This window comes from Stenotrophomonas sp. 112478_Sma, assembly GCF_056479905.1.
This window is the reverse complement of record NZ_CM151072.1, coordinates 3,372,712-3,603,397: the sequence shown is the minus strand read 5'-3', so window position 1 is coordinate 3,603,397 and position 230,686 is coordinate 3,372,712. Positions and strand designations below refer to the sequence as shown.

Annotated in this window: 190 protein-coding genes, 2 tRNA genes, 1 other RNA gene, 1 pseudogene and 1 riboswitch (2 of these 195 running past the window's edge); of the genes and pseudogenes, 111 read left to right on the top strand and 83 right to left on the bottom strand. The window is 67.2% G+C overall.

Features of this window, described 5'->3' with window-relative positions:
* On the bottom strand, positions 1–208 hold the start of the coding sequence (gene grxD, locus ACZK08_RS16360) for a Grx4 family monothiol glutaredoxin (RefSeq protein WP_053517428.1). The gene continues 719 nt to the left of window position 1, outside the view; 208 of the gene's 927 nt are visible here — the first part of the coding sequence; it begins with the start codon at positions 206–208; the stop codon falls past the left edge of the window.
* Between the two features lie 60 nt (positions 209–268).
* Here grxD and ACZK08_RS16355 point away from each other — a divergent pair, with 60 nt between their 5' ends.
* Positions 269–1,048: a polysaccharide deacetylase family protein gene (locus tag ACZK08_RS16355; protein WP_065181731.1), complete on the top strand. Its 780-nt coding sequence runs from the start codon at positions 269–271 to the stop codon at positions 1,046–1,048.
* Between the two features lie 88 nt (positions 1,049–1,136).
* On the opposite strand, the gene ACZK08_RS16350 is transcribed toward ACZK08_RS16355, so the two are convergent.
* The 3 genes from ACZK08_RS16350 to ACZK08_RS16340 are packed head-to-tail and all read right to left on the bottom strand — an operon-like array spanning position 1,137 to position 3,753.
* Complete coding sequence (locus tag ACZK08_RS16350; protein WP_065181730.1) at positions 1,137–1,853, bottom strand: class I SAM-dependent methyltransferase; 717 nt, start codon at positions 1,851–1,853, stop codon at positions 1,137–1,139.
* A gap of 4 nt (positions 1,854–1,857) precedes the next feature.
* Positions 1,858–2,475 (bottom strand): SGNH/GDSL hydrolase family protein, encoded by a 618-nt coding sequence (locus ACZK08_RS16345; protein WP_065175127.1) that lies wholly within the window; start codon positions 2,473–2,475, stop codon positions 1,858–1,860.
* Positions 2,476–2,478: 3 nt separating this feature from the next.
* Complete coding sequence (locus tag ACZK08_RS16340; RefSeq protein WP_065175207.1) at positions 2,479–3,753, bottom strand: pyridoxal phosphate-dependent aminotransferase; 1,275 nt, start codon at positions 3,751–3,753, stop codon at positions 2,479–2,481.
* A gap of 115 nt (positions 3,754–3,868) precedes the next feature.
* Between ACZK08_RS16340 and rsgA the strand changes: the two genes are divergently transcribed.
* Both rsgA and ACZK08_RS16330 read left to right on the top strand, forming a co-directional pair.
* Positions 3,869–4,978, top strand: a complete 1,110-nt coding sequence (rsgA, locus tag ACZK08_RS16335; protein WP_065181729.1) for a ribosome small subunit-dependent GTPase A — start codon at positions 3,869–3,871, stop codon at positions 4,976–4,978.
* A 124-nt stretch (positions 4,979–5,102) separates the two neighbouring features.
* Complete coding sequence (locus ACZK08_RS16330; RefSeq protein WP_065175125.1) at positions 5,103–6,356, top strand: flavohemoglobin expression-modulating QEGLA motif protein; 1,254 nt, start codon at positions 5,103–5,105, stop codon at positions 6,354–6,356.
* 81 nt (positions 6,357–6,437) lie between these two features.
* On the opposite strand, the gene ACZK08_RS16325 is transcribed toward ACZK08_RS16330, so the two are convergent.
* The 4 genes from ACZK08_RS16325 to ACZK08_RS16310 all read right to left on the bottom strand — a co-directional run bounded on the left by ACZK08_RS16325 (position 6,438) and on the right by ACZK08_RS16310 (position 12,162).
* On the bottom strand, positions 6,438–8,714 hold the full coding sequence (locus ACZK08_RS16325; protein ID WP_478452273.1) for a TonB-dependent receptor: 2,277 nt from the start codon (positions 8,712–8,714) through the stop codon (positions 6,438–6,440).
* 140 nt (positions 8,715–8,854) lie between these two features.
* A complete protein-coding gene (gene phbB / locus ACZK08_RS16320; RefSeq protein ID WP_053517420.1) occupies positions 8,855–9,595 on the bottom strand; it encodes an acetoacetyl-CoA reductase in 741 nt (246 codons plus the stop codon).
* 25 nt (positions 9,596–9,620) lie between these two features.
* The gene (locus ACZK08_RS16315) at positions 9,621–10,949 is read right to left on the bottom strand and encodes a CitMHS family transporter (protein ID WP_053517450.1); all 1,329 of its coding nucleotides are present in this window, start codon (positions 10,947–10,949) and stop codon (positions 9,621–9,623) included.
* A gap of 73 nt (positions 10,950–11,022) precedes the next feature.
* Positions 11,023–12,162, bottom strand: coding sequence for an OprO/OprP family phosphate-selective porin (locus tag ACZK08_RS16310; protein WP_065175123.1), 1,140 nt, complete (start codon positions 12,160–12,162; stop codon positions 11,023–11,025).
* Positions 12,163–12,485: 323 nt separating this feature from the next.
* Between ACZK08_RS16310 and ACZK08_RS16305 the strand changes: the two genes are divergently transcribed.
* From ACZK08_RS16305 to ACZK08_RS16290, 4 genes are read left to right on the top strand one after another with little or no spacing between them, the layout of a single operon-like run.
* A complete protein-coding gene (locus ACZK08_RS16305; RefSeq protein WP_065181727.1) occupies positions 12,486–13,175 on the top strand; it encodes a response regulator transcription factor in 690 nt (229 codons plus the stop codon).
* The gene (locus ACZK08_RS16300; RefSeq protein ID WP_065181726.1) at positions 13,168–14,559 is read left to right on the top strand and encodes a sensor histidine kinase; all 1,392 of its coding nucleotides are present in this window, start codon (positions 13,168–13,170) and stop codon (positions 14,557–14,559) included. Before ACZK08_RS16305 ends, ACZK08_RS16300 begins: the two co-directional genes overlap by 8 nt.
* Positions 14,556–15,611 carry an ABC transporter substrate-binding protein gene (locus tag ACZK08_RS16295; protein ID WP_053517415.1) on the top strand — a complete coding sequence of 352 codons (1,056 nt, stop codon included), beginning with the start codon at positions 14,556–14,558 and terminating at the stop codon, positions 15,609–15,611. Before ACZK08_RS16300 ends, ACZK08_RS16295 begins: the two co-directional genes overlap by 4 nt.
* 60 nt (positions 15,612–15,671) lie before the next feature.
* On the top strand, positions 15,672–16,319 hold the full coding sequence (locus ACZK08_RS16290) for a response regulator (RefSeq protein ID WP_053517414.1): 648 nt from the start codon (positions 15,672–15,674) through the stop codon (positions 16,317–16,319).
* A 312-nt stretch (positions 16,320–16,631) separates the two neighbouring features.
* On the opposite strand, the gene ACZK08_RS16285 is transcribed toward ACZK08_RS16290, so the two are convergent.
* Positions 16,632–19,277: a hybrid sensor histidine kinase/response regulator gene (locus ACZK08_RS16285; protein ID WP_065181725.1), complete on the bottom strand. Its 2,646-nt coding sequence runs from the start codon at positions 19,275–19,277 to the stop codon at positions 16,632–16,634.
* A gap of 68 nt (positions 19,278–19,345) precedes the next feature.
* Complete coding sequence (locus tag ACZK08_RS16280) at positions 19,346–20,515, bottom strand: OprO/OprP family phosphate-selective porin (protein ID WP_478452272.1); 1,170 nt, start codon at positions 20,513–20,515, stop codon at positions 19,346–19,348.
* Positions 20,516–20,846: 331 nt separating this feature from the next.
* On the opposite strand from ACZK08_RS16280, the gene ACZK08_RS16275 reads away from it, so the two are divergent.
* Both ACZK08_RS16275 and ACZK08_RS16270 read left to right on the top strand, forming a co-directional pair.
* Complete coding sequence (locus ACZK08_RS16275) at positions 20,847–22,190, top strand: dicarboxylate/amino acid:cation symporter (protein ID WP_053517411.1); 1,344 nt, start codon at positions 20,847–20,849, stop codon at positions 22,188–22,190.
* 230 nt (positions 22,191–22,420) lie between these two features.
* A complete protein-coding gene (locus ACZK08_RS16270; protein ID WP_065175119.1) occupies positions 22,421–24,712 on the top strand; it encodes an NADP-dependent malic enzyme in 2,292 nt (763 codons plus the stop codon).
* A gap of 155 nt (positions 24,713–24,867) precedes the next feature.
* On the opposite strand, the gene ACZK08_RS16265 is transcribed toward ACZK08_RS16270, so the two are convergent.
* Together ACZK08_RS16265 and ACZK08_RS16260 are read right to left on the bottom strand one after the other, a co-directional pair.
* Positions 24,868–25,614 carry a basic secretory protein-like protein gene (locus ACZK08_RS16265; protein ID WP_277381078.1) on the bottom strand — a complete coding sequence of 249 codons (747 nt, stop codon included), beginning with the start codon at positions 25,612–25,614 and terminating at the stop codon, positions 24,868–24,870.
* Between the two features lie 4 nt (positions 25,615–25,618).
* Positions 25,619–28,963: a GH92 family glycosyl hydrolase gene (locus ACZK08_RS16260; protein ID WP_065181723.1), complete on the bottom strand. Its 3,345-nt coding sequence runs from the start codon at positions 28,961–28,963 to the stop codon at positions 25,619–25,621.
* A 459-nt stretch (positions 28,964–29,422) separates the two neighbouring features.
* On the opposite strand from ACZK08_RS16260, the gene ACZK08_RS16255 reads away from it, so the two are divergent.
* From ACZK08_RS16255 to ACZK08_RS16240, 4 genes are all read left to right on the top strand, one after another.
* Positions 29,423–32,164, top strand: a complete 2,742-nt coding sequence (locus tag ACZK08_RS16255) for a TonB-dependent receptor plug domain-containing protein (RefSeq protein WP_081284377.1) — start codon at positions 29,423–29,425, stop codon at positions 32,162–32,164.
* A 120-nt stretch (positions 32,165–32,284) separates the two neighbouring features.
* Positions 32,285–32,482: a zinc-finger domain-containing protein gene (locus ACZK08_RS16250; protein WP_053517405.1), complete on the top strand. Its 198-nt coding sequence runs from the start codon at positions 32,285–32,287 to the stop codon at positions 32,480–32,482.
* Positions 32,483–32,495: 13 nt separating this feature from the next.
* Positions 32,496–33,611 (top strand): glycosyltransferase, encoded by a 1,116-nt coding sequence (locus ACZK08_RS16245; RefSeq protein ID WP_478452271.1) that lies wholly within the window; start codon positions 32,496–32,498, stop codon positions 33,609–33,611.
* The gene (locus ACZK08_RS16240) at positions 33,592–34,935 is read left to right on the top strand and encodes an O-antigen ligase family protein (RefSeq protein ID WP_065181721.1); all 1,344 of its coding nucleotides are present in this window, start codon (positions 33,592–33,594) and stop codon (positions 34,933–34,935) included. Before ACZK08_RS16245 ends, ACZK08_RS16240 begins: the two co-directional genes overlap by 20 nt.
* A gap of 27 nt (positions 34,936–34,962) precedes the next feature.
* Here ACZK08_RS16240 and ACZK08_RS16235 read toward each other — a convergent pair whose 3' ends face one another.
* Complete coding sequence (locus ACZK08_RS16235) at positions 34,963–35,880, bottom strand: LpxL/LpxP family Kdo(2)-lipid IV(A) lauroyl/palmitoleoyl acyltransferase (protein WP_053517401.1); 918 nt, start codon at positions 35,878–35,880, stop codon at positions 34,963–34,965.
* Between the two features lie 60 nt (positions 35,881–35,940).
* Between ACZK08_RS16235 and waaA the strand changes: the two genes are divergently transcribed.
* Both waaA and ACZK08_RS16225 read left to right on the top strand, forming a co-directional pair.
* Complete coding sequence (waaA, locus tag ACZK08_RS16230; protein WP_065181720.1) at positions 35,941–37,239, top strand: lipid IV(A) 3-deoxy-D-manno-octulosonic acid transferase; 1,299 nt, start codon at positions 35,941–35,943, stop codon at positions 37,237–37,239.
* Positions 37,240–37,453: 214 nt separating this feature from the next.
* Entirely contained in the window at positions 37,454–38,653 is a 1,200-nt protein-coding gene (locus ACZK08_RS16225) for an amino acid transporter (protein WP_065181719.1), read from the top strand.
* A 69-nt stretch (positions 38,654–38,722) separates the two neighbouring features.
* Here ACZK08_RS16225 and ACZK08_RS16220 read toward each other — a convergent pair whose 3' ends face one another.
* From ACZK08_RS16220 to ACZK08_RS16210, 3 genes are all read right to left on the bottom strand, one after another.
* Entirely contained in the window at positions 38,723–40,081 is a 1,359-nt protein-coding gene (locus ACZK08_RS16220; protein WP_065175111.1) for a TolC family outer membrane protein, read from the bottom strand.
* A 16-nt stretch (positions 40,082–40,097) separates the two neighbouring features.
* On the bottom strand, positions 40,098–40,745 hold the full coding sequence (locus ACZK08_RS16215; RefSeq protein WP_053520104.1) for a protein-L-isoaspartate O-methyltransferase family protein: 648 nt from the start codon (positions 40,743–40,745) through the stop codon (positions 40,098–40,100).
* A 140-nt stretch (positions 40,746–40,885) separates the two neighbouring features.
* Entirely contained in the window at positions 40,886–41,563 is a 678-nt protein-coding gene (locus ACZK08_RS16210; RefSeq protein WP_065175109.1) for a TetR/AcrR family transcriptional regulator, read from the bottom strand.
* A gap of 114 nt (positions 41,564–41,677) precedes the next feature.
* On the opposite strand from ACZK08_RS16210, the gene ACZK08_RS16205 reads away from it, so the two are divergent.
* Both ACZK08_RS16205 and ACZK08_RS16200 read left to right on the top strand, forming a co-directional pair.
* Positions 41,678–42,808 (top strand): efflux RND transporter periplasmic adaptor subunit, encoded by a 1,131-nt coding sequence (locus ACZK08_RS16205; protein ID WP_065181718.1) that lies wholly within the window; start codon positions 41,678–41,680, stop codon positions 42,806–42,808.
* Positions 42,809–42,812: 4 nt separating this feature from the next.
* The gene (locus ACZK08_RS16200; RefSeq protein WP_065181717.1) at positions 42,813–45,974 is read left to right on the top strand and encodes an efflux RND transporter permease subunit; all 3,162 of its coding nucleotides are present in this window, start codon (positions 42,813–42,815) and stop codon (positions 45,972–45,974) included.
* A gap of 174 nt (positions 45,975–46,148) precedes the next feature.
* On the opposite strand, the gene ACZK08_RS16195 is transcribed toward ACZK08_RS16200, so the two are convergent.
* On the bottom strand, positions 46,149–47,054 hold the full coding sequence (locus ACZK08_RS16195) for a LysR family transcriptional regulator (RefSeq protein ID WP_065181716.1): 906 nt from the start codon (positions 47,052–47,054) through the stop codon (positions 46,149–46,151).
* Positions 47,055–47,171: 117 nt separating this feature from the next.
* Here ACZK08_RS16195 and ACZK08_RS16190 point away from each other — a divergent pair, with 117 nt between their 5' ends.
* Positions 47,172–47,945, top strand: a complete 774-nt coding sequence (locus ACZK08_RS16190) for an SDR family oxidoreductase (protein WP_053520099.1) — start codon at positions 47,172–47,174, stop codon at positions 47,943–47,945.
* A 112-nt stretch (positions 47,946–48,057) separates the two neighbouring features.
* On the opposite strand, the gene leuB is transcribed toward ACZK08_RS16190, so the two are convergent.
* From leuB to ilvC, 9 genes are all read right to left on the bottom strand, one after another.
* The gene (leuB, locus tag ACZK08_RS16185; protein ID WP_065175105.1) at positions 48,058–49,119 is read right to left on the bottom strand and encodes a 3-isopropylmalate dehydrogenase; all 1,062 of its coding nucleotides are present in this window, start codon (positions 49,117–49,119) and stop codon (positions 48,058–48,060) included.
* Entirely contained in the window at positions 49,109–49,687 is a 579-nt protein-coding gene (leuD, locus tag ACZK08_RS16180) for a 3-isopropylmalate dehydratase small subunit (protein ID WP_065181715.1), read from the bottom strand. The genes leuB and leuD overlap by 11 nt, the downstream gene beginning before the upstream one ends.
* Positions 49,687–51,105: a 3-isopropylmalate dehydratase large subunit gene (leuC, locus tag ACZK08_RS16175; RefSeq protein WP_065181714.1), complete on the bottom strand. Its 1,419-nt coding sequence runs from the start codon at positions 51,103–51,105 to the stop codon at positions 49,687–49,689. Before leuC ends, leuD begins: the two co-directional genes overlap by 1 nt.
* A gap of 60 nt (positions 51,106–51,165) precedes the next feature.
* A complete protein-coding gene (locus ACZK08_RS16170; RefSeq protein WP_065181713.1) occupies positions 51,166–51,942 on the bottom strand; it encodes a class I SAM-dependent methyltransferase in 777 nt (258 codons plus the stop codon).
* Between the two features lie 10 nt (positions 51,943–51,952).
* Positions 51,953–53,539, bottom strand: coding sequence for a 2-isopropylmalate synthase (locus ACZK08_RS16165; protein WP_065181712.1), 1,587 nt, complete (start codon positions 53,537–53,539; stop codon positions 51,953–51,955).
* A complete protein-coding gene (locus ACZK08_RS16160) occupies positions 53,536–54,627 on the bottom strand; it encodes a threonine dehydratase (protein WP_065181711.1) in 1,092 nt (363 codons plus the stop codon). Before ACZK08_RS16160 ends, ACZK08_RS16165 begins: the two co-directional genes overlap by 4 nt.
* 96 nt (positions 54,628–54,723) lie before the next feature.
* The gene (locus ACZK08_RS16155) at positions 54,724–54,987 is read right to left on the bottom strand and encodes an ACT domain-containing protein (protein WP_053520294.1); all 264 of its coding nucleotides are present in this window, start codon (positions 54,985–54,987) and stop codon (positions 54,724–54,726) included.
* On the bottom strand, positions 54,971–56,707 hold the full coding sequence (ilvG, locus tag ACZK08_RS16150) for an acetolactate synthase 2 catalytic subunit (protein WP_478452270.1): 1,737 nt from the start codon (positions 56,705–56,707) through the stop codon (positions 54,971–54,973). Before ilvG ends, ACZK08_RS16155 begins: the two co-directional genes overlap by 17 nt.
* Before the next feature lie 37 nt (positions 56,708–56,744).
* Entirely contained in the window at positions 56,745–57,719 is a 975-nt protein-coding gene (gene ilvC / locus ACZK08_RS16145) for a ketol-acid reductoisomerase (protein ID WP_053520296.1), read from the bottom strand.
* 696 nt (positions 57,720–58,415) lie between these two features.
* Between ilvC and ggt the strand changes: the two genes are divergently transcribed.
* Positions 58,416–60,134: a gamma-glutamyltransferase gene (gene ggt, locus ACZK08_RS16140; RefSeq protein ID WP_053520297.1), complete on the top strand. Its 1,719-nt coding sequence runs from the start codon at positions 58,416–58,418 to the stop codon at positions 60,132–60,134.
* Between the two features lie 314 nt (positions 60,135–60,448).
* Here the strand turns inward: ggt and ACZK08_RS16135 are convergent, their stop codons facing one another.
* Positions 60,449–62,026 (bottom strand): BCCT family transporter, encoded by a 1,578-nt coding sequence (locus tag ACZK08_RS16135; RefSeq protein ID WP_053519166.1) that lies wholly within the window; start codon positions 62,024–62,026, stop codon positions 60,449–60,451.
* 244 nt (positions 62,027–62,270) lie between these two features.
* Positions 62,271–62,371, top strand: a riboswitch (TPP riboswitch).
* Positions 62,372–62,453: 82 nt separating this feature from the next.
* On the opposite strand from ACZK08_RS16135, the gene thiC reads away from it, so the two are divergent.
* The 6 genes from thiC to ACZK08_RS16105 all read left to right on the top strand — a co-directional run bounded on the left by thiC (position 62,454) and on the right by ACZK08_RS16105 (position 71,959).
* Positions 62,454–64,298: a phosphomethylpyrimidine synthase ThiC gene (thiC, locus tag ACZK08_RS16130; protein ID WP_065175099.1), complete on the top strand. Its 1,845-nt coding sequence runs from the start codon at positions 62,454–62,456 to the stop codon at positions 64,296–64,298.
* Positions 64,299–64,395: 97 nt separating this feature from the next.
* On the top strand, positions 64,396–65,067 hold the full coding sequence (locus ACZK08_RS16125; protein WP_053519170.1) for an ion channel: 672 nt from the start codon (positions 64,396–64,398) through the stop codon (positions 65,065–65,067).
* Between the two features lie 260 nt (positions 65,068–65,327).
* Entirely contained in the window at positions 65,328–67,640 is a 2,313-nt protein-coding gene (locus ACZK08_RS16120; RefSeq protein WP_065181709.1) for a winged helix-turn-helix domain-containing protein, read from the top strand.
* A 114-nt stretch (positions 67,641–67,754) separates the two neighbouring features.
* The gene (locus ACZK08_RS16115) at positions 67,755–68,654 is read left to right on the top strand and encodes a helix-turn-helix transcriptional regulator (RefSeq protein ID WP_053519175.1); all 900 of its coding nucleotides are present in this window, start codon (positions 67,755–67,757) and stop codon (positions 68,652–68,654) included.
* A gap of 49 nt (positions 68,655–68,703) precedes the next feature.
* Positions 68,704–71,583 (top strand): TonB-dependent receptor plug domain-containing protein, encoded by a 2,880-nt coding sequence (locus ACZK08_RS16110; RefSeq protein ID WP_065175097.1) that lies wholly within the window; start codon positions 68,704–68,706, stop codon positions 71,581–71,583.
* 166 nt (positions 71,584–71,749) lie between these two features.
* The gene (locus tag ACZK08_RS16105; RefSeq protein WP_053519179.1) at positions 71,750–71,959 is read left to right on the top strand and encodes a hypothetical protein; all 210 of its coding nucleotides are present in this window, start codon (positions 71,750–71,752) and stop codon (positions 71,957–71,959) included.
* 68 nt (positions 71,960–72,027) lie between these two features.
* Here the strand turns inward: ACZK08_RS16105 and ACZK08_RS16100 are convergent, their stop codons facing one another.
* Both ACZK08_RS16100 and ppa read right to left on the bottom strand, forming a co-directional pair.
* On the bottom strand, positions 72,028–73,149 hold the full coding sequence (locus ACZK08_RS16100; RefSeq protein ID WP_053519181.1) for an HDOD domain-containing protein: 1,122 nt from the start codon (positions 73,147–73,149) through the stop codon (positions 72,028–72,030).
* 151 nt (positions 73,150–73,300) lie between these two features.
* On the bottom strand, positions 73,301–73,840 hold the full coding sequence (gene ppa / locus ACZK08_RS16095) for an inorganic diphosphatase (protein ID WP_053519183.1): 540 nt from the start codon (positions 73,838–73,840) through the stop codon (positions 73,301–73,303).
* A 187-nt stretch (positions 73,841–74,027) separates the two neighbouring features.
* Between ppa and ACZK08_RS16090 the strand changes: the two genes are divergently transcribed.
* From ACZK08_RS16090 to ACZK08_RS16070, 5 genes are all read left to right on the top strand, one after another.
* Positions 74,028–74,528, top strand: a complete 501-nt coding sequence (locus tag ACZK08_RS16090; protein WP_065181708.1) for a hypothetical protein — start codon at positions 74,028–74,030, stop codon at positions 74,526–74,528.
* Positions 74,528–75,004 carry a hypothetical protein gene (locus tag ACZK08_RS16085; RefSeq protein WP_065181707.1) on the top strand — a complete coding sequence of 159 codons (477 nt, stop codon included), beginning with the start codon at positions 74,528–74,530 and terminating at the stop codon, positions 75,002–75,004. The genes ACZK08_RS16090 and ACZK08_RS16085 overlap by 1 nt, the downstream gene beginning before the upstream one ends.
* Positions 75,005–75,083: 79 nt before the next feature.
* Positions 75,084–75,590, top strand: coding sequence for an RNA polymerase sigma factor (locus ACZK08_RS16080; protein WP_065181706.1), 507 nt, complete (start codon positions 75,084–75,086; stop codon positions 75,588–75,590).
* 105 nt (positions 75,591–75,695) lie between these two features.
* Positions 75,696–76,640, top strand: coding sequence for a FecR family protein (locus tag ACZK08_RS16075; RefSeq protein ID WP_065181705.1), 945 nt, complete (start codon positions 75,696–75,698; stop codon positions 76,638–76,640).
* Between the two features lie 169 nt (positions 76,641–76,809).
* Positions 76,810–79,725, top strand: coding sequence for a TonB-dependent receptor (locus ACZK08_RS16070; protein WP_065181704.1), 2,916 nt, complete (start codon positions 76,810–76,812; stop codon positions 79,723–79,725).
* 71 nt (positions 79,726–79,796) lie between these two features.
* Here ACZK08_RS16070 and ACZK08_RS16065 read toward each other — a convergent pair whose 3' ends face one another.
* Positions 79,797–80,054 carry a DUF2789 domain-containing protein gene (locus ACZK08_RS16065; protein WP_053519195.1) on the bottom strand — a complete coding sequence of 86 codons (258 nt, stop codon included), beginning with the start codon at positions 80,052–80,054 and terminating at the stop codon, positions 79,797–79,799.
* Between the two features lie 107 nt (positions 80,055–80,161).
* Between ACZK08_RS16065 and ACZK08_RS16060 the strand changes: the two genes are divergently transcribed.
* Together ACZK08_RS16060 and ACZK08_RS16055 are read left to right on the top strand one after the other, a co-directional pair.
* Complete coding sequence (locus ACZK08_RS16060) at positions 80,162–80,749, top strand: biliverdin-producing heme oxygenase (protein WP_053519197.1); 588 nt, start codon at positions 80,162–80,164, stop codon at positions 80,747–80,749.
* Positions 80,750–80,780: 31 nt separating this feature from the next.
* On the top strand, positions 80,781–81,212 hold the full coding sequence (locus ACZK08_RS16055) for a YbaN family protein (RefSeq protein ID WP_065181703.1): 432 nt from the start codon (positions 80,781–80,783) through the stop codon (positions 81,210–81,212).
* Positions 81,213–81,260: 48 nt separating this feature from the next.
* Here ACZK08_RS16055 and ACZK08_RS16050 read toward each other — a convergent pair whose 3' ends face one another.
* Complete coding sequence (locus ACZK08_RS16050; RefSeq protein ID WP_065175091.1) at positions 81,261–83,288, bottom strand: sodium-translocating pyrophosphatase; 2,028 nt, start codon at positions 83,286–83,288, stop codon at positions 81,261–81,263.
* A gap of 282 nt (positions 83,289–83,570) precedes the next feature.
* Between ACZK08_RS16050 and ACZK08_RS16045 the strand changes: the two genes are divergently transcribed.
* On the top strand, positions 83,571–84,074 hold the full coding sequence (locus ACZK08_RS16045) for a hypothetical protein (protein WP_065175090.1): 504 nt from the start codon (positions 83,571–83,573) through the stop codon (positions 84,072–84,074).
* A 119-nt stretch (positions 84,075–84,193) separates the two neighbouring features.
* On the opposite strand, the gene ACZK08_RS16040 is transcribed toward ACZK08_RS16045, so the two are convergent.
* Entirely contained in the window at positions 84,194–84,583 is a 390-nt protein-coding gene (locus ACZK08_RS16040; protein WP_478452268.1) for a DUF488 domain-containing protein, read from the bottom strand.
* Positions 84,584–84,591: 8 nt separating this feature from the next.
* Positions 84,592–85,848: a 6-phosphofructokinase gene (locus tag ACZK08_RS16035; protein WP_053519209.1), complete on the bottom strand. Its 1,257-nt coding sequence runs from the start codon at positions 85,846–85,848 to the stop codon at positions 84,592–84,594.
* Between the two features lie 135 nt (positions 85,849–85,983).
* Here ACZK08_RS16035 and ACZK08_RS16030 point away from each other — a divergent pair, with 135 nt between their 5' ends.
* The 3 genes from ACZK08_RS16030 to ACZK08_RS16020 all read left to right on the top strand — a co-directional run bounded on the left by ACZK08_RS16030 (position 85,984) and on the right by ACZK08_RS16020 (position 88,809).
* Complete coding sequence (locus ACZK08_RS16030; RefSeq protein WP_053519211.1) at positions 85,984–86,547, top strand: adenylate kinase; 564 nt, start codon at positions 85,984–85,986, stop codon at positions 86,545–86,547.
* 322 nt (positions 86,548–86,869) lie between these two features.
* The gene (gene mpl / locus ACZK08_RS16025; RefSeq protein WP_065181702.1) at positions 86,870–88,234 is read left to right on the top strand and encodes a UDP-N-acetylmuramate:L-alanyl-gamma-D-glutamyl-meso-diaminopimelate ligase; all 1,365 of its coding nucleotides are present in this window, start codon (positions 86,870–86,872) and stop codon (positions 88,232–88,234) included.
* Positions 88,231–88,809 carry an LON peptidase substrate-binding domain-containing protein gene (locus ACZK08_RS16020; protein WP_065175087.1) on the top strand — a complete coding sequence of 193 codons (579 nt, stop codon included), beginning with the start codon at positions 88,231–88,233 and terminating at the stop codon, positions 88,807–88,809. Before mpl ends, ACZK08_RS16020 begins: the two co-directional genes overlap by 4 nt.
* A 44-nt stretch (positions 88,810–88,853) precedes the next feature.
* Here ACZK08_RS16020 and ACZK08_RS16015 read toward each other — a convergent pair whose 3' ends face one another.
* Positions 88,854–90,851: a bifunctional DedA family/phosphatase PAP2 family protein gene (locus ACZK08_RS16015; protein ID WP_065181701.1), complete on the bottom strand. Its 1,998-nt coding sequence runs from the start codon at positions 90,849–90,851 to the stop codon at positions 88,854–88,856.
* Between the two features lie 85 nt (positions 90,852–90,936).
* Between ACZK08_RS16015 and ACZK08_RS16010 the strand changes: the two genes are divergently transcribed.
* Both ACZK08_RS16010 and ACZK08_RS16005 read left to right on the top strand, forming a co-directional pair.
* On the top strand, positions 90,937–91,599 hold the full coding sequence (locus tag ACZK08_RS16010; RefSeq protein WP_065181700.1) for a serine/threonine-protein kinase: 663 nt from the start codon (positions 90,937–90,939) through the stop codon (positions 91,597–91,599).
* Between the two features lie 14 nt (positions 91,600–91,613).
* Entirely contained in the window at positions 91,614–92,102 is a 489-nt protein-coding gene (locus ACZK08_RS16005; RefSeq protein WP_428992319.1) for a DUF2867 domain-containing protein, read from the top strand.
* A gap of 34 nt (positions 92,103–92,136) precedes the next feature.
* Here ACZK08_RS16005 and ACZK08_RS16000 read toward each other — a convergent pair whose 3' ends face one another.
* Positions 92,137–92,820, bottom strand: a complete 684-nt coding sequence (locus ACZK08_RS16000) for a hypothetical protein (protein ID WP_065181698.1) — start codon at positions 92,818–92,820, stop codon at positions 92,137–92,139.
* A 108-nt stretch (positions 92,821–92,928) separates the two neighbouring features.
* Here ACZK08_RS16000 and ACZK08_RS15995 point away from each other — a divergent pair, with 108 nt between their 5' ends.
* Together ACZK08_RS15995 and ACZK08_RS15990 are read left to right on the top strand one after the other, a co-directional pair.
* Positions 92,929–93,747, top strand: coding sequence for an SDR family oxidoreductase (locus ACZK08_RS15995; RefSeq protein ID WP_065181697.1), 819 nt, complete (start codon positions 92,929–92,931; stop codon positions 93,745–93,747).
* 76 nt (positions 93,748–93,823) lie between these two features.
* The gene (locus tag ACZK08_RS15990) at positions 93,824–94,804 is read left to right on the top strand and encodes a YiiG family protein (protein WP_065181696.1); all 981 of its coding nucleotides are present in this window, start codon (positions 93,824–93,826) and stop codon (positions 94,802–94,804) included.
* 105 nt (positions 94,805–94,909) lie between these two features.
* Here ACZK08_RS15990 and ACZK08_RS15985 read toward each other — a convergent pair whose 3' ends face one another.
* The gene (locus tag ACZK08_RS15985) at positions 94,910–95,782 is read right to left on the bottom strand and encodes an ion transporter (RefSeq protein ID WP_053519846.1); all 873 of its coding nucleotides are present in this window, start codon (positions 95,780–95,782) and stop codon (positions 94,910–94,912) included.
* 63 nt (positions 95,783–95,845) lie between these two features.
* Here ACZK08_RS15985 and ACZK08_RS15980 point away from each other — a divergent pair, with 63 nt between their 5' ends.
* The gene (locus tag ACZK08_RS15980; protein WP_065181695.1) at positions 95,846–97,072 is read left to right on the top strand and encodes an acetylornithine transaminase; all 1,227 of its coding nucleotides are present in this window, start codon (positions 95,846–95,848) and stop codon (positions 97,070–97,072) included.
* Between the two features lie 110 nt (positions 97,073–97,182).
* Here ACZK08_RS15980 and ACZK08_RS15975 read toward each other — a convergent pair whose 3' ends face one another.
* Positions 97,183–97,785, bottom strand: a complete 603-nt coding sequence (locus tag ACZK08_RS15975; protein ID WP_065181694.1) for an HAD-IA family hydrolase — start codon at positions 97,783–97,785, stop codon at positions 97,183–97,185.
* A gap of 123 nt (positions 97,786–97,908) precedes the next feature.
* Between ACZK08_RS15975 and azu the strand changes: the two genes are divergently transcribed.
* Positions 97,909–98,358 carry an azurin gene (azu, locus tag ACZK08_RS15970; RefSeq protein WP_050509801.1) on the top strand — a complete coding sequence of 150 codons (450 nt, stop codon included), beginning with the start codon at positions 97,909–97,911 and terminating at the stop codon, positions 98,356–98,358.
* 159 nt (positions 98,359–98,517) lie between these two features.
* On the opposite strand, the gene hemL is transcribed toward azu, so the two are convergent.
* Both hemL and thiE read right to left on the bottom strand, forming a co-directional pair.
* A complete protein-coding gene (hemL, locus tag ACZK08_RS15965; protein ID WP_065181693.1) occupies positions 98,518–99,807 on the bottom strand; it encodes a glutamate-1-semialdehyde 2,1-aminomutase in 1,290 nt (429 codons plus the stop codon).
* A gap of 15 nt (positions 99,808–99,822) precedes the next feature.
* Positions 99,823–100,449, bottom strand: coding sequence for a thiamine phosphate synthase (gene thiE, locus ACZK08_RS15960; RefSeq protein ID WP_065181692.1), 627 nt, complete (start codon positions 100,447–100,449; stop codon positions 99,823–99,825).
* 34 nt (positions 100,450–100,483) lie between these two features.
* Here thiE and ACZK08_RS15955 point away from each other — a divergent pair, with 34 nt between their 5' ends.
* Entirely contained in the window at positions 100,484–100,708 is a 225-nt protein-coding gene (locus tag ACZK08_RS15955) for a rubredoxin (protein WP_053519835.1), read from the top strand.
* A gap of 39 nt (positions 100,709–100,747) precedes the next feature.
* On the opposite strand, the gene ACZK08_RS15950 is transcribed toward ACZK08_RS15955, so the two are convergent.
* From ACZK08_RS15950 to ACZK08_RS15915, 8 genes are all read right to left on the bottom strand, one after another.
* Positions 100,748–101,593 carry a SirB1 family protein gene (locus tag ACZK08_RS15950; RefSeq protein ID WP_053519834.1) on the bottom strand — a complete coding sequence of 282 codons (846 nt, stop codon included), beginning with the start codon at positions 101,591–101,593 and terminating at the stop codon, positions 100,748–100,750.
* A gap of 133 nt (positions 101,594–101,726) precedes the next feature.
* Positions 101,727–102,173 carry a DUF192 domain-containing protein gene (locus ACZK08_RS15945; RefSeq protein ID WP_053519833.1) on the bottom strand — a complete coding sequence of 149 codons (447 nt, stop codon included), beginning with the start codon at positions 102,171–102,173 and terminating at the stop codon, positions 101,727–101,729.
* Between the two features lie 23 nt (positions 102,174–102,196).
* On the bottom strand, positions 102,197–102,844 hold the full coding sequence (gene rpiA / locus ACZK08_RS15940; protein WP_065175077.1) for a ribose-5-phosphate isomerase RpiA: 648 nt from the start codon (positions 102,842–102,844) through the stop codon (positions 102,197–102,199).
* 22 nt (positions 102,845–102,866) lie between these two features.
* Positions 102,867–103,346, bottom strand: coding sequence for an EVE domain-containing protein (locus ACZK08_RS15935; protein ID WP_053519831.1), 480 nt, complete (start codon positions 103,344–103,346; stop codon positions 102,867–102,869).
* Positions 103,343–103,936 (bottom strand): 5-formyltetrahydrofolate cyclo-ligase, encoded by a 594-nt coding sequence (locus ACZK08_RS15930; protein WP_065181691.1) that lies wholly within the window; start codon positions 103,934–103,936, stop codon positions 103,343–103,345. Before ACZK08_RS15930 ends, ACZK08_RS15935 begins: the two co-directional genes overlap by 4 nt.
* Before the next feature lie 83 nt (positions 103,937–104,019).
* A non-coding RNA gene (gene ssrS / locus ACZK08_RS15925) (6S RNA) lies at positions 104,020–104,205 on the bottom strand.
* Between the two features lie 98 nt (positions 104,206–104,303).
* On the bottom strand, positions 104,304–104,600 hold the full coding sequence (locus ACZK08_RS15920; protein ID WP_053519829.1) for a cell division protein ZapA: 297 nt from the start codon (positions 104,598–104,600) through the stop codon (positions 104,304–104,306).
* Positions 104,597–104,818 (bottom strand): TIGR02449 family protein, encoded by a 222-nt coding sequence (locus ACZK08_RS15915; RefSeq protein ID WP_005410898.1) that lies wholly within the window; start codon positions 104,816–104,818, stop codon positions 104,597–104,599. Before ACZK08_RS15915 ends, ACZK08_RS15920 begins: the two co-directional genes overlap by 4 nt.
* A gap of 153 nt (positions 104,819–104,971) precedes the next feature.
* Here ACZK08_RS15915 and ACZK08_RS15910 point away from each other — a divergent pair, with 153 nt between their 5' ends.
* Both ACZK08_RS15910 and ACZK08_RS15905 read left to right on the top strand, forming a co-directional pair.
* Entirely contained in the window at positions 104,972–105,520 is a 549-nt protein-coding gene (locus ACZK08_RS15910; protein WP_053519828.1) for a UPF0149 family protein, read from the top strand.
* A gap of 5 nt (positions 105,521–105,525) precedes the next feature.
* Positions 105,526–106,848, top strand: a complete 1,323-nt coding sequence (locus ACZK08_RS15905; protein ID WP_111186809.1) for an aminopeptidase P N-terminal domain-containing protein — start codon at positions 105,526–105,528, stop codon at positions 106,846–106,848.
* 532 nt (positions 106,849–107,380) lie between these two features.
* Here the strand turns inward: ACZK08_RS15905 and pepQ are convergent.
* From pepQ to rph, 7 genes are all read right to left on the bottom strand, one after another.
* Positions 107,381–108,712, bottom strand: a complete 1,332-nt coding sequence (pepQ, locus tag ACZK08_RS15900) for a Xaa-Pro dipeptidase (protein WP_065181689.1) — start codon at positions 108,710–108,712, stop codon at positions 107,381–107,383.
* Positions 108,713–108,786: 74 nt separating this feature from the next.
* Entirely contained in the window at positions 108,787–109,161 is a 375-nt protein-coding gene (locus ACZK08_RS15895) for a PilZ domain-containing protein (protein ID WP_065175725.1), read from the bottom strand.
* Positions 109,158–111,428: a DUF1631 family protein gene (locus tag ACZK08_RS15890; RefSeq protein WP_065181688.1), complete on the bottom strand. Its 2,271-nt coding sequence runs from the start codon at positions 111,426–111,428 to the stop codon at positions 109,158–109,160. Before ACZK08_RS15890 ends, ACZK08_RS15895 begins: the two co-directional genes overlap by 4 nt.
* Before the next feature lie 172 nt (positions 111,429–111,600).
* Entirely contained in the window at positions 111,601–112,827 is a 1,227-nt protein-coding gene (hemW, locus tag ACZK08_RS15885; RefSeq protein WP_081284382.1) for a radical SAM family heme chaperone HemW, read from the bottom strand.
* 56 nt (positions 112,828–112,883) lie between these two features.
* Entirely contained in the window at positions 112,884–113,480 is a 597-nt protein-coding gene (gene rdgB / locus ACZK08_RS15880; RefSeq protein WP_053519467.1) for an RdgB/HAM1 family non-canonical purine NTP pyrophosphatase, read from the bottom strand.
* Positions 113,477–113,866, bottom strand: a complete 390-nt coding sequence (locus ACZK08_RS15875) for a VOC family protein (protein WP_053519466.1) — start codon at positions 113,864–113,866, stop codon at positions 113,477–113,479. The genes rdgB and ACZK08_RS15875 overlap by 4 nt, the downstream gene beginning before the upstream one ends.
* The gene (gene rph, locus ACZK08_RS15870) at positions 113,863–114,588 is read right to left on the bottom strand and encodes a ribonuclease PH (RefSeq protein ID WP_053519465.1); all 726 of its coding nucleotides are present in this window, start codon (positions 114,586–114,588) and stop codon (positions 113,863–113,865) included. The genes ACZK08_RS15875 and rph overlap by 4 nt, the downstream gene beginning before the upstream one ends.
* A 123-nt stretch (positions 114,589–114,711) precedes the next feature.
* On the opposite strand from rph, the gene ACZK08_RS15865 reads away from it, so the two are divergent.
* Positions 114,712–115,572, top strand: a complete 861-nt coding sequence (locus ACZK08_RS15865; protein ID WP_053519464.1) for a YicC/YloC family endoribonuclease — start codon at positions 114,712–114,714, stop codon at positions 115,570–115,572.
* Between the two features lie 33 nt (positions 115,573–115,605).
* On the opposite strand, the gene selD is transcribed toward ACZK08_RS15865, so the two are convergent.
* From selD to fdnG, 9 genes and pseudogenes are all read right to left on the bottom strand, one after another.
* On the bottom strand, positions 115,606–116,685 hold the full coding sequence (gene selD / locus ACZK08_RS15860) for a selenide, water dikinase SelD (RefSeq protein WP_065181687.1): 1,080 nt from the start codon (positions 116,683–116,685) through the stop codon (positions 115,606–115,608).
* A gap of 26 nt (positions 116,686–116,711) precedes the next feature.
* Positions 116,712–116,807: transfer RNA gene (locus tag ACZK08_RS15855), tRNA-Sec, on the bottom strand.
* 24 nt (positions 116,808–116,831) lie between these two features.
* Positions 116,832–118,762, bottom strand: a pseudogene (gene selB, locus ACZK08_RS15850) (selenocysteine-specific translation elongation factor).
* Positions 118,759–120,183: an L-seryl-tRNA(Sec) selenium transferase gene (selA, locus tag ACZK08_RS15845; protein ID WP_065181686.1), complete on the bottom strand. Its 1,425-nt coding sequence runs from the start codon at positions 120,181–120,183 to the stop codon at positions 118,759–118,761. The pseudogene selB and the gene selA overlap by 4 nt, the downstream one beginning before the upstream one ends.
* A 4-nt stretch (positions 120,184–120,187) precedes the next feature.
* Complete coding sequence (gene fdhE, locus ACZK08_RS15840) at positions 120,188–121,171, bottom strand: formate dehydrogenase accessory protein FdhE (RefSeq protein ID WP_065181685.1); 984 nt, start codon at positions 121,169–121,171, stop codon at positions 120,188–120,190.
* A complete protein-coding gene (locus ACZK08_RS15835; protein WP_478452264.1) occupies positions 121,152–121,337 on the bottom strand; it encodes a hypothetical protein in 186 nt (61 codons plus the stop codon). The genes fdhE and ACZK08_RS15835 overlap by 20 nt, the downstream gene beginning before the upstream one ends.
* Positions 121,338–121,439: 102 nt before the next feature.
* Positions 121,440–122,087, bottom strand: coding sequence for a formate dehydrogenase subunit gamma (locus ACZK08_RS15830; RefSeq protein ID WP_053519460.1), 648 nt, complete (start codon positions 122,085–122,087; stop codon positions 121,440–121,442).
* A complete protein-coding gene (fdxH, locus tag ACZK08_RS15825) occupies positions 122,084–123,001 on the bottom strand; it encodes a formate dehydrogenase subunit beta (RefSeq protein ID WP_065181684.1) in 918 nt (305 codons plus the stop codon). The genes ACZK08_RS15830 and fdxH overlap by 4 nt, the downstream gene beginning before the upstream one ends.
* Before the next feature lie 10 nt (positions 123,002–123,011).
* Positions 123,012–126,080, bottom strand: a complete 3,069-nt coding sequence (fdnG, locus tag ACZK08_RS15820) for a formate dehydrogenase-N subunit alpha (RefSeq protein WP_146256248.1) — start codon at positions 126,078–126,080, stop codon at positions 123,012–123,014.
* A gap of 352 nt (positions 126,081–126,432) precedes the next feature.
* Here fdnG and gmk point away from each other — a divergent pair, with 352 nt between their 5' ends.
* The 14 genes from gmk (at position 126,433) to ACZK08_RS15750 (ending at position 147,027) form a co-directional block, all read left to right on the top strand.
* A complete protein-coding gene (gene gmk, locus ACZK08_RS15815) occupies positions 126,433–127,098 on the top strand; it encodes a guanylate kinase (protein ID WP_053519456.1) in 666 nt (221 codons plus the stop codon).
* A gap of 110 nt (positions 127,099–127,208) precedes the next feature.
* Positions 127,209–127,508 (top strand): DNA-directed RNA polymerase subunit omega, encoded by a 300-nt coding sequence (rpoZ, locus tag ACZK08_RS15810; protein WP_005410877.1) that lies wholly within the window; start codon positions 127,209–127,211, stop codon positions 127,506–127,508.
* A gap of 106 nt (positions 127,509–127,614) precedes the next feature.
* Entirely contained in the window at positions 127,615–129,777 is a 2,163-nt protein-coding gene (locus ACZK08_RS15805; protein ID WP_053519455.1) for a RelA/SpoT family protein, read from the top strand.
* Between the two features lie 259 nt (positions 129,778–130,036).
* Positions 130,037–130,423: a RidA family protein gene (locus ACZK08_RS15800; RefSeq protein WP_053519454.1), complete on the top strand. Its 387-nt coding sequence runs from the start codon at positions 130,037–130,039 to the stop codon at positions 130,421–130,423.
* Positions 130,424–130,490: 67 nt separating this feature from the next.
* Positions 130,491–132,542 (top strand): ATP-dependent DNA helicase RecG, encoded by a 2,052-nt coding sequence (gene recG, locus ACZK08_RS15795; protein ID WP_460256598.1) that lies wholly within the window; start codon positions 130,491–130,493, stop codon positions 132,540–132,542.
* Positions 132,543–132,952: 410 nt separating this feature from the next.
* Positions 132,953–133,891, top strand: coding sequence for a nucleoside hydrolase (locus ACZK08_RS15790; protein WP_065181681.1), 939 nt, complete (start codon positions 132,953–132,955; stop codon positions 133,889–133,891).
* 88 nt (positions 133,892–133,979) lie between these two features.
* A complete protein-coding gene (locus tag ACZK08_RS15785) occupies positions 133,980–134,222 on the top strand; it encodes a type B 50S ribosomal protein L31 (RefSeq protein WP_005410871.1) in 243 nt (80 codons plus the stop codon).
* A 296-nt stretch (positions 134,223–134,518) separates the two neighbouring features.
* Positions 134,519–135,796, top strand: a complete 1,278-nt coding sequence (locus ACZK08_RS15780; protein WP_053520043.1) for a citrate synthase — start codon at positions 134,519–134,521, stop codon at positions 135,794–135,796.
* Positions 135,797–136,085: 289 nt separating this feature from the next.
* Positions 136,086–136,604 (top strand): CS1 type fimbrial major subunit, encoded by a 519-nt coding sequence (locus ACZK08_RS15775; protein ID WP_065181680.1) that lies wholly within the window; start codon positions 136,086–136,088, stop codon positions 136,602–136,604.
* 52 nt (positions 136,605–136,656) lie between these two features.
* On the top strand, positions 136,657–139,416 hold the full coding sequence (locus tag ACZK08_RS15770) for a TcfC E-set like domain-containing protein (RefSeq protein ID WP_065181679.1): 2,760 nt from the start codon (positions 136,657–136,659) through the stop codon (positions 139,414–139,416).
* On the top strand, positions 139,413–140,543 hold the full coding sequence (locus ACZK08_RS15765) for a CfaE/CblD family pilus tip adhesin (protein ID WP_065181678.1): 1,131 nt from the start codon (positions 139,413–139,415) through the stop codon (positions 140,541–140,543). The genes ACZK08_RS15770 and ACZK08_RS15765 overlap by 4 nt, the downstream gene beginning before the upstream one ends.
* A gap of 22 nt (positions 140,544–140,565) precedes the next feature.
* Positions 140,566–141,273, top strand: a complete 708-nt coding sequence (locus ACZK08_RS15760) for a pilus assembly protein (RefSeq protein ID WP_065181677.1) — start codon at positions 140,566–140,568, stop codon at positions 141,271–141,273.
* Between the two features lie 53 nt (positions 141,274–141,326).
* Positions 141,327–146,003, top strand: coding sequence for an ESPR-type extended signal peptide-containing protein (locus ACZK08_RS15755; RefSeq protein ID WP_478452263.1), 4,677 nt, complete (start codon positions 141,327–141,329; stop codon positions 146,001–146,003).
* A gap of 103 nt (positions 146,004–146,106) precedes the next feature.
* Positions 146,107–147,027 carry a YadA-like family protein gene (locus ACZK08_RS15750; protein ID WP_478452262.1) on the top strand — a complete coding sequence of 307 codons (921 nt, stop codon included), beginning with the start codon at positions 146,107–146,109 and terminating at the stop codon, positions 147,025–147,027.
* A gap of 84 nt (positions 147,028–147,111) precedes the next feature.
* Here ACZK08_RS15750 and ACZK08_RS15745 read toward each other — a convergent pair whose 3' ends face one another.
* Both ACZK08_RS15745 and ACZK08_RS15740 read right to left on the bottom strand, forming a co-directional pair.
* The gene (locus tag ACZK08_RS15745; protein WP_065181676.1) at positions 147,112–147,759 is read right to left on the bottom strand and encodes a hypothetical protein; all 648 of its coding nucleotides are present in this window, start codon (positions 147,757–147,759) and stop codon (positions 147,112–147,114) included.
* 155 nt (positions 147,760–147,914) lie between these two features.
* Positions 147,915–150,335, bottom strand: coding sequence for a penicillin-binding protein 1A (locus ACZK08_RS15740; protein WP_065181675.1), 2,421 nt, complete (start codon positions 150,333–150,335; stop codon positions 147,915–147,917).
* A gap of 219 nt (positions 150,336–150,554) precedes the next feature.
* Here ACZK08_RS15740 and ACZK08_RS15735 point away from each other — a divergent pair, with 219 nt between their 5' ends.
* The 13 genes from ACZK08_RS15735 (at position 150,555) to tkt (ending at position 166,277) form a co-directional block, all read left to right on the top strand.
* Entirely contained in the window at positions 150,555–151,613 is a 1,059-nt protein-coding gene (locus ACZK08_RS15735) for a pilus assembly protein PilM (RefSeq protein WP_053518451.1), read from the top strand.
* Complete coding sequence (locus ACZK08_RS15730; RefSeq protein ID WP_065175741.1) at positions 151,613–152,452, top strand: PilN domain-containing protein; 840 nt, start codon at positions 151,613–151,615, stop codon at positions 152,450–152,452. Before ACZK08_RS15735 ends, ACZK08_RS15730 begins: the two co-directional genes overlap by 1 nt.
* Positions 152,449–153,105, top strand: a complete 657-nt coding sequence (locus ACZK08_RS15725; protein ID WP_053518455.1) for a type IV pilus inner membrane component PilO — start codon at positions 152,449–152,451, stop codon at positions 153,103–153,105. The genes ACZK08_RS15730 and ACZK08_RS15725 overlap by 4 nt, the downstream gene beginning before the upstream one ends.
* Positions 153,105–153,638 (top strand): pilus assembly protein PilP, encoded by a 534-nt coding sequence (locus tag ACZK08_RS15720; protein ID WP_053518457.1) that lies wholly within the window; start codon positions 153,105–153,107, stop codon positions 153,636–153,638. Before ACZK08_RS15725 ends, ACZK08_RS15720 begins: the two co-directional genes overlap by 1 nt.
* 21 nt (positions 153,639–153,659) lie before the next feature.
* Positions 153,660–155,630 carry a type IV pilus secretin PilQ gene (locus ACZK08_RS15715; RefSeq protein WP_065181674.1) on the top strand — a complete coding sequence of 657 codons (1,971 nt, stop codon included), beginning with the start codon at positions 153,660–153,662 and terminating at the stop codon, positions 155,628–155,630.
* 172 nt (positions 155,631–155,802) lie between these two features.
* Complete coding sequence (locus tag ACZK08_RS15710; RefSeq protein ID WP_065175742.1) at positions 155,803–156,828, top strand: AAA family ATPase; 1,026 nt, start codon at positions 155,803–155,805, stop codon at positions 156,826–156,828.
* 8 nt (positions 156,829–156,836) lie between these two features.
* Positions 156,837–157,766: a DUF58 domain-containing protein gene (locus tag ACZK08_RS15705; protein WP_065181673.1), complete on the top strand. Its 930-nt coding sequence runs from the start codon at positions 156,837–156,839 to the stop codon at positions 157,764–157,766.
* Positions 157,763–158,212 (top strand): DUF4381 family protein, encoded by a 450-nt coding sequence (locus ACZK08_RS15700; RefSeq protein ID WP_053518464.1) that lies wholly within the window; start codon positions 157,763–157,765, stop codon positions 158,210–158,212. Before ACZK08_RS15705 ends, ACZK08_RS15700 begins: the two co-directional genes overlap by 4 nt.
* Positions 158,209–159,213, top strand: coding sequence for a vWA domain-containing protein (locus tag ACZK08_RS15695; protein WP_053518465.1), 1,005 nt, complete (start codon positions 158,209–158,211; stop codon positions 159,211–159,213). Before ACZK08_RS15700 ends, ACZK08_RS15695 begins: the two co-directional genes overlap by 4 nt.
* A complete protein-coding gene (locus ACZK08_RS15690; RefSeq protein ID WP_065181672.1) occupies positions 159,210–161,009 on the top strand; it encodes a tetratricopeptide repeat protein in 1,800 nt (599 codons plus the stop codon). The genes ACZK08_RS15695 and ACZK08_RS15690 overlap by 4 nt, the downstream gene beginning before the upstream one ends.
* A 29-nt stretch (positions 161,010–161,038) precedes the next feature.
* Positions 161,039–162,700 (top strand): BatD family protein, encoded by a 1,662-nt coding sequence (locus ACZK08_RS15685; RefSeq protein ID WP_478452261.1) that lies wholly within the window; start codon positions 161,039–161,041, stop codon positions 162,698–162,700.
* Between the two features lie 57 nt (positions 162,701–162,757).
* Complete coding sequence (locus tag ACZK08_RS15680; RefSeq protein WP_053518469.1) at positions 162,758–164,077, top strand: dicarboxylate/amino acid:cation symporter; 1,320 nt, start codon at positions 162,758–162,760, stop codon at positions 164,075–164,077.
* 202 nt (positions 164,078–164,279) lie between these two features.
* Positions 164,280–166,277: a transketolase gene (tkt, locus tag ACZK08_RS15675; protein WP_065181670.1), complete on the top strand. Its 1,998-nt coding sequence runs from the start codon at positions 164,280–164,282 to the stop codon at positions 166,275–166,277.
* Positions 166,278–166,394: 117 nt separating this feature from the next.
* On the opposite strand, the gene ACZK08_RS15670 is transcribed toward tkt, so the two are convergent.
* Positions 166,395–168,347 (bottom strand): acetyl-CoA hydrolase/transferase C-terminal domain-containing protein, encoded by a 1,953-nt coding sequence (locus tag ACZK08_RS15670; RefSeq protein ID WP_065181669.1) that lies wholly within the window; start codon positions 168,345–168,347, stop codon positions 166,395–166,397.
* A gap of 33 nt (positions 168,348–168,380) precedes the next feature.
* The gene (locus tag ACZK08_RS15665; protein WP_053518474.1) at positions 168,381–168,938 is read right to left on the bottom strand and encodes a flavin reductase family protein; all 558 of its coding nucleotides are present in this window, start codon (positions 168,936–168,938) and stop codon (positions 168,381–168,383) included.
* A gap of 121 nt (positions 168,939–169,059) precedes the next feature.
* On the opposite strand from ACZK08_RS15665, the gene ACZK08_RS15660 reads away from it, so the two are divergent.
* From ACZK08_RS15660 to ACZK08_RS15650, 3 genes are read left to right on the top strand one after another with little or no spacing between them, the layout of a single operon-like run.
* A complete protein-coding gene (locus tag ACZK08_RS15660; protein ID WP_065181668.1) occupies positions 169,060–169,425 on the top strand; it encodes a BlaI/MecI/CopY family transcriptional regulator in 366 nt (121 codons plus the stop codon).
* Positions 169,418–170,671 (top strand): M56 family metallopeptidase, encoded by a 1,254-nt coding sequence (locus tag ACZK08_RS15655; RefSeq protein ID WP_065181667.1) that lies wholly within the window; start codon positions 169,418–169,420, stop codon positions 170,669–170,671. The genes ACZK08_RS15660 and ACZK08_RS15655 overlap by 8 nt, the downstream gene beginning before the upstream one ends.
* A complete protein-coding gene (locus tag ACZK08_RS15650; protein ID WP_065181666.1) occupies positions 170,668–171,228 on the top strand; it encodes a hypothetical protein in 561 nt (186 codons plus the stop codon). Before ACZK08_RS15655 ends, ACZK08_RS15650 begins: the two co-directional genes overlap by 4 nt.
* Before the next feature lie 55 nt (positions 171,229–171,283).
* On the opposite strand, the gene ACZK08_RS15645 is transcribed toward ACZK08_RS15650, so the two are convergent.
* Positions 171,284–172,084 (bottom strand): MBL fold metallo-hydrolase, encoded by an 801-nt coding sequence (locus tag ACZK08_RS15645; protein ID WP_053518482.1) that lies wholly within the window; start codon positions 172,082–172,084, stop codon positions 171,284–171,286.
* Positions 172,085–172,095: 11 nt separating this feature from the next.
* Positions 172,096–172,914, bottom strand: a complete 819-nt coding sequence (locus ACZK08_RS15640) for a S1/P1 nuclease (protein WP_065181665.1) — start codon at positions 172,912–172,914, stop codon at positions 172,096–172,098.
* A gap of 114 nt (positions 172,915–173,028) precedes the next feature.
* On the opposite strand from ACZK08_RS15640, the gene ACZK08_RS15635 reads away from it, so the two are divergent.
* Entirely contained in the window at positions 173,029–174,153 is a 1,125-nt protein-coding gene (locus ACZK08_RS15635; RefSeq protein WP_053518485.1) for a GGDEF domain-containing protein, read from the top strand.
* 97 nt (positions 174,154–174,250) lie between these two features.
* Here the strand turns inward: ACZK08_RS15635 and ACZK08_RS15630 are convergent, their stop codons facing one another.
* A complete protein-coding gene (locus ACZK08_RS15630) occupies positions 174,251–174,880 on the bottom strand; it encodes an OmpW/AlkL family protein (RefSeq protein WP_053518487.1) in 630 nt (209 codons plus the stop codon).
* A 192-nt stretch (positions 174,881–175,072) separates the two neighbouring features.
* Here ACZK08_RS15630 and gap point away from each other — a divergent pair, with 192 nt between their 5' ends.
* The 8 genes from gap (at position 175,073) to ACZK08_RS15590 (ending at position 186,265) form a co-directional block, all read left to right on the top strand.
* Positions 175,073–176,077, top strand: a complete 1,005-nt coding sequence (gene gap, locus ACZK08_RS15625) for a type I glyceraldehyde-3-phosphate dehydrogenase (RefSeq protein ID WP_053518489.1) — start codon at positions 175,073–175,075, stop codon at positions 176,075–176,077.
* A gap of 127 nt (positions 176,078–176,204) precedes the next feature.
* Positions 176,205–178,862, top strand: a complete 2,658-nt coding sequence (locus ACZK08_RS15620; RefSeq protein WP_065181663.1) for a DUF2339 domain-containing protein — start codon at positions 176,205–176,207, stop codon at positions 178,860–178,862.
* A complete protein-coding gene (locus ACZK08_RS15615; RefSeq protein WP_065181662.1) occupies positions 178,859–180,232 on the top strand; it encodes a DUF3999 domain-containing protein in 1,374 nt (457 codons plus the stop codon). Before ACZK08_RS15620 ends, ACZK08_RS15615 begins: the two co-directional genes overlap by 4 nt.
* A 123-nt stretch (positions 180,233–180,355) precedes the next feature.
* Positions 180,356–181,531 (top strand): phosphoglycerate kinase, encoded by a 1,176-nt coding sequence (locus ACZK08_RS15610; protein ID WP_053518495.1) that lies wholly within the window; start codon positions 180,356–180,358, stop codon positions 181,529–181,531.
* The gene (locus ACZK08_RS15605) at positions 181,528–182,214 is read left to right on the top strand and encodes an HAD hydrolase-like protein (RefSeq protein ID WP_053518497.1); all 687 of its coding nucleotides are present in this window, start codon (positions 181,528–181,530) and stop codon (positions 182,212–182,214) included. The genes ACZK08_RS15610 and ACZK08_RS15605 overlap by 4 nt, the downstream gene beginning before the upstream one ends.
* A 143-nt stretch (positions 182,215–182,357) precedes the next feature.
* Positions 182,358–183,824, top strand: a complete 1,467-nt coding sequence (gene pyk, locus ACZK08_RS15600; RefSeq protein ID WP_065175757.1) for a pyruvate kinase — start codon at positions 182,358–182,360, stop codon at positions 183,822–183,824.
* 166 nt (positions 183,825–183,990) lie between these two features.
* Positions 183,991–184,995, top strand: coding sequence for a class I fructose-bisphosphate aldolase (locus tag ACZK08_RS15595; protein ID WP_065181661.1), 1,005 nt, complete (start codon positions 183,991–183,993; stop codon positions 184,993–184,995).
* Positions 184,996–185,125: 130 nt separating this feature from the next.
* Positions 185,126–186,265 carry an ABC transporter substrate-binding protein gene (locus ACZK08_RS15590; protein ID WP_065175758.1) on the top strand — a complete coding sequence of 380 codons (1,140 nt, stop codon included), beginning with the start codon at positions 185,126–185,128 and terminating at the stop codon, positions 186,263–186,265.
* Between the two features lie 74 nt (positions 186,266–186,339).
* On the opposite strand, the gene ACZK08_RS15585 is transcribed toward ACZK08_RS15590, so the two are convergent.
* The gene (locus ACZK08_RS15585) at positions 186,340–186,939 is read right to left on the bottom strand and encodes an O-acetyl-ADP-ribose deacetylase (RefSeq protein ID WP_053517092.1); all 600 of its coding nucleotides are present in this window, start codon (positions 186,937–186,939) and stop codon (positions 186,340–186,342) included.
* Positions 186,940–187,212: 273 nt separating this feature from the next.
* Positions 187,213–188,172, bottom strand: coding sequence for a cysteine synthase A (cysK, locus tag ACZK08_RS15580; protein WP_065175759.1), 960 nt, complete (start codon positions 188,170–188,172; stop codon positions 187,213–187,215).
* 206 nt (positions 188,173–188,378) lie between these two features.
* Between cysK and ACZK08_RS15575 the strand changes: the two genes are divergently transcribed.
* The 8 genes from ACZK08_RS15575 (at position 188,379) to ACZK08_RS15540 (ending at position 199,730) form a co-directional block, all read left to right on the top strand.
* The gene (locus ACZK08_RS15575) at positions 188,379–189,362 is read left to right on the top strand and encodes a LysR family transcriptional regulator (protein WP_053517088.1); all 984 of its coding nucleotides are present in this window, start codon (positions 188,379–188,381) and stop codon (positions 189,360–189,362) included.
* Between the two features lie 351 nt (positions 189,363–189,713).
* A complete protein-coding gene (locus ACZK08_RS15570; RefSeq protein ID WP_065181660.1) occupies positions 189,714–190,820 on the top strand; it encodes an efflux RND transporter periplasmic adaptor subunit in 1,107 nt (368 codons plus the stop codon).
* Positions 190,817–193,942: an efflux RND transporter permease subunit gene (locus ACZK08_RS15565; RefSeq protein ID WP_065181659.1), complete on the top strand. Its 3,126-nt coding sequence runs from the start codon at positions 190,817–190,819 to the stop codon at positions 193,940–193,942. Before ACZK08_RS15570 ends, ACZK08_RS15565 begins: the two co-directional genes overlap by 4 nt.
* The gene (locus ACZK08_RS15560; RefSeq protein ID WP_065181658.1) at positions 193,935–194,519 is read left to right on the top strand and encodes a GNAT family N-acetyltransferase; all 585 of its coding nucleotides are present in this window, start codon (positions 193,935–193,937) and stop codon (positions 194,517–194,519) included. Before ACZK08_RS15565 ends, ACZK08_RS15560 begins: the two co-directional genes overlap by 8 nt.
* A 168-nt stretch (positions 194,520–194,687) precedes the next feature.
* Positions 194,688–196,196, top strand: coding sequence for an alanine/glycine:cation symporter family protein (locus tag ACZK08_RS15555; RefSeq protein ID WP_065175761.1), 1,509 nt, complete (start codon positions 194,688–194,690; stop codon positions 196,194–196,196).
* Entirely contained in the window at positions 196,197–197,033 is an 837-nt protein-coding gene (locus ACZK08_RS15550; RefSeq protein WP_065175762.1) for a TrmH family RNA methyltransferase, read from the top strand.
* A 246-nt stretch (positions 197,034–197,279) separates the two neighbouring features.
* Positions 197,280–198,269, top strand: a complete 990-nt coding sequence (locus tag ACZK08_RS15545) for a hypothetical protein (protein ID WP_065181657.1) — start codon at positions 197,280–197,282, stop codon at positions 198,267–198,269.
* Between the two features lie 9 nt (positions 198,270–198,278).
* Positions 198,279–199,730, top strand: a complete 1,452-nt coding sequence (locus tag ACZK08_RS15540; RefSeq protein WP_065181656.1) for an alanine/glycine:cation symporter family protein — start codon at positions 198,279–198,281, stop codon at positions 199,728–199,730.
* Positions 199,731–199,867: 137 nt separating this feature from the next.
* Here the strand turns inward: ACZK08_RS15540 and ACZK08_RS15535 are convergent, their stop codons facing one another.
* The 4 genes from ACZK08_RS15535 to ACZK08_RS15520 all read right to left on the bottom strand — a co-directional run bounded on the left by ACZK08_RS15535 (position 199,868) and on the right by ACZK08_RS15520 (position 203,001).
* A complete protein-coding gene (locus ACZK08_RS15535) occupies positions 199,868–201,289 on the bottom strand; it encodes a M28 family peptidase (protein WP_053517073.1) in 1,422 nt (473 codons plus the stop codon).
* A 178-nt stretch (positions 201,290–201,467) separates the two neighbouring features.
* Complete coding sequence (gene mscL / locus ACZK08_RS15530; protein ID WP_053517072.1) at positions 201,468–201,872, bottom strand: large-conductance mechanosensitive channel protein MscL; 405 nt, start codon at positions 201,870–201,872, stop codon at positions 201,468–201,470.
* Positions 201,873–201,924: 52 nt separating this feature from the next.
* Positions 201,925–202,641 (bottom strand): fumarylacetoacetate hydrolase family protein, encoded by a 717-nt coding sequence (locus ACZK08_RS15525; protein ID WP_065181655.1) that lies wholly within the window; start codon positions 202,639–202,641, stop codon positions 201,925–201,927.
* Between the two features lie 78 nt (positions 202,642–202,719).
* The gene (locus ACZK08_RS15520) at positions 202,720–203,001 is read right to left on the bottom strand and encodes a hypothetical protein (protein ID WP_065181654.1); all 282 of its coding nucleotides are present in this window, start codon (positions 202,999–203,001) and stop codon (positions 202,720–202,722) included.
* Positions 203,002–203,181: 180 nt separating this feature from the next.
* Between ACZK08_RS15520 and ACZK08_RS15515 the strand changes: the two genes are divergently transcribed.
* Complete coding sequence (locus tag ACZK08_RS15515; RefSeq protein WP_053517065.1) at positions 203,182–203,517, top strand: Rieske (2Fe-2S) protein; 336 nt, start codon at positions 203,182–203,184, stop codon at positions 203,515–203,517.
* Between the two features lie 293 nt (positions 203,518–203,810).
* Here ACZK08_RS15515 and ACZK08_RS15510 read toward each other — a convergent pair whose 3' ends face one another.
* The 4 genes from ACZK08_RS15510 to thiS form a co-directional block, all read right to left on the bottom strand.
* The gene (locus ACZK08_RS15510; protein ID WP_053517063.1) at positions 203,811–205,658 is read right to left on the bottom strand and encodes an SLC13 family permease; all 1,848 of its coding nucleotides are present in this window, start codon (positions 205,656–205,658) and stop codon (positions 203,811–203,813) included.
* A 27-nt stretch (positions 205,659–205,685) separates the two neighbouring features.
* A complete protein-coding gene (trmB, locus tag ACZK08_RS15505; RefSeq protein WP_053517060.1) occupies positions 205,686–206,420 on the bottom strand; it encodes a tRNA (guanosine(46)-N7)-methyltransferase TrmB in 735 nt (244 codons plus the stop codon).
* Positions 206,420–207,214: a thiazole synthase gene (locus tag ACZK08_RS15500; RefSeq protein ID WP_053517058.1), complete on the bottom strand. Its 795-nt coding sequence runs from the start codon at positions 207,212–207,214 to the stop codon at positions 206,420–206,422. The genes trmB and ACZK08_RS15500 overlap by 1 nt, the downstream gene beginning before the upstream one ends.
* Positions 207,215–207,330: 116 nt before the next feature.
* Positions 207,331–207,531, bottom strand: coding sequence for a sulfur carrier protein ThiS (thiS, locus tag ACZK08_RS15495; RefSeq protein WP_053517056.1), 201 nt, complete (start codon positions 207,529–207,531; stop codon positions 207,331–207,333).
* Positions 207,532–207,738: 207 nt separating this feature from the next.
* Between thiS and ACZK08_RS15490 the strand changes: the two genes are divergently transcribed.
* From ACZK08_RS15490 to ACZK08_RS15425, 14 genes are all read left to right on the top strand, one after another.
* Positions 207,739–209,574 carry an autotransporter domain-containing esterase gene (locus ACZK08_RS15490; protein WP_065181653.1) on the top strand — a complete coding sequence of 612 codons (1,836 nt, stop codon included), beginning with the start codon at positions 207,739–207,741 and terminating at the stop codon, positions 209,572–209,574.
* Positions 209,575–209,702: 128 nt separating this feature from the next.
* A tRNA-Gly gene (locus ACZK08_RS15485) sits at positions 209,703–209,776 on the top strand.
* 220 nt (positions 209,777–209,996) lie between these two features.
* A complete protein-coding gene (locus ACZK08_RS15480; RefSeq protein ID WP_065181652.1) occupies positions 209,997–210,443 on the top strand; it encodes a hypothetical protein in 447 nt (148 codons plus the stop codon).
* 142 nt (positions 210,444–210,585) lie between these two features.
* Positions 210,586–211,464: a 30S ribosomal protein S6--L-glutamate ligase gene (rimK, locus tag ACZK08_RS15475; RefSeq protein WP_065181793.1), complete on the top strand. Its 879-nt coding sequence runs from the start codon at positions 210,586–210,588 to the stop codon at positions 211,462–211,464.
* A gap of 253 nt (positions 211,465–211,717) precedes the next feature.
* Complete coding sequence (locus ACZK08_RS15470; RefSeq protein WP_065175767.1) at positions 211,718–212,194, top strand: hypothetical protein; 477 nt, start codon at positions 211,718–211,720, stop codon at positions 212,192–212,194.
* Between the two features lie 89 nt (positions 212,195–212,283).
* Positions 212,284–212,757: a hypothetical protein gene (locus ACZK08_RS15465; protein ID WP_065175768.1), complete on the top strand. Its 474-nt coding sequence runs from the start codon at positions 212,284–212,286 to the stop codon at positions 212,755–212,757.
* Positions 212,758–212,765: 8 nt separating this feature from the next.
* Positions 212,766–213,443 carry a response regulator transcription factor gene (locus ACZK08_RS15460; RefSeq protein ID WP_053517044.1) on the top strand — a complete coding sequence of 226 codons (678 nt, stop codon included), beginning with the start codon at positions 212,766–212,768 and terminating at the stop codon, positions 213,441–213,443.
* The gene (locus ACZK08_RS15455) at positions 213,406–214,773 is read left to right on the top strand and encodes a sensor histidine kinase (RefSeq protein ID WP_065181651.1); all 1,368 of its coding nucleotides are present in this window, start codon (positions 213,406–213,408) and stop codon (positions 214,771–214,773) included. Before ACZK08_RS15460 ends, ACZK08_RS15455 begins: the two co-directional genes overlap by 38 nt.
* A 259-nt stretch (positions 214,774–215,032) precedes the next feature.
* A complete protein-coding gene (locus tag ACZK08_RS15450) occupies positions 215,033–215,416 on the top strand; it encodes a hypothetical protein (RefSeq protein WP_065175771.1) in 384 nt (127 codons plus the stop codon).
* 97 nt (positions 215,417–215,513) lie between these two features.
* Complete coding sequence (locus ACZK08_RS15445) at positions 215,514–218,147, top strand: type VI secretion system Vgr family protein (RefSeq protein WP_081284374.1); 2,634 nt, start codon at positions 215,514–215,516, stop codon at positions 218,145–218,147.
* Positions 218,140–218,952, top strand: a complete 813-nt coding sequence (locus tag ACZK08_RS15440; protein ID WP_065181649.1) for a DUF4123 domain-containing protein — start codon at positions 218,140–218,142, stop codon at positions 218,950–218,952. The genes ACZK08_RS15445 and ACZK08_RS15440 overlap by 8 nt, the downstream gene beginning before the upstream one ends.
* Before the next feature lie 182 nt (positions 218,953–219,134).
* The gene (locus ACZK08_RS15435; RefSeq protein WP_196768737.1) at positions 219,135–219,734 is read left to right on the top strand and encodes a DUF3304 domain-containing protein; all 600 of its coding nucleotides are present in this window, start codon (positions 219,135–219,137) and stop codon (positions 219,732–219,734) included.
* A 32-nt stretch (positions 219,735–219,766) separates the two neighbouring features.
* Positions 219,767–221,896, top strand: coding sequence for a T6SS phospholipase effector Tle1-like catalytic domain-containing protein (locus ACZK08_RS15430; protein WP_196768736.1), 2,130 nt, complete (start codon positions 219,767–219,769; stop codon positions 221,894–221,896).
* Positions 221,897–222,364: 468 nt separating this feature from the next.
* Positions 222,365–222,751 carry a hypothetical protein gene (locus ACZK08_RS15425; RefSeq protein WP_065181646.1) on the top strand — a complete coding sequence of 129 codons (387 nt, stop codon included), beginning with the start codon at positions 222,365–222,367 and terminating at the stop codon, positions 222,749–222,751.
* A gap of 85 nt (positions 222,752–222,836) precedes the next feature.
* Here ACZK08_RS15425 and coaE read toward each other — a convergent pair whose 3' ends face one another.
* The 3 genes from coaE to ACZK08_RS15410 are packed head-to-tail and all read right to left on the bottom strand — an operon-like array spanning position 222,837 to position 225,588.
* Positions 222,837–223,448 (bottom strand): dephospho-CoA kinase, encoded by a 612-nt coding sequence (gene coaE / locus ACZK08_RS15420; RefSeq protein ID WP_065181645.1) that lies wholly within the window; start codon positions 223,446–223,448, stop codon positions 222,837–222,839.
* 10 nt (positions 223,449–223,458) lie between these two features.
* Positions 223,459–224,322 carry a prepilin peptidase gene (locus tag ACZK08_RS15415; RefSeq protein ID WP_053517036.1) on the bottom strand — a complete coding sequence of 288 codons (864 nt, stop codon included), beginning with the start codon at positions 224,320–224,322 and terminating at the stop codon, positions 223,459–223,461.
* A 6-nt stretch (positions 224,323–224,328) separates the two neighbouring features.
* Complete coding sequence (locus ACZK08_RS15410) at positions 224,329–225,588, bottom strand: type II secretion system F family protein (protein ID WP_053517034.1); 1,260 nt, start codon at positions 225,586–225,588, stop codon at positions 224,329–224,331.
* Positions 225,589–225,949: 361 nt separating this feature from the next.
* Here ACZK08_RS15410 and ACZK08_RS15405 point away from each other — a divergent pair, with 361 nt between their 5' ends.
* The 3 genes from ACZK08_RS15405 to pilB all read left to right on the top strand — a co-directional run.
* A complete protein-coding gene (locus tag ACZK08_RS15405) occupies positions 225,950–226,390 on the top strand; it encodes a pilin (protein WP_065181644.1) in 441 nt (146 codons plus the stop codon).
* Positions 226,391–226,548: 158 nt separating this feature from the next.
* A complete protein-coding gene (locus ACZK08_RS15400) occupies positions 226,549–229,596 on the top strand; it encodes a fused MFS/spermidine synthase (RefSeq protein ID WP_065181643.1) in 3,048 nt (1,015 codons plus the stop codon).
* Positions 229,597–229,607: 11 nt separating this feature from the next.
* Positions 229,608–230,686: the 5' portion of a type IV-A pilus assembly ATPase PilB gene (gene pilB, locus ACZK08_RS15395; RefSeq protein ID WP_053517028.1), read on the top strand. Its footprint extends 649 nt past the window's final position; 1,079 of the gene's 1,728 nt are visible here — the first part of the coding sequence; its start codon is at positions 229,608–229,610; its stop codon lies beyond the right edge, outside the window.

The following is a 230,686-nucleotide window of genomic DNA, read 5'->3' as shown; positions in this document are numbered from 1 at the left end:
CGCCGTAGGCCTTGATGCCTTCACGGATTTCCTGGTCGGCCAGCACGTTGACGTGAGCGAACTCGACGCCCAGGTCCTGCAGCGCGCCCACGGCCTTGGCCGAGAAGCCGCACTGCGGCATCGACGGCTGGCCCTTCATGAACAGCACGACGCGGTTGGCGTTGAGGAGGGATTCGATGCGCGAACGCAGGGCAGGATCGAGAGACATGGGAAGTCGGGGGTCCAGTAATTCGAATCTTCGATTCTACCCCTCATGGCATCATGGGGTATGAGCAGCGCAGGAACATTGCATCGCATTCCGCCCCGGCCATGGCGCTGGCTGCCCTGGCTGGTGGCGTCGCAGTTGGCGGTGATCCTGGCCTGGGTGCTGGCGGGATGGCACTGGGGTCTGCCGCTGATGGTGGCCAGCCACGCGCTGTTCATCGTGCCGGTGTTCCTGCCCAACAGCCGCTTCTACACGCCGGTGCTGAGCCGCCTGGCGCAGGCGGACGACGCGGTCTGGCTGACCATCGATGACGGTCCCGGTGCGGACACGCTGGCCGTGCTTGATCTGCTGGATCGGCATCAGGCGCGGGCGACATTCTTCCTGGTGGGCGAGCGGGCGCTGGCCCAGCCGGCGCTGGTGGCCGAGATCCTGCGCCGCGGGCACGATCTGGGCAACCACAGCTTCAGCCATCCGCAGGCGCGCTTCTGGCGACTGGGACCGAAGGCGATGCGTGCGGAGATCGAAGGCTGCCAGCATGCGCTGCAGGCATTGTCGGGCACGCCGGTGCGCTGGTACCGGTCGGTGGTGGGCATGACCAATCCGTTCGTGGGCCCGGTGCTGCGCCGCCTGGGCCTGGTGCGGGTGGGATGGAGCGCCCGCGGCTTCGATGGTGTCGGCTGTACGCCCGAGCGCGTGCTGGAGCGCCTGCTGCCGGATCTTCGCCCGGGCGCCATCGTGCTGCTGCATGAGGGGGCCGCCCATGGCCACAACCTGGTAATCATCGAACGCGTGCTGCAGGCACTGGATCAGCGTGGATTGAAGGCAACGCTGCCTTCGGTATAGCGCAGCGGCGCGCACGGAATCCGCCGGGCACGGCCCGGCGCTACCAAGGGGTGGGCAGGCATCCGGTAGCGCCGGGCCACGCCCGGCGTCACTCAGGCCGTTCGGCCACCACCAGCCAGCTGTTGAACGGTGTGCGCCCGTGCAGCGGCCGTGGTGCGGCGACGCGCAATCCCGCTTCGCTCAGTGTCGCCAGCAGGGTCTTCGGCTGGGGATAGTGCCGCGGGCGGGTACCCATCCAGCCCACCAGCCAGGCAAGGCGGTCCGCGACCCGCGTGGTGCGGTCCCGGCCATCACCGGTCGCCAGCGGCGTGCGCAGCAGCAGCCGTCCTCCGGGGGACACCCGCGCGCTTGCGGCACGCAGCAGCGTCTGCTGCGGTCCGGCATCCAGGTACTGCACTACGTCCAGCAGCAGTACATGACCGACGTGCGACGGCAGCGCAGCCTGCACATCCAGGCATTCGAAGCGCACGGCCGGCAGGCCTTCACCGGCTTGCCGCGCCCGCTCGATCTTGGCGGCGTCCACGTCCACCCCGAGATAGGGCTGGCCGCGCCCGCGCTGGCGCAGCACATGCGCGAACAGGCCCAGTCCGCAACCCAGGTCCAGCACCGGCTGGCCATCCTCGGGCAGCTGTTGCAGCACGCCGTCGTACAACGGATCGCTGCCGAGTTTGCCGCGGGTGTAGTAATAGTCGCGGCGGCTGCCCCAGGCCTGTGCAGGTCGGAACGCCTCGGCGATCGCGCGGGCCTGCGGGGAGGTCAGCGGGGAGCAGGGCAGGGGCGTGCCATTCCGTGGCGTGCCGTCCATCGGGTCAGCCGGCGTCGCCGAGCCGGCGCAGGGCGACCGGCAAGGCGCGCTCGCTCCACAACGCATACATGCGCGCGGAGGGGTGCAGACCGTCTTCGGCGATCATCGCCGGGTCGTGACCGTGGACGCGGCTGATGTCGGTGATGTCGACGAAGTCGACGCCGAGGCCACTGCAGACCTGCTCCGCAGCCGCGTTGAACGCGTCGGTTTCGATGCCGATGCGGCCACGGTGTCGGCCGCTGCTGGCGCCGAACGGCGTCACGCCCCAATCGGGAAACGACAGCACCAGCACCCGATCGGTACGGCCGCCGGCAAAACCGATCGCGCGCTGCAGCAGGGCCTGGAACTGCGTGCGGTATTCGTCGAGCGGGCGGCCGCGGTACTGGTTGTTGACCCCGATCAGCAGACTGACGAAGTCGAACGGCCCCTGCGGGGCGGCCTCGTCGATGCCGGCATCGAGCTCGTCCGTGGTCCAGCCGGTGGTGGCGATGGTCTGCGGATCGGCCAGCGCGACGCCCTGTGCGCGCATCGCGGCGGCCAGCTGATGGGGCCAGCGGCCTTCGACCGCGACGGCCTCACCGATGGTGTAGGAGTCGCCCAGCGCCAGATAGGACAAGCCCACGACTCAGGCCACCGAACGGCGTGGCTTGATCGGTACGACCTTGGTTGCATCCTCGGCGCGGCGGGCCAGCACGCGGTCGATGCGGGCGAACACATCGCGCATCACCGAGGCCTCCGGCAGCAGGGTTACGCGGAAGTGGTTGCGGTAGGGCACGTTGAAGCTGGAACCTGGCACCACCAGCACGCCCTCGTTGTCCATCAGGTCCAGGGCGAAGGTGTGATCGTCGAAGCCCTTGGCGGCAGCGCCGACCACCGCCGGGAAGGCATACAGCGCGCCGGCGGGGGCCACCAGCGACAGATGCTCGCTGGCCTCGCATGCTTCGATCACCGCGCGGCGGGTTTCGTACAGGCGCCCGCCCGGGGCACACAGTGCCGAAATGGTGTCGGGCCCGTTCACCGCAGCCTCGATGGCGTACTGGCCGGGCACATTGGCGCACAGGCGCAGCGCGCTGAGCAGGTCCATCGCCGCGCGGAAGTCGCCCAGGCGTGCGTCATCGCCGCTGAGGTGCGCCCAACCCACGCGCCAGCCGCAGGCGCGATGCACCTTGCTCAGCCCGCTGAAGGTCAGGCACGGATGGTCGCCCGCCAGCGGTGCGACTGGCTGGAACACCGCCTCGTCATACAGGATCTGGTCGTAGATCTCGTCGACCAGCAGCAGCAGGTTGTGCCGGCGCGCGATGTCCACCACGCGTTCAAGCAGTTCGCGCGGGTAGCTGGCGCCACTGGGATTGTTCGGATTGATCAGCACGATCGCGCGGGTGCGCGAGGACACCAGGGTCTCGATCTCGCTCGGGTCCGGCTGGAAGCCGTTCTCGGCGGCGCAACGGTAGTAAACCGGCCGGCCGTCGTTGAGGATGGTGGAGGCCGACCACAACGGGTAGTCCGGGGAGGGCACCAGCACTTCATCGCCGGGGTTGAGCAGCGCACGCAGCGACAGGTCGATCAGTTCGCTGACGCCGTTGCCGACGAACACACGGTCCGGGTGTGCGTCGGGAGCGCCGCGACGGGTGTAGTAGGCGGCGATCGCCTCGCGCGCCACCGGCAGGCCCTGCTGGTGGGTATAGGGATCGGTGCGACCCATGTCGTCGGCGATCGCGCGCTGCAGGTGTTCCGGGGCGCGGAAGCCGAAATTGCCGGGGTTGCCGATGTTGAGCTTGATCAGCTTGCGGCCCTGCGCCTCCAGCTCCCGGGCTCGCCGGGCCAGTTCTCCGCGGATTTCGTAGCGCACTTCGGAAAGGCGCTCGCGGGTGGCCAGGGGCTTGGGCGCGGAGGTTGACATGGTCGGTGAGCCGTCGGATGGCATGGAGGTTCCATGGTAGCGGAATTGCTGCACTGCATGGCAAGGCCCCCAGGGCCCGCCGCTGCTGGGCTGGAGCGGCGTTGGCACGGGTAGAATGGAGGCGATGACCCAGACCCCCGATTTCACCGCCCTGCAGACCATCGGCTGGCCCTGGCCGGGCCCGGCGCAGCAGGCCGACTGGCAGGCCATGATGGCCGAGCACCCGCAGGCCCGCCCGGCCCGGGTGATCGAGCAGCACCGTACGCACTATGTCGTGGCCGACGCCCCTGACGCTGCGATCAAGGCCGAATCGCTGCCGGAATGGCAGCGGCCACGCTTTCCCAGCCATGAGCGGCCGGCGGTCGGCGACTGGGTGCTGCTCGACGGCATCCGCATCCTGGCGCTGCTGCCACGTCGCACCGCGATCAAGCGCGGTGCCGCCGGCGAGCATTATCACCAGCAGGTGATCGCGGCCAACATCGATACGGTGTTCATCGTCTGCGGGCTGGATGCGGACTTCAATCCGCGCCGTATCGAGCGCTACCTGTTGCTGGTGGGCGGCGGCGGTGCCGAACCGGTGGTGGTGCTGACCAAGGCCGACCAGACCGAATACAGCGAAGATGCGCTGGCGGTGCTGGAAGAACTGGAAATGCAGGGGATCGCCCTGCATGCCATCAATGGCCTGGATGCTGACAGCGTGGCTGTGCTGCAGCCGTGGTTGGGCCCGGGCCGCACCGTGGTGCTGGTGGGCTCCTCCGGCGCCGGCAAATCCACGCTGACCAACACGCTGCTTGGCGAGCAGCGGATGAAGACCAATGCGGTGCGCGCCAACGACTCACGCGGGCGTCATACCACCACTCATCGTGCGCTGATGCCGTTGCCGACCGGCGCCTGCCTGATCGACACGCCCGGCATGCGCGAGCTCAAGCCGACCGGCGAGGAGACGCTGGCCGAAGGGGGCTTCGCCGATATCGAAGCACTGGCCGAACAGTGCCGCTTCCGCGACTGCTCGCATCACCAGGAGCCCGGTTGTGCGGTACGGGCGGCCATCGACGCGGGTGAGATCGAGGAAAGCCGGCTGCTGAACTACTTCAAGTTGAAGGAAGAAGTGGCGGCCGCCGCCGCCAAGCTGGCCGTGCGCCAGGCCGAGACCGCGCAGGAACGTGGTGGCAGGAAAGGCAAGGGCCAGCAGTTCCGTCCGGCAGGAAAGCCGCGACGTCGTTGATGAGGCAGCCGGCCATGGGCGCGGCTGCATGGAAATTCATCCCGGGATACCGGGGTAACGCCTCCGCTGATGCCGGGGCCCGCGGTGGACAGCGCACGGCCTGGCAGGGCGCTATAGTCCGCGCATGGAAACGACCGCCGTGCTGGATCGCGAGGTGGCCCACCATGCGGCGCTCGATGCGCGGCTGGTCGAGGCCGTGGGTGGCATCCGCCTGCTGGGCCTGACCAGCTGGCCGGCGACGGTGCAGGCACCGTTCCTGGACAGCGTTGCGCGCGGGCAGCCGCAGTTGCCGAAGGTGGACTACCCGAAGCTGGATTTCAGCGAGGAACGCCGCACCTTGGCAGCCATCGCCGCCGACTGCGACGCGGGGCATCCGTTGGGCCACTACGTGCAGCAGTCCGCGCACAGCTGGGACCTGGCCGCACGCCTGCTGGAAGGCCTGGGTACCGCAGCGGTGGACACCTGTTCGGTGCAGCTGTTCGGCGCCCCCGAACAGCCCTTGCCGGGCAATGGCCCGAGCACGCGCGATGCAGCGCGCCATTTCATCCAGATCGCGGCCGAGCTGGACCATGAACTGCTGGCGCCGGAAGAACAGGTGCCGGTGTCTGCGATCGCGCTGCAACTGCAGCTGCAGAACGATCTGGATGCCTTCTTCGAATCGCGGATCATCCAGGTGCAGCTGGACCCGGAACTGGTGTCCAAGGCGGCCGCCGGACCGACGCGGATCCGCCTGCGTACCAGTGCGCGCTTCAGCGCCTACGATCGTGCACAGCTGTTCCATCACGAAGCGCTGGTGCATTCGCTGACCGCGCTGAATGGCCGGGAGCAACCGGTGCTGCCCAGCCTGGCCTTGTCCTCACCCCGGGTGACGGCTACCCAGGAAGGGTTGGCCACGTTTGCCGAGCAGATCACCGGCAGCATCGACATCGAGCGCCTGAAGCGGATCAGCCTGCGTACCGAAGCCATCGCGATGGCCCGCGAGGGCGCCGACTTCATCGAGGTGTTCCGCTACTTCTGCGATGCCGGGCAGAACCCGGAAGAGAGCTTCGCATCGGCCCAGCGCGTGTTCCGCGGGGTGCCCCCCGGCGGCGGGCTGGCCTTCACCAAGGACACCGTGTACCTGCGCGGGCTGGTATCGGTGCACACCTTCTTCCGCCACATGCTGGCCGAGGATCGCCTGCAGGTCTGCCGGTGGCTGTTCGCGGGCAAGATGAGCCTGCAGGACGCCATCGCGTTCGCACCGTTGTTCCAGGCCGGGGTGTTGAAGCCACCACGCTGGCTGCCGCACTGGGTCAGCCGGGCCAATGGCCTGGCCGGCATGCTGGCGTTTTCGCTGTTTGCCAACCGGATACGGATGGACCAGCTGGCGCCGGAGTGACATGCGTTGGCGGATCCTGCATGGGCCTGCCTGCCCGCGCCATGCAGGAACACTCGATGCGCCGCAGCGCCCGCTTCTGACTTAGAACTCTGCCGCCACCGTCATGAACACCTGCCGCGGTGCGCTGGCGTGGATCGCGTAGCGCTTGCCTTCCGGGTCGGTCGGCGCGAACGAGCTCAGCTGGCCGGCGTAGCGCTTGTTGGTCAGATTGGTCGCGTTCAACGAGACCCGCACGTTGCGCAGTCCCAGCCCAGGGCCGAAGTCATAGCCGGCACCCGCATCGAAGGTGGTCACGCCCGGCACCGACTGATCGTTGGTGTAGGTGTAATAACGCTTGCCGGTGTACTTGGCACGCAGGCTGGCGAAGAAGTCATCGCGGTTCCAGCTGATTTCGCTGGAGGCCATGCGCTGCGGCGTGTCCACCGTGATCTTGCCGGCCACCGGCACCACCGCGCCGCCGGAGATGTAGTCATCTTCGTAGGTGGTCTTGTTCCAGGACAGCGCGTTGTACCACTGCAGACCGTCGACCGGCTTGAGGATGAAGGTCAGTTCCGCGCCATGGCTCTTCACCGAGCCGACGTTGATGAAGCGTGTCACGCACTCCGGGCGGGTGCCCACCTCGATGCTGGAGCACGGGTTCAGTGACAGCAGGCGGTTGTCGAACGTGACGTTGTAGGCGGCGATCGAGGCCTGGTACTTCTCGCCGAACGTGCGGAAACCGGCCTCCAGGCTCTTCGACTTTTCCGGTTCCAGGTCGGCGCTGGCAGCGAACGATTCCGGTGCCACCTGCAACGGGCCGCCACTGCCACCACCGACGAAGGCGGCGATGTTCTCGGCGTACGAGGCGAACAGCTCGTTGTTGGCGTTGAGCTTGAAGCCCACGCCCAGCTGCGGCAGCACCGACTCCTTGGCCGTCAGCGTGCCGGACGCCAGGCGGGTTTCCACGCCCGGGCGGGCCGTGGCACGCATGCGGGTGTTCGGGCTCTTGATGCCGACATCAACGGTCAGGCGCTGGTCGAGGAAGCGCAGGCGGTCCTGCACGTAGAACTGCTGCGTGCGGATGTCGTAGTCCTGGTTGAACAGCAGGCGGTCCGGATTCTTCAGGTACAGGTCGTCCAGGAACGGACCGCTGATGTAGTAGAAATTGCGCGACACGTTGTGGTCGTTTTGCTCGTACCACAGGCCGGCTTCCAGCTCGTGGATGCCGGCCGTCCATGACAGCGCTGCGGTCACGCCGTCGCGGTTGATCGTGTAGTTGGTGCTGCGGATGGAGATCGGCAGCATCCGGTCGGTGCCGGGGTAGGACGGCTGGCCCGGCGCCCACCAGTGACCCTGGCCGCGGTTGTCATGGTGGTAGGCCAGCAGCTTCAGGCGGCCCTGCTCGCCCAGGCGAAGGTCGGCATCGATCGAGTACAGGTTGTCATCGCGCAGCGCACGGCTCTGGTAGTACGCATCGTCGATGCTGGTCACGCCGCCGCTGTAGGCACATCGCGCCGGATCACGCGTAGCCGGCGCGCAGTAGGCGGCGGCCACCGCGCGGTTCCAGTCCGGCGCATAGATGTTCCAGTCCCAGCCCAGGCCCCTGGCCAGCATGTCCTTGGACAGGTAGGCGTAGTTGGCCTGGCTGGCACGCGAGGTCGCCACGAACGCGCCAAAACGATGGTCGCCCACGTTCCACACGGCCTTGGCATTGAACTGGCGGGTGGTCTGGTTCTGATGCGGCGCGGCCCACATGTCCTGGTCCTGGTGAACGCCGGAGACATACGCAGAGAAGCCGTTGAGGTCGCCCGTATCCACGCGCAGGTAACCACGGCGCTGATTGTCGTCGCCGACGGTGACGCTGGCACGGCCGCCGAACTCGGTGGACGGATCGGACGAGAAGTACTGGATGGTGCCGCCGAGATTGCTGGTCGAGGCCACGCCGAGTGAACCGATGCCCTGCGACAGCTCGGCGCCGGCCAGGTTTTCGGCGATCAGCGCACGGGCGATGCTCAGGCCGTTGTAGTTGCCGTAGCTGTTGTCGCCCAGCGGAATGCCATCGAGGGTATAGCCCAGCCGGCTCTTGTCGAATCCGCGCAGGCTGATGGTCTGCGATTCCTCATTGGCGCCGAACGCATCGTTGGACTGCACCGAGACGCCCGGCAACCGATCGAGGATCTTCTGGCCGCTGGTGCCTGGCGGGAGCACCTGCTTGTCGACGCTGGTGATGCGCTGCACCTGACGGGTCTCGCCCTGGCCGATCACCGAGACGGTATCCAGCGTCTGCGCGCTGGGCGCGGCGTCGGTATCGGCGGCGGAGGCGCTGGCAGCGGCGGAAAGCGCGATCGCTACGGCGATCGTCAGGTGTCGAGTCTGCATGGTGGTCCGTTGCATGGGGGATGGGCACCGGCGTGCGTGCGCGATGCCGCCCCACTATGCGAACGGAACATGAAAGCTTCTTTACGGAACACCCATGCGGGTACGCGCCGCCGCGTTGGCGGCGCACCCAGGGCGGCTCATTAGCCCATGTACAGCCCACCATTGACCGGATAATCGGCGCCGGTCACATACGACGCCTCGTCCGAGGCCAGCCAGGCGCACAGGCCGGCGACTTCTTCCGGACGGCCCAGGCGCCGTACCGGCACCGATGCGGCCAGGCGGTCCAGGACATCCGGGGGGAAACTGCTGATGGCCTGGCTGGCGATGTAGCCCGGCGAGAGCGTGTTGACCGTCACTCCGCGTGACGCTACTTCAGCGGCAAGCGCCCGGCTGAAGCCATGCATGGCGGCCTTGGCGGTGGCGTAGTTCACCTGGCCGATCTGCCCCTTGTGGGCGCTGACCGAACCGATGTTGATGATGCGTCCCCAGCCCCGCGTGGCCATGCCATCGACCACCTGCTTGGTCAGGTTGAAGAGCGCGTTGAGGTTGGAGGCGATCACCGCATTCCAGTCCTCCACCGTCATCTGCCGGAACAGCAGGTCGCGGCTGCCGCCGGAGTTGTTGACCAGCACGTCCACTTCACCCACTTCCGCGCGCACTTTGGCGAAGGCGGCGCTGGTCGAGGCCCAGTCGGTGGCATTGCCCTCGGAGGCGATGAAGTCAAAGCCCTGCTCGCGCTGCTCGCGCAGCCAGTTGGCCTTGCGCGGCGAGTTCGGCGCACAGCCGGCAACAACCGTATGGCCGGCGCGGGCCAGGCTCTGGCAGATGGCAGTGCCGACACTGCCCATGCCGCTGGTGACGTAAGCGATGCGAAGAGTCATTGCGGAACGCTCCTTGGTAACGGGATCAGGCGGCGAGGGGATACAGGCCGAACAGCAGGCTGCCGACCATCAACAGCAGCGAGATGGCGATGGCCCACTTCAGGGTGAATTTCTGGTGGTCGGCGAACTCGACCTTGGCCAGGCCCACCAGCAGGTAGGTGGAGGGCACCAGTGGGCTGAGCAGATGCACCGGCTGGCCGGCCAGCGAGGCGCGGGCCATTTCCACCGGCGTGATGCCGTAGTTGCCAGCGGCTTCGGACAGGATCGGCAACACGCCGAAGTAGAACGCGTCGTTGGACATGAAGAAGGTGAACGGCATCGAGGCCACGGCAGTGATCACCGCCAGATAGGGGCCCCACGAATCCGGAATCACCGCCAGGAAGCTGTGCGACATCGCCTCGACCATGCCGGTGTTGTTGAGGATGCCGGTGAAGATGCCCGCCGCGAAGATCAGCGACACCACCGACAGCACGTTGCCGGCGTGGTTGACCACGCGACGGCGCTGCTCGGCCAGGTTCGGGTAGTTGATCACCAGGGCAATGGCGAAGCCGACCATGAACAGCACCGGCATCGGCAGCACGCCGACGATCAGCGCGGTCATCAGGACCAGGGTCAGCACCAGGTTCACCCACAGCAGCTTGGGCCGCTTGATGTCCTCGGCATCCTCGACCGTCGGCAGCGCATTGCTGTCGTCGGACACGCTGCTGTCCATCCAGCTGCCGCCCTTGGGCAGCGTCACCACGCCCAGCCGGCGGCGTTCCTTCAGGCCCAGGTACCACGCCAGCAGCAGCACGCCCGCGCAGGCGATCACCATCGACGGGATCAGCGGCACGAACACATCAGCAGGATCAACGTGCAGTGCGGTGGCGGCGCGTGCGGTCGGGCCGCCCCACGGAGTCAGGTTCATCACGCCACCGGCGAGGATGGTCACGCAGGTCATGTTCAGCGCGTTCATGCCCAGCCGCTGATACAGCGGCAGCATTGCCGAGACCGTGATCATGTACGTGGTCGAGCCATCGCCATCGAGCGAGATCAGCATCGCCAGCACGGCGGTGCCGAGCACGATCTTCATCGGATCGCCCTTGACGAAGCGCAGGATCACCCGCACCAGCGGATCGAACAGTCCCGCGTCGATCATCACGCCGAAGTAGAGGATGGCGAACATCAGCATCACGCCGGTCGGCGCGATCTTCTTGATGCCTTCCAGCATCATTTCGTCGATGCCTGCGCCAAAGCCACCGATCAGCGCGAACAGGATCGGGATGGTGATCAGGGCCACCAGCGGTGACAGCCGCTTGCTCATGATCAAGTACATGAATGTAATGACCATGCCAAAGCCGAGGATGCTCAGCATCATCTGCGGACTCCTTGAGAAAACAGGACGTGGGAAAGGGAGGGGCGGGTGCGGAGGGGGGCGCGGAAGAGGCTCAGAAGTCGTACTGCAGGCGGCCGGTCACGGCGCGCGTGCGGTCCACCGTGATCCCGGCCAGGCGGTCACGGTTGCGGCTTTCGATGACGTTGAGCATGAATCGCAGGTTGTCGCGCAGGTACCAGTTGCCGCCGAGCGTCCAGGCTTCGGTGCTGCCGCGGCGCAGGTCGGGAGCGCCGTCGAGGTGCTGCGCGCCCCACATCCGGTCGTAGCGCAGCGCGACTTCAAAGGCACCGGCCTTGTGGCGGATGTCCTTCACCCGTGCGAAGCGGCCGGTCTTGCGGTCGTAGGCGCGGCTCTCGCCAGTAACGAACCAGCTGAGCATGCCGTAGCCGGCCATGACGTCGCCGCGCTGGGCGCCGTCATCGAAGGTCGCACCGCTGAACTCGCCCTGCCATGACAACGGGCCGCGGACCTGGGCGTACTCCAGTGACCACTTGTTGACGTCGGTATCGCGGCCTGCGGAGAAATCGACCAGGGTCAGGCGGCTCTCATCGGACAGATGGCCGGCGGGGCGCGGGCGGATGCGCAGTGCCGGCACACCGTTGGCGCCAGGGTTGTCGTACGCCTCACGGGCCAGCGACAGGCCCAGGTGCAGTACATCGCCGTCGCTGGGCGAGGGCGCCCAGGTCACGCGGCCGCCGGCGGCGCGCCCCTTCACCTGCCAGGCATCGATGCTCTCCAGGCTGTAGACGCTGGCGGCCCAGGTGAAGTCACCCGGATTGGCCTGCCACGAGGCACCCAGCCGGTACAGCGGCGCCAGCGTGGTACCGGCATTGCCGCGCTCCAGGAAGCTGCCGTAGTTGGAGCTGGTGCGGTCATCCAGCGAGAAGTACTGCTTGAACTGGCCGACCGTCAGCTTGCCGGCCTTGCCGAAGCTGCGTGCCAGGTAGACGTCCTTGGCTTCTACACGGTCGCCGGAGAAGTCGGCTTCCATCTTGTAGTCAACCACGAAGAACCTGCCGGAGACATCCAGCCAGGCGCGGCGGATCTCGGTGTCATCCTTGTTCGGCGTACCGCGGTTGTCATTGTCGAACGTGGCGAAGTCCAGATGCAGGCGACCGCCCAGCGTGGCGGTGACCGGCCGCTCATCATCGGCGGCAAAGGCCGGCGCGGCCAACGCAGCCAGGGCCATCATGGCGGCGGAACGCGGCCAGGCAAACGTGAATTCCACAAACCCTCCCAGGTGCGCGCCAGGCGCGCGGCAATCGTGGGCACCGGATGGTGCGCGGCCGCAGTCTGGGTCGCGCAAGCTGTCATCCGCCTGTCAGCGGTTTGTGCGTTGCAGCGTAAAAGCGGCCGCTGCGCTCGCCGGGGCTGGCCCGGCGCTACCCCCGTGCAGGCTGCCCGGTCGCGCCGGTCCATCCATCCCCCCGCGACGCCGGGTAGCGCCGGGCCATGCCCGGCGGGCAGGCCGGGCGCCATGCGGTAGCATTCGCTTCCCCTCCCACGCTTGTCCCCATGCGCCTGCTGCTGGTTGAAGACAACCCGGATCTGGCCGATGCGATCATCCGTCGCATGCGCCGCAGTGGGCACGCGGTGGATTGGCAGGCCGATGGCCTGGCCGCCGCAAGCGTGCTGCGCTACCAGAGTTTCGATCTGGTGGTGCTGGATATCGGCCTGCCCAAGCTTGATGGGCTACGCGTGCTGGCCGGCATGCGCGAGCGCGGCGACAGTACGCCGGTGCTGATGCTGACCGCGCGCGACGGCATCGAGGACCGCGTGCAGGCGCTGGACGTGGGTGCCGATGATTATCTCGGCAAGCCCTTCGACTTCCGCGAGTTCGAGGCGCGTTGCCGCGTGCTGCTGCGACGGGCCCGCGGTCAGGCCAGTGAGGTGGTGCAGGTGGGCGGCTTCCAGTTCGACAATGCTGCGCATCGGGTCACCCTGGATGGCGAGCCCATCGAGCTGCCCAACCGCGAGTACCGTCTGCTGGAAATCCTGGTCGGCCGGTTGGGCCACGTGGTCGGCAAGGATGAGATCGGCAACGGCCTGTTCGGCTTCGATGACGAGGCCGGGCCGAACGCGATCGAGCTCTATGTCGGCCGCCTGCGCAGGAAGCTCGCCGACGCGCCGCTGCGCATCACGACCGTGCGCGGCGTCGGTTACCTGCTCGAGGCCCGCGACGAAGGCGTGGACAGCAATGGCTGACGCGCGCCCGGCAGCGGCCGCGCCGGGTTCGCTGCGGCGGACCCTGCTGCTGTATCTGGGTGCGCTGCTGGCGGTGTTCGCAGTCGCCCTGCTGTTTGCCGCACGCGACTACGGCCAGCGTGCGGCCAATCGCTCCTACGATCACCTGCTGGCGTCCTCTGCACTGTCCATCGCCGATTCGGTGGCGCTGGCCGATGGCCAATGGCAGGTCGACCTGCCGTACGCGGCGCTCGACCTGCTGGCGATGGCGCCGGAGGACCGGGTGTTCTACCGCGTCGCGGACAGTCGCGGCACGCTGATCACTGGCTACGGCGACCTGCCGGTGCCACCCCGGCGCCCGGGAAGCCAACCGCAGTTCTTCGATGCGCGCTACAGCGGTGAGACCGTGCGCTTCGTGGTGGTGGGCCGCAGCTTCGCTGCTGCGTCCGCGCAGGGCGAGGTGCTGGTGCAGGTCGGCCAGACCCGGCGCGCGCGCGAGGCGGTGGCGCAGGACATGGTCAACCGGTCGCTGCTGGCGATCGGTGTGCTGTCCGGTCTGCTGCTGGCGCTGGTCGCCTTCGGTGTACACCGTGCATTCCGGCCACTGGTGAGGGTGGAACGCGAACTCTCGCGCCGTGAACCGTCGGACCTGAAGCCGCTGGATGCACGTGTGCCCCGTGAGATGGACCAGATGGTGGCGGCGCTGAACCGCTTCATGGAGCGGCTGTCGAGCAGCAACGAGACCCTGCGCGCGTTCATGGCGGAAGCCGCGCACCAGATGCGTACCCCGCTGGCCGCCCTGCGCGCGCAGGCGCAGCTGGCGCTGGATGATGACGACCCGCAGGACATGCGGCGCAGCCTGCAGGCCATCGAGCGCAATGCCACGCACATGAGCCGGCTGCTCAACCAGCTGCTCAGCGATGCCAGCGTGATCCACCGTTCGCATCTGCAGCGGTTCGCGCCGGTGGATCTGGCAGAAACCGTGCACCAGGCATTGCACGATGCGTTGCCGCAGGCCGGTCCCGCGCCGCGCGTGCAGCTGGCCGTCACTTCCGAGCAGGTGCATGTGCACGGCGATGCGCTGCTGCTGCGCGAGGCGATCAAGAACCTGGTCGACAATGCGTTGAAGTATGGCGGCGATGGTCCGCTGCAGATCGCACTGACGGTCGAGGGCGGCCAGGCGGTGCTGACCATTGCCGACCACGGCCCGGGCATCGCCGCGGCCGACGCCGAACGGGTGTTCGAGCGATTCGCCCGTGGCGAAGGCGTGCCATCCGGTGGCGCCGGCCTGGGGCTGGCCATCGTCAAACGCGTGATCGACAGCCATGCAGGCCATATCGACCTCAGCAACCGCCCGCAGGGGGGGCTGATCGCCACCATCCGCCTGCCCCGGAGCAACCCATGATCCGCCTGTTTGCCGCCGTCATCGCGCTGCTGCTGGCTCTGCCTGCGCAGGCTGCACCCGGCGATGTGCGCCGTTTCCCCGCACGTGAGAGCGCCACTGCCCAGCTGCGCATCCACGGCACCACCGACATCGAGGTGTTCGCGGTGGTGATCGCCGACTACCAGCGGCTGCATCCCGGCACGGAAGTGGTGTACGAGGACATCATCACCCAGGATCTGTACGCGCGTTACCTGCAGGACCGCACCAGCCCTGCGTCGCCGGATCTGCTGATCTCCAGCGGCATGGACCTGCAGACCAAGCTGGTCAATGACGGTCATGCCCTGCCACACCGCTCGGCGCAGACCGCGGCGCTGCCGGCCTGGGCACAGTGGCGGGGCGAGGCATTCGGGATCAGCTACGAGCCGGTGGTGATGGTCCACAACACGCGCACATTGCCTGCTGCCAAGGTGCCGCATACACGCCGGCAGCTGCTGGACCTGCTGCGCGCGGAAGGCGCGCCCCTGCGCGGACGGGTGGGCACCTACGACATCGAACGCAGCAGTGTGGGCTACCTGCTGGCCACGCAGGATGCGCAGCGTGGCAGTATTGCCGGTGCGCTGCTCGGGGCGCTCGGCGACAACGAGGTGGTTCGCGAGGAGCGCACCGGGGTGCTGCTGGACAAGGTTGCCAGCGGCCAGCTGTCGCTGGTCTACAACGTGCTCGGCTCGTACGCGCAGGCGCGCATCGATGCCGGCGCGCCACTGGCCATCATCGAGCCGGAGGACTACACGCTGGTGGTGCTGCGCACGGCCGTGATCCCGCGCACCGGTCCGCATCCGGAGGAGGCGCGGCGTTTCCTCGATTACCTGCTGTCGCCGCGTGGCCAGCAGGTGCTGTCGCGCGAGGCGCGGCTGATGCCGATCGTGCGCAGCGATGCCCGGCGCGATGATGCGCCCGGTCGCAGCCGACGCCCGATCCAGCTCGGGCCGGGACTGCTGGTCTACCTGGACGCGCTCAAGCGGCGCCAGTTCCTCGATGCCTGGCGCAGCAGCGTGGAGCCGGCGGGGCGCTGATGCCCTGGTAGCGCCGGGCCATGCCCGGCGGATGCAGTGCGCTGCCCGTACAATGGCCGCATGAGCGAATACACCATCCTGATCGCCGATGACCACCCGTTGCTGCGTTCGGCGGTGGTGCAGTCATTGCGGCAGAGCCTGCCGCTTGCCCAGGTGCGCGAGGTGGCCAGTGCCGAAGCGCTCGCCGAGGCGCTGGATGCGCATCCTGACGTGGACCTGGTGCTGCTCGACCTGACCATGCCCGGTGCCCACGGTTTCTCCGCGCTGCTGCACGTGCGTGGCTCGCATCCGGACATTCCGGTGGTGATCCTGTCGTCCAACGATCATCCCCGGGTGATCCGGCGCGCGCAGCAGTTCGGCGCAGCCGGTTTCATCCCGAAGTCGGCGCCCGCCGAGACCATTGGCGAGGCGGTGACGGCGGTGCTGGAGGGTGGCCTGTGGTTCCCGGCGATGGCGGCCGAGCGTTCTGAGGCCGATGCACTGCTGGCCAGCCGTCTGGCGCAGCTGACACCGCAGCAGTTCCGGGTGCTGCTGTGCCTGGCCGATGGCCTGCTCAACAAGCAGATTGCCTACACGCTGGGGTTGGCCGAAAACACGGTGAAGGTGCATGTCACCGCGATCCTGAAGAAGCTCGAATGCCACAGCCGCACGCAGGCCGCGGTGCTGGTGAAGGCGCTTGAGCCGGAAGGTGATGCGGGAGCGCCGTGAATCCGTCCCTGGAGGCTTGGCTGCCGCATCCATGCGGCGGACGCCCCCGCGAACCCAACCCGGCCGATCTCTGACAGATTTCGGTGGCCTGCCACCCACGGAAAAGGGAAAAGATCAAAAGCAAAAGCAGCCTGTCAGGCCGCCTTCTGTGGAGCCGAGCATGGGCTCGGCTCTACACGAGCACGCGCGGCGTCGCGACCCGCGTTTGATCTTCTTTTTCTTCCACGTGGGTGGACGAATAAGGAACCTGCCCGGCCTCAACCATGAACTGCGTTACGTGCCACCCGCGAGGGGCTGCGCCGTTGGCTGGAATCACCCGCGATGGCGGATCAGCAACTGGCTCATCAGCGCCCGCAGCGCCGGCGGCTTCACCGGCTTGGCCATCATGCCCCAGCCACGTTCGGCCGCCATTTCGCGCAGTCCTGCGTCGCGCTCGGCGGTCACCAGCACCACCGGCGGCCGTGCCTGCCAGTGCTCGGCCAGCACTTCGTACAGCACCGGCCCGTGATGGTCGCCCATGCGAACGTCCAGCAGCACCAGTTCCGGCACGGATTCCACGCCGGCCAGCTGCAGCGCGGCCTGGGGGCCATCGGCCAGCACCACCTCGCATCCCCAGCGCTCCAGCAGGGCACGGCTGGCTGCGCAGACATGCGGATCATCATCGATCACCCACACGCGGCGGCCGCGCAGCGGATTGTCCGCCGCCGGTTCCTGTGCCAGCGCCGGTGCCTGCGCAACAGCGGGAATCGCGTTGGCATCGCCAAGAGGTACGCCCACTGCGAACACGCTGCCTCGCCCCAGCTGCGAGCGCAGGCGGATCGGATGGCCGAGCAGGCGGCCGATACGGTCGACGATCGCCAGGCCCAGGCCGGCGCCGCGCTGGTGACCATCGTGCAGGCGGCGGAATTCCTCGAAGATTTCACCCTGCAGCGCATCAGGAATGCCGGGGCCCTGGTCATGCACTTCAATCCACAACTGGTCTCCGCGCCGGCGGCAGCCGAGCAGCACCCGGCCACGCTCGCTGTAGCGCAGTGCGTTGGACAGGAAATTCTGCAGGATGCGGCGCAGCAGTGCTTCGTCGCTGACCACCACCGCGCGGGTATCCACCCAGTCCACGACCAGCCCGCGTGTCTGCGCGGCGATGCCGAACTCGCGTGCCAGCGTCTGCAGCAGCGGGCCCAGCCGGAACGCATGCACGCGCGTGGGCAGGCTGCCTGACTCCAGTCGCGCGATGTCGAGCAGGCTGTTGAGGATGGCATCCTGCGCGGCCAGTGCGGCATCGATGTGGTCGGTGGTCTGCTGCTGCGCGGGGTCGGTCAGCTTGCCGCGCAGCACGGAGACGAACATGCGCGCGGCGTTCAACGGTTGCAGCAGGTCGTGCACCGCGGATGCGACGAAACGGGTCTTGTAGCGGTTGGCCTGTTCGGCTTCGCGGCGGGCCTCGTCGAGGTCATGGGTGCGCTCGGCCACGCGGTGTTCCAGCGCATCGGCCAGTGACCGCAGTTCGCGTGCAGCGTTCTTGTAGCTAGTGATGTCGGCGTAGCTGGTGACGAAGCCGCCATCAGGCAGCGGATTGCCACGGATCTCCAGAACGGTGCCATCGTCCTTTTCGCTCTCGCGCATGTGCGGGCGGCCACTGCGCAGGTGGTTCAGGCGACGCTCGATGGCCTCGTCGATCGGCCCCGGCCCGAGCAGGCCGCGGCGTGCGTTGTAGCGGAACAGCTCTTCGATGGGCCGGCCGACACGGACCAGCCCCGGCGGGAAGCGGAACAGTTCCAGATAGCGCGAATTCCAGGCGACCAGGCGCTGTTCGCGATCAATGATCACCACGCCCTGCGGCAGGTGCTCCAGGCTGCGGCTCAGGCCGCTGTCGGCATCGGTGGCAGCCTGCAGCAATCCGTCCTGGGCGGTGCGCAGTTCCTGTGCATGCTGCTTGAGCAGGGTTTCCAGTTCGCTGCGGCTGCGCTGGCGGTGCCGGGCCAGGCGCCGGCGCTGCTGCACGAACAGCAGCAGGAACCCCAACGCCAGCCACGCAGCGGCGCCGGCCAGGGCGGCACCGCGTCCGGCGCTGGTGGCGGCACTGGCATCGTGCAGCAGATGCAGGTTCCAGTGTTCGTCGGGCAGCGCCAGGCTCTGCCACAGCATCGCCTGTGGCAGCACCGGGTCGAGCAGGCGCACCATGCGGCCTCCATCGGCCAGCACATCCTCGGTACGCACCCGCAGGGGCTGCAACGAGCGGTCGGCATACTGGCGGGCATCAAGCATCTCGCGGCGCTCGTCCGCGCCCAGCGGCCGCAGCAGGCGGTAGCGCCAGGCATCGCGGTTGGACAGGAACACCACGTCATGGTTGTCGCTGGCCAGCACCACGTCCGGGCTGTTCAGCCACTCCTGTTCCAGCGCCGACAGCTCGATCTTGATCACGATCACGCCGATGCGCTGGCCGCGGTCGTCGACGATCGCCTCGGACATGAAATAGCCGGGCACGCCGGTGGTCATGCCGATGCCGTAGAAGCGGCCGCGGCCGTGGGCCAGGGCCTGCTGGTAATAGGGCCGGTAGCTGTAGTCCTCGCCGACGTTGGTGGTCGGCTGGTCCCAGTTGCTGGCCGCGACCGCGACGCCATCGCGGCCGACCAGGGTCAGGGTAGAGGTTCGGGTGACCTGGTTGGCGCGCTGCAGTTTCAGGTTCAGCTGCTGGCGCTCGGCGGGCGAGGGCGGCGTGCGCAGTACGCGCAGCAGGTCCGGGTCCAGTGCCATCACCTGCGGCAGGGTGCCGAAGCGGTCGATACGCTGCTGCAGGCCCTGGCCGTACAGCTGCAGCTGGCGCTGGACCTGCGTGCTCTCGGCCGCCAGGGCGCTGCGCCACGCGTAGTGGCCCGCCGCGATCGCGCACAGCACGGTGCCTCCGGCCAGCGCGAGGAGGGTCAGCAGCAGCATCCGGTGGCGGCCGAGCCAGTACATGGCGGCAGTCTACGCAGTGAGGGCGGGCATGACGTGCATGCCCGCCGGATTCCGCACCGTGGCGCGGATCAGAAGTGCATCTGTGCGCGCAGTTCGAAGATCTCCGGGGTGCTGTGCACACCGCGGCGGCTGGCATCGACCTTGACGTAGTTGGCCTGGAACTTGAAATGGCTGGTCAGGTACCAGTTCGCGCCCAGGGTCAGGTCGTGCTGACGTCCCCCCAGGATGCTGCCGTCGTCCAGATCCAGGCGGCTGTAGCGTGCCACCAGCTCGACCGCGCCGTAGTCGTGGGCGGGCTTGATGTTGGCCACGGCGCCGGCGTTGTACGGACGGGACTCGCCGGTCAGCACCCAGCTGGCCATCGCGTACTGGCCGTGGCCGGTGTAGTCGGGCTTGCCGTCGTTGCGGGTGACAGTGGCCTGCAGCGCTTCGGCCTGCAGCGAGAAGGGGCCACGGATCCAGATGCCTTCCAGGCCGGTGCGGCGGATCTGGTCGGCGGTCACCAGCGCGCCGGAATCCACGTAGCGGATGTCGGTCAGGCCGGCTTCCGGGCGCGCGCGCAACCGTGCGCTGGCCTCGTGATGGACGTCACGGCCATCGCGGTAGCCGCGCGGGTTTTCCTGCGAGTAGGCCAGGCCCAGGTGGATCACATCGCCAGGCGCCTTCACCGGCGTCCACACCGCACGTACCGCCTGCGTGGTGCCGGGGTTGTCGCCCTGCAGGTCCTTGCCGCCGTAGGCACCGGCCTGCAGCAGGTACTGCGGGCGCTCCAGCACCCATTCCACACCGGTGCGGCGGCCGGCGTAGAACGCCTGCACCGGCAGCGCGGTCTCCAGGAAGCTACCGGCGCGCGAGGAGGTGTTGGCATCCAGGCCGACCGGCGTCTTCATGTAGCCGAAGCGGAAGCGGCCGATGTCGCGGCCCACGAAGGCCTTGCTCTCCAGGCGCAGGAACACGTCCAGCCAGGTGTCGGCCTGGAAGTCGTAGTACACCATCGCGTCGTACACGCCCTTCTTCTTCAGCGTGGCGCCGAATTCCTTGCGGCGCACGGCGTCGTCATCGTCCAGGCCACTGCCGGAGGAGAAATCGTTGTAGTCGTAGGCGATGTTGGCGGTGGCCGCCAGCTCGGTGCCGTCGCCGAACGCGTACTTGGTCGGCCAGTTGTCGAAATCGGCAGCGGACGCGAAGGCGGGCAGGGCGGCCAGCGACAGGGCCAGCAGGGTGGAAATGGGGCGCATGTTGGGTGCGGCTCTCTCGGATTGCGTAGGGTCAGGACAACAACGGCCGCCGGGGCCGGAACTTGGGCAGGGACGCCGCGGGCCGTTCAGCCCGCGCCACCGGCCTCCCGGCGCGGTGCGATGCCGGGCCAGTGTAGGCATCCCGGCCACCTGAACCGGGGGGCTAGTACCAATAGGTTATCTGCGTTGGCGTGCCCGGCGCGTACAAAGGCGTCCATTGGTCGCCACCCTGCGCGTGGAGCGAGGGGGCGGTGACCAGCTTCCACGGTATCGGCTCCCATGCAGTTCCGGGGCCATACGTGCCTGAAAACGCCCTTCCCCGGAGTCCGCCATGCACATCCCGACCGCTGCCCCGGCGCCTGCAAAGCCGTTGCCGATCTACCGCCAGCTGTACTTCCAGGTGATCGTGGCGATCGTCCTGGGCGCCATCCTCGGCCATTACGAACCCCTGATCGGCGAGAAGATGAAGCCGCTCGGCGATGCCTTCATCAACCTGGTGAAGATGATCATCGCGCCGGTGATCTTCCTGACCATCGTCACCGGCATTGCCGGCATGACCCATCTGCGCACGGTCGGCCGCGTGTTCGCCAAGGCCATGGCCTACTTCCTGTTCTTCTCCACGCTGGCGCTGGTCGTGGGCATGATCGTGGCCCACGTGGTACAGCCTGGCGCGGGCATGAACATCAACCCGGCCGAGCTGGACCAGACCGCGGTGCACAGCTACGTCGAGAAGTCGCATGACCTGACCCTGGTCGGCTTCCTGATGGATGTCATCCCGAAGACGCTGATCAGCGCCTTCGTGGACGGCAACATCCTGCAGGTGCTGTTCGTGGCCGTGCTGTTCGGCATCGCGCTGGCGTCGGTCGGCGAGAAGGGCAAGCCGATCCAGAACTTCCTCGAAGCGCTGGTGGCTCCGGTGTTCAAGCTGGTGCACATGCTGATGAAGGCTGCTCCGATCGGTGCCTTCGGCGCGATCGCCTTCACCATCGGCAAGTACGGCGTGGGGTCGTTGATCAACCTGGCCTGGCTGGTCGGCTCGTTCTACATCACCGCCTTCCTGTTCGTGGCGGTGATCCTGGGCGTGGTCTGCCGCCTGTGCGGGTTCTCGGTGTTCAAGCTGGCGCGCTACCTGAAGGCCGAACTGCTGCTGGTGCTGGGTACCTCTTCGTCCGAGTCGGCGCTGCCGTCGCTGATGGAGAAGATGGAGCGCGCCGGCTGCAGCAAGTCGGTGGTGGGCCTGGTGGTTCCCACCGGCTACTCGTTCAACCTGGACGGCACCAACATCTACATGACCCTGGCGGCGCTGTTCATCGCCCAGGCCACCAACACCGAACTGACCCTGGGCCACCAGATCGCGCTGCTGCTGGTCGCCATGCTCAGCTCCAAGGGCGCGGCCGGCGTCACCGGTGCCGGCTTCATCACCCTGGCGGCCACCCTGGCCGTCGTGCCGGAAGTGCCCGTGGCCGGCATGGCGCTGATCCTCGGCGTGGACCGCTTCATGAGCGAATGCCGCTCGCTGACCAACTTCATCGGCAATGCCGTGGCCACGGTGGTGGTCTCGCGCTGGGAAGGCGCACTGGACCGTGACCGCCTGAAGCTGGCGCTGGATGGTCGCGAAAGCGAACTGCCGCCGCCGGTCGATGCCGTGCCGGAGGCACTGCCCGCCAAGGGCTGATCCAGGTGTGTGGTACCGCGGGGCCGGTCACGTGAGTGGTGCGGCCCCGCGGCGTTTCAAGGCGTCCCATGGCTGTCATGGGCAGCGCCGAAGCTGGTGGCTCCAGGTTGTCGCATACGCCAGGGAATTGTGCGGTCGCAGCATGCCTGCGACAGGATAGCGACAGGTCCGGGCGCCCCAACGGGGGTATGATCCCCTGTCCCTCTTGCCCATTCATGTATCCAACGTCGATGTCCAACGAAGATTTCAAACAGGCCGCCCTCGATTACCACCGGATGTCCCCGCCGGGCAAGATCAAGGTCTCCGCGACCAAGCCGATGCTGACCCAGCGCGACCTGTCGCTGGCGTACTCGCCGGGCGTGGCGTACGCCTGTGAAGCAATCAAGGCCGACCCGCAGCAGGCCAGCGAGCTGACCGCCCGCGGCAACCTGGTGGCGGTGATCTCCAACGGCACCGCGGTGCTGGGCCTGGGCAACATCGGCGCACTGGCCGGCAAGCCGGTGATGGAAGGCAAGGGCGTGCTGTTCCAGAAGTTCGCCGGCATCGATGTGTTCGACATCGAAGTGGACGAAACTGATCCGGACAAGCTGGTCGACATCATCGCCTCGCTGGAGCCCACCTTCGGCGGCATCAACCTGGAAGACATCAAGGCGCCGGAATGCTTCGTGGTCGAGCGCAAGCTGCGCGAGCGCATGAAGATCCCGGTGTTCCATGACGACCAGCACGGCACGGCGATCATCGTCGGCGCGGCGGTGCTGAACGCCATGGCGATCACCGGCAAGAAGATCGAGGAGGTGAAGCTGGCGACCACGGGCATGGGCGCGGCGGGCGTTTCCTGCGTCAACATGCTGGTGCAGCTGGGCCTGAAGCCGGAGAACATCCTGGCGTTCGACCGCGAGGGCGTGATCCACACCGGTCGTACCGATCTGGACCCGGAAAAGCAGCGTTACGCACGCGACACCGACAAGCGCACCCTGGCCGAGATCGTCGACGGCGCGGATATCTTCCTGGGCCTGTCGGCGCCCGGCATCCTCACCGCCGAAATGGTCAAGACCATGGCGCCGGACCCGGTGATCTTCGCACTGGCCAATCCGACCCCGGAAATCATGCCGGAAGTGGCGCGTGCGGCGCGTCCGGACGCGATCATCGGCACCGGCCGTTCGGATTACCCGAACCAGGTCAACAACGTGCTGTGCTTCCCGTACCTGTTCCGCGGTGCGCTGGACGTGGGCGCCACCGCGATCAACGAGGAAATGAAGATCGCCTGCGTGCGCGCCATCGCCGCGCTGGCACGCCGCGCTGCGACCGACATGGGCTCGGCCTACGGCGGTGAAACCCCGAGCTTCGGCCGCGAGTACCTGATCCCGCGGCCGTTCGACCGCCGCCTGCTGGTGGAGCTGTCCGCTGCCGTGGCCCAGGCCGCGATGGACTCGGGGGTGGCCGCCCGGCCGATCGCCGACATGGGCGCCTACCGTGACAAGCTGGCCCAGTTCGTCTACCGCACCAGCCTGATGATGAAGCCGGTGTACGACCGTGCACGCACCGACAAGCAGCGCGTGGTCTACGCCGAAGGCGAAGAGGAAGTGGTGCTGCAGGCGGTGCAGAACGTGGTCGATGAAGGGCTCGCACATCCGATCCTGATCGGCCGGCCGGACGTGATCGAAGCGCGCATCGAGCGCCTGGGCCTGCGCCTGAAGGCCGGTGAGCACTTCGAGATCACCAACATCAATGACGATCCGCGCTTCAACGAATACTGGCAGTACTACCACGGGCTGACCGGTCGTCGCGGCGTCACCGTGGCGGCGGCGAAGAACCTGATGCGTTCGCGGCCGACCCTGATCGCCGCGGTGATGGTCGCGCGTGGCGAAGCCGATGCAATGCTGACCGGCATCGTCGGCCGTTTCCACAAGAAGCTGGGTTATGTCCGCAGCGTGCTGCCGCTGGAGCCGAAGGTCACCTCGACCTCGGCGATGACCGGCGTCATCAACCAGCAGGGCGTGTTCTTCTTCGTCGACACGCACGTGCAGGAAGATCCCAGTGCCGAGCAGATCTGCGAGGCGACCCTGCAGGCCGCGTACCGCATGAAGCTGTTCGGCATCGAACCGAAGGTGGCGCTGCTGTCGCACTCCAATTTCGGCAGCCACGATTCCAAGGACGCGCTGAAGATGCGCCAGGTCCGCGAGCTGCTGCTCAAGCGCAATCCGCGCCTGAACGTGGACGGCGAGATGCAGGGCGATACCGCCTGGGACGAGGCGCTGCGCCAGAAACTGCTGCCGGGTTCCACCCTGCAGGGTCGCGCCAACCTGTTCGTGCTGCCCAACCTGGAAGCGGCCAACATCGCCTACAACCTGGTGCGTGTGTTCACCGATGGCGTGGCGATCGGTCCGATCCTGATGGGCGTGAACAAGCCGGTGCACATCCTGACCACCAGCGCGACCTCGCGCCGCATCCTGAACATGACCGCCATCGCTGCGGTCGATGCGCAGATCCGCAAGCAGCTGGAAGCGGAAAAGAAGGCGTAATCCTTCGTTCCCGCGACAGCTGCAGAAGCGCGCCCCACGGGGCGCGTTTCTGTTTCCGCACAGCGGAAACCGGATCGGGTAGCGCCGGGCCATGCCCGGCGAGCGCGCAGCGCGGCAAATCAGGCATTCCGCCGGGCATGGCCCGGCGCTACCGGTCAGCGCTTGCCGCCTCGTGCCGGTGCCGGCGGCGGGGCATCCGAACGCGGCTTGGCGTACTCGGCCCATAGCGCCGGCAGGCCCTTGCCGGTGTGCTGCTGCCACAGCGCCAGGGTGTACTGGCCGTTGCGCAGGGCCTTGTCCAGCGCCAGCACCAGGCCGGGGTGTCCAGCTTCGGCCCATTTCAGGAAGGCCCCGGTTACCCGGTAGCCGCTTTCCACGCTTTGGCCCTTGCCCACTTTTTCCGGCAGCGCCCAGCCCGCTGCGGCATTGTCCGTGCCGTAGCGGTCGCGGGCGTAGTCGGCGATGCCTTCCACCAGCCAGCCCGGTACCCGCGTGTCGCCGTAGCTCGGGTAGCCCTGCACGATGTGCATCGCCTCGTGGGTCACCAGGTCGATGTCATCGGGGTGCTTCACCAGCCAGCCCGGGTTGATGGTGATGGTGCTCGCCTTGTCCTTCTCGCCGACGTAGGCGACGCCGTCGTAGGCCGGATCGATCACGATGTGCACCTCGGCCGGTGCCGCCGGGTGGAAGTCCGCCCGTTCGCGCAGGTAGGCGGAATAGAACGTATCGACGATGCGCTGGCGTGCCGGTGCGGCCAGCGCACCGGTCGCATCCTGGTAGTGCAACGTGATGCCTTCGCGGGTGAACTGGCCATCCAAGGCCCGGCTCTGCGACGGCTGGGCCAGCGCAATGCCGGGCAGGGTGAATGCAGCAAGTGCAAGGGGCAGTAGGCGAATGCGCATGGGGTCACCGTACAGTGGAGGGGGACAACAGTTCGATCTCAGCCAGCTGCAGGCGTCCCGGCGCAGTTACGCGCAGGCGGTACTCGGCATAGCGTGAGGGCGAGGTGATGCGGAACGGACGGGTCTGCCGCGCAGCACTGAAGTCTTCGCCACGCCGCTGGTCCAGCGTGGTCCAGCGGTCGTCGCCGTTACGGGCTTCCAGGGTCCATCCGGCCCCCCGGATCGGCCCTTCGCCGCTGGTCAGCGTATACATCGTCGGCGCGCCATCACCCACGGCGCTCAGCATGAGGGTGGCACCCGCGCCCAGCGGAACGGCCGTGGTCGCATCGTCGTCCAACAGCGCGGGCACGGCGCGGCCATCGGCCAGCGCAGCGCGCGTGCTGCTGCCCAGCAGATCGTGCAGCATCTGCGGTCGCTGGCCCGGTGCGGTCAGCGAACGGGGCACGTCGTCGGCGCCTGTGCCCCAGCGCGAAGGCTGCGGGCCCATCTCGAAGTCCAGCGTCGCGCCCTTGGCGATCACCTCGTGCGGTACCCAGGTCCGGGTCCATGGCGTGCCGTTGATCTTCAGCGACTGGACGTAGACGTTCTCCGCGGAGTTCTGCGGCGCGTTGACGGTCAGCACCGCGCCACCCTGCAGTTCCACCCGGGCGTGCCTGAATGCCGGGGAGCCGATCACGTATTCCGGCGCGCCCATCCGCAGTGGATACAGGCCCAGCGAAGCCAGCACGTACCATGCGGAGGTCTCGCCATTGTCCTCATCGCCCGGATAGCCCTGGCCGATCTCGCTGCCCACGTACAGCCGCGACAGGATCTCGCGCACGTGCTGCTGGGTCTTCCAGGGCTGCCCGGCGTACATATACATCCACGGGATATGGTGCGCCGGCTGGTTGCTGTGCGCGTACATGCCCATGCGCACGTCGCGCGCTTCGGTCATCTCATGGATGATGCCGCCGTAGGAGCCTGCAAACGAGGCATCGGCGGTCTCCGGCGTGGCAAAGAAGGCATCGAGCTTGGCGGCCAGCCTGTCGCGGCCACCGTACAGCGCGGCCAGGCCCTCGCCATCGTGCGCGGCGGTGAAGGCGAACGTCCAGCCGTTGGATTCGGTGTAGTCGTGGCCCCACACGCGCGGATCGTAGTCCTTGGCGTCCACGCGCCAGCTGCCGTCGGCCTTGCGGCCCTGGAAGAAGCCGGCGGCAGGGTCGAACAGGGTCGCGTAGCCGGCAGCGCGGTAGCGGAAGTAGTCGGCTTCGGTGCTGTAGCGCTCGCGCTGCGCGGCGGTGGTCGCGCGCTTGGCCAGTGCCTCGGCCATGTTGGCGATGCCGAAGTCGTTCAGCGCGCCTTCCATCGTCCATGACATGCCTTCATGCACGTCGGCACTGGCATAGCCGCGGAACGTCGAGCGGTCCATGCCCTTGCGCCCTACATGGCGATCGGGCGGTACCACGGTGGCATTCTTCAGCGCCGCGGCATAGGCCTCGGCGGGATCGAAACCGCCGACGCCCTTCAGCCATGCGTCGGCGAAGGCCACGTCGGAACTGGTGCCGACCATCAGGTCCGCGTAGCCCGGCGATGACCAGCGGGCGATCCAGCCGCCCGCGCGGTACTGCTCGATGAAACCCTGCACGAGCTGGCCGGCGTCCTCCGGTGTGAACAGTGCGTACGCCGGCCACGTCGTGCGGAACGTATCCCAGAAGCCATTGTTGACGAACACCCGGCCATCGCGCACGCCACTGAAGGTGCGGCTGTCACTGCCATCGGTGTTGTTCTCGCTGGCGCTGGCCTGGTTGGCGTAACGCCACTCGGGGGCGGCAGCGCTGCCGACGTTTTCGTGGCCGGAGTTGGGATACAGGTACAACCGGTAGAGGCTGGAGTACAGCGTGGTCTTCTGGTCGTCCGTGGCATCGCCGATATCGAAGCGGGCCAGGCGCGCATCCCAGGCATCCTGGGCGCGGCCGGCCACGCTTTCCAGCGTATCCGTGGCGGAAATCTCCAGAGCAAGGTTGTGCCGCGCCTGTTCGAGCGAGATCAGCGAGGTGGCAATGCGCATGGTGACGCGGCGATCGCTGCCGGCATCGAACTTGATGTAGCCGGTCGGGCGGCCGCTGTCGATGCGTCCGCTGCTGCGCCAGGGCCGGTCGAAGCGGGCCACCACGAACATGCGGCCGGCACCGTTGGACAGGCCGCTGCGCGTGTCGGTGTAGCCGGACAGTGTCTGCGTGGCCGCATCCAGTGTCAGCCCGCCGCGTGCGTCCACATTGTCGAACAGCAGGTTGGCATCACCTTCCGCAGGGAAATCGAAGCGGAAGACCGCGGCGTGGTCCGTCGGCGCGATGGAGGCGGCGATGCCGTTGTCGAAGCGCACGTCGTAGCGGTAGGGGCGCGCGTTCTCGTGCGTGCGGTCGAAGGACAGTGCCCGCTTGCTGCGGTCGGCCTCGGGCACACCGCGGCTGGCCGATGGCATCACCTGGAAGGTCTGGCGGTCGCCCATCCAGGGACTGGGCTGGTGACTCAGCGCGAGCGCCTGCAGCTGCGGGCGGTTGTTCGCATCGTTCTGCTCGTTCCAGCGGTACAGCCAGTTCAGTGCACCGGCATCGGTCACCGGGGTCCAGAAGTTGAAGCCGTGCGGCACCGCCGTGGCCGGGAAATTGTTGCCGCGCGAGAAGGTGCCGTTGGCCTGCGTACCGCGGGTGGTCAGCACCCAGTCCGAGACCCGCTGCGGCACCTGCCGCGGCTGTGCATCCAGGCGCACGTCATCGATCCAGCCGGACACCGGCGCACCGTCGGCGCTGGCCACTTCCAGCTCGATGGCGACCACCCGGCGGCCGCGCAGCGCAGGCACATCGCCCAGGCGTACGGCCTTGCGCGCCCACTGCTGCGGATACAGCGTTTTCGAATCGCCCTGCGCACGCGCGCCCACGGCGATGCCGTGCTGATCACGCGCGGAGCTGGCCGATACGCGGCTGCCATCGTCCAGGCGCAGGTCCAGCGAGACGTAGGTGGAGGCCACCGTGTCCTTGTCGACGATCTCCGGCAGCACCAGCCAGGACAGGGTGGTGTCGGCGTCGATGGTCAGGTCCGTGCTGAACAGGTCGCGCCGCGCCGCGCCACCGTCGGCCTGATAGTGCAGCGCGCGCAGGCCGCTGTAGCCCGCGTTGCGCTTGGCCGCATACGGCGCCGCCGGACCGGTGCCGATCTGCACCTGCAGCGCGCCGCCGGCCTTGGCCGGTGCGGGCTCACCTGCCTCGAACGAGGTCTGCAGGCCCTGTGCCACTGCGGGCAGGGCGGGCGTGGCGCAGGCCAGGGCCAGGGCGAGCGGAAGCAGGGCGCGGCGCGGATCGGACAGGGTCATGCAGGGTCTCCCGGAAGGGCAGGCGGCAGGCAGGACCCGCATCGGCACGTACCACGGCCAGCATCGCGCCCGCCGCCCAGGGGCGGTGGAAAGGAGCGATGCCGGTCCGGTGGGGGCGGGCCATGCGATCGGGTCGTCGGAGTGGTCCCGATCCTGCCTCAGTGCGTTGCCCCCTGACAAGTGCAATTAGTTCGATCCAAATCCGGGAAAAACGTTTCATTTCAAATTATTGACAGAGGGGATTGGATCGATTTAAAAGTGGCCGGGGTCCAGGCCCGGGGAAGGCGGCGTCCTTCCCGTCCCGATCCCAACCCTTACATCTGTCCCGGAACACCCTGCATGCCCTGATCCGGGCGGGCGGCCTGCGCTTGCTGCTGCTGCCCGTCACCACCGTCCATCCACGACCCTCCCGTCCGTCCCCCACCGGCAGGACCGTCATCCGTCTCTGGAGAGCGCTTGATGAAACCGAGGTTGCTGTCGTTGTTGATGTCTTCGCTGCTGCTGTCGCCGCTGGCCGTGCAGGCCCAGTCCTCCAACGCAGGGGAGGGCGCCGATCCGCCGCGTACGCGCGACCTGGATGCGGTCACGGTGACCGGGTCGCTCATTCCGCGCGCGCAGGTGGAAGGCCCCTCACCGGTGACGACCATCACCGCCGAGCAGATCCAGGCGCAGGGTTTCACCACGGTGTTCGATGCGCTGCGCTCGCTGCCGGTCTCCAATGGGTCGGTGCAGGATTCCCAGGGAACCGGCTTCTACACTCCGGGTGCCAAGACCATCAGCCTGTTCGGTCTGGACCCCAGCTACACCCTTACCCTCATCAACGGGCGGCCGATCAACAGCTATCCGCTGGCCTACAACGGCAACACCAGCATCGCCGACATTGCCAACATCCCGCTGGGCATGGTCGAACGCATCGATGTGCTCACCGGTGGCCAGTCCTCGGTGTATGGCTCGTCGGCCGTGGCCGGCGTAGTCAACATCGTGCTGAAAGACCGCGTGGAAGGCACCCATCTGCGCTACCGCGTCGGTGGTTACAGCCAGGGCGGCGGTTCCAGCCAGCGCTTCAGCGCCAGCAGTGGACAGACCTTCGGCAACCTCGATATCAGCTACGGGCTGGAATACATCAACCAGAAGGCGATCTACGCCTTCGACCGCAGCCGCATCGACAGCGTCAACGACAACCCGACCGGGCCGCAGGATCCGTCGCGCAGCTTCCTGCGTATGCGCCAGGGGCCCAACGCCTACATCGACCCGGGCGCGGCCACCTGCGCGCCGCTGTCGAATCTGTTCGGTGGCAGCACCGTGTACGCGCACCGCGACATTTCCGGCGGTGGCTACTACTGCGGCACCCCCGACAACGTCGGCACCGCGTCGCTGTACAACGCCAGCCAGGACGTCAACGCGACCACCTTCCTGCGTTATCACCTCAGCCCGGATACCGAGTTGTACTCGGACATCCTGTTCGGCTTCAGCCGGCCGACCTACAGCGGTGGCAGCCCGTTCTGGAACAAGACCTTCTACAACCGCACCAGCGGCCAGTACGAGCAGTGGCAGCGCATCTACGCGCCCGAGGAAGTCGGCCTGGATGCCAAGGACCAGCGCGTCTACACGCGATCGCTGAACGTCACCGCCGGCGTGCGTGGCGTGCTGGGCAGCTTCGACTACGACGTTTACGTCAACCGTTCCAGCACCGATGTCACCCGCAAATCCACCGACTTCCTCGCCCGGAACGGCGTGGACGATTACTACCTGGGGCCGATGCTGGGCATGCAGGATGGCTACGAGGTCTACGCCCCGGACCTGTCGCGCCTGTACCAGCCGATCACCCGCGACCAGTACGACAGCTTCAGCGGCCTCAACCGTGCTGCATCCAGCGCGTCGCGCACAGCAGTGACGGCACTGCTGACCCATCGTTCGCTGTTCACCCTGCCGGCCGGCGACGTCGGTTTCGCGCTGATCGCCCAGGGCCAGCGCGAGAAGTTCTTCAACCAGTCGGCCGATCCCGATGCCGGTGTGCTGTTCCGCGGGCAGACCGCCGGCACCTCGGCGCAGGGCCAGCGGGACCTGTACGCGCTGGGTGCGGAACTGCAGGTGCCGATCATCGATACCTTCAGCGCCAATCTGTCCGGCCGCTACGACAAGTACGCCCTGCAGGGCGGTGGCGGCAACGGCAAGGCGACCTGGAAGCTTGGCCTGGAGTACCGGCCGATCGAATCGCTGCTGCTGCGTGGCAGCTACGCCACTGCGTTCCGTTCGCCGGACATGTTCTACCTGTTTTCCCGCGAGAGCAGCGGCTATACCACCAACACCGACCTCTACCAGTGCCGGCAGGCCGGTTACACCTCCGACAACTTCGATGACTGCGAGCAGTCCGGGTTGGCGGTGCTGTCTTCCAGTACCGGCAACCGCGATCTGAAGGACATCACTGCACGCACGTTCACCTATGGTGCGGTGTGGTCGACACTGGACAACGCGCTGACGTTGTCGGTGGACTACAACTCGGTGGTGATCGAGAACGAAGTGCGCATCCTCGGTACCGACAGCATCCTCGACACCGAGGCCAACTGCCGGCTGGGCGTATCGGAGAACGGGCAGACCCGCTTCGACATCACCTCGCCCACCTGCCAGCAGGTCCTGGGCCAGGTGCAGCGCAAGCCGGCTACCGATCCGCTCAACCCCAACGGTGTGGACAAGGTGTTCTCCTACCCGATCAACATCGCCAGCCAACGCCAGACCGGTGTGCAGGCAGCGCTGGACTATCGCTGGGGTACCTCCTCGGTGGGAGATTTCACGGTCAACGCGGGCTACTACCGCCCGCTCAAGCACACCACCCAGGACAAGGAAGGCGACCCGGTCTACGACCAGTTGTGCTGCGGCAATTCCAATGAACTGCAGTACCGGGCCACGCTGGGCGTGAACTGGAAGCGCGGGCCGTTCAGCGCCAGTGCGTTCGGCGTGCGCAACGCGCCCACCTGGGACAGCCGTGGCGAGCAGCGCAACATCGGGCCATGGACCACCTGGAACGCCACGGTCGGCTACCGCATCAATGACCTGGCCAGCCTGCTGCTGACGGTCAACAACCTGACCGACGAGATGCCGCCGATCGACCGCAGCAACGGCAACTGGCCGTACTACGACCAGGGCATCTACAACGCCTATGGCCGCTCGGCCTTCCTGGAGCTGTCGCTGGACTTCCAGTAGGCCGGGCGCTGGCAGGTCCCGGCTGTCAGGGGGCGGGGGCCAGGAAAGGACAGGGGCGGCCGGGTCGCCGCCCCAGGTGCTAGAATCGCAGGCCTCGCAATCCGTTCATCGACATCCGCCATGAGCCATACCGCCACCGCGCCCGCCAACGCCGAGAAGCGCTACACCGTGCACCGCAGCGACCTGCCGCTGAGCTGCCCGACCCCGGAGATGGCGCTGTGGAACTCGCATCCGCGGGTCTACCTGGCGATCGAAGACGAACCCAACGGTGAAGCGCAGTGCCCGTACTGCGGTTCCGTGTTCGTACTGGCTGACTGAACGGCCTTCACCGATGCGTCGACTGACCGTGGTGCAGTTGCTGCCGGCGCTGCACTCCGGCGGCGTCGAGCGCTCGACCCTGGAAATCGCGTCGGCACTGGTGGCAGCCGGCCATCGCGCGCTGGTGGTGTCTGCCGGTGGCCGCCTCGTTGAACCGCTGCTGGCCAGCGGTGCCGAGCATCTCACCCTCGATATCGGCCGCAAGTCGCTGCTGACCCTGCGTCATCTGCCGACCCTGCGTCGCCTGTTCGCCGAGGTCGGCGCCGATATCGTGCACGCCCGCTCGCGCCTGCCCGCGTGGCTGGGGCTGTATGCGATCCGGGCGATGCCGCAGGCGCAGCGGCCGCACTGGGTAACCACCGTGCACGGGCTGAACTCGCCCAGCCGCTACAGCGCGGTGATGACCAGCGGCGAGCGGGTGATCTGTGTCTCCAACAGCGTGCGCGAATACGTGCAGCGCCACTATCCGACCGTGCCGGAGGACCACCTGCGGGTGATCCCGCGTGGTGTCGATGTCAGTCAGTTCCCGCGGGTGGCGCGCGGTGATCGCCGGCCGCGCCTGTCGCTGGTGGCGGACTACCCGTGGCTGGCCGGGGTGGACGGGCCGCTGCTGCTGCTGCCGGGCCGTGGCACGCGCCTGAAGGGGCACGCGCACGCGCTGCAGCTGCTGGCCGACGTCCGCGCTGCCGGCGTGCCGGCGCAGCTGTGGATGCTGGGCACCGACGAGCCGGGGCGCGAAGCCTATGTGGCCGACCTGCGCCGCCAGGCCGCCACGCTCGGCATCGCAGACGCGGTCCACATCAGCACGCCGACCGCCCGCATTGCCCAGGCCTATGCCGCCAGCGATCTGGTGCTGCAGCTGTCCGACAAGCCCGAAGCCTTCGGCCGTACCGTGGTGGAAGCACTGTCGGTGGGCCGACCGGTGCTCGGCTGGAACCACGGTGGGGTGGGCGAACTGCTGCAGCAGCTCCAGCCCACCGGTGCGGTGCCGCTGGGAGATGCGCAGGCACTGGGTGAACGTGCGCTGGCCCTTCTGGCGCAGCCGCTATCGTTGCCGGGCCGTATCCCGTTTACCCTGCAGGCCATGCAGCGCGATACCCTCCGTCTCTATGCCGACCTCGCAGGCTGACACCGCAGCCGTCCTGCGCGATGAACGCGCCGGGCGCTGGGCGCCCTGGTGGGTGCTTGCCTACGTGGCGTTGTGGCCGCTGCCAGGCATCGCCGAGACCGTCCTGGGCCTGGGTGCAATCTATGCCGCAGTGCGCATGGTCATCCGCCGCCTGCAGCGCCGGCCGCATCTGCTGAGCCCGGCGGCCTGGGCGCTGACCTCGATCCTGTTCCTCGGCTACTGGTTGCCGCAGGCATTTTCCGCATTCGATGCGATCGACCCGTCGGCCTCGTGGACCAAGGCGGCAGCAGGCCTGCGCTACCTGCCCTTCATGTGGCTGGTAGCGATCGCAGTGGCCACGCCGGAGCGGCGCAGACTCACCCTGGGTGGACTGGCGCTGATCACCGGCGCCTGGACGCTGGATGCGCTGGTACAGGCGGTGGCCGGCACCAGCCCATGGTTCTGGTCGCTGGAGCAGCTCAAACTGGCAATCAGCGGGCGTGCGCTGTGCCCGGCCGATGAAGCGGCGTTGGCCGACCGGCTCAGTGGCGTACTGGGCCCGTGCAACCTGAAATTCGGCCAGGTGCTGGCCAGCCTGTCGCCGTTCCTGCTGCTGCCGCTGGCGCGCCGCTTCGGTGCTGCCGGCTGGCTGCTGGCCGCTGCGGCCCTCGGCAGTGTGTTGCTGCTGGCCGGCTCACGCGCCTCGTGGATCACCTTCGCGCTCGTGCTGGCCTACAGCGGCATGCGCCAGTTCGGCTGGAAGCGGCTGGCGCTGTTGGCGATGGTCGGGGTCCTGGGGGCCGGGGTCCTGGTTGCCAGCGTGCCGCAGCTGCGCGAGCGCGTGCTGCGCACGACGATGGCCTGGGAGGGGGACGAGACGGGCGTCGACCAGGCGTTGTCCGGGCGTGCGCGGATCTGGAGCGCAGCGGCCTGCATGATCGAAGCACATCCGATCAACGGTGTCGGCGCGCGTGGCTTCCGCGATGCGTATCCCGCCTGCGTCGCAGGGGAGGGAACCGCGGTGTGGGGCGCGGAACCGGCCCTGCACGCGCACCAGATCGTGCTGGAGATCGTGGCCGAGACCGGCGTGCTGGGCCTGCTGTTGTGGCTGGCCGCCGTGGCACAGGCCTGGCGGGCGTGGCGCTTCGCACCGACCGCGGCCCGCGAGCGGGCGCGGCCGGCGATGTTGGCGCTGGCAGTCACCGTGTTCCCGCTCAACACCCACCTGGCGTTCTACTCTGCGTTCTGGGGTGGGCTGACCGTGCTGCTGGCGGCGCTGTTCGCCGGCAGCCTGCTGGCGCGTGACGCGGATGACTCACCACGCGCGATGGAAACGGGCAGGTAATCCGGGCGGATCGAGGCGTGCCTGGGTCTACTTGTAGAAGTCGCTGCGCCCGCCGGGCTGGCGCTTGAAGCGGCGATGGATCCACAGGTACTGGTCAGGGGCTTCGCGCACCATCTCCTCGATCGCCTGGTTGACGCGCGCGGTATCGGCTTCCACATCCTCGCTCGGGAAGTTCTCCAGCGGCGCGCCGATCTTCAGGAAGTACTTCCCGCCTTCGCGGCGGTGGAAGTACGGAATGACCGCGCAACCGGTCATCCGCGCCAGCTGGTGGGTGGCGGTGATGGTGGCGGCGGTGTGGCCGAAGAACGGAACGAACACGGTGTCCTTGCCACGCATGTCCTGGTCGGGGGCATACCAGAGGAAGCCGCCCTTCTTCAGGTGGCGCACGGTGGCGCGGATGTCCTCGTTGGCGAACATCGCCTTGGCATAGCGCAGGCGGCCGAACTTCACCGCCCACTCGTACACCGGATTCTTGTGTTTGCGGTACATGCCGGACAGGTCGACGTAGTCGCACAGCAGGCGGCCGCACATCTCCAGGGTCATGAAGTGCCCGGACACCAGCAGCACGCCGCGACCCTCGGCCTGCATCTGCCGCAGGTGCTCCAGCCCTTCGATCTGCACCTGCGGGCGGATGCTGTCGATGCTGCCCCACCAGGCACGGATGCACTCGAACACGCCCACGCCCAGGGCATCGAAGCTGTCGCGAACCAACCGCTTGCGCCAGGCATCGTCCTTTTCCGGGAAACACAGTGCGAGATTGACCTCGGCTGCACGGCGACGGCTTCCGGCCAGGCGCCAGGCGATCGACCCCACCCCGCGACCGAGGGCGCGCTGCAGCATCCACGGCAGGCGGGCGATGGCGAAAGCGCCGTACATGGCGGCGAACATCGGCCAGTTGCGGGGATCGCGCAGTGACGGGCGGACGGCAGTGGAGGCATCGGACATGGCGCCATTCTAGCAATCCGGCTGCGTGTCTTTCCCGGGGGTGTCCCGTATCCTTGCCGCATGCGCAAAGACCCTGTCGAATGGATCCTGCGCGGCCTGTATTCGGTCGTGCTCTACATCCTGCTGCCGATCACCGTGTACCACCTGGTCTGGCGCGGCTTCCGGGTCCGTGAGTATTTCCGCCGCTGGGACGAGCGCTACGCCTCCTATCCCCAGCCCAGCGGCCAGCCACGGGTCTGGCTGCATGCGGTCTCGGTGGGCGAGGTCAACGCCGCCGCGCCGCTGGTCAACGCCCTGCGCCAGCAGCGCCCGGATATCCGCTGGGTCATCACCACCATCACCCCCACCGGCTCCGAGCGCGTGCGCGCGCTGTGGGGCGATGCGCTGGACCACGTCTACCTGCCGTATGACGTGCCCGGCAGCGTCAACCGTTTCCTCGGCCACTTCCAGCCCAGCCTGGCGCTGATCCTGGAAACCGAGCTGTGGCCGAACATGCTGTTCGGCTGCCGTGACCGCGACATTCCGGTCTACATCCTCAATGCCCGCCTGTCGGCCCGCTCGCTGCGTGGCTACCGGCTGCTGGCCGCGCTGATCCGCCGCGCGCTGCGCACGGTGACGTGCGTGGCAGCCCAGTCGCAGGACGACGCAGAGCGCTTCGTGCAGCTGGGGGCGGCGCCTGACCAGGTGCAGGCACTGGGCAACCTCAAATTCGACATCGCCACGCCGGACGTGCAGGCCTTCATCGAACAGTTCCACGCACGGGTGCCTGACACGCGACCGGTCTGGATCGCGGCCAGTACCCATGATGGCGAAGAGCAGGCGGTGATCGAACTGCACCGGCGCCTGCGCCAGCACCATCCGGACCTGCTGCTGCTGTGGGCACCCCGGCATCCCGAGCGCTTCCCGAAGGTGGAGGCGCTGGCGCGCGAGCAGGGCTGGAGCGTGGCGACCCGCCGTGCGCAGCAGTGGCCGTCCGCCGATACCGATGCCTTCATCATCGACACCCTCGGCGAACTGATGCCGTTCTATGGCTGTGCGCAGGTCGCCTTCGTCGGCGGCAGCCTGCAGCCGATCGGTGGCCACAACCTGCTGGAGCCGGCGGCGATGGGCACTGCCGCGGTGACCGGTCCGCACCTGCACAATTTCTCGGAGATCTCGCGGCGCATGCGCGAGGCCGGTGCGCTGTTGATCGGCGAAGACGTGCAGGCGGTCGGCGGTCTGCTGCAGCACCTGCTGGAGGATCCGCAGGCCCGCGAGGACATGGCGCACGCTGGATGCACGCTGGTCAGCAATGGGCGCGGCGCGCTGCAGCGGACGCTGGCGCTGGTGGCCCCGCACCTGCCACCGCCCCGCGGCTGAGCCGCACGCGGCGCGCTCGCCGCCGTACTGTCGCGATCAACTGGATTAAGCCTGCTTGACGGCCATCGTTCTGTCGTGGCAGGACCGGTCGCCGACGCCGCAACGTGCCTCGGATCACACCTCGCGGCATGCAGATGCAAATCTGATATCGATTGCCCGCACAGGCTGCCAGCCTGATGTCGACCGTGCTTGGACGGCATCAAGGGAGCTTGAGATGAGCGGCAGCGATGGCCATCGGCTTGGAATGGATCATCTGGGCGTGATCCTGATGACGTTGCTGCTCGGTGGCAGTGTCATCGCACGGGTCGGTCAGTACACGGCGGCGCAGGCGGGGCCGGCCGTCGTTCTCAGTCTGCTGCTCGCAGCCCTCGGTGCGGCGCTGGTGCTGGCACGCCTGTACAGGGTGGTGACGCAGGCGGATACGGCCGATGGCCTGCATGGCCTGCATGGCCTGCTGGTGGCCGGCTGGGGGCGGTCGATTGCCCGCGTACTGTGCCTGGCGTTGTTGCTGGAGTGCACGGCGACGCTGGCGGGTGCTGCGCAGTCCGGGGCTGGCCATCTGCATGCGGCACTGGCGGCGGCGAGCGCATCCAGCGCCGGTACGCTGCCGGTGCAGGTGACAGCCGCTGCAGGCCTGCTGCTATTGGGAGCCACCGCGCTGATGCGACCGGCGCGGACGGTGCTGCTGGTGTGCGCGCTGTTGACCGTGAAGATCGGCATCGGCGTGCTGCTGCTGGCGCTGGCGGCCCGGTATGTGCACTACGCGCACTGGATCCCATGGGTTCCCCCCGCCACTGCACCGTATCGCTTCGGCCTGGGAGGCGTGCTCGCTGCGGCTGTGCCGCTGCTGGGCATCTTTGCCAGCGCCGGCCTGGCACTGGGCGTTCCCGGGGTGCCTGTTGGCGGGCTGGCGCGACGCCCACTGACGATGCTCATGGTGCTCGTCGCGGCGACGCTGATGCTGATCGCACTGGCCGCACTGCAGGCGGGCCTGGTCGACTATCCAGCGCTGGCCAGCAGCCGGCCCTTGACGGTTGCGCTGCGAAGCCATCGCCAGTTGTCCTGGATGTTGCCGTGGCTGCCGCTGGCAGGCTATGCAGGGTTGGCGGCGCTGCAACTGGTGCTGCTGATGCTGGCGACGCGGCTGGCGCTGCCGCTGTGGCCGCTTGGAAACGAGGGCGACCCACCGGCGGCGTGCGTGGCGACCGTGGCGATCATCCTGTTGGCGACCCTGCTGGCGCTGTGGCTGCCGGCCGGCGTCTTGCCGGCGATGCCGGGGCCGGTGGGACTGCTGGTGGTGGCCGCCGTGTGCCTGGGAGGACTTCAGCGGCGCAGCGAGGTGACGCGCTCGCCTGCCGACGCCGTGCTGGGCATGGCGGCAGCAGCGTTGTGCCTGCTGCCGCTCCTGCGCTAGATCACATCGCCGCGGCACAAACAGAAAAGCCACCCGGCCGGGTGGCTTTCCGTCAAAGCGGGTGACGACTTACTGCGTGGTCGTGGCGGGATTGCCCGCGTCCTGGGTCAGCAGGCGATTGATGTCCTGCAGTTCGGCCACGTCCAACGCGCCCAGCGACTGGCTCAGCAGCAGGCGGTTCTGCAGGAAGGTGTAGCGGGCCTGCGCGTAGTCCAGCTGTGCCGAGAACAGGATGCGCTGGTTCTGGATCACGTCCAGCACGGTACGGGTACCCACTTCCAGGCCGACCTGCGAGGCGTCGTACGCGCTCTGTGCCGAGACGACGGCCAGGCGGCGTGCCTCCACCTCGCTGATGCCCTGCACCAGGGTCTGGTAGGCATTGCGGGTGTTGCGATCCAGCGCGCGCTTTTGCTGCTCGTAGCCATCCTGGGCGATGTCACGCTGGGCCAGCGCCTGGCGCACGCCGGACTGGGTGGCGCCGCCGGCGAAGATCGGCACGCTGAGGGTCAGGCCGATGCTGTTGGTGCGCGCATCCGGGGACAGCGAACCCGAACCGGTGCTGTCGCCCCAGGTCGCGGTCTTGCCCCAGCTGCCGCCCAGCGACAGCGTCGGGTAGTGGGCGCCACGGGCGGCCTGCACGCCGGCCTCGGCCGCGCTGACCTTCAGCTCCTGTGCCTTCAGCGAGGGGTTCTGGCTGGTTGCCTGCTGCACCAGTTCATCGATGTTGCCGCGGTTGGCCGGCACTTCGGGACGGAAGTCGGCCGGCAGCCCCTTGAGGTTCAGCACCGGCTGGCCGGTGAGTTCGGTCAGCGCCTGGTAGTTATCGGCCAGGGTGTTCTGCGCGACGATGGTGTTGGCGCGCGCCTGGTCATACTGCGCGCGCGCTTCGTGCACGTCGGTGATCGGCGCCAGGCCCACTTCCAGGCGCTTGTCGGCGAAGTCGAACTGCTTCTTCGCGGCCGCTTCGTTGGTCTGTGCGGCATTCAGCGATTCGATCGCCACCAGCACGTTGAAGTAGGCCGCCGAGGTGCGGACGATCAGGCTGTCGTTGGCCGAATCCAGGGTGAAGTCAGCCGCCTTGCTCAGTTCGCGCTGCGAGCGCAGGTTGTTGATCTGCGTCCAGTTGAACAGGGTCTGCGAACCGTCGATCGTGTAGTTGCGGCGCTTGCTGCTGACCGTGCCGGTATTGGCATCGGCGTTGGCTTCGCTGCGTGTGCGGTTCAGCGTGGCCTGGCCGTTGATCTGCGGAAGCAGGGCAGCGCGCGCCTGCACGGCGCCTTCCTTGTCGTACAGCCGGGTGGATTCGGCGGCCGACAGCTGCGGATCGCCGTTGCGCGCCATCTCGTAGACCTGCAACAGGTCAGCGGCATGGGCAGACAACGGCAGCAGGGCAGTGGCCAGCGCAACAGCGAGGGATCGGCGGATCATTGCGGCTTCCTTGGACTCAGAGGTGGAACTGGGGTGCCGGGGCGGCACCGCGCAGGTAATCGATATCGGTCTCGAACAGGGATTCGGTGCTGCCATCGGCCTTGATCAGAAGCGCTTCCATCGCCGGCGAACGGCCCTGGATCACGAACAGGCGACCACCCGGACGCAGCCACGAGGCGAACTGTGACGGCACCACGTTGACAGCACCAGTGACACAGATCACGTCAAAGCGACGTTCGGTCTGCCACGCCAGCGCGTCAGCCACTTCCACACGGACGTTGGTACCCAGGCCGGAGGCATCCAGTCGCGCACGCGCGGCGGTCGCCAGTTCCGGATCGATCTCCAGGCTCAGCACGTCGCGCGCCAGCGCGCCGATGCAGGCGGCCAGGAAGCCGCTGCCCGTGCCGATCTCCAGCACTTCGTCACCCGGTTGCAGGTCCAGCGCCTGCAGGGTACGGCCCTCGATGACGGGCTTCATCATCTTCTGGCCATTGCCGATCGGCAGTTCAACATCGGCGTAGGCCAGTGCCCGGTGCGCGTCGGCGACAAAGGCCTCGCGCGGCAGGCGGGCCAGGACGTCGAGCACCTTGATGTCCAGCACGTCCCAGGGACGGATCTGCTGTTCCACCATCAGTTCGCGGGCGTGGGCGTAATCAATCGTCATGAGGTTCAAATCCAGCGCAGTGGGCCGGCCATTTTACCGGTGCCGGAGGCCGGCGGCGCGCCCAGAGCATCCGCTGCCGGGGGGCCGGGGTCGCAGTGCCGGAAGTCATCGCGACCACCGGTTCGTTCAGCTTTGCCGTTTCAGCCGGTTCCGGCTCCTCCGGGCGCATAGGCGCGCAGGAAGAAGTCGACGCTGGCCGCCACGTGGGTGACAGGATCGATCTCCACCGATGACAGTGGCATGCCGCACATCATATGCATGTGCACTTCACCCTTGACCAGGGTCAGGAACTGCTGCCCGGCCAGGTGATGGTCGGGAATCTGCAGCTCGCCCCGCTCGCTGCGCGAGCGCAGGAAGTCGGCCAGCGCCTCGCAGGTGCGCTCGGGCCCGGCCTGCCAGAACAGCTCACGCAGGCGTTCGTCGGTCTCCGGGGCCATCATCACACGTTGGATCGAGATCGCCGCGTCGGAGGTGATCAGCTTGAAGAAGGCCAGGCCGATCCCGATCAGCTGGTCGCGCAGTGGCCCTTCGGCGTCGGCCACGAACAGCGCATCCGGCAGCATCTCGATGCATTTGGACTGCACGGCCTCGGAGAACAGGGTCTCCTTGTCGCCGAAATGGCTGTACACCGTCAGCTTCGACACGCCCGCCTGGGCAGCGATGCTGTCCATGCTCACACCGGTATAGCCCTGTTCGATGAACAGGGTCTTGGCCGCCTCGAGGATCGCCGCGCGCTTGCCAAGATCCTTGGGACGCCCGGGTCCGGCGGCCTTGGCAGCAGGCTTGGCCGACGGCTTGCGGGAAGTGGAAGAACTCATTGCGGTAATACTAGACCAAGCGGTTCGATATTTATACTATACCGGCCAGTTTACTAAATTGGGCCGGACGTTGCGGCTCCCCTGCTGAACTCAGTGTTGTCAGGACGTTGACCGATGAAGATCGTGCGCTGGATGGGCGGTATCGTGTGGGTGGCTGCGCTGGCAGCCTGTTCGGGACAGGAGCAGGCGCCACCGGCGGCCGTGCCGGTGCTGGTGGTGCATCCCGGCGAGCAGGTCGGGCAGGCGCCGGCGGCGTTTCCCGGTACGGTCCGGGCACGCCAGGAGAGCCCGCTGTCGTTCCGCGTCGGCGGCAACCTGGTCAAGCGCCATGTGGACGCCGGCCAACGGGTGAAGAAGGGGGAGGTGCTGGCCGAGCTGGATGTCGCCGACTTCGCCCTGCAGGCGCGCGCCTCGCAGGCGCAGCTGGCCGCGGCCGAAGCCGATCTGGTACGCGCCCGCGACGATCTCAAGCGCTACCAGGTGCTGGCCGACCAGCAGCTGGTCAGCCGCTCGCAGCTGGATCAGCAGTCTGCCGCGTTCAAGGCCGCGCAGGGCCAGGCCAACGCGGCCCGGGCCAACCTGGACGTGCTGCGCAACCAGGCCGGCTACGCCCAGCTGCGTGCGCCGGCCGATGGTGTGATCGCCAGCCGTGAGGCGGAAGCCGGGCAGGTGGTGGCCGCGGGCCAGACCATCTTCAACCTGGCCGCAGACGGTGGCCGCGAAGTGCTGATCGACCTGCCGGAAGCCACCATCCGCGACTACGCGGTAGGCCAGCCGGTGGAAGTGGAGTTGTGGAACCGCCCGGGGCAGCGCCTGCCCGGCACGATCCGCGAGATCGCCGCCGCCGCCGATCCGCAGGCGCGGACCTACGCAACCCGGGTCAGCCTGCCCGCCGATGCACTGGCCGATGTCGAGCTGGGGCAGAGCGCGCGCGTGTTCAGCAGCGCCGGCCGCCACGGCACCCTGCAGCTGCCGATGGCCGCTCTCCAGCGCGGTGCAGGTGGCGCAACCAGTGTGTGGGTGGTGGACCCGGCCAGCAGCACGTTGAAATCGGTCACCGTCAGCACGGGCGCCTATGGCATCGACGCCGTGCCGGTGCTGTCCGGCGTGGACGCCGACGACTGGGTGGTGGCTGCGGGCGGCCATCTGCTGCGATCCGGCCAGCAGGTCGTCGCGGTGGACCGGCAGAACCGCCCGGTGCTGAAGCCCGCAGCGCCGGCTGCCGCACCGAAGGCGAAGGAGTAAGCCTGTGCGCCGTTTCAATCTATCCGAATGGGCGCTGGGCAACCGCGCGCTGGTGCTGTTCGCCATGCTCGCCTTCGCCCTCATCGGCGCCTGGTCGTACAAGCATCTGGGCCAGTCCGAGGATCCGCCGTTCACCTTCAAGGTGATGGTGGTACGCACGATGTGGCCGGGCGCGACCGCCGAGCAGGTCTCGCGCCAGGTGACCGAGCCGATCGAGAAGGCGCTGCTCAACACCGGGCAGTACGAGTTCATCCGCTCCTACTCGCGCCCGGGCGAGTCGCAGGTGATCTTCGCGGCCAAGGACAGCCTGCGCTCCAAGGCCATTCCGGACCTGTGGTACCAGGTGCGCAAACGCGTGGGCGACATCAAGCCGAACCTGCCGCGCGAAATCGTCGGTCCGTTCTTCAACGATGAGTTCGGCGACACCTTCGGCAACATCTACGCGCTGACCGGGCAGGGCTTCGACTACGCCGTGATGCGTGACTACGCCGATCGCATCCAGCTGGAACTGCAGCGGGTGCCGGACGTGGGCAAGATCGAGCTGCAGGGCCTGCAGGACGAGAAGGTCTGGATCGAGCTGTCCAACACCAAGCTGGCCACGCTGGGCGTGTCGCTGCAGCAGGTGCAGCAGGCGCTGGCCGACCAGAACGCGATCGGCGCCACCAGCTTCTTCGAGACTCCGACCGATCGCGTGCAGCTGCGCGTGACCGGCCAGTTCCAGAGCATCGATGACATCCGTCGCTTCCCGATCCAGGCCGGCGACCGCACGGTGCACCTGGGCGATATCGCCGAGATCAAGCGCGGCTTCGCCGATCCGGCGTCGCCGAAGATGCGCTTCATGGGTGAGGATGCGATCGGCATTGCGGTCGCGATGAAGGACGGTGGCGACATCCTGAAGCTGGGCTCCACGCTGGATGCCGAGTTCGAGCGCCTGCAGAAGACGCTGCCGGCGGGCATGCACCTGCGCAAGGTCTCCGACCAGCCGCATGCGGTGGAAGAGTCGGTGGGTGAGTTCGTGCAGGTGCTGACCGAAGCGGTGGTGATCGTGCTGCTGGTGAGCTTCTTCTCGCTGGGCCTGCGTACGGGCCTGGTGGTGGGCGTGACCATTCCGCTGGTGCTGGCGATGACCTTCTTCGTCATGCATTACTTCGATATCGGCCTGCACAAGATCTCGCTGGGCGCGCTGGTGCTGGCGCTGGGCCTGCTGGTGGACGATGCGATCATCGCGGTGGAGATGATGGCCACCAAGATGGAACAGGGCTACGACCGCCTGCGCGCGGCCAGCTTCGCCTGGGAATCCACGGCGTTCCCGATGCTGACCGGTACGCTGATCACGGCGGCAGGTTTCCTGCCGATCGCCACGGCGGCGTCAAGCACCGGTGAGTACACCCGTTCGTTGTTCCAGGTGGTGACCATCGCACTGGTGGTGTCATGGATTGCGGCGGTGCTGTTCATTCCTTACCTGGGTGACAAGATGCTGCCGGATCTGTTCAATCCGCAGCTGCCCAAGCCGGACAGCCTGGCCGGTCGCTGGCGTGCGAAGCGCCTGGCCTGGGCCGATCGCCATCCGGCGCTGCTGCGCTGGGTCGCACCGAAGGAGCATGCACACGACCACGATCCGTACCAGCGGCCGTTCTACACGCGTTTCCGCCGTTTCCTGGACATGTGCCTGCGCCACCGCTGGTGGGTGATCGCAGCAACGGTGGCCCTGTTCGTGTTCTCGTTGCTGATGTTCCGCTTCGTGCCGCAGCAGTTCTTCCCGGATTCGACCCGCCCGGAACTGATGGTGGATATCGAACTGGCTGAAGGCGCGTCGCTGCAGGCCACGCAGGCGCAGGCCAGCAAGCTGGAAAAGCTGCTGAAGGGCCGTGAGGGCATCGCCAACTATGTGGCCTATGTGGGTACCGGTTCGCCGCGCTTCTACCTGCCGCTGGACCAGCAGCTGCCGGCGACCAACTTCTCGCAGTTCGTGGTGCTCACCGAAGACGCCAAGGCGCGCGAGGCCACGCGCGACTGGCTGCTGAAGGACGTGATCCCGCAGTTCCCGGATGTGCAGATGCGCGTGACGCGGCTGGAGAACGGTCCGCCGGTGGGCTACCCGGTGCAGCTGCGGATCTCCGGCGAGCACATCGAGCAGGTGCAGGCGATCGCACGCCAGGTGCAGGACAAGGTGCGGGAGAACCCGCATGTGATGAACGTGAACCTGGACTGGAGCGAGCCGAGCAAGGTCGTGCGGCTGGTGCTGGACCAGGACCGTGCGCGCGCGCTGGGCGTGAGCAGTGCGCAGGTGAGCCAGCTGCTGGGCACTTCGCTGTCGGGCATGAGCGTGAGCACCTATCGCGAGGGCAACCGCCTGATCGAGATGCTGCTGCGGGGTCCGGAGAACGAGCGCGTGCAGCTGGGCATGCTGGGCAGCCTGGCCATTCCCACAGCCAATGGCACGTCGGTGACGCTCTCGCAGGTGGCGCGCCTGGAGTACGTGTTCGAGGACGGCATCATCTGGCATCGCAACCGCCTGCCGACCGTGACCGTGCGTGCCGATATCAGCGACGGCAGCCAGGCGCTGGACGTGGTGCAGCAGATCCTGCCGACGCTGGATGGCATCCGCGCTGCACTGCCGAGCGGTTACCTGCTGGAAACCGGCGGAACGGTGGAGGATTCGGCACGTGGCCAGGACTCGATCAAGGCAGGCATGCCGTTGTTCCTGATCGTGGTCGCAACGCTGCTGATGCTGCAGCTGCGCAGCTTCTCGCGTGCCGCGATGGTGCTGGTGACGGCACCGCTGGGCATCATCGGCGCGACCTTGTTCCTGCTGCTGTTCCGTGCACCGTTCGGGTTCGTGGCGCTGCTGGGCACGATCGCGCTGGCCGGCATGATCATGCGCAACTCGGTGATCCTGATCGACCAGATCCAGCAGGACATCGATGCCGGGCATGATCGCTGGCATGCGATCATCGACGCGACGGTACGGCGTTTCCGCCCGATCGTGCTGACCGCCCTGGCGGCGGTGCTGGCGATGATTCCGCTGTCGCGCAGCGCGTTCTATGGCTCGATGGCGATTTCGATCATGGGCGGGTTGATCGTGGGTACCGTGCTGACCCTGGTGTTCCTGCCGGCGCTGTATGCGGCGTGGTTCCGGGTGAAGCCGGATGAATCCGGGGCGTAATGCCCCCGGGTTCCAGGACCACCGCCTCTGGCAGGTGCCAACCCTGGTTGGCACGGCTCTGCTCGCGGGATCTGCTTTCTGTAGAGCCGAGCCATGCTCGGCTGCTCTTTGCGCGATGATGGGATGAGTCGAGCATGGCTCGACTCTACAGAAGCATCCACGCATGGCGTGGATCTACTGCAGTTGCAGGCCGCTCCGCAGCAGTGGCACCAGCCACTCCAGGAATAGGTGCACGCGCTGTGCCCGATGCTGCCGATGCGGTTGCAGCAGGGTCACCGGCAACGGTTGTGCGACGTGCCGTGGCATCACTTCCACCAACGTGCCGGACTGCAGCTCGTCCTGCACGTCATAGCGCGGAATCTGCAGCAGTCCCAGTCCGGCCACGCAGCAGGCGATCGAGGCTTCGGCGCTGTTCACCCGCACCCAACCCTGCATGGGCAGCGTGCGCAGCTGGGTTCCGTCCTGCCATTCCCACGGTTCCACCCGCGCGGTCGTCGGCGAGGCGTAGTTCACCGCCCGGTGCTGCTGCAGGTCCGTCGGTTGCTGCGGGACGCCGTACGCGCGCAGGTAGGACGGCGCGGCCACGTTGACGAAGTCCAGCGTGCCCAGCGTGCGCGAAACCAGGCTGGAATCGCCCAGCTGGCCGACCCTCAACACCGCATCGCAGCCTTCCTCGATCAGGTTCACTGCGCGGTCGGTCATGCCCAGATCCACCTCCACCTGCGGGTAACGGGCGAAGAAGTCAGGCAGCGCCGGCGCCACGATGCGCCTGCCGATGCGGCTGGGTACGTCGATCCTCAGCAGGCCGACCGGCTGCGCGTCCTCCTGGCGGAACAGCGATTCGGCATCTTCGACCTCGGCGATCAGGCGCAGGCAGCGGGCGTGGAACACATCGCCATCGTGGGTGGTGGAGACGCGTCGCGTCGAGCGTTGCAACAGGCGCGTACCCAGCCGCTGCTCCAGTTCGGCGACCGCCGCCGATACCGTGGAACGGGGCAGTCCGAGCTGGTCGGCGGCGCGGGTGAAGCTGGCGCACTCCACCACCCGGCTGAAGATGCGGAAGCGGTCGATCCGATCCATTGTTCGCTCGATCTGGAAAGTTAAGTAAATGTTGCGGGCTTTATCCGCATTTTCCGCACGATATCGTCATTGGGGCAGGGTTGCCATCCCGGACAGCCCCACTCCGAGACCGAAGCCATGACCGACCACTCCCTCAAGGGCAAGACCGTGCTGATCGCAGGCGGTGCCAAGAACCTCGGTGGCCTGCTCGCCCGCGATTTCGCCGCCCACGGCGCCGGGGCCATCGTCATCCATTACAACAGCGACGCCAGCCAGGCCGACGCCGAAGCGACCGTCGCGGCGGTCCAGGCTGCGGGCAGCAAGGCCGTGGCCCTGCAGGGCGACCTGACCTCCGCTGCCGCCATGGAGCGCCTGTTCGCCGACGCTGTCGCAGCCGTCGGCCGTCCCGATGTCGCCATCAATACCGTCGGCAAGGTCCTGAAGAAGCCGCTGCTGGAGATCAGCGAAGCGGAGTACGACGAGATGAGCGCGGTGAATGCCAAGGCGGCGTTCTTCTTCCTCAAGGAGGCCGGCCGTCACGTCAATGATGGTGGCCGCATCTGCACCCTGGTGACGTCGCTGCTGGGCGCCTACACGCCGTTCTACTCCAGCTATGCAGGTACCAAGGCGCCGGTGGAGCACTTCACCCGCGCGGCATCGAAGGAGTTCGGCGAGCGGGGCATCTCGGTGACCGCGATCGGTCCCGGGCCGATGGACACGCCGTTCTTCTATCCTGCCGAGAGTGCCGATGCGCAGGCGTATCACAAGACCGCGGCGGCGCTGTCCGCGTTCACCCGCACCGGTCTGACCGACATTGCCGATATCGTGCCGTGGATCCGTTTCCTGGTTACCGACGGCTGGTGGATGACCGGGCAGACGGTGCTGGTCAACGGTGGCTACACGACCAAATAACCGGGCCACGCCGGGCGCGGCTCCACCGCACTGCACCTGTGGCGCCGGGCCATGCCCGGCTCATGCAACAGCCATCGGGCATGGCTCGACGCTACAGGTGCCGCCCGGCGGGTCAGCCCAGCTTCGCCAGCACGGCGTCGGTCGCCGCCGCCGTGCTCACGGCCTGGCCCTTTGCAGCCAGATCAGCAGTGAACACGCCATCATCCAGCACCGCGTGCACGGCCGCCTCCACAGCCGCCGCTTCGGCATCCAGGCCCAGCGAGTGGCGCAGCAGCATGGCCGCGCTGAGGATCGTCGCGTAGGGGTTGGCGATGCCCTTGCCGGCGATGTCCGGTGCCGAACCGTGGATCGGCTCGTAGATGCCGACCGCACCCGGTTCTCCCAGTGATGCCGACGGCAGCAGGCCCAGTGAGCCGGCCAGCATCGAGGCCTCGTCGGTGAGGATGTCGCCGAACATGTTTTCGGTCACGATCACGTCGTATTCGCGTGGCTTGGCCAGCAGGTGCATCGCCATCGAATCGACCAGCTGGTGTTCCAGCGCGACGTCCGGGAACTCCTCGCGGCCGATGCGGGCGGCGACGTCGCGCCACAGGCGGGACGTCTCCAGCACGTTGGCCTTGTCCACCGAGGTCACCTTGCCTCGGCGCTGCTGTGCCAGGCGGAACGCGCTGCGCAGCACGCGCTCGATTTCGGCCACGGTGTAGCGGCAGAGGTCGCTGGCGCTGTCGGCATCGCGGGTCTTGTCGCCGAAGTAGATGCCGCCGGTCAGTTCGCGTACCACCACGAAGTCCACGCCCTTGAGCAGTTCGGCCTTGATCGGCGATGCCCCCAGGGCGGCATCATGGGTACGCACCGGCCGCAGGTTGGCGTACAGGCCCAGCGCCTTGCGGATCGCCAGCAGGCCCTGCTCGGGGCGCACCTTGGCGTTCGGGTCGGACCACTTCGGTCCACCCACTGCACCCAGCAGCACGGCATTCGCGGCCTGGCATGCGGCGAGGGTGGCGGCGGGCAGGGGCTCGCCATGGCGATCGATGGCGATGCCACCGATATCGTGCTCGCTGAACGTGAAGGTGTGGTTGAAGCGTTCGCCGATGGCTTTCAGGACCGCAACCGCAGCGGCGGCCACTTCCGGGCCGATGCCATCACCGGGGAGTACAACGATCTCAGCGTGCATGCTCACTCTCGTAACGTTCGATGTCAGGGACGCGGCCCAGCAGATAACCCAGTTGATCGACGCCTTCCAGCAGACAGGTCTGCGAGAAGCCATCCAGCGGGAAGGAGTAGACCTGGCCATCCGGCGTACGCAGCTCGCGTGCCGCCACGTCGATGGTCAGTTCGTCGTCGGGGCGCTGCATCAGCGCCTGAACGTCGGCTTCGTCCAGGACGATCGGCAGCAGGCCGTTCTTCAGTGAGTTGCCACGGAAGATGTCGGCGATCTCGCTGCTGACGATGGCGCGCAGGCCCAGGTCGGTCAGCGCCCACGGCGCGTGCTCGCGCGAGGAACCACAGCCGAAGTTGCGGCCCGCCAGCAGGATGCTGCGGCCGGCGTTGTGCGGCTGGTTGAAGGCGAAATCGGCCACCGGCGAACCGTCGGACTGCCAGCGCCAGTCATTGAACGCGTTGCGGCCCAGTCCGGCACGCTCGGTGGTGGACAGGAACCGGGCAGGAATGATCTGGTCGGTGTCGATGTTGGTCTGGCGCAGCACGACGCTGGACGAGGTCAAGGTGCGGAAACCGGCCATTACGCCACCTCCTGCGCGAACAGTTCGCGGGTATCGGCCACGTGGCCCTTCACCGCCGCCCAGGCGGCGCTCATCGGCGAGGCCAGCAGTGTGCGCGAGCCCGGCCCCTGGCGGCCCTCGAAATTGCGGTTGCTGGTACTCACTGCCAGTTGGCCGGGGGCGACCAGATCACCATTCATGGCGATGCACATCGAGCAGCCCGGCTCGCGCCATTCGGCACCGGCTGCACGCACGATCTCATCGATGCCCTCCGCTTCGGCCTGGCGCTTGACGATCTCCGAGCCCGGTACCACCAGCATGCGCACGCGCTCGGCGACGCGGCGGCCGCGCAGCACCTGTGCCACTTCGCGCATGTCGCTGAGGCGGCCGTTGGTGCACGAACCGACGAACACGACATCGACCGGCGTGCCGGCCAGTGCTTGGCCGGCCTGGAAGTGCATGTAGTCCAGGCCCTTCTGCGCGGCGGCGTCGTTGGCCGCAGGAATCGGCACATCGACCGCGATGGCGGTGCCGGGATGCGTGCCCCAGGTCAAGGTCGGGCGGATGTCGGCTGCATCGATGTGGACTTCGCTGTCGAAGCGCGCGCCTTCATCGCTGCGCAGTTCCTGCCAACGGGCCACGGCCGCCTCGAAATCGGCGCCCTTGGGGCCGCGTGGCGTGTTGGCGACGAAATCGAAGGTGACCTGGTCCGGTGCCACCATGCCCGCGCGCGCGCCGGCCTCGATGGACATGTTGCACAGGGTCATGCGCTGCTCCATGTCCATCGCTTCGATGGTGCTGCCACGGAACTCGATCACATGGCCGGTGCCGCCGTTGACGCCGATCACACCGATGATGTGCAGGACCACGTCCTTCGCGCCGACGCCCGGCGCCAGGGGGCCGTCGACCGTGATTGCCAGCGTCTTCGCCTTCCGCTGCAGCAGGCACTGTGTTGCCAGCACATGACCCACTTCGCTGGTGCCGATGCCGAAGGCCAGCGAGCCGAACGCACCATGGGTGGAGGTATGGCTGTCGCCGCAGACGATGGTCATGCCGGGCTGGGTGAAACCCTGCTCGGGCGCGATGACATGGACGATGCCCCGGTTGTCCGAGCTCATGTCGAACAGTTCGATGCCGTGCTCGCTGCAGTTGCGCGCAAGCGTGGCGACCTGCGCCTCGGAGGCGGCGCTGGCGTACGGCAGCCGGCCGTCGGCGGTGGCCGGCAGGGTCGGCGTGGAATGATCCATCGTGGCCTTGGTGCGGTCCGGCCGGCGTGGGCGGAGACCGCGTTCGCGCAGCTCGGTGAACGCCTGCGGCGAGGTCACCTCGTGGATCAGGTGCAGGTCGATGTACAGCACCGCAGGGGCGCTGTCGGATTCGGGAACGACCACGTGGGCGTCCCACAGTTTGTCGTACAGGGTGCGGGGTGCGGAGGTCATGCGGTTGCCTGGCAGAAGTACGATTGAACGAACATCGGGAAATAACGGGAAAGGGTCAAGTCAACGGCGGCGCGCGAGTACGCGCAGGCGCACGTAGTCAGCCAGCGGCTGGCCCGCCGCGTTGCGGGTCAGGTCGGCCAGCAGGGCCGCGGCGGCCTCGCGAACGGTGGCACGGGCCTCGACCGGCAGGTCGTCCAGCAGCGGTGCGGCGAACACCCGCAGCCATCCTGCCACGCCGGTCGGCAGTGCGGTGGGGCGCGGCAGGCATTCGATCAGCTGCACCTGGAAGCCGTGCTGGCGCAGGCGGTCGGCATAGGCGTCGGCGGTCGGGAAATACCACTGGAAACCGCTGGCGCCATGGCCATGCGCAGCACGTGCGGCCTGCACCGCGGCGATGATGGTCGCCACGTTGCCATGGCCACCGAACTCGGCCACGAAGCGGCCGCCGGGACGCAGTGCACGGCGCACGCCTTCGAGCACGGCGTCGGGGTGGCGCATCCAATGCAGCGCGGCGTTGCTGAACACCGCGTCGAACGCGCCGTCGAAGGACAGGGCATGGCCGTCCATCACCTGCGCATCGACGCCGCGCGCGCGCGCGGCGATCACCAGTTCCGGCGACGCGTCCACGCCGTGGATGCGTGCACCGCTCAACGCCAGTTCACTGCTGAGCACCCCATCGCCACAGCCCAGATCGAGGATGTGCTCACCGGCGCGCGGGTCGAGCAGGCGCGACACCGCGCCGCCGAGCAGCGGCACGAAGCCGGCATCGATCGCATAGTCCTGGGCGTTCCACTGCTGGCCCGCCGTAGCGGACGTGGTCGTGTCGAAGGCGCTCATGTCAGGTTTCTCAGGCGGTGGCAGGGGTGGCGGTTTCGCTGACGCTGCTGGCAGCAGCCTGGCGTTGGCGCAGCAGCCGGTTGGCAACGTCCAGCCAGGCCAGCGCAGAGGCTTCGATGATGTCCTTGCTGGTGCCGGTGCCGTCGTATTCGATGCCGTCGTGGCGCACGCTCAGGTTGGCCTCGCCGCGTGCATCGGCACCGATGCCGACGCTGTGCACGTGATAGCTGTCGAGCATCAGCTGCACGCCGGTGGCGGCCGACAACGCGCCGAACAGCGCATCCACCGGGCCATCGCCCTGCGCGGTCTCGGCCACGCGGTTGCCGTCCGGGTCGGACAGCTCGACCAGTGCATTGGCGCGACTGCCGACATCGCTGATGGTCATCGAGGCCAGGCGATAGCCCTGTGCATTGGCGCCGCCCTGCATCAAGGTCTGCAGGTCGGCATCGGTGACCACCCGCTGCTGCTCGCACAGGCCCTTGAACTGTTCGAACACCAGCTTCAGCTCTTCTTCGTCCAGCCAGAAGCCCAGTGCACGCAGGCGCGCTTCGACGGCGGCACGGCCACTGTGGCGGCCCAGCACCATCTGCGAATCCTCCCAGCCCACGTCTTCCGGGCGCATGATTTCGTAGGTGCCGCGATGGCGCAGCATGCCATGCTGGTGGATGCCCGATTCATGGGCGAAGGCATTGGCGCCGACGATGGCCTTGTTGCGCTGCACCGGCATGCCGACCAGGCGCTGCAGCAGCTGCGAGGTGCCGACGATGCGCGGGGTGTTGATCGCGGTGTCCTGCTCGTAGAAGGCCTGGCGCACCTTCAGCGCCATCGCGATTTCTTCCAGTGAGCAGTTGCCGGCGCGTTCACCGATGCCGTTGACGGTGCACTCGACCTGGCGGGCGCCGCCCTCGATGGCGGCCAGGGAGTTGGCCACAGCCAGTCCCAGGTCGTTGTGGCAGTGCGCGCTGAAGATCACGTTGGCGGCATTGGGCACGTCGGCCACGCCGGCAATGACCTGCTGGAACATCGCGCGGATTTCCTCCGGCGTGGTGAAGCCGACGGTGTCGGGCAGGTTGATGGTGGTGGCGCCGGCGGCGATGGCCACGCGCGAGACCTCGATCAGGTAGTCCAGCTCGGTGCGGGTGGCATCTTCGGCCGAGAATTCGACATCGTCGATGTAGGAACGGGCCAGCGATACATGCTTGCGTACCGACTCCAGCACCTGCTCGCGGGTCATCCGCAGCTTGTGCTCGCGGTGCAGCGGGCTGGTCGACAGGAACACGTGCAGGCGCGGGTTGGCCGCAGCTTCCAGGGCACGTGCCGAGGTCTCGATATCGGCCTGCAGGCAGCGCGACAGCACGGCCAGGCTCAGGCCCGGACGGCGCAGTTCGCGGCCGATCAGGGCCATCGCTTCGCGGTCGGACTGCGAGCTGGCCGGGAAGCCGGTCTCGATGATGTCCACGCCCAGTTCGTCCAGCGCACGCGCCATCACCAGCTTCTGCGGTGGGCTCATGCTGCAGCCGGGGGACTGCTCGCCGTCACGCAGGGTGGTGTCGAAGATGCGGATGCGCGGGGTGGTAATTCGTTCGATGGTGGTCACAGGGAGATCTCCTCGACAACAGGTGCAACGGCGTGCAGGGGGGAAGGGGGGGCAGCGGTGGTGGGCGTGACGCCGGTCCGTGCCGGCGGGCGGGGCGTCTCGGCGCGACGCCGGCGCGGCTTGCGCGGCGGGCGTGGGCGGATGTCGGTCAGCAGGCCGGCCAGCACGCCGGCATCGATGTTGCCGCCGGAGACCACGGCGCACTTGCGGCGCCCGGCGATGCGTCGACCGGCAGCCAGTGCCAGCGCGCCCGCGCCTTCGGCGATGATGTGTTCTTCCAGTGCCAGCCGCACCAGCGTTTCACGCAGTTCGGCCTCGCGCACGATCACCACGTCGTCCAGCAGCGAACTGCACAGGCGACGGGTCAGGAAGCCGGGAATCTTCACCCGCACGCCATCGGCCAGCGATGCCACCGGGGCGATCTCGCGGACATCGCCGTGGATCGCACGGGCCATCGAGTCCACGCCTTCCACCTGCGCACCAATCACGCGCACGCCCTGCGACTTGAGCGCCAGGGCGACGCCGGCGGCCAGGCCGCCACCGCCGATCGGTACGATCACCACGTCCGGCGCGTGCGCGGCCAGCTCGATGCCGACCGTCCCCTGGCCGGCGATCACGTCGGCGTCGTCGAAAGCGGACAGGAAGCGATAGCCATGGCGCTGCGCCAGTTCGACGGCGAAGGCGCAGGCCTCGTCATAACTGCTGCCGTGCTGGCGTACGGTGGCACCCCAGTGGGCGACACCGGCGATCTTGGTTGCCGGTGCACCGTGCGGCATTACGGTGATCGCGGGGACATCCAGCCGGTAGGCGGCCCAGGCAACGCCCTGGGCGTGATTGCCTGCCGAGGCGCAGATCACCGGGCGGCTGTCACCGCGCTCGCGGCCGGCCAGCAGGGCGTTCAACGCTCCGCGCACCTTGTAGGAGCCGGTCCGCTGCAGATTTTCCAGCTTCAGCCAGGTGCCGAAGCGTTCGGCATGATGCAGTGGGGTGGGCGGCAGGAAGCGGCGCAGGCGCGCCTGCGCGGCCAGGACATCGGCGACGCTTACGTCGCCGACATCACTTTCCTTGCTGGTATCAGCGGCCGGCATGGGCCACCGGCGCGGTGTGCGCGACCACCGCATGCGGGTACGGGCGGCGAAGAAGACGCCTCCGTACCGGCACCGTGGTCACAACGGTACGGGTGTTCATTGCGATACTCCTTCGATGCTGCTGTCTACCGGCGTCAGCTCCACCGATACGCAGTCGTAGATCTTTTCGATCTGCCGGCACAGCGTCTCCGCCGGTCGCTGGCCGTCCACGACCAGCTGCAGGTGCCAGCGTCCGTCATCGGCGGCGTCCGGAGCACCGCTGATCGAACGCGGCGCGAAGCCACGGCGCTCGGCCATGCCGATCACGCGCAGCAGCGCGCCTTCGGCCGGCTGCAGCACCAGGTCAAGCCGGTATTGCATTGGGAGTCTCCTGGCGGGCATGGGCTGGATTGCTTTCCAGCATGGTGCTGTTGGCGGTGTTCGGCGGCACCAGCGGCCACACGTTGGCGCGCGCGTCGATGGCCACGTGCAGCAACGCCGGGCCCGGCTCGGCCAGCAGCGCGGCCAGGCCGCCTTCGACGTCATCGCGCGAATCGATGCGGCTGGCGGCGATGCCGAACACCTGGGCCAGGGCGACGAAATCCGGGTTGTCGGACAGATCGATCTCGCTGTAGCGCTCGGCGAAGAACAGCTCCTGCCACTGCCGGACCATGCCCAGCGAGCTGTTGTCCAGCAGCACGATCTTCACCGGCAGACGGCACCGGGCGACGGTCGCCAGCTCCTGCACGTTCATCATGAAGCTGCCATCGCCGGACACCAGCACCACGGTACGCTCCGGGCAGGCAAACTGCGCGCCCATCGCCGCCGGCAGGCCGAAGCCCATCGTGCCCAGCGCGCCGCTGGTCAGATGGTTGCGCGGATGATTGAAGCGACAATGCTGGGCCACCCACATCTGGTGCTGGCCGACGTCGCAGGCAATCACCGTGTCGGCGGGTGCCAGTTCGCTCAGGCGCTTCAGCAGCGCTGGTGCGTAGATGTGCTGCCCTGGCGCGTCGTAGCGGGCGGCGAAGCGGTCGCGATGCTGCGCACAGCGGCTGCGCCATGCGTCCTGATGGGCCCTGGGGGAGGGGAAGGCCGCATGCAGGGCACGGATGGCGTGGCCGACATTGCCGGGCACGGCGACGTCGGCGCTGCGCAGCTTGGAGATCTCGTACGCATCGGCATCGATATGGACCACGCGCGCGAACGGAGCGAACTCCGCCAGCTTGCCGGTGGCGCGATCATCGAACCGTGCGCCCAGCACCAGCAGCAGATCGCTTTCCTGCACCGCCATGTTGGCAGCGCGGGTGCCGTGCATGCCCAGCATGCCCAGCGACTGCGGATGGTGTGCCGGCAGAGCACCCAGTCCACGCAGGGTCATCACCGTGGGAATGCCACTGGCCTCGACGAAATCGCGCAGGTCCTGCACTGCATCGCCCAGTGCGATGCCACCGCCGGCATACACCACCGGCTTCTCCGCCGCCGCCAGCGCTGCGATGGCGGCGGCAATGGCGTCGCCGGTGGCTGCCGGCGGTGGTTCGACGCTGCTCGGCACATGCACCGGCAGGTGACTGGCATCGGCCACCTGCACGTCCTTGGGCAGGTCGATCAGCACCGGGCCGGGACGTCCTTCGCGGGCAATGCGGAAGGCATCGGCGACCACGCGGGGCAGGTCATCGACGCTGCGTACCAGCCAGCTGTGCTTGACGATCGGCATGGTCAGGCCGAACACATCCAGCTCCTGGAAGGCGTCGGTACCCAGCAGGGGCGTGCCGACCTGGCCGGTGATGCAGACCATCGGCACCGAGTCCAGCATCGCATCGGCGATACCGGTGACCAGGTTCGATGCGCCGGGGCCGGAGGTGGCCACGCAGACGCCCACTTGGCCGCTGGCGCGTGCGAAACCGTTGGCGGCCAGCGCCGCGCCCTGCTCGTGCCGCACCAGGATGTGCTTCAACGACGAATCCACCAGCGCGTCGTAGAACGGCATGATGGTGCCGCCGGGATAGCCGAACAGCGTGCGGACGCCTTCGGCCTCCAGTGCCTGGGTCAGCCAGCGCGCCCCGTTGGGTGGCGCGCTGCGGTGTGTGGAAGAGTTCATGGGGGACCTTGCAAGCGGGTGGGGGAGGGCCGCGTGGTTACGCGGCCTGTCCTTGCAACCAGACCATCTTGGCGCGCAGTTCCTTGCCTACCTTCTCGATCGGATGCTCCAGGTCGGCCTGCTTGAACCGGTTGTAGTTCGGCAGGCCCGCTTCGTACTCGGCCACCCAGTTCTTGGTGAAGGTGCCGTCCTGGATGTCCTTCAGTACTTCCTTCATGCGCTCCTTGGTGCCGGCATCGATCACCCGCGGGCCGCTGACGTAGTCGCCGTACTGCGCGGTTTCGGAGATGAATTCCAGCATGCGCGAGATGCCGCCTTCGTAGAACAGGTCCACGATCAGCTTCAGTTCGTGCAGCACTTCGTAATAGGCGATCTCGGGCTGGTAGCCGGCTTCCACCAGGGTCTCGAAACCGGCCTGTACCAGCGCCGAGGCGCCACCGCACAGCACCGCCTGCTCACCGAACAGGTCGGTCTCGGTTTCTTCCTTGAAGGTGGTCTGGATCAGATTGGCGCGGGCGCCACCGAGACCGGTCGCATAGGCCTGCGCATGCTGCGCGGCCTGGCCGCTGGTGTCCTGGTAGACCGCCCAGATGCACGGAACGCCACGGCCGATCTCGTACTCGCGACGCACCAGCGCGCCCGGGCCCTTCGGTGCGACCAGCACCACGTCCAGGTCGGCGCGCGGCTCGATCATGCCGTAGTGGACATTGAGGCCGTGGGCGAACAGCAGGCACGCGCCCTGCTTCATGTTGGGCGCCAGCACGTCGTTGTAGAGCTTCTTCTGCACCATGTCCGGAGTCAGCACGGCGACCAGGTCGGCATCCTTCACCGCATCGGCGGGAGCCACGACGGTGAAGCCATCGGCCTGGGCCTTGGCTTCGGTCGGGCCGCCCGGCCGCAGGCCTACCACCACATCGAAGCCGGATTCGCGCAGGTTCAGTGCGTGGGCGCGGCCCTGGCTGCCGTAGCCGATGACGGCGATCTTGGTCTGGGGCAGGTCGTTGGTGCTCATGGGGGAGGTTCCTTGCGGTGGGAAGAAAAAAGAACGGCCGGTCGTCGAAGCGACGTACCGGCCGGTCAGGGGAAAGCGGTGGAGGAGGGGCCGCGCATCGCACAGGAACGGCCGCCACGAGGCATCGTGGTGCAGCAGGTCCGGGTTTTGCAGAAGGCGGTGGTCATGGTGGTTGCGTCTGAAACCAGGTCTTGAAATGAAAAAACCCGCACCTGGGCGGGTGCGGGTTTTTGATCGAGTTCCGGTGTGTTCTATCTGCTTACACGCTGGCTCGTCCCGCACCTGTTGGTTGGGTAATAAGTACGAGCACAAGAATCGAACGCAGCGACGCGGCGCCGATGTCGGCGGCTTCGATGTGGGTTCGCGGTGGTGTGTTGTGTTGCAGCATGTGATCGAGAGAAACACAGCTGTTTTGACGATGTCAACCCTTGTCGGCGTGATTCCAGGCACTTTCCGCTGCGTCCAGCGGAATCGCTTGTGGCGCAAGGATGGTTGCCGCTGAAAGTGTTTCGGTGAACCCGAATTCACTCCTTTCACCAAGGTTTTTGCGCGGATTTTGGGGGTTCTGCCCGCCGGGCATGACCCGGTGCCGGCAGCGGTCGCCGCGGCCGCCTCGCCCCATGACCTCTGCCCGATACCGCGTGAAGGCCGCAGCGGCGATGATCGGTGCTACCACCCTTCCATCGGAACCCGACTGTGTCCCGACGCCTTGCCCGTTCCCTGCTGGCTGCCGCCGTCCTGGCGGCCATGCCCGCGCTTTCCCTCGCTGCCGACCGCATCACCGGCCACACCTTCGCCACCCGCTCGGAAGTCATCGCGCCTCACGCCATGGCGGCCACTTCGCAGCCACTGGCCACCCAGATCGCACTGGACGTGATGAAATCCGGCGGCTCGGCGGTCGATGCCGCCATCGCCGCCAATGCTGCGCTGGGCCTGATGGAGCCGACCGGCAATGGCATCGGTGGCGATCTGTTCGCCATCGTCTGGGACCCGAAGACACAGAAGCTGTACGGCTACAACGGGTCCGGCCGCTCGCCGAAGTCGCTGACCCTGGCCGAGTTCCAGCGCCGCGGCCTGAAGGAGATCCCGGCGACCGGGCCGTTGCCGGTCTCCGTGCCGGGTGCCGTCGATGGCTGGTTCGCCCTGCATGGCCGCTTTGGCCGCAAGCCCATGGCCGACAATCTTGCGCCCGCCATCCGCTACGCGCGCGAAGGCCACCCGGTGGCCGAGGTGATCGCCTATTACTGGGATCGTTCCGTGCCACGGCTGTCGCAGTATCCCGGCTTCAAGGAACAGTTCACGGTCAACGGGCATGCCCCGCGCAAGGGCGAGATGTGGAAGAACCCGAACCTGGCCGATACGTTGCAGAAGGTGGCCGACGGCGGCCGGGATGCCTTCTACAAGGGCGAGATCGCCCACACCATCGGCGATTACTTCAAGGCCAATGGTGGCTACCTGAGCTACCAGGACATGGCCGACCACCACGGCGAGTGGGTCGAGCCGGTCAGCAGCAACTATCGCGGTTACGACGTATGGGAGTTGCCGCCGAACAGCCAGGGCATCGCCGCGCTGCAGATTCTCAACGTACTTGAAGGCTACGACTTCTCGAAGATTCCATTCGGCTCGCCCGAGCACGTGCATCTGTTCGTGGAGGCCAAGAAGCTGGCCTTCGCCGATCGTGCGCGCTTCTACGCCGACATGGCCTTCCAGCCCGCACCGGTCCAGAAGCTGATTTCCAAGGAGTATGCCGCGCAGCGGCGTGCACTGATTTCCATGGACAAGGCGTTGAAGGAAGTGCAGCCGGGCACGCCGAAGCAGCTGGAGGAGGGCGATACGATCTACATGACCGTGGCCGATGCTGACGGCATGATGGTGTCGCTGATCCAGTCGAACTACCGCGGGATGGGCAGCGGCATGGCGCCACCAGGGCTCGGCTTCATCCTGCAGGACCGCGGCGAGATGTTCGTGCTGCAGAAGAACCATCCGAATGGCTACGCACCGGGCAAGCGCCCGTTCCAGACCATCATTCCGGCGTTCATCACCAAGGATGGAAAGCCCTATGCCAGTTTCGGCGTGATGGGCGGTGCGATGCAGCCGCAGGGCCACGCGCAGATCGTGATGAACCTGGTGGACTTCGGCATGAACCTGCAGGAGGCCGGAGATGCGCCGCGTATCCAGCATGAAGGTTCCACGGAGCCGACCGGTCAGGCCACGGCGATGACCGATGGGGGGGAGGTGAACCTGGAGACGGGCTTCCCGTACGAAACGGTGCGCGCGCTGATGCGCAAGGGGCATCGCATCGTGTTCGCCGACGGTCCGTACGGCGGGTATCAGGCGATCATGCGGGATCCGGACACGGGCGTGTACTACGGCGCGTCGGAGAGTCGGAAGGATGGGCAGGCGGCGGGGTATTAAGGTCTCCCGGCCACCGGGCTGAGCCCCCTCGCGGCTGATCGCCAGAGCCGATCATGGATTGGGGCGTGCGGATGGGAATGCCGGGGGACGCCGTGAATACGTCCTTGTAGGCTTGGCCGCGGCATCCATGCCGCGGACACCCCCGTCCTTCCCACCCGCACGCCCCCCGACAATTTCCGTGCGCGTCAGCCACGGAAGAGAAAGAAGAAGATCAAAGGCAACAGCCGCGCGCTGTGGGTTGGGGTCGGATCCGTTTTCCAGAGGAAACGGATCCGACCCCTTCGTGTTTTTCCGGCGCAGGCTGCAGAACACCCTCAATCCGAATCCTGCGCGCGCGCTGCTTCGGCCTGGGTTTCTTCCTGTGCCGCCATTTCGCGCGCGATCCACGCATCGATCATGTGCCGCTGGCGCTGTGCCTGCCGCCGCTCCCGCGTGTACTCCTGGTCCAGTACCCGGTACAGCGAGACCATCACCAGCACCATCAGCAGCGCGAATGGCAGTGCCGAGATCGTGATCATGCCCTGCAGCGCGTCGAGGCCGCCGGCCAGCAGCAACGCACCTGCGATCAGTGCGATGCCCACACCCCAGGCCAGCTTGCGCTTGGCGGGCGGGTCGCCTGCCTCGTCGGTGGACATGCTGGCCAGCACCAGCACCGCCGAGTCAGCCGAGGTCACGAAGAAGATCATCAGCAGAACCAGCGCGATGCACGACAGCAGCAATGGCAGCGGCATGCTGTCGAACAGGGTGAACAGTACGGTCTCATAGCCGTTGCCCAGCGCCTGTACCAGGTCTGCATGGCCGAAGATCTGCGACCAGATCGCGGTGCCACCGAACACCGAGAACCAGAAGAAGCCCAGCAGCGTCGGCGCCAGTACCACGCCCACCACGAACTCGCGCACGCTGCGGCCACGCGAGATGCGCGCGATGAACGAACCCACGAACGGTGCCCAGGAAATCCACCAGGCCCAGTAGAAGATCGTCCAGTCGGCGACCCACGTACTGGAGGAGAACGGTGACATGCGCAGGCTCATCGTCACCAGCTGGTTCAGGTAGGACCCCAGCGTCGTGGTGAAGGTATTGAAGATCGCGCCGGTCGGCCCGAGCACCAGGACCAGTGCCAGCAGCAGGGCGGCCAGCGCCAGGTTGAAGTTCGACAGCCATTTCACGCCGCGCTCCACGCCGCTGAGGGTGGAGGCCATGTACAGCACGAAGGCGACGGCGATGATGGTCAGCTGCAGCGGCACACCGGCATGCACGCCGAACACGCGCTGCATGCCGGCTGCGATCTGGATGGTGCCGAAGCCCAACGTGGTGGCCACACCGATTGCCGTGGCCACCACCGCGGCAATGTTGACAATCCGTCCTATCCAGCCCCGATGATGATGACCGATGATCGGCTGCAGCATGTCGCTGACCAGCCCGCGGCCGTTGCGGTTGAACTGGAACCACGCCATTGCCAGACCGATCAGCGCGTAGATCGCCCACGGATGCAGGCCCCAGTGGAAGAACGCATAGCGCATCGCTGCACGTGCGGCGTCCATGCTTTCCGGTGCCAGTCCTTCCGGCGGCTTGCTGAAGTGGGAGATCGGCTCGGCCGCCCCCCAGAACACCAGGCCGATGCCCATGCCGGCGGCGAACAGCATCGACATCCAGCTGGCCCGCGAGAATTCGGGTTCGGCGTCTTCGCCACCGATGCGCAGGTTGCCGAAGCGGCCGAACGCCAGGTACATCAGGAACACCAGCGCCAGGAACACCACCAGCAGGTACAGCCAGCCGATGCCGCGGATGAGTTCGCCGAGGATGCTCTGCACCACGGCGTTGAAGGGACCGGGTGCTACGCCGGCAAGCAGCACCAGCAACAGGACCAGTGCGATGGAAACACGAAACACCATGAAGGAGCTTCTCCGATCAAAGGGATTGAGGGAGCGAGCAAATGCTTGCAGCGAGGGGCCGGCGGCACTCGAGCGCTAGCCGGGCAGGGGCCGCGATGGCGGCGATGCGTCATCGGTCGCAGCGACACGATGCGCGTGCACGTTACTGAACGCGACGTCATGGTTGCGTTAATTCATCAATGCCGCGTGACGCGCAGCCGCCCCGTAGGCTCGCCCTGTTGCAGGACTTCTATGGTCTAATGCCGGCAAGAAGCGGGGGTACCGCGGCCATCGGCCACGGTTGAGACAGTCCCTTGGAACCTGATCCGGCTCATACCGGCGTAGGGAAGCTTTGCAATGCAACCGAACCCGGACGCCGCCCAAGGACCGTCCGCGTGCGGGGGCAGTGCGCCGCCGCTTCGTCCCTGACCCTCCTGGACGATGCCCGATGAACGCACAGCTCTCCGCCCTGCAGCAACAGGCCCAGCAACTCTCCGAATCCGTGACCCGGCCGATTCCCGGCTCGCGCAAGATCCATGTCACCGGCTCGCGCCCGGACCTGCGCGTGCCGATGCGCGAGATCACACTGAGCCGCACGCCGACCCTGTTCGGCGGCGAAGAGAACGCGCCGGTCACGGTGTATGACACCTCCGGCCCCTACACCGATCCTGACGTGCGCATCGACCTGTCCGCGGGCTTGCCGGCCCTGCGCCGTGCCTGGGTCGAAGCGCGGGGTGACACCGAACAGCTTGATGGCCTGAGCTCTTCCTTCGGCCGCGATCGCGAGCACGACCCGAAGCTCGATGCGGTGCGCTTCCCGGCCCGCAGCCTGCCGCGCCGCGCCCGTGCGGGTGGCAATGTCACCCAGATGCACTATGCGCGCCGCGGCATCATCACGCCGGAGATGGAATTCGTCGCCATCCGCGAGAACCAGCGGCTGGACGCGATCCGCGATGCAGGCCTGCTGCAGCAGCATCCGGGCGAAGCCTTCGGCGCATCCATCCAGAAGATCATCACCCCGGAGTTCGTCCGCGACGAAATCGCCCGTGGCCGGGCGGTGCTGCCCAACAACATCAACCACCCGGAAAGCGAGCCGATGATCATCGGCCGCAACTTCCTGACCAAGATCAACGCCAACATCGGCAACAGCGCGGTGTCATCCGGCATTGCCGAGGAAGTGGAGAAGCTGGTGTGGGCGATCCGCTGGGGGGGCGATACGGTGATGGACCTGTCCACCGGCAAGCACATCCACGAGACCCGCGAGTGGATCATCCGCAACTCGCCGGTGGCGATCGGCACGGTGCCGATCTATCAGGCCCTGGAGAAGGTCGATGGCCGTGCCGAGGCACTGACCTGGGAGATCTTCCGCGACACGTTGATCGAACAGGCCGAACAGGGCGTGGACTACTTCACCATCCATGCCGGCGTGCTGCTGCGCTACGTGCCGCTGACCGCCAAGCGGGTGACCGGCATCGTCAGTCGCGGCGGCTCGATCATGGCCAAGTGGTGCCTGGCCCATCACAAGGAGAATTTCCTCTACACGCACTTCGAAGACATCTGCGAAATCATGAAGGCCTACGACGTGACCTTCTCGCTGGGCGATGGGCTGCGCCCGGGCTGCATCGCAGACGCCAACGACGCGGCGCAGTTCGGCGAGCTGGAAACGCTGGGCGAGCTGACGAAGATCGCATGGAAGCATGACGTGCAGACGATGATCGAAGGTCCCGGGCACGTGCCGATGCAGCTGATCAAGGAAAACATGGACAAGCAGCTGCGCGAATGTGGTGAGGCTCCGTTCTATACGCTGGGGCCGCTGACCACGGACATCGCGCCCGGCTATGACCACATCACCAGTGCCATCGGCGCAGCGATGATCGGTTGGTTCGGTACCGCGATGCTCTGCTACGTGACGCCGAAGGAACACCTTGGCCTGCCCAACCGCCAGGATGTGCGCGACGGCATCATGGCCTATCGCATCGCCGCACATGCGGCCGACCTGGCCAAGGGGCATCCGGGCGCGCAGGTCCGCGACAACGCATTGAGCAAGGCGCGCTTCGAGTTCCGTTGGGAAGACCAGTTCCACCTCGGGCTGGACCCGGAGAAGGCAAAGGAATTCCATGACGAGACGCTGCCCAAGGACGCGCACAAGCTGGCGCACTTCTGCTCGATGTGCGGGCCGCACTTCTGCTCGATGAAGATCACCCAGGACGTGCGCGAGTACGCCGAGGCCGGAATGAAGGAGAAGTCCGAGCAGTTCCGCGCTGCGGGCGCGGAGGTCTACCAGCAGGGCTGATCGGACTGGCGTCGCCGGGCGTGCCCCGGCGGCGCTGCATCGCGCGCCTCACGCGCATCCCGTTATCCTCCGCCCATCTTTCCGGGGAAGGGACGCCATGCCTGTTGCCGTGACCACCCGCTGGCTGGCCATCGCCCGCCGCCATCCGTCCGCGTGGCTGCTGGGCGCGCAGCTGCTGGCGGTGATGCTGTATCCCGCGCTGGACGACACGGCCGCCGGCCGCGCTGCATTGGGCATGTTTGGAATGGCGGTGCTGGGCCTGGCGTTGTGGGTGGTCCAGCGCAGCCCGTTGGGTACATGGCTGGCACTGCTGCTGGCGATTCCGGCGGTGGTGTTCTCCATCGCCGGCGCGCTGCTGGACCGCGCCGCGCTGGTGACCACCGCGCAGCTGCTGGAGAGCCTGCTCTACTTCTATACGGCCGGCGCCCTGATCGCCTACATGCTGCAGGACCACAAAGTCACCCGCGACGAACTGTTCGCGGCCGGCGCCACCTTCACGTTGCTGGCGTGGGCATTCGCCTTCGCATTTGGGGTGTGCCAACAGTGGTATCCGGGCAGTTTCCAGGGCAGCAGCGAGGGACCTCAGCGAAGCTGGATGGAGCTGCTTTATCTGAGCTTCAGCTTGCTGTCCGGGGTCGGCCTGAGCGATGTCGTGCCGCTGCATCCGCAGGCACGCGCACTGGTCATGCTGGAGCAGTTCTCAGGCGTGATGTACGTGGCTTTGGTGGTTTCGCGGCTGGTCGGATTGACCATGCTGCGGCGTTTCTGAAAATGAATGGCAGATAAAAATTTCGCGCCCGAAAGGGCGCGAATGATGGTGCGAAGTTATGTGAATGCGTCGGCGAGAGAGAGCCTGATGTCGACCACGCGATAGGCGAGGTAACCGGCATAGGCTAGTATTCGCGCGCTCCATTGTTTTTGCGGTATGCGCCGATGCTTTGTGCGGAGTCTGGCTTTTCGCTGTTCCCCGTTGGGGACGGTATCGAAGGCGAACACTGCCCGGAAACTGTCTCTACTGTTTAGCAAAAAATGAACCGCAGCGAAATCCAGCCCACCGAATCTGATCGGATCCGGATCGGCGAATGTGTCGTCACTTTGTCCTCGCGAGAGGTCGAAGTTGCCGGCGCGCGTCGCCCGCGCCGGCTGACGCCGAAGGCGCTGGGCGTGCTGCGTGTGCTGCTGCGGCAACCCGGGCGCGTGGTCACCCGCGAAGAACTGTTCGCCGAGGTGTGGCCCGATACGCTGCCCACCAACGATGTGCTGACGCAGGCGGTCACCCAGCTGCGCAAAGCCTTCGCCAACGACGATGACAACGGCCAGGCGTATATCGAGACGATCGCCAAGACCGGCTACCGCCTGCGCGTGCCGGTGCAGGCCATGCCCGAGCCCGAAGCGGAACTGGCGGTCGAGGCCGAAGGCGCGGTTGGCGATTCCAACGCGGTCGTGGAAGTGCACACGCCAGCCCCGGAGGACATGCGACGCCGTCGCTGGCGCTACCTGCGACGTCGATTGTTGCTGGTGCTGGGCCTGCTGATGCTGGCCGCACTGCTGGTGATGACGGTCCTGCTGCTGCGCCGTGCGCCGGCCAGCTCTCCGGTGGAGGCGGCGGTGGAGAACGGCACGCGGGTGATCGGCAGCCCGCAGCGGCCCTATCGGCTGATCACCGCCACCGCAGGCTTCGAAACCTATCCCACGCTGTCGCCGGATGGTTCGCAGGTGGCCTACGAAGGTGCCAGCGAGGATGGCCTGGGCGGCGGTGCGATCAAGGTACAGACGTCCGGCAACGCGCCGGCGCGGCAGCTGCTTGTTCCTCCTGAGGGTGCGGTTGATCGCTTCCCGAACTGGTCGCCGGATGGACGCGACATCGCCTTTGCCCGCTTCTCCGCCGATGGGGGTTGTCAGGTGCTGATCGCCAGTGCGACCGGCGGCGCGTTGCGCCAGGCCACGCGCTGCGATGGCACCGAGCTGCTCAGCTTCGACTGGACACCCGACGGGCGCGGCCTGGTATTCGGCAGCATGGTGGGCCGCTATGCCCACCGCGGTATCCGAGTACTCGATCTGGCCAGCGGACAGTGGCAGCCGCTGCAGTACGCCGTCGATCAGGACGATTTCGATTACGCGCCGCGCTATTCGCCGGACGGCAAATGGCTGGTGTTCGTGCGCAACCCGCAGATGGGCGACCTGTGGCGGGTTCCTGCCGCGGGTGGCACGCCGGAGCAGCTGACCAGCGAGTCGGCCGAGCTGCGCGGATGGGCCTGGCTTGGCGACGGCCGCACCATCGTGTTCGGCCGCCGGGTCGACAGCGAGGTGCGGCTCTATTACCTCGACATCGAGCGGCGCACGCTGCGTGATGCCGGACTGGACGACGCGCAGTGGCCGGCGGTATCGCGGCATGGCGGCATGCTGGCCTTCGTCCATCGCCGTGCACAGTTCGGCGTGTTCAAGGTGCCGATGCAGGGCGGTGAACCGGAGCGCCTGTTTGCGTCCAGCGGCCGCGACGGTCAACCGATGGCAGCACCGGACGGTCGCCAGCTGGTATTCACCTCTGACCGCTCGGGCAGCTTCGCTCTCTGGTGGGCGGACATGCAACGCCCCGATTCGCTGCGGCCGATCGAAGGCTTGCGCCCGGAAGCACGGCAGGCCCCCGATTGGTCGGCCGACAGCCGGCAACTTCTGGTGGTTGGGCGCGATGCACACGGTCGCGCGGTGGTCTACGAGATCGCACCCCGCGACGAGCGTCTGCAACCGCTGCCCGTGCCCGCCGAACAGCCGCTGCAGGCGCTGTATGGCGCCACGCCCGAGCAGCTGCTGGTGGTCGAACGTGATGCCGACCAGCGTACGCGGCTCAGTCTGTTCGATCGCAGCACCCAACCCTGGCGGCGGCTGGCGAGCATCGACGGCGTCTCCCAGGTCCGCTTTGACCGCGCAGGCCGTCGGGTGCTGTTCACCCGCCTGGCGGCGGAGGGGTTGTGGGCGGCGGACGCGGCGCTGTCCCCGGACAGCGTGCGGCAGATCAGCGAGGACAAACCCAGCCGCTGGCGCTACCGCTCGTGGACGGTTGCCGGCCACGACAGCATCGGCTATCTCGGCAGTTCCACCCGCTGCAGCACCATCCTCGTCCGCATCGCCGCCGGGCAGGAGGATGCCGGGCGCTGCCTGGACGCGCAGCGCTTGAGCGCGAGCAACGGACTCAGCGCCAGCGCAGACGGGACGGCCCTGTTTGTCGCTCTGGCAGTCAGTGATGGCGCCGACATCGGCGTGATGCGGCTGCCCGAAAAGGCGCCAGCGCTGTTCCCGGCCTTCTCCAAGATGTTGATGTTCAAGGGAAATGGGCCTTCGTAATTTTTTCGTCGGGATCTCGCCGCGAATTCGTGGCGATCTCGTCAGTCTTTCCTGACGCGGTGCCGCCTGATTGGGCAAAACGGAGGCCTGTACTTGGCAAATCCGTGGTGCACCATGCGTCAACTCTCACTGGCCGATCGTGGCCAATCCGTCTCCCTGGACAAGGCACTCGATGACGTCGTGCCGACCTGTCTGGGCGTTGCCCGGCTCGGCAGCCTGCAGACCGCGGGCAGCAGCTTCACCGTGTGGATGCAGGTGCGCGGCAGCTCCTGGGTGGAGGCCAAGGAGGGGCGCTTCCGCCTGCGCCACGGCGAATGGATCGCGTTCGAGAAGGAATCGCGCCCGCTGGTGCAGGCAGGGCGCAACGGGCTGTGCATCGGCCTGAACCTGAACGTGGAAGCGCTGCGTGTGCTGGCGGAGATGGCCGACTGCGGCCTGTACGCGGGCCGCGGCCGGATGGGCCGCAGTGACGCTCGCGTCGCGCTGCGCCTGTGGCGTGATGCCTTGGCCAGTGGCCACCCGGCGCAGCACCTGCGCCCGCTGCTGCTGCATCTGGCCGGCCTGCAGCGTGGATTGGCCGACAACGTGCAGCGCTGCCCTGGCCGTTCGCGCAGCCGCAAGCGCCAGGTGTTCGGTCGCATGCAGCGCGCCCGCCTCTATCTGGAAGGCAACAGCCACCGCGTCGTACGCATCGGCGAACTGGCCGAGCTGACCAACTTCTCCAGCTGGTATCTCTCCAAGACGTTCCAGAGCCTGTATGAAGAAAGCCCGCAGTCGCTTTCGGCACGGCTGCGCCTGGAGCGCGCCGCCGACCTGCTGCGCGACACCGACATGATGGTGGGAGAGGTCGCCGCGGCCAGTGGTTTCGACAACTGCTGCAGCTTCGCCCGGGCGTTCCGCGCCCGCTACGGGCAGTCCGCTTCGCGCTTCAGGGAAAACGGCGGCTTGCTCCCGCCACAATCCGCAAAGTCTCTGGTTGGTTCGCGCAAATACAGCGCTGCAACGCAATCGTAACGTGCTGGGGTGTTTTAACACGCTGCTAACACGTACCTTGGAGAGATTGATGAACGTTCGTAACCCCGCAGTGCGGTTCGGCCTGCTGCCGGCCGGCATTGCGCTGGCGCTGGCGCCCGCCTTCGCTTCCGCACAGGAAGCACCGGAAGCAAAGGGCACCACCGACCTGGACCGCATTTCGGTCACCGGCTCGCGCATCCGCGGCGCTGCCGTTGAAACCCAGCAGCCGATCGTCACCCTGAGCCGTGAGAACCTGGAAAAGCAGGGCTACACCTCGGTTGCCGACGTCCTGCAGAACCTGACCTCGGCCGGCTCCCCGGCCATCTCCCGTTCGGAGTCGCTGGCTTCGGGCGAAAACGTCGGTGGCTACTACGTCGACATCCGCAACCTGGGCGCGCAGCGCACCCTGGTGCTGATGAACGGCAAGCGCCTGGGCGCGACCACCGCCGGCTACCAGGATCTGAGCCAGATCCCGATGGCCGCCATCGAGCGCATCGAGATCCTGAAGGACGGCGCCTCGGCCATCTACGGTTCGGACGCCATCGCGGCCGTGGTCAACGTGATCACCCGCAAGCGCTTCGACGGCGCTGAAGCCAGCGTCTATGTCGGTCAGTACGGCAAGGGCGACGGCGACACCGAAACCTATTCGTTCACCCTCGGCAGCATGGGCGAGCGCGGCGGTGTCACCCTGTCCGCCGAGTACTCCAAGCAGGATCCGGTGTGGGCGAAGGACCGTTGGTTCAGCCGTGACGGCAACGCCGGCCCGAACTACCCGGGTTCGGGCGCCAGCCCGATCAACCAGAAGGGTGGCTTCTGCGACCCGTGCGTCACCCCGAACCTGAAGCAGGGCGAGCCGGGCTATGTCGGCCCGAGCGACCAGCGTTGGTACACCCTGCGTGATGGCGGCAACCCGGCCAACCGCGCCGACTACCGTCTGGAAACCTCCGCTGACGCCGTCAATGCCAACCAGCAGATGATGGTGCAGACCGGTATCGAGCGTAAGTCGCTGTACGTCAACGGCAACTACGACTTCACCGACGCGATCTCGTTCAACGCTGACGTGCTCTACAACGAGCGCAACACCACCCAGCAGATCGCAGGCTATCCGTACCAGTCGGCATCCTTCGACACCCCGCTGTCGGCCGACAGCGCGTTCAACCCGACCGGTGAAGACCTGACCTTCCGCCGCCGTCTGTGGGAAGTGCCGCGCACCACCGAAAGCCAGGTCAAGACCCTGCGCTTCGCCCCGAGCATCAGCGGCTTCTTCGACTTCGCCGGCAAGACCTTCGACTGGGACGTCGGCGCGCTGTGGAACCGCAACGAAACCACCAAGCGTGGTCACGGCGACATGAGCCTGATCGCATCGGAACAGGCGCTGGGCGCTTCGTTCATCGGTGCTGATGGCGTCGCCCGCTGCGGCACCAGCATGTCCGATCCGCTCGCCACCAGCGGCTGCCGTCCGTGGAACCCGCTGCTGCCGTTCGGCGTTGCCGGTGCCGGTTCGCTGGCCGACCAGGCCACCCAGGACTTCCTGTTCCCGTACTTCACCGATACCGGTCTGACCAAGACCACCAGCTTCACCGCCAACCTGTCGGGTTCGATCGTGACCCTGCCGGCCGGTGACCTGGGCTTCGCCGTGGGCGTCGAGCACCGCAAGGAAGAAGGCCGCTTCTCGCCGGACGCCTTCGCACAGTCGGGCCAGTCCACCGGCCTGGGCGCGCAGACCACCCAGGGTGAGTACTCGCTGGACGAGGTCTACCTGGAACTGAACGTGCCGGTCCTGGCGGACATGCCGTTTGCCAAGGAACTGACCCTGAATGCTGCGACCCGTTACTCGGATTACAGCAACTTCGGCGACACCCTGAACTCGAAGTTCGGCTTCACCTGGCGTCCGCTGGACGAGCTGCTGGTTCGCGGTACCTGGGCTGAGGGCTTCCGTGCTCCGACCATCGACAACCTGTACGGTGGCCTGAGCAGCAGCTTCGAGTCGTACACCGATCCGTGCGGCATCACCGCGCCGGGTTCGGTCAACGGCAATGCAGCCTGCTCGGCGGCGGGCGTCCCGGTCGGTTACACCCAGCTGGGCCAGGGCCTGATTCCGTGCACCTCGACCCCGTGTGCGACGCCGGACCAGTTCATCTCGGGTGCCAACCCGAACCTGACCCCGGAAACCTCCAAGAGCACCACCGTCGGCCTGGTCTGGAGCCCGCGCTGGGTGCAGGGCCTGGACATCTCGCTGGACTGGTACAAGTACGAAATCAGCGACATGATCATCGCTGACAGCGTCGACCGCATCCTGCGTGACTGCTACGTGCTGGGCGATGCTTCGCGTTGCGCCGCGCACACCCGTGCAGGCGATGGCCACATCAACGGCATGACCTACGGCCTGGCCAACCTCGGCCAGATGGAAACCCAGGGCTACGACCTGGGCATCAAGTACCGCCTGCCGGAGCTGGCCATCGGCCAGTTCGCGATCGACTGGCAGACGAGCTACCTGGCCAAGTACGACGAGCAGGGCCAGAACGCTGACGGTGACAACATCACCATCGGCCGTGTCGGTGAGCCGGGCCTGTTCCGCGTGCGTTCGAACCTGGGCCTGACCTGGTCGAAGGGTGACTTCGGCGTGGCGTACACCGCGCGTTACTACTCGGGCATGAATGAAGCCTGCGTGGCCAACCGTCCGTGCGACGACGCCGACCGCTACCAGAACGGTGAGAAGTCGCCGCTGCGCAAGACCGGCTCCAACACCTTCCACGACCTGCAGGTCAGCTGGAAGGCACCGTGGGATGCCACCATCGCGCTGGGCGCCAACAACGTGTTCGACCACAAGGGTCCGATCATGTTCACCCAGCCGAACTCGAGCTTCGCCTACTACGGCGGCTTCGACGTGGGTCGCTTCCTGTACATGAAGTACACCCAGCGCTTCTGATCCATCGAAGTGCGATAGCAGAACGAGGAGGGCGGACCGCAAGGTCCGCCCTTTTCATTTCTGTAAGGGAATTCTGATCAGGTCGGGAAAGTGAGTGCGGTCACTGTCTGCTCTTGTCGCATTCAGCACAGTAGGTGCGTCCAATACCGGACACTGGGAGATGGATATGAAGCGCACGCTTTTCCGCCAGGTATCGGCCGCCGTCCTGATCTATGCAACGCTGGTGGGCTCGCTGTCCGCACAGAACATCATCGTCTGCGGCGGCGGTGTGTACTGCGAGCAACTTCGGCTGGAGTGCCTGGCCAAGGGCAACGCCCCGGCCCTGTGCGAGCGTCAATGGCGTCTGTGCGTGCTGGACGCCTGTCCGCAGCGCTGAGAGAGAAAAAAGGGCGCGTCCGCTGGACGCGCCCTCATGCGAGGTGACGGCAGTCGCCCGCGTGCTGCTCAGGCGTCAGTGGGTGTCAGCCCCATCAGTGCATTGGCATGCTCACGCCACTGCGGCAATCGATTGAGTACGCCTGCGCGCTGCAGATAGTCCTCGTCAACGGGATCGCCGTTGACCAGCGCCAGCGCCACGTGCACCGCGCCGGTCACCCAGAAACTGCGGGTCGTGGCGCGTTGCGGCTGCAGGTGGAACGCCACCGCTTCGATGATCGGCATCGGCAGGCCCCACAGCCCCAGCAGGTAGGCGCCGGCTTCGGCGTGCCCGGGACGGAGGTCGCCGGCCAGCGCAGGCTCGCTGCGCTCGTTGCGGACGCCCGGCAGCAGCAGGCCGATGTCAGCCAGCAGCGCCGCGGTGGCACCCAGTTCCGCACTGGAATCGGGCAGCAGGCGGGCGGCCAGGCGCGAGGCGAGCAGGGCGCGCTGCTGCAGCGAGTTGCGTTCGGCCGCAGACAGCGTCGGTGCCGAGAACACCTCGCTTGCCAGGACCAGGTCGCGCAGGGTGGACAGGCCCAGTCGGGTGACCGCCGTGCGCAGATCGGCGATGGTGCGGCCCTGGCTGAAGAAGGCCGAGTTGGACAGCTGCAGGACTTTCGCGGCGATGGCAGGATCGGCGGCGACCAGTTTGGCCACGTCGGCGCTGTCGGTATCGTCATCGTGTTCCAGGGCCTGGGTCAGGCTCAGGTACAGGTGTGGCGGCGAAGGCAGCTTCTCGATGCGGCCGATGGCATCACGCAGGCGCGGGCTGTCCAGCACCTCGCGCAGCTCTTCCAGGCTGGTCAAGGCCTCCAGCAGCACCTCCGGCGCCAGTGGCAGCGGCAGGAAGCGGTGGGCAACGCCAATCAGGCGCGCCGGTGGTGGCCGGTTGCCGTGCTGGGCATCGACCAGGGCGATACGGATGGTTTCCGGGCGCAGTGTCCGGATCTGCCCCAGCAAGGTGGTGGCATTGAGGTCCGGCAGCTGCGGGCAGACGATCACCGCGTCCACGCCCTGCGTCGCCACTGCCGTCATCGCGGTGTGGCCGTCGGCGGCGGTCAACGGCTGCCAGTCTTCCCCAAGATCGGCAATGAATTCGGTCAGCTCGGCCGGCAGGCTGGCTGCATCTCCAACAAGCAGAATACGCACGACACAATCCCCTGGCTGTCTCGACGCTGGATGTCGACGACGTGTGAAGTGACGCAATTTACCTAATACAGCACCCGGAGTGCTGTGCCGTGGTGTTGAAACGTGACCCGCATCGCTCCGGCAGGACACACCGGAGCGACGCGGTTCAGGATCAGGCCTTGCTGCCTTCCAGGTAGCGCGCGTGCGCTTCGACCAGGATCTGCTTGGCTTCCGCCGCGCCGCCCCAGCCGTCGAGCTTGACCCACTTGCCCTTTTCCAGGTCCTTGTAGTGCTCGAAGAAGTGGCCGATGCGCTCCAGCCAGTGGCTGGAGACCTGCTCGATGTCCTCCACGTGGGCATAGCCGCTGAAGATCTTGGCGACCGGCACGGCCAGGATCTTCTCGTCGCTGCCGGCCTCATCGCTCATCTTCAGCACGCCGACCGGGCGGCAGCGCACCACCGAGCCCGGCACCAGCGGCAGCGGCAGCACCACCAGCACGTCGGCCGGATCACCGTCGCCGCACAGGGTGCTGGGCACGTAGCCGTAGTTGCACGGGTAGCGCATCGGGGTCGACAGGATGCGGTCGACGAAGATCGCGCCGGTTTCCTTGTCCACTTCGTACTTCACCGGCTCCGAGTCCTTCGGGATCTCGATGATGACGTTGATTTCTTCCGGCGGGTTCTTGCCGGGCGAGACGAGTTCCAGACCCATGGTCGTGCTCCAGGTGGGGATGTAGGCGGATAGCCCTCCATTTTATGCCTTTGCAGGCCGCTGTGCAGGTGGGGCGACCCCTACAGGCCGCTGCGCAGGCGGACGACCTGCGGCGCCCGCCTTGCCCGATGGGCCCGGAAGGCCGGCCGGCGCAGGCTGCTGGCTCGTTCCCTGGGAGATATCCGCCATGTCCTGGACAACCCGCTGCTGCGGCACGTTCCTGTTGTTCGCAACCCTGCCGGCGCTGGCACATGCCAGCCATGTCGACCTTGTCGACTACCCCTCGCCCCAGGCCAATTGGCACCGCTTCCACCGGTTGCAGGCGTCGCTGGTGCGCGAGTTCGACGGCATCTGCGCCGACACCTTCTGCGAAGGTGAGTACAGCAACTACCGGGTACTGACGTTCCGCTGTGCCGTGCAGGTCGACGCCGGCACCGTACGCCACTGCGCCTGGGGCATCGTGGCCAGCGAGCTGCAGGTCGAACCGGTCCGCGGCGAAGTGCAGGTGGACAATGCGCGCTGGATCTGCCCCGTCACCCTTGGGGAGGGGATTCCGGTCGAGGTGTTCCACGCGACGCTGGAGCAGGAGGAGGGCGCGTTCGAGCCCTTCCCCGGAACCGATGTGACGGTCTTCGACACACTGCCGACCTGCCTGGGGCGGCCGGGCAATGCCGGGAGGGCCGCCTGATGCGTGCGCTGAAGAGGGTTGTTCTTGCAGGCCTGATGGGGCTGGCCGGCGCGGCACACGCTGCCCCGGCCTATGTGGATGCACGCCTGTTCCCCAACCAGGCGGCTGGGTGGCAACGCTTCCTGGCGGTCGAACGGTCGCTGCGGCAGAGCTTTGACCACGTCTGCGGTGACACCTTCTGCGAAGGCGAATACAGCAATCTGCTGCCGATGCGGTTGCGCTGCTCGGTGCATGCGGCGAGCGGCGCCATCCAGAGCTGCATCTGGACCTTCGCCGGCAGCGCCACCACGGTGGCTGATGATGGACGGATCGATGTCGACCTGCGCAGTTTCGCCTGTCCACTGCCCGTGGCGACGGGAACACGGCTTGAGGATTTCCTCCGTGCGCTGGAGCAGGCCGCGCCCGTCCGTGCGATCCATGTCACGCCGCCAGGCAGCCGCATTTCGATTCACGAGGGACTGATCGGTTGCCTGTGATCCTCTCAAATGAGAACGTGACTGATTCGCATTGACGGTGTAGCATGCGCGGCGCCCTCCCGTCGTACCGGCTCCGCGCATGCCATCCAATGCCGCCACCCTCACCGAACTGCTGATCCGAGAGCGGCCGGCGCTGCTGCGCCGGGTGCAGCGCATCCTGGGGGGCGACCCGGGTGCGGAGGACGTGATCCAGGCTGTCTGGTTCAAGGCCCGCGGGGTGGGCAACGCCCCGTTGATCGACAATCCCAGGGCCTATCTGTACCGCCTGGCAGCCAACCTGGCGACCGATCATGGACGCGAGTCGACGCGCCGCAACCGCCTGTTGGCCGATCACTACCTGTGGGGACCGGACGAGGCTACGTCCACGTCCACCGAAGAGCAGGTGATGGCGCAGGATGAGCTGCAGCGTGTCCTCGATGCGGCCAGCCACCTGCCGGAGCCGACCCGCACCATCTTCCGGCTCAATCGGCTGCAGGGCCTGACCCAGGCAGAGATCGCGCGTCGCCTTGGCGTGTCGGTCACCACCGTGGAGAACCACATCCGTGCCGCGTTGCAGCGCCTGGCCTGGGCCCGCAGCGGCCGCTGAGCGGACGCGCTTGGGGATGGGCCTGGTTCAAACGTCTTGATGGCTGGACTGCACCTGCGGTCCAGTTCCCTCGCCCCGCGCGTGAATATTCCTGTCCGCCAGCCAATGAGCCCGCCGAACACTTCTTCTCCCGCCGCCTGCGAAGACGTCGTGGCCGAACAGGCCCGGCGCTGGATCGCATGGCTGGCATCGGGCGACATCACCGATGCTGGCATGTGCGAATTCGAAGAGTGGCTGGCGCAACCGGGCCATCGGCACGCCTTCGAGCAGCAGCGCACGCTGTGGCGCAGCCTCGGCCCTCGACCGGCTGTCGCGTCTGCGGTGCGGCGCCGGCGCCGGCGTCAGCGGCTGCGCTGGGTGACGGCTGCCGCTGCCGCCCTGGCGATGCTGATGATCTGGCCCGAAGCGTCCCTGCGCCTGCAGGCGGACCACCGCAGCCGCCAGAGCGTCCAGCATGTGCAGTTGCCCGACGGCAGCCGTGCGGTGCTCGACGCGGACAGCGCGATCGCCGTGCACTTCGATGCGGGCACTCGGCGGGTCGATCTGCTGCGTGGCCGCGCCTGGTTCGAGGTGGTCGCCGATCCGCAGCGGCGCTTCAGCGTGTCCGCAGGCAACGGCGTGGTTGAAGACATCTCCACGGCATTCTCCGTGTCGCGGGTCGAGGAAGCGGTTGAAACCCAGGTCGGGCAGGGCAGGGTGCGCGTGGCCGCCCCGGCCGACAGTGGCTGGACCTATCTGCAGGCGGGGCAGCGTGCGCAGTACGGTTCCGCGTCCGGCGTCGTCCGCCTTAGCGATGTCGCTGCCGACAGCGTGGGTGCGTGGCGCCAGGGCGAACTGCTGCTGGAGCAGGCCAATGTTGCCGATGCAGTGCATCTGCTCGGCCGCTATCGTGCCGGTCCAACCTTCGTGCAGGGCGACCTTTCGACCTTGCCGGCCGTGAGCGCCGCACTGCGTATCGATCGCCCCGAACAGGCCCTGGATGCACTCGCGGAGACGACGGGGCTGAGGATCACCCGCCTGCCGATGGGTGTGGTCATCGTTCACAGATGACGCCGCGTCACGCGTGGAGACGTGATCTGCAGTGATCCCCCTTGGGGCTGTGGCGCTGCCGTTCGTCTTACTCCACGAACGTACCCGCAGCCGCCACGTACGTCGCCGTGTCCACGCGTGCCGTGGATGACGCCGCGCCTGCGGCTCCGCTCTCCTGACAGGTTTCTCCATGTTCGATTCCCCACGTCCGGGCCGCACTCCGCGCCCGTCCCGCCTGTGTGTCGCACTGCTCGCCGCCGGTATTGCCGGCGCAGTACCGCCCGCGCTGGCCCAGGACACTGCCAACTCGCAGGCAGCCGCGCAGCGCTTCGACATTCCCGCGCAGCCGCTCGACAGCGCGTTGCGCAGCTACATGCGGCAGTCCGGCGTACAGGTGGTCTATCCGGCTGCGTTGGCCAGCGGCGTCACGTCGCAGGCGGTCAGCGGCCCGCTCACCGCAGACGAGGCGCTGGCGCGGCTGCTGCAGGGCAGTGGCATGGGCGTGCGCCGTGTCGGCGACGGTGCAGTGACACTGGCAGCGGCCGGCGACCTGCAGGCGCAATCGCCGACCATCACCGGCCCGCTGCGTGTGGCCGGCGATCGCGTCGCTGAAGGCATCGGCAGCGACGAGGCGCGCCTGCTCGACACCTATCGCAGCGTCGGCTCGACCACCACGCTGGATCGCACAACGCTGGAGCGCTTCCGTGGCACATCCAACGGCGACATCGTCAAGGGCGTGGCCGGGGTCACCGCCGGTGATCCGCGCGTGGGCAACGGTTTCGACGTGAACATCCGCGGCATCCAGGGCCAGAGCCGCGTGCCCGTCATCATCGATGGCGGGCAGTCCAGCATGGACACCTACCGGGGCTACGCCGGCCAGTCACAGCGCAGCTATCTTGATCCGGACCTGATCTCACGCCTGACCATCACCAAGGGCCCCAGCCTGAAGGCCAACGCGTCCGGCGGCATCGGCGGCGTGGTGGAGATGGAGACGCTGAACGTGGGTGACATCCTGCGCGAGGGCCGCGACGTCGGCGTCCGCGTGCGCGCTGGGTTGGCCAACGCCAGCGCCAACAGCGTGCCGGCTTACAGCGCCGTGCCCCGGACGGACCGCAGCGCCACCGGAAGCCAGTTCTTCAACGTTGCCGCCGCTGGGAAGTGGGACCGCTTCGATCTGGTCGCGGCGTACGCCCACCGCGACAACGGCAACTACTTCTCCGGCAGGCACGGATACGATGACTTTCCGCAGACCCGGCGCACGCTGGCACCGTTGAATCCGCCGCGCACCGAAGTGTTCAACACCTCCTCGCGCTCGACGTCGGCCCTGCTCAAGGGCACCTGGCGCATCGACGATGCGCAGACCCTCGAAGCTGGCTATCGCCGCTATGAGGGCCGCGCCGGCGAGATCATGGCCTCGCAGATCATCCGCGTTGAGCGGGATCGCATCCCACAGTGGGATCCCGGCCACGTCGACATGGACAGCTACAGCCTGCGCTATCGCTTCGATCCAGACAGCGAGCGGATCGATCTGCGCGTCAACGCCTGGTACACCGATGCTGACAGCGTGATGTACAACAGCCTGACCGGCATAACGCCGTGGTACTTCGACCGCCGTACCGAGTGGTACGACGCGCCGAGTTTCAGCGGCGATCCGGGCTACAAGGATGCCTACCGCAATCCGCTGCGACAGAAGCGCTTCGGCCTGGATGCCAGCAACACCTCGATCTTCGACACCCGTGCAGGCGTGTTCACCCTCGACTACGGCCTGTCCTACAGCAACGAGGACATCGCACCGGGCAGCTCCGCACCGATCAAGCAGGATGATCTGGTCAACAACCGTTTCCTGCGCAACGCTGAGCGCAAGGAGTACAGCGCCGTGGCGTCGCTGAAGTGGCAGCCCGACGAACACTGGGAGTTGATGGCCGGCGGCCGCTGGAACCGGGTGGACGTGCATGACCGCAATCGTCTGGCCACACCCGATGCCTATGAAGTGCAGGGACAGTACCGCTACACCGAGCTGCTGGATGGCAACCCGGCACTGCCCTCCTGGCGCGCCAAGCGCATCGCGCTGCTGAACTGGTATCCGGACGCCGATGGTGCGTTCACCCAGGCCTCGCTGCTGGCCTCGCCGTACAAGAAAGGCACGGTGGCTGACATCGGTGGCTGGAACTTCTACGACGCTGATGCACCGGAAGACCTGGAGGTGCCGGTCAGCTGGACCTGGTCGCAGCCGATCCGTCGCCGCGACAGTGCCTTCTCACCCACCGCCAGCGTGGCCTATCGCTTCAGCGAGGACACGATGGTCTACGTGAAGTACGCCGAGGGCACCAAGCTTCCGAGCCTGTTCGAGACGACACTGGGCCTGTTCACCGCCGCCAAACCCGTCGGAGAGCTGAAGCCGGAGCGCGCGCGCAGTTGGGAAATCGGTGCCAGCACCGTCCACCATGACCTGTTCACCGCCGGCGATCGCCTGGCGCTGAAGCTGGCGTACTTCGATACGCGCATTGATGACCTGATCACGCGTGACTACCGCACGCTGTCGGCCGGCCTGATCCGCAACGTCGACCAGTTCAAGGTCTCAGGCATGGAGTTCCAGTCCAGCTATGACAGCGGCAAGGTATTTGCCGACCTGTCCGCGCATTACTACTTCAAGGCCAAGACCTGCGCCCCGGACATCGCCGCCGAGCGCCGGGCGTACGGTGCACAGCGCAACAATGATGAACTGGCCAGTACGCCCAACTGCGTGGACGGTGGCTTCGAGGGTTCCTACACCAATACGCAGAACCCGCCGCGCTACATGGTGAACCTGACGGCTGGATCGCGCCTGTTCGACGAGCGCCTGACCTTCGGCACCCGGTTGATCCACAACGCCGGCCCGATCAGCAGACTGGACAAGGACTGGAATGTCGGCCTTTCGGCGATCCAGCAGCTGTACCGGCCCACCACCCTGGTGGATCTGTTCGCCAGCTGGCGCTTCAGCGACCAGCTGTCGGTGGAGGCGAATGTGGACAACGTGACGGATCGTTACTATCTCGATCCGCTCGCCCTGGGCGTGATGCCCGCCCCGGGCCGTACCGCGCGCCTTGCGTTCACCTGGAGGTACTGAGCGTAGCCTGTGGGCGTCCTGCAGCGGCCGGTGCGAACCGGCCACTGCACTGCCTTGCCGCGACCGCGGGCTTACAGCCCGGTCGCTGCCTTCACCGCATCTTCGTGCAGCGACTCGTTCAGTTCATCGACCACCGTGCTCCAGGCCGCATCGGCCTGCAGCGATTCGGCCAGGAACTGCCGCTGGCCATCGTTCCAGTAGGGCGCGTCGGCCACCGCCACGCCGGTAGCCAGCTGGTGGTCGCGGATGAAGCGGGCGATGCCCTCGGCGCTGGCATCCAGGCCCAGCTGCAGGAACAGGTTGGTCATGCGCGGTTCGGTGGTGATCATCATCGGTTCCCGGCGGGAAAGAGGGAGGGGCATTATCGACGCAAGCGGGCTTGGGGAAAGCCCTGCGCCGCACGTCTACAGCAGGACCTCTCTCCCAGGTACCCTCCGTGAACGCACATATCGCTCCTGAAGACAGCCGCAGCCTGCGCCTCAAGGCCGCCACGCGCGACAGCCACGGCGCGCTGGACAAGCGCATCATGGCCGGTGACATCTTTGCCGATCTCGGCAGCTTCGCCCGCTTCCTGCGCGTGCAGTACCGCTTCCATCGCAGCATCGACCGGCTGTACGCCAGCCCGGCGCTGGAGGCATTGCTGCCGGGGCTGGCCGGGCGTCGGCGTCTGCAGCAGGTGGCAGCTGATCTGCACGACCTGGGGCAGGATCTCCCTGGCGCGGACATGGCGCCGTTGGCAGGTGACCTGCCGTTGCCGGTGGCGCTGGGGTGGCTGTACGTGGCCGAAGGCTCCAACCTGGGGGGCACGGTGCTGTACAAGATGGCCGCGCGGCTTGGCCTGGACCAAGGGTTCGGTGCCCGCCACCTGGCTGCGCACCCGGATGGCGCGGCCCGCCACTGGCGGGAATTCACCGCCGCGTTGGATGCGGTGCCCCTGAGCGCCGCGCAGGAACAGCAGGTGATCGATGCCGCCGATGCCGCGTTCCGTAGCGTGCATGGCCACGTTGAAATCGAGTTCGGCTGATGCCCGGGCTCTGCCTGCGGGCGATGCGCTGATGCGCTGGCTGTGGTTCGCGCTGGGCTGGATGATGGTCGGGCTGGGGGTGATCGGCGCGTTGTTGCCGGTGATGCCCACCACCATCTTCCTGATCCTGGCGCTGGGCTGCTTCGCGCGCAGTTCGCCACGGTTCGAGCAACGGCTGCTGGCACATCCTCGCTACGGCCCGCCGCTGCGACTGTGGCGGGAACAGGGCGCCGTGTCGCGCCGGGGCAAGGCATTGGCCAGCGCTGGCATGGCGGTGGGGTTCGCCTTGTTCTGCTGGGGCGCACACCCTTCCTGGCGGCTGCTGCTGGGCGTGGGCCTGTTCTTCGCGGTCAGCGCCGGCTATGTGCTCAGCCGGCCGGCGCCACGGTTGGAGCCGCCCCAGAGTGTCGAACGTGGCGATGTCGGCGATCCGCGCCGCTGTGGGCGTCGCTGGAATCGCTGAGTCCGCGTGAGGGATGGAGCCGGGCCCACGCCCGGCTCCACCGATCCGCTACAGCAGCGGCACCAGCAGCAGCGCCACGATGTTGATGATCTTGATCAGCGGATTGATCGCCGGCCCTGCCGTGTCCTTGTACGGGTCGCCGACCGTGTCGCCGGTCACCGCGGCCTTGTGCGCTTCGCTGCCCTTGCCGCCGAAGTGGCCATCCTCGATGTACTTCTTGGCGTTGTCCCAGGCACCGCCGCCGGTCGTCATCGAAATCGCCACGAACAGGCCGGTGACGATCGTACCGATCAGCAGGCCCCCCAGCGCGCGTGGGCCCAGCAGCAGACCGACCACCACCGGCACCACCACCGGCAGCAGCGAGGGCAGGATCATCTCGCGGATCGCAGAACGGGTCAGCATGTCCACGGCCTTGTCGTACTGCGGCTTGCCGGTGCCCTGCATGATGCCGGGGATGTCGCGGAACTGCCGGCGCACTTCCTCCACCACCGCGCCGGCGGCACGACCCACCGCCTCCATGGCCATCGCGCCGAACAGGTACGGAATCAGGCCGCCGATCAGCAGGCCGATGATCACCGTGTGGTCACTGAGGTCGAAGCGGAACTCCTGCCCGGGGTTCGCCGCCTGCAGGTTGTGCGTGTAGTCGGCGAACAGCACCAGCGCCGCCAGCGCCGCCGAGCCGATCGCATAGCCCTTGGTCACTGCCTTGGTGGTGTTGCCCACCGCGTCAAGCGGATCGGTGATGTCCCGGATCTCCGAGGGCAGTTCGGCCATCTCCGCGATGCCGCCCGCGTTGTCGGTGATCGGTCCGTAGGCGTCGAGGGCCACGATCATGCCGGCCATCGACAGCATGGCAGTAGCGGCGATGGCGATGCCGTACAGGCCGCCCAGCGCGTAGGCGCCCCAGATCGCGGCACAGACCGCCACCACCGGCAGCGCGGTGGACTTCATCGAGATGCCGAGGCCGGCGATGATGTTGGTGCCATGTCCGGTGGTCGACGCCTGGGCGACGTGCTGCACCGGCTTGTACTGGGTACCGGTGTAGTACTCGGTGATCCAGACGATCAGGCCGGTCAGGACCAGGCCGATGAGGGCGCAGCCATACAGCGCCAATGGACCGTGCACGTTGTCGGACATCAGCCCCGTGGTGATCGGGTAGAAGGCGATCGCCGCCAGAACACCCGACACGATCACGCCCTTGTACAGGGCCCCCATGATCGAGCCACCGGGCTTCACCTTGACGAACAGCGCGCCGATGATCGATGCGATGATCGACACGCCTCCCAGCACCAGCGGATACAGCACGGCGTTGGCGCCGGCTTCGGCGAGCATCAGGCTGCCCAGCAGCATGGTTGCGATCACCGTGACCGCGTAGGTTTCGAACAGATCGGCGGCCATGCCGGCGCAGTCACCGACGTTGTCGCCGACGTTGTCGGCGATCACCGCCGGGTTGCGCGGATCGTCTTCGGGAATGCCGGCTTCGACCTTGCCGACCAGGTCGGCGCCGACGTCGGCGCCCTTGGTGAAGATGCCGCCGCCCAGGCGCGCGAAGATCGAGATCAGGGAAGAGCCGAAGGCCAGGCCGACCAGCGCATGCAGCGCCTGGTCCATCTGCAGCCCGAGCCGCAGCAGCAGGGCGTAATAGCCGGCCACGCCCAGCAGGCCCAGGCCGACCACCAGCATGCCGGTGATCGCACCGCCACGGAACGCTACGTCCATCGCGGCGCTGATGCCGTTGCGTGCGGCTTCAGCGGTCCGCACGTTGGCGCGCACCGACACGTTCATGCCGATGTAGCCGGCAACGCCGGACAGCACCGCACCCACCGCGAAGCCGACAGCGGTGTACCAGCTCAGGAACACGCCTACGAGCACGAACAACACCGCGCCAGCGATGCCGATGGTCAGGTACTGGCGGTTCAGATAGGCGCGTGCGCCCTCCTGGATCGCGGTGGCGATCGCGACCATGCGCTCATTGCCGGTGGGTTGGCGCAGGATCCAGCGCGCCGAGACGATTCCGAACAGGATCGCGAGAATGGCGCAGCCCAGCGCCAATGACAGCCCGTGACGTTCCAGCATTAGACCCCTCCGCAGAATGGATGATGAGCATCCAGTGGCGATGAACTTCACCACGAGGGGGACGACGGGCTGCAGCCTGGAACCAACCCGTGCCGACCGTGGCGGTCGTCCGACGTATGGCGGTGTTCAGCATTCCCTGGTGGCCGCAGTATGCGTGCACATGCGCCCGGATGGTAGCGCCGTGCGTGGAAGGCGCAGCGCTTGCCCCTCCACCGACGCGCCTTTGCACCCTGTTAAGCCTTCCTCTGCAAGCCTGCGCTCAGTCCTGAAGGAGACCCTCCCATGCGTCTGTCCCTGTTGATGCTTGCCGCCCTTGTGCCGGCAATGCCTGCATCTGCCGCCGAGACCCCGGAACTGCAACGCGCGGTGGGTGCGCCGCAGGCGGTGGGAGCGGTACACACGCTGCGGCAGATTCCCGAAGCCTGTGCGCGGCTGGAGGGCGCCTTCACCGGCCAGGCTGCCGAGCCGTATCGATTCGCCGTGGTCCGTACCAGCGAGCAGTGCCAGCCGCGCGCTCGTTTTGTCGACTTCGCCAAGGCGCAGCCCGCTGTCGACAAGGGCTGGAAGCTCAATGACGTGATCCGCGTGCCCAGCGCGACGTGCCCGGCACAGCAGGCGGTGGTGCGGGTGTGGCGTCTGCCGGTCGACAACCGCCAGGCGCTGGACGGCCAGGGGCAGTCGCGCATCTATCTGGAAGAAGCAAAGAAGCAGGCCGCCGCCGGCAAGATTCCGCAGGTGACGATGTTCGCCGCGCAGCTGCAGGTGGAAGGCAAGGCCTGCAACTGACGCCGTCCGGCAGGGCGAAGCCACGCAGGGCGTGGATGTACTTCGGCGCGCACCGGTAGCGTCGGGCCATGCCCGGCGGAGAACCCGGTAGTGCCGGCCGCTGGCCGGCACCCCTGCCATCACTCGGCCAGCTTCGCACCGCGGGCCACCAGCAGGTCACGCAGTGCCGAACGATGGCAGTGCGCCTCATCCTCGCAGTAGCAGCCCACGCTGATGTCGGTGTGCTGCGACAGCGCGGCCAGCAGATCCAGCGCGTGGGCTGCCTCGGGCGCCTTCATCTCGGCACGGTAGCTGCGGAAGAAGGCATTCCAGTCGGCCGTGGTGGTCGCCCCGCGAGCCTGTTTCACCCGTTCCGCGCTGGGCGACAACGTCGGGAACCACACGTCGTACCAGTCCTGGCGGGCGAACTCGCTGCGTGGCACGCCGCGCGGCGGGCGGCGTACGGTGCCGATGCGCAGGCCTTCGCCCGGAACGCGCGGAGAACCGAGGCGGACGATCCGCAGGGCCATGATCGCAGTCAGACCTCGAAGGCCGGCAGCGTCTTCTTCACTGCCACGTTCTTCAGCGTCACATACTTCGGCAGGCCATCGGCGCCGTACGGCAGTGGCGCTTCGCCCTTGATCAGCGGTGACAGATAGGCGCGCGCCCGGGCAGTGATGCCGAAGCCGTCGCGCCGGATGAAGCCGGCCGGCATCTTCTTCTCGTGGTTGGCGATCTTCGACAGCGGCGCGGACTCGATCTTCCAGCGGTACGGTGCGTCGCTGCTGCGCACGATCACCGGCATCACCCCGTTCTGGCCCTTCAATGCCAGTTGCACGGCCGCCTTGCCCACGGCCTGCGCCTGGTCCCAGTCGGTGCGGCTGGCGATGTGACGTGCCGAGCGCTGCAGGTAATCGGGCAGGGCCCAGTGCACCTTCAGCCCCAACTGGTCCTTGACCCGGCCAGCGAGGTGCGCGGCGACGCCGCCCAACTGCGAATGACCGAATGAATCCTTGCTGCCGCCGGCATCGGCGACGAAGCGGCCATCCGCCGTGGCGATGCCCTCGGAGGCCACGACCACGCAGTACCCGACGCGTTCGACCACCGCCTTGACCTTGGCCAGGAAGGCCGCCTCGTCATAGGCACGTTCGGGCAGCAGGATGATGTGCGGGGCCTCATCGTCGCCATTGCCAGCCAGGCCTGCGGCAGCGGCCAGCCATCCGGCATGGCGGCCCATCGCCTCGTAGATGAACACGCGGGTGGAGGTCTCGGCCATCGCCGCGACATCCAGCGCCGCCTCGCGCACCGACACCGCGGTGTACTTGGCCGCCGAGCCGAAGCCGGGGCAGGTATCGGTAACAGCCAGGTCGTTGTCGATGGTCTTCGGCACGCCGATGCAGGTCAGGTCGTAGCCGGAGGCCTTGGCCAGCTGCGAGACCTTCAGCGCGGTATCGGCCGAGTCGTTGCCGCCGTTGTAGAGGAACCAGCGCACGTCGTGCGCGCGCAGGACCTGCAGCAGACGTTCGTAGCGCGCACGGTCGGCATCGAGCGACTTCAGCTTGAAGCGGCACGAACCGAAGGCACCGCCCGGTGTATGGGCGAGGGCGCGGATGGCCGCCGCACTCTCCCTGCTGGTATCGATCAGCTCTTCGCGCAGGGCGCCCAGGATGCCGTTGCGGGCCGCCAGGACCTTGATGCCCTTGGCCCGGGCCTGTTCGATCACCGCCGCAGCGGTGGCGTTGATGACCGCGGTGACACCACCGGACTGGGCATAGAGGAGGGTACCGTTGCGCATGCTTCTACCTGCTCAGGGGAGGGACATTGCAGGGACATTACCCGGATGCGGTAAAGTGGCGCTATTGCGGTGCAGCGATACCGGACCGTCCGGGACGCGAACCTTCTTTGTTTTCAACACGTTGGAGTCAGGTCAATGCGATTGGTTCTGTTGGGACCGCCCGGTTCGGGCAAGGGGACACAGGCGACGCGCCTGAAGGACAAGCTGGGCATCGCCCATATCTCGACCGGTGACATGCTGCGTGCGGAGATCGCTGCGGGCTCGGAGCTGGGCAAGCAGGCGAAAGCGGTGATGGATGCGGGCAACCTGGTGTCGGACGAGATCCTGCTGGGCATGCTTGAGTCGCGGCTGGCCCAGGCGGATGTCGCCAAGGGCTTCATCCTGGATGGCTACCCGCGCAACGTGGCGCAGGCCAACGCGCTGGACGGCCTGCTGGCCAAGATCGGTCAGCCGCTGGATGCGGTGGTGCAGCTGGATGTGGCCACCGAACTGCTGGTCGAACGCATCGCCGGCCGCGCCAAGGAGCAGGGCCGCGCCGACGACAATCCCGAATCGGTGCGCCAGCGCCTGCAGGTCTACAACGACCAGACCGCGCCGGTGGTGGATTTCTATGCAGGCCGGGGCACCCTGGCACGCGTCGATGGCGTCGGCGAGCTCGACGAGATCGAAGCCCGCATCCTGGCCGCGATCAAGGCCTGAACCAGGCGCGCGGCCGGCTGCGGTCGGCATGCAGAACACAGGCCTGGTCCTTGTGGACCAGGCCTGTGTCGTTTTCATAGGTGCCAGCGGAGGGCTTGCTCAGGGCCCCGCAGCATGAGCTCCCTTGGGGATGGCCTCTTGGGGAGTAGGACCGGTTCGGGTACTGCGGCTGGCAATCCGAATTGTGTCCGGGTTCACAGAACATCGCTATCGGGAATTCCCTGACAGGTGGCTGGAGTTTTCTCACATCGGGTGTAGGACTTGTCTGACCCCATTACGGACATTGGCCCTATACAGCCGTGATCGGTCACAATCCTCGCTCATGAGCAGCGTACATATCCTTGCAATCGCCGGCACCTTCATGGGTGGCGTGGCCGCCCTGGCGCGGGAACTGGGCCATACGGTCAGCGGCAGTGACCAGGCCATCTATCCGCCGATGTCGACCCAGCTGGAGCAGCTGGGCATCACCCTGGACCAGGGCTACCGGGTCGACAGCGTGCCGGCGGGCACCGACCAGGTGGTGATCGGCAACGCGCTCTCGCGTGGCAACCCGGCCGTGGAGGCCGTGCTCGACGCCGGCCAGCGCTACAGCTCCGGCGCGCAGTGGCTGTCCGAGCAGGTGCTGCCGGGCCGCGACACGCTGGCTGTGGCCGGCACCCACGGCAAGACCACCACCACGACCATCCTCACCTGGCTGCTGGAGAATGCCGGTCGCGCACCGGGTTTCCTGATCGGTGGCGTGGCCGAGGATTTCGGCGTTTCCGCCCGCCTCGGCCAGGGCCGTGAGTTCGTGGTGGAAGCCGATGAGTACGACACCGCCTTCTTCGACAAGCGCAGCAAGTTCGTCCACTACCGGCCGCTGGTCGCCATCCTCAACAATCTCGAATACGACCACGCCGACATCTTCCCGGACGTGGCCGCGATCCAGCGCCAGTTCCACCATCTGGTGCGCACCGTGCCGGCGCGCGGCCGCCTGATCGTCAACGGCGAGGACGTGCACCTGGCCGAAGTGCTGGCAATGGGCTGCTGGACGCCGGTCGAGCGTTTCGGATTCGATCCGGCGCTGGAATGGCATGCCGAACTGCTGGCCGCCGACGGCAGCGCCTTCCGCGTGCACCATCACGGGCAAGCGCTGGGCGATGTGCAATGGTCGCTGCTGGGGCGGCACAACGTGCTCAATGGCCTGGCTGCGCTGGCCGCTGCCCATGCGGTGGGCGTGGCACCGGCCGAGGTGATCCCGGCGCTGGCGCGCTTCCGCAGCGTCAAGCGGCGCATGGAAGTGATCGGCAGCCACGACGGCATCACCGTCTACGACGACTTCGCGCACCATCCCACCGCGATCGCCACCACCCTCGAGGGCCTGCGCGCCAAGGTGGGCGATGCACGCATCGTGGTGGCGATGGAACCGCGCAGCAATTCAATGCGGCTGGGCGCACATGCACACGCGCTTGCGCCCTCGCTGGCGCTGGCCGACGAGGTGGTGTTCCTGCATCGTCCCGAGCTGGCCTGGGACGCAGCGTCGGTGATCGCAGCGGTGCGCGGCCACGCGCACGCGGTACCCGATACCGACGCATTGCTGGCACAGCTGCAGGAGCGCGTGCACCGCGGTGACCACGTGGTGTTCATGTCCAATGGTGGCTTCGACGGCGCGCCGCGCCGTTTCCTCGCAGCATTGCAGGCGCGATGAGCACGGACGCGTCACTGCCCCTGTTCCCGCTGCACGCCACCCTGCTGCCTGGCGCGGCGATCGGCCTGCGCGTGTTCGAGCGCCGCTATCTGGACCTGATCCGCGACAGTGGCCGCAGTGCGGAGGGATTCGGCGTCTGCCTGATCCTTGATGGCCAGGAGGTCGGTGCGCCGGCAACGCCGGCCGCCTACGGTGTGCAGGTACGCATCGAGGACTTCGATGTCGGCGCCGACGGCGTGCTGCAGCTGCGCCTGCGCGGTACCCGCCGCTTCCATGTCGAGCGCACCCGGGTGCGCGACAACGGCCTGGTGGTGGCCGATGTGCGCTGGTGCGAAGAAGACCCGGATGACGAGCTGCGTCCACAGCATGCGCTGCTGGCCACCGTGCTGGGTCACATCATCGAGCAGGCCGGCGAAGCCTACGCTCCGGCCAACCCTGCGTTGCTGGACCAGGCAAGCTGGGTCGGCTGGCGCCTGGCCGAGCTGCTGCCGTTGAGCGAACAGCAGCGCCTGCAACTGCTGCAGATGGACGACCCGCATCAGCGCCTGCAGCAGCTGCTGGGCTGGATGCCGTAAAGAATCATCCCGCGCGGTAGCGCCGGGCCATGCCCGGCGGCTCCTCACGGTGCGACGGTCTTCAACCGCAGTACCGGCAACCCGGTTTCGCCGTGCACATCCTCGCGTTGCGGCAGGTCCTGCACGGCGTCCTTCACCGCGTTCAAGGCTGGGTCCACGCCGCGCAGCGGATGCCACATGCCGATCCACTGGAAGTGGCGCTCGTAGCGCAGGGTCTGTGCGCTGCCCAGCCACAGTGGCGTGTCGCCCGGCTGCAGCTGCACGGCGGCCGGCCACAGGCGCAGCACGTAGCGCTCGTCCGGACGCGCCCCCTGGCGCACCATCAGCAATGCTTCCACGCGCGTGTCCAGCGTTGCCGGCAAGACCGGCAGCTGCTCCGCACCGGTGTCCTTGTCCAGCATCAGCAATGCTTCCTGCCAACCGGCCTGCTCCTGCAGCGTCCAGCCACGTGCCTCCAGCTGTGCCTGCAACGGGGCCAGGGGACCGGCGACCTGCACATCGAGCGGCCAGCGCTGGTCATCGTCGAACTCGTTGCGGCGCGCCGGCAGCGCGGACCAGTCGTGCTGCCACCACGCCTGCATATCCATCGCCTGCGCGGCGGGCAGGGACGGCTCGAAACGTTCCAGCTTCACCGCGATGTTGCGCGGCGCATACCACATCGCGGCAACGGCGAAGACGCCGTAGAAAAGCCAGGCGACCGGTTTGACCCAGAACGACCGGTTGAACCGGCGGCGGTAAGCAATGCCCAGCACCAGCAGCCAGAACGTGCCGAACAGCATGCCGCCGATCACATCGCTCAGCCAGTGTGCGCCCAGATACAGGCGCGAGAAGCCGATCAGGCTGACCACGATGCCCGATACGAGGTACGGCCAGACGCGGGTGCGGCCGGGCATCTCGCGCGCGATCAGGACCGCGAAGAAGCCGAAGGTGATGGTGGCCATGGTCACCGATACCGACGGGAAGCCGAAGCCGCTGCTGGCGTCGACCGGGCGGACCACATCCACGGTCGCGCCGAGCAGCAGCGTCAGGGCCAGGCCGAAGGCGAGCGCGGCCAGCCAGTGCGCCGCAGCCATCCAGCGCCGGCGCCAGATCAGGTAGCCCATCGCCGCGGCGGTGGCCGGCAGCAGTACCGGCCATGCGCCGAGCGAGGCCAGCGCCGCCATCGGGTAGTCGGCCAGCGGGTTGCGCAGCGCCAGCATGGCCTGGTGCACCAGCAGATCGACCGCAAGCGGTTCACCGTGTGCGACCACCAGGGTGAGCAGTGCGAACCAGCCCCAGCCGAGCAGCAGCAGCATCAGTGCCAGCATCGCCAACGGCACCGACTCGCGCCGCTTCGGGTCGAGCACGCCGACCGTGTAACGGCCCAGAGTCGGATGGCGGTTGGACCAGTCGAGCAGGCGCGACAGCCAATGATCCATGCGCGCGGCGGACCAGCGGTAGCCGTACAGCACGATCGCCCAGACCAGGCTGAGGATCACCGCGAGCAGGCCGACCACCACCACCAAGCGACCTGCCACGGCCGCGACCGCGTCATAGGCTTCGCCCAGGATCCAGCCTGGCGCCAGGAACAGCACGGCCCAGGAAATGCTGGCGATGCCGCTGGCCTGCATGTAGCGGCTGGCGGGCATGTTCATCATGCCGGCGATGGCGGGGACGAACGGCCGGATCGCGCCGACGTAGCGGGCCACCAGAATGCTCTTGAAGGCATTGCGGCGGAACAGGTTCTCGCCACGGTCCAGCAGTTGCGGGTAGCGGCTGAACGGCCACACGCCGCGCAGGCGATCGCCCCAGCGGCGGCCGATCCAGTAGCTGATGCCGTCGCCCGCGAACGCACCCAGCGCTGCCGCAGCGACGGCGTACGGCCCGGAGATCTGGCCAAGGCCGATGAACACGCCCACGGCGAACAGCAGGGGCAGTGCGGGCACGATGGCGCCGAGAATGATGACCGCATCGCAGAACGCGATCAGAAAAATGACCGCGCCCGCCAGCACGGGATGAGCGGCAATCCACGCGAGGGTGGCGTCGATCCATGAAGAGTCCATTGCCCGATTATAAAGGCGTGAAGGTGACTGGTTCCCAGCCGCTTGCCGACCGTTTGCCACCGTCGGCATCGCCTAGAATGGCGCCATGCCGCATTCGCCAGACGTCCCACCACATGCATTGAAGGCCGATAGCTTCGGCCGCATCCTTCGTATGGAGGGCCCCGACGGGCTGTTCGTGCGCCGCGATCTGGGGGCGACGCCGCTGTGGCTGCGCCTGCCGGCGTGGTGGCTGGCGCGGCGCGAAGCACGCGCGCTGCGCCATATCCACGGCATGGCCGATGTCCCGCAGCTGATCGATTGGGATGGCCGCCACCTGGATCGCAGTTTCATGGCCGGCGATGCCATGTACCAGCGCCCGCCGCGCGGCGACCTCGCCTGGTTCCGCGCCGCGCGGCGCCTGCTGCAGCAGTTGCACCGGCGCGGCGTCGCCCACAACGACCTGGCCAAGGAGGCCAACTGGCTGGTCACCGAGGATGGTCGTCCGGCGCTGATCGACTTCCAGCTGGCGGTGATCGGCAATCCGCGCTCGCGCTGGATGCGCCTGCTGGCCCGCGAGGATCTGCGCCATCTGCTCAAGCACAAACGCATGTACTGCCGCGAGTCATTGACGCCGGTGGAGAAGCGCGTGCTCAAGCGCACGTCGTGGGTACGCGAACTGTGGTTCGCCACCGGCAAGCCGGTCTACCGCTTCGTCACACGGCGCATCCTGCACTGGGAAGACAACGAAGGGCAGGGGCCGAAGCCGTGAGACGGTGGAACGTAGTGACCACGCTGCCGAGCGCGGCCAGCGTCCTGCATCCGCAGCTGGCGGGTGCGGGTTTAGTGCATGCCTGCCGCGTCGCCACCCATCGACAGGGGCGCAGTGCACTGCAGGCCTATCGCGACATGGCAGCGACGGTCCCCGCGTGGTTTGACGGGCTGATGGCGCTGCGCAACCAGGGCATGCGCCTGCTCGGGATGAAGGATCTGGGTTCGCTGCGTGCGGTGCAGGCTGCGCAGCATCCGAGTCCCGGGCAGCGGCTCGGCATTTTCACCCTGCAGTCGCTGCACGATGATGCCATCGTGCTGGAGGATGACGACCGGCACCTGCACGTGCAGCTGGCGCTGCAGTGGCAGGGTGACACGCTGGAAGTGGCGACGGTGGTGCATACGCACAACGCGTTCGGGCGCCTGTACATGCTGCCGGTGGACCCGATGCACCGGCTGATCGTGCCGCATCTGCTGCGCAGGCAGGTACGCGCGTACGGGTAGGCCGGGCCCGGCGGCACCCGGCGCCACCGGAGCGCTAGGGCGTTGCCGGCACCAGCTGCTGGCCAATGAAGTTCCGCTTGGCATCGAAGTCATAGCCGATCTGCAGCTGCCCCACATCCGGGCAGGCATGGCAGTCGCGCAGCGGCGTGCGGTACAGCAGGCGGATACCGCCGCCTTCCAGTGGTGCGGTGCCTGCGGCCTGCGCCGGTGCGAACGGCGTCGCCTGCGGGTTGGCCTTCAGCACTGCCTGCACAGTCGGGTCGGCGCGCAGCGCATCGTCCAGCTGCACCGCATCGACATCGATGCGCTTGCCGCCTGCATCCACCAGGCGCGTGCCTTGGTTGGTGTTGGCGCGGAAGGGATATTCAACCGTGGCCACGCCCAGTCCGTCATGCTCATGCCACGCGCTGACATAGGCCAGTTCGCCGCCGGTGGAAAGCTGCTCGGCGGCCGTGATTGCATCCGAGCTGGCGCCGCCGCTTCGCATCGCATCGCGCAGGCAGTCGCGCGTCGCCGCATCGCCTCCCTGACGGCAGGCGTTGAGATCGCCGTCCCACACCACCGCCTCGCTCCAGCGCATCCGGCCATCGGTCGCTGCCTTCTCCGCGCTGGGGGTGTCCGTGGCGACAGGTTCCTCGCCGGGCTCGGGCGAGCTGCCCTGGCAGGCGGTCATCAGGGCGAGTGCGAGGGCAGGCAGCAGCAGACGGGAACGGCGCATGGCGTGGACCTCGTGCGTTGACTGGAGGCCCGAGTATCGTCAAGACCGGGTGAACTCCGCGTCGGCGCGGCATACTAGCCGCTCATTGCATACGCTGGAGTCTGGAACGTGGGCAGTCTGCAGGGCAAGACCCTTTTCATCACCGGTGCCTCGCGTGGCATCGGCCTGGCGATCGCGCTGCGTGCCGCGCGCGATGGTGCCAACGTGGCCATCGCGGCCAAGTCGTCGGTGCCGAACCCGAAGTTGCCGGGCACCATCCACAGCGCAGCCGATGCGGTGAATGCGGCCGGCGGCCAGGGCCTGGCGTTGAAATGCGACATCCGCGAGGAAGAGCAGGTGCAGGCGGCCGTCGCCGCTACGGTCGATACCTTCGGTGGCATCGACATCCTGGTCAACAATGCCAGCGCGATCTGGCTGCGCGGCACGCTGGAGACACCGATGAAGCGCTTCGACCTGATGCAGCAGGTCAATGCGCGTGGCAGTTTCCTGTGCGCACAGGCCTGCCTGCCGTACCTGCGGCAGGCCCCGAATCCACACATCCTCACCCTGGCGCCGCCGCCGAGCCTGGAACCGAAGTGGTGGGGTGCGCATACCGGCTACACGCTGGCGAAGATGGGCATGAGCTTCGTCACCCTCGGTCTTGCCGCCGAGTTCGGGCCGCAGGGCGTGGCGGTCAATGCGCTGTGGCCGCGCACGGTGATCGCCACCGACGCCATCAACATGATCCCCGGCGTTGACGCGGCGGGATGCCGCACGCCGCAGATCATGGCCGATGCCGCGCATGCAGTGCTGGTACGCGAAGCCGCGGGTTTCCACGGCCAGTTCCTGATCGATGACGAGGTGCTGGCACAGGCCGGCATCACCGACCTGTCCGGCTACGCGGTGGATCCGTCGCGGCCGCTGGTGCCGGATCTGTTCCTCGACTGATCCGATGCGAGTGTCATGATCGGCCAACTGCGATAGAATTCGCGGCTGTAATCGTTTTCAACAAGGATGTGCGTAGATGCTCCGTCGTACCACTGCAGCGCTGCTCGCTGCCTCGTTGTCGCTTGCCCTGGTCGCCTGTGGTGGCAAGCCGTCCACTTCGCCCGGCACGTCCGACAAGACCGATGCCGCGCCTACGCAGGATGCCCAGCAGCAGCTGACCGCCAAGCTCAACGCCTATATCGGCTGCTTCAACGCGGTCGATTCCGAGGTGCATGGCAGCGCCCGCGCCTACACGGGCTGGATCAAGGATCTGGAGGCCGGTCCGAGCGGACGCGAGACCCGTGTGTACGGACCAAGCGAGATCGACGACTACGACATGAAGCAGTGCGACGCACCGATCACCGAGGCGATCGCGGCCCAGCCCGCGCTGCCGGAACTCGATGCGGCGGCTGGCCGCTACCTGCAGGCGCTGAAGGCACTGGTGCCGGTCAGCCATGAGGCACACGACTACTACGAGCGCCAGGATTACGAGGACGACCAGTTCGCCAAGGGCAAGCAGCTGCACGCGCCGCTGATGGCGGCGTTCAAGGCCTTCGCCGGCGCCAGCGAAACGTTCAACGTTGAACTGGAACGCCAGAACGATGCTGCCCAGCGCGAGCACCTCAAGGCGCTGGAACAGGCCGAGGGCCGCACCCGCGAGTACTACCGGCTGGCGATGATGCTGGAAGCGAAAGCGATCATGGACCTGATGGGCGACGACGATTTCGATCCGGCGCAGGCCGATGAACGGCTGCAGGCCTTCAATCGCATTTCCGACGAAGCACATGCCAAGGTGGCCGATCAGGAGCCGGGCAAGCTGGACTGGAACAGCTTCGAGCGCGAAGCCGAGAACTTCCGTCGCGAGGGCAAGGAGCGCCTGCAGCGGGTCAGCAGCAAGACCCCGTACAACGACTTCGAGCGGCGCATGCTGGATTCGCCGTCGATGGCCCCGCGGGGTTCGGCCGGGCGACTGCTGCATGTCTACAACGTGCTGGTGTTCCAGAGCAACCGGCAGTAGATCCGGGTGACAGTCCAGTGTGCCGACGCACTGGTCAGTGCCAGCAATCAGATGCGCTAAGGCGGGAGCGGCGGCAGGCTGCTCACCGCCCCGCGCAGGTACGGGTCAGCGGTTGAAGGCTTCCGGCAGCGCGTTGCCGCAGGCCCGGCAGTGGCGTGCATCCGGTTCGTGGCCTTCCAGCCCGCAGTGCGGGCAACCCCGGGCATCGCGGCGTGCCGCCAGCTCGGCCTCGCGCATGGTGCTGGCCAGTTCAGCGGTGTAGATGCCGGTGGGCACGGCAATGATGCTGTAGCCGATCAGGATCAGCACGGACGTGACGAAGCGGCCGAGCACGGTCTGCGGCACGATGTCGCCGAAGCCGACCGTGGCCATGGTCACCACCGCCCAGTACATGCTGGCAGGAATGTTGCTGAAGCCATTCTCCGGTCCTTCGATCACGTACATCAGCGCGCCGGCGATGATGGTGATGGTGATCACCGTGAACAGGAACACCAGGATCTTCCGCCGGCTGCGCCACAGTGACTGCATCAGCACGCCGCTTTCCTCGATGTAGCGGGTCAGCTTGAGGATGCGGAACACGCGCAGGATGCGCAGTGCGCGCACCACCAGCAGGCTCTGCGCGCCGGGGATGAACATCGACAGGTACGCGGGCAGGATCGAGAGCAGGTCGATGATGCCCCACACGCTCACGGCATAGCGCAGCGGGCGCTTGACCACCGCCAGCCGCAGCAGGTACTCGGCGGTGAAGATGAGGGTGAAGCCCCACTCGAGCACGTACAGGCTGGTGGACCACTCGGCGTGCAGGTGCTGCACGCTGTCGATCATCACCACCAGGATGCTGGCGATGATGGTCACCACCAGCAGCAGGTCGAAATTGCGCGAGGGCCGGGTATCGTGCCGGTAGATGATGTCGAACCACTGGCGGCGCCAGCCGGTTTCGGTGGCGGGGTTCAGCTGGGGGGCGGAGAACGGTCGCATGGGCGCATTGTGCCGCAGGGGTTCCGGCGCGAGAATGGGCATTCCTGAATCCTGCCGACTGCCATGACCGCCGCGACCGACCCGCTGATCTCCCTTTCGCACTACTACCTGCCGGTCTACAAGCCTCGCCAGGTGGTGCTGGAGCGTGGCCAGGGCGCCCGCGTGTGGGACAGCCAGGGCCGTGAGTTCATCGATCTGGCGGCCGGTATCGCCGTGTGCGGCCTGGGCCACAACGACCCGGATCTGGTGGCGGCACTGGTCGAGCAGGCCAGCAAGCTCTGGCACACCAGCAATGTGTTCTACAGCGCACCGCCGCTGCACCTGGCGGAAGAGCTGGTGAAGGCCAGCCGCTTCGCCGAGCGCGTGTTCCTGTGCAATTCCGGCGCCGAAGCCAATGAAGTGGCGATCAAGATGGTGCGCAAGTGGGCCTCCAGCCAGGGGCGGCCGGCTGACAAGCGGGTGATCATCACGTTCCGCGGCAGCTTCCACGGCCGCACCCTGGGCGCGGTGACCGCCACCGCCCAGCCGAAGTACCAGGAAGGCTATGAGCCGCTGCCCGGTGGCTTCCGCTACATCGACTTCAACGACGAAGTGCAGCTGGAAACGGCGATGGCTGCGGGCGACGTGGCGGCGGTGATGCTGGAGCCGGTGCAGGGCGAGGGTGGCGTGATGCCGGCCAAGTCCGGTTTCCTCAAGCGCGTGCGCGAGCTGTGCGACCAGCACGGCGCGCTGCTGGTGCTGGATGAGATCCAGGCGGGCATGGGCCGTACCGGCACGCTGTTCGCGCACTGGCAGGATGACGTGGTGCCGGACATGGTCACCCTGGCCAAGGCGCTGGGAGGCGGCTTCCCGATCGGCGCGATGCTGGCCGGCCCGAAGGTCGCCGAGACCATGCAGTTCGGTGCGCACGGCACCACCTTCGGTGGCAATCCGCTGGCTGCTGCCGTCGCCCGCGTAGCGCTGCGCAAACTGTCCTCGCCTGAGATCGCCGCCAATGTCAGCCGCCAGTCGAAGGCGCTGCGCGATGGTTTCGCCCGCATCAGCGAGGAATTCGGCGTGTTCAGTGGCGTACGCGGTCGCGGCCTGATGCTGGGCGCGGTCCTGGCCAAGGACTTCGCCGGGCAGGCCGGTGCCATCCTCGATCACGCGGCCGAACACGGCCTGCTGACCTTGCAGGCCGGTCCGGACGTGCTGCGCTTCGTGCCGTCGTTGAACATCACCGACGAAGAAGTGGCCGAAGGCCTGAAGCGCCTGCGTGCCGCTGTTGCAGCGTTCGTCGCCGCACGCTGAAGCCTTGGCGCTGACCCCGTTGCCGCGGAATCGCTGTAGAGCCGAGCCCATGCTCGGCTCATCTCCACGTCAGGCAACAGCAGCCGAGCATGGGCTCGGCTCTACAGCGGTCACGTGATCCGGTAGCGCTTCAACACCTTGCCCAGCCCACGGCCATCGTGCACCGTTTCCGCGTGCAGCCCAGCGGCGCGTGCGCCGCGCACGTTGGCGAACAGGTCATCGACGAACAGCGTGTGCGCAGGCGCTGCATCAAGCATCTCCAGCGTGCGCAGGAACACCTCCGGCGCCGGTTTGCGCAGGCCGAAATCGGCGCTGCAGAACACGCGACCCAGCAGGGCAGGGAACAGCTCCGGCAGCAGGGAAGGCAACGCCTGCTTCATCAGCGCGCCATTGTTGGTCAGCACCGCCATCGGCAGCTGCAGGGCCCGCAGCCGTTGCAGGACTGCGCGCTGCGGATGGCTCGCGGCTTGCCGCGCTGCGGTCCAGGTGTCCACGTCGATGGTCCTGTGCAGAAGCTCTCCCAATCGCGCCAGATAGGCCGGGCCGCCCAGCAAGCCATTGTCATGCGCGGCTTCCAGCCCGCTGTCGTACAACGCGGCCTGCACGGCCTGCGTCGGAACCCCCAGCGCCTTCGCCAGATGCAGCACGCGTTGCGCGCGCTGGTAATGCACCAGCACGCCGTCTACATCCAGCAGCAACAGGTCGATCCGCATCGGCCGAGCATGCCATTGCGGCAAGTGTGCGGGAAACCCTGGAGTGGGCATGCGACAGACGGTCGCAGACGCGGCCACGGGGGGCTGCCTAGAATGGCGCTTGAATCCGCAGGAGAGGCAACGATGAAGGCTTGGATGGTGGCAGTGGGACTGGGCGCGCTGATGCTGGCGCCGTCGGCGATGGCGCGTGTGTGTGCGGTAAGCATCGACAGCACCGACCAGATGAGCTTCAGCAGCCGCGAGATCAAGGTCGCCGCCGACTGCACCGCCGTGGATCTGACCCTGCGCCACACCGGCAAGTTGGCCGCCACTGCCATGGGCCACAACTGGGTGCTGACCCGCAGTGCCGATTACCAGCCGGTGGCGATGGCGGGCATGCGCATGACCCTGGCCGACAGCTACCTGCCGAAGGCCGACAAGCGCGTGTTGGCGCACACCAAGGTGATCGGCGGCGGCGAGACCACGCGCGTGCGCTTCTCTACCCAGGGCCTGCAGAAGGGCGGTGACTACACCTTCTTCTGCTCGTTCCCCGGCCACTTCGCGATGATGAAGGGCACGTTCGTCTTTGGTTGATGCCGTTTGCAGCGTCGCACCATGCTCGACTGCTCTTTTCCGCGCTGCGTACGATGAGCCGGGCATGGCTCGGCTCTACACGTTGCAGTAGATCCACGCCAGGCGTGGATACGGTGCAAGGCAGTGCCAACCAAGGTTGGCGCCCGCCATGGGCAGGGCTCAGCCCTTGGCGGCCTTGAACGCCACGCGTGCAGCGGCCAGCGTCGCTTCGATCACCGCATCGTCGTGCGCACTGGACAGGAAGCCGGCCTCATACGCCGACGGCGCCAGGAACACGCCCTGGTCCAGCATGGCGTGGAAGAAGCGGTTGAACGCCGGAATGTCACAGGCGGTGGCCTGCGCATAGGTCTCCACCTTCTCGCTGGTGAAGAACAGCCCGAACATCGCCCCGACCCGGGTCGTGGTCACGGCCACTCCGGCGTCTGCGGCCGCAGCTTCCAGGCCCTCGCACAGGCGTGCGGTGCGCTCGGCCAGGTCGGCGTGGAAGCCGGGCTGCTGGACCAGTTCCAGCATTGCCAGGCCGGCCGCCATCGCCACTGGATTGCCGCTGAGCGTGCCGGCCTGGTAGATCGGGCCGGCGGGGGCGATCTGCTGCATCAGGTCGCGGCGACCGCCATAGGCGCCCACCGGCATGCCGCCGCCGATGATCTTGCCGAAGGTGGTCAGGTCCGGCGTGATCCCGTAATGCGCCTGCGCGCCGCCGAGCGCCACGCGGAAGCCGGTCATCACTTCATCGAAGATCAGCAGTGCGCCGTGTTGCGTGCACAGCTCGCGCAGGTGCTGCAGGTAGCCGTCGCGTGGCGGGATGCAGTTGGCGTTGCCCACCACCGGTTCGATGATCAGGCCGGCGATCTCGCTGCCCTGTGCCTCGAACACTGCGGTGGCGGCCTCGAAGTCGTTGTAGGGCAGGGTCAGGGTGAGTTCGCTCAGGCCTGCTGGAACGCCCGGCGAGGTGGGCACGCCAAGGGTCAGCATGCCGCTGCCGGCCTTCACCAGGAACGAGTCGCCATGGCCGTGGTAACACCCTTCGAACTTGACGATGCGGTTGCGACCGGTGGCACCGCGCGCCAGGCGGATCGCCGACAGGGTCGCTTCGGTGCCGGAGTTGACCATCCGCACCATCTCGCAGGACGGCACCAGGCGGGTGATGGTCTCGGCCATGGTCACTTCGGCGGCGCACGGCGCACCGAACGAGAGGCCCTGTTCGACGGCCTTCTTCACCGCCTGGCGTACGGCCGGATGATTGTGGCCGACGATCATCGGACCCCAGGAACCGACATAGTCGATGTAGCGGTTGCCGTCCACGTCGTACAGGTAGGCGCCATCGGCGCGCTCGACGAAGAAGGGCTCGCCGCCGACCGACTTGAACGCGCGGACCGGCGAATTGACGCCGCCCGGCAGCAAGTGCTGGGCACGGGAGAACAGGGCGTGGGACTGGTCGTGGTTCATCGGGTTTCCTGGGTGTTACCGGAACTGGGCGAGGTAGGCGCGCTGGGTGGCGACCGGGTCCGGTGCGGCATAGATGCCGCTGACCACGGCCACCAGGTCGGCGCCGGCCTCGATGAGGGGACCGACATTGTCCGGCGTCAGGCCGCCGATCGCCACCCGCGGTACGCCCAGTGCGGCGCTCTGCCGCAGCAGATCGATGTGGGCACGGCTGGTGGTGATCTTGGTGGTGGTCGGAAAGAAGGCGCCGAAGGCCACATAGCTGGCGCCAGCGCCTGCGGCGGCCTCGGCGTTGGCCAGCTGGTCGTAGCAGGAGGCGCCGATGATGGCGTCGGCACCGAGCAGGGCGCGCGCGCTGGCGATGTCGCCGTCGGTACCGCCCAGATGCACGCCGGCTGCGCCCACGGCCCGGGCCAGTACCGGGTCATCATTGACGATCAGCGGCACGCCGTGCTCTGCGCACAGCGCCTGCAGTGCGGTGGCCTGTTCCAGCCGCAGCGCGTCGCTGGCGGTCTTGTTGCGGTACTGCAGCCAGGTGGCGCCGGCGGCCAGCAAGGGCGCGGTGCGGGCCAGCAGGCGTGCGGTGTCGGGCTCATCCGGGGTGATGAGGTAGACGCCACGGGGCGCCGGGGAAGCAGAGGTCATCGATGGCTACCGGTGAGTGGACCGCGATGGGACAATGGCGGCCCGTGAATTCAACCCCGATTATCCGATGAGCGACGCCACCCCCACCACCCTGCGTACCTGGATGTGCGTGGTCTGCGGCTTCCTTTACCACGAGGCCGACGGCCTGCCGGAAGAGGGCATTGCGCCGGGCACGCGCTGGGAAGACATTCCGGACACCTGGACCTGCCCGGACTGCGGCGTCACCAAGGCCGATTTCGAGATGGTCGAGGTCGATTGACGGACGTGGGGCGGGCCGCAGGTCCGCGCACCGACCGCCTCAATGCAGCCGTGGCATCGGCCCGCCCAGATCGATCAGCTTCTCGCGCAGCCACTGCGCGTCGCTGGCCTCGGGATTGCGCTTGAGGTACTGCCCCAGATCGTGCCGGGCTCCCGTCAGGTACTCCAGCTGCAGGTAGGCCAGGCCCCGGTCGCGCAGGGCGTCGTCCTGCTCCGGCGCCAGCTTCAGCAGGCGGTCGGCACTGCGCGCGGCACGGTCCCATTCACCGGCCTCGGCATACACGCCGTGCAGGTTGCGCAGCATCCGCATCAGGATCGCGCGGGACGGTGCCGGATCGAGAATCTGCGCCAGCACTTGGTCGTCGGGCATCTGCCCGCCCAGATGTGACTTTGCGCGCTCCCGCAGTTCGTCCACATCCAGCGGCCGACCGCCGTTGAACGGGTCCATCACCAGGACACCGTCATCCACCGGCAGGCGCACCAGAAAGTGGCCGGGGAAGGACACGCCGTCCAGCGGAATGCCCAGCCGCCGCGCGACCTCCATCTGTACCAACGCCAGCGAGATCGGATTGCCGAGCCTGCGCTCGAATACCTGGTTGAGATAACTGTTGCGCGGATCGTAATACTCGTCGTGGTCCCCGCTGTAGCCCAGTTCGTCGAACAGGTGGCGATTGATCGCGGCCATTTTCAGCGGACTGCGCTCGATGCTGTCCACTTCGGCGCGAAGGTGGTCGACATGGCTCTGGATCAGCGCGTCGTAGGTGGACGGCTGCAGATCCGGATATTCATCGCGCGCGATCAGCAGCGCGGTCGGCAACAACGGCAGCGCCTCGTCTTCGAGGTCGGCCAGTGCATCCCAGTCGGGGAGTGTGATCCGGTCCGGCATGGTCACAGACTGGCGGCAATCGCAGACGGATTCAAGCGGTGTGGCGTGAAAAATCCAGGGGGCAGATCCCGTCCGCGTGCGAAAGGGATCCGACCCCGACCGGGGTGCCGGCCGGCCGCCGGGCCCCGTGGGCCTACTTCTCGATGCCCGGGCCGAAGGTCAGTTCGGTACCATCCTTCAGCTTGAGCTTCTCGGCCTGGCCGGCGTTGAGTTCCAGCACGTACCGGGCCGGGCCGCCGCTGGGATAGGGCGGGCACATGTCGCCGGCCGAGCAGGGCGGCACGTCGCGCTGCTGGCTCACCAGCCTGCGCTGGCTGTCGAAGTACAGGATGTCCAGCGCGATCTTGGTGTTCTTCATCCAGTACGCCTGCATTTCCTCGCGGTCATGGATGAACAGCATGCCGTGGTCAACGGGCATCTGGTCGCGGAACATCAGCCCGCGTGCGCGGGTCTCATCATTGGTTGCCAGCTCCACGTGGTAGCGGGCGCCGTCCAGTTCGACCCAGTGACGGGCCGCATCGGTGGCACAGCCGGCCAGGGCCAGCAAGGGAAGCATCAGCAGCGAACGCAGCAGCGACATCGTCAGGATCCTTCGCGTGAGGGTCAGAGCACGACCGGCGGTTCGCCGCCGATGATCACCACGTCGGCACGGCGACGGGCAAACAGGCCGACGCAGACCACGCCCGGCAGCTGGTTGAGTTCGCGCTCGAGCTTTTCCGGATCGGTGATCTGCAGGTTGTGGATGTCCAGGATCTGGTTGCCGTTGTCGGTGACCACGCCCTCGCGCCAGGTCGGCTGGCCCCCGGTCATGTCGCGGATCTGCCGGGCCACCAGGCTGCGTGCCATCGGAATCACTTCCACCGGCAGCGGGAACCTGCCCAGCACCGGGACCTGCTTGCTCGGGTCGACGATGCAGACGAAGCGCTCGCTGGCCTCGGCAATGATCTTCTCGCGGGTCAGTGCAGCGCCACCGCCCTTGATCAGGCACTTGCCGGGATCGCACTCGTCGGCGCCGTCGACGTACAGCGACAGGTTGCCGGTGTGGTTCAGCTCGATCACCTCGATCCCGTGCTGCTTCAGGCGCGCGGTGCTCTGTTCCGAGCTGGACACCGCACCCTTGATGCGATGCTGGATGCGCGCCAGCGCATCGATGAAATAGGCGACGGTGGAACCGGTGCCGACACCGACGATCATGCCGTCTTCGACGTACTCGATGGCTTTCTCGGCGGCCAGGCGCTTGGCTTCGGACATGGGAGGAACTCTCAGCAGGGAATCAGGATTTCTTTTCCAGCGACAGCAGCAGCTTCCACTGCGCGGCGGTCACCGGGAACACCGACAGGCGGTTGCCCTTGGCAACCAGCGGGAAGCCCTCGCCCAGCGCTTCAGCGTGCAGCTTGATCTCGTCCAGCGCGATCACCTGCCTGAGCTTGCGGTCGAAGGCCACGTCCACCAGCATCCAGCGCGGGTTCTCGCGCGTGCTTTTCGGGTCGTGGTAGTCGGATTTCGGGTCGAACTGGGTATCGTCCGGGTAGGCCGGGCTGGCGACCGTGGCCAGGCCGACGATGCCGGGGACCTTGGTATTGGAGTGGTAGAACAGGATGCCGTCGCCGACCTGCATGCCATCGCGCATGAAGTTGCGCGCCTGGTAGTTGCGTACCCCGTTCCACGGCTCGACCTTGACCCGGGCCAGGTCATCGATGGAGAAGGCGTCCGGCTCGGACTTCATCAGCCAATAGCGCTTGCGGGCGGTCATGCGTTCACGGGGGCAGCGGAGGGGAACAGGGTGCCGGCTTCGGTGCAGATCGCATCCACCGGCACGTCCCACGACGCCACCGGCAAGGACTCGACCTGCTGCACCGCGAAGGCAGCACCGACCAGCCAGGGCGGCGCCGGCCGGTCGTGGCGGAAGGCGAAGCTGCGATCATACCAGCCGCCCCCCATGCCCAGCCGCCGGCACTGTGTGTCGAAACCCACCAGCGGGGTCACTACCAGCGCCATCTGCGCCGGTTCCAGCGTGTCTTCCACGGCCACGTCCGGTTCCGGAATGCCGTAGCGGTTGCCGGTCAGGGGCTGACCGGGCCGCCAGGGCGCGAAGCGCAGCGTGTCGCCGGCCAGCACCGGCAGGCAGTAGGTGAGTCCATCGGGCAGCTGCAGCTGCCAGCGATGCAGCGCGATCTCACCGTCCAGCGCCCAATAGCCGGCAACGTAGCCGTGAAGCGGCGCAAACGGCAACGCCAGCAGCCCATCGGCAAGGACATCGGCGGCGGCGATGCGCTCGCTGGCGGAAAGGTCGCGGCGGCGTTGCCGCAGGTCGTGGCGCAGGGCCTGGCGCGGGTCGGTCATGGCAGCGTGCGGCAAGGAACAGCCGTCATTGTGCCGGAAAGAACAAGGGCGACGCCCGAAGACGCCGCCCTTGCTGGAATATTGCATTCTCCGCAATGTCGATGCATGCGAAACGACCTTGAACCCGGGGGCTCAAGTGGGAACGCTGGAGAACCATCGGGCTTCCCGCTACAAGGCGGACCTGCACTCCCGGCGCTGTCGCGCTCCCGGTGTCGTTCTTAAGGGACAAGGCGAATGTTTGCACATGCCGTCGAGTACCGCAGAGAACGCAGGGCCATTATAGCGGCCGGTCCTGATCTGGATAGGCCGTTCGTCGGCAACAGTCCGTGCCAATTCAGAAATGAGAAGACGCGTGTCGCGCGATCTGTCAGGGATTGCCGTCGATGGCGCGGTCCAGCCGCCGGTTCAGGTCGGCCAGCGTCTGCTGCAGGGCCACGGCCTGGCGGGCGTTCTCGTCACGCAGCAGCTGCAGTTCATGGGCCAGATTCAGTGCCGCCAGGACCGCGATGCGGTCGACCGCCGCCATGCGGTTGCTGCCACGGATCTCGCGCATCCGTGCGTCGAGCAGGCGCGCGGCCGCCATCAGGCTGTCGCGTTCATCGGCACCCACGCCGACGGTGTACTCGCGGTCGAGGATGCGGACGCTGACCGGTTCGGCGCTCATGTGTGCTGCTCCAGGGATTTGAGCCGGCTGATCATCGCTTCCACCCGCGAGCGCGCCTGTTCGTTCTTGGCCAGCAGCGTCGAGCGCTCGGCGACCAGCTGTTCCTGCTGGTGGCGCAGGCTGCGGTTCTCTTCGGCCAGGCGCTGGTTGCGTTCAAGCAACGCTTCCACGCGGGCGGCGAAGTCCTGCAGCTGGGCAAGGGGATCGGCGGGTTCCATGCAGGCACGATAGGCAAGCCGGGTCTGGGCGGTCAAGCGCTGTCGCAGCAGGCCCCGATGGCCACGGGGAGGTCGCTATCGGGTTGCTACACTACAGGGCTCACGGGCGCGCGCGTGCGCGCTCGGGGTTTCCTTCTCCGAACGAGCCGCACGATGACCGAACTTCCCTCCGTCGACGACGTTTCCCGCGCCAGCCAGGACCTGGGCCTGGGCGCCACCGCTGCCGAGCTGCATGGCGGCCTGTGCGGCTGGCTGGCCGCCGGTGGAGCTCCCGGCAACGACTGGCCGGCGCGTGTGCTGGCCGACGACAGCCTGCCGCCGGTGGCGGCCGACAGCGCCCTCGGGCAGTTGTTGCAGGCCACCATCAAGCAGCTGGAGGACCGCGATTTCGCGTTCGAGCTGCTGCTGAGCGACAGCGAGGACGTGGCTGCGCAGGCCGACGCCATGTTCAGCTGGACCCGCGCCTTCCTGGGTGGATTCGGACTGGGCAGTGGCGGCCGTCGTCCGGCCCTGTCCGAAGAGGGCGAAGAGGCGCTGACCGACATGGCCAGCCTGGCGCGTGCTTCCAGCGAGGATTTCGAGGCGGGTGGCGAGGACGACGATGAGGCGCTGTCGGAGATCGAGGAATTCATCCGCGTGGCGGTGCTGCTGCTGCACGGCGATGTGGTGCTGGCCGCGCGCCACCGGCAGCGCCTGAACTGATGGACATCAAGCAGCGCACCGGCATCGCGGCCGGCGAGTACAAGCGTCGTCGCCGGCAGCTGATGGACATGGCCGGCGAAGACGCCATCCTGGTGCTGCCCGCCGCGTCCGAGAAGGTGCGCAGCCTGGATACCCATTACCCGTACCGGCAGGATTCGGACTTCCAGTACCTGAGCGGCTTCCCGGAGCCGGAAGCCGTGCTGGTGCTGATTCCCGGGCGTCGTCACGGCGAGGCGATCCTGTTCTGCCGCGAACGCGATGCCGAGCGCGAGGCCTGGGACGGCAGCCGCGCCGGCCAGGAGGGCGCCGTGGCGCAGTTCGGCATGGACGATGCCTATCCGATCGATGATCTGGACGACATCCTTCCGGGCCTGCTGGAGGGACGCTCGCGCGTCTACTACCACTTCGGCCGTGATGCGGACTTCGACCTGAAGCTGATCGGCTGGGTCAACCGTGTCCGCTCCCAGGTGCGCCACGGTGCGCAGCCGCCGCACGAGTTCTTGGAGCTGGGCCACCTGCTGCATGAGCAGCGCCTGTTCAAGTCCGGCGCGGAGGTGGCGCTGATGCAGCACGCCGCCCAGATCAGCGTGCGTGCGCACCTGGCAGCGATGAAGGCGGCGAAGGCGGGCATCCATGAGTACGAACTGCAGGCCGAACTGGAGCGCGTGTTCCGTGCCAGCGATGCGGTGCCGGCGTACTGCAGCATCGTCGGCGCCGGCCGCAACGGGTGCATCCTGCACTATCGCGACAACAACGGGCGTGCGCGCGACGGCGAGCTGGTGCTGATCGATGCCGGTGCTGAGTACCGTGGCTACGCCAGCGACATCACCCGTACCTTCCCGGTGAACGGGCGCTTCAGCGCCGAGCAGCGCGCGCTGCATGATCTGGTCGGCCAGGCCCAGGCGGCGGCGCTGGCCCAGGCCCGGCCCGGCGTACCCTACGAAGCCGGCCACCTGGCGGCGGTGCAGACGCTGACCGAAGGCCTGCTGCGGCTCGGCCTGCTGAAGGGCACGCTGGAGAAGAATCTTTCCGAAGGCCTGTACCAGCGTTTCTACCGGCACAAGACCGGCCACTGGATCGGGCTGGATGTGCACGACGTGGGTGACTACCGCCTGGCCGGCGACTCGCGGCTGCTGGAGCCTGGTATGGCATTCACCATCGAGCCGGGCCTGTACATCGGCGTGGACGATACGACGGTGGAGCCGCGCTGGCGTGGCATCGGCATCCGCACCGAGGACGATGTGCTGATCACCGACGATGGCCATCGCGTGCTGACCGAAGGGCTGGCGCGGAGTGCGGACGAGATCGAAGCGGTGATGGCGGGTTGAGGGTTGCCGGCAGGGCTTGCAGCCCTGCACCCGCAGACGCAACAGCTGGAGCAACAGCAACAGCGGGCTATCCGTGGGATGGCGGGGCACTGTGGGTTTGCGGGGACGCCGTGAATCCATCCCTGGAGGCTTGGTCGCCGCATCCATGCGGCTCACACCCCGCAAACCCACAGTGCCCCGCCTTCGACAGGTTCACGCGGCTGTTGGTGGGGGCCGACCGTTGGTCGGCACATCTGTCAGATATCGAATGAATCATCCACGCATGGCGTGGATCTACCGGTAATTGCGGCTGCTGGTAGGTGTCGACCTTGGTCGACACAGAGCGAGCGCAGCGAGCGACCCGCTTTTGCTTTTCTTTCTTCTTTTCCGTGGTTGGATGCGCGCAGAAGACTGTCAGAGGTGGGGCGGGGGGGCATGCAGGGACGTACTTGCAGCGTCCCCTGCATGGCCTACCCGCCCCGCCAAGCGCGCATCACGCATGATGCCAGTCGACTAACAGTCGACTCTACCTTTGAGGCCAACCACGAGGGGCTCAGCCGTTGGCTGCCGCAAACTCCGGTCGCGTCAGGTTGTCCGCTTCGCCATCGGTGCACAGCACTTCGTCCTCGATGCGGATGCCGCCATACGGACGGAAGAAGTCCACGCGCTCCCAGTTGATCGCATCGCCATGGCCGGCGTCCTTGACCTCGTTCAACAGCATGTCGATGAAGTACAGGCCCGGCTCGATGGTCACCACCATCCCCGGTTCCAGCACGCGGGTCAGACGCAGGTAGGGATGACCCGCCGGACGTTCGATCCGGCCGCCTTCGTCGCTGGCGGCGAATCCGGCCACGTCATGCACCTGCAGGCCGATCAGATGGCCGATGCCGTGCGGGAAGAATGCGGCGCTGACGCCGGTTTCCAGCGCGGTCTGCGGCGATACCCTGATGACGCCGAAGTCCTTCAGAACGCCCATCAGCGACAGATGCGCGTCCACGTGCAGCGTCCTGTAATCAACGCCCGGGCGCACCGCCGCGCACATCTGCTGCTGGGCGGCATCGACGGCAGCGATCATCGCAGCGAATTCGTCGTGGCCGTGCGCCGCGTAGGTACGGGTGATGTCGCTGGCGTAGCCGTGCGCGCTGGCGCCGGCATCGATGAGGAAGCTGCGCAGCGGCTGCGGTGCCTTGCGGCCCAGTTCGGTGTAGTGCAGAACGGCGGCGTGCTCGTTCAACGCCACGATGTTGCCGTAGGGCAGTTCATTGGCGTCCTGGCCCACCGCCTGGCAGTACGCCATGTGGATGCTGAACTCGTCGGCACCGTTGCGGAACGCGGCTTCGGCGGCGCGATGGCCGCGCACGCCCAGCACCTGTGCCTGGCGCATCAGGGCGATTTCGTAGGGCGTCTTGCTGCCACGGTGCCATTCCAGGTAATTCACCACCGCCGGAGGATTGTTCGGCACGTGGCTGCCCAGTGCGCTCTGCGGCTCACCCAGGATCGCGCAGCGCGACGGATCGGCCGGCAGCAACGCCAGCGCTTCATCCGGCGTGCGGATGATGTGGATGTCGAAGTGCTCCACCCACCAGCCGCTCGGCGCGTCCGGCACTACGTGCCAGTAATCGAACGGCTGATGGAAGATCACCACCGGCCGCTTGCCGGGCGTAAACACGATCCAGCTGTTGGGCACGCGCGTCAGCGGCAACCATGCCTTGAACTGCGGATTCACCGCATAGGGATAGTCGCGATCATCAAAAACCTGGTAGTGCAGGGTGCCGCTGGGCACCACGAGGTGATCAAAGCCGCCGCGCGCCAGCGCCTGCTCGGCGCGTCGGCACAGCACGGCCAGGTGATCGGGATACAGGGCGCCGGGGTCTTGCTGGATCATTGCGGTGGCTCGACACGGAAACGGCCCTAGATTCTGCCGCATACCGGCAGAAACCGCTGTGCCGGAACCGGCAGTCAGTCCGTCGAAAGCGGTCCTTCGTCGCTGTCTTCGCCTACCCACTGCCGCAGCAGCTGGCGGTGTTCGCGTGACAGGGTGAGGAACCGGAAGCCCACCCAGCTCTGTCCCGGGGCGTGCGCCGGCTCGCTCCACAACAGGTGCACGCCCACGTCGATGGCTGCCTGCTGGCCATCGCCCAGCGGCAGCGGGAAGCGGAACTGATACAGCGCGTCGTCGCGCAGCGCAGTGCTGGCCAGCATCAGCATGCCGGTTTCGGACACATTGCCAAGGCGACCGACCACGCAGTCGCGCATCTGGTCGGTCACCGGCACCAGGTCCGACACCTGGCGTCGGGGGGCGCGGCGGGTGTCCTGCGGCGGCGTCATGCTCATGCGGGGGTGTCCTGCGGGTTGCGGCCGGCAAGCGCACGCAGGGCGCCCAGGCTGGCCTTCCAGGCGCGGTCGACCAGCCGGCCCTTGTCTTCGGTGACCAGATGCGCACGCCCAGCGCTGATCTGCCGCGCCAGGCTGTCGAGGTCGGTTTCGGCAATCTTCTGCCCGCGCGGATTGACGAACAGCACATGGCCGGTCAGCAGGCTGTACCAGGACAGGCGCTGGCGGCGAAGCGTGCCGTCGCCGTTGTCGATGTCGAACCAGCTGCCGAAGGGCAGGGAGCACAGCTGCTCGTAGGCGGCCTCCTCCGCACTGCTGCGTGGCGCGGCAGGGGCGGACGCACTGCGGCTGTCGGTGTGCTCGCCCAGCCGGGCGCGGGCCTTCAGCCGCGCGCTGAGTTCGGTACGCGACGTGCTGTCGTCCTCGCCCCCGGGCGTGGCCAGGCGACGGGCCACCGCTGAGGCTTCCTCGGCGTGATAGCCCACCTGCAGCAGCGCGGCCTCCACATCGGCGGCCAAGGCGCCATCGGTGCCATCGACGCCGTTGGCGGCGGTTGCAGTAACGGCCGCGATGCGCTCGGTCTGCTGCAGCCGCTCCTGCCACTGGGGCGAGTCCTCGCCATGGCGCAGCCGGGTCAGGGTCAGCGCGTCGGACCAGGCCTGGCGCAGCAGGGTCTGGACGAAGCGCGGCGGCTGCTGCGTGCTGCAGCACTGCTCGATCTGGGCGCTGGCCTGGCGCCGCGCGAGTTCCAGGCGCTCCCTGCCGCGCGCGGCTTCGACGTGGCGGCGTTCGGCCAGTTCGGCGCGATGGGCGGCCGCGCGCTGGTGCTGCTGCACCTCTTCGTTGGCAGCAGCGAAGGCTTCCGGCGTGCGTGCATCCTCGCCGAGCAGGCTCTGCACGCTCTGTGCCATGCGCTGCAGAAACTGCGGATCGACGTCGTCGTCCCCCAGCCAGCGGGCACCGGCTTCGGCGATATGGTTGAGCAGCTCGCGCGCAGGATGCTCGTCGCGTACGAAGAAGCCCGGATCGGCCATCGCTGCACGTGCCAACGGTACCTGCAGGCGCGCCAGCAGGGCGGCGGGCACCGGGTCCGGGCGCTGCTGCTGCTGGATCTGCTGCATCAACAGGCGCAGCAGGTCCAGGTTGTCGCGATCATGGCTGCCGATCTGCGCATGCGGGCCATGCTCGCTGCGCAGCTGCGCGACCACGGCGGCCTGCAGGTCGACCACACCGGTAGCGGCGCTGGCCTGGTTTTGCAGCCTTGCCAATACCGCATCGACGGCAGCAGTCGGTACCGCAGGCGCGTCTGCCGCCGGCGTGGTACGCGCGCGCTGCAGCAGGTCGTGCAGCAGGGTGCCGGTGGCGGTGGTCAGCCCGGGGGTCGCTGCAGCGGATGCGGAACCGGACTGGAAGGCATCCTGCATCAGGGTCGACCAGGAGCCGGCAGGCAGGTTCTCGCCCCAGCCGGTCATGGGGGCCGCCGCGCGCCTGGCTGGCTGCGTGGCACGGCCGCCAGCGACGGACTGGGTGATGATCCTTCGCGTACTCGACGAGCGGGCCAGATACGGGGTGTAGACCAGGCCCGGCAGCACGCCCTGCTGGGCGAGCAGGGCATTGGCCCGATCAAGCAGGTCGCCCAGGCGTTCCAGCACCTGGCGCTCGAAACTGCGATACAGCGCCAGCTGCACCTCTGCCCCGAGGCCATCCTGTTCGGCGACCCTGCGCACCATCGCGCACAGCGCCTGCGGTGCCAGCGGAAGGGTATCGGCTTCGAACGCAGGCGCCGCAGCCAGCACGCCCAGGCGCTGGCCGAGCAGGTTCAGGGCGTTGGCCGAGCGCTGCGTCTCGCGCCGGACCATTTCGGTGAGCAGCAGGTCGCGGTCGACCTCGTGCTCGTCGACCAGCGACAGGCCGATCGTGCCCGGCAGTGCGGGCGGTGGTGCTGCTGCCGTGAAGGCGGTCGGTTCGCGCAGCCGCGCCAGTGCCTCGGCCACCGCATCGAGCATGCGCTCGCTGAAGTGGCCGGCGAAGGCATGCAGTTGGCTACGCTGCGCCATCAGTTCAGCCTGCTGCTGCGGACTGCGCGCGCGGTCGGCATCGTGCAACAGGAGTTGTTCCAGCGCTTCGACGGTCAGGATCAGCGGCGCGGTCAGTGCCTGCCGGCACAGGCCGGTCAACGCCCCCAGCAGTTCACGTACCCGCGGTGGCAGGTCGGTGCTGGCCAGGCGGGCAGCGTCGGTGGCGGAGAGGGAGAAGACAGCTGACATCGGCGTGCGGTACCCGGATTCCCGCGGAGCGATCCTGTGAATCTACCGTGTCGGCCGAGGCCGGCGCTACTTTAGGGTGAATGCACACGCTGCACGCCGGGCATGGCCCGGCGCTACCGCATGCTGGCCGCCGGGTGGCGCCGGGCCATGCCCGGCGGATGCGACGGGGCGCTCATTCGTCCAGGAACAGGCTCACCACATCATTGGTGAAACGGCGGCCCAGTTCGGTCGGGCGGACCTGGCCATCGGCCGTCTCCAGCCAGCCGCGCTGCACGGCCTCGGCCAGCGGTGCGTCGAGCACGCTGCGCGGCAGGCCGGTGCGCGATTCAAAATCACGCAGGCTGAAGCCCTCGTGCAGGCGCAGCAGGTTGAGCATGTACTCGAACGGAAGCCGCGCGGGCGTGATCACCTCATCGCCACCGAACGACGCCGGGGTGCCAGCGCTGTCCAGGTAGGCCTGCGGATGCTTGAGCTTCCAGCGCCGCAGCACGTGCTCTTCGGCGCCGGAACTGATCTTGCCGTGTGCACCGGCGCCGATGCCCAGGTAATCGCCGAAGCGCCAGTAGTTCAGATTGTGCGCGCTCTGCCGGCCGGGGCGCGCGTAGGCGCTGACCTCGTACTGGCCGAAGCCGGCCTGCGCCAGCAGCGCCTGGCAGTGTTCCTGCATGTCCCAGGCGTTGTCTTCATCGGGAATGCCCTGCGGCGGGCGCGCGAAGAACACCGTGTTCGGTTCCAGGGTCAGCTGGTAGTGCGAGATGTGCGCCGGCTGCAGTGCAAAGGCGCGCTCGAGGTCCGATTCGGCACCGGCCAGCGTCTGCTCGGGCAGTGCGTACATCAGGTCAATGTTGAAATTGTCGTACCCCGCATCCTGGGCCATCTTCACCGCACGCTCGGCTTCGCCACTGTCGTGGATGCGGCCCAGCCGCTTCAGCGCTTCGTCGTCGAAGCTCTGGATGCCGAAGCTCAGGCGGTTCACGCCGGCCGCGCGATAGCGGTCGAAGCGGCCATGCTCGGCGGTGCCGGGATTGGTTTCCAGCGTGATCTCGGCGTTCGGCGCGAAGCGCAGGCGGGCGCTGGCCTGCTGCAGGAAGCGATCGATCGCCTCCGGCGGGAACAGGCTGGGCGTGCCACCGCCGAAGAACACGCTGTGCACCACCCGGCCCCAGACCAGGGGCAGGTCCTGGTCCAGGTCGCGCAGCAGAGCATCGATGTAGGCCTCGAACGGCAGCTCGCCCTTGGCCTGGTGCGAGTTGAAATCGCAGTACGGGCATTTGCGCACGCACCACGGCAGGTGCACGTACAACGACAGCGGCGGTGGCACCAGTCGCGGTGGGCTGTCGTGGTCAGCGGAGCAGGCTTCGCCGGGCAGGTGGTTGCAGTGGTCGTGGGCGTGCGGCATGGGCTTCATCGGTAGTGCCGGCCGCTGGCCGGCTTCCCTGGTTCGATCGGATGGCTTCAGTACAGCGTCGCCAGCTGCTGCTTGAGCTGCTGCAGGGCAATGGCACGGTGGCTGATGGCGTTCTTCAGGGCCGGCTCCATTTCCGCAGCGGTCAGGCCGTGGGTGGTGTCCAGGAATACCGGGTTGTAGCCAAAACCGTTCGTGCCACGCAGTTCGCGGATGATCTGCCCTTCCCAGCGGCCCTCGCAGATCAGCGGCTGCGGGTCGGTGGCGTGGCGCAGCAGCACGATCACCGCATAGAAGCGGGCGCTGCGCTGGCCATCGGGGATGTCGGCCATCGCGTCCAGCAGCTTGGCGTTGTTGGCGGCGGCATTGGTCGGGTGGCCGGCATAGCGCGCGCTGTACAGGCCGGGTGCGCCGCCGAGCGCATCGACGATCAGCCCCGAATCATCCGCCAGCGCCGGCAGGCCGGTCGCTTCGCAGGCCGCGCGCGCCTTCAGCAGCGCGTTCTCGACGAAGGTCAGGCCGGTCTCGTCGACGTCGCCCAGGCCCAGTTCGGCGGCCGAGGTGATCTGCAGCGGCAGGTCGGCAAGGATCTCCTGCATCTCCACCAGCTTGCCGGCGTTGTGGCTGGCCAGTACCAGTTTCTTCATTGACGGGGCTCCAGCAGGTCCCAGGTGTTGCCATACAGATCGCGGAAGACCGCGACCGTTGCATAGGGTTCTTCGCGCGGCGATTCCAGGAACTCCACCCCGGCGGCCAGCATCGCCGCATGGTCGCGGTGGAAGTCGTCGGTGTTGAGGAAGAACGCAACGCGTCCACCGGTCTGGTTGCCGATGCGGCTGCGCTGTTCCTCGTTGCTGGCGCGCGCCAGCAGCAGGGCAGCGGCGCTGCCGTCTGTCGGTCCGACCACGACCCATCGCTTGTGGCCCTGGTCGATGTCCTCCAGCAGTGCGAAGCCGAGCTTGCCGGTATACCAGGCGATGGCCTCGTCATAGTCGGCCACCACCAGGGTGGTCAGGGCAAGGCGCCGGTTCATGCCGACAGCGCCGCCTGCTGTGCGGCCAGCAGTTCGTTCACGCCCTTTTCGGCCAGTCCCAGCAGCGCGTCCAGTTCATCGCGGCGGAAGGCATGGCCTTCGGCAGTGCCCTGCAGCTCGATGAAGCCACCGCCATCGTTCATCACCACGTTCATGTCGGTGTCGCAGTCGCTGTCTTCGGCGTAGTCCAGGTCCAGCACCGGAGTGCCGCGGTAAACGCCCACCGACACCGCTGCCACCGCACCCAGGATCGGGTTGCGCTTGATCTCGCCGCGCTTGATCAGCACGTTCACGGCGTCGACCAGGGCCACGTAGGCGCCGGTGATGGCCGCGGTGCGGGTGCCGCCGTCGGCCTGCAGCACGTCGCAGTCCAGGGTGATGGTGCGTTCGCCGAGGGCATTGCGGTCCACGCAGGCGCGCAGGCTGCGGCCGATCAGGCGCTGGATCTCCAGCGTGCGGCCGCCCTGCTTGCCACGCGCCGCTTCACGGTCGCTGCGGGTGTGGGTGGCGCGCGGCAGCATGCCGTACTCGGCGGTCACCCAGCCTTCGCCCTTGCCGCGCAGGAAGCCCGGAACCCGGTTCTCGACGCTGGCCGTGCACAGCACGCGGGTTTCACCGAAGCACACCAGTACCGAGCCTTCGGCGTGGCGGGTGAAGCCGCGTTGGATGACGACCGGGCGGAGCTGGTCGGGCTGGCGGCCACTGGGGCGGGAATCGGACATGATGCGGGTTCCGTAAGGGCGGGGAGTACGCCGCCATGCCCGCGACCTTCACGGGGCGGGCAGGGGGGCTCTGGTGAGGGCGCTAGGGTACCATTCCCCCTTTGCACGCACCGGACACATTCCATGATTCGAAGCATGACCGCCTACGCGGGTGGCGAGCGGGTCACCCCGTGGGGCACGCTGGGCTGCGAGCTGCGCTCGGTCAACCACCGCTTCCTGGAGGTCGGCACCCGCCTGCCTGAAGAACTGCGGGCATTGGAGCCGCAGCTGCGCGAGCGCATCGCCGCGCGCCTGAGCCGCGGCAAGCTGGATCTGGTGCTGCGACTGCGTGCGCCGGACGCGGCGGGGAATCTGCAGGTCGATGAGGCCCTGCTGGGCCAGCTCGGGCATCTGGCCCACCGCCTGACGTCGGATTTTCCCAACCTGCAGGTGAGCTTCACCGATCTGCTGCAGCTGCCGGGTGTGACCCGAGGCGAGGCCACCGATGCGGCGGCCCTGCAGGTCGAGGCGCTGGCCTTGCTGGATCAGGTGCTGGACGGATTCGTCGAGGCCCGCGAGCGCGAGGGCGGCAAGCTCGCCGCGGCCATTGCCGAGCGCGTGGATGGCATCGAGCGCATCGCGGGTGACGTCCGCACGCTGATTCCCGCCATCCGTGATGGCCAGCGTGCCAAGCTGGCTGCGCGCCTGGCCGATCTGCCGCATCCGGTCGATCCCGGCCGCGCTGAGCAGGAGCTGGTGCTGTGGCTGCAGAAGCTGGATGTGGATGAGGAGCTGGACCGCCTGTCGAGCCACATCGTCGAGATCCGCCGCGTGCTCACGCAGCGCGAGCCGGTCGGCCGCCGCCTGGACTTCCTGCTGCAGGAGTTCAATCGTGAAGCCAACACGCTGGGCTCGAAGTCGGTGGACAGCCGCACGTCCAATGCCGCAGTCGAGCTGAAGGTGCTGATCGACCAGATCCGCGAGCAGGTGCAGAACATCGAGTGATGCTGCGGGGCGCCTTCGGGCGCCCTCATCGTTTCAGCGCACGCTGACGCCGGCGGGCCCCGCCAGCAGCTGGCCGATCACCGCGGCCTGGGCAAACCCGGCGCCGGCAAAAACGGCATTCACCGCATCCACGGCGTCCGCTGCGCAGGATACGAGCAGGCCGCCGCTGGTCTGCGGGTCGGTCAGCAGTGGCTGCCAGTGGGCGGCCACGCCTTCGGCGAAATGCACCTGGCCGCCATACGAGGCCCAGTTGCGGTTGGATGCGCCGGTAACGCAGCCACGTTGCAGCAGGTCCAGGGTCTGCGGCAGCAGAGGCACCTGTGTGCTGTCCACCTCGGCGGCGACCCCGCTGGCACGGCACACCTCCAGCAGATGGCCGAGCAGGCCGAAGCCGGTGACGTCGGTCATGGCATGCACGCCGTCCAGCGCGGCAAGGGGCAGGCCCACGCTGTTCAGGCGGGTGGTCGACTCGACCATCTGCCGGTAGCCCTCGGCATTCAGCACTTCTTTCTTCAGCGCCGACGAATACACGCCCACGCCCAATGGCTTGCCCAGCACCAGCACATCGCCGGCGCGGGCATCGGCATTGCGCTTGAGCCGCTGCGGATCCAGCACGCCGATCGCGGCCAGGCCATAGATCGGCTCCACCGAGTCGATGCTGTGGCCCCCGGCCACCACGATGCCGGCGTCGGCACAGGCACGTTCGCCGCCCTGCAGGATGCCGCGGATCGTGTCCTGTGGCAGCGTATTGATGGGCATGCCGACGATGGCCAGTGCGAACAGCGGCCGCGCGCCCATCGCATACAGGTCCGACAGCGCATTGGTGGCGGCGATGCGGCCGAAGTCGAACGGGTCATCGACGATCGGCATGAAAAAGTCGGTGGTGGCGACGATCGCCTGGCGATCATCAAGCCGGTAGACCGCGGCATCGTCACTGGTCTCGCGGCCGACCAGCAGTTCGGCCGGCGCAGGGAACGCCGGAGTGCCCCGCAGCAGTTCGGCCAGCACGCCGGGTGCGATCTTGCAGCCACAACCGCCGCCGTGGGCCAGCGACGTCAATCGCTGCGGAGCCTCGGCCGACGGGGGGAGTGGGGACTGCACATGCGAGGCCATGCCGGCATCTCCTGCAGGAACACGAATGGCGGAAGGCAGCAGGAGTCGAACCTACCAGGGAGCGATCGACGCCCCCTGCTGGGTTTGAAGCCCAGCCGCATGCCCGGATGCGCATGCCTTCCGAAGGTACGGCGGTACCGGTGCAGTCAACCGTGGGCGGTGTTCCATTGCAGGTCGCCGCGCGGCCGATGCTGGTCACCGACGCGTCGAGTGTAGCCAACGCGATTGAAGAACTCCAAGATCTGAATGCTGCGCTTGCGGCCCAGGCCGATGGCATCGCGGAATGCTGCAGCATCCACCATGCCGGTTGCCTGTGACAGCCGGGCGACCGTTGCCGCCAGCGCGTCGATGCGGGCCGGTGCGTAGAACAGGTCCGGCACCACCTGGAACAGCTCGCCGCGCGCGGCGGCGCGACGCAGGACCGCACGCATCTCCTCCTCGGCGAAGCCGAGATCGGCCGCAAGCGTGCGCACCCAGGGCGGATCGAAACCACCGGCATCCAGACGCGGGAGCACGCGTTCGAGAAGCGCGCGCTCGCGTTCCGGCGGCGCATGGTCGTGGCCTGGCAGCCGCCACCACGCGCCCACGCGCTGCAACGCGCCATCGTCGAACAGGTCCTGCAGCAGCGCGTTCCAGAGACTGGTCGAGAGCGCAGGCAGGGTGCTGCGCTGCAGGCGCCCGCTGTCGACACCGGGCTCGTCCGGCCGTCGCTCGTGCCAGTCATGCAGCGAGCGGATCACCCGTTCGCGCAGCGCCTGCCAGTGCGAGGCGAGGATGATCACCGTGTCCTCGCGGGTGGCGATGCGCCGGGCATCTGCAGGGAGATCGATCTGTGCGGCCTCACGCCGGCAGTAGCGTTGCAGTGCGGCCAGCGCGATGCCGGCCGGTGCCTGCTGCAGCAGCGGGCCGATTCCCGTGCCTGCGGCCAGCTGCTCCAGGGCTGCCAACCACGCCCGGCGTGCCGGGCTACGCCGACGTCGTTGCGGTGGATCGGGATCGAGCACGGTGCCGCCGCCCAGCGTATGCGCTGCGGCCGAATCGCGGGCGATGAAGCGGTCGCCGCACATCGCGCAGACCGGGGCATCGAACACCAGCTGCACCAGCTGGCCGTTGCCACTGTCTTCATCCTCCAGCAGCACCACATGGGCCTGCCGGTGCATCGTGGCCCAGTGGATGTGCAGCGGTGTCCAGTCGCGCAGGGGCCGCACCTGTGCCGCAAGGCGGAGGCGTACATCGACGCGGGTGGTGGCCTTCAGCGCGCGCGGATCGGCGATCCAGTCGCCGCGGGTGATGCCGTCGCGGGCGATGGCGGCCAGGTTCAGGGCACAGCGCTGTCCCGCGGCAGCCTGTCCACTGGCCTGGTTCTGCGCATGGATGCTGCGGATGCGCACGTCGATGGCGGTCGGCATCAACTGCAGATGCGCGCCGACCGCGGCCACGCCGCCCTGTACCGCGCCGGTGACCAGTGTGCCGTGACCGGCCAGCGAGAACACGCGATCCACCGGCATGCGGAACAGCTCGCTGCGGCGCTGGGCCGTTCGGCGGCTGTCGTTAGCGGCGGCCCACGCATGCAGGTGGGCGCGCAGCGCATGGATGCCGGCATCCGCGCTGTCGGTGCTGTTGCAGGCGAATGCTGCAGACCCCTGCAGCGGTGTGCCGGCCAGCAGGGCAACGATCTCCGCTTCGGCCTCGGCAATGCGCGCCGCATCCACACGGTCGATCTTGGTCAATGCCACTGCAGCGCGGTCCACACCCAGCAGCTGCAGGATCGACAGATGCTCACGGGTCTGCGGCATCACGCCGTCATCGGCGGCGATCACCAGCAGCGCCACATCGATGCCGGTGGCACCGGCCACCATCGTGTGCACGAAGCGCTCGTGACCCGGCACATCGACGAAGCCCAGCATCGCCGGAGGCCCTCTCCGCGTGCGGCCTCCACCGGCACATAGGCATACCCCAGTTCTATGGAGATGCCGCGCGCGCGCTCTTCCTGCAGGCGATCGGTTTCGATGCCGGTCAGTGCCCGCACCAGGCTGGTCTTGCCATGGTCGATATGCCCGGCGGTACCGACGATCATGCCTGCAGCGCGCTCCACTGGGCGAGGAAAGCAGCCTCATCCCCGTACTCAAGCCCGCGCAGGTCAAGCCACAGCGCATCCTCGGCAATGCGCCCGAGCACCGGCCGTGGCAGGCCGCGCAGGCGCTTGGCCAGCCGGTCCAACCCGGCAGCTGCAGCGACGCGGATGCGCAGGCCGGCGCTGGCCAGTTGCGCCTGTGGCTGCGCGCCACTGCCGACCTGGCTGTACATCGGCACCGCTTCAACCGCGTAATGCGCGGCCAGCGCCTGCTGCACGGAAGGCAGCAGGCGCTGTGCCTGGGCATGGATGTCTCCCTGTTCGCGGGACAGCGTGCGCAGGGTCGGCAGCCGCTGCGGCAGCAGTTCCGGTTCGCGGTACAGCGCCAGTACCGCTTCCAGCGCGGCCAGGCCCATCTTGTCCATACGCAGGGCGCGCTTGAGCGGATTGCGGTTGATGCGTGCGATGAGGTCGGCGCGGCCGGCAATGATCCCGGCCTGCGGTCCACCGAGCAGCTTGTCGCCGCTGAACGAGACGAGGTCGGCGCCCGCCGCCAGCGTTTCCTGCACTGTAGGTTCGCGCGGTAGACCGTGGGCAGACAGGTCGCACAGGCTGCCACTGCCAAGGTCCACCGCCAGTGGCAGCCCGTGCCCGTGCGCGATCGATGCCATCCGTGCAGTATCGACCTTGGCGGTGAAGCCGGTGATGGCGTAGTTGCTGGCGTGCACTTCCATCAGCAGCGCGGTGCGCGTGCCGATGGCGCTGTCGAAGTCGGCCGGATGGGTGCGGTTGGTGGTGCCCACTTCGCGCAGCCGCGCACCGGCGCTGCGCATTACATCGGGAATGCGGAAGGCGCCGCCGATTTCCACCAGTTCGCCCCGCGACACGACTACCTCGCGGCGATTGGCCAGGCTGTTGAGCAGCAACAGGACTGCTGCGGCGTTGTTGTTGACCACGGTCGCCGCTTCGGCGCCGGTCAGTTCGCAGACCAGTGCGCGCACGCGCGCATCGCGGTCCCCCCGACGGCCCAGGGCGATGTCGAATTCCAGATCCACCGGCGCCGTCATCGCGCGGGTCACTGCGCGTACCGCGGCGTCCGGCAACAGCGCGCGGCCGAGATTCGTATGCAGCACCGTGCCGGTGAGGTTGAATACCGGCTGCAGATCCAGACGTGCATCGGCTGCCAGCGCCGACTGCAGGGCCGCGACCACGCCGGGTTCCGCGACGGCCCGCTGCAGCTGTTCCGGTGACAGCTGGCCGCAGCCGCTGCGCTCGCGCAACCCCTGCACGTGCTCGCGCAGCAGATGGGCGATGCGGCTGCGGCCGTGGTCCCTGATCAGCGTCGACAACGCCGGCAGGCGCAGCAGGCGGTCCAGCGAGGGCAGGGCGCTGGCCGGGGCGGTGGGGGCGTGCACGCGAGGCATCGGTTCAGTCGCCGTCGGACTGCCAGAGCAGCGGATTCTGGCTGGCGCGCATGTAGCCTTCCTCGCCCAGCAACAGATCCAGCGCCAGGGTGCCGAGGTCGTCGGCGACCGGCTCCAGCGCCGGATCCTTCTCCATGTACAGGATCTTGCGGTAGCTGTGGCAGTGCTCGCAGGTCTCGGCACGGATCGCGCCTTCACGCACCACCTCGCCTGCATCGCCGTCGACCTCGGCCAGTGCGCGATAGGCGATGTCCTTGCCGGCCGCGCCGCATTGGCTGCACTGCACGCGCACGTAGTGCCACTGGCAGGCGCACAGCGAGCACGACAGATAGCGGTAGGAGGCGTAGGGTGGGCGCGCCTGCACCACACTGGCCACCGGCAACGAGCCGCACAGCGGGCACAGCCCGGGTGCATCGGCAAGCGGTTTCAGGTCGGTGGGGCGGAAGCTGGCCGCGAGTACGGCCCAGTACACCTGCAGCGCGTTCATCACCAGCAGGGCAGCGACCGCGTCCAGCGACGGTGCGTCGTCGCGCTCCAGCACCGCATGCGCCTGTGCATCCAGCCAGGCGTCAGCGGCCGCGGCAACCCGTTGCAGTTCCTGTCGGGTCTCCGCAGGCAGCCCGGCTTCATCGGCGCAGTGCCGGCACAGCGCGCGCAACCAGTCGCGCCATCGGCCATCGAGCTGAAGTGTGTTGGCGGGCCGCAATGGCATGCCGGCGCTGGCCGCCGCGCTCGACTGCTGCGCGCGGGCCTGCGCCTGCAGCGCCTCGCGTTGCTGCGGCGTCAGTTCGTCCAGCAGCGCCTGTTGTGCATCGGCCAGTGCTGCCAGCAGCTGCAGGTAGCCACCGATGGCACTGCGTCCGGCCAGGCTGCGCAGCCGGTCCGCACGTCCGCCGAACAGCGAGGCGGCATCCGGCAGAATGATGCGCGGGACATCGCGCGAGGCCAGCGTCTCGATCTCACCGGGTTCAAGGATGCGTTGCGCCATGCGGGGCCAGCCGGAAGAACCAGGCTCCATCCTCGCCGTTGTCGACGCTGGCGTCCAGCGTGTTGCCGGCCACCTGAAAGGTCGGGGTCAGATCCGTTTTCCTCTGGAAAACGGATCTGACCCCATTGGTTGTTGCCGAGTTCATCGTGTCGACCCAGGTCGACACCCACCAACAGCAGCGGGACCCGCCCCGCCATCCCTCAGGAAGCCCGCTTTTGACGTTGAAGTTGACGTTGATCCGGCGGGTGCAGGGCCGCAGGCCCTGCCGTTACCCCTCTCCGCGCCGCCCGCGCAGGATGTCCCTGAACCACTGCCGATGGTGCTTGTAGGCCCACCCATAGGTCACCTTGCCCTGGGTCATCGCGCGCACCGAACCCTTGATCCAGATCGCGGCATAGATGTGCACCACGATGGCGCATACCAGTACCCAGCCAAACAGTGCGTGCACCAGCACCGAAAAACGGATCACGCCGATCGGGAACAGATGGCTGAAATACTGCCGCCAGATCACGAAGCCGGTCAGCAGCAACGCCGAAAGGCAGCCGATGATCGCCCAGAACAGCAGTTTCTGGCCGGCGTTGAAGCGGCCAACCGGTGGCAGTGTCTCATCCTCGTTGCGCAGCACTTCGCGCATGCCGCGCAGCCATGCGCGGTCGTCGGCGGTAGGCAGGTTGTCACGCCACATGCGGAAGGCGAGCAGGGCGAAGCCCACCACCATGGCCAGGCCGACGAAGGGATGCAGGATGCGTGTCCACGGCCCCCCACCGAACAGCGCCGTCAAGGGGAACAGCGCAGGGTGGAACAGGGCCAGGCCGGACAGCGCGGTCAGCACGAAGCAGATCGCCACGATCCAGTGGTTGATGCGGGTCGGAGCGCGGTAGCGCACGATCTGGCGGGGGTGCGGGGCGTACTTCATGGCCGCTGCTCCTCTTCGATCTTCTTTGCTTCGTGCTCGGCCTGCTCTTCCTCCTCATCGTTGACCGTGTTGCGGCCGATGCCGATGTAGTGCAGGAAGCCCACGAAGGCTGTCGCGGCGATTGCCAGCACGCCCAGCGGCTTGGCCACCCCCTTCCAGACCTCGACCATGGGGCTGATGCGCGGGTCCTTTGGCAGGTCGGCGTACAGCTCGGGCTTGTCCACGTGCTGCAGCACGTACATCACGTGGGTGCCACCGACGCCCTGCGGGTCGTACAACCCGGCATTCTCGTAGCCGCGTGATTTCAGGTCCTCGACGCGGCCGGCGGCGTGCTCGGTCATCGCCTGCTTGCTGCCGAACGTGATCGCCCCGGTCGGGCAGGTTTTCACGCACGCCGGCTCCTGGCCCACGGCCACGCGGTCCGAGCACAGCGTGCACTTGTAGGCCTTGTGGTCCTTCTTGGAGATCCGCGGCACGTCGAACGGGCAGCCGGTCACGCAGTAGCCGCAGCCGATGCAGTTCTCCTCCTGGAAATCGACGATGCCGTTGGCGTACTGGATGATCGCGCCCGGCGACGGGCAGGCTTTCAGGCAGCCCGGGTCGCTGCAGTGCATGCAGCCCTCCTTGCGGATCAGCCACTCCAGCTTGCCCTTCTCGTCCTCGTACTCGCGGAACTTCATGACCGTCCACGACTGGTCGCTCAGGTCCGGCGGGTTGTCATAGCTGCCGACGCAGCTGCCGACCTCGTCGCGCAGGTCGTTCCACTCCATGCAGGCGACCTGGCAGGCCTTGCAGCCGATGCACTTGCTCACGTCGATCAGTTTGGCGACCTGTCCGGTGTGGGCACCGCGCGCCTGCGGCGAGGGCGTGGTGGTGGCCGAGCGGCGGATGATGTCCAGCGATTGCAGTGACATGGCGTGTCTCCTACACCTTCTCGACCTTGACCAAGATGCACTTCGATTCAGGCGTCTGCGAATTGCCGTCACCGATGGCGTTGGTCAGCGTATTGGCGATGTAACCGGGCTTGGCAGCACCCAGGAAGCCCCAGTGGATCGGCACGCCCACCTGGTGCACCGTCCTGCCATCGATCTGCAGTGCCTTGATGCGCTTGGTCACCATCGCCACGGCTTCGATGTGGCCACGCTTGGAGCTGACCCGCACGCGACTGCCGTTGCCGATGCCCAGCTCGTCGGCCAGGGCTGCGCCGATCTCTACGAACTGCTCCGGCTGGATGATGGCGTTGAGCTTGCCGTGCTTGGTCCAGAAGTGGAAATGCTCGGTCAGCCGGTAGGTGGTGGCCACGTGCGGGAACTCGTCCGGCGAGCCGATCTGCGCGCGGTCGCTGTCGAACACGCGCGCGGCCGGATTGTTCAGCGTCAGCGCCTGGCCCGGGCTCAGCGGGTTGCTGCGCAACGGCGTGTCGAAGGGCTCGTAGTGTTCCGGGAACGGGCCTTCGGCCATGCCGGCCTTGGCGAAGAAGCGGGCGATGCCCTCGGGGTTCATGATGAACGGGCCCATCCCGCCGGCCGGGTCTTCATCGGCCTTGAAGTCGGGCACGTCGATGTTGCCCCAGTTCCTGCCGTTCCAGGCGAGCAGGGTGCGTCGTGGATCGAACGGCTGCCCGGCGACGTCGCACGAGGCGCGGTTGTACATCACGCGGCGGTTGGCGGGCCACGCCCAGGCCCAGCCCAGCGTGTTGCCGATACCGGTGGGATCGCTGTTGTCGCGCCGTGCCATCATGTTGCCGGTCGGCCCCCACGCACCGATGTAGATCCAGCAGCCGGAAGACGTGCTGCCGTCGTCGCGCAGGTCGCCGAACGCGGCCAGCTGTTCGCCGGCCTTGCGCACCAGCCGGGTCGGGTCCTTCGGATCGAACACATCCACCAGGGCCTTGCCGTTGTACTCCATCGCCAGTTCTTCCGGCGTCGGCAGTTTCGGGTCGGCGTAATTCCAGGCGAGGTCGCGCACCGGCTCCCACCACGCGCCGCCGTCCTTCTCGTACAGCGCCTTGATGCGGTGGAACAGCTCGGACATGATCTCGATGTCGCTGCGCGCTTCGCCCGGTGCGTTGGCGCCCTTCCAGTGCCATTGCAGCCAGCGCGAGGAGTTCACCACCGCGCCGTTCTCCTCGGCGAACGAGGTGGTCGGCAGGCGGAACACTTCGGTCTGGATGGTGCTCGGGTCGACGTCGTTCAGTGCGCCATGGTTCTGCCAGAAGGCGATCGTTTCGGTTTCCAGCGGGTCCATGCTGACCATGAACTTCAGCTTGGAGAACGCGCTGATCAGCTTGCCCTTGTTCGGTGCCGAGGCCAGCGGGTTGAAGCCCTGGCAGATGTAGCCATGGATCCTGCCTTCGTTCATCAGCTCGTAGGCCTGCAGCATGTCGTAGGGCTTGTCGAGCTTGGGCAGGTGATCGAAGCACCAGTTGTTGTCGGCGGTGGCGGCATCGCCCCACCACGACTTCATCAGACTGACATGGAACTTCGGGTAGTTCTGCCAGAACGACATCTGGTTGGCGCGCAGCGGCTTCTGCGTGCGCTTGGCGATGTAGGCGTTGTAGTCCTGCTCGTCCTGCCTGGGCAGTGTCAGGTAGCCCGGCAGCAGGTCGGACATCAGGCCGATGTCGGTCAGGCCCTGGATGTTGGAATGCCCACGCAGGGCGTTCATGCCGCCGCCGGCCACGCCGATGTTGCCCAGCAGCAGCTGCACCATCGTGCCGGCGCGCACGTTCTGCGCACCGACGGAGTGCTGCGTCCAGCCCAGCGCGTACAGGATGGTCATCGCCTTGTCCTTGCCGGCGGTGGACGCGATCATGTCCCATATCTGGCGGATGCTGTCGGCGGGCGTACCGCAGATGCGTTCGACCATCTCCACGGTATAGCGTGCGTAGTGCTGCTTGAGCAGGTTGTAGACGCAGCGCGGGTCCTTCAGGGTCGGGTCGCTGCGTACGTAACCGTCGTCGCCATACAGGTAGTCCCAGCTGGAGCGGTCGTAGCTGCGCTTCTGCGGGTCATAGCCCGAGTACAGGCCGTCGGTGAAGGCGAATTCGTCCTTCACCAGGAACGACATGTCGGTGTAGTTCAGCACGTACTCGTGCTGGATGCGGTCCTCGGCCAGCAGGTAGTTGATCAGGCCACCCAGGAACACGATGTCGGTGCCGGTGCGGATCGGCGCGTAGACATCGGCCACCGCGGCCGAGCGGTTGAAGCGTGGATCGATGACGATCAGGCGGGCCTTGTTGTGTGCCTTGGCCTCGGTCACCCATTTGAACCCGCACGGGTGTGCCTCGGCGGCATTGCCACCCATGATCAGGATCAGGTCGGCATTCTTGATGTCGACCCAGTGATTCGTCATCGCACCTCGGCCTAGCGTCGGGGCAAGACCTGCCACCGTCGGGCCGTGTCAGACACGTGCCTGGTTGTCGAATGCGAGCATTCCAAGCGAGCGGACGACCTTGTGGGTCAACACCGCGGTTTCATTGCTGGTGGCCGAGGCCGCCAGCATGCCCGTGGTCAGCCAGCGGTTGACCGTCTGCCCCGCCTCGTTTTTCTGCACGAAGTTGGCGTCGCGGTCTTCCTTCATCAGCCGCGCGATGCGGTCCAGAGCGTCGTCCCAGCTCAGGCGCTTCCATTCGTTCGTACCCGGTGCACGGTATTCCGGGTAGAGCAGGCGCGATTTGCTGTGGATGATGTCGGCCAGGCCGGCGCCCTTCGGGCACAGCGTGCCGCGGTTGACCGGATGGTCCGGGTCGCCCTCGATGTGGAAGATGCTCGGCTCGGCGTTCTTGGCGCCATCGCCGAGGCTGTACATCAGGATGCCGCAGGCCACCGAACAGTACGTACAGGTGTTGCGGGTCTCGGTGGCGCGGGTCAGCTTGTACTGCCGCACCTCCGCGAGCGCGATGCCGGGCGCGAAGCCCATCAGGGCCAGGCTGGAGCCCACCAGGGTTGTCCCGGTGACCTTCAGGAACTGGCGGCGACTCATCGAGGGCATGCCGTTCTCCTTGGATGGCGGGGAGGCGTGCAGGCCTCCGGGCTGTCGGTGGGTACGGCCGTCGAAGGGGAGAACCGCCAGCATGCCGCGAGCGTCTTTCCGGGAACGACCGCAATGCCCCGGTTATAGCACAGCCCCCCGCATGCCCATGTGGCACAAGGCCGGCCCGGGTGTGGCCGGGCGCGGGGAGGGGCCGCTCTGGTAAAGTTGCGTGCCCGCACCCCGGGGAGCCGTCTGCCGGGCTTGGTTCCAGGATGTTCCGCGCAGTCCCTGCCGTCCTGGCGCGATCCTCCGCGTCATGTCTGGAACATCGAGGAAAAATTTTGCGAAATCAACCAGTTGGGTTCCGTGCATGAGCGCCCCGTCCACCCCGTCGGCCACCATCGCGCGCGGCACGCTGTACATCGTTGCCGCCCCTTCAGGCGCCGGCAAGAGCAGCATCGTCAACGCGACGCTGGCCCGCGACCCGCAGATCGCCCTGTCGATCTCCTTCACTTCGCGGGCCATGCGGCCGGGTGAAGTGAACGGTGAGCACTATCACTTCGTCACCGCAGAGAAGTTCGAGCAGATGATTGCTGCGGGCGACTTCTTCGAGCATGCATGGGTGCACGGAGACTGGAAGGGCACGGCGCGGCAGTCGGTGGAACCGCAGCTGGCGGCCGGCCAGGATGTGCTGCTGGAGATCGACTGGCAGGGCGCGCAGCAGGTCCGGCAGCTGGTACCGGGCACGGTCACCGTGTTCATCCTGCCGCCGTCCAAGCAGGCCCTGCAGGACCGCATGCGCAAGCGTGGGCAGGACAGCGAGGCGGTGATCGCCCAGCGCCTGGGCGCCGCCCGCGACGAGATGCTGCACTTCAATGAGTTCGACTACGTCATCGTCAACGAGGTGTTCGACACCGCCGTGGACGAGCTGTGCGCGATCTTCACCGCCAGCCGCCTGCGCCGCGAGGCCCAGAAGGTCCGCCACGCCGGGCTGATCCAGGCCCTGTTGACCCCTGATCCGGGCGCAACTGACTGATTCCAAAAGAATCGGGTGAGGGTTGGCTTGATTTTGTCCAGCCCCTGCCGGTACACTCCGTCCCCTTTCCCTCATTCGACTGAGCGGCCGACCGGTCGCCGGGAGCCCGTATGGCCCGCATCACCGTAGAAGATTGCCTGGAAGTCGTTAACAACCGTTTCGAGCTGGTCATGATGGCCTCCAAGCGTGCCCGCCAGCTCGCCAATGGCGTGCAGGCCACGCTGGACAACAGCGAGACCGAGGACAAGCCGACCGTGCTGGCGCTGCGCGAGATCGCTGCCCGCAAGATCGACAACGCGCTGATCGACGAAGTCGAGAAGGCCGAGCGTGAGCGCGCCGAGCGCGAAGCGCTGGAGTGGGCCGCCGCGGAAGTGGTCGCCGATGAAGACATGTCCAAGAACGACGATTGATCGCATCGATCAACGTCATCGCTGGACACGCCGAACAGCCCGCCCCGTGCGGGCTGTTTCGCATTCAGGATTTGCCGTAAACGTCGCGCTGGAATAGGCTTCGGGCATGAACCCAGGCCCCACTGCCAAGGTCGCCGCAGCCCCCACTGCCGCCGTACCCGACTACGTCCTCCAGCTTGAACGCGCCGCCCATTACCTGCCGCCGGAGCAGCTGCCGCTGCTGCGCCGTGCCTGGGAAGTCGGGGCCGCTGCGCACGCTGGGCAGACACGCAAGTCGGGCGAGCCCTATATCACCCATCCTGTGGCGGTTGCGCAGGTGCTGGCCGAGCTCGGCCTGGATGTCGAAGCGCTGATCGCCGCGATCCTGCACGACACCATCGAGGACACGCCGCTGACCCGTGAGGCGCTGGCCGCCGAGTTCGGCGAGCCGGTTGCCGAACTCGTCGATGGCGTGACCAAGCTGGACAAGCTGAAGTTCCGGGACCGCCAGGAAGCTGCCGCGGAGAGCTTCCGCAAGATGCTGCTGGCGATGTCGCGCGACCTGCGCGTGATCATGATCAAGCTGGCCGACCGCCTGCACAACATGCGCACGCTGGGCGCCCAGAGCCGCGAAGCGAGGAGCCGCATCGCCCGCGAGACGCTGGAGATCTACGCGCCGATCGCGCAGCGGCTGGGCATGAGCCTGGTCAAGAGCGAGCTGCAGAACCTGGGCTTCAAGGCGTTGTATCCGTGGCGCCACGCGATCCTGGAAAAGCACATCCGCAGCCAGCCGGTGGTGCGCCGCGAGGCGATGGCGCAGGTGGAAGTGCAGCTCTCGCAGCGACTGGCGAAGGAGGGCATCGAACACCGCCTGGTCAGCCGCATCAAGACGCCGTGGAGCATCTACAACAAGATGCGCGACGAGAACAAGAGCTTCGACCAGGTGATGGACGTGTTCGGGTTCCGCCTGGTCGTGCGCAGCGTGCCCACCTGCTATCACGCACTGGGCTCGGTGCATGCCACGTTCAAGCCGCTGGACGGCCGCTTCCGTGACTTCATCGCCATTCCCAAGGCCAACGGCTACCAGTCGCTGCACACCGTGCTGTTCGGACCGTATGGCTCGCCGATCGAGGTGCAGATCCGTACCGAGGAAATGGACCTGATTGCCGAGCGAGGCGTGGCCGCACACTGGACCTACAAGTTCGGTGGCGATTCGCCCAACAGCGCGCAGAGCCGTGCCCACGCGTGGATCGTCGAGTTGATCGATTCGCAGCGCGCGGCCGGCTCCTCGCTGGAATTCCTCGACAACGTGAAGGTCGACCTGTTCCCGGACGAGGTCTACCTGTTCACGCCGAAGGGGAAGATCCTGGCCCTGCCGCGCAATTCCACCGCGCTCGATTTCGCTTACGCCGTGCATACCGATGTCGGCAACATGGCGGTGGCCTCGCGCGTGGACAAGAAGCTGGTGCCGCTGCGCACCAAGCTGGTCTCCGGGCAGTCGGTGGAGATCATCACCGCGCGTTCGGCCACGCCCAAACCGCAGTGGCTGGAGTTCGTGGTCACCAGCAAGGCACGCACCGCGATCCGCCACCAGCTCAAGCAGCTGGAGCACGAGGACGCCGTGCAGCTGGGCCACCGCATGCTTGACCGTGCGCTGGAGGCGATGGATTCCTCGCTGGAGCGGCTGCCGAAGGGGCGCCTGGACGCATTCCTGGCCGAACACCGTTTCCCGCGCCTGGAGGCGCTGCTGGCCGAAGTCGCGCTCGGCAACTGGATGCCGACCCAGGCCGCGCAGGCGCTGATGGCCTATGCGGAACTGCGTGGCGGCCCGCATTCGCGCCACCACTCGCAGGAGAAGATCCTGATCAATGGCAGCGAGCGCGGCGTGGTCACCTTCGCGGGCTGCTGCCAGCCGATTCCCGGCGACGACATCATGGGGTACCACACCGCCGGCAAGGGCATCGTGGTGCATCGCATGGACTGCCCGAACCTGGCCGAGCTGCGCAAGTCGCCCGAGCGCTGGGTGCTGATCGGCTGGGATACCACCGTTTCCGGTGACTACGACACCTCGCTGGTGGTGGAAGTGGAGAACGGCACCGGCGTGCTGGCCCAACTTGCCGCCGCGATCGCGCAGAGCCAGTCCAACATCGAGCGCGTGGATTATCTGGATCGCGACTTCAACGCTGCCGTGCTGGCGTTCAACATCCAGGTGCGCGACCGCAACCACCTGGCCGAGGTCATGCGGCGCCTGCGCCGCCTGTCGGTCGTGCAGTCGGTGCGCCGCCAATAGAGCCACGCCATGCGTAAATGGTTTTTGTAGAGCCGAGCCCACGCTCGGCTGCTCTTGCCTGAAGCTTGGATGACGTTCCGCGCACACGACGCACGAGGATGCGCCCGGCCCGGAGACCATGGGTGGATGGTGCACCGGTAGCGCCGGGCCATGCCCGGCGAGCGCGCCACGCAGCATGAATCAAACGTCGCCGGGCATGGCCCGGCGCTACCGGGTTGCTACAATCGCCGCTCTGTTTTCCAAATGCACCGGAGCGACCATGTCCCGCCAGATCATCAACACCGAAAAGGCGCCTGCCGCCATCGGCCCTTACTCGCAGGCCGTGCGCGCCGGCAACACCGTGTACTTCTCCGGCCAGATCCCGCTTGATCCGGCGACCGGCGACATCGTCGGTGCCGGTGATGTCGAAGCCCAGGCCCGCCGCGCGTTCGACAACCTCAAGGCCGTGGCCGAAGCTGCCGGCGGTTCGCTGGACCAGGTCGTGCGCCTTGGCCTGTACCTGACCGACCTGGGCGAGTTCGCCAAGGTCAACGCGGTCATGCAGGACTACTTCCAGGCTCCGTTCCCGGCCCGTTCCACCATCGAAGTCTCCGGCCTGCCGAAGGGCGCCAACTTCGAGGTCGACGCGGTGATGGTCATCGACTGACGCCCCCGTGGCACGCAAGGCGGCGGTCACTCCGGTCCTGTCACCGTCCGGCGAAGCATCCCTGGCGATGCTCGCCGGCGTGGGTCCGGCCGTGGCCGCCAAGCTGCAGGCGCGTGGCCTGGCCACCCTGCAGGATCTCTGGCTTCACCTGCCGCTGCGCTATGAGGACCGGACCCGGCTGACCCGCATCGAAGACCTGCGATCCGGCGTGCCGGCACAGGTGGAAGTGCGCGTCGTCGCGGTCGAGCGCGGCATGCGCTACCGGCCGATGCTGAAGGTGGCGGTCGAGGACGAGGGGCAGGGCACCCTGGTGCTGCGCTTCTTCCATTTCCGCCAGCAGCAGGTCGGCCAGTTCGCGGTCGGCAACCGCCTGCGCTGTTTCGGAACGCCCAAGCCGGGCCACCTTGGCCTGGAAATCGTTCATCCCAGCTACCAGGTGCTGGGGCGCAACGATGATCCTGAACTTGGCGACCGCCTCGATCCGGTGTATCCCACGGTGGAAGGTGTGGGCCCGATGACGATGCGCAGGCTGATCGGCCAGGCACTGGATCGCCTCCCCGAAGAAGCCGCGCTGGAACTGCTGCCCGTTGGCTGGCTCGATGGCCTCGGCCTGCCGTCGCTGCGCAGTGCGCTGTTGACGGTGCACCGGCCGCCACCGGATGCCGACCTGGCCGCGCTGGCCGCCGGCACCCATCCGGCGCAGCGCCGGCTGGCGATGGAAGAACTGCTGGCACACCATCTCAGCCTGCGTCGCCAACGCATCGCGCTGCAGGCGCATCATGCGCCGCCGCTGGCCGGCCCCGGTGCGCTGGCCAAGGCCCTGCTGAAGCAGCTGCCGTTCGCCCTCACCGGTGCGCAGGCGCGCGTGTTCAAGCAGATCCGCGAAGACCTCGCGCGACCCCGTCCCATGCTGCGGCTGGTGCAGGGCGACGTGGGTTCCGGCAAGACCGTGGTGGCCGCGCTGGCCGCCATGCTGGCGGTAGAGCAGGGCAAGCAGGTCGCGCTGGCCGCGCCCACCGAACTGCTGGCCGAACAGCATCTCAACAATCTGCGCGGTTGGCTGGAGCCGCTGGGTGTACGTATCGCCTGGCTGGCCGGCAAGGTCACCGGCAAGGCGCGCGCGAAGGTGATGGAACAGGTCGCCAATGGCGAAGCGCAGGTGGTGGTCGGTACCCACGCGCTGATGCAGGAGGCGGTGGTGTTCCAGGACCTCGCCCTGGCCATCGTCGACGAACAGCACCGCTTCGGCGTGCACCAGCGCCTGGCGCTGCGCGACAAGGGCGCCGGCGGCAACAGCGTGCCGCACCAGCTGGTGATGACCGCCACGCCGATTCCGCGCACGCTGGCGATGTCCGAGTACGCGGACCTGGACGTATCGGCCATCGACGAACTGCCACCGGGCCGTACGCCGGTGCAGACCGTGGCCCTGAACAACGACCGCCGTCCGGAGCTGATCGAACGTATCGCCCTGGCCTGCGCGGAAGGACGGCAGGTGTACTGGGTGTGTACGCTGATCGAGGAAAGCGAAGAGCTGGATGCCACGCCCGCACAGGCCACCTTCGAATCGCTGCAGGCGCTGCTGCCGGGCGTGCGCGTGGGGCTGGTGCACGGGCGGATGAAGGCCGCCGAGAAACAGGCGACCATGGTCGCGTTCAAGGCCGGTGACATCGACCTGCTGGTGGCGACCACGGTGATCGAAGTGGGTGTGGACGTGCCCAATGCCTCGCTGATGGTGATCGAGAACGCCGAGCGTCTGGGCCTGGCCCAGCTGCACCAGCTGCGCGGTCGCGTCGGCCGCGGTTCGGCGGTGTCGCGCTGCGTGCTGCTGTACCAGGCGCCGCTTTCGCAGATGGCGCGTGAGCGTCTGCAGACCATGCGCGAAACCAACGATGGCTTCGTCATCGCCGAGAAGGACCTGGAACTGCGCGGGCCGGGCGAACTGCTTGGCACGCGGCAGACAGGCCTGGCCGGCTTCCGCATCGCTGATCTGGCACGCGACGCCGGCCTGCTGCCCGGCGTGCATGACCTGGCCGAGCGCCTGCTGGCCCAGCAGCCCGCACTGGCCGACCGCGTGGTCAGCCGCTGGATCGGCACGGCCGTGCGCTACGCCTCGGCGTAAGCGGCCTCTCTGCGCTGAGCGCGGGAGTCGAGCATGGCTCGACTCTACAGACAGCGCCTTCGATCATTTCCATGTTCATCCACGCATTGCGTGGATGTGTCGACCACGGTCGACACCTGGCAGAGCAGAACGCCGTTCCGACAGACCGCGGGAAACTGTCGAAGGCGGGGTGGGTCCGGTTGCGGGGGCGTGAGCGCCATGGATGGCGCGACCGAGCTTACATGGACGTACTTGCAGCGTCCCCCGCAACCGGGCCCACCCCGCCATCCCACAGAAAACCAGCTTTCGCCGTTGCTCTGGCGTTTGCCGTTGATTCGGCGGGTGCAGGGCGCAGCCCTGCCGATCTCCCCCGGTCTTGCAACGGTCATCATCCCGGTCCACACTTCGTTGCCGATCTGAAGACGGCAACGATGACCCACAAGATCCCCCTGTTGATCGACACCGATCCCGGTGTGGACGACGCCCTGGCCCTGCTGATGGCCTTTGCCGATGAACGGCATGACGTGGTCGCACTGACCATCGCCGCCGGCAATGTCGGCCTGCAGTACACCGTCCGTAACGCCCTCAAGCTCTGCGACATCGTCGGCCGTCCCGACGTGCCGGTGTTTGCCGGCAGCCCCGATCCGCTGCTGCATCCCTCCGTCGATGCCGCGCATGTGCACGGCCGTGATGGCTACGGCGATGTCGATCTGCCACCGCCGGGTCGACAGGCCGAAGCCGAGCATGCCGCGCTGGCGATCCTGCGCCTGTCGCACAAGCATGCCGGCGAACTGATGCTGGTGATGCTCGGCCCGCTGACCAACCTGGCGCTGGCGCTGAAGCTGGACCCGACCCTGCCTGAGCGCATCAAGCGCATCGTGGTGATGGGCGGCGCGGTCACCTGCCACGGCAACATCACGCCGGCGGCGGAGTTCAACATCGCCTTCGATCCGGAAGCGGCGCACGTGGTGTTCACCGCATTCAAGCACCTGCTGGTGTCGGACTGGGAAGCCACCGTCGCCCACGGCCTGCCGCTGCAGCAGGCCGAGACGTGGCTGCAGGCAGATTCGGAGCGTGCCCGCTTCTATGAGCTGATCTCGCGCAAGACCCGTGGCCTGTCCGAAGACAGCAAGGGCGGACGCTGGTACACCGCCGATGCCCTGGCCATGGCCTGGGCGCTGAACCCGGAAGGGCAGCTGCGGGTGGAATCGCGGCCGCTGAACGTGGAACTGAACGGAACGTTCAGTCGCGGCGCGACCCTCGTCGACTGGAACCGCCAGACCGGCCAGCCGGACAACTGCGACCTGCTGATGGCCTACGACCAGGCCCGCTTCGAAAGCCTTGTGCGGCAGGCACTTGGCGCGGACTGAGCGCGGATCCACGCCACCGGTTGCCCCAAGGGGCGGCCGGTGCTTATAATGCCGCTCTTGACCACCAGCCCATTTACGGTGTGAGCCCATGAAGGCCGATATCCATCCGAACTACCGCGACGTCGTCTTCCATGACGTCACCTCCGATTTCAAGATCCTGACCCGCTCCACCATGGCGACGAAGGAAACCATCCAGTGGGAAGACGGCAACGAATACCCGCTGGTCAAGGTTGAAATTTCCTCGGCTTCGCATCCGTTCTACACGGGCAAGCACAAGGTCATCGACACCTCGGGCCGCATCGACAAGTTCCAGAAGCGCTACGCGCGCTGATCTGTCGATCCCGCTCCGAACCGACGGCCGCGCTCTGCGCGGCCGTTTGTTTTTCCCCGGCGCCTGCCCAACAGGCGTTTGGATGGACAGAACACTGCGTTCGCGTGACAACGCTTTTGCCGATCCGGGCCACTCGCTGGCCGGGTTCCGGCCGCCTGCCGTCTACGACTTCCGTCTAGCACCGGGCAAATGCTGCTGTGCGATAATGGCGTGATCCACGACACAGGTCGTGGACGTCATTCACGTGCCTGACCAATGCGCTTGGGCAGGCGCCTTCCCATGAAGGAGCGCACACAGTGTCCGATCTTGATCAGGTCACGCTCAACGCCGGCGACACGTCGGTCGTTCTGCCCGTCATCAAACCCACCCTTGGCAACGACTGCGTCGACATCGCGAAGCTGACCAAGGAAACGGGGTACTTCACCTACGATTCCGGCTTCACCGCGACGGCCAGCTGCAAGTCCGCCATCACCTACATCGACGGCGACAAGGGCGTGCTGCTGTACCGCGGCTACCCGATCGAACAGCTGTCGGAAAAGTCGAGCTACGTCGAAGTGGCCTACCTGCTGATCAACGGCGAGCGTCCGAGCGCCGAGCAGCTGAAGGCCTTCACCGATGAGCTGGCTGCCGAGGCCAACGTCCCCGATTCGATCAACACCCTGATCGGCAGCTTCGCCAAGGATGCCCATCCGATGGCCATCCTGGCTGCCGCGATCGCGCAGCTGTCGGCCGTCTACCACGACGCGCTGGACCTGTCCGACGCCGAACAGCGCCGCCAGGCCGCTGTGCGCCTGATTGCCAAGGTGCCGACCCTCTCGGCGCTGATCTACCGTCACGGCAAGGGCCTGCCGGCCAACACGCCCGACACCTCGCTGGATTACGTCAGCCGCTTCCTGAAGCAGACCTTCGAGTCGGCCGACGGCCAGTACGAGCTGAATCCGGACGTGGTCAAGGCGCTGGACCTGCTGTTCATCCTGCACGCCGACCACGAGCAGAACGCGTCCACCTCGACGGTGCGCCTGGTCGGCTCGACCGGTGCCAATCCGTATGCGTCGGTTGCCGCGGGCGTCACCGCGCTGTGGGGTCCAGCCCATGGCGGTGCCAACGAAGCCGTGCTGAAGATGCTGGAAGAAATCGGTTCGGCCGACAATGTGGAATCGGCCGTGCTCAAGGCCAAGGACAAGACCTCCGGCTTCCGCCTGATGGGCTTCGGCCACCGCGTCTACAAGAACTTCGATCCGCGCGCCAAGGTCATCGGCGAGATGACCAGCAAGGTGCTCAAGCAGCTGGGCGTGCAGGACCCGCTGCTGGACGTGGCCGTGAAGCTGGAGCAGGCCGCGCTGCAGGACGATTACTTCGTCGCCCGCAAGCTGTACCCGAACGTCGATTTCTACAGCGGCATCATCTACAAGGCGCTGCAGATTCCGACCGAGATGTTCACCGTCATGTTCGCCCTGGGCCGTACCTCCGGCTGGGTGTCGCATTGGCTGGAACAGCAGGTCGATCCGGAAATGAAGATCGGCCGTCCGCGCCAGGTCTACACCGGCAGCGACGTGCGCGACTACCAGGGCTGATCGCCCCGCAATCGCAACGTGGAAGAACGCCCCCGCAAGGGGGCGTTTTTTTTTGCCCATGCCGTGGTCGTGCCCTGGTCGGAGCAATGCCGAAAGCGTCGCATTCTGCTGGTCACGGCACGCGCGATGCGTGTGTGATGTCGCAGAAGTACGCGTAATCGGCAATCAAGAAACGTTGCATGTACACCGCAGGAGCCGATCAATACCTTGACCGCGCTGCTGGCAGGGCAGGTCCGTGCCAGCAGTGCTTCCATCCAGGAGGCAACCCAATCCATCAGAGAGAGAAACCATGTCGCACATGTTCAAGAAGGCCGCCCTGGCCGTGGCGCTCGCCGGCGCTTCGCTGACCGCGCAGGCCGCCGTGGAAACCAACATCACCGTGTGGGCGAACGTCGATCCGACCCTGTCCCTGCTCAAGGCCGACGGCACCGCGCTGCCGGACGCGGTGCAGCTGGTCTACCGCGCCGGCGGTGCCGGCCTGTCGTCGTGGAGCGAAGATGTGCGCATCTTCACCAACGACACCGAGAAGGACGTCAGCGTGCGCCTGGCGGCCGACGCCGTGCTGCGTCCCGACCTGGCCGCACCGGGTGCCATCAACGTGCCGCTGACGGTCAGCCTCAACGGCCGCGCCCTGGAGACCACCCCGATCGACTTCGCTGCAGACGACCTGTTCGACAGCGCGATTCCGGGTGCGTCGATCGCCATGCCGCTGCGCGTGCAGCAGACCGTGTCCGGCGAGATCAACTTCGCGGGCCTGTACAGCGGCACCGTTGCGCTGGTCGTGTCGCAGAACACCGCCGCGCCGTAATCCCCACCGCGCCGGCCCGTGCGCGGGCCGGCCGGCCATCGGTTGTCTCCCCATGTTGATACCTGCACCTGCCCACAGCCGGCTGGCGGTCGCGCTCGCCCTGACGTTGGCCATTCCGACCCTGCCGGCTGTCCACGCACGGCCGGTACCGGCCGGTTTCGAAGACCTCGCCAGCGGCCAGACCGAGCGTGTCGAGGTACGCCTGTTCGGGCAGTCGGCCGGCCTGTGGTCCGCCTGGGTCACGCTGGATACGGTGCAGCTGGACCAGCCCGCGCAGGTTCTGGAAGCCCTGGGTCTCAGCGCCGATGCGCGCGACGCGCTGCAGGCGGCACTGGCTGCACCGCTGCCGCGCAACAGTCATCTGGCCTGTCCCTACGGCCAACCGGATCCCGGCTGCGGCTGGATCGACAGTCCGGACGATCCCGCGCAGGTGCACGCCATCTTCGATGAAAGCGACGGCGTATTGATGTTGTTTCCGGCACGCCGGTGGCTGCCACAGCAGAGCGCGCAGCGCTCGCCGTTCCACCAGGTGTCCGAGCAGGCACAGAACGCGCTGCTGCAGCAGCAGACCGTGAATTTCAGCGGGGGCGATGGCTATCAGGCGTTGAGCGTGCAGGGCAGCACGGTGCTTGGCGTGCTGCGCGATGGCCATGTCGCCAGCAGCTGGAACTACAGCCGCCAGGCGCGGCAGGGTTATCGCGCGCATGACCGCTTCCAGCTGGACGATCTCTACTATCGCCACGATCTTGCCCAGCGCCACTACGTGCAGCTGGGTCGCATGGACCGGCGCAATCTGTCCAGCCAGCAGGGCGGCACCTTCGGGTTCGGCATGCTGCCGCTGGATCGCTTCGAGGGGCTGCGCGTGGGTACCACGCAGGCCTACGTCGATACCGACGCGAACGTCACCTCCACCCCATTGACCGTGCTGCTCGGCCGCGATGCACGCGTGGACGCCTTCGACGGTGATCGCCTGCTGCAGACCTTTTACCTGCAGGCCGGTGTCAACGATCTCGATACGCGCCGGTTTCCGCTCGGCAGCTACACCGTCACCCTGCGCATCTATGAGGATGGCCGCTTCGTGCGCAGCGAGGAGGCGCCCTTCAGCCGGGGCGGCGACTGGTCCGAGCGCAGCCTGCAGTGGTTCGTGCAGGGCGGGCGCCGTCGTGCGCATGCGACACGTGCAAGTGACATCGGCGATGCGTCCGACACGGCGGTACAGGCGGGGTTGCGCATCCCCCTTGCGCGCAACTACGGCATGACAGCGGGGATCGCCCGCGTCGCCGATACCGGTTACGGCGAACTGCGCCTGGAGGGACGCCAGCAGTTCGGGCGGCATGACCTGCAGGCGATGGTCGGCGTGCTGAACGGAGGCGACGGCAGCCACGGCCTGCAGCAGCAGCTGAGCTATCGCCACTACGCGTCCTGGAACGTCTATCGGCAACGCCTGCGCGGCGGTGCGTGCCAGAGCAGCACGCCGGTGCTGCATGACCGTTTCGGTTGTGTCGATGCGCTCAGTGCCTCGGTATCGGCGCCCCTGTTCGGCGGCAGCCTGTACCTGGGATACACGCGCCGGCGCAGCTTCACCCCGGAGTGGAGCCTGCCCGGCGAAGACGACGATGCCTGGACGGGCCTGCCGCCGGGCCTGTTGCCGCCTCATGTGCCGGCGCTGCGTCCTGCGCAGACCTCGCGCAGCCTGCAGGCCAGTTACAGCCGTACCCGGCAGTGGCGTGGACTGAGCATCGGCAGCCGGCTGGGGGTGTGGCAGCAGGACACCGATACCGGCAGCGGGCGCGGGCCTGCCCGTGATCGCGGCCTCTACCTGAACATTGCAGTCTCGCGGCTGCAGCGGATCGACGACGGCAGCGTGCAGCAGCGCGTGGCGCTGGACATGCGCCAGCCCCAGCACAGCCGCCCGGATGCCCGCCTGGGCCTGTCGCATTCGTTGCGGCAGGAGCGCGACGGCGACGCGCGCGATCTCGGCGCCGAGCTGAGCGCGTACAACGACGACCGCTACAGCGCGCTGGCCAGCGCCCGTATCGACAACCGCTTCGGGCAGAGCGGTGCATCGGTGTCGTACTACCAGCACCACGGTGGGGGTGAACTGGCCTACAGCGGCAACCACACGTCGGGGCTGTCGCTGTCCGCACGCGGGCTGCACTGGGGCGGCGCCCATGGCGCCGATGCCGGGGTAGTGGTCAGCGTGGACGATGCGCGCGATCTGGAGCTGAGTGGCGCGGCTGCCGACATCCGCGCCGGCAGCAACCGGCGCCGCATCCTCGGCTTCGGCGAGCGCCGGCTGCTGCCGCTGGGCGGCTACCAGCGCCACCGCGTGGACGTGCAGGACGCCAGTGCGCACGACAGCGACGCCGCAGTGCGTGTCGCCCGCCTGGGCGCGGCGCAGCACGCCTTCCTGCTGCCGGGAAAGGTGATCGCGCTTCCGGTCACGCTGGACGTGACCTACACCTTCATCGGCAACGCACGCGACATCGCCGGTACCCCGCTGGAAGGCGCCCGCATCCTCAATGCACCGGTGCCCTCGCTGGGCCGCGACGGCGGCTTCATCGCCGAATTCCCGCAGCGCGAGCCGGTGCTCTACCTGCTGCGTGCAGGCGACCTGCTGCAGTGCCCGCTCACCGTGCGTGAGCGCCGCAGCGTGGTGCTGCTGGTCGGCCAGGTGCAGTGCGAACCGCTGGCGCTGGAGCAGTTGCCGGCACCGATCCGCCACCAGGCGCGGGTACAGCGCCTGTTGAACGAACTGGCCCCGGTGGCGGGGCGCAACGAACGCAACGTGATGAGTGGAGGTGCGCGATGAGGACCGCATGGAGGCTGCTGCTGGCCGCGGCCTGCCTGCTTGGCAGTGCACAGGCGCTGGCACAGCGCCCACCGGCAACGACGCCGGCCACCGGCGTGATCACCACCGACATCGTCCGCACCTTCGACCGCTCCGCGCCCGAAGCGCTGGAGCTGTGGGCGCCGCGGACGGTGCTCGGGTATGGGGAGGTGGAGCTGGGGTACGGGAAGATCCATCTGACGTGTGATCGAGACGTTGGACAAGGACGGTGTCCAATGCATGACACTCAGGAGGGGCCGCTCGCTGGCAAGGATTTCACTCTCAGCTTTCGAGAGCAACGAAGTGGACAAAGAATTGACCTTCGGACTGTCGGCTGGTTGGAGCGTGTGGAGTGGGAACGAGATTGCAGTATCGATTATTGGGATCAAGCCAAATTTCCGCTTTGGACATCCGCCAGTAATGATTGCCAGGTTCCTCCTGGAGGCACAGCAGCAAGATTGGTAATAGAGGATCAGGACGTCGCAGATCTCGTCGCCGGCCGCTGGACTGCAGAACTCCGCCTCAACCTGCGCATCGATCCTGACGGCCCGATCATCGCCACCCACGTGTTCCGGTTCGATCTGACCATCACCGATCGCGACCGCACCATGATCTACCTGCCCGAGTTCGGCATGGCCGAGCCGCTGGTGGGCCTGCAGCTGGACTACCGGCCGATTCCCTCACCCGGCACGATCGGTGGCACCGCCGTGCTGGACATGTGCCTGTACGACGGCATGGGCTCGCAGAGCGAGTATCTGGCCATCACCGCGCGTGACATGGGCCCCGCCGCGCCGGGCCGTCCGCCATCGCAGTACTCGGTCTGGCACCGCGACGGTGGGCGCGAGGCGCAGGACCGCCTGGACTACCAGCTCACCCTGGACCACAGCGGCCAGAAGATCGCCCTGCGCAACAACGAGGAAGTGCTGCTGCGCGGCATCGATACCGCCGAGCTGCGGCTGGTGATGCTGCCCGACATGAACCAGTGGGTGTACTGCGTGCCCACGCCGCTGACCCTGGAAACCCCCCGTGTGCCGGCGTCCGAGAAACGCGAGGGCTACTACGACGGCCGCCTCAAGCTCGAAATGCGCCTGCCGACCGACCGCCTCTGACCTTCCCCTGGAACCCGATCCCATGAGCAAGATTCCCCTGGCCGGCGCGCTGCTGCTGGCCCTTCTGCCAGCGGCACCGGTGCTGGCCAATCTCAACGTCCACCCCATGCGCGTGCATGCCGAGGCCGGCAAGACCACGACCGTGCGCGTGCATTCGCAATCACCGCAGCCGCAGTACGTGCAGGCCACGGTGAAACGCATCCTGCATCCGGCCAGTGACCACGAGGAAGAAGTCGATGAGGCCGTCGGCACCGCCGCCGTCATGGCGGTCACGCCCGGACGCTTCGGTCTGGCAGGGGGCGGTACGCGCCTGATACGGATCATTCCGCTGCAACCGGTCGAGCAGGAAACCGCGTTCCGCATCTACTTCGAAGGCGTACGCGGTCCTGATGACAGCACGCCGGAGGTGCCGGTGCAGGGCGCCAGCGCCACGTTGGGCGTCAGCCTGGTCTGGGGCGTGCTGGTCAATGTGCTGCCCGCCGAGGGGCGCGTCGAGATGGCCCTGGACGGTGATCGCCTGTTGAACCGCGGCACGCTGCGGCTCGGCGTCAACCAGGTGCAGGACTGCGACGCGGACGGCCGCTGCACCACGCACGAAATCAAACGCAGCCTTTACCCCGGCGCGGCGATGACGCTTCCGTTCGTGCCCCGCGCCGGTGGGCGCGTGGAGATCGACTACCGGCTCAGCCATGCCGGCTTCCGCGAGCACCGGCAGACGCTGCAGCCCTGACTGCCTGGCCTTGCGCGCCCTCAAGTTCCCGTTTCCCAACCACCGAGACATCGATGAATCGTATCTACCGTTTGATCTGGAATACCCGCCTGCGCTGCTGGGCCGTGGCCAGCGAGCACACCCGTTCGCGCGGCAAGCCGGCTTCGGCGGCACGCCCGCTTGCCGCCGCCCTGTGCGTGATGCTGGCCGCTCCCGCGTTCGCGACCGAGGTTGCATCGGATCCGTTGATCGTGCCCGACGCCATTGCTGCGGAGGCTGACGCACCACCGGCAGAGTGGGACGCGTTGATGAGCGCGTTCATCGGCTCGCCTGCCACGTCGCGCAGTGTCGGCACTACCAGCTACCAGAACGTGCTGATCGGTGGAGGTTCCACGGTCAACAGCACCAAGGGCGTGGCCATCGGCGTGGGTTCGGTCACGGCGTTCGACGGCGTCGGTATCGGCAACAATGCCAAGGGCATTGCCGGTGGCGTGGCCATCGGCATCAATGCGGGCACGGGAATCGGCGAAGGGGGGACTGCGATCGGCAAAAGCGCCACAGCGCTGGGAGTCGGGGCCGTCGCGATCGGCCTCAACAGTTACGTTGGGGCGCCTGGCAACAGTGCGGTCGCGGTCGGGCGCAATGCCCGGGCCGAGGGCAGCGATGCCACGGCGATGGGGCCGGGGGCACAGGCGTCGGGATCCAGATCGGTTGCGCTGGGCAACAACGCACAGGCACAGGCACAGGGTTCCATCGTCATCGGCGACGGCAGCAAGCTCGCCAATGGCAACGCACACCACGCCATCGTGATCGGCAGCGGTGCGCGCTCCGGCGGCTACGATGCGGGCATCGCCATCGGCCAGAACGCCGTGACCGACGGCCATGGCAAGGCCGTGGCGCTGGGTGCCAACGCCAATGCCGGGCAGAGCAATGCAGTGGCCCTGGGCGCCGGCTCGGTCACCAGTGCCGGCAACCAGGTCTCGGTGGGTAATGACACCCTCAAGCGCCGCATCGTCAATGTGGCCGATGGCACCCTGAGCACCACCAGCAGCGAAGTGGTGACCGGCAAGCAGCTGCACGCCACCAACCAGAGCATCGCCAGCGCAACGGGCACGGCGAACGCGGCGAAGACGGCCGCAGACCAGGCTGCGACGAAAGCCGGGCAGGCCTTGGCCAGGCTGGATGGGAGCCGTATCGCGATCGGTACCGGCGCCACTGCAACGGGCACCAACAGCACCGCCATCGGCAATGCTGCCGACGCGGCCGGTGGCTACAGCAACGCCCTGGGTTTCCAGGCGTCCAGTGCCGGCAGCAACGCCGTGGCGATGGGCACCCTGGCATCGGCGGACGGCAGCAGTGCAGTCGCGCTGGGCAATCGCGCGCGGACCGAGGGGGGCGACAACGGCGTGGCCATCGGCAATGCGGCGTTGGCCTACAACAATGACGGTCTTGCACTGGGCAACAATGCCCGCAGCGGCGTCAATGCGGCCGGTGAGCGCGTTGCCGCGTACAACGGCGGCGTGGCGCTCGGCACCGGCTCGCGCAGCGGCAATGGCGGCGTGGCATCGGGCCTGCGTGCCTCGGCCACCGGCGACCGTGCCGTGGCCATCGGCAACGACGCCAAGGCCGACGTGATCCATGCCACCGCACTGGGCTATCAGGCGGCGGCCACTGGCAACCAGGCCACGGCGCTGGGCCGCGGCAGTGTGGCCAGCGCCCGCTTCGCTACATCCGTCGGCAATCTGTCCGAAGCGACGGCCGAGAGCAGTGCCGCCCTTGGCGACCGCGCGCTGGCCAACCACACCGGTTCGGTGGCGCTGGGCAGTTCCTCCACCACCTCCGGCAGCAACCAGGTCTCAGTCGGTAATGCCACGCTCAAGCGCCGCATCGTCAATGTGGCCGATGGCACGCTGAGCAGCACCAGCACCGAGGCGGTCACCGGCAAGCAGCTGCATGCGACCAACCAGAATGTCACCGCAGTCAGCCAGGCGGCTACTGCGGCCCAGGCCGATGCCACACGCGCGCTGACGGCCCTGGCCAGCACCACCACCGCCGTCGGCCAGGGGGCGTCGGCGGGTGGCAATGCCGTGGCGGTCGGCCATTCGGCGAAAGCGGAGGGCTCCCACAGCAACGCCTTCGGTTACCAGGCCAGCGCGGCCGGCGCCAATGCGGTAGGTGCCGGCACGCTGGCGGGCGCCGCGGCTGACTCCTCGGTGGCGCTGGGCAATCGTGCCGCCGTGGATGCCACCTCCAGCGGCGCCATCGCACTGGGCACCAACGCCAAGGTCAATGCGCAGGCGGGCAACAGCGTTGCCCTGGGCGCGGGCTCGGTGGCGACCGGCGCCAACCAGGTCTCGGTGGGCAGTGCCACGGTGAAGCGGAACATCGTCAATGTGGCTGACGGAACGCTGAGCGCAACCAGCGCCGAGGCGGTGACCGGCAAGCAGCTGCATGCGACCAACCAGAACCTCGCCACGGTGAATGCACTGGCCAACACCGCACACAGCATCGCCAACGACGCGCAGACCAAGGCCAACGCGCTGGGGGGGCTGCTCAGCCAGAGTGCCGGCAACAGCGACGTCCGCGTCGGTGCCAGCAATACAGGTGGCGCGGTGGACATGCGCAACCAGTCCAGCGCCAACCGTCGCGTCACGGGCGTGGCCGACGCGGCACTCAGCAGCACCAGTGCCGATGCGGTCAGTGGCCGGCAGCTGCATGCCACCAACCAGAACGTCACGCAGGTCACCGCCACCGCCGCCACGCTCAGTGGCCTGGTCGGGCAGGTAGCAGCCGGCGGCGATCTGCGGTTGGGCGCGCAGAACAGCGGCACCCTCCTCGACGTCCGCAATCAGGGCAATGCCAACCGTCGCATCACTGGCGTCGCCGATGGTGTGCTGAGCGCAGCCAGTACGGACGCGGTGAGTGGTCGCCAGCTCAACACCACCAACCAGAACGTGACCACGGCCACCACCCTGGCCAATACGGCGCACACCGTGGCCAACGCCGCCCAGTCCACCGCCAACGATGCACAGGGCAAGGCCAACGTGCTCGGTGGCCTGCTCAGCCAGACCTCGTCCACTGGCGACGTACGCCTGGGTGCCGCCAACAGCGGTGGCGTGCTGGATGTGCGCAACCAGGGCTACCAGGCGCGTCGCGTGCACGGCGTTGCTGCCGGGCAGCTGTCGGCCACCAGCGACGATGCGGTCAGCGGCCGTCAGCTGTTCGACAGCAACACACAGATCGCACGCAACCGCACGGACATCGATCGCCTGCGCGAGGACTTCCAGGACTTCGATCCGGACCTGTCCGATGTGGTGCGTTTCAACGCGGGCGGCAATGTCGATCTGGAGGGTGGCCGCCTGCTCGCCGTGGGCGAGGGGCAACTCAGTGCCGACAGCCGCGAGGCAGTCAATGGCGCACAGCTGTTCGCCACCGATACGAAGGTGGCCGAGCAGGGCGCGCAGATCGCTTCCGCGCGGGAAGACCTGGACGCGTTGCGCGTGGACTTCGACAACTACACGCCTGACCTGGGCAGCGTCGTGCAGTTCGGCGAGGACGGCACGGTGGACCTGAAGGATGCGCGTCTGGTCGCCTTGGCTGACGGCGAGATCGCGGCAGGCAGCCGCGAGGCGGTCACGGGCGGGCAGCTGTTCGTGACCCATGAGCGGGTGTCGGTGCTGGAGGAGGCGCAGAAGTATGTGGTTGTCGGATATGACGATCTGAGCATGCCGGCGCAAGCTGCGATTCTGGCGACGGCATTGGGCAGTGATACCAAGGCTATGGCTGAGGGTGCCACGGCGATCGGCAGTTTTGCTCACGCGCGAGGTAAGAATTCCGTCGCGTTGGGGCGTGCCGCGTATGTGCTTGACGGGGCTGAGGACGGATTCGCTTTGGGCGCTCGCTCCCAGGTGCAGAGCAATAACGGTATTGCGTTGGGTGGTGCAGCCAAGGTTCTGGCAGAGGCACGTAACAGCGTTGCTTTGGGCTACGGATCGATAGCTACAGAGGAAAATGAGGTTTCCTTGGGCGGAGCTGGTGCCCGACGAAAGGTCACCAATGCGATGAACGGTATCCACGCTTATGACCTCACCACTGTCGACCAGCTCTCCGGTGCAGTGAATGCTCTCGGTGGCGGCTCGGGCTTTGCCGCGGATGGCAGCGTGATTGCTCCCTCCTACGGTGTGCAGGGCTCCATACACGGCACGGTAGGCGATGCACTGGCCGCGCTGGATGCAGGCGTGGACAGCAATCGTGGCGGACTGGATGCGTTGGACGCGCGCCTGGATACGCTGGATCAGGCGCGGGCGATGGCGGATGCCAGTGCCGTGCGCTTCGGCGCCGACCGTTTCGCCGTCGATTTCGGTGGCGCGCGCCTCATCAACGTTGGCGAGGGTGATATCAGCCATGCGGGCAGCCGGGAGGTTGTCACGGGCGGGCAGCTTCATGCCAGCAACCAGCGGATCGCGGGCCTGGAGGAGAAGCACCTGTACGCGGTCGTGGGCTATGACGAGCTGAGCAAGCCAGCGGAAGCGGCGCTCCTGGGTACTGCAATGGGCAGCGATGCCAGAGCGCTTGCGGAAGGCGCAACGGCCATCGGGAGCTATGCGCTCGCTCGTGGCAAGAACTCCGTGTCGTTGGGCCGTGCCGCGTACGTGCATGAGGGGGCTGAGGATGGCTTCGCTTTGGGCGCGCGTTCCCAGGTACATGTTCAGAGTGGCGTTGCATTGGGGGGGGGCGACGCACGTATTTGAGGGCGCACGAAACAGCGTCGCGCTTGGATACGGTTCGATCGCTACGGTCGCCAATGAAGTTTCATTGGGTGGCGGAGGAATTCTGCGTAGAGTCACCAACGCGATGAAGGGCATCAACCCCAATGACCTCACCACCGTCTCCCAGCTCCGCAGCGCCTTCGCGGCCTTCGGCGGCGACATGCGCATGGATGCCGACGGCAACATCATCGCGCCGGAGTTCCACGTGCAGGGCCAGCGGCAGGCCACGGTCGGCGATGCGCTGAAGTCGCTCGACGGCGCGGTGGTCGACACGCGCCGGGATCTGGCCAGCATCGATGCGCGTTTCGAGCGCCTGTTCGACGATGGCGGCATCCGCAGTGACGGTACCGGCCAGCTGCGGCTGGCCGGGGAGCACGGCAGGGTGCTGGGCAACGTGGCCAACGGCATGATCGCGCCGGGCAGCCGCGATGCGGTCAATGGCGGTCAGCTGCACGCCGTGCAGCAGCAGCTCAACGGCCGCATCGACGGACTGCAGTCGCAGATCGACGGGTCGGCGACGGCCAGCCGCCAGGCAGCGGTGGACGACGTCGCTGGCGAGTCGCCGGCGGACAGCCAGACCCCGGCCCCGCCGGTCAAGGACGCGCCGTCGGTGGCCTCCACCGACACGCCGAAGCCGAAGCCGGAAGCCGACGATCCATTGCCGCAGGTGGACTCGCGTGCCGTGGATCAGGCGGTGAACCAGGCGCAGGCCTACACCGACCAGGCGATGGCCAGCGTGGACCGCCGGCTGGACCGGATGGACAAGCGCCTGAACCGCATGGCGGCGATGGGCAGTGCGCAGGCGGCGATGGCGATGAACACCGCCGGCCTGCAGACCTACAACCGCCTCGGCGCGGGTGTAGGCCATGCCGAAGGCGAGTCGGCGCTGGCGGTGGGTTACCAGCGCGTGCTCAACGAGCGCGGCTCGGCCACCTTCAGCCTCAATGGTGCCTTCACCAACAGCGGTGAGCGCACCGTGGGCGTGGGTTTCGGCGTGGGCTGGTAACCGGCAGGGCGACGCGGTCCGGTCGCCCTGATGCATGACGACGCCCCACGCGGTCCGTCGCGTGGGGCGTCTGCGTTGTGGGGCTCAGATGCTGCCGAGATAGCTTTCGATCTGCTCCTGGCTGAGCAGTTCACGCAGCTGGGCCTGCGAGGCGCGCCGCATCGGCTTCTCGTCGACCGGTGACAGCGGTGCCTGGCGCAGGGCGTCATACGGCAGCACGGCCAGATCGAACGTCAGGTCCTCCGCACTGAACACCCAGACCGGCACGTCCAGGCTGCGCTCGCGGTCCAGGCGCAGCCGGCGCACGCGCGACTCGGCCGGAATGCCCTGTTCGTCCAGGAAGCGATGCACGGCTTCGGGGTCGTCGCTGTGCAGATGCACCTGCACGGGGCTGTTGGCATCGGCGGTGCCGTCCAGCACCGGGCCGACCAGGCGCGGGGCGAAGGCATGCAGGAATTCCAGTGCGCGCAGCGCAGCTTCGCGACGGCGCTGCAGCTCGTTGCCGTGCTGGGGGCCAGCGAACAGGCGCTGGTACTCGCGCAGCGCATCCTCGATCTCGACATTGCGGGGCAACGAGGCATCGTCATGGATGCCGAGCCGGCTGGCCGCCTTCAGTTTGGCCTGGTGGAAGTCGCGGATGCCGCCTTCGGCCATCAGGCGGGCGGCTTCGTGGGCGAGGCGGTGACGACGCTCACGGGTCTGGGTGGTGGCATGCTGGCGGGCGCGATGCATGCGGGAACTCCTGTTGCGACCTGGCTACAGACTAGCGCAACGGTGTGACATCTGCGTGGGCAATGGAGAAGGGATGCGGGGCCGGGCCCACGCTCGGCTGGGCGGGCCGTCGAGCCGGACATGCGCCGGCTCGACGGTGACGCCCGCGGCGCGCGTCAGAAGATATCGAACGCAGCCGCGTCGGCCTGCGGGGTATTGAGGTTGAGGTCGTAGTCCGTCAGGCGATCCATGTCCTCCACCTTGACCCATTCGGTCGCGCCGTTGAGCGTGGTCTGCACCATGCCGCTGGGCGGGTCGTTCTGCGCGATCGGCGTGTCCTTCAGCGCGGTGCGCATGTACTCGATCCAGATCGGCAGCGCGGCCTTGCCACCGTATTCGCGGTAACCCAGCGAACGGAAGTCATCCCGGCCCACCCACACGGTGGTTACGTACGGGCCGCCGAAGCCGGAGAACCAGGCATCGCGGTGGTCGTTGGTGGAGCCGGTCTTCCCGCCCACGTCCTCGCGGCCGAGCACCTTGGCCTGGGTGCCGGTACCGCGCTGGACCACATCGCGCATCATCGACACCAGCTGGTAGGCGGTGCGTGCATCGATCGCGCGCGGCGCGGTGCGCGCATCCGGGTTGACCGGTGCGGCAGCGGTTTCGGTGGTGGCCTGCGCCTTGGCGGCGGCCGGGTCCGGCGTGGGGGCCGGGGCACCGAAGTTGAAGCCGTCCACGACCTGGCTGACCGGCTGGTCGCTGCTGCCGGCACAGTCGCGGCAGGCCAGTGCCGGGTTCTCCTTGAACACCAGGTTGCCGTCGCGGTCGTTCACCTGGTCGATCAGCCAGGTGTCCACGCGCGAGCCGCCGTTGGCGAACACGGCATAGCCACGGGCCACCGACAGCGGGGTCAGCGAGGCGGTGCCGAGCGACATCGACAGGTTCGGCGGCAGCTCCGATTCGGCGAAGCCGAACTCGCTGATGTACTTGCGGGCGTAGTCCACGCCCATGCCGTCGAGCAGGCGCACCGAGACCAGGTTGCGCGACTGCACCAGGGCTTCGCGCAGGCGCATCGGGCCGCGGAAGCCACCGCCATCGTTCTGCGGTGCCCAGGTCTTGCCGCGGCGGTCGCGGAACACGACCGGGGCATCAAGCACGATCGAAGCCGGGTTGTAACCCTTGTCGAACGCTGCGGCATAGACGAACGGCTTGAAGCTCGAACCGGGCTGGCGACGGGCCTGGGTGGCGCGGTTGAACTTGTTGCCGGAGAAGCTGAAACCGCCGACCAGCGCCTTCAGCGCACCGCTGTGGGCATCCAGCGAGACCAGCGCGGACTGACCGCGCGGGATCTGGTCCAGCAGCCACTCGCCCTCCTTGTCGCCGGCGCGCACACGCACGATGTCGCCGCGCTGCACCAGCTTGCCGGGGGTCTTGTTGGTCCACCGGGCGGCACCGGCCGGCAGCACGATCTCGCTGCGGTTGGCCAGCACCACCGTGGCGCTGCCATCGGCACCGGCGCTGGCAACGATCGCCGGCAGCAGGCCTGCCTGCGCCGGGATGCCGCGCAGATGTTCGGCCAGGGCCGCGGCATCGTCGCCGGCCCCCAGCTGCACCTGCTTCTCCACGCCGTGCCAGCCGTGGCGGTGGTCATACAGCAGCAGGCCGTCACGCACCGACAGGTTGGCCGCGGTCTGCAGGGTCGAATCGATGGTGGTGGTGACGTGGTATCCCTTGTTGACCACATCGCCGCCGAAGCGCGCGATCATCTCCTGGCGCACCAGTTCGGCCACGTAGGGCGCCTCGACCTGCACCGGCGGCTCATGCGCGGTGGCATGCATCGGCACGGCCTTGGCCGCATCGGCCTCGGCCTGGCTGACGAACTTCAGATCGGCCATGCGCTGCAGCACATAGTTGTCGCGGCGCTGGCGGGCGCGTTCCGGGTTGGAGATCGGGTTGCCGGAGGAGGGGAACTTCGGGATGCCGGCCAGCGAGGCCATCTCATCCAGGTCCAGCTCGGCCAGCTTCTTGCCGTAGTAGAACTCCGCCGCCGCGGCCACACCGTAGGCACGGTTGCCGAAGAAGCTCTTGTTCAGGTACAGCTCGAAGATCTCGTCCTTGCTCAGCTCGGACTCGATCTTGCGGGCCAGCAGGATCTCGGCCAGCTTGCGGGTGTAGCTGTACTCGGAACTGAGGAAGAACTGGCGGGCCACCTGCTGGGTGATGGTGGACCCGCCGGGCACGCGCTTGTCGTTGGTGGTGGCCAGCAGCCACACCGCGCGGGCGATGCCCTTGTAGTCCACGCCGCCATGTTCATAGAAGCGGGCGTCCTCGGTGGCCAGGAAAGCCTGCTTGAGCTTCTCCGGCACGTCCTTCATGGTTACCGGGGTGCGCCGGGTCTCGCCGAACACCGCCATCAGCTTGCCGTCGGCGGCATAGACGTACATCGGCTCCTGCATCTCCACGTCGCGCAGGGTCTGCACGTCGGGGAGCTTGGAGGACACAGCGTAGTAGAGACCGCCCACAGCGGCCGCACCGATCAGCGCCAGGACCAGGACAATCAGGAAGATCCAGCGCAGCCAGCGGCGGAGTCGAGTCATCGGGTTCAGATTCCGATTGCGAATTTCGTGGTCGCAGAGTATAGATTACGCAAGGTGGCGGCTGGGGTCGGCACCGGGGAGCGCAAGGGGAAACGCCAGGGGCTGCATCGTGAACCTGTGAGGGAATTCACAGCAGGGCGGTTGCCATTTGCTAAGAATACGTTATTAATGCGCGGTCGCAGTTCTTGCGTCCAAGTGCCCGTCGGCAGGGGAGAAACCGTGGGGCTCATCCCAAAAAGTCAGTCGCCGCTTATTGGCGTCGACATCAGTTCGACTGCGGTAAAGCTGTTGCAGCTTTCCCGCAGTGGCAATCGTTTCCGTGTGGAACATTACGCCGTGGAACCACTGCCGCCGAATGCGGTCGTGGAGAAGAACATCGTCGAGGTGGAGGCCGTGGGTGAGGCCATCCGCCGGGCGTTGAACCGTTCCGGCAGCAAGGCGAAGCAGGCCGCCGCCGCCGTGGCCGGCTCGGCCGTGATCACCAAGGTGATCCCGATGCCGGCCGAGCTCGACGAGAACGACATGGAAGCGCAGATCGAGCTGGAAGCGGTCAACTACATTCCCTATCCGATCGAGGAAGTGAACCTGGACTTCGAGGTGATCGGGGTGATCCCGAACAACCCGGAGATGGTCCAGGTGCTGCTGGCCGCGTCGCGGTCCGAGAATGTGGAACTGCGCCAGTCGGCGCTGGAACTCGGCGGCCTCCAGGCCAAGGTGATGGACGTGGAGGCCTTCGCGGTCGAGAACGCCTTCGCCCTGGTTGCCAGTGAGCTGCCGGTGTCCACCGACGGCGTGGTCGCGCTGGTCGACATCGGCGCCACGATGACCACCCTGAACGTCCTGCGCGGCGGGCGCAGCCTGTACAGCCGCGAACAGGTGTTCGGCGGCAAGCAGCTGACCGACGAGATCATGCGCCGCTACGGCCTGAGCTACGAGGAAGCCGGCCTGGCCAAGCGCCAGGGCGGGCTGCCGGAAAGCTACGAGATGGAAGTGCTGGAGCCGTTCAAGGAAGCCACGGTCCAGCAGATCAGCCGCCTGTTGCAGTTCTTCTACGCCGGCAGCGAATTCAATCGTGTCGATCATATCGTGCTGGCCGGAGGCTGCGCGGTTCTTGGGGGCCTGCCGGAAATGGTCGAGGAGCAGCTGGGTGTGCCGACCGTGGTCGCCAATCCGCTGGCGCAGATGACGCTGGGACCGAAGGTGAACGCGCATGCGCTGGCCCAGGATGCTCCCGCGCTGATGATCGCGACCGGTCTGGCGCTGAGGAGCTTCGACTGATGGCACGCATCAACCTGTTGCCCTGGCGCGCCGAACGGCGCAAGCAACGCCAGCGCGAGTTCTACGCAATGCTGGGCATGGCCGCCGTGGGTGGCCTGCTGCTGTCGCTGATGATCTGGTTCTACTACGACCGCCAGGTCAGCGGCCAGATGGACCGCAATGCCTACCTGCAGGCCGAGATCGACAAGGTCAAGGAGCAGAACAAGGAGATCGACCGCCTCGACGCGCAGAAGGAGCGGCTGCTGGCGCGCAAGAAGGTGATCGAGGAACTGCAGGCCAAGCGCTCGCAGATGGTCCACCTGTTCGACGCGCTGGTGCGCACCATTCCCGATGGCGTCGTGCTGACCGCCCTGAAGCAGGAAGGGGACACCCTTACCCTGGAAGGCCGCACCCAGTCCAACGCCCGCGTTTCGGCGTACATGCGCAACCTGGAGACGTCCGGCTGGATGGCCAGTCCGGAGCTGTCGATCATCGAGGCGCGTGAGCCGGACAAGGACAAGGACGGTCGCCCGGGCCCGGTATCGGACATCAAGGCGCTGCCGTATGTGTTCGTGGTCAAGGTGAAGCTGCCGGCGCAGAGCGAGGAGGCCACCGCGCCGCCGGGCCTGAATGCCGATGGCACCGTGGCACCGGCCGCAGCCGCCGAACCGGTCGCACCGCTGTCGGCCGCACCCGAGGCGGCCACACCCGCCGCACCGGCCGCACCCGCCACCGCACCCGCCACCACGCCGCCCCCGGCAACGGCCCCGCCGGCCGCCGCGCCGGCCAAGCCGGAGGGCAGCCGCCTGGCGCAGCCGCCGCAGGCCTTCCACGCCCCGTTGCAGGGGGACCGCGCATGAGCCAGAAGATCGATCTCAAGAATCTGGATTTCAACGACATCGGCAACTGGCCGCAGAAGGCCAAGATCGTCTTCTGCGCGCTGCTGGCGCTGGTCATCATGTTCGTGGCGTGGATGCTGCTGATCAGTGGCAAGCGCGAGGAACTGGAGGGCCTGGAGCGGCAGGAGACCGAGCTGCGCACCGAGTTCACCAAGCAGCAGGAACGTGCGGTGAACCTGGCGCCGCTGAAGCAGCAGCTGGCACAGATGGAGCAGGTGCTGCAGCAGATGCTGCGGCAGCTGCCGAGCAAGACCGAAATGCCGGACCTGATCATCGACATCTCGCAGACCGCGTTGTCCAGCGGCCTGTCCAACGAGCTGTTCGAACCCGAGTCCGAGCAGATCAAGGAGTTCTACGCCGAGAAGCCGATCAAGCTGCGGATGGTGGGCAGCTACCACCAGTTCGGTGCGTTCGTCAGCGGCGTGGCTTCGTTGCCGCGGGTGGTCATCCTGACCATGCACGACATCAACCTCAAGCCCAAGGACAAGACCAGCGGCAACGTCCGCGCAGGTGCGCTGGAGCTGTCCGGCACGGTCAAGACCTACCGGTATCTGGACGAAGCCGAAGTGCAGGCGCAGCAGAGCGCTGACGCCGGCAAGGAGGGCGGGAAGTGATGCGCGCACAGATCGTACGCGGGTCGATGGTGCTGGCGGTCCTGCTGCTGGCCGGCTGTGGCCGCGGCGTGACCAGCACGCCGGGCGATGCGCCGAACCTGGAGAAGTGGGTGGAGGGCGAGCGTGCGCGACCGGCGCAGCCGCTGGAGCCGCTGCCGGTGATGCAGCAGTTCGAGACCTTCGAATACTCCGCGCAGGGCATGCGCGATCCGTTCACCGATGCCTGGACCAATCCGCAGCAGGGGAACGGCGGATTGCGACCGGACCCGAACCGGCGCAAGGAGCCCCTGGAGGGCTTCCCGCTGGACGCACTGGACATGGTCGGCACCATCGGCACCGGCGGCAGCACCGTCGCGCTGGTGATGGGGCCGGACAAGGTCACCTACCGGGTCCGCCCGGGCGGCTACTTGGGGCAGAGCGACGGGCGGGTCACCGCGGTCTTCGAGGACCGCGTTGAACTGATCGAACTGGTGCCGGATGGCGCGGGTGGTTGGCTGGAACGGCCAGCGACGCTCGCGCTGGAAGATCAATGATCGTTTACTGGGGATAGCACGATGACCTTTCACCAAGCCAAGGGGCTGCGTCCCATCCGGCGCTCTACCTTGAACCGTGTCAGCGCGCTGGGAGTCGCGCTGATGCTGGCCTGCGCTCCGGCGCTGGCCGCCGCACCGGCGGAGAAACCGGCCAGCACCGCGGTGGCCCCTTCGGCCCCGGCGACAACTGGCCTGTCGGTGTCCAAGATCGATTTCAAGCGCGGCGATGACGGCGTCGGCCGCCTGATCCTGCAGTTCGACGGCCAGGGCGCGATTCCCGACCTGCGCACGCAGGGCAGCAACGTCGTGGTCGACGTGGGCAACGCGCGCCTGCCGGCCAACCTGCAGAAGCCGATGAACGTGGTCGACTTTGCCACGCCCGTGCAGCGCATCGATGCCAAGCCATCGGGCGCCGGGACCCAGCTGGTGCTGAGCACGGCGGGTACGGTGGAGTCGCTGGCCTACCAGAGCGGCAACGAATACGTGGTCGAGATCAGTCCGCGACAGGCGCCCGCCGCCGTCGGTGCGGTCAACGCCGGTACGGTCACCCAGGCGGTGAAGGCCGTCGGCCAGCGTGGCTACTCGGGCAAGCCGGTCACCTTCAACTTCCAGGACGTGCCGGTGCGCACGGTGCTGCAGTTGATCGCCGAAGAATCCAACCTCAATGTCGTGGCGTCCGATTCGGTGCAGGGCAACGTGACCCTGCGCCTGGTCAACGTTCCGTGGGACCAGGCGCTGGACATCGTGCTGCGCGCGAAGGGCCTGGACAAGCGTCGCGATGGCAGCGTGATCTGGGTCGCGCCGCAGGCCGAGCTGGCCAAGTTCGAGCAGGAGAAGGAAGACGCCCGCATCGCCATCGAGAACCGCGAAGACCTGGTGACCGATTACGTGCAGATCAACTACCACAGCGCCACGCAGATCTTCAAAGCGCTGACCGAGGCCAAGGGCATCGGCGGCGGTGGCGGTGGTGGAAGTGGCGGTTCCTCGTCGCAGGAGGAAAGCGGGTTCCTGTCCACGCGCGGCCGCATCGTTGCCGACGAGCGCACCAACACGCTGATGATCAGCGACATCCCCAAGAAGATCGCACGCATGCGCGAACTGATCGGGGTGATCGATCGTCCGGTGGACCAGGTGCTGATCGAAAGCCGCATCGTGATCGCCACCGACACCTTTGCCCGCGAACTGGGTGCGAAGTTCGGCATCAGCGGCAGCCGCGACAATGTCTACTTCAGCGGCAGCCTCGACGCCAACGCCAAGACCCGCAAATCGCAGGTCGATACCGCGCTGGAAAATGCCAAGGCCGTGCGTGAGTGGCAGGCCGGTGGCAGTGTCGGTCCGGCACCGGTGCCGACCGGCTCGACCATCGAGCGTGGCCTGAACTGGAACCTGCCGGTGGCCCTGGCCAACAACCCGGGTTCGCTGGCGCTGTCGATCCTCAACGCGGGCTACCTGCTGGATGTCGAGTTGTCGGCCATGCAGGAGGAATCGCGTGGCGAAGTGATCTCCAATCCGCGCGTGGTCACCACCAACCAGCGCGAGGCGATGATCAAGCAGGGCAAGGAGATCGGCTACGTCACCATCAGCGGTACCGGTGCCGCCGGGGGCGCGGGTTCGACGCCGAACGTGCAGTTCAAGGAAGTCGTGCTGGAGCTGCGGGTGACCCCGACGATCACCAATGACAACCGCGTGTTCCTGAACATGCAGGTCAAGAAGGATGAAGTCGATCGCCTGATCGAGCTGCAGGGCTACGGCACGGTGCCGTCGATCAACCGCCGCGAAGTCAATACCGCGGTGCTGGTCGAGGACGGCCAGACCGTGGTGATCGGCGGTGTGTACGAGTTCACCGATCGCAACAGCATCAGCAAGGTGCCGTTCCTGGGCGATGTGCCGTTCCTGGGCAATCTGTTCAAGAAGCGCGGTCGCAACAAGGACAAGGCCGAGCTGCTGGTGTTCGTGACGCCGAAGGTGCTGCGCGTGGCCAAGCAGAACTGATCCACCGCCTGCAGCAGGTGCGAAACGGGGCCGCCATGTGCGGCCCCGTCTGCGTTGCGGCCATGCAGCCACGCAGGGCGTGGACGCTGTTCAGCGTCTCTTGATGCCATCGCCGGGGCACCCTGCGATGATGTCGGGAACCCGTGCCGTCCTGTGCCGGTCAAAGGCCCTCATGAACCTGCCCCCGCCGATGCCCGAATCTGCAATGCCGGCTGCCACGCCGGCCACGTCCCACCTGCACGCGGCGTTCAACACGTTGCGCGAGGCGCTGTCGGCCGAGATCGTCGGCCAGGCCGCCCTGGTCGAGCGCCTGCTGATCGCGCTGCTGGCTGATGGCCATCTGCTCGTGGAGGGCGCGCCCGGGTTGGCCAAGACCACCGCCATCCGCGCCCTGGCAGCGCGCCTGGAGGCCGATTTCGCGCGCGTGCAGTTCACCCCGGACCTGTTGCCTGCCGATCTGACCGGTACCGAGATCTGGCGCCCGCAGGAAGGCCGTTTCGAATTCGTGCCGGGCCCGATCTTCCATCCGATCCTGCTGGCCGATGAAATCAATCGTGCACCGGCCAAGGTGCAGTCGGCGCTGCTGGAAGCGATGGGCGAGCGCCAGGTCACCGTGGGTCGCCACACCTATGCGTTGCCCTCGTTGTTCCTGGTGATGGCCACGCAGAACCCGATCGAGCAGGAGGGCACGTTCCCGTTGCCCGAAGCGCAGCTGGACCGCTTCCTGATGCATGTGCGCATCGGGTATCCGGACCAGACGGCCGAGGCGGAAATCCTGCGGCTGGCGCGCGAACGTGCGCGCGGCGCGCTGGGTGAAGCCCCGGCGGCCCCGGAGAAAATGCCGATGCAGGATGTCTTCCAGGCGCGTCGCCAGGTACTGGACCTGCACATGGCACCGGCCCTGGAACGCTACCTGGTGGAGCTGGTGCTGGCCTCCCGCGATCCGGCCCGCTACGACCCCGCGCTGGGCCGTCGCATCGCGTGGGGCGCCAGCCCGCGCGGTTCGATCGCGCTGGAGCGTTGCGCGCGTGCGCGCGCGTGGTTGGCCGGCCGTGACTTCGTCACCCCTGATGATGTGCGTGCAGTGGCTGCGGACGTGCTGCGCCATCGCGTGCTGCCGAGCTACGAGGCGACCGCCGAAGGCTGGGATGGCGAACGGCTGGTGCAGGAACTGCTGGCCCGGGTGCCGGCACCCTGAGCCTGCGCATGACCGATACATCCCAGGAGCATGGAGTGTCCGCCAGCGAAGGCGATGGACTGCGCCCGCAGCTGGCCGAGCTGGTGGCGCTGCGCCGTCTGGCCCAGCGTCCGCCGCCGCCCCGTCGCGGCCGCGCCGGCAATGCGGGGCAGGCACCGTCGCCGCTGCGCGGGCGCGGCATGGAGTACGCCGAATCGCGCGAGTACGTCGCCGGTGACGATGCTCGTCATATCGACTGGCGCGTGACCGCGCGCACCGGTCGTGCCCATACCAAGCTGTTCCAGGCCGAACGCGAACGGGTCAGTCTGATCGTGGCCGATACCTCACCCGCGCTGTACTTCGGCACCCGCGTGCGCTTCAAGTCGGTGCAGGCTGCGCGTGCCGGTGCAGTCGCCGCCTGGTCGGCGCAGCGCCGCGGCGACCGCATCGGTGCGCTGCGCGGTAGTGACCGCGAAGCGCCGGTAGCGCCAGCCGGCGGACCACGTGGCGTGCTGCGCGTGCTCGACGCGCTGACGCGCTGGTATGCGCAACCTCCGGCCGATGACCTGGGTCTGGAGCGCGCGCTGGACCACGCGGCGCGCGTACTGCGTCCGGGTGCACGGCTGCTGGTGCTGGCCGACCCGCAGCAGGCCATCCGCATTGCGCCGGCGCGATGGGGAGCGCTGGCCCAGCATCACGACCTCAGCCTGGTGCTGCTGGTCGATCCGCTGGAGCTGCAGCCGCCGTCGGCGCCCCTGCAGTTCCTTGCCGCCCAGCAGCGCATCGGACTGGACCTGCGCCGCAGCGACGTGCAGGCGCAGTGGCATGCGCATTTCGTTGAACCGCTGCAGGAACTGCAGCGCCAGCTGGGGGCACGCCGCATCGATGTGCAGGTACTGAGCAGTGACGCGGCCAGCGATGCCTGGCTGGCGCCGGCGCCTACCGAGGTACCCGCATGAGCGCAGCGCTGCCCCTGCGCGATGTGCAGCTGCCACCGGCACCGTCGTGGTGGCCACCGGCCCCCGGCTATCTGATGATCGGGGCGGTTCTGCTGCTGGCGCTGCTGATCCTCGCCCTGCTGTGGTGGCGTCGCCGTCGGCGTCAGCAGCGCTGGTTGCAGGCGTTTGATCGCGAGCTGGCGGGCGCGACCGATGCCGCCGCTGAGGTGGCGGCCATTGCGGGCCTGCTGCGCCGTGCCGCGCGTCAGGCACGGCCGGGCAGCGAAGCGTTGCATGACCACGCCTGGTGGCAGCGGGTGGATCCGCAGGCGACGTTGCCGGCGGCGCAGCGCGATCTGCTTGCCGAGGGCGCGTACCGGCCGCAGGTGGATGCGGCCGATGTCGCAGTGCTGCGCCGCTGGGCACGCGGACGTTACCTGGCGATGCTGCAGGAGCGGCGCCGATGAGTGCGCTGGCGAGTTACTGGCCCTGGCCGGACCTGCAGCTGGCCTGGCCATTGGCGCTGTTGGCGGTGCCGTTGCCGTTGCTGATGCTGGCCTGGAAGCGCCGTGCCGCCCCCGGCGCTGCGCTGCGCGTGCCCTATGCCGCGACCGAACTGGAGGCCCTGGCCGGAGCGGGTCGTATCGATGCGCGCAGGTGGCGTGCGCTGCTGCTGTGGCTGGGCTGGATCGCGCTGTGCGTGGCGCTGGCGCGGCCGCAGCAGTTGGGCGAGGCGATCACACCGCCGCAGCAGGGGCGCCAGATGATGCTGGCGATGGACGTGTCCGGCAGCATGGGCGAGGCCGACATGGTGCTCGGCGGCCAGGCCGTCGATCGGCTGACCGCCGCCAAGGCCGTGCTGGCCGACTTTCTTGACCGTCGTGCAGGCGATCGCATCGGCCTGCTGATCTTTGGTGATCGGGCCTATACGCTGACCCCGCTCACTGCCGACCTGGCCAGCGTCCGCGACCAACTGCGCGACAGCGTGGTCGGCCTGGCCGGGCGCGAGACCGCCATCGGCGATGCCATCGGCCTTGCAGTCAAGCGCCTGCGCAGCCAGCCCGAGGGCCAGCGTGTGCTGATCCTGCTCACCGATGGCGTCAGCAATGCAGGCGTGCTGGAACCGCTGCGTGCGGCGGAGGTAGCGCGTGCCGAGGGCGTGCGCATCCACACCGTCGCCTTTGGCGGCGATGGCAGCATGCGCTTTCTCGGCATTCCGATTTCCGCCGACCAGGACCCGGTGGACGAGGCGACGCTCAGGCAGATCGCCCGGATGACCGGCGGCCAGTTCTTCCGCGCCCGCGACACTGCCGAGCTTGCAGGCATCTATGCCGAGCTGGACCGGCTGGAGCCCATCGCGGAGAAGGGGCCGGCCCTGCGCCCGCGCGATGAGCGTTATCCCTGGCCGCTGGGCGTGGCGCTGCTGCTCGGTGCGCTTGCGTGGGCATGGCCGGAGCGTCGTCGATGATCGCCCTGGCATCCCATCTGCCGGACTGGAACGCGCTGCATTTCCTGCGGCCTGACTGGCTGTGGGCGTTGGCCGCGCTGCCGTTGATCGTGGCCGTAGCGGTGTATCGACAGCGCCGCAGCGATGCATGGCGGCAGGCGGTCGATGCCCATCTGCTGCCCCATCTGCTGGCGTCGGGGCCGCGCCGTCGCATGCGCCTGCCGTGGGCGCAGCTGCTGGGCTGGACGCTGGCGTGCCTGGCCCTGGCCGGGCCCAGCTGGCGACAGCAGGCGCAGCCGATGTTCCAGGCCAGCGCACCGTTGCTGGTGGTGCTGGACCTGTCCAGCCGGATCACCGCCACCGACCTGCCACCGTCGCGCCTGCTGCAGGCGCGGGCCAAGATCGGCACGTTGCTGCGCGCCCGCGAGGGCGGCCAGGTTGGGCTGATCGTCTATGCGGACGATGCCTATACCGTCGCTCCGTTGACCGAGGATGCCAGCAATGTCGCGCTCTATCTGGACGCGCTGTCGCCGGATGTCATGCCGCGCGATGGCCAGCGTGCCGATCGTGGCATCGATTGGGCGACACGGCTGATGCGGCAGACCGGCGCGCCCCAGGGGCAGATCCTGGTGATCACCGATCAGGCTGACGATGAGGCCGAACTCGCTGCTTCGCAGGCCCGCAGCCTGGGGCTGCAGGTGTCGGTGCTGGGTCTGGGAACTCCGGGCGGTGCCGCGTACCGCGACAGCAGCGGCCAGATCCGCCAGGCCGCGCTGGACGAAGGCCGCCTGCGCGCCGTGGCGACGGCCGGCGGCGGCCGCTATGTGCGGATCGCCGCCGATGAGCGCGACCTGCGCGCGCTGGGTGTGCTCGATGCCCGTGAGGGCACAGCGCTGCAGCGGCCGGGTACCGGTCACCAATGGCGCGACGAAGGCTTCTGGTTGCTGCCGCCGTTGATGCTGCTTGCGTTGCTGGCGTTCCGACGGCGTGCGCTGCTGGCTGCCGTGCTGGCGGTCGGCCTGTTGCCGTGGACGGACGGCGCGCAGGCGCAGGCACAGACGCGGCCGGTGCAGGGCACGCTGTGGAAGCGGGCGGACCAGGTGCAGCATCAGCGTCTGGCCGAAGGCGTACAGGCCTACCGCCAGGGTGACTTCGCACGTGCCCGGCAGCAGTTCGAAGGGCTCGACACCGCGGCCGGCTGGTACAACCTCGGCAATGTGCTGGCCCGCCAAGGCCAGTACGACGATGCCATAGCCGCCTACGATCGCGCACTGGCCCTGCAGCCGGGGATGGCCGACGCGGTGGCCAACCGGGCTGTTGTCGATGCTGCACGCAAGCGCAAGCCGCCGGGTGGCCAGCGGCAGAGCCCGGGACAGCAGAATCCGCCCCGGAAGCCGTCCTCGACGCCGCAGGATCAGCAGGGCCAGCCACAGCAGGGCCAGCCGTCGGGGCAGGGACAGCCGCAGGCGCCCTCGCAGCGCCCCCCGCCCTCAGACGCCGGCGCCCAGCCGCAACCGCGGCCCGGTGAGCGTGGTGATCAGGGACCGCCGTCACCGCCCCAGGCCGAGGACGCCCATGCGCAGGCCGAGGCCGACGCGCAGCAGCGACAGCGCATGCAGCAGGCCATCGAACAGGGGCGCGAGGGCCGGGAGAAGAATGATCCGACCGTGGCGGGCGATGACGGCCGCACGCCGCGCCAGCGCGAGGAACAACAGGCGGTGGACGCCTGGATGCGGCGCGTGCCGGATGATCCGGGCGCGTTGCTGCGTGCCAAGTTCCAGCTGGAAAACGAACGCAGGAAGAGGGAAGGGCGATGAACATGCACGGCCTACGCCGGTGTGCGGCAATGCTGCTGCTGTGGCTGCCATTGATGGCCTGGGCAGAGCCGCGGGCATGGCTGGACCGCGATCGCATCGCGATGGGGGATACGGTCACCCTCAACGTGCAGAGTGATGCCGGTGCGCCGGACTTCACGCCGCTGCGCAGTGACTTCGATCTCAGTGGGCAGACCAGCAGCCGCCAGGTGGAGTGGAGCAACGGCAGCATGCAGCAACGCAGTCTGTATGGCGTGGCACTGACGCCGCGACGCAGTGGCACGCTGACGATCCCGGCCCTGCAGGTGGGCACTGCGCAGACCGCACCGCTGACGTTGCAGGTGGATGCCGCCGCCCCGGTCACCGCTGCCAACGGTGCGGCCATGGCGTTCATCCAGACCGATGTCGACGATGACACGCCCTATGTGCAGCAGAGCGTTGGCGTGGTCGTGCGCCTGTTCTTCGCCTCGCAGCTGGCCTCCGGCGAGCTCATCGTGGATACGCCCGCCGGTGCCTCGCTGCAGCGGGTGGGCGACGACCGTACCGACGTGAGGCAGGTCAATGGACGCCGCTACAACGTGGTCGAGCGCCGCTTCCTGCTGATTCCCGAGCGCAGCGGGACACTGCGCCTGGCCGGCGCGCGCTTCAACGGCCGCAGCGCGGGCGGCTTCTTCGATGACTTCTTCGGAGGGGGCGATGGCCGCATGAACGCCACCGGCGCCGACCGCACGCTGCAGGTGCAGGCACAGCCGATGCAGGCGCCGCAGCCGTGGCTGCCGTTGCAGGGCCTGCAGTTGCGCTATACCAGCGCGCCGAGTACTGCGCGTACCGGCGAGGCCGCCACCATCGTGGTCGAAGCGATCGCCGAAGGTGCCACCCGTGCCCAGTTCACCGACCTTCCGGTTCCGGACCTCGGCACGGCGGCGCAGGTGTTCGCCGAACCGGCGCAGTACGAAGAGACCTTCAATGGCAGCACCCCGCGGTTGAAGATCACCCGTCGTTACTCCGTCGTGCCCCGCCAGCCGGGTCCGCTGCAGGTGCCGGGGCCGAGGGTGTCATGGTGGAACGTGCGCGACGGCAGCGCGCAGCAGGCACGACTGCCGGACCTGGCACTGACGGTCAGCGCCGGTACGGGCACTGCCGCGCCCGCCGCGCCGCCGCCGATCGACACCGATGCAGCGCTGCCCGACGACGACACGCGCATTGCGGCCACCGATCCGATCGCCTCGGGGACGCCGAGCCAGCCCTGGCCCTGGATTGCCGCGGTGATCGGCCTGGCGCTGCTGTGGCTGCTGACCCTGCTGTGGGGCTGGCAGCGCGGACGCGGCGGGCCGTCCATGCGCGGTGCCACTCGCCCGCCGGGGCCGCCGTCCGGGCCGGAAGCCAGCGAAGGACGCGGCAGCGTCGCCGAACTGCGCCGGGTGCTGGACGGCGAGGGCTTCGACCAGGTCGAAGCGCAGCTGTGCGCGATGGCAGGTGTACCGCGGCTGGAGCAGGTCATCGCCAGGCTGGGTGATCCGATCCAGCGCCGAGTGCTGCAGGACCTCCAGCAGGTGCGATGGGGCGGGCAGGGAGAGCCGGCACCGCTGCGTGTGCGGTTGCGCGAGGCCTTCCGTGACGGACCACACTGGTCGGGGACCGCCCGCGGCACCGACACTGGGCTGGCGCCGCTGTATCCGCAGCGCCGAACCTGAACCGGCGCCGCTTGCGCGCTTTGTTAGAGTGCATTCATTTTTCGAGGAAACCTGCGTATGACAGCAGCTGCCGCCGGCAAGAAGACGTTGCCCCTGCACTGGAAGATGGGCATCGGCTTCGCGATCGGCCTGATCCTGGGACTGACCGTGCACGCCCTGGGTGGCAGCGTCGATGGTCTGCAGACCGGTGCCAAGTGGGTCATGGACTACATCACCACGCCTGCATCGGGGCTGTTCCTCAACCTGATCTTCATGCTGATCGTGCCGTTGATCTTCTCGGCGCTGATCATGGGCGTGTCGGAGATGGGCGACATCCGCGCCCTCGGCCGCATCGGCTGGAAGACGCTGGCCTATACCGTGCTGCTGTCCGGCATCGCCGTGGCCATCGGCCTGGTGCTGGTCAACCTGCTCAAGCCCGGCGTCGGCGTCGATCCGCAGACCGCCGCGCTGATGCTCTCGGAGAACGCCGAACGCAGCAAGGAGATCGTCGCCGGCATCCATGGCACGCCGAAGGGCATGGACATGCTGCTGTCGATCGTGCCGAGCAACGTGCTGCAGGCGGCCTCCGACAACGGCGCGATCCTCTCGCTGATGTTCTTCGCGCTGATGTTCGGCATCGGCATGGTGCTGACCGATGACGAGAAGGTCGCCCCGCTGCGCCGCGCCATCGAAGGCGTGTTCGAAATCTCGATGACCCTGATCAATCTGGTCATCCGCCTGGCACCGTATGCGGTGGCCTGCTTCATGTTCAACCTGGCCGCGCTGTTCGGTTTCGAGCTGATCATCCGCCTGGGCGCCTACGTGGGCGTGGTGGTGCTGGCACTGGGCCTGCACATGGTGGTGACCTACGGCGCCGCCGTGTGGCTGTCGGGCCGTTCGCCGCTGTCGTTCTTCCGCGATACCCAGGAAGCGACGGTGATGGCCTTCTCCACCGCCTCCAGCAACGCCACCCTGCCGACCGCGCTGCGCGTGGCCGACCAGATGGGCCTGCCGCAGCGCGTGTCCCGCTTCGTGCTGACCGTGGGCGCCACCGCCAACCAGAACGGCACGGCGCTGTTCGAGGGCGTGACGGTGATCTTCCTGGCCCAGTTCTTCGGCGTGGACCTGAGCATCGGCCAGCAGATCATGGTGATGGCGGTGTGCATCCTGGGGGGCATCGGTACCGCGGGCGTGCCGTCGGGTTCGCTGCCGGTGGTAGCGATGATCTGCGCCATGGTGGGGGTCAACCCGCTGGGGATCGGCCTGATCCTGGGCGTGAACCATTTCCTGGACATGTGCCGCACGGCGCTGAACGTGACCGGCGATCTGGCGCTGACCACCCTGGTGGCCAAGGGCGAGGGCCACGACGGCCCGGCGCTGGTTCCCGACCGCGACTGAGTCCTGGCGACCTGATCGGGGTCGGATTCCTTTCCGCACGGAAAGGGCTCCGACCCCTTTTCACATGCGGAATCCGGCGGAGATCACGACGTTGCCGGCCAGCGCCCGCACGACCGGGCAAGTGGAACTGACCCCCACCCGGTGACTATGGGACAATAGGTCGCCCGCACGTCCGCGGCCGCCTCCCGATTCCGACAGAACCATGACGCAGCCTACCCGTCGCCAGTTGGCCAACGCCATCCGCTTCCTTGCCGCCGATGCGGTTGAAACCGCAAAGTCCGGCCACCCCGGCATGCCCATGGGCATGGCCGACATCGCCGAAGTGCTCTGGAACGACTACCTTCGCCACAACCCGAGCAATCCGCACTGGTTCAACCGCGACCGTTTCGTGCTGTCCAACGGCCACGGCTCGATGCTGCAGTACGCGCTGCTGCACCTGAGCGGTTACGACCTGCCGATCGAGCAGCTCAAGCTGTTCCGCCAGCTTGGCAGCCACACCGCCGGTCACCCGGAGCGCCATGAAACCCCCGGCGTGGAAACCACCACCGGCCCGCTGGGCCAGGGTTTCGCCAATGCCGTGGGCTTCGCCCTGGCCGAGAAGCTGCTGGCGCAGCGCTTCAACCGTCCGGAACTGGAAGTGGTCGACCATCGCACCTGGGTGTTCATGGGCGATGGCTGCCTGATGGAAGGCGTCTCGCATGAAGCCGCTTCGCTGGCCGGCACCTGGGGCCTGCACAAGCTGGTCTGCTTCTGGGACAACAACCACATCTCCATCGATGGCAACGTCGAAGGCTGGTTCACCGACAACACGCCGGAGCGTTTCGAGGCCTATGGCTGGAACGTGGTCCGCGATGTCGATGGTCACGACCCGGAGAGCATCAAGGCCGGCATCGAGGCCGCGCTGTCGCAGAGCGACAAGCCGACCCTGATCTGCTGCCGCACCACGATCGGCTTTGGTTCGCCGAACAAGGCCGGCAAGGAATCCAGCCACGGTGCTCCGCTGGGCAAGGACGAGCTGGAAGCCACCCGCAAGCAGCTGGGCTGGGAGTACGGCCCGTTTGAAATCCCGCAGGCCATCTACGATGGCTGGCGCGCCAACGGTGCCGGCACCCTGCGCCAGGCCGAATGGGAACAGCTGTTCGACAAGTATGCGGGCCAGTATCCGGCCGAAGCCGCTGAACTGACCCGTCGTTCGCACGGCGAACTGCCGGCCGACTTCGTTGCCCAGGCCGACGCGTACATCGCCAAGGTCGCGGCTGAAGGCCCGACGATCGCCTCGCGCAAGGCCTCGCAGCTGGCCATCGAGGCCTTCGCGCCGCTGCTGCCGGAAATCGTCGGCGGCTCGGCCGACCTGGCGCACTCCAACCTGACTCTGTGGAAGGGCAGCACCTCGGTCGCCAGCGACGACGCCAACGCCAACTACGTGTACTACGGCGTGCGCGAGTTCGGCATGACCGCGATCGCCAACGGCCTGGCGCTGCATGGCGGCTTCATTCCGTTCGATGCCACCTTCCTGGTGTTCAGCGATTACGCCCGCAACGGCGTTCGCATGAGCGCGCTGATCCCGGCCCATGCCATCCACGTCTACACCCACGATTCGATCGGCCTGGGCGAAGACGGTCCGACCCACCAGCCGGTGGAGCATCTGGCCTCGCTGCGCTACATCCCGAACAACGACGTGTGGCGCCCGTGCGATGCCGTCGAGTCGGCGGTGAGCTGGAAGGCGGCGATCACCCGCCAGGACGGCCCGAGCTGCCTGGTGTTCAGCCGTCAGAACCTGCCACACCAGCCACGGAGCGCTGAGCAGATCGCGCAGATCGAGCGTGGCGGCTACGTGCTGGCCGACGCCGCCGGTACCCCGGACGTGATCCTGATCGCCACCGGTTCGGAAGTCTCGCTGGCCACGGAAGCGAAAGCCCAGCTGGACGCGGCCGGCCTCAAGACCCGCGTGGTCTCGATGCCGTCCACCGATGTGTTCCTGCGCCAGGATGCGGCATATCGTGAATCGGTGCTGCCGAACGCCGTGCGCAAGCGCGTGGCGGTGGAAGCCGGCGTCACTGGTTTCTGGCGCCAGTTCGTCGGCCTGGACGGTGCGGTGATCGGTATCGACACCTTCGGTGCCTCGGCCCCGGCCGACCAGCTGTACAAGCACTTCGGCATCACCGCCGCGCACGTGGTGGACGCCGCCAAGGCGCTGTAAGCAGCATCGCGATGTGATGCAGGGAAGGCCGGCGCAAGCCGGCCTTTCCTTTGGGCTGGCGCCGGGCCATGCCCGGCGGATCGGCTGCTCGCCGGGCATGGCCCGGCGCTACCGGCTTCAGGCCGTGCGTGCCAGCGCCAGCCGCAGCAGGCGCGCGTCCAGCCGCTCGTGGAAGTCCTTCGGTGACTGCAGGCCCATGCGCTGCAGGTACACCGCATCTCCATCGCCGGCCGGTTGCCGCAGCGCTGCCCAGACGGTACGCAGCTTGTCGCCGCGGGTCTGCGTGTTGGCCTTCAACCAGCCCAGCGCCTTCACCAGCACCTGCTCGATCTCATTGAAGTCGCTGCCCAGCGGGTAGTCGGGCAGAGTGCCGTCGGAACGGAAGGGTGCCAGCGCTGCGGCCAGGGCCTGCGGTGTATTGCGCTGCAGCCGCTGCGGATCGGGCTGCGTCGTGGCCAGCAGCTTGCGCGCGGCCTGTGCCTGCTGCAGCAGGCCCTGCTGGAACGGCGCCTCGGTGATCGCCGCCATCGCCTGCACGCAGTCCTCGTCGGTCAACCCGCGCAGGTCGGCGATGCCGTACTCGTCCAGGTAGATATCACGCAGATGGCGGGGAATGGTGGTGTGGCCATAATTCCAGCGCACGTTCGATTCGCGATGGCCCTTGTCATCGCGCGCGGCGCGGAACATCAGCACGCTGCGTGCTTCCGGCAGGGCATGGGCCATCGCCACGAAGTTGTACTGGCCGCCGACGCCGGACACCACGCGGCCATCGTCCAGGGCATCGGAGACCGCCGCGCCCAGCGCAGTGGCCATCATGCAGGAATTGAAGAAGCGTGCATGGCGGCGCTGCAGGCGCTCCAGCGTCTCGTTGCCGCCGTAAAGCTGGTTGATCTCACTGATGCGGCGCATGCCGATGGCGCGACGTTCATCCGCCGGCAGCTCGCGCAGCCACTGGTAGAACTCCGGCGAGCCCAGGTAGAACGCGCCATGCAGGTATTCGCCTTCGGCGGCCAGCGTGGCATGGTCGATGGACAGCGTGCTGCCGTTCTCGATGCGCTGCATCAGCGCCAAGTCGTCATGCACCTTGCGCTTGATCACGCCGGTCTGGACCAGCCGCCGGAAGCCCTCGTTGAGCATCTCGCTGCAGCCGTACAGGCCGATCTCGAACGGCTCCAGGCCGCCGATTTCCTGTACCAGCGGATGCCGCGCAAGCTGCGGATCCAGCGCGTGCAGCACGCGCCGGTAGCGCGCGTTGTCGGTATGCCGCAGCACCAGTGCATGGCTGAGTGCATCGGCCAGCGTGCCGATGCCGATCTGCAGCGTGCCGCCATCGCGCACCAGGGTGCTGGCATACAGGCCGATCGCATAGTCGGCGTCGGCGACCGGCTGCCGCGGCAGGCCGAACAGCGCCGGATACGGCGGCGGCGGGGTGATGACCAGGTCGAAGAAGGACACATCGACCGTGGCGGTGCCGCCCAGATAAGGCAGCTGCGGATCGATCTCGGCCACCATCAGCGGACGCGGCAGGCCGCGTGCGGCGATTGCATCTAGCGTGTCCTGGGTGATGTCGTTGTTGCAGGACAACGAGAGGCGGCGATCGTCCGGGCGCATCGCCACCTTCTGCACGATTACATGCGGCGCGCGCTGGGCCACTGCATCAGCGGCATGGGTGTAGTTGAGGCTGGTGTAGCTGGACTGCGCCTGCCGGGAACCGAGCAGGGCGCCGGACTGCATGTAGAACTCCTCCACCTGCACATGGGCGGGCAGTGCGTCACGGGCGATCGCGTCGGCATAGGCCAGGCGGGGGAAATCCTCGCCGAAATGGCGCTGCGCGAAGGGGCCCAGGAAGCGGGCCTCCAGGCCGCTGCCCCGCACCTTCGGCGGATTCAACGACAGGGCAGTGTAGAGCTGGAGGGGGTGCGAGGGATCGTTCTCGACCCGTGCATACAGTGCATTGAGCAACCGGTGTGGCTTGCCCAGCGCCAGCGGTGCTCCGATCCGCAGCGGCCCTTCCACGCGCGCGAACAGCCAATCGACGGCGGCGTCCAGGTCGGTGAGGTGTTCGGTCATCCGGGGCAGTCCTGCGTAAGGGGAGTTCCGGCATTACAGCATGTCGGGCTTGAACCGCCGTCGACGCGAGACTTCCGCACCGGCCACCATGAAGCGGCCATCGCCACGGTAGTGCACGGTGCGCGGCAGTTTCGGCCGTGGCGCGACGTGGGCACGCACGATCTCCCAGATGAAAAGGTTGCTGGTCTCGATCTGGCTGTCGTCGTACAGGCGGCACTCGAAGCACGAATGGCACTGGCCGACCAGCGGCGCGCCGACCTCGCGGGCGGGCAGGGCATCCAGGCCGAAGTGCGCGAACTTGTCGACCTCCCGCCCGCTGCAGTTGCCGATGTCCACTACGGTATCGAGCAGCTCCACGCCCGGCACATTGATCACGCATTCGCCGCTGCCCCGCGCCAGCGCGAAGCTGTGGTTCTCGTTCCACAGATAGGTCGCCACCAGTGATGGCGAGAAGCCCATCACCATGTGCCAGCCCATCGTCATCAGGTTGCGCTGGCCACGCCACGCGGTGCTGACCAGCACGATCGGGCCGGGTTCGAGGAAGCGGCGGGCCTGTTCGACGGGGAAATCCTTCTTGGGCAGCGGTTTCATGCGCACTCCGGGACCGGAAGGGCCGATGCTGGGCCAGGGCGCATGAAGTGCAGGTCGATGGAAGGCTTGACAGCGGCTTTGATTACGTGCGTAATCGAATTGTCGATTACGGGCGTAAACAATGAATCCGATCAGTGAAGCCGAGGCGGTCGTGATGGAAGTGCTGTGGCAGCAGGCGCCCCGCGGTGCCGATGAGGTCGTTGCCGCACTGGCCCACCGGGACTGGGCCGAACCGACCATCAAGACGCTGCTCAACCGCCTGCTGACCAAGGGCGCGATCGCTGCCGAACGCGAAGGCCGCCGCTATCTGTATCGGCCACTGCTGCAGCGCGAAGCTTGGGTCGCGGCTCAGAGCCAGGACTTTCTGGGCAGAGTGTTCGAAGGACGGGTGGCGCCATTGGTTGCCCATTTCAGCGAACGCGGCCAGCTCAGCGCGCAGGACATCGCCGAACTGAAGAAGCTGATCCAGGAGCTGGACCATGAGTGAGGTGCTCGACAGCGTGTGGCGGGCCAGCGTGTGGCTGGCGCTGGCGGTGATCCTGCTGGCGGCGATGCGGCCGCTGCTGCTGCGGCTGGGAGGGCCCTCGCTGGCCTATCGCAGCTGGTGGTTGTTGCCCCTGCTGCTGGCAGGCCTGTTGCTGCCGTTGCCTGCGCTGCCCCTGCTGCAGCATGTGCCGACCCTGCCCCTGAACGTGATGCCTGTCGCGCCGGAGGGCGAGCCCACCCAGGTCATGCGCTGGCCGAAATGGTTGCTGCTGGCCTGGATGCTTGGCGTGGCGATCAGTCTGCTGCGAAGCCTGCGTGCGCAGCAGCGCTTCGAACGTATCCTGGGCCGTCTGCAGGCGCGTGCCGACGGCAGCTGGCAGGCCAGTGCCGATCCCGGTCTGCCGGCCCTGGTCGGCCTGTGGCGGCCGCGCATCGTGGTCGGCCCCGATTTCGACCAGCAGTTCGATGCACGCGAGCAGGGGTTGATCCTGGCACATGAACGCAGCCATCGCCGCAATGGCGATCACTGGGCGAACGGCGCGTTGCTGCTGGCACGCGCAGCGTTCTGGTTCCATCCGCTGATGCCGTGGGCAACACGCAGGTTCCTGCGCGACCAGGAACTGGCCTGCGATGCCCGCACCATTGCCACGCAGCCTGCGCTGCGCGGACTTTACGCCAGTACGCTGCTGAAGGCGCAGCTGGTTCACCCGGTTGCGCCGGCAGTGTGTCACTGGCGCAGCCAACCCGTGTTGAAGGAGCGAATCGCCATGTTGAAGCAGTCCAAGCGGAAGGCATTGCCGTGGGTGTCCGGGCAGGTGCTGGTGGTCGGGGTGTGCGCGGGCCTGGCCACGGTGGCGTGGGCAAGCCAGCTCGGGATGGCCGGCGTGTCGTCGATCGGCGTCGAGCCCGCCGAGTACGCGCAGGCCGATGCCGCTGCGGCCGGCCTGCAGCGTTCTGCGCAGGTCGAGAGGATGGCACCGCCGAAGTATCCGGAGTCTGCGTTCCAGCAGGGCCTGACCGGCGTCGTCACCTTGAAGGTCGAGATCGACGCAGAGGGCAGGCCGACCGACGTACAGGTGCTCAGCGCCACCAATCCCGGTGTGTTCGATGCGGTGTCGATCACGGCCGCCAAGGGCTGGACCTTCCGGCCGGCCCTGAAGGATGGGCGTCCGGTGGCTTCCGCCGTGCGGATTCCACTGACGTTCTCCATGAGTGAGGACGAGAGGGAAGCGGAGCGCGCGCGGTGAGGCAGGCCGCGCTGCTGTTGGCCACGCTGCTGGCCGGCTGTGCCACCCAGGAACGACTCGGCGCGGTTGACACCCGCAGCGAGAGTGTCGGCCATCAGCGGTTGCAGCCCACAGCGGCGGGCGGCAGCGGTCAGGTGCAGGCCTATGCGCTGGCAGCGGGCGAAGGCTATCGGATGCCGCAGCTGTATGCGGCGCCTGATCCGAAGGTGGGCGACCGCGATCCGCGTACCGAACTGGCGCCCACCACCATCTGCCTGCAGGTGGTGGTCGATGCGGAAGGCATGGTAGAGCGCAGCCTGCCGCTGACTGACCGCCCCGAGTGCGCCGCCGGCGCTGCAGCGGAGAACGCGCCGCTGCTGCAGGCGGCGCAGGAGGCGGTGGCGATGTGGAAGTACAGCGCTGCCGCGGTCTGCCACTACCCGGTCGGCAAGGTCCCATCCGACCGCGGCGACTGCGGGAGCGCCGAGCGCATCGAGCCGGTGCCGGTCAGCCTGCTGTACGCCTTCACCTTCGAGATCGTGAAGGGCCGGCAGACGGTCCGTACGCAGGGGAAATGATCGCGCGTGATGCCGGGTAGCGCCGGGCCATGTCCGGCCAGTACAGCGGCGTCGATCAGGCGCCGCCCTGGATGTTGGCCTTCACCGCCGGTTGCATCAGCGCCGGTTCGGCCAGCGTGGCGTCGCGGGCCTGGCGCACGCTGACGAAGTCGGCTTCGGCCACACCGTCATGCACGTGGATATTGCGCGCGCGCTGCTCACCGATGGTGGTCTCGTTGGCGATGTCGCGGCCGCCCGGGCCATAGTCGTGGCAGACGAACACACGGGTGGACTCGGGCAGCGCCAGCAGGCGCTGGATCGAGCGGTACAGCTGCGCCGCATCGCCGCCGGGGAAATCGCAGCGGGCGGTACCGCCGTCGGGCATGAACAGCGAATCGCCCGTAAACAGTGCGTCGCCGATCAGGTAGGCGATGCTGTCGCTGGTGTGGCCGGGGACGGCGATGACCTGGCCGCGCACTTCGCCCAGCGTGAAGGTCTCGCCGTCGGCGAACAGGTGGTCGAAGATGTCGTCCGCGGCAGGAAGCTGCAGGCCGAACCGCGGCGCAAAGGTCGCCTGCACGGCGCGGATGCCTTCACCGATGGCCAGCGTGGCGTGAGGGAAACGCTGCTTGAGCCGCCGCCCGGCCGACACATGGTCGGCGTGGGCGTGGGTCTCCAGCAGCCACCTCAGCCGCAGCCCCTGCTGCTCGATCGCGTGCAGTGCCGGCTGGACCGGCGACTCGCTGCTGGCATCGGTGTCCGGGTCGTAGTCCAGGACCGGATCGATCAGCGCAGCCTCACCGCTGGCCGGGTCGCTGACCAGGTAGCTGAAGGTATTGCTGTCACGATGGAAGAACGACTGGACCTGGACCGGCATCGGCAACCTCCTCAGCGTGCGGCGAGCACGCGGTTCAGCAGCTGCGCCAGATTCTCGCCGGCCAGCCGCAGCTGCGCTTCCGCCACCGGGCGGTAGCGCGCGGTGTATTCATCGCCGATCTTACGCGAGGCTGGATAAACGCCGGCTTGCATCGAAATGCGGCAGCTGGCTTCAGCCCACGCCTGCGGATCGCGCTGCGGATTGGACTGGCGCGCCAGTTTCGGCGCCGGCAGCGACCGCAGCACCGGCAGATAGCCGTTGTCGTCCAGCTTGCGGGTGTTGAGCATGCCGCTGTCCCACAGCGAATGGAGGTTGGTGCCGCGGTTGCCGTACTGCAGCTGGAAGTCGTTGCCGCCCTTGTCGTGACCGTAGCCGGCATGCATTGGCTGGTGGATGTCGCCGACCAGATGCACCACGAACTTCAGGGCCTGCAGCCGCTCGCCGTCGGTCAGGTTGCGATCGCCGAGGATCGCGCTCTGCGCCTTCAGCGCTTCGACGATGCAGTTGCCGTTGGTGCAGTGCCTGGGCGCTTCGTAGTGGCAGCCGTCTTCGGCGATGTTGACGTAATGCCAGCCGGCGGAACGGCGGCCGAGGCCCGGGTCCTTGGCACGCAGCTGGTCGGCCCAGGGCGCCACGCTGGCGAGGGTGGCACCGGGTTCGGTGGCCAGCAGGCGGTCGACTTCGGCGCGTGCAGCGGGCGAGAGGCGGGAATCCGCTACCTCAGCGACAAGGCGATGACCTTGCGCGCCCCAGGCATGGGCAGGGGCGGAGGCGGACAGCAGAGCCGGCGCGATCGCGGCGGCGAGGAACAGGGAATGCAGGGCTTTCATGCCGGCATTCTAGCGGGGCGGCGGCCGGACGCGTTTGATCCAGCATGGCCGCTCGCCACGCGCCCTTGATGCGCGGACCGTTACGGTGGCGCGGCCACGGGCGGGGACATCGCGATGAGCATCACGGACCGGCGCATCACGGCAATACATGCGGACGACGGCTTTGCCCGCGCGTTCGATGAACAGGTGGTCTGGCGGATGCGCTGGGCCTGTGCCGTTGCCGGCATCTTTTCAATCGGCTTTGCCGTGCTGGACCATTTCTGGCTTCCGCCGGATGTGCATGCACAGGTGCTGCGCTGGCGGCTCGGGCTGCTGCTGCCGGTATTGCTGGTGGCGGTAGCACTCACCTTCGTCCCGGCGTTCCGCCGCCATCTGCAGTGGCTGGGGGGCGGTGCTGTGCTGATCAGCGGGCTGGCGCTGGTGACGATGATCTGGACGGCGCATCGCGCCGGCGTGGATTATCCCTATGAAGGCGTCAGCCTGTTCCTGCTGCTGAACTACTTCCTGTGTGGCCTGCGCTTTGGCGTCGCCACGCTGACCGGAACCCTGATCGCATCGGCGTTCGTGCTGGCGGAGCTGCAGGTCGGCCGGCACTGGGCGCAGATGCTGCAGAGCGTGACGTTCGTGCTGGCCAGCAACCTGGCTGGCATCTTCGGTAGTTACATCCTGGAAAGGCAGGCGCGTGCAACCTGGCGCGCCGAGCAGCGGCTGGATGCACTGGCCAACCACGACGGATTGACCGGATTGCTCAACCGGCGCGCATTCGATCGTCGTGCCAACCAGATCTTCCAGCGTTATCTCCGCCGGCCGCACGCGCGTGGCGCCTTGCGCATCGCGATGATCGACATCGACTACTTCAAGCGCTACAACGACCATCATGGTCACCCGGCGGGCGATGCGGTCCTGCATGCGGTGGCGGTGACGCTGGCCGCGCAGCTTCGCGGCGCTGACTCGGTGGTGGCGCGGTACGGCGGTGAGGAGTTCGTGGCGCTGGGGCAGTGGTCGCCAGGCGAGCCGGAAACCGCGCCGTTCGAGCGGATGCGTCAGCAGGTCCAGGCGCTGGCGATCGCCCATGCCGATTCGGACGCCGCGCCGGTGGTGAGCGTCAGTATTGGTGTGGCGCGGTGGCATGACGATGGCGCCGATTCGCTGGAGCAGGCACTGGCGCGTGCGGATGCCGCGCTGTATCGGGCCAAGGCGTCCGGGCGCAACCGGGTGGAGGTGGCCACGGATGGGTAAGCCGAAAAAAGCCCCGGCGATCACCGGGGCAACATGCTGCGGAGGGTTCAGCCGTTGGCCGGAGGGCGGGGCAGGCCCGCCACGCCGGAGGCCGCGCTCAGAACTTGAAGACGTAGGAGGCGCCGTAGACCAGCGGATCGATGTTGACCGTACCGATCTTCTGGCCGTCCAGCTTCACCTTGCTGTCGATGTCGATCCAGCGCATGTCCACGCGCAGCGCGCCCTTCTCGCCGATCGCGAAGTCCACGCCGGCGTGCGCGGCCAGACCCCAGGAGTCCTGCAGCTTCAGCCGGCTGTCCTTGAGCGCGCCCGTGGTGTCTTCGCTGAAGAAGGTCGTGTAGTTCACGCCCGCACCGATGAACGGCGACACCTTGCCCTTGCTGTTGAAGTGGTACTGCACGGTCACCACCGGCGGCAGCTGCTTGGTGCTGCCGACACGGCCGAGGCCGTTGATGTTGATGTCGTGCTTGAACGGCAGTGCCGCCAGCACTTCGATGCCCAGGTTGTCAGCGATGAAGTACTCGCCGGTGATGGTCGGCTTGACGTCGTTGTCGACGTCGACCTTCAGCGTGCCACCGGCCAGCCAGCCGTTGTTCGACTTCGGTGCCACCTGGTGCACGCCGGCCGAAAGGGTCCAGTCGCCCTTGGACTGGGCCATCGCCGGGGCGGCGGCGAGGGACAGGGCGGCGGCCAGGCTGGCCACGATCAGGGGAGAGGTCTTGCGCATGGGGGTGTTCTCGTTGCGGGGTGGATGGGGCCAGTCTCGGCCTCACGCCGCGCTAACGCTTTGATCCGGATCAAATCCGGCCAGCCCGCCCGCCACCGGCCCGGTCTGGCCGGCGGTGGCCAGGCCGGGCCTGCTAGACTTGTGGGCCCTATCCACCCCGCCGCACCCGTCGCGGCTGCAGGAGCTTGAGAAATGGCAATCAAGGTTGGTATCAACGGTTTCGGTCGCATCGGGCGTAACGTCCTGCGCTCGGCGGTGCTGAACTTCGGCGACGACATCGAAATCGTGGCCATCAACGATCTGCTGGAGCCGGATTACCTGGCCTACATGCTCAAGTACGACTCCGTGCACGGTCGCTTCAAGGCTGACGTGTCGGTGCAGGGCAACGACCTGCTGGTCAACGGCAAGAAGATCCGCCTGACCCAGGAACGCGATCCGGCCAACCTGAAGTGGGACGAAGTGGGCGTGGACGTGGTCATCGAGTCCACCGGTCTGTTCCTGACCAAGGAAACCGCGCAGAAGCACATCGATGCCGGCGCCAAGAAGGTAATCCTGTCCGCCCCGTCCAAGGACGATACGCCGATGTTCGTGTTCGGCGTGAATGACAAGACCTACGCCGGCCAGGCGATCATCTCCAACGCCTCGTGCACCACCAACTGCCTGGCCCCGCTGGCCAAGGTCATCAACGACAAGTGGGGCATCAAGCGTGGCCTGATGACCACCGTGCACGCCGCCACGGCCACCCAGAAGACCGTTGACGGCCCGTCCAACAAGGACTGGCGCGGCGGCCGCGGCATCCTGGAGAACATCATTCCGTCCTCCACCGGTGCGGCCAAGGCGGTCGGCGTGGTCATTCCGGAACTGAACAAGAAGCTCACCGGCATGAGCTTCCGCGTGCCGACCTCGGACGTGTCGGTGGTCGACCTGACCGTCGAGCTGGAAAAGGAAGCCACCTACGCCGAGATCTGCGCCGAAGTGAAGGCACAGAGCGAAGGCGCGCTGAAGGGCATCCTCGGCTACACCGAAGACAAGGTCGTGGCTACCGACTTCCGCGGTGAGACCCACACGTCGGTGTTCGATGCCGAAGCCGGCATTGCCCTGGACGGTACCTTCGTCAAGCTCGTGTCGTGGTACGACAACGAGTGGGGCTACTCCAACAAGTGCCTGGAAATGGCCAGGGTCGTCGCCGCCAAGTAAGGCCGGCGAAGATCGCGCACGAACCCCGGCCTGGCCGGGGTTCGTCGTTTGAGGGACCGGCCCTGTCGTAGCATGGGGCGGTCCGACCGCCGCCGCAGGGGCGCGGGATCGCATGGGAAGGCACGCAATGGAAGCACTGATAGCCCTGGTCGTATTGATACTGCTGGCGATTCCGCTGCTGCTGGTGGTCGCGCTGGTGATGATCGCCGGCCTGCGGCGCCGGGTCGCTGCGCTTGAGGGCGCACTGGCCGATGTGTCGCAATCGCCGCGCGCTGCCGCGCCACCGCCCGGGCCCGCCCCCGTTCCGGCAACGGACGCGCCAGCCATGGAGCGACCGCGGGCTGCGGCAGCACCTTCTCCCGTGGCGGCCCATGCGCCGGAATCCTCCGTGCCGGCGCCGCCGCGGCAGGCAGCGCCGCCACCACCACCGCTGCCGGCCACGCCGCCCCCGCCTGCGCCGCCGGTCGAGCCGGCCGGGCCGGGCTTCTTCGAGCGTGGCATCGGCGCCGTCAAACGCTGGTTCACCGAGGGCAACGTGCCGGTCAAGATCGGCATGCTGGTGCTGCTGGCCGGTGTTGCCGCGCTGCTGAAGTACGTCAGTGACCAGGGCTGGCTGGTGCTCCCGGTCGAACTCCGGCTGGCGGCCGTCACCGCTGGTGCGCTGGGCCTGCTGGCCTTCGGCTGGCATCAGCGCGAACGCCGGCGCCTGTTCGCGCTGGCCCTGCAGGGCGGCGCCATCGGTGTGCTGCTGCTGACCATCTTCGCGGCATTCAAGCGTTTTGAACTGCTTGCGCCGGGATTTGCGTTCGCCAGTTCGATCGCGCTGGTCGCCGGCCTGTGCGTGCTGGCAGTGCTGCAGAACTCGCGCACCCTGGCGGTGCTGGGCATCCTGGCGGGCTTCATGGCCCCGCTGTGGCTGTCGACCGGCAGTGGCAACCATGTCGGCCTCTTCAGCTACTACGCAGTGCTCAACGCCGGCATCTTCGCCATCGCCTGGTTCCGTCCGTGGCGCGCGCTGAACCTGCTGGGCTTCGCGTTCACCTTCGGTATCGGCACGTTCTGGGGCGTGCTTCAGTACAGGGCCGAGAAGTTCTCCAGCACCGAACCGTTCCTGCTGCTGTTCTTCGCCTTCTATCTGCTGATTCCCCTGCTGTACGCGCGCAGGCAGCCTGCCGGTCGCCGCGATCTGGTCGATGGCAGCCTGGTGTTCGGTACGCCGTTGATCGCCTTCTCGCTGCAGGCGGCGATGCTGCACGAACAGCCGATGACACTGGCACTGTGCGCGCTGGGCCTGGCGGTGATCTACGCGGTGCTGGCGCGTGCCCTGATCGCCCGGGCCTCGTATACGGTGCTGGCGCAGTCGCACGCGGTGCTGGCGGTGGGTTTCGCCACGCTGGCCGTGCCGCTGGCCTTGTCCGCCCGTGCCACCGGTGCGGTGTTCGCGCTGGAAGGTGCCGGGCTGGCCTGGCTCGGTCTGCGCCAGAGGCGCTGGCTGCCACAGGTGTCCGCTGCGCTGCTGCAGATGGCGGCGGCATTCGCCTTCGTGGCAGGTGGCAACCACTGGCACGAGGACGCGCGCCTGCTGCTCAATCCCACCGCGATCGGTGCGCTGCTGCTGGCCGTGGCGGGGTTGGCGTCGGCGTGGAGCTACCAGCGCCGGGCACGTCATGAGATCGCCCTGGTCTACTACCTGTGGGGCCTGCTGTGGTGGCTCGGCGGCTGGGTGCACGAGATCGGTCGTTTCCTCGCGCATGCCTCGCAGGCCGATGCACTGCTGGTGCTGGTGGCGGCGACCGCCTGGCTGGCAGCCGAGGTGCAGCGCCGGCAACCGGCACGTGCGCTGGGGATGACCGCACTGGCGATGCTGGCGATGGCGTTTCCATTGGCATTGGCGCAAAGCCATGCACACCAGCAACCGTTCGCGGGCCACGGCGCCCTGGCATGGGCGCTGTTCGCCGTGCTGGGGGTGCGCACGTTGCTGTGCCTGCGCCAGGGCGGCGACACGGTGGCGCGCATCGCCCAGTTCCTGTGGTGGCTGCTGTGGCCATCGCTGCTTTCGCTGCTGGCCCTGTGGGGAGGCGGCGAGGCTGGCCTGGCACAGGGCTGGACGTTGTTGCTGGTGACGCTGCCCTGGCTGCTGCTGGCCGCGCTGTCACTGTGGCGCTGGGGTTGGCTGCGCTGGCCGCTGGGCCCGGCATTCGATGCCGCACGCGTGCCGCTGCAGTGCGTGCTGTTTGCGCTGCTGGCGACCGGATGGCTGCTGGGCCAGCTGCTGCCGGGCACTGCGGCACCGCTGCCGTGGCTGCCGGTGCTGAACCCGGCCGAGATGGGGCAGTGGCTGAGCCTGTTGCTGCTGGCGCGCTGGCTGTACAGCGATGTGGCACCGCCCGCGCTGCGCAGGCTGCGCCTGCCGGTGCTGGCACTGGCGGGCTTCATCGCCCTGACCAGCCTGGTCCTGCATGGCGTGCACCACTGGGGGGGACTGGCCTGGAGTACGTCGATGGCGCGCTACAGCTTGGCCCAGACCAGCCTGACCGTGCTGTGGAGCGTGCTCGGCGTGATCGCCTGGGTGTGGGGCTCGCGTCGTGGCCAGCGTGTGTTGTGGATGGTCGGTGCGGTGCTGATGGGCGTGGTCCTGGCCAAGCTGGTCCTCATCGACCGCCAGCACCTGGGCAACCTGCTCGGGATCGCATCGTTCATCGCCTACGGCCTGCTGTGTACGGTCGTCGGCTATCTGGCACCGGCGCCACCGGGCGCGGTGCCATCCGTGGAGGAAAACCAATGAGAATGTGGAGCAGGATGGTGGTGCCGGCGATGCTGGGCCTGTTCGCCACCATCGCCGTACACGCGGCCGACTACCGCACGCAGTACGCCGAGCAGTGGCCGCTGACGCTGTCCAGTGCGCAGTCCGGCGCCTATCGGGTGGTGCTGGAACCGGCGATCTACCGCCGTGCAGGCGCAGCAGACCTGGGTGACCTGCAGGTGTTCAACGCGGCCGGACAGGCCCTGCCGTCGGCATTGCTGGCACCCGACGCGCCGCTGGCACAGCCGCCGGTGCAGCGCGAGCTGCCCTGGTTCGCACTGCCGCCGCTGGCCGATGCGCAACGCAACGACCTGCAGTTGCTGACCGAGCGCGATACCGACGGCCGTGTGCGCCGGGTCGAAGCGCGTGTCGGTGCTGGCACGGTGAACGGGCAGGGCGGCTGGCTGATCGATGCCAGCGTGCTCGGCCAGCAGCCGCTGGCGGCGCTGGTGCTGGATTGGGCCGACAGTGGCCAGCCGCTGCAGGCGCAGGTGCAGCTTGATGCCAGCGATGACCTGCAGCATTGGCGCTCCATCGGTCGGGACATTCCGCTGGTGGACCTGCAGCGCGCCGGCAAACGATTGCTGCAGCGACGCCTGCAGGTTGACGGCAATGCGCGCTATCTGCGCGTGCTGCCGCAGGGCGACGCGCGACTGCCTGCCCTGCATGGCGTGCTCGCCGAGCTTCCGCCGGCACCGGCGACGTTGCCTTGGGAATGGCTGTCACTGACGCCGATAGCGCAGGGCAAGGGCGAATACACATTTGAACTGGACGGCCGTTTCCCGATCGCGCGCGCCGATGTCGCCAGTACCGACAACAGCCTGGTGCAGTGGACGCTGTTCAGCCGCGACGATGAAGGCGCGCAGTGGCAACGACGCAGTGCACCGTGGATCGCCTATCAGCTGCAGCAGGGAACGCAGGGCCCGCGTCAGCAGTCGGCGGCGCAGGTGCTGGGCGATGTGCACCGCGACCGCTACTGGAAGCTGGTGGCAAGCCCGGCGGAGATCGCCGGCGCCCCCACCCTGCGCCTGGGCTACCAGCCGGAAGTGATGGTGTTCCTGAGCCAGGGCGCTGCGCCCTATGCACTGGCGGTGGGCAGCGCGACGGCGCGCCGCGCGGAGGCGCCGATCGGGGTGCTGATCGAGGAACTTCGCCAGCGCAACGATCCGGCCTGGCAGCCGACGCTGGCACGCCTGGAGGGCCGCCCCGAGCCGCTGGCCGGAGACACAGCGCTGGAACCGCAGCGGGACTGGAAGGCCTGGCTGCTGTGGGCGCTGCTGGGCGTGGGGGTCCTGGTCGTAGGCGGTCTGGCGGTCAGCCTGCTCAGGCAGAAGCCTTCGCCTTCGGCGTAGATCCCGACGAATCCCGGCCGCGCATGGAGCGGCGCTGCGGCCGGCGCCATCCGTTCTGCCGCAGCCGATACAATGACGGTCTGCCGAACGCCGGCACCCCGTCCCTGAGCCCAAGAGTTGCCCATGTCCATCGTCCGCATGACCGACCTCGACCTCTCCGGCAAGCGCGTGCTGATCCGCCAGGATCTGAACGTGCCGATCGAGAATGGCCGCATCACTTCCGAACAGCGCATCACCGCTTCGCTGCCGACGCTCAAGCGCGCACTGGAGCAGGGCGCGGCGGTGATGGTCACCTCGCACCTGGGCCGGCCGAAGGAAGGCGTGTGGAGCGAAGCCGATTCGCTGGCACCGGTTGCCGCACGCCTGTCCGAACTGCTGGGTCGCGAGGTGCCGCTGGTACGCGACTGGATCGACGGCGTCGAGGTGCAGCCGGGCCAGCTGGTGCTGCTGGAAAACTGCCGGATGAACGTCGGCGAGGGCAAGGATGACGAAGCCCTGTCGAAGAAGTACGCCGCGCTGTGCGATGTGTTCGTGATGGATGCCTTCGGTACCGCGCACCGCGCGCAGGCGTCCACCCATGGCGTGATCCGTTTCGCCCCGGTCGCCGCGGGTGGCCCGCTGCTGATGGCCGAGCTGGATGCCCTGGCGCAGGCGCTGGACGCACCGGCCAAGCCGCTGCTGGCCATCGTGGCCGGCAGCAAGGTCAGCACCAAGCTGGAACTGCTGGCCAATCTGGTGGGCAAGGTCGACCAGCTGATCGTGGGGGGCGGCATCGCCAACACCTTCATCGCGGCTGCCGGCTACAAGGTCGGCAAGTCGCTGTACGAGCCGGACCTGCTGGACACCGCCCGGAAGATCGTTGCCGACGCCAAGGCGCGCGGGGCCGAGATTCCGCTTCCGGTGGACGTGGTCACGGCCAAGCAGTTCCTGCCCGACGCCATTGCCGAAGTGAAGGCCGTGGATGCGGTCGCCGAAGATGATCTGATCCTGGACATCGGTCCGCAGACCGCTGCCCAGTACGCGCAGCTGATTGCGAATGCCGGCACCGTGGTCTGGAACGGCCCTGTCGGCGTGTTCGAGTTTGAAGCTTTCAGCAAGGGAACCGAAGCGCTGGCGCGTGCCATCGCCACGTCCCCGGCGTTCTCCATCGCCGGCGGTGGCGACACCCTGGCAGCGGTCGACAAGTTCGACATCGCCAAGGACGTGAGCTACATCTCCACCGGTGGCGGCGCGTTCCTGGAATTCCTGGAAGGCAAGACCCTGCCGGCCGTGGCCGCGCTCGCCGCGCGCGGCGCATGAACCCGGACGGCACCCAGGCCGGTTCTGCCCACCCGGCACCGGAAGAACGCGCGACGCTCTTCTTCGACCTGGACGGTACGTTGATCGATTCGCAGGTGGGCATCACCACCTGCATCGCTTATGCGCTGCAGAAGATGGAGCATCCGGTGCCGGCGCGGGAAACCCTGCTGGGCTGGATCGGGCCTTCGCTGCGCACCACGTTCGCGCCGCTGTTCATCGAACCGGCGCGGGTGGAGCAGGCCGTCGGGTACTACCGCGAGCGCTTCGATGCCGAGGGCTGGCGCGAGCACACGGTGTACCCCCAGGTGGAGGACGCCCTGCGCACCTTGCATGCGCGTGGCCACCGCCTGGCGGTGGTCACCGCCAAGAACGAGCCGCACGCGCGCCGGATCCTGGCCCATCTGCCCTTCGGCGGATTGTTCGAGGACATCATCGGCTCGACCCTGGATGGTTCGCGCAGCCACAAGCCCGAGCTGGTCGGCGAAGCGCTGCGCCGGCTGCAGGTGTCGCCCACGCAGTGCTGGATGATCGGCGACCGTCGCATGGATATCGAGGGCGCGCGTCACCACGGCCTGCGAAGCATCGGCGTGCTGTGGGGGTTTGGTGGCGAAGCGGAACTCACTGAAGCCGGTGCGGGCCAGCTGGCACGCGAGCCGGTCCAGCTGACGACACTGTTGGCCTGATACCGGGCACCCTGCGCCGGCGTATGTCCGGGCGATGTCCGTTACATGTCCCGCAGAGTCAGGCAGCACAAGGTTGTAACCGCATACATGGGGCGTGAAGGATGTGCTAATTTCCGTGCTTTAACGGGAGAGGCCCATTCACCATGTTCGAGCGTCAGCGTCGCACCAAGATCCTAGCCACCCTCGGTCCGGCCACCGATCCGCCGGGCGTGCTGGAGGATCTGTTCCGCGCCGGCGTCAACGTGGTGCGCCTGAACTTCAGCCACGGTGACCCGTCCGGCCAGGCCAAGCGTGCCGCCGACGTGCGCGCCGCCGCACAGCGGGTGGGCGTGGAAGTGGGCATCCTGGCCGACCTGCCGGGCCCGAAGATCCGCATCGAGCGCTTTGCCGAAGGCAAGATCCATCTCAAGGCGGGCGACCGTTTCGATCTGGTCGCCTCGCCCAACGCACCGGCCGGCGATGCCACGCAGGTGGGTGTGAGCTACCTCGGCCTGCCGCAGGACGTCGGCCCCGGTGATGTCCTGCTCCTCGATGACGGCCTGATGCAGCTGCAGGTCGTCGAGGTGCAGGGTGAGCGGATCATCAGCACCGTGCTCAACGACGGGGTGCTGTCTGATCGCAAGGGCTTGAACAAGCAGGGCGGTGGCCTGTCGCTGGGCGCGTTGACCGAGCGCGACAAGGAGCTGATCGGGATCGTCGCCAAGATCGGTGTCGACTTCATCGCCGTTTCCTTCTGCCGCAATGCGCAGGACATGAACGATGCCCGCGCGATCGCCGAATCGCACGGCTGCTACGCCGCGCTGGTGTCCAAGATCGAGCGCACCGAAGCGATCGAGAACCTGGAGGAGATCGTCGAGGCCAGTGACGTGGTGATGGTGGCGCGCGGCGACCTCGGCGTGGAAATCGGCGATGCCGAACTGCCGGGCCTGCAGAAGAAGATCATCAAGGCTTCGCTGGCGCAGAACAAGGTGGTGATCACTGCCACCCAGATGCTGCAGTCGATGGTGGAAAGCCCGATCCCGACCCGCGCGGAAGTGCTGGACGTGGCCAACTCGGTGATCGACGGCACCGATGCGGTGATGCTGTCGGCCGAAACCGCTGCCGGTGCGTATCCGGTCAAGGCCGTGGAGGCGATGGCGCGCATCTGCCTGGGCGCCGAGCGCCAGTTCCAGACCGAGACCGACTTCAATGCGTCGCCGCGCAACCTGGAGCGCGCCGACCAGGCCATCGCGATGGCGACCATGTTCCTGTCCCAGCACGTGGGCGTGCGTGCCATCGTGGCCATGACCGAGTCCGGCGGTACCGCGCGCTACCTGTCGCGCTTCCGTGCCAAGGCACCGGTGTTCGCGGTGACCCGCCATGACGGCGCACGCCGGCAGATGGCGCTGATGCGCGATGTGTTTCCGATCAATTTCGACAGCCGTGGCCTGACCCCGCGCGAAGCCGCACGTGGCAGCATCCGCCTGCTGGTCGAATCGGATCTGCTGCAGGCCGGCGATCGGGTGGTGTTCACCAGCGGTGAGCACATGGAAACCCACGGTGCGACCAACACCCTGCGCCTGCTCGAGGTGGGCGAAGACGGTCGCGCCAGTGGTCTGGGCGATCTGTAACCGCTGCGGAACCGGGTCGGAGCCCCACCGGGGCTCTGACCGGAACGCCGCAGGACAGCGCCTGTCCTGAATGGACATTGGAATCGTTTCCAGTCTGGCCTCCACGTCGAGGCCACGGGCTGCGGGGCTATACTTACGTTTTTCCCGCACCCGCCACAGGAAGTACATGAGCATCGAACAGCTGGCTGAAACCGCCCAGGCCATGGTTGCCCCGGGCAAGGGCATCATCGCGATCGACGAATCCACCGGTACCATCGCCAAGCGCTTCGCCGGCGTGGGCATCGAGAACACCGAGGAGAACCGTCGCGCCTATCGCGAACTGCTGCTGACCACGCCGAAGCTCAACGAGCACATTTCCGGCGCCATCCTGTACGACGAAACCATCCGCCAGTCGACCAAGGACGGCGTGCCGTTCGCCAAGTACATGGCCGACCACGGCATGATTCCGGGCATCAAGGTGGACAAGGGTGCGCATCCGCTGGCCGGCTGCCCGGGCGAGCTGGTGACCGAAGGCCTGGACGGCCTGCGTGAGCGCCTGCAGGAGTATTACAAGCTGGGTGCGCGCTTTGCCAAGTGGCGTGCGGTCATCAACATCGGCGAGAGCATTCCGTCGGGCACCTGCATCGAATCCAACGCCCATGCGCTGGCCCGCTACGCCGCGCTGTGCCAGGAATGCGGCCTGGTGCCGATGGTCGAGCCGGAAGTGATCATGGACGGCGACCACGACATCGAGACCTGCTACGAAGTCACCGAAGCCACCCTGCGTTCGCTGTTCGACGCCCTGTACCAGCAGAACGTGCTGCTGGAAGGCACCATCCTGAAGGCTTCGATGGTCATCTCGGGCAAGGACTGCGAAGAGCAGGCCGACGTCGAGGAAGTGGCCGAGTCCACCGTGATGTGCCTGAAGAGCACCGTGCCGGCGATCCTGCCGGGCGTGGTGTTCCTGTCCGGCGGCCAGAGCGATGAACAGTCCACCGCCCACCTCAATGCGATGAACCAGCTGGGCAACCTGCCGTGGCCGCTGAGCTTCTCCTACGGCCGTGCCATGCAGCAGGCGGCACTGAAGCTGTGGGCCAAGGACATGAAGGGCAACTACGCCGCCGCGCAGAAGACCGTGTTCGAGCGCGCCAAGGAAAACGGCCTGGCTGCACTGGGCAAGTGGAGCGGTTGATCGGTTCCATCGCAGGATGAACAGGGCAACGCCGGCCTCACGCCGGCGTTTGCTTTTGCGGGTATCTTTTCCGCCTCCCGCGGGCCCGGCCGGCCCGGGGGACACACATGGAAGGCCAAGGAGAAAAAACATGCGTTTGGCAGCAATCACGCTGGCCGTTGCTACGGTCCTCGCCGCAGGCGGTTGCAACCGCTCCGGCAGCAATGCGGATGTGGGCAAGGCTCCGTCGCTCGAGTTCGACAAGCCCGTTTCCGGCGAGATCACCTCGCGCAGCGGCATCAATTTCAATGACGGCAGCCACCACCAGCTGTACCAGATCACGCTGGAGGACAAGCAGCTGGTGGGCATGAAGCTGACCGGTGCCCTCAGTGGCTCGATTGCCGTGTTCAACAATGGCAGCCTGGTCGCCAGCAGCCGCACCGGCTATGAGCGCAGCGGGGATGTATCGCTGGCGTTCCGCGCCAACGGTGCCGGCACCTACCAGGTGGCGGTCAACGCCGACAGCCCGACCGCCTACGGCCCTTACCGCCTGCGGGTGGAGAAGCTGGTGCCCTACGACGGCAAGCCCATCGCAGGCAGCGGCGAAGTCGTGGACATGCTGGTCTCCGGATCGCAGGACTACACACTGCAGGTGGACAAGGCCGGCCTCTATGAGGTCAACCTGTCGTCCGATGCGTTCGATACCGTGCTGAAGCTGAAGGGCGGCGAGATCGACGCGGAGAACGACGATGGCGGTGACAGCACCAATTCGCGCCTGTCGCTGCCGTTGCAGCCCGGCAAGTACACGCTGGGCGTGCGCGGGCTGGACGACGATGCGTCCGGCACCTTCAAGCTGACCGTTGCCCGCACCGAGCTGCCGGGCAACATCGTCGAGCGCGACGGTACCCAACTGCCGCAGTCGGGCAGCGTGTTCACCATGCTCGACAGCGAAGGTCGCCGTCGCTTCCTGCTGACACTGGAGCGTCCGGGCGATGTTCGCCTGGATGCGATCTCCGGTCAGGTGGACACCGTGCTGCGTGTGGTCGGCGGTGATGTCGAGCTGGTCGACGACGACGGCGGCAATGGCACCAACGCGCGTCTGCAGGAATCGCTGCCGGCCGGTCATTACACCGTCGATGTTTCCAGCCTCAGCGACGAGCAGGGCCTGGTCGAGGTGCGCGTGCAGATCGATGGCGCCAGCGCTGCCGGCGCCGCGGCGTCGGCGGCCCGCGCAGCGGCGGATGCGGCGGCCGTGCCGGATGACGCCGCAGTCGACGCGGCCAGCCGCTGACGCGTCCAGGGGCACTGCCGCAATGAAAAGGCCGGGCATTGCCCGGCCTTTTCTTCAGTGCCGCCGCCCCGTGTTCAATGCGCGGCAGCGAAGCCGGTATCGCCCAGTGGCGGCAGCAGCGTGCCGCGCACTTCGTTGTCCGCGTTCTGCCCGGCACTGGCCAGGGCCTGCTGATACGCCTTGGCCGTGGCGGTATTGAAAGCAACCAGCACGATCCGCATCGGCTGTGCATGGCTGCGTTGCCACGCCAGGGTTTCCGTCACGGCGATCTGCGCGGCCTGGTACAGCGGATAGCCGTACACGCCACAACTGATGGCCGGGAACGCGATCGACTGCACCCCGAGCGATTCGGCCAGCTGCAGCGATTTCCAGTAGCAGTTGGCCAGCAGCGCGGGTTCATCGCGCAGGCCGTCGTGCCAGACCGGGCCCACCGTGTGCAGCACGTGCCGCGCCGGCAATGCATGGGCGCCGGTGGCGCGCACTTCACCGGTCGGGCAGCGCACGCCTGGGCGCAGTTCCGGCAGTTGCCGGCATTCGGCCAGCAGGCCGGGGCCGGCGGCACGGTGGATCGCACCGTCCACTCCGCCGCCGCCCAGCAGCGATTCATTGGCCGCGTTGACGATCGCATCCACCGCCAGGGTCGTGATGTCGCCCTGCCACACTTCGATCTTCATGCGTCCGTCTCCTGCCTGTCGGATGTTCCGCGCAGTACCTGCGGCGGCTGTACCCAGCGTAGGGGACAGGCCATCGATGCTGCGTCATGACCGTCTCACGCGCTGCGATCCGACGGTCTTCACGCACGATGGCGGTCGCCACCTTCACGCAGGCTGAAGCAGAAAGGGGTCAGAGCCTTTTCCGTATGGAAAAGGCTCTGACCCCATGTTTCCGAGGTGCGCCGGCAGGGTCAGAGTCCTCTCCCGGACGGGAAAGGGATCCGACCCTGTGCATCACGGCAGGCCGGCCAGCCAGTCGTCGTCGGAACCTTCGTTCACGTCGGCGAACAGGGGCGTGGAGAAGTAGCGCTCGCCGGTATCCGGAAGCATCGCCAGGATCACCGAACCCGGCTCGGCGCGGCTGGCCACATCCAGCGCGCTGGCGACCGTGGCGCCGGCGGAGATGCCGACGAAGATGCCTTCCTCGGCGGCCAGCCGGCGCGCGGTGGCGATGGCGCGTTCGTCGTCCACGCTCAGCAGCTCGTCCACCACGTCGCGGTTGAGCACGTCCGGCACGAAGTCCGGCGTCCAGCCCTGGATCTTGTGCGGCTTCCAGTCATCGCCCTTGAGCAGCGCGGCGCCGGCTGGCTCGGTGGCGATGATGCGGGTCTGCGGCCGTGCGACCTTCAGCACCTCGCCGACACCGGTGAGGGTTCCGCCGGTTCCCCAGCCGCTGACGAAATAGTCCAGGCGCCTGCCGGCGAAGTCGCGCAGGATCTCCGCCGCCGTCGTGTTGCGGTGGTAGGCCGGGTTGGCCGGATTGGCGAACTGGCTGGCGAGGAACCAGCCATGCTGTTCGGCCAGTTCGCGCGCCTTGCGCACCATGCCGCTGCCACGTTCCGCCGCCGGGGTCAGGATCACCTTGGCGCCGTAGGCACGCATCAGCTTGCGGCGTTCCACCGAGAACGTCTCGACCATGGTCGCCACGAACTTGTAGCCACGGGCGGCGGCCACCATCGCCAGCGCCACGCCGGTGTTGCCCGAGGTGGCTTCGACGATGGTGTCACCCGGCTTGAGCAGGCCACGGGCCTCGGCGTCGAGGATGATCGCCAGCGCCAGGCGGTCCTTGACCGAACCGCCGGGATTGAACGACTCGACCTTGGCGTAGAGGCTGACCTGCGGCGGCGCCAGGCGCTGCAGCTTGACGATGGGGGTGTTGCCGACGGTGTCGAGGATGGAGTCGTACAGGGCCATGGAAGCGCTCCGGAGGCGGGGCCACGCCAGGACGGCGGGCGGAAGAGGGAGGGCTGGCTGTTCACGCCAGCGGCTGCCGGCTGACCGTAGCGCCGGCATATGACGCCCGGAAATGACCAGATGCCTTTCTTAAACAACCTTTGGTTATAAGCTGGTGACGGTAATTGACCCTAGAGTGGACCTCCGCCCCTGCTGCCTGCCCGCCCATGACGCTGACCCAGCTGCGCTATCTGGTCGCCATCGCCGACGCCGAGCTGAACATCACGCTGGCTGCCTCGCGCGTGCACGCCACCCAACCCGGCCTGTCCAAGCAGCTCAAGCAGCTGGAGGACGAGCTGGGCTTCCTGTTGTTCGTACGCAAGGGTCGCAGCCTGGAGTCCGTTACCCCGGCCGGTACCGAGGTGATCTCCCGCGCGCGCGCCGTGCTGGCCGAGGCCAACAACATCCGCACCTACGCGGCCAACCAGCGCCGCGAAAGCCAGGGTCAGCTGATCCTGACCACCACCCATACCCAGGCGCGCTTCGTGCTGCCGCCGGCGGTGGCGGCGATCAAGCAGGCGTATCCGCAGGTCAGCGTGCACCTGCAGCAGGCCGCCGAAGCCGATGCGCTGGATCGGTTGAACCAGGGTGATGCGGACATCGCCATCATCAGTACGGCCGGTGGGGAGCCTGGCGATGGCATCGCCGTACCGTTGTTCCGCTGGCGGCGGCTGGTGGTGGTGCCCAAGGGCCATCCGCTGGATCGCGCGGGCCGCGCACCGGACCTGGCGGCGCTCGCCCGCCAGCCCCTGATCAGCTATGAATCGTCCACGCGCCCGAACTCGTCGCTGCAGCGTGCCTTTGCTGCCAACGGGCTGGTTCCGGATCTGGCGCTGACTGCGCTGGACGCCGATCTGATCAAGACCTATGTCCGTACCGGCCTGGGTGTGGGCCTGCTGGCCGAAATGGCGGTCAGTTCCCTCGACGAAGACCTCAAGGCATGGCCGGCACCCGCTCCGATCGCCGAGTGCATCGCCTGGGCGGTGCTGCCGCGTGACCGCGTGCTGCGTGATTATGCGCTGGAGCTGGTGCATGTGTTGGCGCCGCAGATCGATCCGCGGGACCTGCGCCGGGTACTGGACGGCAACCAGGTGGCCGCGTGGCCGCTGCCGCCGACCTGGGAATCGCTGACCCAGACCATCACGGTGTGAGGATGCTCGGGCAGGGCTGCGCCCTGCACCTGCGAAGAACTGTCGCAACAGCAACAACGCGGCCAGGCCCCGATGGATCGGCCGGGGAGAGGAACAACCGGATCGGATCCCCGCCAGGATCCGACCCGGTCCGACGCCCTCCGCCGGACCTGTCCGACTCTACGGCAGCAGCACGCCCAGCGGTCGCCCGGATACATCCCGACATACGCCGACACCGCCGCACAGACCCTTGCATGGAACGGGTTCAGGCCGCTATCGCGACGCCGGTTCCACGCCGGTAAACGCTTGGCATATACCGCCTTCGCGGGGGGATGCCTACACTCGGCGGCCGTGGATCAATTAGGACCGTTCATGTTGGCTCGTATCGCTTCGACCCTGGCCCTTGGCCTCAGCCTGGCCGTCCTGGCCGGGTGCGCAGGCAAACAGGAGGCCGCCGCGCGACGGCAGGGGGAAGCGGTGCCGGTCACCGCGCAGATCGTGCAGCCCACGCAATGGAACGACACCCTGCAGGCGCTGGGTACGGCCAAGGCGCGGGAGTCGATCAGCGTCACCGCCAAGGTCAGTGAGATCGTGGAGAAGGTGCACTTCGAAAGCGGCCAGCAGATCGCTGCGGGTGCGCCGATCGTGACTCTGCGTGGCCAGGCCCAGGAAGCGGCGCTGGTGCAGGCGCAGGCCACCTTCCACGAGGCCGACCAGCTGTACCGCCGGCAGCGCGAACTGGCCACGCAGCGGCTGGTGTCCAGCGCCACGCTGGATACACAGAAGTCGATCCGCGATGCCGCCGAGGCCCGTGTCGCGCAGATGCAGGCCGACATCGGCGACCGTCGTGTGCGTGCGCCGTTCGCAGGCGTGCTGGGTATCCGCCAGGTCAGCCCTGGCACGCTGCTGACGCCGACCACGGTGATTGCCACCCTGGACGACATCGAGCGCATGCACGTCGATTTCCAGGTGCCCGAAGTGGAACTGGCCGCGCTTTCGGCGGGCGACAAGGTCAGCGCGACCAGCGTCGCGTGGCCGGGGCGCACGTTCGAAGGAGAGGTCACCACCATCGATGCACGTATCGACCCGGCCACCCGCGCGGTGACCGTGCGGGCCGACTTCGCCAACGCCGACCATGCGCTGCGCCCGGGCATGCTGCTCGATGTGCGCCTGTTCCGCCCCGAGCGCCCGGCGCTGGTGATCCCGGAGATAGCGGTGGTGCAGGTGGGCCGTGACAGTTTCGTGTACCGCATCGGCGCCGACGACAGCGTCGAGCGCGTGGACGTGGTCACCGGCGCGCGCCGTGCGGGCGTGGTCGAGATCAAGCAGGGGCTGGCCGCCGGTCAGCGCATCGTGGTCGACGGCACCGGCAAGCTGCGCCCGGGTCTGAAGGTGGCCGCCCGTGATGCGGCGCCGGCCAGCGGTGCCAAGCCTGCCGATGCGCCTGCGCCGGTCGCGACCGAGGAACACGGCGGATGAAGCTGTCCGACGTTTCCATTCAGCGGCCGGTGTTCGCCGTAGTGATGAGCCTGCTGCTGCTGGTGCTGGGCATCATGTCCTTCACCCGCCTCACGCTGCGCGAACTGCCGGCCATCGACCCGCCCATCGTGTCGGTCTCGGTCGACTACACCGGTGCCTCGGCAGCGGTCATCGAAAGCCGGATCACCCAGGTGCTGGAAGATGCGCTCGCCGGCATTGAAGGCATCGATACCATCAACGCGCGCAGCACCAACGGCCGCTCGCAGGTCAGCATCGAGTTCACCTCCAATCGCGATATCGAGGCCGCGGCCAATGATGTGCGCGACGCCGTCAGCCGGGTTGCCGACCGCATGCCGGAAGAGGCGCGCCCGCCGGAGATCGCCAAGGTCGAGAGCGATGCCGATCCGATCATCTGGTTCAACATGGTCTCCTCGACCATGGATACGCTGGAGCTGAGCGACTACGCCGACCGCTATGTGGTCGACCGCTTTTCCAGCCTCGATGGCGTCGCCCAGGTCCGTATCGGTGGTCGCCAGCGCTATGCGATGCGCATCTGGTTGGACCGCGATCAGCTGGCCGCGCGTGGACTGACCACCGGTGATGTGGAAACCGCGCTGCGCAACGAGAACGTGGAACTGCCCGCCGGGCGCATCGAATCCACCGACCGCGATTTCACCCTGCGCGTGGAACGCAATTACATCAAGCCCGAAGACTTCGCGACCATCCCGCTGGGCAAGGGCAGCGACGGTTACGTCGTGCGCATGGGCGACGTGGCGAAGATCGAGCTGGCGTCGGCCGAGCGCCGCGCCTATTACCGCAGCAATGGCGAGCCGGGCATCGGCCTGGGCATCGTCAAGACCTCCACCGCGAACTCGCTGGACGTCGCGCGCACCGCGCGCGCCGAAGCCGAGCGGGTCGCGTTGACGCTGCCCAAGGGCACGCAGATCTTCGTTGCCTTCGACAACACCACCTTCATCGAAGCGGCCGTCGATCGCGTCTATGCCACATTGGTGGAGGCGATGATCCTGGTGCTGGCGGTGATCTGGCTGTTCCTCGGCAGCTTCCGCGCAGCGCTGATTCCGGCCGTGACGGTACCGGTGTGCCTGGTGGCCGCATTCATCGCACTGTACGCGTTCGATTTCTCGATCAACCTGCTGACATTGCTGGCGCTGGTGCTGTGCATCGGCCTGGTGGTCGACGATGCGATCGTGGTGGTGGAGAACGTGCAGCGCCGGATCGATCTGGGTGAGCCGCCGCTGGTGGCGTCCAAGCGCGGTACCACGCAGGTGGCCTTCGCGGTGATCGCGACCACCGCGGTGCTGGTGGCGGTGTTCCTGCCGGTCGGTTTCCTCGAGGGCAACACCGGACGCCTGTTCCGCGAGCTGGCGGTGGCGCTGGCCGCGGCCGTGGCGCTGTCCGCGTTCGTGGCGTTGACGCTGACACCGATGATGGCCTCCAAACTGCTCAAGCCGCATACCGGGCAGGCGCCGCGTGGCCTGCATGGCTTCGTCAACCGCAACCTGGAGCGGCTGGCCGGCGCCTATGGCCGCATCCTGCAGCGCCACGTCGACCGCACCTGGATCTACCTGCTGGTGATGGCGGCGGCATTGGCTGCCAGCTGGCTGCTGATCAAGGTGCTGCCCTCGGAACTGGCGCCAGCCGAAGACCGTGGCTCGTTCCAGATCATGATCGACGGCCCGGAAGGCGCAGGCTACGACTACACCGTGCAGCAGGTGCAGCAGGTCGAAGCGATGCTGGCGCCCCACGTCGGAGCGGACAAGCCGATCGTGCGCGCCAACCCGCGCGTGCCCGGTGGCTGGGGCGCAAGCGAGGAAATGCACACCGGCCGGGTGAGCATCTTCCTGCAGCCGTGGCGCCAGCGCAGCGAAGGCACCCCGGAGGTCGCCAATGAGCTGCAGAAGGAGCTGGACACCATCCAGGGCGTGCGCGTGCGCACGCAGGTCGGCGGTGGCCTGGTCCGCAGCGGCGGCCAGCCCTTCCAGATCGTGCTGGGAGGCCCGGAGTACGCCGAGATCGCGCAGTGGCGCGACCGCATCCTGCTGCGCATGGCCGACAATCCCGGCCTGGTCGGCCCCGACTCGGACTACAAGGAAACCCGCCCGCAGATGCGGGTGAACATCGACCGCCAGCGCGCGGCCGACCTGGGCGTGCCGGTCACCGCAATCGGCTCGGCGCTGGAAACGATGATGGGCTCGCGTCGCGTCACCACCTTCGTCGACAACGGCGAAGAGTACGACGTGCTGGTCCAGGCGGGCCGCGACGGACGCGCCACGCCGGCCGATCTGGCCGCGATCCGCGTGCGTGCCACCTCCGGTGAGCTGGTGCCCTTGTCGAACCTGGTCACCCTGAGCGAGGTTGCCGAGGCAGGCACCTTGAACCGCTTCAACCGCCTGCGCTCGATCACCATCAGCGCAGGCCTTGCGCCGGGCTACCCGTTGGGCGAGGCCATTGCCTGGGCACAGAACGTCGCGCGCGAGGAGCTGCCGCAGTACGCGCAGGTGAACTGGAAGGGCGAGTCGCGCGAGTACCAGAGCGCGGGCGGTGCGGTCCTGCTGACCTTCGCCATGGCCCTGCTGGTGGTGTACCTGGTGCTGGCCGCACAGTTCGAGAGCTTCATCCATCCGCTGACGATCATGCTGACGGTACCGCTGGGCGTGCTCGGCGCGCTGGTCGGCCTGTGGTTGAGCGGGGGCACAGTGAACCTGTTCAGCCAGATCGGCATCGTGATGCTGGTCGGCCTGGCGGCGAAGAACGGCATCCTGATCGTCGAGTTCGCCAACCAGCTGCGTGACGACGGCCGCAGCGTGCGCGAGGCCATCATCGAATCATCGATGGTGCGCCTGCGTCCGATCCTGATGACGTCCATCGCCACCGTGGTCGGCGCGATTCCGCTGGTGGTGGCCGGTGGACCGGGTTCGGCGAGCCGTGGCACGATCGGTATCGTGATCATCTTCGGCGTCACCCTGTCCACCTTCCTGTCGCTGTTCGTGGTGCCGGCGTTCTACGCACGTCTGGCCCCGTACACGCGCTCGCCGGAAGCAGTGAAGCGCGAGCTGGAAAAGCAGGAAGCAGCGTCGCCCTCGGTGGGCGGGCATGCCTGACCGTCGCGCCGACGGGGGCGGATCCCTTTCCCCGCAGGAAAGGGCCCCGACCCCAGTGCTGCGCGGCGACGGTTTCCAGCTGCGTCCATGGCGCGGCGGCGACCTCGAATCGCTGCTGCGTCATGCCAACGATGCCGAGGTGTCACGCGGCCTGCGCGATCGCTTCCCCTATCCCTACACACGTGAGGACGGTGAGGCGTTCCTTGCCGGTCGCGTGTTGACCCCGGGCACCCTGGCACTGGCCGTCGAGATCGACGGCCAGGCCTGCGGCAGTATCGGTGCCCAGCCGGGCGTGGCCGAGCGTGGGCATACCGCCGAGCTGGGCTACTGGCTTGGCCGGGCGTACTGGGGGCGGGGCATCATGACCCGCGTGGTGGGCGTCTTCGCACCGTGGGTGATGGACGAACTGCGCCTGTTCAGGCTTCAGGCCACCGTGGTGGACTTCAATCTGGGCTCGGCCCGGGTGCTGGAAAAGAACGGTTTCCAGGAAGAGGGCGTAGAGCGCTGCGCCATCTACAAGCGCGGCACCCTGCATGACCTGCGCCGGTTCGCGCGGGTGCGCACCCAGTTGCCCTGAACGGCGCCGGGCATGGCCCGGCGCTACCCGCGGCGGAACCGGTAGCGCCGGGCCATGCCCGGCGGATGCCTTCCGGCGCTATCGCAGCGACCTTCGATCAGGGAGAATCGACCGGTCCCTTCCAGCCGACGGGACGTCCATTCACCCCGCCGACTGGAGAGAGCGCGCGTGGAAGCTACCGTACATTTCGTCAACAGCATCATCTGGAGCAAGGCACTGATCTTCGTGTGCCTGGCGGCCGGCCTTTATTTCAGCGTCCGCACCCGCTTCATGCAGATCCGCGGCTTCGTGGAAATGTGCCGCCTCACCGTCAAGGGCGAAAAGTCCGACGCCGGCGTTTCTTCGTTCCAGGCACTGGCCATGTCCATGGCCGGGCGCATGGGTATCGGCAACATCGCCGGCGTGGCCACGGCCATCGCCTTCGGTGGCCCCGGTGCGATCTTCTGGATGTGGGTGATGGGCTTCCTCGGTGCATCCACCTCGTATGTGGAATGCACCCTGGCGCAGATCTACAAGACCAAGGATGCCGAAGGCCGCTACCGTGGCGGCCCGGCGTACTACATTGAAAAGGCGATGGGCCTGAAGTGGTATGCCATGGCCTTCGCCATCGCCACGATCATCGCCGCCGGCTTCCTGATGCCGGGCGTGCAGGCCAATGCCATCGCCGACAGCATCATCAATGCCTGCCGTGGCGGTGCGCTGTGCGGGCCGCTGGATGGCCAGGCCTTCGGCATGGAATCGGTTGCCGCGCTCAAGCTCGGCATCGGCATCGTGGTCGCGCTGCTGCTGGGCGTGGTGATCTTCGGCGGCGTCAAGCGCATCGCCACCTTCGCCGAGATCGTGGTGCCGTTCATGGCGGCGGCCTTCATCCTGATGGCCATCGTCATCATGATCCTCAATGCCGACCAGGTGCCGGAGATGTTCGGCATCATCTTCAACAGCGCGTTCGGCACCCATGCGGCGTTCGGCGCGATGATGGGCCTGGCGATCGAATGGGGCGTCAAGCGCGGCATCTACGCCAACGAAGCGGGACAGGGCTCCGGCCCGCACGCGGCAGCGGCGTCGGAAGTCTCGCATCCGGCCAAGCAGGGCTACGTGCAGGCGTTCGCGATCTACTTCGACACCATGATGGTGTGCACCGCCACCGCGTTCCTGATCCTGGCCAGCGGTACCTACAACGTGTACTCGCCGGTGGAAGGCGCGGCTCCGGTGTTCCAGGGCCTGGCCGGCATTCCGGAAGGGGCGGGCTATGCGCAGGCCGGCGTTGAAGCCGTGCTGCCGGGCTGGGGCGCGTCGTTCGTCTCGCTGGCGATCTTCTTCTTCGCCTTCACCACCATCATGGCGTACTACTACATGGCCGAGACCAATCTCAGCTATGTGAACCACAACAAGCACCGTCCGCTGACCGTGTTGTGTCTGCGCCTGGGCATCATCGCCATGGTGGTGTTCGGTGCGTTCCACAACGCGACCCTGGCCTGGGGCCTGGGTGACATCGGCGTGGGCCTGATGGCCTGGCTGAACATCATCGCCATCTTCATCATCCAGAAGCCCGCGATGCTGGCGCTGCGCGATTACGAACGACAGAAGAAGCTGGGCCTGGATCCGACGTTCGATCCCGATGCACTGGGCATCCGGAACGCCGATTTCTGGCGCCAGCGCAAGCAGGAGAACGTGTAAGTGAACAACCCCTGGAACAACCGCCGCCCGTCCGCTCGTCCGCCGCGCGCCACACCGTTGCCGCGCACGGACCTGCCGGCAACGGGCGGCGGTGGACGCGGAGGCAGCGATGAGCTGCGCCTGTACGGCCTGAATGCCGTGCTGGCCGCGTTCGCAGCGCGGCCGCAGGCACTGCGCAAGCTGTATCTGCTGGAGGCCCGGATTCCGCGCCTGCAGCCGCTGTTGAAGTGGTGCGTGGCCAACCGCGTGGGTTACCGCGTGGTCGAGGAAGGCGATCTGAACAAGCTGGCCGGCACCACCCACCACGAAGGCGTGGTGGCCGACGTGCTGCGTGCGCCGACCGTGCCGCTGGCGCAGTGGCTGCAGCAGATCGGCGAAGGCCCGTCGCTGGCGCTGTGGCTGGATGGCGTAGGCAATCCGCACAACCTCGGCGCGATCCTGCGTTCGGCGGCGCACTTCGGCGCGAAGGCGCTGCTGTTGCCGGCCGGCAGCACGCTGGCGCTGTCCGGTGCGGCTGCCCGCGTGGCCGAAGGCGGTGCCGAAGCGGTGCCGCTGGTGCAGCTGCCTGCGACCCCGCAGGCGATGGCCCAGCTGCGCGATGCTGGCTTCGGTCTGGCGGCCACACTCGTCGATGGCGGTGACGATGTATTCCGCACGTCGCTTCCGGCGCGTCTGGTCTACGTCATGGGCGCCGAAGGCGAGGGGATGGACCGCGACCTGGCCGGTGAATGTGACCTGCAGGTCTCCATTCCCGGCAGTGGCGCGGTGGAGAGCCTCAATGTGGCCTCGGCCACCGCAGTGCTGCTGGCGCAGTGGGCGAGCCGTCGCGACGGCTGACGGACCGGTCGCCGCCATCGGCTGCCAGGACCCGGCCCCCGTGGCCGGGTATCTTTTGCGCGATGTGCCGGCGGGACCACCGCGGACGTCGCGCAGCGTCAAGGCGGCTTAAGGCGGATTGCGTCGTCTTGCGTTGCGTACAGCCTGATTTTTCCGATCAAGCATGCTTTTGAAACTTGCCTCATTGTTGCGCCCTCTTGCTCGACGCAGGTTGGAGTTCCATTCCTGTCAGGCAAGGTGTTCCACATGCATGGTCGTCATCGTTGCGCCCTCGGCGCGCTCCTCTCGCTGTCAAGCCTGCTTGCGCCCGTCGATGCGCATGCCAGCGCACGCAGTCTGGAAGGCGTCAATTTCACGGGTCCGCTGATCACCCCGAATCCGGCCGGCATGCCGAAGGGGCACGGCTACATCGAACCCTATCTGGTACGTGTCGACAGCCGTGATCACTTCGATGACCGTGGCCAGCGCCAGCGCAGCGGTGAACGTAGTGGCGGCTGGACGGTGGTGGTGCCCATCGCCTATGGATTGGGTGAGCGGATCACCGGCCAGGTCAACCTGAGCGCGTCGCGCGCCGAATCCGGTGCCGCCCACAGCCAGGGTTTCCGCGCGGGTGACACCACTGCGCGCCTGCAGTATCTGCTGCAGGCGGCCAATGCGGATGGCACCCGGCCCGCGGTTTCAGTAGCGCTCGTGCAGCGCTTCAGCACGGGCAGCCATGACCGCATCACCGGCAATCCGCTCGACGCGCAGGGTGACGGCGTGCAGCGTACCGTTGCCGCGCTGGGCGTGCAGCAGGTGGTGTGGCTGGGCAACGAGCGGCCACTGCGCTGGCGTGCCCAGCTCAGCGCGGGTCCGGCGCCTTCCCGCACGGCCCTCACCGGTGCCAGCGTGTACGGTACCGCCGCGGGCTTCCAGGGCCACATCGCGCGCGGTTCGGTACTGGGCCTGTCGATCGGCGCCGAATACAGCGTCAACCCCCGCTGGGTGGCGGTGATGGAAGTGGCGGCCAGCCGCGAGACCCGGCAACGCCTCAGCGGCTTCGCTCCCGGCGCGGACGGCGCCATCGCGCGCGTCGACGAATGGCGCCCGGCCAGCCGTACGCTGACTTTCGCCCCCGCGTTGCAGTACCACTTCAGTCCCTCGCTTGGCCTGATCGCCGGCGTGGAGGTCACGGTGGCCGGCCGCAATGCCGCCCGCCTCATCAGCCCCCAGGTCGCCCTGGGCATGTCCTTCTGAGGGGGCACGATGAACGTCGAATCGATCGTCAATGCCCTTCTCGGCGTGGTGTGGAGCCCTTACCTGGTGGTGCTGTGCCTGCTCGCCGGCCTGTACTTCAGCGTGCGCACCCGCTTCATCCAGCTGCGCGCGCTGCCTGACATGCTGCGCCTGGTGTTCCGCCATGAGCGGTCCGATGCAGGGGTGTCCCCGTTCCAGGCGTTGTCCCTGTCGCTGTCCAGCCGGGTGGGCGTTGGCAATATCGCCGGTGTAGCGATGGCCATCGCCTTCGGTGGTCCCGGTGCGATCCTGTGGATGTGGGTTGTCGCTTTCCTGGGTGCGTCCAGCGCCTTCATCGAATCGACGCTGGCGCAGATCTACAAGGATCGCGACGCCGGTGGCCAGTATCGGGGTGGCCCGGCCTACTACATCGAGAAGGGACTGGGCCAGCGCTGGTATGCGGTACTGTTTGCACTGGTCGCCGTGCTGGCCGGCGCGATGCTGGCGGGTACGCAGTCCAATGCGATCACCAGCGCGGTGAATGAAGCCTGGGACGTACCGGTCGTGTTCACCACCGGCGTACTGCTGGTTGCGCTGGGTGCCATCCTTGTCGGCGGTGTACGCCGCATCGCCGGTGTCGCCCAGTGGCTGGTACCGCTGATGGCCATCGCCTATCTGCTGGTGGCCGCGATGGTAATGGTGCTCAACGCGGACAAAGTGCCGGAGGTCGCAGCGCTGGTGCTGCGCAGTGCCTTCGGCATGGATGCAGCGTTCGGCGCCATGATCGGCACGGCGATCCAGTGGGGCGTGCGCCGCGGCGTGCTGTCCAACGAAGCCGGCATGGGCAGTGGTGCGCACCCGGCGGCCGCAGCGGAGGTCTCCCATCCGGTCAAGCAGGGCCTGGTGCAGTCGTTCTCGGTCTATATCGACACGATGGTGGTGTGCAGTGCGACCGCCTTCCTCATTCTGTCGACCGGCCTGTACAACGTCTACGCCCCGGCGGTGAACGGCATTCCGGATGATGCGCGTCTGCTGCTGGGCAATCTGCCGGGCGTCGAGGCCGGACCGCGTTTCGTGCAGCACGCGGTGGAGTCGGCATTGCCGGGCTTCGGCCGTTCATTCGTGGCGTTGGCCATCCTGCCCTTTGCGTTCACCACCATCCTGGCGCTGTACTACATGGCCGAGACCAACATCAGTTACCTGTGCCGGGACCGCCCGATGCCGTGGGTGATGGGCGGGTTCCAGCTGCTGTTCCTGCTGGCCACCGGCTACTCGGCGCTGAACAGTGCCACGGTCGCCTGGTCGCTGGGGGATATCGGCGTGGGCCTGATGAGCTGGTTGAACATCCTCGCCATCCTGCTGCTGCAGAAGCCGGCGCTGGCCGCGCTGCGCGATTACGAGCACCACCGTCGCTTGGGGACGGATCCCCTGTTCGATCCGCACCGGCTTGGTGTTCGCAACACCTGCGCGTGGGAACGGTAATTGTCCAGGCAGATGGGGTGACCCAGCCTGGTGGGCGCGATCCCCTCTGGTGGATGCGATCCTTGCTGGTGGGTGCGGACCTTGGTCCGCACCTCCTTTCCCGCTGCGCTCGCCGGGCATGGCCCGGCGCTGCCGCATCACTCGTTCGGCGGTGTCGTCGCTTTGGCTTCACTGCCGAAGTTGCCGTCGGCCTCTGCGGCCAGATAGGCAAATACGGTGTATGCCGCCACATTCTGCGCCAGCGCCTTGGGGTCGATCTTGTCCAGCGTGTCGTCGGCGGTGTGGTGCAGGTGGAAGTAGTCCGAACCATCCTGTGCCAGCCACGCCCAGGCGCCACCCTTGGCCGCCAGCGGGCCGATATCCGGCCCCGGGCCGCCCTTGTCGGCTGCGTACTCGATGCCCAGCGGCTTCATCACCTCGGCGATCTGCCGGGTCGCTTCGCGCGAGCCTTCCGGGTTTGGCGAGCCGGTATTGAACGCATAGATGCGGCCGGCACCGAAATCGCTCTCGGCAGCCAGCTGGTGCAGCGCCACGTCCTTTGCATGTGCTTCGGCGTAAGCCTTGCCGCCGTACAGCCCCTGCTCTTCGTTGGCGAACGCGATCACCCGGATCGTGCGCTTGGGGGCCTGCTTGAGCTGGCCGATCAGATGCCCCGCGGCCATGGTGATGCCGACACCTGCGCCGTCATCGACGGCACCGGTGCCCAGATCCCACGAATCCAGATGGCCACCGATCACCACGACTTCCTTGGGCAGGGTGCGGCCAGTGATCTCGCCGATCACGTTGTAGGAGGTCGCCGTACCGTCCCAGCCGCAGTCCAGCGCGACTTTCACCGTAGTGCTGCCACGTGCCAGCAGACGTGCCAGCTGGTCGGCATCGGGCACCGACAGGGCCGCGGACGGTACCGGGGTCAGGCCGTCATCGAATCGGGTGATGCCGGTGTGCGGCACGCGGTGCGAATCGGTGCCGGCCGAGCGCATCAGGAAACCGACGGCGCCCTTGCGGATCGCCTCGGACGGTCCCTTGCTGCGGATCGCGCCACCACGGCCGTAGTCGCGGCCATCGCGGAACGGCAGCATCTGGTAATCGACGAAGGCGATCTTGCCCTTCAATGAACCGGCGGGCGCAGCCTGCAGCGCGGCCAGGTCGGCGAAGCGCACGACCTCTGCTTCAACGGTACCGCCCGGGCTGCCACCCAGTGCGGTGATCTGCAGCGGCTGCGGGTTCCTGCCGGTCACGGCGGCGTGTTCGCTGCGGCGTTCCCACTTCGGGAAGGTCACCGGTTCTTTCCAGACCTTGTCGAAACCCAGGGCCTTGAACTTGGCTTCGGCCCAGGCGACCGCACGCGCGTCGGCTTCGCTGCCGGCGATGCGTGGACCGATTTCGGTGGTCAGCGATTCGACCACCTTCCAGCCGGTGTCATCGGCCAGGGCCTGATCGCGCAGCTGCGCGGCCGTGGCCAGCGACGCCGGGGGCAGGGTGGTGGCGCGCGGTGCCGCGAAGGCCGGGGCGGCCAGCAGGGCAAGGGAGGATGCGATGGCAAGGACGCGGCGACGCATGGACAACTCCGGGAAGGGACCAAGCCTTGGAGCTTAACAGTCGTTCAGACGCGCGCATGGGCGGGAGGTCATGTCCGGAGCGAACGCTGTTTTCCGCCACGTCCGGCAAAGCGAAAGCCCCGCCGGAGCGGGACTTTCACATGCGGCGGCCTCGCCGGGTACGGCCCGGCGCTACGCCTTATTTCTTCAGGCTGTCGCGGATCTCGCGCAGCAGCACCACTTCCTCGGCCGGGGCGGCGGGAGCGGCTTCCTTCTTGCGCGACAGACGGTTGATGACCTTGATCACCAGGAAAATGGCGAACGCAACGATCACGAACTGGATCAGGGTGTTGATGAAATCACCGTAGCCGATCACCACCGCCGGAATCTCCTTGCCGTCCGGCCCGATGCGTGCCGGCGACAGCGTCCACGCCAGCTGCGAGAAGTCCACCTTGCCGATCAGCAGGCCCAGCGGCGGCATGATGATCTTCTCGACCAGTGCAGTGACGATCTTGCCGAAGGCGGCGCCGATCACCACGCCGACGGCGAGGTCGATGACGTTGCCGCGCATCGCGAATTCCTTGAATTCGGTGAGCACTCCCATGTGTTTTCTCCTGTGGGGGATGTGGACAGCGCGCAGAGTAGCGCAGGTGGTGTCAGCCGGCGATCACGCCGTGACGCTCGGCCACGTTTTCCAGGCGCGCGCTGAAACGGTCGCCCGGCTTCAGTGCGGCCACTCCGGACGGCGTGCCCATGAACACCAGGTCACCGGCGCGCAGCTGCCACAGCTTGGACAACTCGTGCAGGATTTCCGGCACGTTCCAGATCATCTGGTCCAGCAGGGCCTGCTGGCGCACTTCGCCGTTGACTTCCAGCGACAGGTTCAGCGCCGCCAGATCGCCCACTTCGCCGGCATGCACGATTTCGCTGATCGGTGCGGAGGCATCGAAGCCCTTGGCGGCGTCCCAGGGATGGCCCTTCTCCTTGGCGGCCGCCTGCAGATCGCGGCGGGTCAGGTCCAGGCCGACGGCATAGCCGTACACCAGCGCTTCGGCATCGGCCACGGGAAGCTCGCCGGCCGGGGCATCACGGCCGATCGCCACCACCAGCTCCACTTCGTGATGCAGGTTGGCCGTCGCGGGCGGATAGGGGATGGCATCGTCATGGCCGACCACCAGCGCATCGGCAGGCTTGCTGAAGAACATCGGCCGGCCGCGGTCGTCGGCCGCCGGCACCGCGGCTCCCATTTCGCGCGCATGGTCGGCAAAGTTGCGACCCACGCAGTAGACGCGGTGCACGGGGAAGCTGCCACCGCCCACCACCGGAACACGCGGCGTGGCAGGTGCAGGGATCACATCGGAAACATCGGACATGCGGGCATCCAGGAAGGGAATGCCCGCAGTCTAGAACGCATGGCGCCCGCCGTCAGCGGGCACGCCGGCCGGCAGGGCTCAGCGCGAGGCCGGCAGCACCGGCTTGCGCACCACCCGGTACTCGCCCTCGACCACGGTCGGGTCGACCGGTCGGGCTGCACCCGCCTTGCGCGAGGCCAGCAGCTTCCACGCCAGGCCGACCAGGATCATCGCCGCACCGACGAACACGCCGATGAACACCATCGCGGCCAGGATCGCCAGGCCGAGCAGGCCCACGGCAACGCGCACCAGCGGGTGACGCGGCTTGCGCGGCGCGAACAGGGTGCGGAACTGGTTGAAGGCGGAATCGCGATTGAACATGGCGGCTCGATAGGCTGGGAAATCAGCGAAACCAGAGTATCGGGAGCCCGCACTGTCATTGAGTGAAAAACTCGTTAAATATAGCCTGTGCTTATTACGAATCAATGACTTGTGTTCATCCTGCAGCCAGTCACCTGAGCAGGCGTGCGACAATGCTTCTTTACTGTCCGAGCCTTCGCCATGACTGCCGCTGTTGCCCTGATCGCCCTTGATGCCATTGCCGATGGTGCGTTTGCCGAGGTCGAAGCAGTGGTCGAGGGCGATGCCGAGTCGTTGCTGCTGTATCGCGACGGCGCACAGGTGCGCGCCTTCCTGAACATCTGCCCGCATGCCGGCCGTCGCCTGGACTGGGCGCCGGGGCAGTTCCTGAAGAGCCGCGAGGGGCATCTGGTCTGCGCCGCCCACGGCGCCTCGTTCGCGCTGGACAGCGGTGACTGCATCGCCGGCCCCTGCAAGGGCGACCGCCTGCGCGCGGTGCCGGTGGACGTGCGTGATGGGCAGGTCTACCTGGCCTGAGGCCGGCTAGGGGGCGGCTCCGTTTTCCGTAGGAGAACGGCTCTGACCCATCAAGCCAGGAGCAGTCGAGCATGGCTCGACTCTGCAAAGGCATCCACGCATGGCGTGGATCTACCGTGTCGACCAAGGTCGACACCTACCACAGCGGTGCACGACGCCGTTCTGGCAGAACGCAGAAATCTGTCGGACCCACCCCGCCATCCCAAGAAATGCACGCTTTTGCCGTTGAGGTTGCCGGCCAGCGGCCGGCACTACTGGGGTGCAGGGCGCAGCCCTGCCGATGAACCCGACCCTCAGAACATCAGGTTGATCATCAGCACCACCACACAGGTGTAGATCAGCGACAACGGTCCGCCGACCCGCCACATCTCGCGCGGGGTGTAGTTGGCCGGGCCGGTGATCATCGAGATGACCGGATTGGAGGCCGTCATCAGATTGTTGGAGGCCGACAGCGCCACGATCAGTGCGAACGCGGTGGGGTTGCCACCCGCCGCCAGCGCCAGATTCACCGCGATGGGCACCATCACGATGGTTGCGCCGACATGGCTGATCACCAGCGAGAACACCGTTGTCAGCAGCGCCAGGGCCAGCTCCAGCACCCACACCGGTATGCCGGTGGGGAGCTTGTCGATGGTATGGCCGGCGACCCAGGCCGCCGCGCCGCTGGAGTCCATCGCCCAGCCGAGCGGGATCAGTCCGGCCATCATGAACACGGTTTTCCAGTTGATCGAGGCATAGGCCTCGTCCATCCGCAGCACGCCCGTCAGCAGCATGCCGGCCACGCCGGTCATCAGGGTCAGCGCTACCGGAAGCTTGCTGGTCAGCGCGATCAGGATCGTCAGCGCGAAGATCGCCATGGCGATCTTGAACTTGTGCGGGCGCTGTTCGCCGGTCGGGTAGTCGGTGACCACCACGAAGTCACGGCTCTTGGCGGCCTGCGCCAGGTCGGTCCAGATGCTGTGGAAGACCAGCATGTCGCCAGCGCGCAGCTGCACGTCGCGCACGTCCTCGCGGATCACCTGTTTGTCGCGGTTGATCGCCAGCAGGCTGATGCCGCGCTCCTTGCGCAGGCGCAGGTCGGCCGCACTCTTGCCGATCACGTTCGAGGTCGGCGGCACCACCGCCTCGGAAATGCCCGCGCGGCTGGGATTGAACAGGTCGCCCAGGTGCTTCAGCCGCGAGGACATGCGCAGGAACTGGTTCTGGGCGAAATCGCCGATCTGCTCGCGCGGACCCATCGCGCCCAGCACACTGCCCACCCAGATGCGCATTTCCGCAGGTGGCGCCAGCCGCGTATCGTTGCCGGTCTTCAGCGCCAGCAGCAGCGGCGCGTCATGCAGGCTCTCGGCCTCGCCCAGGGTCATGCCGACCAGCGGGCTTTCGGCGGTGACCACCAGTTCGAACACATCGCCTTCGATGCCGTAGGTCTTGGCGAAGTAGCTCTCGGTACGGGCCGGGGTGACCCCATCGTTGACCAGGGTCTCTTCCTCGATCAGCTTGCGGTCGCCGTAATAGCGGAAGTACAGCAGCGAGGCGATCAGCAGCGCCACGCCGATCGGCAGCGGCGCGAACATGCGCAGCGGCTCGATGCTGGCCAGGCCGGAGGGCAGGTTGTTGTTGGCCGAGGCCAGCAGGTCGTTCAGCAGGATCAGCGGCGAGTTGCCGACCATGGTCAGCGCGCCGCCCATCACGATCGCCGCCGAGATCGGCAGCAGCAGCCGCTGCATGGTCAGCCCGGTACGTGCCGCCAACCGCGAGGCGACCGGCAGGTACAGCGCCATCACCGACGGGTTCTGCATGAAGGACGAGTTCAGGCCGGCGATGGCCGTGGTCATCATCAGCAGGCGCTGCTCGATGCCATGTCCGCGTCGCAGCAGCCAGGCCGCGAGCCGGTTCAGTGCGCCGGTGCGGTCAAGGCCCGCACCGAGGATGGTGGTGGCGATGATGCTCATCACCGCGTTGCCGGAGAAGCCGCCGAAGATTTCCTCCGGGGCGATCAGGCCGGTCACACCCAGTACCACCAGCACCACCAGCGCGACGACGTCGGCGCGGATCCGCTCGAACAGGAACATCGCCATCGTGAAGCCGACCAGCCCGAGTACGAGCTTCATGTCGTTGGTCAGCGTCAGCGCGGTATCCATGTGGGGCGCGGCGTCCTCGGGCGATCGTCAGGTGCGGTCGTACAACAGGTCCCAGACGCCATGGCCGAGCTTCTGGCCGCGGGTCTCGAAGTGGGTCTGCGGCCGCCATTCCGGGCGCGGCACGCTGCCCCGTGGACCGGCCCGGTTGACCAGGCCGGCGGTCGCATCGAGCACGTCCCACATCTGTTCGGCGTAGTCTTCCCAGTCGGTGGCGCAGTGCAGGCGGCCGCCCGCACGCAGCTTGCGCACCAGCAGCTCTGCGAAGGCCGGCTGCAGCAGGCGGCGCTTGTTGTGGCGCTTCTTGTGCCACGGGTCCGGGAAGTAGATGCGCACTTCATCGAGCGCGCCATCGGCGATCTCGTTCTGCAGTACTTCCACCGCGTCATGGTGGTACAGGCGCACGTGGTCGGCGTTGTCGTCGGCCAGGGCGTTCAGCAGGCGGCCGACACCGGGCGCGTGCACTTCGATGCCGATGTAGTCGCGCGACGGGTCATGCTGGGCAGCAAAGCGCAGTGCAGCGCCGTTGCCGAAGCCGATCTCCAGCACCTTGTGCGCCGGGCGACCGAAGGTGGCGTCCAGGTCGCGCGGCTGGCCGCTGTAATCCAGGCCGAAGCGCGGCCAGCGTTCGTCGAACGCGCGCTGCTGGGCAGGCGTGAAGCGGCCCTGGCGCAGCACGAAACTGCGCACCTCGCGGCGCCCCTCGCTGACGGTGAACGGCTTGGGCGGGGCCTTGGACCCAGCGCTGTCGAAAGGATTGGTCATCAGCCGATCAACCCATCCACCGGCGACGACGCGCTGGCGTAGCGCTTGCGCGGGATGCGCCCGGCCAGGAACGCTTCACGTCCGGCCTCGACCGCCTTGCGCATCGCACTGGCCATCAGCACCGGGCTGCGCGCGCCGGCAATGGCCGTGTTCATGAGCACGCCATCGCAGCCCAGCTCCATCGCGATCGCCGCGTCCGATGCCGTACCGACGCCGGCATCGACGATGATCGGCACCCGGGCGTCCTCGATGATCTGCAGCAGGTTGTACTTGTTCTGGATGCCCAGGCCCGAACCGATCGGCGCGGCCAGCGGCATCACCGCAGCGCAGCCGATCTCTTCCAGGCGCTTGGCCAGGATCGGGTCGTCGGAGGTGTAGACCATGACCTCGAAGCCATCCTTGACCAGCTGTTCGGCGGCCTTGAGGGTCTGCATCACGTCCGGGTACAGGGTCTTCTGGTCGCCCAGCACTTCCAGTTTGGTCAGGTTGTGGCCGTCCAGCAGTTCACGGGCCAGGCGGCACGTGCGCACCGCGTCTTCGGCGGTGTAGCAGCCGGCGGTGTTGGGCAGGATGGTGAAGCGCTCCGGCGGCAGCACGTCCAGCAGGTTCGGCTCGCCGGGGTTCTGCCCGATGTTGGTGCGGCGGATGGCCACGGTGACGATCTGGGCGCCAGCGGCCTCGGTGGCCAGGCGGGTTTCTTCCAGATCCTTGAACTTGCCGGTGCCGGTGAGCAGCCGCGAGCCGTAGGTCTTGCCGGCGATCACCAGCGAATCGGGGGAGACATGAACGTTCATGGCGCGATTATCGCTTATCCGCCTGAAGATGGGGTCGTCACTTCGATGCTGCTGGCAGGCAGGTGCGGGGTCGCACCGGGCCATGCCCGGCGAGCGCGCAGCGTGGGCGTCGTGCCTCAACCCCCACCCAGGGCATGCACGATCTCCACTACGTCACCTTCGGCAAGGCGATGCTCGCCATGGCGGCTGCGGCTGACGATCTCGCCATTGACCTCGACCGCCACCCGGCGCTGCAGCAGCTGCTCGGCCTCGAGCAGGTCATGGAGGGTTGCCGAAGCGTGCAGGGTGCGGGGTTCGCCGTTGAGCTGGATGTTCATGGCGGCATTGTCGCGTATGGCCCGTCAGGACGGAAACCATCCGTTCCTCCGCACGGCGCCCGCATCGGCGCAGCCTGCGATTGGCGGGCTGCGCGGCAATTCATGCGGCGGCGCAGCGTGAGCAATCGTCGGTGCGGTGAAACCATTCACCGTGCGCCGGCGTACGCACGCCGGATCCTCAATGACGTCCCCACAGGAGTTCTTTACATGCTGCTCAGCAAACGCCCGATCCGCTCCCTGATGGCGGCCGCGATCGCACTGGCTGCGGTTCCGGCCATGGCAGGCGAATCCCCTTACTCGCACGCGGTGTTCTTCGGCGACAGCCTGACCGACGCGGGCTATTTCCGGCCGCTGCTGCCCCCGGCAACACAGCCGGTCACCGGTCAGTTCACCACCAATCCGGGCTGGGTCTGGTCGCAGCAGGTCGCCAACTACTACGGCCTGAACGGTACGCCCAACGGCAACGGCCAGAACGGCGACAACTATGCCGCCGGCGGTGCGCGCGTGTCGGTGGAGGTCACTGGTGCCCTGGGGCCCATTCCGTCGCTGAAGACGCAACTCACCCGCTACCTGGCCGCAAATGGCGGCAAAGCCGATGCCAACGCGCTGTACACCGTCTGGGGCGGCGCCAACGACCTGTTCGCGGCCGCTGCGGCGCCGGCACAGGCGCAGGCCATCATCGGCGCGGCCGTCACCGACCAGATCGCCCTGGTCGGCGCGCTGAAGCAGGCGGGCGCCCAGTACGTGCTGGTGCCGAACCTGCCCAACGTCGGCCTGACGCCGTCCTTCCGTGGCCCCAATGCCGCCGCCGCCACCGCGCTGTCGGCCGGCTACAACAACGCCCTGTATGGCGGGCTGAAGCAGGCGGGCATCGAATTCATCCCGTTGGATACCTTCACGGTGCTCAGTGAAGTGGCCGCCAATCCGGCCATGTACGGTTTCACCAACGTCACCAGCACGGCCTGCACCATCGACCCGGCCAATTCGACGCAGAGCATCATCGGCTGCAACCCGACGTCCTACGTCAGCCCGGATGCCGCGAAGACCTACCTGTTCGCCGACGGCGTGCATCCGACCACGGCAGGCCATGCACTGCTGGGCCAGTACGCGGTATCCGTGCTGGAAGGCCCGCGCCTGCAGCAGGTGCTCAGCCATTCGGCGCAGACCATCGGCCGTTCGCGCGCCGACCAGGTCGGCATGCATCTGGGCGGTCGTCCGGCTGACGGCCTGTCGTGGTGGGGCGGTGTGCGCGGCGACATGCAGCGTTATGACCACGCCGATCTCTACGACGGCCTGGCGCCGGCCGGCCTGTTCGGTGTCGACTGGTCGCGTGACGGCATGGTCTTTGGCGGCTTCGGTGGCTATGGACGCATGGATGCCGATTTCGGCAACAGCCGCGGCGATTACACCCAGTCCGACACCACGCTGGGCCTGTTCGCTGGCTGGTACGGCGAGCGTGCCTGGGTCAACGGGCAGGTCAGCTACAGCTGGCTCGACTACGACGTGACCCGCAAGGTGCAGCTGGGTCCGGCCACCCGTGAGCATGGCGGTTCGGCAGATGGCAGCAATCTCACCGCCGCCATCAATGCGGGGTACGAGTTCGGCACCGAGGGCGGCTTCCGCCACGGTCCGGTGGCTGCCGTGATCTGGCAGAAGGTGAAGATCGACGGCTATACCGAGAGCGCCGACGCCGGCACGCTGGCCACTGCGCTGGGTTACAACAACCAGGAGCTGGACTCCACTGTCGGTCGCATCGGCTGGCAGGCGCGCTTCGATGGCGGCACCTTCAAGCCCTACGTGCAGGCCACCTACGACCACGAGTTCGAAGACACCAAGCAGGCCAGCGCCTGGCTGCAGTCCCTGCCGGAGCTGGGCAGCTACCGCGTGCCGGGCCTGAAGTTCGACAAGGATTACGCCACCGTGGTGCTGGGCGCCCGCACGGAGCTGTTCGGGCTGCAGAGCAACATCGGCCTGAGCACCTCCACCGCGCAGAAGCGTGCACGTGACGCGACGCTGTTTGCCAGCTTCAGCGGCAGTTTCTGACGAACGCACCTTCCCAGGCCCCGCAAGGGCCTGGGAAGGCTGCATGGCAGCGTCGGGCCATGCCCGGCGCATGCGGTGGCCACCATTGCGCAACACCGGCCCGACCGCATAGACTTTCACCACGCGACGCGGGCGTAGCTCAATGGTAGAGCTGTAGCTTCCCAAGCTACTGACGTGGGTTCGATTCCCATCGCCCGCTCCATCTTCCGCAACGATGCGTGTGTTTTCCGGATCGGCCGCGAACCTGGATGTTTCCCCTTTTGCATCTTTCTGTGCCTGCCGGCTCTGTGAGTCGGTGAAGCGTGGGCGCTTCCCGTGCTTGCCGATGGTCTGGCGGGGCGATAAGCCGGTAAAGTGCGGCAACATTCAAGCCAGTGGCAGGGGGGGGGGGAATGCGGAATCGGATTCTTGCGGTTGCGTTGATGGGTATTGCGGCGGCGTGCACGCCGACCGAAGAAGATGCAAGAAAACAGAAGGTCGAGGCTGATCGGGCCATAGCGGAGGCGGGGGTCCGTCGGGCGCTGAAGGATCCTGACTCGGCAAAGATCGTCATCCGTCAGGCGTTTGCGATGTTCGACGGTACGATTGTCTGCGGGATGGTCAACGCGAAGAACAGCTTCGGCGGCTACACGGGCGACCGCGCGTTCATGATCAACGTCAATGCGGATGGCAGTACCGGTGCGCCCTCCGTTGCGCAGGACGACGTCAGCAGCGCGGTATCCGTGGAAATGTGCGATTTCCAGCGGGACTATGCCGCACAGCCTGGCCACGTCGGCAAGGCGGTCACGCCGGAGCAGTCCAGAGAGCTTTTGGCGGCCTACACCAAGAGGGTGCGGGAGGTCGTTGCACGGATCAACACGGGCCGATAAAACGCGGCAGCCGCAGCCCGACGGCATCGGTGTCGGGCTGTTGCTGGCTGGACTGTGGCGCCCTGTCTCGGCAACCACGCGGCATCATCCGCCCGCCACACGGCCGCGCTATGCTGCGCGCCTGCCGATCGATCCCGCCGCGATGAAGCTCGCCATCCTGTCCCGCAACAGCTCCCTGTATTCCACCCGCCGGCTGGTCGAGGCGGGGCGTGCGCGCGGCCACACGGTGCGCATCCTCGATCCGCTGCGCTGCTACATGCGCATCGCTGCCGACGGATTCTCGATGCACTACAAAGGGCGGCCGATGACCGGTGTGGACATGGTCATTCCGCGCATCGGTGCGTCGATCACGCGATATGGCACTGCGGTCCTGCGCCAGTTCGAGCTGATGGGCGCGCGTACGCCCAATCCGTCCGACGCGATCCTGCGCTCGCGCGACAAGCTGCGCGCGCATCAGCTGCTGGCGGCCAAAGGCATCGACATGCCGGTCACGGTGTTCGGCGACAACCCCGATGACACCGTCGATCTGCTGTCGATGCTGGGGCCGCCGCCGCATGTGGTGAAGCTCAACGAGGGAACGCAGGGGCGCGGCGTGATCCTGACCGAAAAGGCCAGTGCCTCGCGCGGGATCGTCGAGGCGCTGCGTGGCCTGTATGCCAACTTCCTCATGCAGGAGTTCATCGGTGAGGCCAAGGGGGCCGATCTGCGCTGTTTCGTGGTCGGCGACCAGGTGGTGGCCTCGATGCAGCGGCAGGCACCGGAAGGCGACTTCCGCTCCAACCTGCACGCCGGCGGCACCGCCGTGGCGGCCAAGGCCAGCCGCGCCGAACAGCAGGTCGCGGTGCGCTCGGCCAAGGCACTGGGGTTGTCGGTCTGCGGCGTCGACCTGATCCGCTCGCAGCGGGGCCCGCTGGTGCTGGAGGTCAACTCGACCCCGGGCCTGGAAGGCATCGAGGCAGCCTGCGGGGTGGACGTGGCCATGCGCATCATCGAGCACGTCGAGAAGCTGAAAAAATCCTGATTTTTCAGTAAGTTGAGATTCTCTTTGGGCGGCGAGACGCTGCTTTAACATGCCTTTAATCGGTGCGGGCGTAGGCTTCAGCGAACCGCAGCTCTGCCTCTCAGCAGGATCGGTATCGGGATACGACTTCAGGCCCAGGCGGGTGCACCGCCTGGGCCTTTTTTATGCGCGTCCGTAGGCCACGCGCCACTTGTGGCGGCCCGGAGGCGCTCGTAGAGTTGGGCCTTCGTTCCGATGGACCGGGAGGTAGGCGATGTATCGCGTCACGATGATCGCGTTGGTGCTGTGCCTGTCGGGCGCTGCTGTCGCCAAGACAGAGAAGAGCGCCCTGCAGATGGATCGCCAGGCTCCGGTTGCCGGCCAGGTCCAACAGGTCGAGAAGGCGCTGCAGGCGCCGGAGTACGCCGAACTGAGCGCCGATGACCGCAGCCAGATCCAGCAGGCGCTGGCACGCATCACCCAGCGCATGGGGGACCGGCAGCGGGTCGATGAGCTGCCGCCGCAGGTACAGGCGCAGGTGTTCAACGACCAGGAGCGGGTCAACCAGCTGCTCGCCCGCGCGCACGACGACAGCCGCCAGGTCTGTACCTACCAGCGCACCACCGGCAGCAACATGCCCAAGGGCCGTTGCCTCACTGTCGCCGAACGTCGCCGCATCGAAGAAAAGGGCAAGGCGCTGATCAATGACCAGCGCACGTTCAACAATCTCAACCCTGCCAGCAACCGGTAGGCCGTCCGCCGCCCCCACGCGTGGCACTTGCTGGCGTGAAGGTGGTGCGAATACAGTCGGCTCTCAACTCAGACAAGGATCCGTTTGCCATGAAGTCCCTCCTTTTGCCTGCGCTCCTGTTCTCCGGATTGGCCCTGGCCGCCACCGCCTCCGCATCCAAGCAGGGCGGCGAGGTCTTTGCCTCCGGCAAGCCGCTTCAGCAGCAGCTCGAGCGCATCGAAGTCGAACTCAACGACGGCGAGACCTACAGCGAGCTGACGATGGCCGACCGCAGCCGGGTCCGCGAAGCGCTGGTGCGCCTGCGCGCTGCCGTGGAGCAGTACCCGAACCGGGATCTGATGCCTGAACGGGTACGAACCGATGTCATCAACGACCAGCAGGTCGTGAACACGGTTTTGACACAGTCACGTGAAGATAGTCGTCTAATATGCCAACGTGAGAAAGCCACGGGTTCGAACCGGCACACGACGCAGTGCATGACTGTCGCCGAGCGCGCCCGGCAGAAGGACAAGGCACAGCGTGATATGGGCCAAGCCCAGCGCGTCGGAAAATTCGTCAACTAGAGGTGACAGTGAGAATCCTGGTAATCGAAGACAACAGCGACATTGCGGCCAATCTGGGCGACTACCTCGAGGACCGGGGCCACACCGTGGACTTCGCCGCCGATGGCGTGACCGGACTGCATCTGGCCGTAGTGCACGAGTTCGACGCGATCGTGCTGGATCTCAACCTGCCGGGAATGGACGGAATCGAGGTCTGCCGCAAGCTTCGCAACGAAGCGCGCAAGCAGACCCCGGTGCTGATGCTGACCGCTCGTGACTCGCTGGACAACAAGCTGGCGGGTTTTGATTCCGGTGCGGACGACTACCTGATCAAGCCGTTCGCGCTGCAGGAAGTGGAAGTGCGTTTGAACGCGCTGTCCCGACGTGGCAAGGGGGTGCAGACCCGCGTGCTGGAAACCGGCGACCTGGAGTACAACCTGGACACGCTGGAAGTGCGCCGCCAGGGCAAGCTGCTGCAGCTCAACCCGACCGCACTGAAAATCCTGCAGGCGCTGATGGAAGCGGCGCCGGCCGTGGTCACCCGCCAGGAACTGGAAACCCGCGTGTGGGGCGAGGAACTGCCCGACTCGGATTCGCTGCGCGTCCATATCCACGGTCTGCGTGCCGTGGTCGACAAGCCGTTCGAAGTGCCGCTGATCCAGACCCGCCATGGCATCGGATACCGCATCGCCACCCCGGAAAGCTGATCCCGTGGCAACGAAGGGGGAGCGCCGGCGCACGCCGTATCGGCGCCGCCTGCGCAGTCGAATCATCGTGTCATTCGTGTTGTTGGGCTTCTGCCTGACAACACTGTTCGCGTTCGCCACCAACTGGGCACGCCTGCGCGTGGAGAACCAGCTGGTGGAGGAGCTGATGAACCGCAACATCGACGAGTATGCGCGGCGCTATTACGAGCATCCCGGGCACAACCCGGATGCGCCGGTGCTGCAGATCCGGGCGTACGCGTATTCCAAGGACAAGTTCGACCGGGTGCGCGAAGAGCGCGCGCAATGGGCGGGCTTTGCCGATGGCATCCACAGCGTCAGTGGCGATGAACACGGAGAGCCCTATTCCTACAAGCTGGCCGTGCGAAAAACGCCCGACGCTTGGTTCTTCCTCGCCTATGACATGACCGACAGCATGCGCGGTGGCAAGCAGCTCAACCGCGCACTGGTGCTGTCGGTGCTGGTGTTCAGCCTGCTGTCGCTGGTGCTGGGCTGGTGGTCGGCCTCGAAGGTGATGAAGCCGGTATCGGACCTGGCGGCCCGCCTGCGCGCCTACCGGGGCGGCACCAGCGAGCCTGAGCCGCTGGCGCCGCGCTTCCCCGACGACGAAGTGGGCCAGCTGGCCCAGGCGCTGGACGACTACTCCTCGCGATTGACCGAAGTGGTGCAGCGCGACCGTGAGTTCAATGCGGACGTCAGCCACGAACTGCGCACGCCGCTGGCGGTGATCCGCGGCGCCACCGAGCTGCTGCTGACCCGTCCCGGCCTGGATGAAAAGGTGCTGCAGCGCCTGCAGCGCATCCAGCGTGCCGAGCAGCAGTGCAGTGATCTGATCGGCGCTTTGCTGCTGCTGTCGCGGAACGAGCGGGGGCAGGGCACCAGCAATGTTGCCCGCGTGGCCGAGCAGCTGCTGGACGCGCACCGCGCGCAGCTGGGTGGCAAGCCGCTGGAACTGGCACTGGAGGGCGAGCGCAACCTGGTGATCGACGCGCCTGAGGCCGCGCTTTCGGTGGCGCTGGGCAACCTCATCGGCAACGCGGTGAAGTACTCGCAGGATGGCGAAGTGCGCGTGCACGTAGGGGCCAACTCGGTCTCGGTCACCGACAGTGGTCCGGGCCTGAGCGAGGAAGATGCGGCCAAGCTGTTCCAGCGCGGTTACCGCGGTACGCACGCGGGCCATTCGCAGGGCGGCGGCATCGGCCTGTCGATCGTCAGCCGCCTCTGCGACCTGTACGGCTGGCAGGTCAGCGTGCGCCCCGGGGGCGAGCGCGGCGTGATCGCAACGCTGACGTTCTCGCCCAGGCCGCTGTAGCAGATCCTTTGCCTGCCGAGCAGGGCCCGGCCCTACAGGGACGCCTCTTCCAGGGCGTCGCTGTCGCTAACGGCATGAACGTATCTGTTCTGCACGGCCAGACACCCGGCGCGCGCACGCTCTGCCGCGTCCGCTGCGTGTCCGATCTCACGGTTCCGGGTAGTCATAGGGCAGTTGACGCTTTTACCTCCTGATTGCCGGACGTGCAGATGGCCAAGATGCCAGTCCGCGCACTTTGCCGGCTGCCAGGAGCATCGCCATGTCGCATCGCATCCGTTACCCCAACCTGCATCAACTGGTCGGTGATTCGATCAGCCAGTTGTCTCCGGACGTCGCCCAGCGCGTCGAGGACGTACTGTCCCGCTGCGACGGCCAGATGCCGGCCCAGCAGACGCCAGTCGACGCCGGCGGCGTCAGCGCCGACGCAGCGCAGCCTGCCGATCTCAGGCGCGCCGTCGAAGGTCTCGGCACCCTGACCCGGGTGATGTACGCCGCGCACATCGCGCGCACGCGGGGCGGCCAGCAGAACGTGCTGCCACCGGGCGCGATGGAAGGCCTGATTCTGGCCGCGCGGGAACTGACGTGTCACGTGCAGCAGCAGCTGCAGGCCGAGAGAATCAGGGGGACAGCCACATTGCAGTGATGGCCGGGGACGCCGCAACGACGATTCTGCAACGCCGGGCACGTGCCCGGCGTCAGCTCGCGGCCAGCGCCAGGCGCAGCAAACGTCATCGCAGGTCATGCCTGCCGAGGGAGCTGTCATGCATCATCGATCATCATCATTCACTGCCGCATGCGAGGCGTCTTCGCGTGTCCATCGGTTCTGCGGGCCGACCGCCACGCGGCTGATTGTCGAGCGATGGCATGGGCACGAGTCGTTGTCTGGGGAGTTGCGCTGCCAGATCGACCTGTTGGGTGACGAACACGAACAGGATCTGGACGACTGGTTGACGCGGCCCGCAAGCATCACCACCCGCCTTCCGGAAGGAGGAGAGGTCGTCCGCGTCGGACTGATCCGCAGCGTTGAACGTGTGGCCTGTGTTGGCAGTCTGGTGCGTTACCGCGTCCATCTGGCGGACTGGACAGCCTGGCTGCACGACAGTCGCCACAGTCGAGTATTCCAGGATGAGGACGTCGCCAGCATCATCGATACCGTGCTTTCGGAACACGCACCCCTTGCACACTGGTGCTGGCACGCTGGCAGCCCGAGTACGCTGGACCGGCGGTGCCGGGGGTATCGGGTGCAGTATCGCCAGTCGGACATGGCGTTCCTGCAGCAGCTGATGGCCGAGGAAGGACTGGGCTGGTGCATTCGAGCACGGCCTGAGGCGCCGGGTGGACACACGCTGATGATCATTGGCGACAGCACGCAATGCAGCGTGCTCCCGGGTCTTCGGCGGGTGCACCGGACGCAGCGGGTGGTGGACAGCCCGGGCATCGCGTTCCTGCATGAGTCCCGCAGGGTGGTGCCAACCCGAATGACACGCGTGACGGACAATGACGATGCGTTCCGTGTGATATCGGCAAGCCTGCCCGTGCGTGACGCGGCGGATGGTTCTTTGGAAGACTACGCGCCAGCACGCCACGCGGCGTGGCAGACCACACGTGAAGCACTGGCCGAGGTGATGCGGGAGGCTGAAGCGGCACTGTGCGACCAACGGCGCTGGACGGGCGAGGGGACCGAGCCGGACTTCGAGCCGGGCGAGGCATTCGAGGTGCTGCCGGTGCCGGGTCAGAGAGCGGCGCCCGCGCTGTTGCTTACGGCAGTGAACCATGCCGGAGTCAATCTGCTGCCGTCGGTGGCCGAACTCCAGCAGGACCTGCCGGCCTGCACGCTGCCCGATACCGTGCCAGCAGCACGCGCGCAGGCACTGGGGTACGCAAACCGGTTCCAGGCCATCCCGCTTGAGCAGCGGTGGCGACGTCGGTTGGAGGACCCGGATTATCGTCCCACCGCGCCTGGACCACAGTTGGCCACCGTGCTGGGCGGCGACGACGGCGCACCGTTGCACATGGACAGCGCAGGGCGCATCCGTGTGCGGTTTGGCTTCGCCACCGATGGCAGGGCGGAAAGTGGATGGCTGCGTGTCGCCCAGCGCTTCGCCGGCCCTGGCGTTGGCAGCCAGTTCCTGCCCCGCGTGGGTCAGGAGGTAGTGGTGGACTTCATCAACGGAGACATCCGCAGGCCCCTCGTGGTCGGTGCGCTCTACAACGGTCGCGGGGAATCGCGTCCGGATGCCTTGGCACTGGCCAGTGATGCGGCCACCAGCGCCCAGAACAATCTGGCCGGTGGTCAGGCGCCACGTTGGCATGCCGCTGGCGCCGGCGAATGCGCCCAGCGCAACGCGGGTGCAATCTGGGGCATCAGTTCGCAGAGCTGGGACGGCCAGGGGGGCAGCAGCCTCGAATTCGATGACAGCGACAGCCAGCTGCAGGTCAGGCTGGGTACCACCCAGCGCCACAGTTCACTCAGTTTGGGTCAATTGCGTCACCAGCAGCACAACTATCGCGGCAGCCTGCGCGGAAACGGATACGAGCTGCGTAGCGACGCATGGGGAGCGGTACGTGCCACGGCAGGTCTGTGGCTGGACAGCACGGCGCGGACTGCCAGTGATCCCGCGGGGCTGCGGATGGCACCGGTTGCGCTGCTGCGGCGGACCCTGGTGCTGGGGCAGACGTTTGATGACGCAGCGCGGCGGCACCAGACGATACGGCTGCGCGGTTGTGTCCGGCAGGCCAGCGGCTCATCGGTGTTGCAGGTTCTGGCCGACAGCGTGGCGGCGTCGCGCAGCATCAGCACCGCCGGTGAGCAGGTTCCCGCCACACGGTCGCCCGTGCTGGGCCTGTCGGCACCGACTGGCATCTGCCAGGTGGCCGGTCAGGCGTTTCAGATGGGAGTTCGGGACTGCACGCTGTTGGCCAGTGGCGGCAGCTCCGCGGCCATCGTCGTCGGCCATGCCCGCTGGCAGGGACGCCAGGCCATCGGTGTATTGGCCGGTGCGGCGCACCGCGCGGATCAGATGGGATTGAGTGTAGTGGCCGGCGAAGAACAGCTTGACCTGCAGGCCCAGGCCGACGCGGTGCTTCTGCAGTCACGGGCCCGTCTGCGGGCGACAAGCGGCCAGGGCGAGGTGCAGCTGGCGGCCGGTCGCGCCCTGCACATCGCCACTGCGGAGGGTGCCGCGATCACGCTGACTGATGGACATCTGCGGGTGACGTGCCCGGGTACGCTGACCTTCAGGGCGGGCCGGCGGACCTTCGTCGGTCCGGCGCAGGAACTGTTTCCCCTGCCGCAGTTCCCGCAGACGATCTGTGTGGAGTGCCTGCAGAAGGCGATGCAGGCCGGATTGCCATGGTCCTTGAAGAATGGTTGAGCCTGCCTGGATTGACCCATGGCAGCACACCGGGCTGCCGTGGCAGGGCACTGACGAAGAGACGGCAAACGCCCTGCCTGCACATGTTCTAGTGGACAGGGCATTCGCGCCGACTGCCTGCGAATCGCTGCACGCGCTGTCAGCCAGCATCCAGCCACTGTTCAAGCATCGCTACGCGGGCGAGGGCCTGGACCGCTTGTCGCCCTGCCTGCTCACCCTTCCCGATGATGCCCGTGCACGCGAGCGTTGCTGGCAGGCGCTGTTGGCCCTGAGCCGTGGTGCGCCAATGCTGTCTGTCCTGCGTACTACGGCCGATCCGGGGGCGCTGATTCACCACCTGCGACGGATCTGGGAAGGCGAGTCCAGCGTGGGAGAGCCCTGGCTGCTGCGTTGGGCTGACGGGAGAGCGGCAGCCATCCTGCTTGAGGCGTTGGATGGAAATCAACGCAGACGCGTGCTGGCCGGACTGCAGGACTGGTATCTGCCCACCCGTACAGGAGGCTGGATGCGCGTGGCAGGCGCCGGGGGGGCACTGTTCGCTATCGATGCCAGCCCCTTGATGTTCACCGCCGTACAGGAAGCGGCACTACGCCGGCAGAGCCAGGCCGATGCCATCGCCCGCTTCGTGCTGCAGCGGCCATCACTGCGACCGGACAACATGATGCCTTCACATGTACATCGTTGTGCGGACGTCGTGCTTGCGCGCTTGGCGCGGCGCGGTATCGACCACCTGGCGCTGGCGCACCGGATGACGGTCAGGGCCGTTACCGCGTGGGATGCGCGCTCAGCCGGAGAGGACGCATGAGCCCTCGATCAGGATGGAGGGCGGCGATTGTGCGCCGTTGCGTGCCAACCCTGGGCGCGCATGAAGTGCGGCTCATTCCCGGCGAGTCTGGTGGATGGTGCGGACTGCGAGCGGATCATACCCCGCTGTGCGGCCATAACCTGGGACCCAATTGAATGACACCCCCTGATCAAATGAAGGTCGTGAGGAAACTGCTGACGAGGCTCGCCCTGATCTGCCTCGCACTGCTGGCCCTGGCAGGTGTCGCGCTCAAGTTCATGGAGTTCAGGATCGGGCCGCCGCCGCCCGATCCTACTACGCCGATCATTATTGATTTCGCTTCTGGCCATGACATCACCAATGCGCCATCGGAAATGCATCTGATGATTGGTGTGGCCAACTACTCGGATGATGGGTTGGGTAGGGTCTACATCAACGATGTCTGGGCAGGGGGGATGGAGCCGCGATCGAGTGGCAATGCTGCTACTTGCTGTGTGACGTTGCCCCGGCTCTGGCATCCGGGGCTCAAGGTTACCGTGGCCTACCGCACCAGCAGCATGTTTCTGAAGGATCCTCAAAGCTATGTTGAGAAGGACATCCTCGTGGCGCCCTACAAGCCGTTTCTTGATGGGTTTATTTACTTTATGTACTTCCCGGATGACCAAGTGCGAGTGGTAGCAACGCCGTATTTTCCTGGTTATCCGAAGTTCCAATACGACATAGAGTTCGCCAGCCGTGAGCGCGACGAAGAGAGGGTCGCGCAGTTCCTGTTGGAAACTTTGCCCAAGGAGGTGGATGAATGAGAGTGGCGGCATCTTCTCCAGCTTCTGACAATATGACCGAATTGAATGATCGCGAAGCCGCTCGCAACGCTGGAGCAAGTGCGGGGTCATCCTCAGATTGTGGTACTGATCTCTTTCTTGGTTGCTTTTTCGATGGAACGCGAAACCACAGACTGAACTCCCTTCTCCGGCAAGATAAGACGGAATCAAACATCTCACGACTCTTTGATGTCTTTGACCGCGATCAAGGTTCAAATTCCGATAAGCGTGCCACCCGCTTCGCGAGCTACATCCAAGGCGTAGGCACGGAGGCGCTGAAAGAGATCGGCGACACCGGCACAGGCTGGCACGCGCGCGCCGGCGCGGCAGCCGGCTGGGGCGGCGAGGGTCGGGTGAACTGGATGCTGATGCGGGTCCAGGACCATCTCTTGACCCATTTCGCCGAGACCACCGTCACCTCCGCCATGGGCTTTGATTCTACTGTCCCGGTCGCGCGGAAGATGAGTGCCGATCTCCGCCTGAGCCTTCAGGACGTGGAGCGCCTGGCTCAGGCAGCACGAATGCCGCTGTCCAACTATCTGGCTGTCAACCAAGGCGAGAAGGAGCTCGATCTGCGCAATTCGCTCAGCGGCGGCTTCTGGAACATGGTCGGTGCCTTGCAGCGCGTGCGTGGCACCCACTTGGCCCGCGCCGATCACTCATCGCGCCGGGTAGTATTGCAGGAACGCCGCGCGTTTCTCGCGAAGAAGGTGGCCCCGTTCCAGGCGCAGAATCCGCGGGTGGACCGCATCCGCCTGTCGATCTTCGGCTTCTCGCGGGGCGCGGCCGAGGCACGCGTATTCTGCAACTGGCTGGGCGATGCCTGCGATCCCGGACCGGGTCCGCTGCGCCTGTGTGGCATTCCCGTGCAGATCGATTTCATGGGCTTGTTCGATACGGTCGCTTCGGTGGGTGCCGCGCAGAGCTTCTTTGAATCGGTGTTCGACGGCCACGGCGGCTGGGCGGCAGCCGAAGACCTGCGTATTCCCGCCGATGTACGCCGCTGCGTGCACATGGTGGCCGCACATGAAGTACGGGGTTCATTCCCGGTGGACCTGGTGGATGGCACGAACTGCGAACAGATCATCTACCCTGGGGTGCATTCGGACGTAGGTGGCGGGTATGCACCGGGCGAACAGGGGCGTTCGCCGAATGACGCAGACAAGCTCTCGCAGATTCCGCTGTGCGACATGTACAGGCACGCCTTGGCGGCAGGTGTGCCACTGTTGCCTATCGCAAAGGCACGCGTGGAGTTGCAGCGCCAGTTCGAGGTCTCTCCCGCTTTGCGCCAGCACTACAACGCCTATCTGCAGACGATGGCGCCATTCCTGCCGGGCACGAATCCCGCGTCCAAGGCCAATCGCACGGCGGTGCTGATGTACGCGCACTATCGCCAGTACCTGTTGTGGCGGCGCCAGCATCTGGATGATTTCGCCAGCCTGCCCGCCTTCCAGAGGGCGTCGGCACAGGACCGTGCGGATCTGCGCGGCGGAAACACCGAGCTGGCAATGGAAGTGAGGGGGATGCGCTACAACAACGCGACACAGCGCATCCGTAATGCACCGGTAAGCACGCCGCACCACGGCATGCTCGCGTTGCCGCCCCACAAGAGCATTCCGGCAACGGACTTCGTGCAGGCGACGCTGCGCGGCCAGAAGGAGCAGCAATGGCTGGATGGTCATATCGAGCAGATATGGGCGTCGCGGCAGGTGCCACCGGAACCCGTGGCGACGTTTCTGGATGGCTACGTGCACGACTCGCGGGCCTGGTTCAAGCCGTTCGGGTTGGACGATGACGAGTGGCTGCACGTGCAGCAGCGCGAACGTGACACCTATCGGCAGCGGATGCAGGAGTTGGACGCGATGGAGCAGGCCCACCGGCAGGAGCGGGAGCGCATGCAACGGGCTGGGCAGATGTTCCAGCCGCGGGTGCCGTTGGCGATGTCGGTGCAGGAGCTGGAGGAACTGACGGCATGGCGCAAGCACCCCGAGAATTATGACGAAGCCCTGCAGGTGACGGGGCGCGAGTACTACTGGCAGTGGGGCTACCTGCGCTGGCGCACCTGCTATCTCAACCCGCCCGGTGCGGCCGTTGCGGAAGCGGCATTGCGCAGGGGGAGTGCTGTGGAAGATGCGGCGGCCTAGAAGGTCAGGCAGCGTGTGCTCGGCCTGACGGATGCTCCGCGTCGCGCGGGTTGTCGCAACCGGCGCGCACGGTGCGGCGGTATCACTTCATCAGCAAGGCCCATCACGACAAGTGCGTGATGCGTGCCGCGCCCTCGGCGTGCACCACTGCGCGAATCACTACAGCCACCCGTAGCTTGGCAATTCCCTTACAGAAAAGCGCTTCGCTGGATGGCGTGATGGCGGGGCCGGGGCGGGTGCCCCGGCCGGGATTGGCGTCCTGAAAAAGACCGACATTCAGCAATCTATCGGTGGGCGAAGGTCCATCGTGGAAAATGCACCGCATGCCTAGTCAACGGCGGGCGGTGCGTGGGGATTCATCAGAATCCGCTGGAGCTTCTTTGCTGAATGTTGGTCTCCGGTACGCCAACCCGCACCGTCCGCCACCTTGCATCTGCAGGTGGCCTGCCGTCTGCGAGGAGCCTCACCATGTCCGCACGTCCGTTGTTTCCCCATCTCTGCGCCCTGATCGGCGAATCTGCCGACCGGCTTCCTGCCGATGCTGCCGAGCGGCTCGAAGCCCTGCTGGATGACCCCCAGGACCTGCTTCCCGCCTTGCTGGCCCGCATGGATGGTCGCGACGGCGCTGATGGCAGACGGCTGGACGTAGAGGGTCTCAGTCCGGTACAGGTCGCAACCCAGGCCGGACTCGGTCGTACGTTGGCGGGTCTGGACGTGCTGGTTCAGGTGCTGCACGCCGCCGCAGCCGCGCGTGAGCAGGGGGGCGTCCATCAGCAGCTCAGTCCGGATGTGGTCGACGGCCTGTTGCTGGGCGCCCGTGAACTGGTCCGCCACGCCCGCCAGCAGGTGGAGTAGGTCACGCTGACGATCCTGGCAGAGCCGGGCTCGCGCTCGGCTCACCGCGCAGCGCAGCCAGGAAGCCGGGCACGTGTCCGCCGGGTCAGCTCCCGGCCAGCGCCAGATAGCGATGGTGCAGCGCCTCCACCTGCGCCTGCAGGTCGTCCGGCTGCCCATCGTTGACCACCACGTCATCGGCCACTGCCCGGCGCTGCGCGCGGCTGGCCTGGGCGGCGATCATCTGGTCGGCCAGGGCGGCGTCGATGCCATCGCGCTGCATCAGCCGGGCGTGCTGTACGGCTTCCGGTGCATCCACCAGCAGTATCCGGTCCAGCCATGGATAGGCCTGGCGGCCGCCCACCTCGGTCAGCAGCGGAATCGCAGCAATGGCGTACGGGCTCGGCGCCTGCGTGCACTGCTGCTGCATCAACAGGCGGATGGCGGGGTGGGTGATGGCTTCCAGTGCCGTCCGTTCGGCCGGGTCAGCGAAGACATGGGTGCGCAGGCGCGCCCGGTCCAGGCTGCCATCGGCCAGCAGCATGTCCGTGCCGAACCGGTCGGCAATGCGGGCCAGTGCCGGGCTGCCGGTGGCCACCACCGCGCGGGCGGCCAGATCGGCGTCGGCCACCACGATGCCCAGCGCTTCGAAGCGCCGCGTCACTTCGCTCTTGCCGGCCGCGATGCCGCCGGTCAGGCCGACCACGTAGCGGCTCACGGCGGCCCCCTCAGCGCAGGCCGCTCAGGGCCAGGTAGCGCTCCACCAGCGGTTCGCCCCACATGAAGAACAACCAGCCGGCGATGGCCAGGTACGGGCCGAACGGAATCGGCGTGGCGCGATCGCGTCCCCGGCTGTAGAGCCAGATCGAACCGACGATGGCGCCGATCACCGAGGACAGCAGGATGATCGGCAGGATGCCCTTCAGGCCGCACCAGGCGCCGAGCGCCGCCAGCAGCTTGAAGTCACCATGGCCCATGCCCTCCTTGCCGGTCAGCTGCTTGAACAGCCACCAGACCGTCCACAGCGACAGATAGCCCACGGCCGCGCCGACCAGGGCCGGCTTGGCGGGCATGTACAGATTGTCGATGCTGCCGATCAGGCCCAGCCACATCAGGGGCAGGGTCAGCTGGTCGGGCAGCAGCTGGGTGCGCAGGTCGATGCCGGACAGCGCGATCAGGAAACAGGTCAGCACGATGGCGCCGAAGCCCTGCCAGCCGAAGCCGAACTGCCACACGCAGGCCAGCACCAGCAGGGCGGTCATCGCTTCCACCAGCGGGTACTGCAGCGAGATCGGCGCCTTGCAGTGGCGGCATTTGCCCCCCTGGATCAGCCAGCTGAACAGCGGGATGTTCTCGTACCAGGACAGCTTGTGCTTGCAATGCGGGCAGTGCGACGGCTCGACCACGATGCCCGGCGGCGGCGGCTCGTAGAAGTCCGGTTCCTCCAGCACTTCGCGCGCATCGCGCTTCCACTGCCATTCCAGCCGCTTGGGCAGGCGCAGGATGACAACATTGAGGAAACTGCCCAGCAGCAGTCCCAGTCCGGCCGCGGCGGGGTAGCCGAGGCCGGGGTGCTGGTCGAGAAAAGCCATGTATTTTTATCCGACGACGGCGCCCAGTTTGAAGATCGGCAGGTACATCGCAATGACCAGGCCGCCGACAATGGTACCAATGAACACCATGATCATCGGTTCCAGCAGGCTGCTCAAGGCATCCACGGCGTTGTTGACCTCCTGCTCGTAGTATTCGGCGACCTTGAACAGCATGGTGTCAAGGGCGCCGGCCTCCTCGCCGATGCCGGTCATCTGGATCACCATGTGCGGGAACAGGTTCAGCTGTTTCATCGCCATGTTGACCGGATAGCCGACCGAAACGTCGTCGCGCATGCGCAGCACCGCCTCGCCGTAGACCTTGTTGCCGGTGGCGCCGGCGACGATGCCCAGGGCCTCCACCAGCGGCACGCCGGCCTTGAAGGTCACCGCTGTGGTGCGGGAGAAGCGGGCGATCGCACTGTTGTGCATGATCTGGCCGATGACCGGCACCTTCAGGATCAGCCGGTCGACGGTGTGCTGCATCTTCTCCGATCGCCGGTAGGTCATGGCGATCGCCACCACCGCGCCGATGGCGACGATGGCGATCAGCCACCACCACGACACCATGAACCGTGACAGGTTCACCACCATCTGGGTGAATGCCGGCAGGTCGGCACCGAAGCTCTGGAAGACTTCCTCGAACTGCGGGACCACCCAGACCAGCAGGATCGTGCTGACCAGGAACGCCACCACCAGCACCATGGCCGGGTAGAACAGCGCCTTCTTGATCTTGCCCTTCAGTGCCTCGAGGTTCTCCTTGTAGGAGGCGATGGTGTCCAGCACGGTCTCCAGCACACCGGCGCTTTCGCCGGCCCGCACCAGGTTGCGGTAGAGCTCATCGAACTGCACCGGATGCTTGCTGATGGCCTCGTGCAGCGACGAGCCGCCCTCGATGTCGGTGCGGATCGTGTCCACCATCTTCTTCATGCGCGGGTTCTTGTGCCCGCTGCCGATGATCTCCAGCGCCGACACGATCGGCACGCCGGACTTCATCATCGTGGCCATCTGCCGGCTGAAGAACGCGATGTCCTTCGGCGAGACCGGCTTGCCGGCCGCACCGAACAGCGGCTTCGGCTTGGGTTTGACCTGGCCCGGGCTGATGCCCTGCCTGCGCAGTTCGGCGCGCAGCAGGTTGGCGTTCTTCGCCAGCTGCTCGCCCTTCATCTTTATGCCCCGCTTGTCGGTCCCCTCCCAGACAAACGGCTGCAGCTCCATCGTGGCGCGGGCCACGGGCTCCTTCTTGATCGCACTGCGACTCACAGACATGTTGGCTCCCCAGGCCCGCCATCCCCAGGCGGGCATCCTGAGCGGCGATGGTAGCTGGTTCAGACCCGTCCGGGGAGCCTGCCGGCGTGACGGCGTGCAGGGTTTTCGACGCGTCGAGGCGGAAGGTGACGCGCTGCGTCACATTGCCGCGTCCATCGCAGATTCGGAGCAGGGGGGTTCCCATCCGCGAAATAGCTGCCATCATTGGCGCGGGGAAATCGGGGGAGGCGTGGCCATGGGAGATTGGCACGCAACCTGCGTTGATCCACCCGCGGGGGCGGGCAGCCTGCTCATCCGGTCATCTGGCCGGCCGGTTGCCGTACCCGGAAAATCAACCACCACTACTTGGGGACGTACCACCATGAAGAACCAGAAGGGCTTCACCCTGATCGAACTGATGATCGTCGTTGCGATCATCGCCATCCTGGCCGCCATCGCGCTGCCGGCTTACTCGAACTACACCAAGAAGGCCAAGGTCTCGGAAGTGATCCTTGCGGCTTCTTCGCTGCGTACCGACGTGTCGGAATACGTGGCCAGCAACAATGCCCTGCCGCCGGCCACCTGGGAGCCGGATTTCCAGCAGACCCAGTATGTCGACAAGCTGGAATGGGATGCGACCACCAAGACCATCACCGCGACCGCGCGTGGCATTGCTGATGACATCGATGGCGATACCATCACGCTGAAGGCCGACGACAGCAACGTGGCGAATGGCGTCATCCCGAAGTGGACCTGCGAAGGTTCCATCGCTTCGAAGTACCGCCCGGGTTCGTGCCAGGGTGAGGCCGCACCTGCCGAGTAACTGGCGTTTGCTGCTCGCGTACGGAAACGGGGAGCCCAGGCTCCCCGTTTTCGTTTGGGCGCTGCGGGTTGTCCGGATCCCGTCTGGCCGCGCGCTTGCATTGAGTCCGCGAAGTTTGTTCTTCTGTTGAAATCGACCGTGCGACTGGGGAGTTCGCAATGCGCCGTCCTTCATTCAGCCATGGCCCATGGCTGCTTCTGATCTTCGTGCTCTCCGGCTTCGCCGGGCTGATCTACCAGTCCATCTGGACGCAGTACCTGGGGCTGTTCCTGGGGCATTCCTCGCACGCGCAATCGCTGGTGCTGATCCTGTTCATGGGCGGCATGGCGCTGGGGGCGTGGCTGGTCAGCCGCCGCAGCGCGCTGCTGCGCCGGCCGCTGCTGGCCTACGCGGTCATCGAGCTGGTGATCGGGGTGCTGGGCATCGGTTTCGACGGGCTGTTCCAGGGCGTCACCGGTTGGGCGTACACCCACCTCATGCCGGGCATGGAGGGGACCTCGTCCACGGCGCTGCGCTGGGCGCTGGCCACGGCCCTGGTGCTGCCGCAATGCATCCTGCTGGGCGCGACCTTCCCGCTGATGAGTGCGGGTTACATGCGCCTGCAGCCCGGGTCGCAGGGTGAGGTGCTGGCCGGGCTCTATTTCTCCAACAGCCTGGGCGCGGCCGCCGGCGCCCTGGTGGCGACCTACGCGCTGCTGCCGGCGGTAGGGCTGCCGGGCACCGTCCTCAGTGCCGGCCTGCTCAACATCGTGGTGGCCATCCTGGTCTATCCACTGGCCCGCGACGGCAGCGCGCCTGCGGTAGTGGCCTCCGCCGCGCCGGCTGCCGGCGGCGTACGACCGGAGACTGCAGTGCCGGTGCGGCTGGTGCTGCTGGTCGCGGCAGCGACCGGCGCGTCGTCCTTCGTCTACGAAATCACCTGGGTGCGCATGCTGTCGCTCGCACTCGGCACCACGCTGCATTCGTTCGAGCTGATGCTGGCGGCGTTCATCCTCGGCATCGCCTTCGGTGGCCTGTGGCTGCGCCGCCGCGCCGACCGGATGCCGTCGCCCCTGCGGGTGGCAGGCTGGGTGCAGGTGTGGATGGGGCTGGCGGCGCTGGCCTCGATGTTCGTCTATGCGCAGGCCTTCGATTGGGTCGGCTGGCTGATGCGGGTCATCGTGCGCAGCGCGGATGGTTACGTGCTGTACAACTTGGCCAGTGCCGCCATTGCCGGCCTGGTGATGTTCCCGGCGGCGTTCTTCGCCGGCATGACGCTGCCGCTGCTGACCCTGGCGCTGCTGCGCGCCGGGCAGGGCGAGCGCGCGATCGGCCAGGCCTATGCGTTCAATACGCTCGGCGCGATCGTCGGTGTGCTGGCGGCCATCCATCTGCTGATGCCGCTGCTGGGGCTGAAGTACGCGCTGCTGGTCGCGGCAGTGGTCGACATCGTGCTGGGCCTGGTGCTGCTGCAGCGCCTTCGGCTTGCGGCCCCGGGCCGTCTGCGCTCGCCACTGTGGCAGGCTGGCGCGCTGGGTGTCGCTGGCGTAGTGGCGGCCGTCGTGCTGGTCCGCTTCGATCCGCTGGTGCTGAATTCGTCGGTGTACCGCCATGGCACGGCCCGTCTGGCGGATACCGCCACGATGCTGTTCTCGCGCGATGGGCAGACGGCCACCGTGGCGGTCTATGAAAGCACCCAGCCGATCGGCCGCATGCGTGCCATCGCCACCAACGGCAAAGTGGATGCAGGCATGGCCGTGTCGATGGTACAGGCACCCACCAGCGACGAATCGACCATGATCCTGCTGGCGGCTCTGCCGTTGGCGCTGCGCGATGATTACCAGCGCGTCGGCGTGATCGGTTTCGGATCCGGGCTCAGCACGCACACGCTGTTGGGCGACCAGCGCGTCGGGCGCGTGGAAACGGTGGAGATCGAGCCGGCCATGGTGGAGGGCGCGCGTCTGTTCGGCGAGCGTGTCGAGCGCGCCTTCAACGATCCGCGCTCGCACGTGGTGATCGACGATGCGAAGTCCTATTTCGCCGCCAGTCCGCGCAAGTACGATCTGATCATTTCCGAGCCGTCCAATCCCTGGGTGGGTGGAACGGCGGCGCTGTTCAGCGACGAGTTCTATGCGTTCGTGCCACAGCAGCTCAACGAAGGTGGCGTGTTCGTGCAGTGGCTGCAGCTGTATGAGATCACCCCCGAACTGGTCAGCTCGGTACTGGCGGGGCTGCTGGAACAGTTCTCCGATGTGCGCGCTTACCTGGCCAATCGTGGCGACCTGATCCTGGTGGCGACGCCGAAGGGCACGTTGCCGCCGATGAAGGGCAGCCTGTTCCAACAGCCGCAGCTGCGCGGGGAACTGGCGCGGATCGGCGTGCATTCGGTGGCCGATCTGGAGAACGCCCTGTCCATGGATGACGCAGCGCTGCGCGCCTTCGTTCCTCTGTATCCGGCCGCGCGCAATTCCGATTACTTCCCGACCTTGAAGTTGAATGCCCCGGTGGCACGTTTCCAGGGGGCGTTCACCCGTGATTTCCAGCAGGTGATGACGGCCCCCTGGCGGATCGTCAGCGCCCCGCCAACGGGGCAGGTGACGGCTACTGCGGCGGGTCTGCCGCAACCGGCGTCCAGCCGGGATGACAAACGTCCGACCGCACGGGCCGTGGCAGCTTTCCTGCAGGGCGAGGCGCCCACGGATGTGGCGGATGCCGATTGGATGAGTGCGCAGGCGCTGCGTGGGCTGGCAGCGCGCTGCGAACTGGACGGATCTCCGATGGAAACCACCCGGCTGCTGTTCGTGCTGGCCGGAGAAACGATCCCGTTCCTGCCGGCAGCGCAGCGGGCGGCCCTCTGGGCGCAGCGCGACTGGATGGACTGCACCCCGGCAGATCCCGTCGTGTCCGCCAGCCTTGCCCTGGTTGCCGCCGCGGCCACCGACGACCACCACGCTGTACTCACGGAAGGCCGGCGATTGTTGGGCAGCGAGCATGCGCCGATGCTGCTGGCCGACCCTGCCACCGGCTATTATCTGTTCGGTGCAATGCAGCACGCTGCGCGGCAGCTGGGGGATACCACGGCGTCGCGGCAACTGACGGACCAGTACTGGAAGGCGCTCGCGCCCGATGCGCGAGGAAACGGACCCCTGCGTTTGCTGAGCTACCTGGCCGCTATGGGCCGGCAACCCGTTTCTGAAACTGAATTCCGGCCGTCAGGGCACGAGTAACGAGGAATCCCATGAGCGTTGTTTCATCCCCCAACCTTGTCGGCATCACCGGGCTGGCGCGCCGCCTGGTCCAGGATGGTGCGCTGGACGAGGCCACCGCCCGCGACGCCATGACCCGGGCCGCCGCCGCGCGGCAGCCGCTGCCGCAGTGGTTCGCGCAGAACAAGGTGGTGGGGGCAGCACAGCTGGCCGCGGCCAATGCGGTTGAGTTCGGCATGCCGCTGTTCGACGTCTCGACCTTCGATGCCAGCCAGAACGCGATGAGCCTGGTCAGCGAGGAACTGCTGCGCAAGCACAACGTACTGCCGCTGTTCAAGCGTGGCGGCAAGCTGTTCGTCGGCACCAGCAACCCGACCCACGCACTGGACGAGATCAAGTTCCACACCAACCTGGTGGTGGAGCCGATCCTGGTCGACGAGGACCAGATCCGCCGCACTCTGGAACAGTGGCACGCCAGCCACGACACGCTGGGTGACGCGCTGGGCGGTGACGATGAGGGGATGGCCAACCTCGACGTGGGCCTGGGCGATGAGGATGGCGCGGGCGGCGACTCCGGCATCGATGCCAAGGGCGACGACACCCCGGTGGTGAAGTTCGTCAACAAGGTGCTGGTCGATGCGATCCGCAAGGGCGCGTCGGACATCCATTTCGAGCCGTACGAAGACGATTACCGCGTGCGCCTGCGCATCGACGGGCTGTTGAAGATGGTCGCGCGCGCGCCGGTGAAGTTGAACCAGCGCATCGCCGCGCGCCTGAAGGTGATGGCACAGCTGGACATCGCCGAGAAGCGCGTGCCGCAGGATGGCCGCATCAAGCTCAACCTGTCCAAGTCCAAGCAGATCGATTTCCGTGTGAGCACGTTGCCGACGCTGTTCGGCGAGAAGGTCGTGCTGCGTATCCTCGACGGCAGTGCCGCCAAGCTGGGCATCGACAAGCTCGGCTATGAGCCCGACCAGCAGAAGCTGTTCCTGGATGCGATCCACAAGCCATACGGCATGGTGCTGGTGACCGGGCCGACCGGTTCGGGCAAGACGGTGTCGCTGTATACCGCGCTGGGCATTCTAAACGACGAGACGCGCAACATCTCCAC

Bases quoted from the DNA above. Each gene is read 5' to 3' on its own strand.
- ACZK08_RS16050 (WP_065175091.1), bottom strand. From the start codon at position 83,288: ATGCTGGAACGTCACGGGCTGTCATTGGCGCTGGGCTGCGCCATTCTC.
- ACZK08_RS15645 (WP_053518482.1), bottom strand. From the start codon at position 172,084: ATGCCGGTCCAGGTCCAGTCGTTCTTCCATCGTGACAGCAATACCTTC.
- ACZK08_RS16290 (WP_053517414.1), top strand. From the start codon at position 15,672: ATGAGCGAATACACCATCCTGATCGCCGATGACCACCCGTTGCTGCGT.
- ACZK08_RS16070 (WP_065181704.1), top strand. From the start codon at position 76,810: ATGTTCGATTCCCCACGTCCGGGCCGCACTCCGCGCCCGTCCCGCCTG.
- waaA (WP_065181720.1), top strand. From the start codon at position 35,941: ATGCGCAAAGACCCTGTCGAATGGATCCTGCGCGGCCTGTATTCGGTC.
- ACZK08_RS15450 (WP_065175771.1), top strand. From the start codon at position 215,033: ATGTCGCATCGCATCCGTTACCCCAACCTGCATCAACTGGTCGGTGAT.
- ACZK08_RS15910 (WP_053519828.1), top strand. From the start codon at position 104,972: ATGACCGAACTTCCCTCCGTCGACGACGTTTCCCGCGCCAGCCAGGAC.
- pepQ (WP_065181689.1), bottom strand. From the start codon at position 108,712: ATGATCCAGCAAGACCCCGGCGCCCTGTATCCCGATCACCTGGCCGTG.
- phbB (WP_053517420.1), bottom strand. From the start codon at position 9,595: ATGACTCTTCGCATCGCTTACGTCACCAGCGGCATGGGCAGTGTCGGC.
- trmB (WP_053517060.1), bottom strand. From the start codon at position 206,420: ATGACCAATCCTTTCGACAGCGCTGGGTCCAAGGCCCCGCCCAAGCCG.
- ACZK08_RS16305 (WP_065181727.1), top strand. From the start codon at position 12,486: ATGCGCCTGCTGCTGGTTGAAGACAACCCGGATCTGGCCGATGCGATC.
- ACZK08_RS15990 (WP_065181696.1), top strand. From the start codon at position 93,824: ATGCTCCGTCGTACCACTGCAGCGCTGCTCGCTGCCTCGTTGTCGCTT.
- ACZK08_RS15640 (WP_065181665.1), bottom strand. From the start codon at position 172,914: ATGAAAGCCCTGCATTCCCTGTTCCTCGCCGCCGCGATCGCGCCGGCT.
- ACZK08_RS15770 (WP_065181679.1), top strand. From the start codon at position 136,657: ATGTTGATACCTGCACCTGCCCACAGCCGGCTGGCGGTCGCGCTCGCC.
- ACZK08_RS15915 (WP_005410898.1), bottom strand. From the start codon at position 104,818: ATGGAACCCGCCGATCCCCTTGCCCAGCTGCAGGACTTCGCCGCCCGC.
- ACZK08_RS15985 (WP_053519846.1), bottom strand. From the start codon at position 95,782: ATGCGACCGTTCTCCGCCCCCCAGCTGAACCCCGCCACCGAAACCGGC.
- ACZK08_RS16330 (WP_065175125.1), top strand. From the start codon at position 5,103: ATGGAAACGACCGCCGTGCTGGATCGCGAGGTGGCCCACCATGCGGCG.
- ACZK08_RS16270 (WP_065175119.1), top strand. From the start codon at position 22,421: ATGTCCAACGAAGATTTCAAACAGGCCGCCCTCGATTACCACCGGATG.
- rdgB (WP_053519467.1), bottom strand. From the start codon at position 113,480: ATGAAGAAACTGGTACTGGCCAGCCACAACGCCGGCAAGCTGGTGGAG.
- ACZK08_RS15535 (WP_053517073.1), bottom strand. From the start codon at position 201,289: ATGCGTCGCCGCGTCCTTGCCATCGCATCCTCCCTTGCCCTGCTGGCC.
- ACZK08_RS16125 (WP_053519170.1), top strand. From the start codon at position 64,396: ATGCCTGTTGCCGTGACCACCCGCTGGCTGGCCATCGCCCGCCGCCAT.
- mscL (WP_053517072.1), bottom strand. From the start codon at position 201,872: ATGGGAGTGCTCACCGAATTCAAGGAATTCGCGATGCGCGGCAACGTC.
- gap (WP_053518489.1), top strand. From the start codon at position 175,073: ATGGCAATCAAGGTTGGTATCAACGGTTTCGGTCGCATCGGGCGTAAC.
- hemW (WP_081284382.1), bottom strand. From the start codon at position 112,827: ATGCCGCACGCCCACGACCACTGCAACCACCTGCCCGGCGAAGCCTGC.
- thiC (WP_065175099.1), top strand. From the start codon at position 62,454: ATGAACGCACAGCTCTCCGCCCTGCAGCAACAGGCCCAGCAACTCTCC.
- fdxH (WP_065181684.1), bottom strand. From the start codon at position 123,001: ATGTCACTGCAATCGCTGGACATCATCCGCCGCTCGGCCACCACCACG.
- ACZK08_RS16065 (WP_053519195.1), bottom strand. From the start codon at position 80,054: ATGATCACCACCGAACCGCGCATGACCAACCTGTTCCTGCAGCTGGGC.
- ACZK08_RS15470 (WP_065175767.1), top strand. From the start codon at position 211,718: ATGTATCGCGTCACGATGATCGCGTTGGTGCTGTGCCTGTCGGGCGCT.
- ACZK08_RS16325 (WP_478452273.1), bottom strand. From the start codon at position 8,714: ATGCAGACTCGACACCTGACGATCGCCGTAGCGATCGCGCTTTCCGCC.
- ACZK08_RS16265 (WP_277381078.1), bottom strand. From the start codon at position 25,614: ATGCGCATTCGCCTACTGCCCCTTGCACTTGCTGCATTCACCCTGCCC.
- ACZK08_RS15865 (WP_053519464.1), top strand. From the start codon at position 114,712: ATGATTCGAAGCATGACCGCCTACGCGGGTGGCGAGCGGGTCACCCCG.
- ACZK08_RS16085 (WP_065181707.1), top strand. From the start codon at position 74,528: ATGCGTGCGCTGAAGAGGGTTGTTCTTGCAGGCCTGATGGGGCTGGCC.
- ACZK08_RS16225 (WP_065181719.1), top strand. From the start codon at position 37,454: ATGAGCGGCAGCGATGGCCATCGGCTTGGAATGGATCATCTGGGCGTG.
- ACZK08_RS15690 (WP_065181672.1), top strand. From the start codon at position 159,210: ATGATCGCCCTGGCATCCCATCTGCCGGACTGGAACGCGCTGCATTTC.
- rpoZ (WP_005410877.1), top strand. From the start codon at position 127,209: ATGGCCCGCATCACCGTAGAAGATTGCCTGGAAGTCGTTAACAACCGT.
- ACZK08_RS16045 (WP_065175090.1), top strand. From the start codon at position 83,571: ATGCGTCTGTCCCTGTTGATGCTTGCCGCCCTTGTGCCGGCAATGCCT.
- mpl (WP_065181702.1), top strand. From the start codon at position 86,870: ATGAGCAGCGTACATATCCTTGCAATCGCCGGCACCTTCATGGGTGGC.
- ACZK08_RS16260 (WP_065181723.1), bottom strand. From the start codon at position 28,963: ATGACCCTGTCCGATCCGCGCCGCGCCCTGCTTCCGCTCGCCCTGGCC.
- tkt (WP_065181670.1), top strand. From the start codon at position 164,280: ATGACGCAGCCTACCCGTCGCCAGTTGGCCAACGCCATCCGCTTCCTT.
- ppa (WP_053519183.1), bottom strand. From the start codon at position 73,840: ATGGGTCTGGAACTCGTCTCGCCCGGCAAGAACCCGCCGGAAGAAATC.
- ACZK08_RS15730 (WP_065175741.1), top strand. From the start codon at position 151,613: ATGGCACGCATCAACCTGTTGCCCTGGCGCGCCGAACGGCGCAAGCAA.
- ACZK08_RS16040 (WP_478452268.1), bottom strand. From the start codon at position 84,583: ATGGCCCTGCGGATCGTCCGCCTCGGTTCTCCGCGCGTTCCGGGCGAA.
- ACZK08_RS15415 (WP_053517036.1), bottom strand. From the start codon at position 224,322: ATGGCTTTTCTCGACCAGCACCCCGGCCTCGGCTACCCCGCCGCGGCC.
- ACZK08_RS15425 (WP_065181646.1), top strand. From the start codon at position 222,365: ATGTCCGCACGTCCGTTGTTTCCCCATCTCTGCGCCCTGATCGGCGAA.
- ACZK08_RS16235 (WP_053517401.1), bottom strand. From the start codon at position 35,880: ATGTCCGATGCCTCCACTGCCGTCCGCCCGTCACTGCGCGATCCCCGC.
- ilvC (WP_053520296.1), bottom strand. From the start codon at position 57,719: ATGAGCACCAACGACCTGCCCCAGACCAAGATCGCCGTCATCGGCTAC.
- ACZK08_RS15510 (WP_053517063.1), bottom strand. From the start codon at position 205,658: ATGGATACCGCGCTGACGCTGACCAACGACATGAAGCTCGTACTCGGG.
- ACZK08_RS15560 (WP_065181658.1), top strand. From the start codon at position 193,935: ATGCCTGACCGTCGCGCCGACGGGGGCGGATCCCTTTCCCCGCAGGAA.
- ACZK08_RS16155 (WP_053520294.1), bottom strand. From the start codon at position 54,987: ATGCAATACCGGCTTGACCTGGTGCTGCAGCCGGCCGAAGGCGCGCTG.
- ACZK08_RS15445 (WP_081284374.1), top strand. From the start codon at position 215,514: ATGCCTGCCGAGGGAGCTGTCATGCATCATCGATCATCATCATTCACT.
- ACZK08_RS16220 (WP_065175111.1), bottom strand. From the start codon at position 40,081: ATGATCCGCCGATCCCTCGCTGTTGCGCTGGCCACTGCCCTGCTGCCG.
- ACZK08_RS16035 (WP_053519209.1), bottom strand. From the start codon at position 85,848: ATGCGCAACGGTACCCTCCTCTATGCCCAGTCCGGTGGTGTCACCGCG.
- ACZK08_RS15605 (WP_053518497.1), top strand. From the start codon at position 181,528: ATGAACCCGGACGGCACCCAGGCCGGTTCTGCCCACCCGGCACCGGAA.
- ACZK08_RS16350 (WP_065181730.1), bottom strand. From the start codon at position 1,853: ATGGACGGCACGCCACGGAATGGCACGCCCCTGCCCTGCTCCCCGCTG.
- ACZK08_RS15595 (WP_065181661.1), top strand. From the start codon at position 183,991: ATGAGCATCGAACAGCTGGCTGAAACCGCCCAGGCCATGGTTGCCCCG.
- rpiA (WP_065175077.1), bottom strand. From the start codon at position 102,844: ATGTCCGAAGCCAAGCGCCTGGCCGCCGAGAAAGCCATCGAGTACGTC.
- ACZK08_RS15930 (WP_065181691.1), bottom strand. From the start codon at position 103,936: ATGACCGACCCGCGCCAGGCCCTGCGCCACGACCTGCGGCAACGCCGC.
- ACZK08_RS15685 (WP_478452261.1), top strand. From the start codon at position 161,039: ATGCTGCTGCTGTGGCTGCCATTGATGGCCTGGGCAGAGCCGCGGGCA.
- ACZK08_RS16315 (WP_053517450.1), bottom strand. From the start codon at position 10,949: ATGCTGAGCATCCTCGGCTTTGGCATGGTCATTACATTCATGTACTTG.
- ACZK08_RS15400 (WP_065181643.1), top strand. From the start codon at position 226,549: ATGCGCCGTCCTTCATTCAGCCATGGCCCATGGCTGCTTCTGATCTTC.
- pyk (WP_065175757.1), top strand. From the start codon at position 182,358: ATGTTCGAGCGTCAGCGTCGCACCAAGATCCTAGCCACCCTCGGTCCG.
- ACZK08_RS15545 (WP_065181657.1), top strand. From the start codon at position 197,280: ATGCATGGTCGTCATCGTTGCGCCCTCGGCGCGCTCCTCTCGCTGTCA.
- ACZK08_RS16195 (WP_065181716.1), bottom strand. From the start codon at position 47,054: ATGGATCGGATCGACCGCTTCCGCATCTTCAGCCGGGTGGTGGAGTGC.
- ACZK08_RS16170 (WP_065181713.1), bottom strand. From the start codon at position 51,942: ATGAGCGCCTTCGACACGACCACGTCCGCTACGGCGGGCCAGCAGTGG.
- ACZK08_RS15565 (WP_065181659.1), top strand. From the start codon at position 190,817: ATGAAGCTGTCCGACGTTTCCATTCAGCGGCCGGTGTTCGCCGTAGTG.
- ACZK08_RS15950 (WP_053519834.1), bottom strand. From the start codon at position 101,593: ATGCCGGACCGGATCACACTCCCCGACTGGGATGCACTGGCCGACCTC.
- ACZK08_RS16340 (WP_065175207.1), bottom strand. From the start codon at position 3,753: ATGTCAACCTCCGCGCCCAAGCCCCTGGCCACCCGCGAGCGCCTTTCC.
- ACZK08_RS15590 (WP_065175758.1), top strand. From the start codon at position 185,126: ATGCGTTTGGCAGCAATCACGCTGGCCGTTGCTACGGTCCTCGCCGCA.
- ACZK08_RS16110 (WP_065175097.1), top strand. From the start codon at position 68,704: ATGAACGTTCGTAACCCCGCAGTGCGGTTCGGCCTGCTGCCGGCCGGC.
- ACZK08_RS16355 (WP_065181731.1), top strand. From the start codon at position 269: ATGAGCAGCGCAGGAACATTGCATCGCATTCCGCCCCGGCCATGGCGC.
- ACZK08_RS15775 (WP_065181680.1), top strand. From the start codon at position 136,086: ATGTCGCACATGTTCAAGAAGGCCGCCCTGGCCGTGGCGCTCGCCGGC.
- ACZK08_RS16090 (WP_065181708.1), top strand. From the start codon at position 74,028: ATGTCCTGGACAACCCGCTGCTGCGGCACGTTCCTGTTGTTCGCAACC.
- ACZK08_RS16030 (WP_053519211.1), top strand. From the start codon at position 85,984: ATGCGATTGGTTCTGTTGGGACCGCCCGGTTCGGGCAAGGGGACACAG.
- ACZK08_RS16240 (WP_065181721.1), top strand. From the start codon at position 33,592: ATGCCGACCTCGCAGGCTGACACCGCAGCCGTCCTGCGCGATGAACGC.
- ACZK08_RS16015 (WP_065181701.1), bottom strand. From the start codon at position 90,851: ATGGACTCTTCATGGATCGACGCCACCCTCGCGTGGATTGCCGCTCAT.
- ACZK08_RS15750 (WP_478452262.1), top strand. From the start codon at position 146,107: ATGAAGGGCATCAACCCCAATGACCTCACCACCGTCTCCCAGCTCCGC.
- ACZK08_RS15410 (WP_053517034.1), bottom strand. From the start codon at position 225,588: ATGTCTGTGAGTCGCAGTGCGATCAAGAAGGAGCCCGTGGCCCGCGCC.
- ACZK08_RS16010 (WP_065181700.1), top strand. From the start codon at position 90,937: ATGCCGCATTCGCCAGACGTCCCACCACATGCATTGAAGGCCGATAGC.
- ACZK08_RS15760 (WP_065181677.1), top strand. From the start codon at position 140,566: ATGAGCAAGATTCCCCTGGCCGGCGCGCTGCTGCTGGCCCTTCTGCCA.
- selD (WP_065181687.1), bottom strand. From the start codon at position 116,685: ATGGCCTCGCATGTGCAGTCCCCACTCCCCCCGTCGGCCGAGGCTCCG.
- ACZK08_RS16160 (WP_065181711.1), bottom strand. From the start codon at position 54,627: ATGCCGGCCGCTGATACCAGCAAGGAAAGTGATGTCGGCGACGTAAGC.
- leuB (WP_065175105.1), bottom strand. From the start codon at position 49,119: ATGCACGCTGAGATCGTTGTACTCCCCGGTGATGGCATCGGCCCGGAA.
- ACZK08_RS15920 (WP_053519829.1), bottom strand. From the start codon at position 104,600: ATGAGCGCCGAACCGGTCAGCGTCCGCATCCTCGACCGCGAGTACACC.
- ACZK08_RS15720 (WP_053518457.1), top strand. From the start codon at position 153,105: ATGCGCGCACAGATCGTACGCGGGTCGATGGTGCTGGCGGTCCTGCTG.
- ACZK08_RS16300 (WP_065181726.1), top strand. From the start codon at position 13,168: ATGGCTGACGCGCGCCCGGCAGCGGCCGCGCCGGGTTCGCTGCGGCGG.
- ACZK08_RS15630 (WP_053518487.1), bottom strand. From the start codon at position 174,880: ATGCGCAAGACCTCTCCCCTGATCGTGGCCAGCCTGGCCGCCGCCCTG.
- ACZK08_RS15765 (WP_065181678.1), top strand. From the start codon at position 139,413: ATGAGGACCGCATGGAGGCTGCTGCTGGCCGCGGCCTGCCTGCTTGGC.
- ACZK08_RS15620 (WP_065181663.1), top strand. From the start codon at position 176,205: ATGGAAGCACTGATAGCCCTGGTCGTATTGATACTGCTGGCGATTCCG.
- ACZK08_RS16210 (WP_065175109.1), bottom strand. From the start codon at position 41,563: ATGAGTTCTTCCACTTCCCGCAAGCCGTCGGCCAAGCCTGCTGCCAAG.
- ACZK08_RS15945 (WP_053519833.1), bottom strand. From the start codon at position 102,173: ATGTCGCTGCTGCGTTCGCTGCTGATGCTTCCCTTGCTGGCCCTGGCC.
- gmk (WP_053519456.1), top strand. From the start codon at position 126,433: ATGAGCGCCCCGTCCACCCCGTCGGCCACCATCGCGCGCGGCACGCTG.
- ACZK08_RS15615 (WP_065181662.1), top strand. From the start codon at position 178,859: ATGAGAATGTGGAGCAGGATGGTGGTGCCGGCGATGCTGGGCCTGTTC.
- ACZK08_RS15655 (WP_065181667.1), top strand. From the start codon at position 169,418: ATGAGTGAGGTGCTCGACAGCGTGTGGCGGGCCAGCGTGTGGCTGGCG.
- ACZK08_RS15725 (WP_053518455.1), top strand. From the start codon at position 152,449: ATGAGCCAGAAGATCGATCTCAAGAATCTGGATTTCAACGACATCGGC.
- ACZK08_RS15705 (WP_065181673.1), top strand. From the start codon at position 156,837: ATGACCGATACATCCCAGGAGCATGGAGTGTCCGCCAGCGAAGGCGAT.
- ACZK08_RS15465 (WP_065175768.1), top strand. From the start codon at position 212,284: ATGAAGTCCCTCCTTTTGCCTGCGCTCCTGTTCTCCGGATTGGCCCTG.
- ACZK08_RS16255 (WP_081284377.1), top strand. From the start codon at position 29,423: ATGAAACCGAGGTTGCTGTCGTTGTTGATGTCTTCGCTGCTGCTGTCG.
- recG (WP_460256598.1), top strand. From the start codon at position 130,491: ATGCTCGCCGGCGTGGGTCCGGCCGTGGCCGCCAAGCTGCAGGCGCGT.
- ACZK08_RS16285 (WP_065181725.1), bottom strand. From the start codon at position 19,277: ATGTACTGGCTCGGCCGCCACCGGATGCTGCTGCTGACCCTCCTCGCG.
- ACZK08_RS15520 (WP_065181654.1), bottom strand. From the start codon at position 203,001: ATGTTCAATCGCGATTCCGCCTTCAACCAGTTCCGCACCCTGTTCGCG.
- ACZK08_RS15500 (WP_053517058.1), bottom strand. From the start codon at position 207,214: ATGAACGTTCATGTCTCCCCCGATTCGCTGGTGATCGCCGGCAAGACC.
- ACZK08_RS15455 (WP_065181651.1), top strand. From the start codon at position 213,406: ATGGCATCGGATACCGCATCGCCACCCCGGAAAGCTGATCCCGTGGCA.
- ACZK08_RS16115 (WP_053519175.1), top strand. From the start codon at position 67,755: ATGCGTCAACTCTCACTGGCCGATCGTGGCCAATCCGTCTCCCTGGAC.
- thiS (WP_053517056.1), bottom strand. From the start codon at position 207,531: ATGAACATCCAGCTCAACGGCGAACCCCGCACCCTGCACGCTTCGGCA.
- ACZK08_RS16120 (WP_065181709.1), top strand. From the start codon at position 65,328: ATGAACCGCAGCGAAATCCAGCCCACCGAATCTGATCGGATCCGGATC.
- ACZK08_RS15715 (WP_065181674.1), top strand. From the start codon at position 153,660: ATGACCTTTCACCAAGCCAAGGGGCTGCGTCCCATCCGGCGCTCTACC.
- ACZK08_RS16205 (WP_065181718.1), top strand. From the start codon at position 41,678: ATGAAGATCGTGCGCTGGATGGGCGGTATCGTGTGGGTGGCTGCGCTG.
- thiE (WP_065181692.1), bottom strand. From the start codon at position 100,449: ATGACCTCTGCTTCCCCGGCGCCCCGTGGCGTCTACCTCATCACCCCG.
- ACZK08_RS16055 (WP_065181703.1), top strand. From the start codon at position 80,781: ATGCGCTGGCTGTGGTTCGCGCTGGGCTGGATGATGGTCGGGCTGGGG.
- ACZK08_RS15890 (WP_065181688.1), bottom strand. From the start codon at position 111,428: ATGTCAGCTGTCTTCTCCCTCTCCGCCACCGACGCTGCCCGCCTGGCC.
- ilvG (WP_478452270.1), bottom strand. From the start codon at position 56,707: ATGAACTCTTCCACACACCGCAGCGCGCCACCCAACGGGGCGCGCTGG.
- ACZK08_RS16075 (WP_065181705.1), top strand. From the start codon at position 75,696: ATGAGCCCGCCGAACACTTCTTCTCCCGCCGCCTGCGAAGACGTCGTG.
- ACZK08_RS15660 (WP_065181668.1), top strand. From the start codon at position 169,060: ATGAATCCGATCAGTGAAGCCGAGGCGGTCGTGATGGAAGTGCTGTGG.
- ACZK08_RS15700 (WP_053518464.1), top strand. From the start codon at position 157,763: ATGAGCGCAGCGCTGCCCCTGCGCGATGTGCAGCTGCCACCGGCACCG.
- ACZK08_RS15490 (WP_065181653.1), top strand. From the start codon at position 207,739: ATGCTGCTCAGCAAACGCCCGATCCGCTCCCTGATGGCGGCCGCGATC.
- rsgA (WP_065181729.1), top strand. From the start codon at position 3,869: ATGGAGGCGATGACCCAGACCCCCGATTTCACCGCCCTGCAGACCATC.
- ACZK08_RS15570 (WP_065181660.1), top strand. From the start codon at position 189,714: ATGTTGGCTCGTATCGCTTCGACCCTGGCCCTTGGCCTCAGCCTGGCC.
- ACZK08_RS15515 (WP_053517065.1), top strand. From the start codon at position 203,182: ATGACTGCCGCTGTTGCCCTGATCGCCCTTGATGCCATTGCCGATGGT.
- ACZK08_RS16295 (WP_053517415.1), top strand. From the start codon at position 14,556: ATGATCCGCCTGTTTGCCGCCGTCATCGCGCTGCTGCTGGCTCTGCCT.
- ACZK08_RS15710 (WP_065175742.1), top strand. From the start codon at position 155,803: ATGAACCTGCCCCCGCCGATGCCCGAATCTGCAATGCCGGCTGCCACG.
- ACZK08_RS15830 (WP_053519460.1), bottom strand. From the start codon at position 122,087: ATGAAGTACGCCCCGCACCCCCGCCAGATCGTGCGCTACCGCGCTCCG.
- ACZK08_RS15695 (WP_053518465.1), top strand. From the start codon at position 158,209: ATGAGTGCGCTGGCGAGTTACTGGCCCTGGCCGGACCTGCAGCTGGCC.
- ACZK08_RS15895 (WP_065175725.1), bottom strand. From the start codon at position 109,161: ATGAGCATGACGCCGCCGCAGGACACCCGCCGCGCCCCCCGACGCCAG.
- ACZK08_RS15585 (WP_053517092.1), bottom strand. From the start codon at position 186,939: ATGAAGATCGAAGTGTGGCAGGGCGACATCACGACCCTGGCGGTGGAT.
- ACZK08_RS15785 (WP_005410871.1), top strand. From the start codon at position 133,980: ATGAAGGCCGATATCCATCCGAACTACCGCGACGTCGTCTTCCATGAC.
- ACZK08_RS16000 (WP_065181698.1), bottom strand. From the start codon at position 92,820: ATGCGCCGTTCCCGTCTGCTGCTGCCTGCCCTCGCACTCGCCCTGATG.
- cysK (WP_065175759.1), bottom strand. From the start codon at position 188,172: ATGGCCCTGTACGACTCCATCCTCGACACCGTCGGCAACACCCCCATC.
- rph (WP_053519465.1), bottom strand. From the start codon at position 114,588: ATGTCCGATTCCCGCCCCAGTGGCCGCCAGCCCGACCAGCTCCGCCCG.
- ACZK08_RS15745 (WP_065181676.1), bottom strand. From the start codon at position 147,759: ATGCATCGCGCCCGCCAGCATGCCACCACCCAGACCCGTGAGCGTCGT.
- ACZK08_RS15740 (WP_065181675.1), bottom strand. From the start codon at position 150,335: ATGACTCGACTCCGCCGCTGGCTGCGCTGGATCTTCCTGATTGTCCTG.
- ACZK08_RS16275 (WP_053517411.1), top strand. From the start codon at position 20,847: ATGCACATCCCGACCGCTGCCCCGGCGCCTGCAAAGCCGTTGCCGATC.
- ACZK08_RS15540 (WP_065181656.1), top strand. From the start codon at position 198,279: ATGAACGTCGAATCGATCGTCAATGCCCTTCTCGGCGTGGTGTGGAGC.
- azu (WP_050509801.1), top strand. From the start codon at position 97,909: ATGAAGGCTTGGATGGTGGCAGTGGGACTGGGCGCGCTGATGCTGGCG.
- selA (WP_065181686.1), bottom strand. From the start codon at position 120,183: ATGCCTCGCGTGCACGCCCCCACCGCCCCGGCCAGCGCCCTGCCCTCG.
- hemL (WP_065181693.1), bottom strand. From the start codon at position 99,807: ATGAACCACGACCAGTCCCACGCCCTGTTCTCCCGTGCCCAGCACTTG.
- ACZK08_RS15430 (WP_196768736.1), top strand. From the start codon at position 219,767: ATGACCGAATTGAATGATCGCGAAGCCGCTCGCAACGCTGGAGCAAGT.
- ACZK08_RS15935 (WP_053519831.1), bottom strand. From the start codon at position 103,346: ATGACCGCCCGCAAGCGCTATTGGCTGATGAAGTCCGAGCCGGACGCC.
- ACZK08_RS16105 (WP_053519179.1), top strand. From the start codon at position 71,750: ATGAAGCGCACGCTTTTCCGCCAGGTATCGGCCGCCGTCCTGATCTAT.
- ACZK08_RS15575 (WP_053517088.1), top strand. From the start codon at position 188,379: ATGACGCTGACCCAGCTGCGCTATCTGGTCGCCATCGCCGACGCCGAG.
- rimK (WP_065181793.1), top strand. From the start codon at position 210,586: ATGAAGCTCGCCATCCTGTCCCGCAACAGCTCCCTGTATTCCACCCGC.
- ACZK08_RS15525 (WP_065181655.1), bottom strand. From the start codon at position 202,641: ATGTCCGATGTTTCCGATGTGATCCCTGCACCTGCCACGCCGCGTGTT.
- ACZK08_RS15975 (WP_065181694.1), bottom strand. From the start codon at position 97,785: ATGCGGATCGACCTGTTGCTGCTGGATGTAGACGGCGTGCTGGTGCAT.
- ACZK08_RS15480 (WP_065181652.1), top strand. From the start codon at position 209,997: ATGGGTATTGCGGCGGCGTGCACGCCGACCGAAGAAGATGCAAGAAAA.
- ACZK08_RS15665 (WP_053518474.1), bottom strand. From the start codon at position 168,938: ATGAAACCGCTGCCCAAGAAGGATTTCCCCGTCGAACAGGCCCGCCGC.
- ACZK08_RS15805 (WP_053519455.1), top strand. From the start codon at position 127,615: ATGAACCCAGGCCCCACTGCCAAGGTCGCCGCAGCCCCCACTGCCGCC.
- ACZK08_RS15680 (WP_053518469.1), top strand. From the start codon at position 162,758: ATGACAGCAGCTGCCGCCGGCAAGAAGACGTTGCCCCTGCACTGGAAG.
- ACZK08_RS15755 (WP_478452263.1), top strand. From the start codon at position 141,327: ATGAATCGTATCTACCGTTTGATCTGGAATACCCGCCTGCGCTGCTGG.
- ACZK08_RS16280 (WP_478452272.1), bottom strand. From the start codon at position 20,515: ATGCGCCCCATTTCCACCCTGCTGGCCCTGTCGCTGGCCGCCCTGCCC.
- ACZK08_RS15955 (WP_053519835.1), top strand. From the start codon at position 100,484: ATGGCGGCCCGTGAATTCAACCCCGATTATCCGATGAGCGACGCCACC.
- ACZK08_RS16135 (WP_053519166.1), bottom strand. From the start codon at position 62,026: ATGGTGTTTCGTGTTTCCATCGCACTGGTCCTGTTGCTGGTGCTGCTT.
- ACZK08_RS16020 (WP_065175087.1), top strand. From the start codon at position 88,231: ATGAGCACGGACGCGTCACTGCCCCTGTTCCCGCTGCACGCCACCCTG.
- leuC (WP_065181714.1), bottom strand. From the start codon at position 51,105: ATGACCTCCGCACCCCGCACCCTGTACGACAAACTGTGGGACGCCCAC.
- ACZK08_RS15635 (WP_053518485.1), top strand. From the start codon at position 173,029: ATGAGCATCACGGACCGGCGCATCACGGCAATACATGCGGACGACGGC.
- ACZK08_RS16310 (WP_065175123.1), bottom strand. From the start codon at position 12,162: ATGATGGCCCTGGCTGCGTTGGCCGCGCCGGCCTTTGCCGCCGATGAT.
- fdhE (WP_065181685.1), bottom strand. From the start codon at position 121,171: ATGGCGCAACGCATCCTTGAACCCGGTGAGATCGAGACGCTGGCCTCG.
- ACZK08_RS16245 (WP_478452271.1), top strand. From the start codon at position 32,496: ATGCGTCGACTGACCGTGGTGCAGTTGCTGCCGGCGCTGCACTCCGGC.
- ACZK08_RS15405 (WP_065181644.1), top strand. From the start codon at position 225,950: ATGAAGAACCAGAAGGGCTTCACCCTGATCGAACTGATGATCGTCGTT.
- ACZK08_RS15440 (WP_065181649.1), top strand. From the start codon at position 218,140: ATGGTTGAGCCTGCCTGGATTGACCCATGGCAGCACACCGGGCTGCCG.
- ACZK08_RS15610 (WP_053518495.1), top strand. From the start codon at position 180,356: ATGTCCATCGTCCGCATGACCGACCTCGACCTCTCCGGCAAGCGCGTG.
- leuD (WP_065181715.1), bottom strand. From the start codon at position 49,687: ATGGCCGGTTTCCGCACCTTGACCTCGTCCAGCGTCGTGCTGCGCCAG.
- ACZK08_RS15980 (WP_065181695.1), top strand. From the start codon at position 95,846: ATGACCGCCGCGACCGACCCGCTGATCTCCCTTTCGCACTACTACCTG.
- ACZK08_RS16080 (WP_065181706.1), top strand. From the start codon at position 75,084: ATGCCATCCAATGCCGCCACCCTCACCGAACTGCTGATCCGAGAGCGG.
- ACZK08_RS15800 (WP_053519454.1), top strand. From the start codon at position 130,037: ATGTCCCGCCAGATCATCAACACCGAAAAGGCGCCTGCCGCCATCGGC.
- ACZK08_RS16215 (WP_053520104.1), bottom strand. From the start codon at position 40,745: ATGACGATTGATTACGCCCACGCCCGCGAACTGATGGTGGAACAGCAG.
- ACZK08_RS15875 (WP_053519466.1), bottom strand. From the start codon at position 113,866: ATGAACCGGCGCCTTGCCCTGACCACCCTGGTGGTGGCCGACTATGAC.
- ACZK08_RS16190 (WP_053520099.1), top strand. From the start codon at position 47,172: ATGACCGACCACTCCCTCAAGGGCAAGACCGTGCTGATCGCAGGCGGT.
- ACZK08_RS15670 (WP_065181669.1), bottom strand. From the start codon at position 168,347: ATGACCGAACACCTCACCGACCTGGACGCCGCCGTCGATTGGCTGTTC.
- ACZK08_RS15790 (WP_065181681.1), top strand. From the start codon at position 132,953: ATGACCCACAAGATCCCCCTGTTGATCGACACCGATCCCGGTGTGGAC.
- ACZK08_RS16250 (WP_053517405.1), top strand. From the start codon at position 32,285: ATGAGCCATACCGCCACCGCGCCCGCCAACGCCGAGAAGCGCTACACC.